The organism is Streptomyces sp. NPDC001914 (assembly GCF_042891215.1).
Taxonomy (GTDB): Bacteria; Actinomycetota; Actinomycetes; order Streptomycetales; family Streptomycetaceae; genus Streptomyces.
Map to the genome: position 1 here is coordinate 65,829 of NZ_JBIASW010000009.1, position 230,686 is coordinate 296,514.

At 71.9% G+C, this 230,686-nt stretch carries 189 protein-coding genes, 2 tRNA genes and 2 pseudogenes (1 of these 193 running past the window's edge); 93 read left to right on the forward strand and 100 right to left on the reverse strand.

The annotated features are described in order from the left end of the window. The 4 genes from ACFYYF_RS25015 to ACFYYF_RS25030 all read left to right on the forward strand — a co-directional run. Positions 1-2,547 (forward strand): tetratricopeptide repeat protein (locus ACFYYF_RS25015; RefSeq protein WP_388779342.1); only part of this gene is annotated, 2,547 nt, incomplete at its 5' end. Between the two features lie 3 nt (positions 2,548-2,550). Beyond that, complete coding sequence (locus ACFYYF_RS25020) at positions 2,551-3,963, forward strand: protein phosphatase 2C domain-containing protein (RefSeq protein ID WP_388779345.1); 1,413 nt, start codon at positions 2,551-2,553, stop codon at positions 3,961-3,963. A 101-nt stretch (positions 3,964-4,064) separates the two neighbouring features. Then, the gene (locus ACFYYF_RS25025) at positions 4,065-5,411 is read left to right on the forward strand and encodes a VWA domain-containing protein (RefSeq protein ID WP_388779348.1); all 1,347 of its coding nucleotides are present in this window, start codon (positions 4,065-4,067) and stop codon (positions 5,409-5,411) included. 83 nt (positions 5,412-5,494) lie between these two features. Then, positions 5,495-6,868 carry an FHA domain-containing protein gene (locus ACFYYF_RS25030; RefSeq protein ID WP_388779351.1) on the forward strand — a complete coding sequence of 458 codons (1,374 nt, stop codon included), beginning with the start codon at positions 5,495-5,497 and terminating at the stop codon, positions 6,866-6,868. 80 nt (positions 6,869-6,948) lie between these two features. Here ACFYYF_RS25030 and ACFYYF_RS25035 read toward each other — a convergent pair whose 3' ends face one another. Beyond that, positions 6,949-7,938 (reverse strand): methyltransferase domain-containing protein, encoded by a 990-nt coding sequence (locus ACFYYF_RS25035; RefSeq protein WP_388779354.1) that lies wholly within the window; start codon positions 7,936-7,938, stop codon positions 6,949-6,951. A gap of 133 nt (positions 7,939-8,071) precedes the next feature. Here ACFYYF_RS25035 and ACFYYF_RS25040 point away from each other — a divergent pair, with 133 nt between their 5' ends. Then, the gene (locus ACFYYF_RS25040) at positions 8,072-8,476 is read left to right on the forward strand and encodes a globin (protein WP_388779356.1); all 405 of its coding nucleotides are present in this window, start codon (positions 8,072-8,074) and stop codon (positions 8,474-8,476) included. Between the two features lie 209 nt (positions 8,477-8,685). On the opposite strand, the gene ACFYYF_RS25045 is transcribed toward ACFYYF_RS25040, so the two are convergent. From ACFYYF_RS25045 to ettA, 3 genes are read right to left on the reverse strand one after another with little or no spacing between them, the layout of a single operon-like run. Further along, positions 8,686-9,432: a hypothetical protein gene (locus ACFYYF_RS25045; protein WP_388779359.1), complete on the reverse strand. Its 747-nt coding sequence runs from the start codon at positions 9,430-9,432 to the stop codon at positions 8,686-8,688. Next, positions 9,429-9,839, reverse strand: a complete 411-nt coding sequence (locus tag ACFYYF_RS25050) for an acyl-CoA thioesterase (RefSeq protein ID WP_388779362.1) — start codon at positions 9,837-9,839, stop codon at positions 9,429-9,431. Before ACFYYF_RS25050 ends, ACFYYF_RS25045 begins: the two co-directional genes overlap by 4 nt. Positions 9,840-9,841: 2 nt before the next feature. Then, positions 9,842-11,506 (reverse strand): energy-dependent translational throttle protein EttA, encoded by a 1,665-nt coding sequence (gene ettA / locus ACFYYF_RS25055; protein WP_361683708.1) that lies wholly within the window; start codon positions 11,504-11,506, stop codon positions 9,842-9,844. 289 nt (positions 11,507-11,795) lie between these two features. Here ettA and ACFYYF_RS25060 point away from each other — a divergent pair, with 289 nt between their 5' ends. After that, positions 11,796-11,948, forward strand: a complete 153-nt coding sequence (locus ACFYYF_RS25060; RefSeq protein ID WP_388779365.1) for a hypothetical protein — start codon at positions 11,796-11,798, stop codon at positions 11,946-11,948. Between the two features lie 194 nt (positions 11,949-12,142). Next, on the forward strand, positions 12,143-12,688 hold the full coding sequence (locus ACFYYF_RS25065) for a hypothetical protein (protein WP_388779367.1): 546 nt from the start codon (positions 12,143-12,145) through the stop codon (positions 12,686-12,688). Positions 12,689-12,855: 167 nt separating this feature from the next. Here ACFYYF_RS25065 and ACFYYF_RS25070 read toward each other — a convergent pair whose 3' ends face one another. Beyond that, on the reverse strand, positions 12,856-13,188 hold the full coding sequence (locus ACFYYF_RS25070) for a hypothetical protein (RefSeq protein ID WP_388779370.1): 333 nt from the start codon (positions 13,186-13,188) through the stop codon (positions 12,856-12,858). 275 nt (positions 13,189-13,463) lie between these two features. Between ACFYYF_RS25070 and ACFYYF_RS25075 the strand changes: the two genes are divergently transcribed. After that, positions 13,464-13,883, forward strand: a complete 420-nt coding sequence (locus ACFYYF_RS25075; protein WP_388779373.1) for a hypothetical protein — start codon at positions 13,464-13,466, stop codon at positions 13,881-13,883. A 23-nt stretch (positions 13,884-13,906) separates the two neighbouring features. Here ACFYYF_RS25075 and ACFYYF_RS25080 read toward each other — a convergent pair whose 3' ends face one another. After that, positions 13,907-14,356 carry a hypothetical protein gene (locus ACFYYF_RS25080; protein WP_388779376.1) on the reverse strand — a complete coding sequence of 150 codons (450 nt, stop codon included), beginning with the start codon at positions 14,354-14,356 and terminating at the stop codon, positions 13,907-13,909. 353 nt (positions 14,357-14,709) lie between these two features. Between ACFYYF_RS25080 and ACFYYF_RS25085 the strand changes: the two genes are divergently transcribed. The 3 genes from ACFYYF_RS25085 to ACFYYF_RS25095 all read left to right on the forward strand — a co-directional run bounded on the left by ACFYYF_RS25085 (position 14,710) and on the right by ACFYYF_RS25095 (position 18,120). Then, positions 14,710-14,994: a DUF1876 domain-containing protein gene (locus ACFYYF_RS25085; protein ID WP_361683774.1), complete on the forward strand. Its 285-nt coding sequence runs from the start codon at positions 14,710-14,712 to the stop codon at positions 14,992-14,994. A gap of 328 nt (positions 14,995-15,322) precedes the next feature. Continuing rightward, positions 15,323-17,479 carry a TerD family protein gene (locus ACFYYF_RS25090; protein ID WP_388779379.1) on the forward strand — a complete coding sequence of 719 codons (2,157 nt, stop codon included), beginning with the start codon at positions 15,323-15,325 and terminating at the stop codon, positions 17,477-17,479. Positions 17,480-17,745: 266 nt separating this feature from the next. Beyond that, on the forward strand, positions 17,746-18,120 hold the full coding sequence (locus ACFYYF_RS25095) for a hypothetical protein (protein ID WP_388779381.1): 375 nt from the start codon (positions 17,746-17,748) through the stop codon (positions 18,118-18,120). A gap of 376 nt (positions 18,121-18,496) precedes the next feature. Here ACFYYF_RS25095 and ACFYYF_RS25100 read toward each other — a convergent pair. Continuing rightward, positions 18,497-18,572: transfer RNA gene (locus tag ACFYYF_RS25100), tRNA-Arg, on the reverse strand. A gap of 271 nt (positions 18,573-18,843) precedes the next feature. Between ACFYYF_RS25100 and ACFYYF_RS25105 the strand changes: the two genes are divergently transcribed. The 4 genes from ACFYYF_RS25105 (at position 18,844) to ACFYYF_RS25120 (ending at position 24,988) form a co-directional block, all read left to right on the forward strand. After that, entirely contained in the window at positions 18,844-20,490 is a 1,647-nt protein-coding gene (locus ACFYYF_RS25105; RefSeq protein WP_388779384.1) for a dynamin family protein, read from the forward strand. A gap of 5 nt (positions 20,491-20,495) precedes the next feature. Continuing rightward, on the forward strand, positions 20,496-22,685 hold the full coding sequence (locus ACFYYF_RS25110) for a GTPase (RefSeq protein ID WP_388779386.1): 2,190 nt from the start codon (positions 20,496-20,498) through the stop codon (positions 22,683-22,685). A gap of 158 nt (positions 22,686-22,843) precedes the next feature. After that, on the forward strand, positions 22,844-23,311 hold the full coding sequence (locus tag ACFYYF_RS25115) for a single-stranded DNA-binding protein (RefSeq protein ID WP_388779389.1): 468 nt from the start codon (positions 22,844-22,846) through the stop codon (positions 23,309-23,311). Between the two features lie 258 nt (positions 23,312-23,569). Next, positions 23,570-24,988 carry a Cys-Gln thioester bond-forming surface protein gene (locus ACFYYF_RS25120; RefSeq protein ID WP_388779392.1) on the forward strand — a complete coding sequence of 473 codons (1,419 nt, stop codon included), beginning with the start codon at positions 23,570-23,572 and terminating at the stop codon, positions 24,986-24,988. A gap of 262 nt (positions 24,989-25,250) precedes the next feature. Here the strand turns inward: ACFYYF_RS25120 and ACFYYF_RS25125 are convergent, their stop codons facing one another. Together ACFYYF_RS25125 and ACFYYF_RS25130 are read right to left on the reverse strand one after the other, a co-directional pair. After that, positions 25,251-26,027, reverse strand: a complete 777-nt coding sequence (locus ACFYYF_RS25125; RefSeq protein ID WP_388779394.1) for a YcnI family protein — start codon at positions 26,025-26,027, stop codon at positions 25,251-25,253. A gap of 30 nt (positions 26,028-26,057) precedes the next feature. Beyond that, entirely contained in the window at positions 26,058-26,645 is a 588-nt protein-coding gene (locus tag ACFYYF_RS25130) for a hypothetical protein (RefSeq protein WP_388779944.1), read from the reverse strand. Positions 26,646-26,771: 126 nt separating this feature from the next. On the opposite strand from ACFYYF_RS25130, the gene ACFYYF_RS25135 reads away from it, so the two are divergent. Both ACFYYF_RS25135 and ACFYYF_RS25140 read left to right on the forward strand, forming a co-directional pair. Continuing rightward, positions 26,772-27,731 carry a D-2-hydroxyacid dehydrogenase family protein gene (locus tag ACFYYF_RS25135; protein WP_388779397.1) on the forward strand — a complete coding sequence of 320 codons (960 nt, stop codon included), beginning with the start codon at positions 26,772-26,774 and terminating at the stop codon, positions 27,729-27,731. 216 nt (positions 27,732-27,947) lie between these two features. Continuing rightward, positions 27,948-28,256 (forward strand): chaplin, encoded by a 309-nt coding sequence (locus ACFYYF_RS25140; protein WP_361683678.1) that lies wholly within the window; start codon positions 27,948-27,950, stop codon positions 28,254-28,256. A 93-nt stretch (positions 28,257-28,349) separates the two neighbouring features. On the opposite strand, the gene ACFYYF_RS25145 is transcribed toward ACFYYF_RS25140, so the two are convergent. The 7 genes from ACFYYF_RS25145 to chpG all read right to left on the reverse strand — a co-directional run bounded on the left by ACFYYF_RS25145 (position 28,350) and on the right by chpG (position 32,332). Continuing rightward, on the reverse strand, positions 28,350-29,216 hold the full coding sequence (locus tag ACFYYF_RS25145) for a tyrosinase family protein (protein WP_361683676.1): 867 nt from the start codon (positions 29,214-29,216) through the stop codon (positions 28,350-28,352). Then, the gene (locus ACFYYF_RS25150) at positions 29,200-29,757 is read right to left on the reverse strand and encodes a tyrosinase family oxidase copper chaperone (RefSeq protein ID WP_388779946.1); all 558 of its coding nucleotides are present in this window, start codon (positions 29,755-29,757) and stop codon (positions 29,200-29,202) included. Before ACFYYF_RS25150 ends, ACFYYF_RS25145 begins: the two co-directional genes overlap by 17 nt. Before the next feature lie 195 nt (positions 29,758-29,952). Then, entirely contained in the window at positions 29,953-30,582 is a 630-nt protein-coding gene (locus tag ACFYYF_RS25155) for a vitamin K epoxide reductase family protein (RefSeq protein ID WP_388779400.1), read from the reverse strand. Next, positions 30,582-31,079 carry a DUF5949 family protein gene (locus tag ACFYYF_RS25160; protein WP_388779402.1) on the reverse strand — a complete coding sequence of 166 codons (498 nt, stop codon included), beginning with the start codon at positions 31,077-31,079 and terminating at the stop codon, positions 30,582-30,584. The genes ACFYYF_RS25155 and ACFYYF_RS25160 overlap by 1 nt, the downstream gene beginning before the upstream one ends. A gap of 188 nt (positions 31,080-31,267) precedes the next feature. Then, positions 31,268-31,507, reverse strand: a complete 240-nt coding sequence (locus ACFYYF_RS25165; protein ID WP_388779948.1) for a chaplin — start codon at positions 31,505-31,507, stop codon at positions 31,268-31,270. A 98-nt stretch (positions 31,508-31,605) separates the two neighbouring features. Continuing rightward, the gene (locus ACFYYF_RS25170) at positions 31,606-31,908 is read right to left on the reverse strand and encodes a hypothetical protein (protein WP_361683668.1); all 303 of its coding nucleotides are present in this window, start codon (positions 31,906-31,908) and stop codon (positions 31,606-31,608) included. 184 nt (positions 31,909-32,092) lie between these two features. Next, on the reverse strand, positions 32,093-32,332 hold the full coding sequence (chpG, locus tag ACFYYF_RS25175; RefSeq protein ID WP_339129423.1) for a chaplin ChpG: 240 nt from the start codon (positions 32,330-32,332) through the stop codon (positions 32,093-32,095). Between the two features lie 325 nt (positions 32,333-32,657). Between chpG and ACFYYF_RS25180 the strand changes: the two genes are divergently transcribed. The 9 genes from ACFYYF_RS25180 (at position 32,658) to ACFYYF_RS25220 (ending at position 42,908) form a co-directional block, all read left to right on the forward strand. Continuing rightward, the gene (locus ACFYYF_RS25180) at positions 32,658-32,909 is read left to right on the forward strand and encodes a hypothetical protein (RefSeq protein WP_388779972.1); all 252 of its coding nucleotides are present in this window, start codon (positions 32,658-32,660) and stop codon (positions 32,907-32,909) included. Between the two features lie 40 nt (positions 32,910-32,949). Next, positions 32,950-34,149: a glycosyltransferase family 4 protein gene (locus ACFYYF_RS25185; protein ID WP_388779406.1), complete on the forward strand. Its 1,200-nt coding sequence runs from the start codon at positions 32,950-32,952 to the stop codon at positions 34,147-34,149. Beyond that, positions 34,146-35,582: an exopolysaccharide biosynthesis polyprenyl glycosylphosphotransferase gene (locus ACFYYF_RS25190; RefSeq protein ID WP_388779409.1), complete on the forward strand. Its 1,437-nt coding sequence runs from the start codon at positions 34,146-34,148 to the stop codon at positions 35,580-35,582. The genes ACFYYF_RS25185 and ACFYYF_RS25190 overlap by 4 nt, the downstream gene beginning before the upstream one ends. Before the next feature lie 4 nt (positions 35,583-35,586). Then, positions 35,587-37,035 (forward strand): O-antigen ligase family protein, encoded by a 1,449-nt coding sequence (locus ACFYYF_RS25195; RefSeq protein WP_388779412.1) that lies wholly within the window; start codon positions 35,587-35,589, stop codon positions 37,033-37,035. A gap of 626 nt (positions 37,036-37,661) precedes the next feature. Next, the gene (murJ, locus tag ACFYYF_RS25200) at positions 37,662-39,251 is read left to right on the forward strand and encodes a murein biosynthesis integral membrane protein MurJ (RefSeq protein ID WP_388779414.1); all 1,590 of its coding nucleotides are present in this window, start codon (positions 37,662-37,664) and stop codon (positions 39,249-39,251) included. After that, the gene (locus ACFYYF_RS25205) at positions 39,235-39,999 is read left to right on the forward strand and encodes a polysaccharide deacetylase family protein (RefSeq protein ID WP_388779417.1); all 765 of its coding nucleotides are present in this window, start codon (positions 39,235-39,237) and stop codon (positions 39,997-39,999) included. The genes murJ and ACFYYF_RS25205 overlap by 17 nt, the downstream gene beginning before the upstream one ends. Continuing rightward, positions 39,996-41,108, forward strand: a complete 1,113-nt coding sequence (locus ACFYYF_RS25210) for a glycosyltransferase (RefSeq protein ID WP_388779420.1) — start codon at positions 39,996-39,998, stop codon at positions 41,106-41,108. The genes ACFYYF_RS25205 and ACFYYF_RS25210 overlap by 4 nt, the downstream gene beginning before the upstream one ends. A gap of 16 nt (positions 41,109-41,124) precedes the next feature. Further along, on the forward strand, positions 41,125-41,781 hold the full coding sequence (locus ACFYYF_RS25215) for a lipopolysaccharide biosynthesis protein (RefSeq protein ID WP_361683655.1): 657 nt from the start codon (positions 41,125-41,127) through the stop codon (positions 41,779-41,781). After that, a complete protein-coding gene (locus ACFYYF_RS25220) occupies positions 41,778-42,908 on the forward strand; it encodes a GNAT family N-acetyltransferase (RefSeq protein WP_388779424.1) in 1,131 nt (376 codons plus the stop codon). The genes ACFYYF_RS25215 and ACFYYF_RS25220 overlap by 4 nt, the downstream gene beginning before the upstream one ends. A 23-nt stretch (positions 42,909-42,931) precedes the next feature. On the opposite strand, the gene ACFYYF_RS25225 is transcribed toward ACFYYF_RS25220, so the two are convergent. The 4 genes from ACFYYF_RS25225 to ACFYYF_RS25240 all read right to left on the reverse strand — a co-directional run bounded on the left by ACFYYF_RS25225 (position 42,932) and on the right by ACFYYF_RS25240 (position 47,445). Next, complete coding sequence (locus tag ACFYYF_RS25225) at positions 42,932-44,815, reverse strand: glycosyl hydrolase (protein WP_388779427.1); 1,884 nt, start codon at positions 44,813-44,815, stop codon at positions 42,932-42,934. Between the two features lie 335 nt (positions 44,816-45,150). Further along, on the reverse strand, positions 45,151-46,353 hold the full coding sequence (locus tag ACFYYF_RS25230; protein ID WP_388779430.1) for a chaplin: 1,203 nt from the start codon (positions 46,351-46,353) through the stop codon (positions 45,151-45,153). 106 nt (positions 46,354-46,459) lie between these two features. Then, entirely contained in the window at positions 46,460-46,717 is a 258-nt protein-coding gene (locus ACFYYF_RS25235) for a chaplin (RefSeq protein ID WP_361683647.1), read from the reverse strand. A 314-nt stretch (positions 46,718-47,031) separates the two neighbouring features. Further along, the gene (locus ACFYYF_RS25240; RefSeq protein WP_365484229.1) at positions 47,032-47,445 is read right to left on the reverse strand and encodes a rodlin; all 414 of its coding nucleotides are present in this window, start codon (positions 47,443-47,445) and stop codon (positions 47,032-47,034) included. Between the two features lie 251 nt (positions 47,446-47,696). On the opposite strand from ACFYYF_RS25240, the gene ACFYYF_RS25245 reads away from it, so the two are divergent. Together ACFYYF_RS25245 and ACFYYF_RS25250 are read left to right on the forward strand one after the other, a co-directional pair. After that, the gene (locus tag ACFYYF_RS25245) at positions 47,697-48,107 is read left to right on the forward strand and encodes a rodlin (RefSeq protein ID WP_388779434.1); all 411 of its coding nucleotides are present in this window, start codon (positions 47,697-47,699) and stop codon (positions 48,105-48,107) included. Between the two features lie 203 nt (positions 48,108-48,310). Beyond that, entirely contained in the window at positions 48,311-48,718 is a 408-nt protein-coding gene (locus ACFYYF_RS25250; RefSeq protein WP_361683641.1) for a rodlin, read from the forward strand. 70 nt (positions 48,719-48,788) lie between these two features. Here the strand turns inward: ACFYYF_RS25250 and ACFYYF_RS25255 are convergent, their stop codons facing one another. From ACFYYF_RS25255 to ACFYYF_RS25265, 3 genes are all read right to left on the reverse strand, one after another. After that, a complete protein-coding gene (locus ACFYYF_RS25255; protein WP_388779437.1) occupies positions 48,789-50,411 on the reverse strand; it encodes a von Willebrand factor type A domain-containing protein in 1,623 nt (540 codons plus the stop codon). Between the two features lie 159 nt (positions 50,412-50,570). Beyond that, positions 50,571-51,434 (reverse strand): ABC transporter permease, encoded by an 864-nt coding sequence (locus ACFYYF_RS25260; protein ID WP_388779440.1) that lies wholly within the window; start codon positions 51,432-51,434, stop codon positions 50,571-50,573. Continuing rightward, complete coding sequence (locus ACFYYF_RS25265) at positions 51,431-54,118, reverse strand: alpha/beta fold hydrolase (RefSeq protein ID WP_388779443.1); 2,688 nt, start codon at positions 54,116-54,118, stop codon at positions 51,431-51,433. Before ACFYYF_RS25265 ends, ACFYYF_RS25260 begins: the two co-directional genes overlap by 4 nt. 116 nt (positions 54,119-54,234) lie before the next feature. Between ACFYYF_RS25265 and ACFYYF_RS25270 the strand changes: the two genes are divergently transcribed. Continuing rightward, complete coding sequence (locus ACFYYF_RS25270; RefSeq protein ID WP_388779446.1) at positions 54,235-54,645, forward strand: GNAT family N-acetyltransferase; 411 nt, start codon at positions 54,235-54,237, stop codon at positions 54,643-54,645. Positions 54,646-54,681: 36 nt separating this feature from the next. Here ACFYYF_RS25270 and ACFYYF_RS25275 read toward each other — a convergent pair whose 3' ends face one another. Further along, positions 54,682-56,091 (reverse strand): APC family permease, encoded by a 1,410-nt coding sequence (locus tag ACFYYF_RS25275; RefSeq protein WP_388779449.1) that lies wholly within the window; start codon positions 56,089-56,091, stop codon positions 54,682-54,684. A 427-nt stretch (positions 56,092-56,518) separates the two neighbouring features. Between ACFYYF_RS25275 and ACFYYF_RS25280 the strand changes: the two genes are divergently transcribed. Further along, complete coding sequence (locus ACFYYF_RS25280) at positions 56,519-57,364, forward strand: hypothetical protein (protein ID WP_388779452.1); 846 nt, start codon at positions 56,519-56,521, stop codon at positions 57,362-57,364. A gap of 61 nt (positions 57,365-57,425) precedes the next feature. On the opposite strand, the gene mmsA is transcribed toward ACFYYF_RS25280, so the two are convergent. From mmsA to iolC, 5 genes are read right to left on the reverse strand one after another with little or no spacing between them, the layout of a single operon-like run. After that, positions 57,426-58,928, reverse strand: a complete 1,503-nt coding sequence (gene mmsA, locus ACFYYF_RS25285; RefSeq protein ID WP_388779455.1) for a CoA-acylating methylmalonate-semialdehyde dehydrogenase — start codon at positions 58,926-58,928, stop codon at positions 57,426-57,428. A 14-nt stretch (positions 58,929-58,942) separates the two neighbouring features. Further along, positions 58,943-60,895, reverse strand: coding sequence for a 3D-(3,5/4)-trihydroxycyclohexane-1,2-dione acylhydrolase (decyclizing) (gene iolD / locus ACFYYF_RS25290; protein ID WP_388779457.1), 1,953 nt, complete (start codon positions 60,893-60,895; stop codon positions 58,943-58,945). After that, the gene (gene iolB, locus ACFYYF_RS25295) at positions 60,892-61,734 is read right to left on the reverse strand and encodes a 5-deoxy-glucuronate isomerase (RefSeq protein ID WP_388779459.1); all 843 of its coding nucleotides are present in this window, start codon (positions 61,732-61,734) and stop codon (positions 60,892-60,894) included. Before iolB ends, iolD begins: the two co-directional genes overlap by 4 nt. A gap of 7 nt (positions 61,735-61,741) precedes the next feature. Beyond that, complete coding sequence (locus tag ACFYYF_RS25300) at positions 61,742-62,623, reverse strand: deoxyribose-phosphate aldolase (protein WP_388779950.1); 882 nt, start codon at positions 62,621-62,623, stop codon at positions 61,742-61,744. 56 nt (positions 62,624-62,679) lie between these two features. Continuing rightward, the gene (iolC, locus tag ACFYYF_RS25305) at positions 62,680-63,630 is read right to left on the reverse strand and encodes a 5-dehydro-2-deoxygluconokinase (protein ID WP_388779462.1); all 951 of its coding nucleotides are present in this window, start codon (positions 63,628-63,630) and stop codon (positions 62,680-62,682) included. A 130-nt stretch (positions 63,631-63,760) separates the two neighbouring features. On the opposite strand from iolC, the gene ACFYYF_RS25310 reads away from it, so the two are divergent. Further along, positions 63,761-64,738 (forward strand): sugar phosphate isomerase/epimerase family protein, encoded by a 978-nt coding sequence (locus ACFYYF_RS25310; protein WP_388779465.1) that lies wholly within the window; start codon positions 63,761-63,763, stop codon positions 64,736-64,738. Between the two features lie 239 nt (positions 64,739-64,977). Beyond that, positions 64,978-65,196, forward strand: a complete 219-nt coding sequence (locus ACFYYF_RS25315) for a helix-turn-helix transcriptional regulator (protein WP_388779468.1) — start codon at positions 64,978-64,980, stop codon at positions 65,194-65,196. Here the strand turns inward: ACFYYF_RS25315 and ACFYYF_RS25320 are convergent. After that, on the reverse strand, positions 65,177-66,220 hold the full coding sequence (locus ACFYYF_RS25320) for a zinc-dependent alcohol dehydrogenase family protein (RefSeq protein WP_388779471.1): 1,044 nt from the start codon (positions 66,218-66,220) through the stop codon (positions 65,177-65,179). The genes ACFYYF_RS25315 and ACFYYF_RS25320 overlap by 20 nt on opposite strands. 61 nt (positions 66,221-66,281) lie before the next feature. Then, positions 66,282-68,699, reverse strand: a complete 2,418-nt coding sequence (locus tag ACFYYF_RS25325) for an MMPL family transporter (protein WP_388779474.1) — start codon at positions 68,697-68,699, stop codon at positions 66,282-66,284. Positions 68,700-68,863: 164 nt separating this feature from the next. Between ACFYYF_RS25325 and ACFYYF_RS25330 the strand changes: the two genes are divergently transcribed. From ACFYYF_RS25330 to ACFYYF_RS25340, 3 genes are all read left to right on the forward strand, one after another. Then, positions 68,864-69,538 carry a TetR/AcrR family transcriptional regulator gene (locus ACFYYF_RS25330; protein ID WP_361683611.1) on the forward strand — a complete coding sequence of 225 codons (675 nt, stop codon included), beginning with the start codon at positions 68,864-68,866 and terminating at the stop codon, positions 69,536-69,538. 335 nt (positions 69,539-69,873) lie between these two features. After that, positions 69,874-70,113: a heavy-metal-associated domain-containing protein gene (locus ACFYYF_RS25335; RefSeq protein WP_361683609.1), complete on the forward strand. Its 240-nt coding sequence runs from the start codon at positions 69,874-69,876 to the stop codon at positions 70,111-70,113. A 96-nt stretch (positions 70,114-70,209) separates the two neighbouring features. Beyond that, entirely contained in the window at positions 70,210-72,453 is a 2,244-nt protein-coding gene (locus ACFYYF_RS25340) for a heavy metal translocating P-type ATPase (protein ID WP_388779477.1), read from the forward strand. 578 nt (positions 72,454-73,031) lie between these two features. On the opposite strand, the gene ACFYYF_RS25345 is transcribed toward ACFYYF_RS25340, so the two are convergent. The 5 genes from ACFYYF_RS25345 to ACFYYF_RS25365 all read right to left on the reverse strand — a co-directional run bounded on the left by ACFYYF_RS25345 (position 73,032) and on the right by ACFYYF_RS25365 (position 80,365). Continuing rightward, positions 73,032-74,321, reverse strand: coding sequence for a citrate synthase (locus ACFYYF_RS25345; RefSeq protein ID WP_361683605.1), 1,290 nt, complete (start codon positions 74,319-74,321; stop codon positions 73,032-73,034). Positions 74,322-74,607: 286 nt separating this feature from the next. Continuing rightward, positions 74,608-76,863: an ATP-dependent RecD-like DNA helicase gene (locus tag ACFYYF_RS25350; RefSeq protein WP_361683603.1), complete on the reverse strand. Its 2,256-nt coding sequence runs from the start codon at positions 76,861-76,863 to the stop codon at positions 74,608-74,610. A 369-nt stretch (positions 76,864-77,232) separates the two neighbouring features. Next, positions 77,233-78,063 carry a sugar phosphate isomerase/epimerase family protein gene (locus tag ACFYYF_RS25355; RefSeq protein WP_388779481.1) on the reverse strand — a complete coding sequence of 277 codons (831 nt, stop codon included), beginning with the start codon at positions 78,061-78,063 and terminating at the stop codon, positions 77,233-77,235. Continuing rightward, entirely contained in the window at positions 78,060-79,217 is a 1,158-nt protein-coding gene (locus ACFYYF_RS25360; protein WP_388779484.1) for a dihydrodipicolinate synthase family protein, read from the reverse strand. Before ACFYYF_RS25360 ends, ACFYYF_RS25355 begins: the two co-directional genes overlap by 4 nt. Continuing rightward, positions 79,214-80,365 carry a Gfo/Idh/MocA family protein gene (locus tag ACFYYF_RS25365; protein ID WP_388779487.1) on the reverse strand — a complete coding sequence of 384 codons (1,152 nt, stop codon included), beginning with the start codon at positions 80,363-80,365 and terminating at the stop codon, positions 79,214-79,216. The genes ACFYYF_RS25360 and ACFYYF_RS25365 overlap by 4 nt, the downstream gene beginning before the upstream one ends. A 316-nt stretch (positions 80,366-80,681) precedes the next feature. On the opposite strand from ACFYYF_RS25365, the gene ACFYYF_RS25370 reads away from it, so the two are divergent. The 3 genes from ACFYYF_RS25370 (at position 80,682) to ACFYYF_RS25380 (ending at position 84,338) form a co-directional block, all read left to right on the forward strand. Beyond that, entirely contained in the window at positions 80,682-81,731 is a 1,050-nt protein-coding gene (locus ACFYYF_RS25370; RefSeq protein WP_361683595.1) for a LacI family DNA-binding transcriptional regulator, read from the forward strand. 579 nt (positions 81,732-82,310) lie between these two features. After that, complete coding sequence (locus ACFYYF_RS25375; protein ID WP_388779490.1) at positions 82,311-83,246, forward strand: GNAT family N-acetyltransferase; 936 nt, start codon at positions 82,311-82,313, stop codon at positions 83,244-83,246. A 168-nt stretch (positions 83,247-83,414) separates the two neighbouring features. Next, positions 83,415-84,338, forward strand: coding sequence for an MHYT domain-containing protein (locus ACFYYF_RS25380; protein ID WP_388779493.1), 924 nt, complete (start codon positions 83,415-83,417; stop codon positions 84,336-84,338). On the opposite strand, the gene ACFYYF_RS25385 is transcribed toward ACFYYF_RS25380, so the two are convergent. From ACFYYF_RS25385 to ACFYYF_RS25405, 5 genes are all read right to left on the reverse strand, one after another. Next, the gene (locus ACFYYF_RS25385) at positions 84,319-84,927 is read right to left on the reverse strand and encodes an alpha/beta hydrolase (protein ID WP_388779496.1); all 609 of its coding nucleotides are present in this window, start codon (positions 84,925-84,927) and stop codon (positions 84,319-84,321) included. The genes ACFYYF_RS25380 and ACFYYF_RS25385 overlap by 20 nt on opposite strands. Positions 84,928-85,139: 212 nt before the next feature. Further along, positions 85,140-85,787: a GNAT family N-acetyltransferase gene (locus ACFYYF_RS25390; protein ID WP_388779499.1), complete on the reverse strand. Its 648-nt coding sequence runs from the start codon at positions 85,785-85,787 to the stop codon at positions 85,140-85,142. 75 nt (positions 85,788-85,862) lie between these two features. Continuing rightward, positions 85,863-87,122 carry a Gfo/Idh/MocA family protein gene (locus ACFYYF_RS25395; protein ID WP_388779502.1) on the reverse strand — a complete coding sequence of 420 codons (1,260 nt, stop codon included), beginning with the start codon at positions 87,120-87,122 and terminating at the stop codon, positions 85,863-85,865. 108 nt (positions 87,123-87,230) lie between these two features. After that, complete coding sequence (gene aroA / locus ACFYYF_RS25400) at positions 87,231-88,469, reverse strand: 3-phosphoshikimate 1-carboxyvinyltransferase (RefSeq protein ID WP_388779505.1); 1,239 nt, start codon at positions 88,467-88,469, stop codon at positions 87,231-87,233. Between the two features lie 4 nt (positions 88,470-88,473). Further along, positions 88,474-89,379 (reverse strand): EamA family transporter, encoded by a 906-nt coding sequence (locus ACFYYF_RS25405; RefSeq protein WP_388779508.1) that lies wholly within the window; start codon positions 89,377-89,379, stop codon positions 88,474-88,476. 115 nt (positions 89,380-89,494) lie between these two features. On the opposite strand from ACFYYF_RS25405, the gene ACFYYF_RS25410 reads away from it, so the two are divergent. Together ACFYYF_RS25410 and ACFYYF_RS25415 are read left to right on the forward strand one after the other, a co-directional pair. Continuing rightward, positions 89,495-90,406, forward strand: a complete 912-nt coding sequence (locus ACFYYF_RS25410; protein WP_388779952.1) for a LysR family transcriptional regulator — start codon at positions 89,495-89,497, stop codon at positions 90,404-90,406. A gap of 276 nt (positions 90,407-90,682) precedes the next feature. Beyond that, positions 90,683-92,551, forward strand: coding sequence for a glycoside hydrolase family 3 protein (locus ACFYYF_RS25415; protein WP_388779511.1), 1,869 nt, complete (start codon positions 90,683-90,685; stop codon positions 92,549-92,551). Between the two features lie 56 nt (positions 92,552-92,607). On the opposite strand, the gene ACFYYF_RS25420 is transcribed toward ACFYYF_RS25415, so the two are convergent. Beyond that, positions 92,608-94,071 carry a S28 family serine protease gene (locus ACFYYF_RS25420; protein ID WP_388779515.1) on the reverse strand — a complete coding sequence of 488 codons (1,464 nt, stop codon included), beginning with the start codon at positions 94,069-94,071 and terminating at the stop codon, positions 92,608-92,610. A gap of 87 nt (positions 94,072-94,158) precedes the next feature. Continuing rightward, a complete protein-coding gene (locus ACFYYF_RS25425; protein WP_388779517.1) occupies positions 94,159-94,545 on the reverse strand; it encodes a hypothetical protein in 387 nt (128 codons plus the stop codon). Between the two features lie 209 nt (positions 94,546-94,754). Between ACFYYF_RS25425 and ACFYYF_RS25430 the strand changes: the two genes are divergently transcribed. After that, on the forward strand, positions 94,755-95,231 hold the full coding sequence (locus ACFYYF_RS25430) for a hypothetical protein (protein WP_388779520.1): 477 nt from the start codon (positions 94,755-94,757) through the stop codon (positions 95,229-95,231). On the opposite strand, the gene ACFYYF_RS25435 is transcribed toward ACFYYF_RS25430, so the two are convergent. Together ACFYYF_RS25435 and ACFYYF_RS25440 are read right to left on the reverse strand one after the other, a co-directional pair. After that, positions 95,215-98,943 carry an ABC transporter ATP-binding protein gene (locus tag ACFYYF_RS25435; RefSeq protein WP_388779522.1) on the reverse strand — a complete coding sequence of 1,243 codons (3,729 nt, stop codon included), beginning with the start codon at positions 98,941-98,943 and terminating at the stop codon, positions 95,215-95,217. The two genes, ACFYYF_RS25430 and ACFYYF_RS25435, sit on opposite strands and share 17 nt — an antisense overlap. Positions 98,944-99,119: 176 nt before the next feature. After that, positions 99,120-100,037 (reverse strand): serine hydrolase, encoded by a 918-nt coding sequence (locus ACFYYF_RS25440; RefSeq protein WP_388779525.1) that lies wholly within the window; start codon positions 100,035-100,037, stop codon positions 99,120-99,122. Positions 100,038-100,501: 464 nt separating this feature from the next. On the opposite strand from ACFYYF_RS25440, the gene ACFYYF_RS25445 reads away from it, so the two are divergent. Further along, on the forward strand, positions 100,502-101,305 hold the full coding sequence (locus ACFYYF_RS25445) for an endonuclease (RefSeq protein ID WP_361683569.1): 804 nt from the start codon (positions 100,502-100,504) through the stop codon (positions 101,303-101,305). Positions 101,306-101,393: 88 nt separating this feature from the next. Here the strand turns inward: ACFYYF_RS25445 and ACFYYF_RS25450 are convergent, their stop codons facing one another. The 3 genes from ACFYYF_RS25450 to ACFYYF_RS25460 all read right to left on the reverse strand — a co-directional run bounded on the left by ACFYYF_RS25450 (position 101,394) and on the right by ACFYYF_RS25460 (position 105,571). Next, positions 101,394-103,079, reverse strand: coding sequence for a thiamine pyrophosphate-binding protein (locus ACFYYF_RS25450; protein WP_388779528.1), 1,686 nt, complete (start codon positions 103,077-103,079; stop codon positions 101,394-101,396). Then, entirely contained in the window at positions 103,076-104,044 is a 969-nt protein-coding gene (gene speB / locus ACFYYF_RS25455) for an agmatinase (protein WP_388779531.1), read from the reverse strand. Before speB ends, ACFYYF_RS25450 begins: the two co-directional genes overlap by 4 nt. Positions 104,045-104,107: 63 nt before the next feature. After that, positions 104,108-105,571, reverse strand: coding sequence for a sodium:solute symporter (locus ACFYYF_RS25460; protein WP_388779534.1), 1,464 nt, complete (start codon positions 105,569-105,571; stop codon positions 104,108-104,110). Positions 105,572-105,756: 185 nt separating this feature from the next. Here ACFYYF_RS25460 and ACFYYF_RS25465 point away from each other — a divergent pair, with 185 nt between their 5' ends. Both ACFYYF_RS25465 and ACFYYF_RS25470 read left to right on the forward strand, forming a co-directional pair. Next, complete coding sequence (locus tag ACFYYF_RS25465) at positions 105,757-107,700, forward strand: PucR family transcriptional regulator (RefSeq protein WP_388779537.1); 1,944 nt, start codon at positions 105,757-105,759, stop codon at positions 107,698-107,700. 62 nt (positions 107,701-107,762) lie between these two features. Next, positions 107,763-108,551, forward strand: coding sequence for a phosphatase (locus ACFYYF_RS25470; protein ID WP_365484348.1), 789 nt, complete (start codon positions 107,763-107,765; stop codon positions 108,549-108,551). Positions 108,552-108,648: 97 nt separating this feature from the next. Here ACFYYF_RS25470 and ACFYYF_RS25475 read toward each other — a convergent pair whose 3' ends face one another. From ACFYYF_RS25475 to ACFYYF_RS25490, 4 genes are all read right to left on the reverse strand, one after another. Next, positions 108,649-109,620, reverse strand: coding sequence for a cation diffusion facilitator family transporter (locus ACFYYF_RS25475; protein WP_388779539.1), 972 nt, complete (start codon positions 109,618-109,620; stop codon positions 108,649-108,651). A 23-nt stretch (positions 109,621-109,643) separates the two neighbouring features. Then, positions 109,644-110,516 carry an acyl-CoA thioesterase II gene (gene tesB / locus ACFYYF_RS25480; RefSeq protein WP_361683555.1) on the reverse strand — a complete coding sequence of 291 codons (873 nt, stop codon included), beginning with the start codon at positions 110,514-110,516 and terminating at the stop codon, positions 109,644-109,646. A 34-nt stretch (positions 110,517-110,550) separates the two neighbouring features. Then, a complete protein-coding gene (locus tag ACFYYF_RS25485; protein ID WP_351861650.1) occupies positions 110,551-111,708 on the reverse strand; it encodes an acyl-CoA dehydrogenase family protein in 1,158 nt (385 codons plus the stop codon). A 109-nt stretch (positions 111,709-111,817) separates the two neighbouring features. Further along, the gene (locus ACFYYF_RS25490; RefSeq protein ID WP_361683553.1) at positions 111,818-112,423 is read right to left on the reverse strand and encodes a TetR/AcrR family transcriptional regulator; all 606 of its coding nucleotides are present in this window, start codon (positions 112,421-112,423) and stop codon (positions 111,818-111,820) included. Between the two features lie 98 nt (positions 112,424-112,521). Here ACFYYF_RS25490 and ACFYYF_RS25495 point away from each other — a divergent pair, with 98 nt between their 5' ends. The 10 genes from ACFYYF_RS25495 (at position 112,522) to ACFYYF_RS25540 (ending at position 125,590) form a co-directional block, all read left to right on the forward strand. Continuing rightward, positions 112,522-114,138, forward strand: coding sequence for a carboxyl transferase domain-containing protein (locus ACFYYF_RS25495; protein WP_388779543.1), 1,617 nt, complete (start codon positions 112,522-112,524; stop codon positions 114,136-114,138). 8 nt (positions 114,139-114,146) lie between these two features. Beyond that, complete coding sequence (locus ACFYYF_RS25500; protein ID WP_388779551.1) at positions 114,147-116,078, forward strand: acetyl-CoA carboxylase biotin carboxylase subunit; 1,932 nt, start codon at positions 114,147-114,149, stop codon at positions 116,076-116,078. Further along, positions 116,075-117,019: a hydroxymethylglutaryl-CoA lyase gene (locus ACFYYF_RS25505; protein WP_388779554.1), complete on the forward strand. Its 945-nt coding sequence runs from the start codon at positions 116,075-116,077 to the stop codon at positions 117,017-117,019. The genes ACFYYF_RS25500 and ACFYYF_RS25505 overlap by 4 nt, the downstream gene beginning before the upstream one ends. 11 nt (positions 117,020-117,030) lie before the next feature. Then, a complete protein-coding gene (locus ACFYYF_RS25510; RefSeq protein WP_361683762.1) occupies positions 117,031-118,191 on the forward strand; it encodes an acyl-CoA dehydrogenase family protein in 1,161 nt (386 codons plus the stop codon). A 260-nt stretch (positions 118,192-118,451) separates the two neighbouring features. Further along, complete coding sequence (locus ACFYYF_RS25515) at positions 118,452-119,501, forward strand: ABC transporter substrate-binding protein (RefSeq protein ID WP_388779556.1); 1,050 nt, start codon at positions 118,452-118,454, stop codon at positions 119,499-119,501. Between the two features lie 40 nt (positions 119,502-119,541). Next, positions 119,542-120,399, forward strand: coding sequence for a siderophore-interacting protein (locus ACFYYF_RS25520; protein ID WP_388779558.1), 858 nt, complete (start codon positions 119,542-119,544; stop codon positions 120,397-120,399). Positions 120,400-120,569: 170 nt separating this feature from the next. Then, positions 120,570-122,012: a lysine decarboxylase DesA gene (desA, locus tag ACFYYF_RS25525; protein WP_361683541.1), complete on the forward strand. Its 1,443-nt coding sequence runs from the start codon at positions 120,570-120,572 to the stop codon at positions 122,010-122,012. Beyond that, positions 121,996-123,279, forward strand: a complete 1,284-nt coding sequence (locus ACFYYF_RS25530; RefSeq protein ID WP_388779561.1) for a lysine N(6)-hydroxylase/L-ornithine N(5)-oxygenase family protein — start codon at positions 121,996-121,998, stop codon at positions 123,277-123,279. The genes desA and ACFYYF_RS25530 overlap by 17 nt, the downstream gene beginning before the upstream one ends. Next, entirely contained in the window at positions 123,276-123,821 is a 546-nt protein-coding gene (locus ACFYYF_RS25535; RefSeq protein WP_361683537.1) for a GNAT family N-acetyltransferase, read from the forward strand. The genes ACFYYF_RS25530 and ACFYYF_RS25535 overlap by 4 nt, the downstream gene beginning before the upstream one ends. Continuing rightward, positions 123,818-125,590 carry an IucA/IucC family protein gene (locus ACFYYF_RS25540; protein ID WP_388779563.1) on the forward strand — a complete coding sequence of 591 codons (1,773 nt, stop codon included), beginning with the start codon at positions 123,818-123,820 and terminating at the stop codon, positions 125,588-125,590. The genes ACFYYF_RS25535 and ACFYYF_RS25540 overlap by 4 nt, the downstream gene beginning before the upstream one ends. Positions 125,591-125,669: 79 nt before the next feature. On the opposite strand, the gene ACFYYF_RS25545 is transcribed toward ACFYYF_RS25540, so the two are convergent. Next, positions 125,670-127,253: a beta-N-acetylhexosaminidase gene (locus tag ACFYYF_RS25545; RefSeq protein ID WP_388779566.1), complete on the reverse strand. Its 1,584-nt coding sequence runs from the start codon at positions 127,251-127,253 to the stop codon at positions 125,670-125,672. A 137-nt stretch (positions 127,254-127,390) separates the two neighbouring features. On the opposite strand from ACFYYF_RS25545, the gene ACFYYF_RS25550 reads away from it, so the two are divergent. Next, on the forward strand, positions 127,391-128,272 hold the full coding sequence (locus tag ACFYYF_RS25550) for a DUF4429 domain-containing protein (RefSeq protein ID WP_361683531.1): 882 nt from the start codon (positions 127,391-127,393) through the stop codon (positions 128,270-128,272). A gap of 131 nt (positions 128,273-128,403) precedes the next feature. Here ACFYYF_RS25550 and ACFYYF_RS25555 read toward each other — a convergent pair whose 3' ends face one another. Further along, positions 128,404-129,972, reverse strand: a complete 1,569-nt coding sequence (locus ACFYYF_RS25555; protein ID WP_388779569.1) for a fibronectin type III domain-containing protein — start codon at positions 129,970-129,972, stop codon at positions 128,404-128,406. Between the two features lie 164 nt (positions 129,973-130,136). On the opposite strand from ACFYYF_RS25555, the gene ACFYYF_RS25560 reads away from it, so the two are divergent. Together ACFYYF_RS25560 and glmS are read left to right on the forward strand one after the other, a co-directional pair. Next, positions 130,137-130,394 carry a hypothetical protein gene (locus ACFYYF_RS25560; RefSeq protein WP_351861678.1) on the forward strand — a complete coding sequence of 86 codons (258 nt, stop codon included), beginning with the start codon at positions 130,137-130,139 and terminating at the stop codon, positions 130,392-130,394. A 13-nt stretch (positions 130,395-130,407) separates the two neighbouring features. Continuing rightward, a complete protein-coding gene (gene glmS / locus ACFYYF_RS25565) occupies positions 130,408-132,225 on the forward strand; it encodes a glutamine--fructose-6-phosphate transaminase (isomerizing) (RefSeq protein ID WP_361683526.1) in 1,818 nt (605 codons plus the stop codon). Positions 132,226-132,379: 154 nt separating this feature from the next. Here the strand turns inward: glmS and ACFYYF_RS25570 are convergent, their stop codons facing one another. Next, on the reverse strand, positions 132,380-132,943 hold the full coding sequence (locus ACFYYF_RS25570) for a GPR1/FUN34/YaaH family transporter (RefSeq protein ID WP_388779573.1): 564 nt from the start codon (positions 132,941-132,943) through the stop codon (positions 132,380-132,382). Between the two features lie 166 nt (positions 132,944-133,109). Then, entirely contained in the window at positions 133,110-133,637 is a 528-nt protein-coding gene (locus ACFYYF_RS25575; protein ID WP_037619095.1) for a universal stress protein, read from the reverse strand. Between the two features lie 591 nt (positions 133,638-134,228). Between ACFYYF_RS25575 and ACFYYF_RS25580 the strand changes: the two genes are divergently transcribed. The 5 genes and pseudogenes from ACFYYF_RS25580 (at position 134,229) to ACFYYF_RS25600 (ending at position 137,747) form a co-directional block, all read left to right on the forward strand. Beyond that, positions 134,229-134,624 carry a hypothetical protein gene (locus tag ACFYYF_RS25580; protein WP_361683522.1) on the forward strand — a complete coding sequence of 132 codons (396 nt, stop codon included), beginning with the start codon at positions 134,229-134,231 and terminating at the stop codon, positions 134,622-134,624. A gap of 374 nt (positions 134,625-134,998) precedes the next feature. Beyond that, positions 134,999-136,238 (forward strand): annotated as a pseudogene (locus ACFYYF_RS25585) (helix-turn-helix domain-containing protein). 137 nt (positions 136,239-136,375) lie between these two features. Further along, positions 136,376-136,978: an oligoribonuclease gene (gene orn, locus ACFYYF_RS25590; RefSeq protein ID WP_361683518.1), complete on the forward strand. Its 603-nt coding sequence runs from the start codon at positions 136,376-136,378 to the stop codon at positions 136,976-136,978. Between the two features lie 109 nt (positions 136,979-137,087). Further along, positions 137,088-137,160: transfer RNA gene (locus ACFYYF_RS25595), tRNA-His, on the forward strand. A gap of 80 nt (positions 137,161-137,240) precedes the next feature. Continuing rightward, positions 137,241-137,747, forward strand: a complete 507-nt coding sequence (locus ACFYYF_RS25600) for a GNAT family N-acetyltransferase (protein ID WP_388779577.1) — start codon at positions 137,241-137,243, stop codon at positions 137,745-137,747. 293 nt (positions 137,748-138,040) lie between these two features. On the opposite strand, the gene ACFYYF_RS25605 is transcribed toward ACFYYF_RS25600, so the two are convergent. Next, the gene (locus ACFYYF_RS25605) at positions 138,041-139,096 is read right to left on the reverse strand and encodes a LacI family DNA-binding transcriptional regulator (RefSeq protein WP_388779580.1); all 1,056 of its coding nucleotides are present in this window, start codon (positions 139,094-139,096) and stop codon (positions 138,041-138,043) included. Positions 139,097-139,484: 388 nt separating this feature from the next. Between ACFYYF_RS25605 and ACFYYF_RS25610 the strand changes: the two genes are divergently transcribed. From ACFYYF_RS25610 to ACFYYF_RS25625, 4 genes are all read left to right on the forward strand, one after another. Then, positions 139,485-140,804, forward strand: a complete 1,320-nt coding sequence (locus tag ACFYYF_RS25610) for an ABC transporter substrate-binding protein (protein ID WP_361683512.1) — start codon at positions 139,485-139,487, stop codon at positions 140,802-140,804. Beyond that, positions 140,801-141,829, forward strand: coding sequence for a carbohydrate ABC transporter permease (locus ACFYYF_RS25615; protein ID WP_388779585.1), 1,029 nt, complete (start codon positions 140,801-140,803; stop codon positions 141,827-141,829). The genes ACFYYF_RS25610 and ACFYYF_RS25615 overlap by 4 nt, the downstream gene beginning before the upstream one ends. After that, positions 141,826-142,737 carry a carbohydrate ABC transporter permease gene (locus tag ACFYYF_RS25620; protein ID WP_388779587.1) on the forward strand — a complete coding sequence of 304 codons (912 nt, stop codon included), beginning with the start codon at positions 141,826-141,828 and terminating at the stop codon, positions 142,735-142,737. Before ACFYYF_RS25615 ends, ACFYYF_RS25620 begins: the two co-directional genes overlap by 4 nt. Positions 142,738-142,844: 107 nt before the next feature. Then, on the forward strand, positions 142,845-144,275 hold the full coding sequence (locus ACFYYF_RS25625) for a GH1 family beta-glucosidase (protein ID WP_388779590.1): 1,431 nt from the start codon (positions 142,845-142,847) through the stop codon (positions 144,273-144,275). 413 nt (positions 144,276-144,688) lie between these two features. Here the strand turns inward: ACFYYF_RS25625 and ACFYYF_RS25630 are convergent, their stop codons facing one another. The 6 genes from ACFYYF_RS25630 to ACFYYF_RS25655 form a co-directional block, all read right to left on the reverse strand. Further along, positions 144,689-145,693, reverse strand: coding sequence for a sugar phosphate isomerase/epimerase family protein (locus ACFYYF_RS25630; RefSeq protein WP_388779592.1), 1,005 nt, complete (start codon positions 145,691-145,693; stop codon positions 144,689-144,691). A gap of 12 nt (positions 145,694-145,705) precedes the next feature. Further along, positions 145,706-146,917 (reverse strand): Gfo/Idh/MocA family protein, encoded by a 1,212-nt coding sequence (locus ACFYYF_RS25635; RefSeq protein ID WP_388779595.1) that lies wholly within the window; start codon positions 146,915-146,917, stop codon positions 145,706-145,708. An 82-nt stretch (positions 146,918-146,999) separates the two neighbouring features. Continuing rightward, positions 147,000-148,049: a substrate-binding domain-containing protein gene (locus tag ACFYYF_RS25640; protein ID WP_388779597.1), complete on the reverse strand. Its 1,050-nt coding sequence runs from the start codon at positions 148,047-148,049 to the stop codon at positions 147,000-147,002. A 20-nt stretch (positions 148,050-148,069) separates the two neighbouring features. Next, positions 148,070-149,089, reverse strand: coding sequence for an ABC transporter permease (locus ACFYYF_RS25645; protein ID WP_361691782.1), 1,020 nt, complete (start codon positions 149,087-149,089; stop codon positions 148,070-148,072). Beyond that, the gene (locus ACFYYF_RS25650; protein WP_388779600.1) at positions 149,086-150,624 is read right to left on the reverse strand and encodes a sugar ABC transporter ATP-binding protein; all 1,539 of its coding nucleotides are present in this window, start codon (positions 150,622-150,624) and stop codon (positions 149,086-149,088) included. The genes ACFYYF_RS25645 and ACFYYF_RS25650 overlap by 4 nt, the downstream gene beginning before the upstream one ends. 172 nt (positions 150,625-150,796) lie before the next feature. Beyond that, a complete protein-coding gene (locus ACFYYF_RS25655) occupies positions 150,797-151,978 on the reverse strand; it encodes an ROK family transcriptional regulator (protein WP_361691776.1) in 1,182 nt (393 codons plus the stop codon). Positions 151,979-152,441: 463 nt separating this feature from the next. Here ACFYYF_RS25655 and ACFYYF_RS25660 point away from each other — a divergent pair, with 463 nt between their 5' ends. Then, positions 152,442-153,653 carry a low temperature requirement protein A gene (locus tag ACFYYF_RS25660; RefSeq protein WP_388779602.1) on the forward strand — a complete coding sequence of 404 codons (1,212 nt, stop codon included), beginning with the start codon at positions 152,442-152,444 and terminating at the stop codon, positions 153,651-153,653. Positions 153,654-153,732: 79 nt separating this feature from the next. Here the strand turns inward: ACFYYF_RS25660 and ACFYYF_RS25665 are convergent, their stop codons facing one another. The 4 genes from ACFYYF_RS25665 to ACFYYF_RS25680 all read right to left on the reverse strand — a co-directional run bounded on the left by ACFYYF_RS25665 (position 153,733) and on the right by ACFYYF_RS25680 (position 157,111). After that, entirely contained in the window at positions 153,733-154,407 is a 675-nt protein-coding gene (locus ACFYYF_RS25665; protein ID WP_388779954.1) for a GntR family transcriptional regulator, read from the reverse strand. A 158-nt stretch (positions 154,408-154,565) separates the two neighbouring features. Then, positions 154,566-155,513, reverse strand: coding sequence for a beta-ketoacyl-ACP synthase III (locus ACFYYF_RS25670; protein WP_361691770.1), 948 nt, complete (start codon positions 155,511-155,513; stop codon positions 154,566-154,568). A gap of 136 nt (positions 155,514-155,649) precedes the next feature. Next, positions 155,650-155,811 (reverse strand): hypothetical protein, encoded by a 162-nt coding sequence (locus ACFYYF_RS25675; protein WP_361691767.1) that lies wholly within the window; start codon positions 155,809-155,811, stop codon positions 155,650-155,652. Beyond that, positions 155,780-157,111 (reverse strand): OFA family MFS transporter, encoded by a 1,332-nt coding sequence (locus ACFYYF_RS25680; RefSeq protein WP_388779606.1) that lies wholly within the window; start codon positions 157,109-157,111, stop codon positions 155,780-155,782. The genes ACFYYF_RS25675 and ACFYYF_RS25680 overlap by 32 nt, the downstream gene beginning before the upstream one ends. A 491-nt stretch (positions 157,112-157,602) precedes the next feature. Between ACFYYF_RS25680 and ACFYYF_RS25685 the strand changes: the two genes are divergently transcribed. Both ACFYYF_RS25685 and fdhD read left to right on the forward strand, forming a co-directional pair. Beyond that, entirely contained in the window at positions 157,603-158,574 is a 972-nt protein-coding gene (locus ACFYYF_RS25685) for a 2-dehydropantoate 2-reductase (RefSeq protein ID WP_361691761.1), read from the forward strand. A 173-nt stretch (positions 158,575-158,747) separates the two neighbouring features. Next, the gene (gene fdhD, locus ACFYYF_RS25690) at positions 158,748-159,611 is read left to right on the forward strand and encodes a formate dehydrogenase accessory sulfurtransferase FdhD (RefSeq protein WP_361691758.1); all 864 of its coding nucleotides are present in this window, start codon (positions 158,748-158,750) and stop codon (positions 159,609-159,611) included. Between the two features lie 176 nt (positions 159,612-159,787). Here the strand turns inward: fdhD and ACFYYF_RS25695 are convergent, their stop codons facing one another. Next, a complete protein-coding gene (locus ACFYYF_RS25695) occupies positions 159,788-160,330 on the reverse strand; it encodes an isochorismatase family protein (RefSeq protein WP_388779609.1) in 543 nt (180 codons plus the stop codon). Between the two features lie 233 nt (positions 160,331-160,563). Between ACFYYF_RS25695 and ACFYYF_RS25700 the strand changes: the two genes are divergently transcribed. After that, positions 160,564-162,459 carry an exo-alpha-sialidase gene (locus ACFYYF_RS25700; protein ID WP_388779612.1) on the forward strand — a complete coding sequence of 632 codons (1,896 nt, stop codon included), beginning with the start codon at positions 160,564-160,566 and terminating at the stop codon, positions 162,457-162,459. Here ACFYYF_RS25700 and ACFYYF_RS25705 read toward each other — a convergent pair. Next, positions 162,432-163,571: a bile acid:sodium symporter family protein gene (locus ACFYYF_RS25705; protein WP_388779614.1), complete on the reverse strand. Its 1,140-nt coding sequence runs from the start codon at positions 163,569-163,571 to the stop codon at positions 162,432-162,434. The genes ACFYYF_RS25700 and ACFYYF_RS25705 overlap by 28 nt on opposite strands. A 144-nt stretch (positions 163,572-163,715) precedes the next feature. Here ACFYYF_RS25705 and ACFYYF_RS25710 point away from each other — a divergent pair, with 144 nt between their 5' ends. The 4 genes from ACFYYF_RS25710 (at position 163,716) to ACFYYF_RS25725 (ending at position 168,590) form a co-directional block, all read left to right on the forward strand. Continuing rightward, a complete protein-coding gene (locus ACFYYF_RS25710; RefSeq protein ID WP_361691749.1) occupies positions 163,716-164,588 on the forward strand; it encodes a LysR substrate-binding domain-containing protein in 873 nt (290 codons plus the stop codon). Between the two features lie 286 nt (positions 164,589-164,874). Further along, positions 164,875-166,701 (forward strand): AMP-dependent synthetase/ligase, encoded by a 1,827-nt coding sequence (locus tag ACFYYF_RS25715; RefSeq protein ID WP_388779617.1) that lies wholly within the window; start codon positions 164,875-164,877, stop codon positions 166,699-166,701. A 230-nt stretch (positions 166,702-166,931) separates the two neighbouring features. Beyond that, the gene (locus ACFYYF_RS25720) at positions 166,932-167,723 is read left to right on the forward strand and encodes an aldo/keto reductase (protein WP_361691797.1); all 792 of its coding nucleotides are present in this window, start codon (positions 166,932-166,934) and stop codon (positions 167,721-167,723) included. A 171-nt stretch (positions 167,724-167,894) separates the two neighbouring features. After that, positions 167,895-168,590, forward strand: coding sequence for a glycoside hydrolase family 75 protein (locus tag ACFYYF_RS25725; RefSeq protein WP_361691743.1), 696 nt, complete (start codon positions 167,895-167,897; stop codon positions 168,588-168,590). 56 nt (positions 168,591-168,646) lie between these two features. On the opposite strand, the gene ACFYYF_RS25730 is transcribed toward ACFYYF_RS25725, so the two are convergent. From ACFYYF_RS25730 to ACFYYF_RS25740, 3 genes are all read right to left on the reverse strand, one after another. After that, entirely contained in the window at positions 168,647-169,348 is a 702-nt protein-coding gene (locus tag ACFYYF_RS25730; RefSeq protein WP_388779620.1) for an SDR family oxidoreductase, read from the reverse strand. A 128-nt stretch (positions 169,349-169,476) separates the two neighbouring features. Beyond that, positions 169,477-170,442, reverse strand: a complete 966-nt coding sequence (locus ACFYYF_RS25735) for a class I SAM-dependent methyltransferase (protein WP_388779623.1) — start codon at positions 170,440-170,442, stop codon at positions 169,477-169,479. A 256-nt stretch (positions 170,443-170,698) separates the two neighbouring features. Beyond that, complete coding sequence (locus tag ACFYYF_RS25740; protein WP_388779626.1) at positions 170,699-172,183, reverse strand: cellulase family glycosylhydrolase; 1,485 nt, start codon at positions 172,181-172,183, stop codon at positions 170,699-170,701. A 255-nt stretch (positions 172,184-172,438) separates the two neighbouring features. Here ACFYYF_RS25740 and ACFYYF_RS25745 point away from each other — a divergent pair, with 255 nt between their 5' ends. The 4 genes from ACFYYF_RS25745 (at position 172,439) to ACFYYF_RS25760 (ending at position 180,045) form a co-directional block, all read left to right on the forward strand. After that, entirely contained in the window at positions 172,439-175,363 is a 2,925-nt protein-coding gene (locus ACFYYF_RS25745; protein ID WP_388779629.1) for a glycoside hydrolase family 48 protein, read from the forward strand. 174 nt (positions 175,364-175,537) lie between these two features. Beyond that, on the forward strand, positions 175,538-178,198 hold the full coding sequence (locus tag ACFYYF_RS25750) for a cellulose binding domain-containing protein (RefSeq protein ID WP_388779631.1): 2,661 nt from the start codon (positions 175,538-175,540) through the stop codon (positions 178,196-178,198). 181 nt (positions 178,199-178,379) lie between these two features. Further along, a complete protein-coding gene (locus tag ACFYYF_RS25755; RefSeq protein ID WP_388779634.1) occupies positions 178,380-178,910 on the forward strand; it encodes a hypothetical protein in 531 nt (176 codons plus the stop codon). Between the two features lie 289 nt (positions 178,911-179,199). After that, entirely contained in the window at positions 179,200-180,045 is an 846-nt protein-coding gene (locus ACFYYF_RS25760; RefSeq protein ID WP_388779636.1) for a methyltransferase domain-containing protein, read from the forward strand. Between the two features lie 47 nt (positions 180,046-180,092). On the opposite strand, the gene ACFYYF_RS25765 is transcribed toward ACFYYF_RS25760, so the two are convergent. Continuing rightward, on the reverse strand, positions 180,093-181,037 hold the full coding sequence (locus ACFYYF_RS25765) for a helix-turn-helix transcriptional regulator (protein WP_388779637.1): 945 nt from the start codon (positions 181,035-181,037) through the stop codon (positions 180,093-180,095). 168 nt (positions 181,038-181,205) lie between these two features. Between ACFYYF_RS25765 and ACFYYF_RS25770 the strand changes: the two genes are divergently transcribed. Together ACFYYF_RS25770 and ACFYYF_RS25775 are read left to right on the forward strand one after the other, a co-directional pair. Further along, positions 181,206-181,688 carry a hypothetical protein gene (locus tag ACFYYF_RS25770; RefSeq protein WP_388779956.1) on the forward strand — a complete coding sequence of 161 codons (483 nt, stop codon included), beginning with the start codon at positions 181,206-181,208 and terminating at the stop codon, positions 181,686-181,688. Then, positions 181,685-182,176, forward strand: a complete 492-nt coding sequence (locus ACFYYF_RS25775) for a hypothetical protein (RefSeq protein ID WP_388779640.1) — start codon at positions 181,685-181,687, stop codon at positions 182,174-182,176. The genes ACFYYF_RS25770 and ACFYYF_RS25775 overlap by 4 nt, the downstream gene beginning before the upstream one ends. A 76-nt stretch (positions 182,177-182,252) precedes the next feature. On the opposite strand, the gene ACFYYF_RS25780 is transcribed toward ACFYYF_RS25775, so the two are convergent. Beyond that, complete coding sequence (locus ACFYYF_RS25780; protein ID WP_388779642.1) at positions 182,253-182,969, reverse strand: class I SAM-dependent methyltransferase; 717 nt, start codon at positions 182,967-182,969, stop codon at positions 182,253-182,255. Positions 182,970-182,974: 5 nt separating this feature from the next. Further along, complete coding sequence (locus ACFYYF_RS25785; RefSeq protein WP_388779644.1) at positions 182,975-183,280, reverse strand: 4a-hydroxytetrahydrobiopterin dehydratase; 306 nt, start codon at positions 183,278-183,280, stop codon at positions 182,975-182,977. 306 nt (positions 183,281-183,586) lie between these two features. Here ACFYYF_RS25785 and ACFYYF_RS25790 point away from each other — a divergent pair, with 306 nt between their 5' ends. Together ACFYYF_RS25790 and ACFYYF_RS25795 are read left to right on the forward strand one after the other, a co-directional pair. After that, positions 183,587-184,501: a helix-turn-helix domain-containing protein gene (locus ACFYYF_RS25790; protein WP_388779646.1), complete on the forward strand. Its 915-nt coding sequence runs from the start codon at positions 183,587-183,589 to the stop codon at positions 184,499-184,501. A gap of 171 nt (positions 184,502-184,672) precedes the next feature. Continuing rightward, positions 184,673-185,536 (forward strand): helix-turn-helix transcriptional regulator, encoded by an 864-nt coding sequence (locus ACFYYF_RS25795; protein WP_365486646.1) that lies wholly within the window; start codon positions 184,673-184,675, stop codon positions 185,534-185,536. Between the two features lie 52 nt (positions 185,537-185,588). On the opposite strand, the gene dnaK is transcribed toward ACFYYF_RS25795, so the two are convergent. The 6 genes from dnaK to ACFYYF_RS25825 all read right to left on the reverse strand — a co-directional run bounded on the left by dnaK (position 185,589) and on the right by ACFYYF_RS25825 (position 194,054). Beyond that, entirely contained in the window at positions 185,589-187,493 is a 1,905-nt protein-coding gene (gene dnaK / locus ACFYYF_RS25800) for a molecular chaperone DnaK (RefSeq protein ID WP_388779650.1), read from the reverse strand. 142 nt (positions 187,494-187,635) lie between these two features. Beyond that, a complete protein-coding gene (locus ACFYYF_RS25805) occupies positions 187,636-188,061 on the reverse strand; it encodes an OsmC family protein (RefSeq protein WP_355771011.1) in 426 nt (141 codons plus the stop codon). Between the two features lie 165 nt (positions 188,062-188,226). Then, positions 188,227-190,032 carry a hypothetical protein gene (locus tag ACFYYF_RS25810; RefSeq protein ID WP_388779653.1) on the reverse strand — a complete coding sequence of 602 codons (1,806 nt, stop codon included), beginning with the start codon at positions 190,030-190,032 and terminating at the stop codon, positions 188,227-188,229. After that, positions 190,029-191,090, reverse strand: a complete 1,062-nt coding sequence (locus tag ACFYYF_RS25815; RefSeq protein WP_388779656.1) for an ATP-binding protein — start codon at positions 191,088-191,090, stop codon at positions 190,029-190,031. The genes ACFYYF_RS25810 and ACFYYF_RS25815 overlap by 4 nt, the downstream gene beginning before the upstream one ends. Before the next feature lie 260 nt (positions 191,091-191,350). Then, positions 191,351-193,348 carry an alkaline phosphatase family protein gene (locus ACFYYF_RS25820; protein ID WP_388779958.1) on the reverse strand — a complete coding sequence of 666 codons (1,998 nt, stop codon included), beginning with the start codon at positions 193,346-193,348 and terminating at the stop codon, positions 191,351-191,353. 226 nt (positions 193,349-193,574) lie between these two features. Then, positions 193,575-194,054: a hypothetical protein gene (locus tag ACFYYF_RS25825; RefSeq protein WP_361691686.1), complete on the reverse strand. Its 480-nt coding sequence runs from the start codon at positions 194,052-194,054 to the stop codon at positions 193,575-193,577. A gap of 84 nt (positions 194,055-194,138) precedes the next feature. Here ACFYYF_RS25825 and ACFYYF_RS25830 point away from each other — a divergent pair, with 84 nt between their 5' ends. Further along, a complete protein-coding gene (locus ACFYYF_RS25830) occupies positions 194,139-194,912 on the forward strand; it encodes an MBL fold metallo-hydrolase (protein WP_388779658.1) in 774 nt (257 codons plus the stop codon). Further along, positions 194,909-195,535: a DedA family protein gene (locus ACFYYF_RS25835; protein ID WP_388779660.1), complete on the forward strand. Its 627-nt coding sequence runs from the start codon at positions 194,909-194,911 to the stop codon at positions 195,533-195,535. The genes ACFYYF_RS25830 and ACFYYF_RS25835 overlap by 4 nt, the downstream gene beginning before the upstream one ends. Positions 195,536-195,688: 153 nt before the next feature. Here ACFYYF_RS25835 and ACFYYF_RS25840 read toward each other — a convergent pair whose 3' ends face one another. The 7 genes from ACFYYF_RS25840 to ACFYYF_RS25870 all read right to left on the reverse strand — a co-directional run bounded on the left by ACFYYF_RS25840 (position 195,689) and on the right by ACFYYF_RS25870 (position 203,288). Continuing rightward, positions 195,689-196,768, reverse strand: a complete 1,080-nt coding sequence (locus ACFYYF_RS25840) for an MBL fold metallo-hydrolase (RefSeq protein ID WP_388779663.1) — start codon at positions 196,766-196,768, stop codon at positions 195,689-195,691. Then, complete coding sequence (locus tag ACFYYF_RS25845) at positions 196,765-198,012, reverse strand: aminotransferase class I/II-fold pyridoxal phosphate-dependent enzyme (protein WP_388779666.1); 1,248 nt, start codon at positions 198,010-198,012, stop codon at positions 196,765-196,767. The genes ACFYYF_RS25840 and ACFYYF_RS25845 overlap by 4 nt, the downstream gene beginning before the upstream one ends. A 227-nt stretch (positions 198,013-198,239) precedes the next feature. After that, the gene (locus tag ACFYYF_RS25850) at positions 198,240-199,346 is read right to left on the reverse strand and encodes a hypothetical protein (protein WP_388779669.1); all 1,107 of its coding nucleotides are present in this window, start codon (positions 199,344-199,346) and stop codon (positions 198,240-198,242) included. Positions 199,347-199,589: 243 nt separating this feature from the next. Continuing rightward, on the reverse strand, positions 199,590-200,384 hold the full coding sequence (locus ACFYYF_RS25855) for an RNA polymerase sigma factor SigF (protein WP_365486624.1): 795 nt from the start codon (positions 200,382-200,384) through the stop codon (positions 199,590-199,592). Positions 200,385-200,632: 248 nt separating this feature from the next. Next, positions 200,633-201,214, reverse strand: a complete 582-nt coding sequence (locus tag ACFYYF_RS25860; RefSeq protein ID WP_388779672.1) for a TIGR03086 family metal-binding protein — start codon at positions 201,212-201,214, stop codon at positions 200,633-200,635. Further along, the gene (locus tag ACFYYF_RS25865; protein WP_355771041.1) at positions 201,211-201,453 is read right to left on the reverse strand and encodes a DUF6158 family protein; all 243 of its coding nucleotides are present in this window, start codon (positions 201,451-201,453) and stop codon (positions 201,211-201,213) included. Before ACFYYF_RS25865 ends, ACFYYF_RS25860 begins: the two co-directional genes overlap by 4 nt. Positions 201,454-201,668: 215 nt before the next feature. Next, on the reverse strand, positions 201,669-203,288 hold the full coding sequence (locus tag ACFYYF_RS25870; protein ID WP_388779675.1) for an ABC-F family ATP-binding cassette domain-containing protein: 1,620 nt from the start codon (positions 203,286-203,288) through the stop codon (positions 201,669-201,671). Positions 203,289-203,414: 126 nt separating this feature from the next. On the opposite strand from ACFYYF_RS25870, the gene ACFYYF_RS25875 reads away from it, so the two are divergent. Both ACFYYF_RS25875 and ACFYYF_RS25880 read left to right on the forward strand, forming a co-directional pair. Next, a complete protein-coding gene (locus tag ACFYYF_RS25875; protein ID WP_388779678.1) occupies positions 203,415-204,920 on the forward strand; it encodes a bifunctional phosphatase PAP2/diacylglycerol kinase family protein in 1,506 nt (501 codons plus the stop codon). Between the two features lie 417 nt (positions 204,921-205,337). Further along, the gene (locus ACFYYF_RS25880; protein ID WP_388779680.1) at positions 205,338-206,165 is read left to right on the forward strand and encodes a class I SAM-dependent methyltransferase; all 828 of its coding nucleotides are present in this window, start codon (positions 205,338-205,340) and stop codon (positions 206,163-206,165) included. A gap of 105 nt (positions 206,166-206,270) precedes the next feature. Here ACFYYF_RS25880 and ACFYYF_RS25885 read toward each other — a convergent pair whose 3' ends face one another. Both ACFYYF_RS25885 and ACFYYF_RS25890 read right to left on the reverse strand, forming a co-directional pair. Next, on the reverse strand, positions 206,271-207,005 hold the full coding sequence (locus ACFYYF_RS25885) for a GvpL/GvpF family gas vesicle protein (protein WP_388779682.1): 735 nt from the start codon (positions 207,003-207,005) through the stop codon (positions 206,271-206,273). 245 nt (positions 207,006-207,250) lie between these two features. Continuing rightward, the gene (locus ACFYYF_RS25890; protein WP_388779685.1) at positions 207,251-209,098 is read right to left on the reverse strand and encodes a transketolase; all 1,848 of its coding nucleotides are present in this window, start codon (positions 209,096-209,098) and stop codon (positions 207,251-207,253) included. Between the two features lie 231 nt (positions 209,099-209,329). Here ACFYYF_RS25890 and ACFYYF_RS25895 point away from each other — a divergent pair. After that, a pseudogene (locus tag ACFYYF_RS25895) lies at positions 209,330-209,449 on the forward strand (VOC family protein); the annotation flags it as partial. A 96-nt stretch (positions 209,450-209,545) separates the two neighbouring features. Here the strand turns inward: ACFYYF_RS25895 and ACFYYF_RS25900 are convergent. The 9 genes from ACFYYF_RS25900 to ACFYYF_RS25940 form a co-directional block, all read right to left on the reverse strand. Continuing rightward, positions 209,546-211,522 (reverse strand): DUF5107 domain-containing protein, encoded by a 1,977-nt coding sequence (locus tag ACFYYF_RS25900; RefSeq protein WP_388779688.1) that lies wholly within the window; start codon positions 211,520-211,522, stop codon positions 209,546-209,548. Positions 211,523-211,599: 77 nt separating this feature from the next. Then, positions 211,600-212,148 (reverse strand): GNAT family protein, encoded by a 549-nt coding sequence (locus ACFYYF_RS25905; protein WP_365486606.1) that lies wholly within the window; start codon positions 212,146-212,148, stop codon positions 211,600-211,602. Between the two features lie 45 nt (positions 212,149-212,193). Next, positions 212,194-213,120 carry an LD-carboxypeptidase gene (locus tag ACFYYF_RS25910; RefSeq protein ID WP_388779960.1) on the reverse strand — a complete coding sequence of 309 codons (927 nt, stop codon included), beginning with the start codon at positions 213,118-213,120 and terminating at the stop codon, positions 212,194-212,196. A gap of 153 nt (positions 213,121-213,273) precedes the next feature. After that, positions 213,274-215,247 (reverse strand): prolyl oligopeptidase family serine peptidase, encoded by a 1,974-nt coding sequence (locus tag ACFYYF_RS25915; RefSeq protein ID WP_388779692.1) that lies wholly within the window; start codon positions 215,245-215,247, stop codon positions 213,274-213,276. A 9-nt stretch (positions 215,248-215,256) separates the two neighbouring features. Then, positions 215,257-216,561 carry a M20/M25/M40 family metallo-hydrolase gene (locus tag ACFYYF_RS25920; RefSeq protein ID WP_388779695.1) on the reverse strand — a complete coding sequence of 435 codons (1,305 nt, stop codon included), beginning with the start codon at positions 216,559-216,561 and terminating at the stop codon, positions 215,257-215,259. After that, positions 216,554-217,387, reverse strand: coding sequence for a M55 family metallopeptidase (locus tag ACFYYF_RS25925; protein ID WP_361693769.1), 834 nt, complete (start codon positions 217,385-217,387; stop codon positions 216,554-216,556). Before ACFYYF_RS25925 ends, ACFYYF_RS25920 begins: the two co-directional genes overlap by 8 nt. A 74-nt stretch (positions 217,388-217,461) precedes the next feature. Continuing rightward, a complete protein-coding gene (locus ACFYYF_RS25930; RefSeq protein ID WP_388779698.1) occupies positions 217,462-218,187 on the reverse strand; it encodes a class I SAM-dependent methyltransferase in 726 nt (241 codons plus the stop codon). A gap of 235 nt (positions 218,188-218,422) precedes the next feature. After that, positions 218,423-220,879, reverse strand: coding sequence for a SpoIIE family protein phosphatase (locus ACFYYF_RS25935; protein ID WP_388779701.1), 2,457 nt, complete (start codon positions 220,877-220,879; stop codon positions 218,423-218,425). 410 nt (positions 220,880-221,289) lie between these two features. Beyond that, positions 221,290-221,733, reverse strand: a complete 444-nt coding sequence (locus ACFYYF_RS25940) for an SRPBCC family protein (RefSeq protein WP_361693775.1) — start codon at positions 221,731-221,733, stop codon at positions 221,290-221,292. 192 nt (positions 221,734-221,925) lie between these two features. Here ACFYYF_RS25940 and ACFYYF_RS25945 point away from each other — a divergent pair, with 192 nt between their 5' ends. The 3 genes from ACFYYF_RS25945 to ACFYYF_RS25955 all read left to right on the forward strand — a co-directional run bounded on the left by ACFYYF_RS25945 (position 221,926) and on the right by ACFYYF_RS25955 (position 225,394). Beyond that, positions 221,926-222,975: an Rv2578c family radical SAM protein gene (locus tag ACFYYF_RS25945; protein WP_388779704.1), complete on the forward strand. Its 1,050-nt coding sequence runs from the start codon at positions 221,926-221,928 to the stop codon at positions 222,973-222,975. 217 nt (positions 222,976-223,192) lie between these two features. Continuing rightward, on the forward strand, positions 223,193-224,773 hold the full coding sequence (locus ACFYYF_RS25950; RefSeq protein ID WP_388779707.1) for an alpha/beta hydrolase: 1,581 nt from the start codon (positions 223,193-223,195) through the stop codon (positions 224,771-224,773). Between the two features lie 60 nt (positions 224,774-224,833). Then, positions 224,834-225,394, forward strand: a complete 561-nt coding sequence (locus tag ACFYYF_RS25955) for a GNAT family N-acetyltransferase (RefSeq protein WP_388779710.1) — start codon at positions 224,834-224,836, stop codon at positions 225,392-225,394. Here the strand turns inward: ACFYYF_RS25955 and ACFYYF_RS25960 are convergent. Then, positions 225,391-225,981, reverse strand: a complete 591-nt coding sequence (locus ACFYYF_RS25960) for an adenylosuccinate lyase (protein WP_361693783.1) — start codon at positions 225,979-225,981, stop codon at positions 225,391-225,393. The two genes, ACFYYF_RS25955 and ACFYYF_RS25960, sit on opposite strands and share 4 nt — an antisense overlap. Before the next feature lie 371 nt (positions 225,982-226,352). Between ACFYYF_RS25960 and ACFYYF_RS25965 the strand changes: the two genes are divergently transcribed. From ACFYYF_RS25965 to ccrA, 3 genes are all read left to right on the forward strand, one after another. Further along, the gene (locus ACFYYF_RS25965; RefSeq protein ID WP_388779713.1) at positions 226,353-228,158 is read left to right on the forward strand and encodes a 3-hydroxyacyl-CoA dehydrogenase family protein; all 1,806 of its coding nucleotides are present in this window, start codon (positions 226,353-226,355) and stop codon (positions 228,156-228,158) included. Positions 228,159-228,294: 136 nt separating this feature from the next. Beyond that, a complete protein-coding gene (locus ACFYYF_RS25970; protein WP_361693787.1) occupies positions 228,295-229,107 on the forward strand; it encodes a TetR family transcriptional regulator in 813 nt (270 codons plus the stop codon). 430 nt (positions 229,108-229,537) lie between these two features. Continuing rightward, on the forward strand, positions 229,538-230,686 hold the 5' portion of the coding sequence (gene ccrA / locus ACFYYF_RS25975; protein ID WP_388779716.1) for a crotonyl-CoA carboxylase/reductase. The gene runs 189 nt beyond the window's last position; only the first 1,149 of its 1,338 coding nucleotides appear in the window; it begins with the start codon at positions 229,538-229,540; the stop codon falls past the right edge of the window.

Sequence of the window (230,686 nt, forward strand, 5' to 3'; positions counted from 1 at the left end):
CGGCCCGGTTGCGAGGGGTCGTACGAGGACATGGGCGGAGGCGAGCTGTACTGCGACACCTGCGGACTCGCCCCCGCCGCACCGGCACCGGGATCCTCCCGCTCCGGGAGCGTCGCGGGCTCCGGCCGGGGCGGGGCGGGTCCTGCGTCGTCCGGGTCCTCCGCGCGCGGCGCGGCCGGCTCCGACAGCGCCAGTGTGCGCGGCGGTTCAGGCTCCAGCACGCGGACGTCGTCGCGCTCCTCGCAGTCGCGGCGCTCGGTCTCCGGACGTCTTTCGCGGTCCCTGTCGGGCCGGTCGACGGGCCGGTCGGTGTCGGTGCGCAGCTCCGGTTCGACGGCGTCCTCCTCCGGGCGGGGCCGGCTCGGCGCGGGGCTCGTCGAGGTTCCGGGGGTCCCGCGGCCCGACCCGCGCGAGATGGTCCTGGAGAACCCGGAGGTGCCCGAGCGCAAACGGTTCTGTTCGCGCTCCGACTGCGGTGCCCCGGTGGGGCGTTCGCGCGGAGAGCGGCCGGGCCGCACCGAGGGGTTCTGCACGAAGTGCGGCCACCCGTACTCGTTCGTGCCGAAGCTGCGCACCGGTGACGTGGTGCACGGCCAGTACGAGGTGATGGGCTGTCTGGCGCACGGCGGGCTCGGCTGGGTGTATCTGGCCGTCGACCGCGCGGTGTCCGACCGCTGGGTGGTCCTCAAGGGTCTGCTCGACACGGGCGACCAGGACGCGATGGCGGCCGCGATCTCCGAGCGGCGCTTCCTCGCGGAGATCGAGCACGCCAACATCGTGCGGATCTACAACTTCGTGGAGCACCTGGACCAGCGGACGGGTTCGCTGGACGGGTACATCGTCATGGAGTACGTGGGCGGCAAGTCGCTGAAGGAGCTCGCCAACGGACGCCGCACGGCGGACGGCAAGCGTGACCCGCTGCCGGTGGAGCAGGCCTGCGCGTACGGCATCGAGGCCCTGGAGGCCCTCGGCCATCTGCACAGCCGCAACCTGCTGTACTGCGACTTCAAGGTCGACAACGCGATCCAGACCGAGGACCAGCTCAAGCTGATCGACATGGGCGCGGTGCGCAGGATGGACGACGACGAGTCGGCCATCTACGGCACGGTGGGCTACCAGGCCCCCGAGGTGGCCGAGGTAGGCCCCTCGGTCGCCTCCGACCTCTACACCGTCGCCCGCACGCTCGCCGTCCTCGCCTTCGACTTCCAGGGCTACACGAACGTCTTCGTGGACTCCCTGCCCGACCCGGACAACATCGAGGTCTTCCGGCAGTACGAGTCGTTCTACCGGCTGCTCGTCCGGGCCACCGACCCCGACCCGGCCCGCCGGTTCGCCTCGGCCCAGGAGATGTCCGAGCAGCTGACGGGCGTGCTGCGCGAGGTCGTCTCGCTCCAGACGGGGCGTGCCCGGCCAGCGCTGTCGACGCTGTTCGGACCCGAGACCAGGGTCACCGACACCGAGCTGTTCGGGAAGGCCGCCGAGGACGTGTCGCGGCTCGGGGCACGCGTGGTCCCCGTACGGGGGAGGAAGGGCGCGCCCCGCCCCCTCGCGGGGGCGAACGGGGGCCGGCCGCTGCCGCCCGGTCCGCCGGCCGCCGCCGCCCTGGTCAGATCCGTCGAGGCGGCGGCGACCGCGCTCGCGCTGCCGGTGCCGCGGGTGGACCCGGGCGACCCGAACGCCGGTTTCCTCGCGGGGCTCATCGCGTCCGCGCCCGCGGAGCTGATCGCCGCGCTGCGGACCGCGCCCGCCGCTTCGCCGGAGCTGCGGCTGCGGGAACTGCGGGCCCGCCTGGAGATGGGCGAGGTGAGCGGCGCGGGCTCGGCCGTCGACGCGCTGGAGGCCGATCACCCCGACGACTGGCGGGTGGTCTGGTACCGCGGTGTCACCGCGCTGGCGACCGGCGAGAACGAGATCGCGGCGCTGTCCTTCGACGCGGTCTACGACGCCTTCCCGGGCGAGCCGGCCCCCAAGCTGGCCCTCGGCGTGTGCGCGGAGGTGCTGGGCCAGCTCGACAACGCCGCCGAGTACTACCGGCTGGTGTGGACGACCGACCCCAGCCATGTGAGCGCGGCGTTCGGGCTGGCCAGGGTGCAGCTCGCGGCGGGGGACCGCCGTGGTGCCGTACGTACCCTGGAGTCCGTGCCGGAGGCGTCGATCCACTACACGGCGGCGCGCGTCGCCGCCGTGCGGGCGCGGCTGCGGCAGCGGCCGGTCACGGACACGGCGGCGCCGTTCCTCGACGATCTGACGGCCGCGGCCGGGCAGGTGGAGGCGCTCGACGGATTCGGTCTGGACGCGGTGCGCCGCGAGCAGTTGTCGACGGAGGTCCTCGGCTGCGCGCTGGACTGGGTACTCTCCGGTAGCCAGGGTTCCGCTCCGGCCTCCGGAGGCGGAACCGCGCTGCTCGGCAGCGAGTTGGACGAGCGTGGCCTCCGTTTCGGCCTCGAACGTTCGTACCGGACGCTGGCCCGGCTCGCGCGGGGCGGCGAGGAGAGGATCGACCTGGTGGAACGTGCAAACCGTTACCGCCCCCGGACGTGGGTGTGATTGATGTCCCAGATGCCCCAGCCGACGGCCCTTTCGCGGTGCCCCAGTTGCGAGGAGCCGCTGGAGGCGGCCGACCGTTTCTGCGGCGCGTGCGGCTACGACCTGTCGACGGTGGCCGCACCGTCGCAGGACCACCCCACGATCGCCATGAACGGCACGTCGCCCGACCTGCCGCCGGCCGCCCCGTCCGTGGACTGGCCCCTGGCGCAGCAGACCGGCAGTTCGGGCACACCCGCGCCGGTGCATCGCGCCGCCGACATCCCGGGCACCGATTCGGGTGGTTCCGAACTGCCGCATCCCGAGCACCCGGAGCACCCGCAGGCGGATCCGGCGGCCGTCCGGCCGGCCGCCGCCAAGCGGCCCGCGGGGCAGCCCTCGGGCGTACGGTTCGACCGGCCCGCGGAGCCCGAGGAGTACCCGCTCGCCCCTCCGGCCGGCGGACCGGACCGTGAGGTCCCCGCCGATCCCCGCACCGGCGACCTCCCGGTTCCGCCCGCCGGCGCCAAGCTGTGCGTGGCCTGCCGTGCGGGCCAGGTGGACACCGACGGCTACTGCGAGAACTGCGGCCACGCGCAGCCGCGGGAACGCGACCACATGGAGCAGGAGTTGGGCGCGGTCGCCGCGGTCAGCGACCGGGGTCTGCGCCACCACCGCAACGAGGACGCCTTCGCGGTCTCCTCGACGGCGCTGCCCGACGGCTCCCCCGCGGTCGTCGCGATCGTCTGCGACGGGGTCTCCTCCGCGACCCGCCCCGACGAGGCGTCGCTCGCCGCCGCCCAGGCGGCGAACGAGTCGCTTCTCGCGGCGCTTCCGGTGGGCACGCATCCGCAGGCGGCCATGCACGAGGCGATCGTCGCGGCCTCGGAGGCCGTCAACGCGCTGGCCGGCCCGTCCACCGAGCAGGGCGAGCACGCACCGCACGTGAACGCGCCCGCCTGCACCATCGTCGGCGCCCTCGTGACGCCCTCCCTGCTGATCGTCGGCTGGGTCGGCGACAGCCGCGTCTACTGGGTTCCGGTGGACCGCTCCTCGATGCCCGCGCGGCTCACCGAGGACGACTCGTGGGCCGCGCAGATGGTCGCCGCGGGCCTGATGAACGAGGCGGAGGCGTACGCCGACGAGCGCGCCCACGCGATCACCGGCTGGCTCGGCGCCGACGCCTACGAACTGGAGCCGCACACCGTCTCGTTCAAGCCGGACCGGCCCGGTGTGGTCGTCGTGTGCACCGACGGACTGTGGAACTACGCGGAGACGGCGGAGGAGATGGCCGAGGCCGTCCCCCTCGACGCCGCCGAGAGGCCGCTGCACAGCGCCCGGGTCCTGGTCGGTCACGCCCTGGACGGCGGGGGCCACGACAACGTAACAGTGGCCGTCCTGCCGTTCCCCGCCCCCTCCCAGGGGGCAGGATCGGCCTGAGGCCGCGATACGAACGGGGGCGGCCGCGGACCGGAGGGGACCGGTCCGCACACAGTCAGCACCTCCGCAGGGGGCGGAGGCCCGAGGGGGACAGAGAAGGCATGGCCAATTTCTCGAAGTCGAACGTGCCGCAGTTCTCGGTCGACGTGTACCAGAACGAATTCCTGCCGGAGGGCGGCCGCGAGGTCAACGCGATCGTCACGGTGAGCGCCACCGGCGGCGGCACCATCGGAAGCGCGGTCACCGCACCGCACCTGTACACGGCGGGCCAGGGCCCGGACGCCGCCGTGGCGATCATGGTCGACTGTTCGGGCTCGATGGACTACCCGCCGGCCAAGATGCGCAACGCCCGCGACGCGACGGCCGCCGCGATCGACACGCTGCGCGACGGGGTCCACTTCGCCGTGATCGGCGGCACGCACGTCGCCAAGGAGGTCTACCCGGGCGACGGACGGCTCGCCGTGGCGGACGCGTCCACCCGCGACCAGGCCAAGCAGGCGCTGCGCAGGCTGAGCGCGGGCGGCGGCACGGCGATCGGCACCTGGCTGCGGCTGGCCGACCGGCTGCTGTCCTCGGCGGAGGTGGCGATCCGGCACGGCATCCTGCTCACCGACGGCCGCAACGAGCACGAGTCGCCCGAGGACCTGCGGGCCGCGCTGGACTCCTGTGCCGGACGCTTCACCTGCGACGCGCGGGGAGTCGGCACCGACTGGGAGGTCAAGGAGGTCACCGGCATCGCCTCGGCGCTGCTCGGCACCGCCGACATCGTCGCCGACCCCGCCGCCCTGGCCGCCGACTTCACGCACATGATGGAGACGGCCATGGGCAAGGAGGTCGCCGACGTGGCCCTGCGGGTGTGGACGCCGGTCGGCACCGAGATCAAGTTCGTGAAGCAGGTGGCGCCCACCGTCGAGGAACTGACGGACCGCCGCACCGACGCCGGGCCCCGCGCGGGCGACTACCCGACCGGTTCCTGGGGCGACGAGTCCCGCGACTACCACGTGTGCGTCCAGGTGCCGACGGCCGGGATCGGCCAGGAGATGCTCGCGGCCCGCGTCTCCCTGGTGATCCCGCACGGCGACGGCAGTGTGCAGAACCTCGGCGCGCAGGGGCTCATACGGGCCGTGTGGACCGACGACATGGCCGCCTCGACGTCCATCAATCCGCAGGTAGCGCACTACACGGGTCAGGCCGAACTGGCACAGGTCATCCAACAGGGGCTCGATCTGCGCAAAGCGGGAGATGTCGACGGAGCAACGGCCAAGCTGGGACGTGCCGTTCAACTCGCCGGAGCCTCCGGAAACGCCGATACCGCGAAACTCCTGGCGAAGGTGGTGGACGTGGTCGACGTCGCGGCAGGTACTGTGCGATTGAAAGCGCGTGTCGCCGAGGCCGACGAGATGACCCTCGAGACACGGTCCACAAAGACTGTTCGTGTAAAGAAGTAGCGGGAAGTAGCGAGCCCGGTTCCCGCTGGGATCCGGAGAAACCCGGTCATGACGACCGGAAAAGGGAAGGGGGAAGGACCGACATGCCGACATGCCCGAACGGACATCAGTCGAATTCCGACGATTGGTGCGAGGTCTGCGGCCACCGCATGGCCGGTGTTCCCCCGCTCCCTCCCCCGCCGCCGCCCGGCGGGGGTTACGGCTACCCGGCGCCCGGTTCGCCGCCGCCCGTGCCCGGTGGACGGTCCGGCGTGCCGGACCCGGGCGCCGAGCTCTGCCCGCAGTGCCGCACGCCCCGTGAGGGCGCTGCGCCGTTCTGCGAGGAGTGCCGGTGGAACTTCCTGACGAACACCGCGACCTCGTACACCCCGGCGGCACCGCGTCCGCCGGCCGGCGCCGCGGGTAATCCCGGCGGCCCCGGCGTTCCCGGCATTCCCAGCGTTCCCGGCATCCCCGGCGGGCAGTCGCCGTACGGCGGCCCCGGTGGTCCTGGTGGTCCCGGTGGCCAGAATCCCGCGCCGCGCTTCCCGCAGCCCGGGCAGGGACAGGCGGGCGGTCCGGGTCCCGGCGGCCCCGGTCACGACCCGTTCGAGTACCAGAGCTCGCGGCCCTCGCAGATGAACCGGCCCGCCGAGCCGATCCCGCCGGGCCCTTCGGCCCAGCCGTACGGCGGCCCCCAGGGCTTCGGCGACCAGGGCGGCTTCGGCGACCCGTCGCGGCAGGCGGCCCCGTCCGCGCCCGGCGGCCCCGGTGCCCCGCAGCAGGCCTACACCCAGCAGCCCTCCCCGCCGCCGTTCACCCAGCCCGGTCCGCCGCGGCAGGGCGGGCCGCAGCCCGGCGGAGCGGGCTTCGGCGGCGGTGACGACGACTGGGTGATCCCCCCGCCGTCGACCGGCACGCCCGGCGGCCCCGGCGGCCAGGGAGCCCCCGGCGGTCCGGGCGGTCAGGGCGGCCCGGCTCAGGGCGGCGCCTACGGCTACCCGCAGCCCGGCGCCACCCAGGCACCGCCCGGTCCCGGCTACCAGCAGCAGCCTCCGCCGCAGCAGCAGTCGCTGTCCTGGAGCGCGACCATCGCACCGGACCGTGAGTACTTCATGGCGATGATGCAGCGGTCCGGACCGGAGGCCGCGGGCCTGAACCTGCCCGCGTACTCGCCGGAGCTGCAGCGCCCGCTCCTCGGCAACCAGATCACCATCGGCCGCCGCCGGCACTCCACCGGCGACACCCCGGACATCGACCTGTCGGTGCCCCCGGAGGACCCGGGCGTCTCGCACCAGCACGCGGTCCTGGTCCAGCAGCCGGACAGCACCTGGGCGGTCGTCGACCAGAACTCGACGAACGGCACCACGGTCAACGGCGGCGAGGAGCCCATCCAGCCGTTCGTGCCGGTGCCTCTCCAGGACGGCGACCGGGTGCACGTGGGCGCCTGGACGACGATCACGATCCGGCGCGGCTGAGTTCCGGCGCGGGATCGGGGCGGCGGCCGGGTACTGGCCCGGCCGGCTCAGGGCAGCGGCCAGGTACGGGCCCGGCCAGCTCAGGGCAGCGGCCAGGTGTAGGGCCCCTCGGGGTCGTCCAGCCACGCCCAGGTTCCCTGGTCGCCGACCGTGACCCCGTACCGCTCGCGCTGCGGCTGTCCCTCGCGCTCCCACAGCGCGTAGGCGTCGTGCGGGTCCAGGCGGCCCGCCGTCAGCGCGAGCAGGAAGCGGAACAGGTCGTGGCCGCGCGCCCTGCGCGGCACCCCGACGACCCGGGCCGGCTCCGGCTCCGGTCCGGGCCGGGTGGCGCCGCGCAGCGGCACGAAGAAGGCGGACGTGTGCAGGAAGCGTCCCTCGGCGTGACCGGAGTCCCGGACCTCCAGCGCGATCAGGCCGGTGGCCAGGGGCGCGAGGACACGGGCTCCGGGGCGTGACTGGACCAGCCAGGAACGCGGGATCGTGGTCAGCGTGCAGGTGGCGATGATCCGGTCGAAGGGGGCGCGCTCGGGGACCCCGCGCGCCCCGTCCCCGGTGACGACGGTCGGGTGGTACCCGGCGACCGCCAGATGCTGTCGCGCCGCCTCCGTGATCTCCACGTCGAGGTCGACCGTGGTGACCGGACCGTCGCCGAGACGGTACGCGAGCAGGGCCGCGTTGTAGCCGGTCCCGGCGCCGATCTCCAGGACGGCGTCCCCGTCCCGTACCTCCAGCTCGGCCAGCATCTTCGCCATCAGCGACGGCTGGCTGCTGGAGGAGACCAGTTCCCCGTCCCGCACCCGGGTGGCCAGCGGGGCGTCCGCGTACGCGCCGCGCAGCCAGCGGTCCCGGACGCGCGGGTCCGGGTCCTCGCCCCACAGGCGCTCGTAACCGCCGATCACGCCGAGGTAGTAGTACGGCACGAACAGATGGCGCGGTACGGCCTCGAAGGCCTCACGCCAGACGGGATCGCTCTCCCACGCCCCGCTCCGCTCGATCACGCGCACCAGGGACGCCCGCGCCGAGGCGGCGAGGTCGTCGGGGCCGGGGTCTTCGAGAGCGTGCGCGCCCATACCTCCACTGTGCTGCCGAACGGCCCGCGAGGCGAGCGCCGCACGGGCCGCCCCGGACCCTCGCCGTGCCCCGCGGAACGGGAGTGGTCCTAAGCCCGGAGTCCTCGGTCGCCCCGTCTGAGAACATGGGTGCGTGAAAGAGATTCGGCGCGGCACGCTTCAGGAGCAGACCTTCTACGAGCAGGTCGGCGGCGAGGAGACCTTCCGGCGCCTCGTACACCGTTTCTACGAGGGTGTCGCCGGGGATCCGCTGCTGAAGCCCATGTATCCCGAGGAGGACCTGGGCCCGGCCGAGGAGCGTCTCATGCTGTTCCTGATCCAGTACTGGGGCGGCCCGACGACGTACAGCGACAACCGCGGCCACCCCCGGCTGCGCATGCGGCACGCCCCGTTCAAGGTCGACCAGGCGGCGCACGACGCGTGGCTGAAGCACATGCGGGTGGCCGTCGACGACCTCGGCCTCTCCGAGGAGCACACGTCCACGCTGTGGAACTACCTGACGTACGCGGCCGCCTCGATGGTCAACACGGCGGGCTGACCGCCGGGGGCGGGGCGCCGCACCGGACGCTCGCGGGGGTCGGTGAGCCACGGGTCCGGGACCCGCAGGAGGCGGTGAATCCCGGAGACCGGTGAACCTCGGGGACCGGTGAGCGGCAGAGCGTCAGCGCACCTCGAAAGCCGGTGAACCTCGGAGGTCGACGAACGTCCGACACCGGTGAACCTCCGAGACCGGTGAATCCCGGAGGGTCAGTGGACGCTGACGCCCAGGGCGCCGAGTCCCGCCCGGCGGACGGCGACCGACCCGAACGGCGTCCGCAGCCGCAGCCACGCGCCGGAGGAGTACAGCGCCAACGGGCTGTCGCCCGGCGCGAACCGTCCCTCGGCGGAGCCGGGCGCGAGGGTCATGGACCCGTCCTCGGAGACGGGCCCGGTCGGCACGGGCCGCAGGAATCCCAGAGCCTGCGCGGCGTGCGCGGCCCGCACGGGAAGCCCGGTGTCCCCGATCGGCCGGGACCATATCTCCCGCCCGACCCGGTCGAGTTCGGCACGGGTCCGCAGCTCGGGGGCCAACTCCTCGGTGCGCGACCGGAATTCGGCCACCGCCGCGGCGACCGTCGCCCGCACGACGTCCGGTCCCGGCAGCCCGGGTTCCACCTTCCAGCCGCCGCGTGGCGGCAGGACCCCGGCCCACGGGGGCCCGGTGACGGCGGCCGGGACACCGATCGTGGCCGCCGACTCCTCGACGGACTCCAGGAGTTCACCGGCGGAGACGGTCACGTCGAGGGTGACGTCGAGTCCGTGCTCGTAGGGCTTCGCGAGCCGTGCCGTACGGATCGCGAGGACCTCGAACGACGGCGGCCGGCCGAAGACCGCGAGCGTGGTGCCGTGCGCCTTCAGGCGCACGGCGGCCGCGCGGTCGTAGTGGACGAGCCGGGAGAGGAAGGCGGCGAGGTCCGCCGCCTCCCCCGCGTCGGCGAGATGCAGGACCGTCATGCCGCGACGGCCTCGTCCTCGTCGTCGCGGTACGACTCCAGGAAGTCGCGTTCCTCGGCGGTGATCCGGCGAGGGCGCTGCCGCTCGAAGTCGAACGGCACGATCACCGTCGAGGCGGTGACGTAGACCTGGTCGTGGTCCTTGACCTCGTAGGCGATGGTGAAGGACGCCGCCCGGATCTGCGTCACCCAGAGCTCGATGTCCACCGGCGCGTGCCGGTGGACGAGCTGCCGCTTGTAGTCGATCTCGTGGCGCGCCACCACGGACCCCTGCTTGAAGTCCTTCTCCGGGCGGAACAGGAAGTCGATACGGGCTTCCTCCAGGTAGCGGAGGAACACCACGTTGTTGACGTGGCCGTACGCGTCCATGTCCGCCCAGCGCAGCGGGCAGCGGTAGATGTGCCGCAAGATCAGCCCCGGGTCAGCTTCTTGTAGGTGGCGCGGTGCGGGCGCGCGGCCTCGGCACCGAGCCGCTCGATCTTGTTCTTCTCGTACGACTCGAAGTTGCCCTCGAACCAGAACCACTTGGACTCACCCTCGTACGCGAGGATGTGGGTCGCGACCCGGTCCAGGAACCAGCGGTCGTGGGAGACGACCACGGCCGCGCCCGGGAACTCCAGGAGCGCGTTCTCGAGCGAGGACAGCGTCTCGACGTCGAGGTCGTTGGTGGGCTCGTCGAGGAGCAGCAGGTTGCCGCCCTGCTTGAGGGTCAGCGCGAGGTTGAGGCGGTTGCGCTCACCACCGGAGAGGACACCGGCCGGCTTCTGCTGGTCGGGGCCCTTGAAACCGAACGCGGAGACGTAGGCGCGGGAGGGCATCTCGACCTGGCCGACGTTGATGTAGTCGAGCTCGTCCGAGACGACGGCCCACAGCGTCTTCTTCGGGTCGATGTTCTCGCGGCTCTGGTCGACATACGAGATCTTGACGGTCTCGCCGACCTTGATCGAGCCGGAGTCCGGGGTCTCCAGACCCTGGATCATCTTGAAGAGCGTGGTCTTGCCGGCGCCGTTCGGGCCGATGACACCGACGATGCCGTTGCGCGGCAGGGTGAAGCTGAGGTCGTCGATGAGGACCTTGTCGCCGAAGGCCTTCGAGAGGTTGTTGACCTCGACGACGATGGAGCCCAGGCGCGGGCCCGGCGGGATCTGGATCTCCTCGAAGTCCAGCTTCCGCATCTTGTCGGCCTCGGCCGCCATCTCCTCGTAGCGGGACAGACGCGCCTTGGACTTGGCCTGACGCCCCTTGGCGTTGGACCGCACCCACTCCAGCTCTTCCTTGAGCCGCTTGGCGCGCTTGGCGTCCTTCTGGCCCTCGACCTTCAGGCGGGAGGCCTTGTTGTCGAGGTACGTGGAGTAGTTGCCCTCGTACGGGATGGCGCGGCCGCGGTCCAGCTCGAGGATCCACTGGGCGACGTTGTCGAGGAAGTACCGGTCGTGGGTGACGGCGACGACGGTGCCGGGGTACTTCGCGAGGTGCTGCTCCAGCCACTGCACGGACTCGGCGTCCAGGTGGTTGGTGGGCTCGTCGAGGAGCAGCAGGTCGGGGGCTTCCAGCAGCAGCTTGCACAGCGCGACGCGGCGGCGCTCACCACCGGAGAGGTTGGTGACGGGCCAGTCGCCGGGCGGGCAGCCGAGGGCGTCCATGGCCTGCTCCAGCTGGGTGTCCAGGTCCCACGCGTTGGCGTGGTCCAGGTCGTCCTGGAGCTTGCCCATCTCCTCCATGAGCGCGTCCGAGTAGTCGGTCGCCATCAGCTCGGCGACCTCGTTGAACCGGTTCAGCTTGCCCATGATCTCGGCGGCGCCGTCCTGGACGTTCTGCAGAACGGTCTTGGACTCGTCGAGCGGGGGCTCCTGGAGCAGCATGCCGACGCTGTAGCCGGGCGACAGGAACGCGTCACCGTTCGACGGCTGCTCGAGGCCCGCCATGATCTTGAGAACGGTGGACTTACCGGCACCGTTGGGCCCGACCACACCGATCTTCGCACCCGGCAGGAAGCTCAAGGTGACGTCGTCGAGGATCACCTTGTCGCCGTGCGCCTTGCGCGTCTTGCGCATGGTGTAAATGAACTCAGCCAAGAGAAACCGTCCGGACGCTTGAAATCGGCAGTGGGCAGATACACCCCATCTTGCCTGACGGCTACCCCCTGGGGGAAACCCGTTCGGTCACGGGGGCGTGACCTGGCCTTTCCCTGCCCTCCCCCGTAGCTGATCTGTCACTGGTTGTCGCCGCAGGTCACCACCGAGCGACCTCGCCCGGCCCAGGGACGACGCGACTTTGGGGTGTCTGCCGACGGCGGTGAGTATTTGATCAACTCCATGCCTCCAGGGCGTGGCCTGCAGTGCTCCGGCTTGGAAGGCTGACCCGGTGACCGAGGATGAAGTCGTCGAGGCGTTGAAGACCGTGGGGAGCGCACTGGCCCCAGGGCATCAGCCTGGTGGAGTGCTGTCCGGCACGGTGACGGGAACCCTGAAGCTGGACGCATTGCTGGAGACCCAACCCGCCAGGCAGATCGACTGACCGTCCGCTCCAGATGGGTGGTTCCCTGTCGATACGGCAGCGTTGACCTCGTGACCTCTTCGTCCCGAAGCAACCGCGACTGACACGACCTGTCTGCCGAGGTGGACTTGCTGGGCCCGCTGGTTCGCCAGTACGTAGCCGATCAATGCTGACAGTAAGGTCGTCCCGGGAACGAACCGATCGACAGGGGGGCCATGTCGGGGCAACTGTTCACGTTGATAGGCGTGCTCATCGGTGCCACAGCGTCCTACGTGGGCGGAGCCCTCATGGAAAGGTCGCGCTGGCGTCGCCAACTCTCGACGCGATGGGATGAACGTCGCCTGGAGTCCTACCTCCGGTTCGCAGACGCGATCAAGAGGTTCACGTCCTTGGCGGGGCGCCTAGCTGCAGGCAAAGGACTGTTCGATCTTCCCGAGCCGCTCGCACAGGAAGCCGGCTTGGCGATGCTGGCCGACGCCGAACTGGAGCGGGGCTACGCGTTCGAGGCCGTCCTCCTCATGGGGGACGCCGAAACCATCGCGGCGGCCAGGGCGCTGCAACGCCACGCCTGGGTGCTGGAGAAGTTCGCTCGCGACCAGCGCTCGGGAACATCGGAGGACTGGACACGGGCTTTCAGGCAGTTCCAGGAGAAGCGTGACATGTTCTACCTCGCCGCTCGAAAGAGTTTGGGCGTAACTGCAAAGTTCCGCCTGCGGTCCGAGGACCCCGCCGCCCTGGGGGCAGACCCGCGGCAGTCGTAGCAGCCCACGAAGTCGCACAACCGATGCGGCGCCTCGACCCCGGGCGGGAGCCCGAGCAGCACGCGGGCTCGGAACTGGGCGCCGACGCGCCCTCCCCCCACCGATAAAGAGGGCCACGACCAACGCCTGCACTGCGACCGCTGCGACCCGGAGGTGCTGATGCAGCGTCAACGGCGCTTGCGGATCTCCTCGTACCGCCGCTGAACGTCCGGCCTGAACCATTCGGGCACTTGAGCGGTGGTCCGCAAGTGCCGGCGCTCATCCGGAGAAAGTGTCTGCGCGGAGGCGTCGACAGCGATCGAGTAGTAGGTCATCTTCTCCGACAGCCGCTCGCGTCTCTCGTCCGCGCCGATCTCGGCGCCCGCGGCCCCACGGCTGGTGAAGACGCTGATCCATCCGAACATACCCAGTTTGCTGCTCCTCTTGCGAAGTTCGTCGCGAAGGACGAGCCAGCACAGGCGTTCATCGGTCACATTCGGGATCGAGTCTGGCGTGATCATGTCATACCCCTCTCCGAGTGGTGGGCTCTCGCCCGCCGAAGGCAGGAGCATAGAGCGAGGGCTCGACAGACGGCTCGCAATTGTCACCGCAGCGCCGCTCCAACCACGACCAAAACCCCTGAACGCCCTGGTTGAGGCCAGGTTGGATGGGTCAACGGAGCGCAATCAGGCGGAATTGTTCCCCTGAGGTTCCCCGTACGATCTGGCAAGCGTCTGGTACGGGGCCTGTCATCGACCACAGGGCGATGTCGGTGCGGTCGGACACAATGCGCGCCATGAGTGATCACTACGAACTCGTCTTCTCCTCCTTCCTCCGCGACGACACACCGGCGTCGGTTCTGGCGGCCCTGCGGTGGCATATGGGCATGGATGACGAAGATCCGGAAGACCTGGACCGAGACGATCATCCGTACCCTTTGCTTCTCCCGGGCCAGAGCCGGCTTCCCGGCGGCGACAACGTGTCCCTCCGCCGTTCGGCGCCGGAGTTCACCGCATCAGAGACGGGGCGCGAGTGGGAGCTGTTCGTACGCATCTACTGGGTGGATGACCTCACGCTCCACCTCGACGCACTGCTCCGGCTGATCGCTCCGCACGTCGCGGGCCGGGGTTACGGCGGCTACATACGCGACGTGCACGACACCGAGGTGAAGACCTTCAAGTTCCATGACGGCACGTACGAGCCCGTCGTGGTCTAAGACAGAAGCCTGCGGCTCGTCCGTCACCGTTGGTCGCCGCGAAAAGCACGGTCCAGTGGGAAGGCGCTCCGCCACCAGCGGTGAGGCGGGTTTCCGTACGAGCCGGTGTCGGGGCGTTCGAGGATCTTCAGGTCGAGAGGCCGCAGGATGCCGCGGAACTCGCGTGAGCTCTTCTTCGGGAGCGCGCGGACCACCAGTTCCAGCAGATCTCGTTCGTCCGCCGGCTCCGGGCAGCAGTCGGTGACTCCGCACCGGTCGGCGAACGGCGACGGCAGCTGGTTGACCGGGGCCCGCGCGATGGCGGCCCACCTGGTGAGGGCCTGCTCGACCATGCCTGGTTCGAGTCGCGTCCGTTCCAGCCAGATGATGTCCGCCCGTACCGAGCCGGAGAGCCGGTCGATCTTCGAGAAGCGGCGGCGCGGGGCGAAGCGCCTGCTGTAGGCCCGGAGGCTTGAGGGGCGCCTACGCGGCATGGCCCTTTCGGTTGTGAGTCATCGACATCATTCTGGCAGGCGGACACGCCGATACGCAGGCCGATACGCAGGCCGATAAGCGCAGAGAAGCAGCGGGCTTGCGGTGTTCCTCCCCGGTAGCCGATCCCGGTTCACCGCCGGCGCCACCCACCGACGCGGGCCCAACACGACGCGTACCCCCGGTGGCCCCGCCGCGTACCCGGTCCGCCCCGCTTCGTAGCGCTTCGCAGTCCCCCGCGCCCTCGCCTCGTGCCCGGCCTGCCCGAGGAGGACACTTCTTACAGGGGGCTCCATCAGTCCCCTCAGGGCTTCACCGAGGGGCAGCGGCTTCGGAGGTGATCGCGATGACACAGATGACAGCGATGCAGGCACGGACCACGGTCGGCTGGCACGTCGAGATGGAATTCCAGGAGGACGACCACCGCACCCGCGCGGCCGCCCTGCTGCGACTCCCCGACGGCAGCGAGGTACGCGCCCACGGATACGCCAGCCGTCACCCCTCGGACTCGAACCAGCCCAGGGTCGGCGAGGAGGTCGCGGGCGCGCGGGCCCTGAACGAGCTCGCCATGCAGTTGCTGACCAAGGCCCACGACGAGATCGACGCGGCATCGGGCAGGACGTCTCACGCACTGAGGTGACGCCGGGCAGCCCGGCGAGGTGACCGCAGCCGCCTGCGAACAGTCTCGCTCCAGACCCCTGGACCCGTCCGGGGGTCTTCGCCTGCGCCGGCACCGATCGGCCCAGCACCGATCGGCCCGGCATCGATCATCCCGGGCCCGATCCGGCCCGGGACAGGCCGAACACCTTAAGGGCCCTGACACGCTTCCTCCACGAATTCTGCGCGATTCCTGCAGATGTGGTCGATGGGCACTACAGTCACCCGCGCACCGATCACCGCGCGACGCCGGGAAGCAGGCGGCCGGTGAAGGTGCGGGCACAGCGGGTTGCACGGTTCTGGGGGGCTGTATGCGTGACATGGTCAAGGGTTCGAACGTCTCTCTCGCCGCTCTGAGCGAGAACATCGATTCGGTGATCGTCAGTCTGGGCTGGGGGAGCCCGACCGGCGAAGGGGATGCCGATGTGTCCGTCCTCCTGCTGGACGCCGACGGCAAGGTCCGCAGCGACGCCGACTTCTACTTCTACAACAACCCGGTCGCCGCGGACGGGAGTGTGCAGCTTCTGGGCAAGACGCCGACGGCGGACGGCAGCGAGGACCGGATCAGTTTCGACCTGACCGCGGTGTCCTCCGAGGTCGATCGGATCGTCCTGGCCGCCAGCCGCTACGAGGGCGCCCGCTTCGGCGAACTGGACTGCGTGAGGCTGGCGTTGGCGGACGGCGGAGGCGAGGAACTCCTCAACTTCGCCATCGACGACGCCGACTCGGTGAGCGCGATCATCTTCGGCGAGTTGTACCGACGGGCCGAGGACTGGAAGTTCCGCGCCGTCGGCCAGGGTTACGACGCGGGTCTCGCCGGTCTGGCCACGGACTTCGGGGTCGACATCGACGACGACGCGGCGGCCCAGGAGGTTTTGGACGAGGCCGAGGGCGACGGCGACGATCAGGTGGACCTGGCCACGGACCTTGCAGCGGAAGGACCGGAGCCGGCGTCGGCCCCGGCCTCAGCCACGGAGTCGGCCCCGGCTTCACCCACGGAGCCGGCGTCGGCGTCAGCCACCGAGTCGGCCTCGGCGTCCGCGGGTGAACTCCAGCCCCAAGAGACCTTGGCGGCGCTCCCCTCCCCCCGTCGGCCCGAGGACGAGGCGCAGCCGGGCAAGGCGGCGGCGCGGCCCCGTACGGCCAAGAAGAAGGTCACCCTGCCCAAGGCCGCCAGGAAGACCCTCGCCGAGAACGAGTCGTGGAGGGACGCGCGGCTCTTCCCGGCGTCCGCGCTCAAGAGCGACCGCGAGCGCGAGACGCGTGCGACCTCGGTCCTGCTGTCCGTGATGGCCCAGGTCCCCGAGTTCGGCAGAAGGCTCACCGCCGCCTTCGGAGCGCCGGCCGGCCGTATGGAGACCTTCACCGAGGTCACGCTCCCGCACGGCGACACCCCGCGGCGCCCCGACGGGGTCATCAGGGTCGAGCGGGCCGGCAAGCTGTGGACCGCGCTCGTCGAGACGAAGACCAACGGCAGCCCGCTCAAGGCCGAGCAGGTGCAGGCGTACATGGACATCGCCGCGCGGCGCGGCTACGAGGCAGTGATCACGCTGTCGAACGACGTTGCGCTGGAGGGCAGTCCGCTCGTCGAGGTCAAGATCGACAAGCGGCGCAAGCACAAGGTGGCCCTGTGGCACCTGTCATGGGCGGAAGTCGCCCATCAGGCACAGCTGCTGATCCGGCACGAGGGCGTCGGCAACGCGGCGCACGCCTGGCTCCTCCAGGAACTGCTGCACTACTTGCGGCACGAGAACTCCGGCTGCCACGGCTTCCAGAACATGGGACCGGCCTGGGTCCCGGTACGCAACGGCATCGACGACGAGACCCTGTGCCAGGGCGACCCCCGCGCCCTGGAGGTCGTCGAGAGCTGGGAGCGCCTCATCCGTCAGGTCTGCCTGCGGCTGGGCGGCGAGCTGGGACAGAAGGTGCTGCCGGTCCACCGCACCAGACGCGGAGCCGACCCGAAGGCGCTCCGCGGCCGGCTCGCCGATCAGCTCTGTCTCGACGGGCGCCTTCAGTCGGAGCTGCGCATCGAGGGGACGCCCGGCGTGCTGGCGATCAGCGCCGACCTGCGTACGGGCAAGCTCCGCACCTCGATCGAGATCCCGGCACCCGAGCAGGGCTACCCCTTGTCGTGGGCGAAGCGACTGGTCCGGCGCCTGGCCGAGGCGCCGGCGGACCTCCACGTCGAAACCCTCGTCGAAGGGGAGGCGGCCGGCCCCCGGGGAACGCTCGAACGCCTCCGCCCCGAGCCCGCCGACCTGCTGCCCAGGGAGCCGGCGTCCCAGATCACCGGCTTCCGGCTGTCCCTGCTCAAGGGCATGGGAAGCACGCGCGGGAACGCCGAGTCGGGCTTCATCCGCAGCGTCGACGACGCCGTACACCGCTTCTACACCGCCGTGGTGGTCCATCTGGACGGTACGACGTCTCGCCGGACCCCCGCGAAGGACGCTGCGGCGACGGGCTGAGGCCCGGCGGCTTCGGACACCGCGCCCCCGGACCACTCGACTGAACGCCCGTTCGGACGATCAGGTCTCCGGGGGCGGGCGGACGGCTTCCAGGTGGCCCTTCCGTGGGGGCGCGAGGAACCTCAGCCACACGAGTGGACTTGCCAAACGCATATGCGTGTCCGAAGAAATGTCCGAAAGATCGTTCTGAGGCCGGGATAGACGTTGCGCAGCTCGCACAAAGTGCGATGCCGCGTTCCCCTCGGATCGAACAAAGGACGACCCTCGTGCTCAAGAAGTCTCTGGTAGCCGTCGCGGCGATGGCAGCGGTGGTCGGCACCGCCGGTGCGGCGCAGGCCGATGACGTGGTGCGCGTCGTGCAGGGCGCCGCGGTGCCCATTCCCGTGTCGAACAGCGGCTACGCCGGCACGGCCGCCGCCGTGGCCGGATGCGCCGACGGAGAAACCCGCGTCGGTGGCGGAGCCGTCGTGACGGCCGGCAACTCGCACGCGGAGCGGTACAACCTGTCCGCGAGCACGCCGATCAGCGGCGAGCGCTGGTGGGCTTTCGCGACGAACACCGACACGGCCAACCCCGGCACCCTCCAGGCGTACGCCATCTGCGCGAAGGTGGTGAAGACCTCGGTCCTCACGACTCCCTGACGTCGGCCCGGTCCAGCGGGCGGAGCCACGCGCCGCGGACATACGGAGCCCGGGAGCCGTGAGCGGGGCCGGTCGGGAGCGCGGACGAGATCGGGCAGCAGCCCGCGCCGATCCCGGAAGGGCCCCAAGGGCAGCTCCCTGACTTGAAAAGGTGCCTCGAAGGTCCGGGAGATCTTCCCGAGCCGCCTGACGCGGGCCGAGAGTTCTCGCCGAAGACTCCGACACGTTTTCGACGGGGCCACCCGCGAAAACCCGGTGCCCGCCGGACGGCCCCGGACGCTTCCCTTGACCATCGGGGAAGCGTCCGGGGCCTCGCCGTATCGAGTGAAACCTGCTCCGGCCAGCAAAAAGCCCTCCCAAAGGGGAGGGCGGAGACTGGCGCCCCCGGCAGGACTCGAACCTGCGGCCAAGCGCTTAGAAGGCGCCTGCTCTATCCACTGAGCTACGGGGGCCGGGTGTGTCGGCCTGTGTCCAGGTGCCCGGGTGTGGGCGGATCCGTGACCTTGCCGGGGACAAGGATAGGGCTCCCGCCTCCCTGCCCCTCGCGCTTCGCCTCCGTGGCTCGATGTGGAGGTTGCGTGAAGCGGTCCTGATAATCGCAGGCGGGTACGAATCGTGCACCGCTTTTGGCGTCCCGGGCATCGGGTGTTGTGCACTCGTTATGCCTGCGCCCCAGTCATCCCTTCCGCCCCGTGTGTCCTGTCGGCGCGCAGACATACCCATATGCTTCAGAAAGACTCCAAAATTGGGCATTCTTCGCATGTGGTGACCTTGGACGTACGGCCTCAGCTGCTCGACGCACTTTCCGCCCTGCGCGACCGTGTCGCCGCCGCACGCTTTCCGCTGCCCCTGGCAGGGGCTCCACGCGCGCGTGCCAACCGCGACGAACTGCTCGCACAGCTCGACGACTATTTGGTGCCCCGGTTGAGGGAACCCGAAGCACCCCTTCTCGCCGTCATCGGAGGGTCCACCGGTGCCGGCAAGTCCACCCTCGTCAACTCCCTCGTGGGGCGCCGGGTCAGCGAAGCGGGCGTACTGCGCCCGACGACGCGCACCCCGGTGCTGGTGTGCCATCCGGAGGACCAGCACTGGTTCAGCGGCATGCGTGTGCTGCCGCAGCTCACGCGCGTGTGGATGCCCCATCGGGAACCCGGCGACGACATCCCCGCCGTCACCGAACGCGGGGAGCGGGTCCTGCGCATCGAGACCGCCGACACGCTCCCCCGCGGCCTCGCCCTCCTCGACGCGCCCGACGTCGACTCCCTGGTGGCCGAGAACCGGGTGCTGGCCGCCGAACTGATCTGCGCGGCCGACATCTGGGTGATGGTCACGACGGCCGCACGGTACGCGGACGCCGTGCCCTGGCATCTGCTGCGCACCGCCAAGGAGCAGAAGGCGACCCTGGTGACGGTCCTGGACCGGGTGCCGCACCAGGTGGTCTCCGAGGTCTCGCGGCAGTACGGCGCCCTGCTCGCCAAGGCGGGACTCGGCGAGGCCCCCCGCTTCACGGTGCCGGAGCTGCCCGAGTCCGCCTGGGGCGGCGGTCTGCTGCCCGCCACGGCCGTCGCCCCGCTGCGTACGTGGCTCACGCACCAGGTCCAGGACCCCGGAGCCCGGCACGGGGCGATGGCCCGTACGGCGCACGGCGTCCTCGACTCCCTGAAGGCACGCATGCCGGAACTGGCCAGTGCCACCGCCGCGCAGTACGCGGCCGCGACACGGCTCACCGCGGCGGTCGACGGGGCGTACGACAGCGAGCACGCGCGCGCGAAGGGGCGTCTACAGGCCGGGGCCGTGCTCTCCGGGGACGCGCTCAAGCGCTGGCGCGCCTATCCCCTCGACTGCACCGCCGAGGAACTGCTGGACGCGCTCGTGGAAAGCCTGTCCGCCCTGCTGCTGTGTTCCGTCACGGCCGCCGACGAACGCGTCGACGACACCTGGCGCCGCGAACCGGCCTCGGGCGCACCGGGGCTGACGGACCGTGATCCGGCTCTGGACAGCGCGGAGCACCGGATCGGCCTGGCCGTACGGCGCTGGCGGCGCGTCCTGGAGGAGTACGCCGAGGACGAGGTCCGCGACCTCGACAAGAGCGTCGCGCCGGACTCCGCGGTGGTGGCCGCGCTGGTCGCCACCGCGCTCCTGGGCGGCCGCAGGGCGCGCAGCGCGGGCGAGGGACTGGCCGAGCGGATCGGGGCCCATGGCGCGCTGCGGCTGCGCGACAAGGGCGGCCGGCTGCTCACGGAGCTCGTCGACAAGGCCCTCCAGGCCGAACGCGAGCGCCGGCTCGCACCCCTCGAAGCGCTCGACGTCCATCCCGAACCCCAGGCCGAACTCATCGCCGCGCTGTCCGTACTGCAGAAGGAGAGGTGACCGCGGTGACTGCCGTCACTGACCACACGGATCAAGCCGACCGTCCCGGAGACGGACGCTCAGGCGAGGGGGGCCCGGAAGACGGGCGCTCCGGCGAGGGAGGCTCCGGAGGCGGACATCCAGCAGGCGGTCGTCCACAGGACGGCCGTCCCGCAGAGGGCCACTCCGAGGACGGCGCGCGAGAAGGCGTACGAGAGGGGGCCCCGTCCCGAGCGGGCGCCACGGACGACGAGCACGACCGCAGCGACCCCAGCGGCCGTGGTACCCGCACCGACCGCAGTGATCTCGGCAACCGCAGCGACCGCAGCGAGCGCGACGGGACGACCGGAACCGCCAGGAGCCCGCAGGACGGTCGCGCCGAAGACCGTGCCTCCGGAGAGGGCACCGCGCGGGACGCCTCCGCGGCGGAGTCCCGCGCGCGCGGGGAGGCCGACGACCCGGCACGCGCGGAGGACGGCCCCGTCTGGGACGACGGTCTCATCGCGCGGCGCGTGACCGAGGCGGCCGCGGCCCGCTACCAGGCTCCGTCGGCGGAGACCAAGACCGCCGTCCCGGCGGTGCCCGCCCCGCTCGCGTACGACGGGCCGCTGCGCTCGCGCCTGGACGCGCTGCGCGAACTGGTGGGTCTGTCCCGCGCCCGTCTCGACAGCGGGACGCTCGCCGAGGCGGGCCGGGTCCTGGACGAGGCGGCGGCCCGCCGCAGGCTCTCCGGGGAGCACACCGTCGTCGCCATCGCCGGCGCCACGGGCAGCGGCAAGTCGCAGCTCTTCAACGCGCTCGCGGGCGTGGCGATCTCGGAGACCGGCGTGCGCAGGCCGACCACCTCGGCACCCATCGCCTGCACCTGGAGCGACGGCGCGGCCACCCTCATCGACCGGCTCGGCATCCCCGGGCGGCTGCGCAGACGTCCGTTGCAGAGCGCGGAGGCGGAGGCCCAGCTCCGCGGCCTGGTCCTGGTCGACCTGCCCGACCACGACTCGGCGGCCGTCCAGCACCGCGAGCAGGTGGACCGCGTCCTCGGGCTGGTCGACGCGGTCATCTGGGTGGTGGATCCGGAGAAGTACGCGGACGCCGTCCTCCATGAGCGCTATCTGCGGCCGCTGGCCGGGCACGCGGAGGTCACCTTCGTGGTCCTCAATCAGGTGGACCGGCTCCCCGGCGAGGCCGCCGACCAGGTGCTCGACGATCTACGGCGGCTGCTGGACGAGGACGGCGTCGCGCTCGGCGAGTACGGCGAACCGGGCGCGACCGTCCTGGCGCTGTCCGCGCTCACGGGGACAGGGGTCCCCGAACTGCGCGAGTGCCTCGGCCAGTTCGTGGCGGAACGCGGCGCCGCCGCACGGCGGATCTCGGCCGACCTCGACGCGGCCGCGGCACGGCTGCGGCCCATCTACGCGACGGGACGGCGGGTCGGGCTCAGCGAGGAGGCGCGGGACGAGTTCGCGGACCGGCTCGCGGACGCGGTGGGCGCCGTGGCGACCGGCGAGGCCGCCGAGCGGTCCTGGCGCCGCAACGCCAACCGCGCCTGCGGTACGCCCTGGCTGCGGCTGTGGCGCTGGTACCTGGAGCGGCGCGAACCCCCGACCGGGCGACTGCCCGTGCGCGCTCCCGCGGACGAGGAGGCCACCGCCCGCCAGCGGGTCGAACAGGCGGTGCGGACGGTCGCCGAGCGGGCCGCGTACGGGCTTCCCGCGCCCTGGGCGCAGGCGGTGCGCGAGGCGGCCGTACGGGGCGCGCAGGGGCTGCCCGAGGCGCTGGACGACATGGCGGCGCGGGCGACGGCTCCGGCGGGACGCCCGCCGAGGCCGGGCTGGTGGCCCGTCGCGGTACTGGCGCAGGCCGCGATGACGATCGTCCAGATCATCGGCGGGCTCTGGCTGGTGGGCCAGATCGTCGGGGTCATGTCCCCGAACCTCGGGGTCCCGGTGCTGCTGATGGTGTCGGGCATCGTCGGCGGCCCGGCCGTGGAGTGGGCCAGCAGGATGGCGGCTCGCGGACCGGCCCGGCGCTACGGCCTGGAGGCGGAGAGACGATTGCGCGAGGCGTCCGCCGCCTGCGGGAGGGCCCGGGTGCTGGATCCGGTGGCGGCGGAGCTGCTGCGGTACCGCGAGGTGCGGGAGCAGTACGGGCGGGTCATCGGGACCGTGACCGCGGGGACGGCGGGGACGGCGACGGTGGGCGCCCCGGTCGGGTGAGGCCGTCGGGTCACCTGGTCGGGTGACGCGGTTTTCCACAACCGTTCGTCGGCCCACAGCGCTCAGCGGGCCCGGCCCGGCGGAGGCAGTCTGATCCCGCGGCGATCGCAGCGCATGCGATCGCCGCGGCAGACGCATCCGTACGGGAGGGATTCACGATGAACGAGACGATGGTGTGCGCGGTGGGCAACGTGGCGACACAGCCCGTGTACCGGGACCTGGCGAACGGCGCGTCGGCGCGGTTCCGGCTGGCGGTGACCTCGCGCTACTGGGACCGCGAGAAGAACGTATGGACGGACGGGCACACCAACTTCTTCACGGTGTGGGCCAAGCGCGCGCTCGCCACGAACGTGGGGGCCTCGGTGTCGGTGGGTGATCCGGTCATCGTGCAGGGCAGGCTGAAGGTGCGCACCGAGACGCGCGACGGGCAGAGCTGGACGTCGGCGGACATCGAGGCGGTGGCGATCGGCCACGACCTCTCCCGCGGCACGTCGGCGTTCCGGCGTCCGGCCAGGGAGGGCGAGCCGGTCGCGGCGCAGCGCCCCGAACCGAGTTGGGAATCGGCCCCGGAGACTCCTTCGGAGGGCATGCCCCAACCACGCCCCGAACCGGCCGGAGTGACGTGATGTCAGCGCGGGGCGCGATCTGACCGAACTGCGGCTTATCGACAAATACATGGCGAACAGCCCTTATGGATTTGTCGATAGGCGCAGCTCACCAAACTGATCGCGATAACGATTCCGAGTCAGATCGGCCGTCGGACGACATGACCGGGAGGAGCGTTGCGCCGCTTCTTTAGGATGCCGAACACAGCTCTCGGGGCTTCTGATTCTGCTGGCGGGACCGTCCCCCATGTCAAAGGGTCCTGCGCGAAGGGGAATTCTGTGTCTTCTGCGTTCTCTGTGTTGTCAGCGCGCGGGCGAGGGGCCGCCCGTCTCGCCGCTGCGGCCTTGGTGTGGGGGTTCGCCGCCGCGGGCACGATCGCCGCGGCCGGCACGGCGGCCGCCGACGAGATCCCGCAGAGCCAGGGTGGGGCGAGCGCCACCATCGGGGACCTGAAGACGTACGGTTCGGCGATCGTTCACGAGAACGGCGAGGACTCCTGGGTCTCGGCCGGACTGTTCGAGATGACCGTCGACGACGGCGGCATGCTGCAGACCTACTGCATCGACCTCCACAACCCCACCCAGCCGGACGCCCGTTATCAGGAGACCTCCTGGAACGGCACGTCGCTGAGCGGCAACAAGGACGCGGGCCGGATCCGCTGGATCCTCGAGAACTCCTACCCGCAGGTGAACGACCTGGCGGCGCTGGCCGAGAAGGCCGGTGTCGCGGGCCTGACCGAGCAGGACGCGGCGGCCGGCACCCAGGTGGCGATCTGGCGGTACTCGGACGGCGCCGACGTGGACGCCGCGGACCCGCAGGCGGAGAAGCTCGCGGACTACCTGGAGAAGAACGCGCAGGACCTGGCGGAGCCCGCGGCCTCGCTGACGCTCACCCCGGCCGCGGTGTCCGGCCACCCCGGTGAGCGGCTCGGCCCGGTCACGGTGCACACCAACGCGAGCAGCGTGACGGTGACCCCGCCGTCGGGCATCGCCGCCGCCGGTGTGAAGGTCGTCGACCGGGACGGCAGGGCGGTCACCTCCGCCACGAACGGCAGCCGGCTCTTCTTCGACGTCCCCGAGGACGGCGCGGACGGTTCCACCGCGCTGACCGTGCAGGCCTCGACGACGGTGCCGGTCGGCCGTGCCTTCACCTCGGAGACCCGCAGCCAGACACAGATCCTCGCCGGCTCCAGCGAGTCCACCGTCTCCGCGACGGCGAGCGCGAACTGGGCGGCCAAGGGTGCGATACCCGCCCTGTCCGCCCAGAAGAACTGCGCCAAGGGCGGTGTGGACATCACCGCCGCGAACAAGGGCGACGCGCCGTTCACCTTCGAGCTGATGGGTGACGAGCACACGGTCGCGCCGGGGATATCGGAGACCCTCACCATCCCGCTGCAGGAGGACCAGGCCTACGACTTCACGGTCGGCGGCACGGACGACGGCACGGACGCCGGCGGGAAGCGGTTCAAGGGCGTGCTGGACTGCAAGACCCAGGGCGTCACGAGCGACATCTCGGCCCAGACGTTCAGCGAGCCGAGCCCGGCGTCCGTGGGAGGCTCCGGCGGGGGCACCGACCTCGCCGAGACCGGCGGCTCCGGACTGACCCCGGTCATCGCGGGCGCGGCCATCGGCCTCGTCGTGATCGGCGGCGCCGTGATGGTTCTCCTCGGCAGGAAGCAGACGCCTCCGCGGGTCTGACAGGCCGGCACCCCGATCCGACCTCGGACGCCGACCTCACAGCCCGTTCTCGCAACCCGGCTTGAGCGTCCGACTGCGCAGTCCGACCACGCAGTCCGACCTCGCAGTCCGACCTCGCAGCCCGGCTTCGGCATCCGGCGGAGCGAGCCGGGGGACACCGAGCGAGGCCGATGGGCACCCAAGGGAAGAGGTGGCCGCAGAGATCGGCCGCCCCGCCGACGGGAGTCGACGGGACGGTGACAGAGAGGGCTGGGAACGGGGGCTAGGAACGGGCGTTCCGGACCCGTACGAGGGCGAAGGCGGCCGCGAGAAGGCCGAGAACACCGACGATCAGGCCCGCGGTGCCCAGGGTGCGTGCGGTGGAGTCACTGCTCTCGGCGCTCGCGGTCGACTCCTTGGCGGCCGACCCCTCTGCGGCCGAGGACGACGAGGAGGACGTCGACGAGTCGGAGCCGGAGGCCCCGGTCCCGGCCGAGGCGGGCTCCTCGCCCGAGCCCCCGGCGGTGAGGGCGAGCACCGGAGCCGGGCTCTCCGTCTCCTCCTCGCCCTTCTGCGGCTGCTCGATCCAGCGGACCACCTTGCCGTCCGAGTAGGTCTGGAGCGTCTTGAAGGTCAACTGGTCGACGTCGTCCGGGAGCTGGCCGAAGGCGACCTGGAAGTCCTGGAACTCGCCGTGGCGGATCCGGCCTCCGGTCCAGGTGATCTCGGAGACCGCGTCGGTGATCGTGCCGTCGTCCGTCTTGACCGGCTTCTTCAGCTTGACGGTCGTCGCCTTCGCGGTCCATCCCGCCTGCGGGGTGACCAGGACGCCCACGACCGGGTGGTCGGTGGGCAGGAAGATCTGGACCTTGGTGGTGCTGGCGGTGTCCTCCTCGTTGGGGACACGGAAGCTCAGGAGGCCGTCCGTGGCGCCCTTCGCATAGCTCTCCGGGTGGACCGTCACATGCGCGGAGGCCGCGCCCGCGGCGGTCAGGACGCCCGCGGCGGCGAGGGCGGCGACGGTGCCGGCGCGGCGCAGGGTGGTGCTGATCGAGGACATCTGGGAACTCCGTACTGAGGGGGAACGTGGTCAGGGCGTGGGGACGAGCCCTGCCGGCGGTCCCCGGCGCGAGACGGCGTGACGCAGCAGCACCCGGCCGAGCGGCCACGGTTCGGCGGGTGTCCGGCCCGCGACGCCCTCGTACGGCCGTAGCGTGGGCGGTCCCGTCCTCGTCCTCCACCAGGCGGCGAGCCCCGGCACGAGCGTGACGGCGCGGCGCAGCAGGGACCACAGGGCGGCCTCGCCGCGCCGCAGCCACCACGTCGCCAGCAGAGCGGCGGCCACATGCGCGGCCGTGGCGTGGGGCGTCAGGGCGTGTGCGGCGGGGTGCGCCATGTGCATCCCGTGCATGTTCATCGCCATGCGCGGCCGGGCGGCCTCGAAGCCGAGGTGGAGTCCGGTCTGTGCGACGAGCATGGCGCCGCCTATCCCGGACAGGGAGCGTTCGCGGCCGCCCAGCGCGCAGCCGGCGGCGAAGACGGCGAGGAGTCCCACGCCCTCGGCCCGGAGCGGCGGCGCCTGTCCGGTGGCGAGCGCGTGTCCCCCGGCGGCCAGCAGCACGCACAGGACGGCGAACACCGCGGCGCGCAGACTCCGTACCGCCGGCGACGCATTCATGGTGCCCAGATACTGCCATGGGGAGGTGGTGACCGTCGCGGCTTCCCCCGCGGTCCGCGTCACGGTCCGCCCGGCTCCCCCGGTCGTCGCTCGGGTAGGGTCCGGCTGAGCCTGAAGGGACCTGACATGCGTCTTCGCTGTGCCGTGCTGGACGACTATCAGAGCGTCGCGACCCGGATCACCGACTGGTCGCCCGTCGCGGACGCCGTGGAAGTCACCGGTTTCGACCGGCACTTCGGTGACGAGGACGCGCTGGCGGCCGCGCTGGCGGACTTCGACATCGTCGTCACGCTGCGCGAACGCGTGGCCTTCCAGGCGTCCCTGCTGGCCCGGCTGCCGCGGCTGAGGCTGCTGATCGCCTCCGGGATGCGCAACACGGTGATCGACTACGCCGCCGCGGAGGCGCACGGGGTGACCGTGTGCGGAACGCCGAGTTCCTCGACGCCTCCGGTCGAGCTGACCTGGGCGCTGCTGCTCGGGCTCGCGCGGGGAATCGTCGCCGAGAGCAACTCCCTGCGGGAGGGCGGACCTTGGCAGAGCACCGTGGGGGCCGATCTGCACGGAAGGCGGCTCGGCCTGCTCGGGCTGGGCAAGATCGGCGCCCGGGTGGCCCAGGTGGGGCTCGCCTTCGGCATGCGGGTCGGCGCGTGGAGCCAGAACCTCACCGCGGAGCGGGCCGAGGAGGTGGGGGTGGAGCTCGCGCCCTCCAAGGAGGAACTGCTGGCGGACAGCGACTTCGTCTCCGTGCACCTCGCGCTCGGTGAGCGCACCCGCGGGCTCCTCGGTGCCGCGGAACTGGCCCTCCTCAAACCGACCGCCTACCTCGTCAACACCTCGCGCTCGGCGATCGTCGACCAGGAGGCCCTGCTGGCCGCGCTGCACGAGGGGCGCATCGCCGGGGCGGGCATCGACGTGTTCGACACCGAGCCGCTGCCCGCCGGTCATCCGATGCGCTCGGCCCCCCGCCTGCTGGCCACGCCGCACCTCGGCTATGTGTCGCAGTCCAACTACGAGACGTACTACGGGGCGGCCGTCGAGAACATCCAGGCGTTCCTGGCGGGCACACCGCTGCGCCGCCTCGGCTGACCGCGCCCGCCCGGTCCCCGCTCGACCCCGGCGGATCCCCGGCTCCGTCGCCCGACCGCCCCGGCCGTCCCGTCCGGACGAACAGCCGTCCCTGCGTACCCCGTTCGAACAACGATCCCCTGGTGGAACGCCCGTGACCAGGTGTGGACGGACGCGTTGAAGGGGAAGTGCGATCGCGTCCGAGCCATCGCACTCGTCGAGTCTAAGGAGTACGTGATGTCTCGCATCGCGAAGGCCGCCGCAGTCGTCGTGGGCACGGGTGCCGTGGCCCTCAGCGGCGCCGGCATGGCCATGGCTGACGCCGGCGCCCAGGGCGGGGCCGTCGGCTCGCCCGGTGTCCTGTCGGGCAACGTCATCCAGGCCCCGATCAACGTGCCGGTCAACGTGTGCGGCAACACGATCGACATCGTCGGCCTGCTGAACCCGGCGTTCGGCAACACCTGCGTGAACGACGGTGGCCACCTCAAGAAGCACAAGCACCACGAGGTCAAGGAGCACCACGGGGCCCACGGCTACGGCAGCTGATCCCGGTAGCCCGCCACGCGCGAGGCCCCCGGCGGGACGTCACCGCCGGGGGCCTCGCGCGTTTCCCGGTACGTGTGGCACCGGGAACCGGCCCTACGCGTACCGGTAGATGTGGCTGTGGTCCTCCATCGAGGCCGGCGTCACGCCCCACGGGGCCATCTTCTCGTGGCGGGCGACGATGCGCCGGTACTGGGAGTCGCGGGGTCCCGGGGGGCGCTCGGGCAGATAGCGGGCTCCCCTGTGCTTCTTCTGCCAGCGGGACCACTGGAGGTCGACGAAGGCGTGGTGCAGCCAGAAGGCGGGGTCGTTGACGGAGGCACCGCCGAGCATGTGTCCGCCGACCCAGCGGTGCACGCGGTTGTGGTTCTCCCAGGTGGCGTTCCCCGTCCCGTGCCCCCACCCCTCCAGCCGGTTCCGGAAGCCGCGCCTGGTCGTCGAGTCGTAGGGGGCCGTGTCGTAGACGGGGTCGGCCAGGGCCGCGTCCAGCGCGGCCCGTGTGGGCAGTTGGATCGGTTTGCGCGGGCGGCCGAACTCACGCGTGAGGAAGGCGCCGTCGGTCACGCTCTCCTTGATCGTCCACTTGCCGTGCGCGTAGGCGAAGGGCCCCGTCATGACCTGCCGGTCCGAAGGCCGTCCGTTGCCGCCGAGCAGGTCCTTGGTCCACGGCGCGGCGGACGGTGCGCGGTCCCGCGTCCAGTCCCAGTACGGCACGCTGACTCCGGAGTCCACGCGCTGCAGCGCCTGCTCCAGGTCCAGCAGGAAGCACCGGTGCCAGGGCAGGAACGAGGGCGCCATGTGGGCCGCGCGCAGCCCGCCGTCGCCGTCGGAGACGTAGTAGTCGATGTGCCGGCGCACGAACTCGTCGTACTCTCCCCGGCGTTTGACCTCAAGCATCGCGGTCACGAAGCGGCGCCGTTCCGCGCTCGTGAGGGTGCTGACGTTCTTACGCGTGTACACCATGGTGGTGGCCGCTCCCCTCCGTACCGCCGTTGCGTGTGCCGATCCCCTGCCCGCCCGCGCCTGCCGCGCCGCCCGCCCCGCCCGGGGTGCTCGCCATGCCCCTGAGCTGCTCGGACGGGCCCAGTTGGTCCACGGCCGCGCGTGCCGCCGCCAGCGGTGTCGGATACGACTCGTAGTGGTCCACCATGCTCAGATAGCTGCCGTCCGCGCGGCGCATCAGATGCAGCGGCCGGCCGTCCACCGTGACCTGCCACTCGCCGCCGGCGAACGCGGCCCGGCCGTCCGAGCCGCCGCGTGTGCCGAGGATGTGCCTCCCTCGGTACACCTCGTCGAAGGAGCGGTCCCGGGAGTGGTGGCGCGGCGGTCGTGACGCCGCGACGACGGGGGCCAGCGCCACGCCGACGGCCGACACGAGCAGTCCCCGCATCGCGCCGCGCCGGGTCAGCGCGAGTCCGCCCGCCACCCGGCCCCTCCCGCGTCCGGGCGCCGCGGCGTCGGCCACTCGGCCCTCCCGCCCGCGCCTCGGTACTCTGCGCGGCATCCAGCTCGCGAACATGCTTCTCTCCTCGACGAATTCATGCTGTTGCGGTCGGTTCCAGGAAGCCCGGCGCAGCAGCCAGGAGGCCCCGGCCTGCTCCGGAATCTGCGGTTCGGCGTCCGTACCGCACAACGATTCCGGGAACGTCATCAGCCGGATATTTCCCGGACGGACCCATTAGTCGTCCGATAGGGAGATTCAGCCCGTCCAGAAATCCCACCAACGAGTGAGGATCAGCATTCCGATGACGCCGATGTGCAGCGCCGGGAGAACCCAGGTGAACTCCGCGAGGAATACCTTCAGCCATTCCGGGGCCGGCAGGAATTCGTTCCGCACGTTGAAGGACGTGACGTACCAGAACATGATGACCGTGGCGACCCAGGCCAGGCAGCACCACAGACACAGCGCGTTGATCCGGTAGAACGACTGGAACTGGAGCCAGCTCACGAATCCGACGCCGAACAAAGTGCCCGCGTTGAAGGTCAGCCAGTACCACCCGGGAAATCGCGCGCCGGCCAGCAGACTCATGCCGACACAGATCACCACGCTGTACGTCACCAGGCCCAGCATCGGGTTGGGGAACCCGAAGGCCGACGCCTGCTCGCTCTTCATGACGCTGCCGCAGGACACCACCGGGTTCAGGCTGCACCCCGGGACGAAGGCCGGGTTCTCCAGCAGCTTGAACTTGTCGATGGTGATGACCCACGCGGCGAGGAGACCGGCCGCCCCGGTGATCACCAGCAGCACGGCGAGGGCGCGGCTGCTGCCGGCGGTGTGCCCCCGCGCGCCGTCGCCGCCGCCCGTCCCCCGCCCCGCGGCGGCCGTCATCAGCCGCGCAGCCTGCGCGCGGGAAGCAGCACGTGGGACGCGCTGAGCAGGGTCTCCTCGTCGCCCGCGAAGGCCGTCAGGTCCTCGGGTGCGACGGGTTGGCCGGGCCGGGCCACGGGCCAGGCGCGGGTGGCGAACAGGAAGTAGGCGTAGCCGCGTTCACCGACCGCCGCGAGCCACTCCGGCGGTGCGACGCACTGGGCGTTGAGGTGCGGCATGCTCACGACGGCCTGGCCCGCCTCGACGAGCAGGGTGAGGGGCAGGCTCGGCTGCCGCGATCCGTCGATGAGCGTGTCGCCGACGGGCAGTCCGTTCTCGGCGAGAAGCTGCCGGACGGCCGCCGCGGATCCTTCGGGACCCCCGTCGCCGTCTCCCAGCGAGTAGGCGAGGAGATAGGGCATGTCGCCGTCGGGGGCTTCTCCGCTGAATGCCATGACGGCGAGCGTGCCGAGATCGGCGGCCCGAAGAGGGCTCATTTCGCTTGAGGTTGAGGTCACCGCGGAACCTTATCGATGCGCCCGTTCGGGTTCCGCCCGGAAATCACCCGACCGGGGGACGTCCGGGGGTGTGACCACACGAACGAGGTACGCGGCTCGAACAGCGCGAAGGGCCGGTTCAGCACAGCGCGAAGGGCCGATTCCGCGCCCGGGGAATCGGCCCTTCCCGCCATATCGGCCGTACGGTGTCAGCCGTTGACGCAGGTGTTCCCGAACGCGGGGTTCAGCAGACCGACGACATTGACGGTGTTGCCGCAGACGTTGACCGGGATGTGAACGGGAACCTGCAGGACGTTGCCCGACAGGACACCCGGGGAATTGACCGCGGCACCCTCGGCACCGGAGTCCGCGGCGGCGCTGCCCGCGGCGGCACCCGCGGCCATTCCGGCGGCGGCGAAAACGAGAGCGGCCTTCTTCGCGGTGTTCATTGCGAACCCTTTCATCGGAGATTTTCTCCAGAGCCTAGAGAAATGCCTGCGGCCCTTACGGAAGACACGCACGCAAGGGATAGGACCAACGGATACGACTAACCCTGAAGGGGAAGTCCGCCGAGAAGCTGCGCCGGGGAGGCGGTCGTGTTGAGCTTCTTCGTCGCGCCGTTCACGCCGCTCAGCACGGAGTCCTTGTTCTCGGTGTCGAGGGCGTTCGACTGGTGCTGCAGGGGAAGGACGTCCTGCGCGCTCAGCGAACGCTGGCTGGTCAGGGTCTCCAGGGCGCCGTTGAGGCTGGAGGGCGTGAGGTCGGAGGCTCCGGCGGCGAACGCGGGCGCGGCCGCACCGGCGACGACCAGGGACCCGGCGACTGCAGCGGCGGCCTTGAGGGACTTCATCGTGTTCCTTTCATCGGCGGCGGATCGCCGCCGGAGGGAATTTCTCTGTGCGCTGCCTAACGAGCCCCGAACGCGACGGAAACTCCGCGTGCGGAAAAATCCCGGACCGCCACCGCGGGCCGCAACGCGGACCGGCCGCCCTCCCTTTCGGGAGAGCGGCCGGCCAGAAGGGTCCGCAATGACGTCAGCCGTTGACGCAGGTGTTCCCGAACGCGGGGTTCAGCAGGCCGATGACGTTGACGGTGTTGCCGCAGACGTTGACCGGGATGTGAACGGGAACCTGCAGGACGTTGCCCGACAGGACGCCCGGGGAGTGGGCGGCCGCGCCGTGCGCGCCGCTGTCGGCGGCGGCGATACCGGCGGTGCCGGCCACGGCGGCAGCGGCAACGGAGGTCAGGGCCAGGCCCTTCGCGATACGCGACATGGAGAAGTGCTCCTTGGAAATCGACACAACATCCGGGCGGGATGCCCGGCTCTGGATTCAACGCGCGGCCTTCACGCGGGTTGTGCCTCCAAAGGAGTGATGTCCCGGACGAGCGGGCTTCACCAATCCGACACACATGGCCGCTTTCACTGATAAATCGGGACACCGGCTAGAGTCGGGCTCTCCGAGGGCGTCCGGAAGCGGGCGCCGAGGGGCGCCGGCGGCTCGCGGGGAGCCGAAGCGCACGCTCAGATTCATCTGATGCTCGGATTTTCCGTCCGTCCGCTGGGTCCAGAACCTTTTCCCCGAAAGGGCACCACCGGTCATGCGAACCTCCCCGGGCCTGCCGCTGCGCCGCGCGGCCGTGGGCCGCTCCGCCCCCGCCACCTTCCCGGCCGGCAACTCCCCTTTCGGCCGCCCCAGTTCCGCGAAGTACCCCCTGCTCCCGGACACGGCCGCCCTCGATCCCGGCAAGGAGATCCGTGGCGGGGGTGACCAGTTGGCCTTCCGGATCGTTTCGCAGCGGGACGCGGCCTGGGTCGGAGCACTGTTCGCCGCCGTCGACGCGAAGCAGTGACGCGCGCCCCGGCGCGCCGCCCGTGAGCAAGGAACCGCGCATGCATCTGCCAACAGACCCTCCGCCGCGGGTCCTTCATGTCACGCAGCCGGTCGACGGCGGCGTCGCCCGCGTGGTCACCGACCTCGTCGGCGCCCAGATCGCCGCCGGAACCCGGGTGACCGTCGCCTGCCCGGACGGCAACGGCTTCGCCCGCGAGGTGCGGGCGCTCGGCGCGGACGTCCGGCCCTGGCACGCGACGCGGGCACCGGGACCGCAGCTCGCCCAGGAGGTGCGCCGGCTCGGCCGGGTGCTGGCCCGTGTGCGGCCCGACGTGGTGCACGCGCACAGCGCGAAGGCGGGACTCGCGGCCCGGCTCGCGCTGCGCGGCCGGGTGCCGACGGTGTTCCAGCCGCACGCCTGGTCGTTCGAGGCCGTCGACGGTGCCACCGCGGCGCTCGCGCTGCGCTGGGAGCGGTGGGGTGCCCGCTGGGCGGCCCGGGTGGTGTGCGTCAGCGAGGCGGAGCGCACCACCGGCGTACGAGCCGGAGTGCGCGCCCCGTGGAAGGTGATCCCCAACGGCGTCGACCCCGAGCGTTTCCGCCCCGCAGCCGCCGGCACCGTACGGGCCGGGATGCCGCTGCTCGCCGGGGTCGACCGGACGGCTCCGCTGGTGGTGTGCGTGGGACGGCTGTGCCGGCAGAAGGGGCAGGACATCCTGCTCGACGCCTGGCCCTCGGTGCTGCGGCGGGTGCCCGCGGCGCGGCTCGTGCTCGTCGGGGACGGGCCGGACGCGGCACGGCTGCGCGCCGCGGCACCGCGTGACGTGCTGTTCGCCGGCGCCGCCGCCGACGCGGTGCCCTGGTACCAGGCCGCCGACCTGGTCGTGCTGCCGTCCCGCTGGGAAGGCATGGCGCTGGCTCCGCTGGAGGCCATGGCCTGCGGCCGTCCGGTCGTCATGACGGACGTGGACGGCGCCCGCGAGAGCCTGCCGCCGGGACACGACACCCACTCCCTGGTGGCCTCGCCGGAACCGGCGCCGCTGGCGGAGGCGATCACGGCACTGCTCGCCGATGCCCCGCTGCGCGCGTCGCTCGGCCGGCGGGGACGCCACCACGTACTGAGCACGCACGACGTACGGCTCACGGCCGACGCGGTCGCGGATGTGTACCGCGAACTACTGACCGGGCGACAGCCGCAGCACGCCGGGGGCGTCATGTGCGCGGACCACACCGAGTGCAGGGAGTCCATCCACTCGTGACTGCGGAAAGCACCGTTCCCTCCCCCGGCGGACAGCCCCGGGAGTACGGATTCTCGACCCTCTCGGTCATGTCGTCGCGCGAGCCCGGCGGCGGTTTCAGAGTCCCGCCCGGACAGCGGCGCGCGGCCCGGCGCGCCTCCTGGCTGCCACTGGCCGCCGTGGACGCCGTCGCCGCGCTGACGGCCGGACAGATCCTCACGGAGACCCAGCGGCACCCCTCGGCCGTCGTCGCCCTGCTGCTCGGGGTGGTGTTACTGAACGCGCGGGCCTCCCTGTACCGGGCCGCGCCGCAGCCCGCCCTGCTCGACGAACTGCCCGCCGTCTGCGCCCGGATCGCGGTCACCTGGTGCGCCCTGGCCGCCGCCCTCGCCGCGTTCGCCCCGGACCGGGCGCTCGCCGCCCGGACGTTGCTGCTGGGATGCGCCACGCAGGCGCTGATCAGCCTCACCGGCCGCGCCACGGTGCACTGGCGGCGCCGCCGGGCTCTCGCGCGGCACCCCGCCGCCGCTCTGGTGATCGGTCCCGCCGGGACGGCCCAGCGGGTGGCCGCGGCCTTCCTGCGCCACCCGGACTGCGGGGTGCGGCCGGTCGGTGTCGTCGCCGACCGGCCGACCGGCCTCGACGTCCTGCCGGTGCTCACCACCGGCGAGGAGGTGCAGCGGGCGCTCATCCAGAACGGCGTGCGCGCCGCGCTGGTGGTGGAACCGCCGAGCCGGCGCGGGCCGATGCTGCGGGCGCTGGCCCTCGCGGGCTGCGAGCTGTGGGAGGTCGACCCGGACTCGCCGTCGTACGACCGCGCGGGCAGGCACACGCTGGCCGGCTTCGCCTGCCGCCCCCTGTCCGTCGGCGGACGGCGCGCCGGCTTCGGGAAGCGGTTCCTCGACGTCGCCGTCTCCGGCGCGCTGCTGCTGCTCGTCAGTCCGCTGCTGCTGGTGTTCGCGGCCGTCCTGCGGCTGACCGACGGGCCCGGTGTGGTGTTCCGGCAGGAGCGCATCGGCAAGGACGGACGGCCGTTCACGCTGCTGAAGTTCCGCACCCACCGACCGGTCGACGCGCATGAGGCCGCGACCCGCTGGAGCGTGGCGGGCGAGCGGGAGATGACCCGCTTCTGCCACTTCCTGCGGCGCACCTCGCTCGACGAGCTGCTCCAGCTCCTGAACGTCCTGCGGGGCGACATGAGCCTGGTCGGCCCGCGTCCCGAACGTCCCTACTTCGTCGCCAAGTTCAGCCAGACCTACCCCGGTTACGCGGCCCGGCACCGGATGCAGACCGGCATCACCGGACTCGCCCAGGTGCACGGGCTGCGCGGCGACACCTCGATCGAGGACAGGTGCCGCTTCGACAACGCGTACATCGACAACTGGTCGATGTGGCAGGACATCTGCATCCTCCTGCGCACGGCCGCGGCGCTGGTGCGCCCGACGGGGAGCTGAGCCCGTGAGCCAGGCCCTGCCCGTCACCCCCCTGGACAGCGTGACCGCCGCCCTGCGGAGCGCGCTGCCCGTGCTGCCCGTCGTCGCGGTGATCGCGCTGCTCGGGCTGCCGATCGCGCCGAGCGGCGAGGGGGGCGCGAACATCGCGGACGCCATGTCGGGTCTCGTGGTGCTCTGCTGCGTGGTGCGTCTCGTACGGACCCGGCGGCGCCCCCTGTCCGCGACCGCCGCCCTGGTCCTCGGGCTTCCCGTGGTCGGCATCTCGGTCTCGGCGGCCGGGGCGGCGGACCCGGGGGCGGGGATCACCGGTCTCACCCGGTATCTGCAGATCTTCGTGCTGGTGCCGGCCGCGGTCCTGCTGCTCGTCCGTGACCGGCGCGACCTCAGGCTGCTGGCCTGGTCGTTCGTCGCGCTGGCGCTCTGGCAGGGGGCGGTCGGGGTTAGGCAGTACGTCACCGGGACCGGCGCCTCGTACCAGGGCGAGGACGTCCGGGCGGTGGGTACCTTCGGGCCGACCGACGTGATGGGCATGGCGACGGTGGTCGCGTTCGGGGTGGTGTGCGCGGTGGCGCTGGCCCTGGGAGCGGGTGAGGCGCGGCGGCGCGCGGTCGCCGTGGTGTGCGCGCTGGCCCTCCTGCCGCCGCTGGCACTCTCGTTCAGCCGGGGCGCCTGGATCGCCACGGCCGTGGCCTGCGGCGCGCAGCTGGTGCTGGCGGGACCGCGGCGCGCGGTGCGGACGGTCGCGGTGCTGGCCGCGGCCGGGGTGATCCTGGTGGGCGGGCTGGGGTTCGGCAGCGCGATGCTCCAGGAGCGCGTCACCAGCATCACGCAGGTCGCCGACGCGCCGGACCAGTCGGTGACCGACCGGTACACGATGTGGGCGGCCGCCACCGACATGTGGCGCGAGCACCCGCTGACGGGCGTCGGGCTGAAGGGCTTCCCCGAGTACCGGGACGGTCATGCCTCGCTGGCGCTGTCCTCGGGCAGCGACATCGCGGGCGCGGGCGCCGCCTTCCACAAGCAGGCGCTGCTCTCACCGCACAACATGTACCTCCTGGTGCTCAGCGAGCAGGGTCTTCTCGGGCTGCTCGCCCTGGCGGGCGGCTGGCTGGTGCTGCTGGTGGGCGCGCTGCGCGGGCTCGTCCGCGTGCGCCGCGCGGCACGGGAGGAAGCGGGATCCGGCCTCACGGCGGAATCCGGCCTCACCGGCGAGTCCGGCCGCACCGTCGGCCGGACCCCGCCCGGCACGGACTGCGCGCTCGTCGCGTGCGGGCTGCTCGTCTGGCAGCTGGTCGACTTCGTGTACGCGGACATCGGCGGCCCCTCCACGGTCCTGACGGCCGTCGTCCTCGGCGTCATCGGCTGGTGGGCACTGATGGACCCGTCGGCGAGGCCCGGCCCCGGGGCGGCGAAGCAGTCCCCCGCCGTACGGGAAGAGGCCGCGGCGCGATGACGGTGACACCACCCAGGGCGGGCGAGCCCCCGGACACCGACCCGGCCCCCGGGACGAACACGGAAGCGGGCACGGGGGCCGGCGCGGGGACGGGCGCGAGTGTGGGTGTGACTGCGGGGGCGCGGATGGACACGGGTGCGGACACAAGCAGGGCGACGGGCGCGGCAACGGGCCCCGGCCCCGGGTCGCCAAAGGGCTCCCGCTCGGCGGCCAGTTCCGGCCCGGGCCCGGCAACGGACTTGTCCTCCGGCATCGGCTCCGTCACGGGCTCCCGCTCGGCGACGAGTTCAGGCCCAGGCCCGGCGACGGACTCGGCAGCCGGCTCCGGCGCGGCATGGGGCTCGGGCTCGACAACCGGCTCCGGGTCCGGCCCGGCAGCCGGTTCCGGCCCAGGCCCGGCGACAGAGTCGGCAGCCGGCCCCGGCGCGGCATGGGGCTCGGGCTCTGGCTCTGGCTCTGGCTCTGGCTCTGGCTCTGGCTCTGGCTCTGGCTCTGGCTCTGGCTCTGGCTCTGGCTCGGCAACGAGGCGCGGCTCGGCAACGGGTGCCGGGGCGGGCCAGGGCTCGGCGACGGACTCGGCAGCCGGCCCCGGCCCACGGGTGGACGCCCCGACGCCGGGTGGGCGGGTGCCCGGTTCGCGGGGAGGCGGGGAGCAGCCCGAGGCGGCGTCCAACCGGTTCCTCGCCAAGGCGGCCCTCGTCACCGTCGCGCTCTCGATCGCCGGAGCCCTGCTCGGTCTCGGACGGGACCAGGCGCTGGCGCATCTGTTCGGGGCCGGGTCGGACACGGACGCGTTCCTCGTCGCCTGGACGGTGCCGGAGTTCGCGGCGACCCTGCTGATCGAGGACGGGCTGGCCTTCGTGCTGATCCCGGCGTTCAGCGTGGCCGTGACCCGCCGCGCCCGGGGAGCCGCCGGTGACCCCGTACGCGCGCTGGTCGCCGCCACCCTGCCCCGGCTGACGCTCGCCTTCGCGGCCGTCGGCGCGCTGCTGATCGCCGGGGCGCCGTACCTGGTCGAGGCGCTGGCGCCCGGCCTGCCCGATCCCCGGCTCGCGGTGGACTGCACCCGGCTGACCGCGACCTGCGTGTTCTCCTTCGGGCTCGCCGGGTACTGCAGCGCGGCCCTGCGGGCGCACCGCCGCTTCGTGGCACCGGCGGCGATCTACATGGCGTACAACGCCGGGATCATCACGGTGATGTTCGTGCTCGGCGCGCGCTACGGCGTCCGGTCGGCGGCGCTCGGTGTCGCGGTCGGCGGCGGGCTCATGGTCGTGGTGCAGGCACCGTCGCTGTGGCGCCGGCTCCGGCGCGGGCGGCCGACGGCCGGAACCCCGGACGACAAGCCGGCCCGCCCGATGGACCTGACCCTCGTCGGCACGGTCCTGCTGTTCGCGCTGTGCCGGCAGTCCCAGGTCCTCATCGAGCGTTTCCTGGCTTCCTCGCTGCCCGCCGGGGCCATCTCGCATCTGAACTACGCCCAGAAGGTGGCCCAGATGCCGATGGTGCTCTCGCTGATGCTCTGCACGGTCACCTTCCCGGTGGTCGCGCAGGCCATCGCCGAGGGCGACACCGAGCGGGCCCGCGACCGGGTGGAGCGCGATCTGACGCTCGTCGCCTGCACGGTGCTCCTCGGTACGGCGGTGGTCGTGGCCTGCGCCCCGCAGATCATCCACCTGCTCTTCCAGCGGGGCGCGTTCACGGCCCAGGACACCGCGGCGACCGCGACGGTCATGCGGGTGTACGCGCTCGGGCTGCTCGGACACACCCTGGTCGGCGCGCTCGTGCGCTCGTACTTCTGCTCGGGGCGGCCGACCTGGTACCCGCTGTTCGCGATGACCGTGGGGATCGTCGCGACCTGCTGGACCGGTGTCCTGGCCGTGGGCCCCTTCGGGGTCCGCGGGATCGCCGCGGCCAACGCGGCCGGCATCACGCTCACCGCCGTGCTCCTGCTGTACGGCATGGGCCCGCGCAGTGTGCCGATCCGCACCCGCGCGGTGATCTCCGAGATCGGCAAACCGCTGCGGGCCGCCCTGACCGCGGCGGTCACCGGTGGTCTGTGCGCGAGCGGCGTGGACTCGCCGCTGCTCGGACTCGTCGTCGGCGGCACGGTCGTGACCGTCGTCTTCGCCCTGCTGGCCTGGGCCTTCCGGGTCGAGGGGTTCGCCTCCGCACTCCGTTCCGTCACACGAAGGGTCTCCCATGCCCGTTTCCGCTGACAGCAGCAGACGTACCGGTACGAACGCCCTCGACGCGCCGCCCTGGGTGGCGATGTACCACTCCGTCGGGGACTGCTCCGACGATCCGTACCGCATCACGGTCTCCCCCGGCCGCCTGGACCAGCAGTTCCGCTGGATGAGCCGGCACGGTCTGCGCGGCGTGTGCGTCGCGGACCTGCTCGCGGCCCGCGCCCGCGGCCAGGGGCGCGATCTGGTGGGCCTGACCTTCGACGACGGGTACGCCGACTTCGTCGAGACCGCCCTGCCCCTCCTCCGGCGCCACGGATTCGGCGCCACTCTGTTCGTGCTGCCGGGCCGGCTCGACGGCGACAACGCCTGGGATCCGCTGGGCCCCCGCAAGCCGCTGCTGGGCAAGCAGGGCATCCGGCTCACCGCCGCCTCCGAGGGCATGGAGGTCGGCTCGCACGGACTCACCCACGTCGACCTGACGAAGGCCGACGACACCGTGCTGCGCGCCGAGATCGCCGAGAGCAGAGCGGTGCTCTCGGAGTTGATCGGCGCTCACGTCGACGGCTTCTGCTATCCGTACGGGACGCTCGACCGCCGGGTCGTCGACGCCGTCCGCGACGCCGGATACGGCTACGGCTGCGCGATCGACCCCGGCCCGCTGACCGGCCCGTACGCCCTCCCGCGTGTGCACATCGGCGAGAACGACACCTCCGTACGCCTGTTCCTGAAGCACCGGCTGCACCGGCTGCGCCGCCGCCCGGTCGAGGCGGGCCGGTGAAGGCGCTGCACATCATCACCGGCCTCGGGATCGGCGGAGCGGAGCAGCAACTGCGGCTGCTGCTGCGTCACCTGCCCGTCGCCTGCGACGTCGTGACGCTCACCAACCCGGGCCCCGTCGCCGACGGACTCACCGCCGACGGGGTGCGCGTCGTCCATCTCGGCATGTCCGGCAACCGCGACCTCGCCGCCCTCCCCCGCCTGGTGAAGGTGATCCGCGCGGGCCGCTACGACCTCGTGCACACCCACCTCTACCGCGCCTGCGTGTACGGCAGGCTCGCCGCCCGGCTGGCCGGGGTGCGCGCGGTCGTGGCCACCGAACACTCCCTCGGCGACTCGCAGATGGAGGGCCGCCGGCTCGGCTCGGGCGTGCGCGCCCTGTATCTGGCCAGCGAACGGCTCGGGCGCGCCACCGTCGCCGTCTCGCCCACGGTCGCCGAACGGCTGCGCCGCTGGGGTGTGCCCGCACCGCGCATCGAGGTCGTGCCGAACGGCGTCGACATCTCCCGCTTCCGCTTCGACCCGGACCTGCGCGAACGCACCCGCCGCCGGCTCGGGCTCCCGGAGGACGCGTACGTGATCGGCGGCGTCGGCCGGCTCGCGCCGGGCAAGCGGTTCGACGTCCTGGTCCGCGCGCTGGCCGAACTGCCCGGCGACTGCCGTCTGCTGCTGGTCGGCGGCGGCCCCGAGGAGAGCGCGCTGCGGCGCGCCGCACACCGCTCCGGGGTCGCGGACCGGGTGCTGTTCGCCGGAGAGCGCCCCGCGGGCGGCTCCCCCGGCGAGGATCTGCCGTCGCTGACCGGGGCCATGGACGTCCTCGCCTCGCCCAGCGCCGAGGAGGCCTTCGGGCTGGCCGTCGTGGAGGCGCTGGCGGCCGGACTTCCGGTGCTGTACGTCTCCTGCCCGGCCGTCGAGGACCTGCCGCCCTCGGCGGCCCGCGGCGCCACCCGGGTCGCGGGCGGCGCGGAGTCCTTCGCCCGCGCGCTGACCGGCCTCCGGGCCCGGGGACCCGCCCCCCGCTCGGCCCCGGAGGCGGCCCACCACTACTGCATCACCCGCAGCGCCGCACAGCTCATGGACGTGTACGCGGCCGCTGTCTCGCGCACCTGACTGGAGTGAGTTCCACATGTCCGAAAACCTCACCAGGGACCACCGTTCCTGGGGTTCGGCCCCTTCCCGGACGAGGCGCGTGCCGGCGTGGTCGCTGCTCGCGGCCACGGCCGTGCTCGGCGGCGTGATCGGCGGCGCGTACGGCGTGGTGAAGCCGCCGACCTACACGGCGACGAGCTATGTCATCGCCGTCCCGACGGACAAGGGCGATCCCTCGGCCGCGCTCGGCTTCGCCCAGGCCTACGGCCGGGTCGCCACGCAGCTCGCGGTGCTCGGGGACGCGCAGGTGTGGGCCGGTGTGCCGGTGAAGACGCTGGAGGCTAGCGTGCGGACGGCGACCTCCCCGGACGCCCCGATGGTCGCGGTCTCCGCCACCTCGCAGCACCCCGACCAGGCGGCCGACATGGCCAACGCCGTCACCCGTTCCCTGACCCAGCACGCCAACGCGAGCCAGAAGAGCACCCACGTCCAGCTCCTGTCGTTCTCCCGCGCGGTGAAGCCGGCTTCGGCGTCCTCGCCGTCCCCGACGGTGACGGGCCTGGTCGGGGCGAGCGCGGGCGGACTGCTCGGCGGGCTCGTGCTGCTGGTCCGGCCCCGGCGGTCCGCCGATCCGGCCCGCCCGGCCTCGGTGCCCAGTCCCGCCACCGCCGCCGACGTGCACGGCCAGCGGTGAGCGCGACGGCACTCCGGGCCGGGGTACGTGACACCGCGCGGGCCGAACTCGTCACCGAGGAGGCGGAGTTCGCCGCACTGGCGGCCGCGTGGGGACGCCTGTACCGCCGGTGCGGCGCCGCCACCGCATTCCAGAGCCATGCCTGGCTGCATTCCTGGTGGCAGTCGTACGGGACGCCTGGGCGACTGCGTCTGGTGGTCGTGCGCGAGGGCGGTGAACTGCTCGCGGTCGCACCTCTGATGCGGGCCCGCCGCCGGCTGCCGGCGCTCGTGCCGCTCGGCGGGCCGATCTCCGACTACGCGGACGTGCTCCTCGACGACGAGCACGCCGACCGCGCGGCGGCCCTGCTCGCCGAGGGACTGTCGGCCGCGGCCCGCACCGCGCTGATCGACTTCCGGGAGGTCCGCCCCGGTGGGGCGGTCGAGCGGGTCTACGAGCACTGGCGCGGGCCGCGCCGCCAGGTCGGGGACTCCCTGTGTCTGGAGCTTCCGGCCACCTCGATGGACGAGCTCGTCGGCCGGCTCCCCTCGTCCAAGGCCCAGCGCGTCCGGGCCAAGCTGCGCAAACTCGCCGCGCTCGGCGTCGAACGACGGGTGGTGGGTCACGACGAGGTGGACGCGGCCCTCGGCCGGCTGCTCGAACTGCACCGGTTGCAGTGGGAGGGCCGGAAGGTGACGTCCGAGCACCTTCACGAACGGTTCTCCGAGCATCTGGTCCGCTCGGTGGGCCCGATGGTGCGGTCCGGGGACGCGGTGGTCACCGAGTTCCGGCTCGACGGAGCCGTGATGGCCGTGGACCTCACCCTGCTGTCCCGGCGTCTCGCGGGCGGATATCTGTACGGCGCCCATCCGCGGTTGCGCGAACGCAAAGCCGACGTGGCGGTGATGCTGCTCGACGCCTGCTCCCGGCACACCGAGGGCGGTGACCGCGGGACGCTGAGCCTGCTGCGCGGCGACGAGCCGTACAAGCACCACTGGCGCCCGGACACGGTCGTCAACCAGCGGCTGCTGCTGGCCCGTCGGCGCACGGCGCCGCTGATGTCGGCGGTCGTCTGCGACGTCGCCGCGCGCCGGCGGGGCAAGGAGCTGCTGCGGAGCTGGAAGGAACGCGGTGGCGACGGGCCCTGACCGGCCCGCCGCCACCGGGGGGGTCACCAGCCGCTCGACCACCAGTCGCCCGACCACCACTGGTCCGACGGCCAGTCGAGGCGCACGCACGGCTTGTCGCCGAGCCAGTACTCCACCCAGTCACCGAGTTCCAGTGACGAGCAGGTGGACCGGTCCGGTGCCGTGTCCGGGACGGGCTCGCGTGCCGGGGGCGGGGTCGGGGCCGGGGTGGCCACCGGCTCGGGAACCGGTGTCTTGGCGGGCGTCGGGACCGGCTTGGACGTCGGCGTCCCGACGGGGAGCGGCTTCGGCTCGGAGGTGGGCGTCTTGACCGGGGTCGGCTTCGGCTTCGGCTTGGACGTCGGCGTCTTGACCGGGGTCGGGTTCGAAGCCGGTTCGGACGTCGGCGTCGGTGTGGAGACCGGCTCGGGTGTGGCGGCCGGCTCCGACGTCGGGGCCGGCTTCGGCGTGGAGGCGGGCTCGGGCGTCGGCATCGAAGCCGGTTCGGACGTCGGCGTCGCCGCCGGGGGCTGGGCCTGGTTCTGATCCGGGGTCTGCTCCGGGCTCTGGACCGGTTCGGAGGCCGCGGACGTCGGTGTCGCCGCCGGTTCGGCGGCCGGGGTCGGCGCCGGAGCGGTGGTCGGCGCATCCGCGAGGTGGGACAGCGCGGCCCGGTAGGCCTGGGCCGCCAGCGGGTTGTCCTGGCACTGCCACACGCCGTGCGGGCAGTAGTCGGTGAGCGTGTTGTACAGCGGCTTGTGCTCGTCCATCCAGGCGAGCATGTCCTTCATGTACGTCGCGTTGTCGCCGTTGCGGTAGAGGCCCCACTCCGGATAGGAGATCGCCTTGCCGTGGGCCTTGGCGAAGTCCACCTGCTCCTGAAGCCCGTACGGCTCCGTCACCTGCTGGTCGAACGACAGTCCCGACGGCTGGTCGTACGCGTCCATGCCGATGATGTCGACCGTGTCGTCACCGGGATAGCACTCGGTCCAGGGGATCGCGTCCCGCCCCCGGTTCGGGGCGAAGTCGAAGCGGAACCGCTGCCCCGGCACCGACCGCATGGCGGTGACGATCCTGTTCCAGTACGTCTTCCACGCCTCGGGATCGGGCCCGCAGCGGTGGGTGTACGTGATGCCGTTCATCTCCCAGCCGAGCACGATGACGGTGTCGGACGCCTTGAGCTCGACCAGCCGCTCGGCGAGCGCGCGGAAGTGATGGTCGAAGGCGCCCGTCGCGGCCTCGCGCAGCAGCAGGCGGACCTCGTCGTCGGACAGGCCCTCCTCGTTGCGCTCCATCATCGGGACGTTCAGGACGAGCATCCGGTCGTCCTGACGGCGCCGCCAGTCCGCCCAGGCGTCCAGGAATCCGGGCGCGCCCTCGATGTTGCTCCAGCGGTCGCCGGGCAGATACGTGTGTCCGACCCGCAGTTCGGTGCCGCCGAGCCACCGGCTGAGCTGCGCGATACGGGCGACGCCCTCGGGTCCGTAGTCGAGGTAGGCGCCGAAGGCCGACAGCGCGGCGGTGCCCTGCTGGGCGGGCCGCGCCGGGTTCGCGCCGCCCGGGACGGGCTTCGCGGAAGCGGTGGCCGCCGGGTCCGCCGGACCGGTGGGCGTCGACGCCGGGGCCGCGACCTGGTTCGCGGCCGGGTTCGCGGCCGGGTTCGCGGCCGGGTTCGCGGCCGGGTTCGCGGCCGGGTTCGCGGCCGGGTTCGCGGCCGGGTTGGCGCCGGCGGCCGGGGCGCCTTCGCCGGCCGAGGAGTTCACGGGCGGCTGCGCCGCCGCGGGTTTCGGAGCCGGCGGGTCGACCGTCCGCACCGCCCCGGCACCCACCGCGTACACCGGACCGGACGCGAGGGCGACCGACATGACGATGCCGGCCGCGATGAACGCCAGCTTTCCGCTCCGGGGCCGCTGCTGCTGTGGGGCCATGGCTGCTCCTCTCCCTGTTGATCCTCGGATTTTCCTTTCCGATGACTGACACTCAGTCACACGTATGTTCATTCAGCCAACCGGGCTTCCGGTCGGGCGTTCCGATGACCACTCTCAGGGGTGACTCGCCAGGTCGAGGCGCTCCTCGCCCTTTGCGAGGAAGTCCCCCGCGGACGTCGCCGCGGTGTTGCGCCAAGTGGCCGCCCGGGCATCCCGGCCCGCCGTACTGGTCCGTCCGGAGGCCGCCGTGCCGTCGCGGCCACGGGGTTCGGGTCCCCGCGCGGGCGGCTCCGGGTGCCGGGCGCGCGAGCGCGAACGGCACCCGGAGCGGGGTGTCACGGGCGGGACATCGCCCGGCTGCGCCGGTACAGCAGGGCGCCGCCGACCAGCAGCGCCGCGCTGATCGCGCCGTTGGCGAGCATTCCCTCGCTGCCGGTCTCCGCCAGCGTGGGCGGGGTGTGCGGCACCGCGGGCGGGGCGGGCGGCTGCTCGTGGACCTTCACGGGCGGGGTGTGCACGACGGGCGTGTGCGGGGTGCGGTGCTTCGGCGGCTGCGGAACGGTCCGCGGGGGAGTGTGCCGGGGCGGCGCCGGGGGGGTGCAGTGGTGCGGGGTCGTCGGGTGGCCGTGCGGCGCGTGGTGGTGGGCGCACGAGTTGCCGAACACGGGGTTCAGCAGGCCGACCACGTCCAGGGTGTTGCCGCAGAGCTCGACCGGGACGTCCACCGGAGCCGCGGCCTGGTCACCGGACAGGACGCCGGGCGAACCGTGCGCCGTGCCGTGCGCCGAGGCGCCGCTCCAACCGCCGTGGTGGGCGGCCGAGTCACGGTGGCCGGGGCTCGCGTGCCCGGAGTGACCCTGGCGGGAGTCGCCGTACCCCGAGTCTCCGTAACCGGAGTGACCGTGGCGGGAGTCGCCGTACCCCGAGTCGCCGTAGCCACCGCGCTCACGGCCGTAACCCCCCTGGTCACGGTGCTCACCGCCGTAACCCCCCTGGTCACGGTGCTCATCGCCGTAACCGCCCTGGCCACGGTGCTCGCCACCGTAGCCACCCTGACCACCGCGCTCACCGCCGTAGCCGCCGCCGTAGCCGTCGTGCTGAGCGCCGTGACCGCCCTTGCCGGGGTGCCCGGCGGGGTGACCCACGGGGTGACCCACCGGGTGCCCGACGGGGTGACCACCGGGCTGGACGCCCTGGCCGCGCGTGTGGTCGGTGGCACCGCGTCCCGGGTGGTGCGCGGAGCCGGCGCCGTGCTGGGCGGGGACGTGCGGCGCCGCGTGCCTGCCCGGCGAAACCGGGCCGTTGGCGCAGGAGTTGCCGAACGCCGGGTTGAGGGCGGCGACGACGTCGACCGTGTTGCCGCAGATGTTCAGCGGCACGTTCACCGGAACCTGGACGTTGTTTCCCGACCCCACGCCGGGTGAGTCCGAAGCGGTCGCGGTCGTGGTGGAGTCCGCGAAGGCCGGACTGGCGTACAGGGACATGATGCCTGTCGCAGCCGCGGCCAGGACCACTCCCCTACTCAGGTTCTGTCGCACTCTTGTTGTCTTCCTGCTGGGAGAAGTGAGGAAGCCGGCCTTGGGGTCCGCGAGGCGGTCCAAGGCCGGCCGTGGCACAGCCGGAGGCGGCTGAAGTGCCGAAACGTCAGCCGTTGGCGCAGACGTTGCCCGCCGTCGGGTTCAGCAGCGCGAGCACGTTGACCGAGTTGCCGCACACGTTGACGGGGATGTGGATCGGGACCTGGATCACGTTGCCCGAGAGGACACCGGGAGAGTTGGCGGCCAGACCCTCGGCGCCCGAGTCCGCGAAGGCCGGGGCAGCCATGCCCAGAGCCATGATCGCGCCGATGACGACGGAAGTGCTCTTCCTGAGCTTCACGTGCTTTCCCTTCTCTGCGGTCATGCCCCTTTGTCGGCCGAAACCGAGCGAGCGCACTGGGGCGGCTCGCATCATGACCTGCACGCTGTGAACGAGGGACGGGCCGCCGAAGAAACTGCGAAACGTACGCCCATGGGGAATTCACTCGAATCGCCCCGCCCGGAATGGACACACAGGCTTCACAACAGGAGAAACGCTCCTCCCGAAGGAGAAGCGTTTCGCCCGGAGCGGGAATGTCAACACGACAGAAACGGAATTCATATATACGACGAGAAGGTGCGCCGGAGGCCCGGGCCGCCCGCCTGAACGCGACGTGCGGCCCGGGCCCCGGACGGACGTCAGCTGCCGAGCGCGCCGTTGCCCGAGAGGACCGGGATGTTGTCCAGGATGTGCGACAGCGGCTCGTCGCCCTTGGCCTGGGTGGAGTTCTCGGTGCACTGCTGGTTCTGCGGGGCGGACAGGACCGGAACGTCCTGGAGACCGGCCTGCGCCAGCACGCCGAGCACGTTCTGGACGTTGACCTTGGCGGGCAGGCCGATGCAGGGCTTGTTCAGCGAGCCCTGGACCAGCGAGAGCTGGGGGCTCTGGTCACCCTTGGTCAGGGCGTTGCCGTACGCCTGCGCGGCACCGTTCCCGTTCACCGTGGTGACACCGTCGTCGTTGCCGATGGCCAGCGCCTGCGGGGCGGCCGCCGCCGAGACACCGACGACGGAAACCGCGACCGCGGCCATGGCCATTGCCTTCTTGAACATTTCTCCGGGTTCCTTTTCTGCTGGTGAAGCGCATTCCTGCTGCCACCTCAACCGAATCCGGCGCGATTGGTTGCACGTCGTCACCCGAACGGATCGCGGAACGCTCCGGAATTCACGCGACCCATGGCCTGAGGATTTACCCGCCACGCCGTTCACATGGGCCATTGGGGTGAACCGGAGCAACCATGCGGGCCGGGGTCAGTTGTCCAGGTCGCTCCGGTGGACGGGGTTTCTCCAGAAGGGATCAGCAAGTGATCAAGAAGGTTATGGCTGCTGCGGCGCTCGCCGCTTCCGTCGTCGGAGCCAGCGCTGCCGCCGCGCCCCAGGCGCTGGCCATCGGCAACGACGACGGTGTCACCACCGTCAACGGCAACGCCGCCTCGCAGATCTACGGCAACCAGGCCACGTACGGCAACATGAGCCCGCAGATGGCGCTCATCCAGGGCTCGCTGAACAAGCCCTGCATCGGCCTGCCGGCCAAGATCAACGCCCAGAACGTGCTCGGCGCTGCGCAGATCGGTCTCCAGGACGTGCCGATCCTGTCCGCCCCGCAGAACCAGCAGTGCACCGAGAACTCCACCCAGGCCAAGGGCGACGAGCCGCTGTCGCACATCCTGGACAACATCCCGGTCCTCTCGGGCAACGGCGCGCTCGGCAGCTGATCTCCACCGCCGCGCACAGCGGGCCGCCGGCTGTTCCGGCGGCCCGCTGCCGCTGCCACCTCCACGACGGCAGCGGCGGCGAGTACCGGCCCCGGGCGCACCGCGGGCCATTCGGGGGACACCCCGCAACCACACCATCCGCAGCACTGTTGATCATGGCGCGGCTCCGCTCGGAGTCCGCTCTCCGAAAGGGCAATACGAACATGAAGAAGCTCTGGGCGACCGCGGTCATCGCCGCCTCCCTCGCCGGCGTCTCCGCCGCCACCGCTCCGCAGGCGCTGGCCATCGGCAACGACGACGGTGTCACCACCGTCAACGGCAACGGAGCCGTCCAGAAGTACGGCAACCAGGCCACCTTCGGTGACATGAGCCCGCAGCTCTCCCTGGTCCAGGGCTCGCTGAACAAGCCCTGCGTCGGCCTGCCCGCCAAGCTCAACGTCCAGAACATCGCCGGTCTGGCGCAGATCGGCGTCCAGGACGTCCCGATCCTCTCGGCCCCGCAGAACCAGCAGTGCACCGAGAACTCCACCCAGGCCAAGGGCGACGAGCCGCTGTCGCACATCCTGGACAACATCCCGGTCCTCTCGGGCAACGGCGCGGTCGGCAGCTGACCGCCTCCGCACCACGAACAGCGGGTCGCTCCCCGGAGCGGCCCGCTGTTCCCGTGTCCGCCGGGGCGCGCTACCGGACGCAGTCGTCGGAGCAGATGTCGAGTCGGTCGGCCTGGCCGATCGCGGTGGCGAGCGCCGCGACGTCCTTGTCCTCGGTCACGTCCGCCAGGGAGCGGGCCCGCGAGGCGAGTTCTCCGAGGGAGGGGACACCGGGCAGGGTGCTCCATCGGGCGTCACCCGCGCGCAGGTCGTCGGCGAAGTAGGCGGCCACGGCGGTGACCTGGAAGGAGTACGGCGAGCTCCAGACGCCGTCGCGCAGGTCGCCGGTCTCCAGGCCGCCGGACTCCTCGTGCGGGGCGCGGGAGTCGGGGTCGAGCCAGCGGACGGTCGCGGTGGCCAGATGCCCGGAGGCGCCGGGACGGGTGCGGACGGCGTACAGGGCGGTGACCGTGTGGCCGGGGCCCACCTCGCCGCCGTCCACCCGGTCGTCGCGGAAGTCGTCGTCGGCGACCTTCCGGTCGTCGTAGCCGATGAGCCGGAACCGTTCGACCGTCTCGGGGTCGAAGGCGACCTGCGCCTTGGCGTCGCGTGCCGTCAGGTCGATGTTCCGCGGGAGCTGGTCGCAGAAGACGGTGAGGGCGTCGTCGCGGTCGGAGACGTACGTCGTGTGGCCGTCGCCCTTGTCGGCGAGGCGTTCCATGAGGGCGTCGCCGTAGTCGCTGCCGACGCCCACGCCGAAGAGGGTGATGCCGTGCTCGCGGCGGGCCGAGGAGATCCGTTCGAGGATGTCGTCCGCGTCCGTGTCGCCGGTGTTGGCGAGGGCGTCGGAGATCAGGACGACCCGGTTGGTGGCGCCCTCGCGCAGTCCGTCGACGGCCGTCGCGTATCCGGTCCGCACGCCCGCGCCGAGGTTGGTCGAGTCGGTCGGCTCCAGGCTGTCGATCGCCCGGTGGACGCGGGCGCGGTGGTCGCCGAGCCGGGTCATCGGCAGGACGGTCTCGGCCTCGTCGCTGAAGGTGACCAGGGCGACCGAGTCGTCGTCGCGCAACCGGTCCGTCATCACGTCGAGGGACTCCCTGGCGAGGTCGAGCCGGCCCGGCTCCGCCATGGAACCCGAGATGTCGATCACGAAGGTGAGGGCGGCGGGCGGGCGTTCACGCTCGCTCTCGCCCGGCCGGGTGGCGAGCCCGACCCGGACGAGGGACCAGCGTCCGTCGTTCGTCCGGGCGCCGTCGACGGACAGCGAGAAGCCGTTGCCGTCGGGGCGTTCGTAGTCCTGGCGGAAGCTGTTGACGAACTCCTCGGGGCGGATCGTCGAGGGGTCGGGCGCGCGGCCGTCCGCGAGGGTGCGGCGGGCGTAGCCGTACGACGCGGTGTCGACGTCGAGGGCGAAGGTGGAGAGGTAGTCGGGCGAGGGCTCGACGTCCGGGGCGTCCGACTGCTCGCCCTCGGCGTCCCGCCCGGCCGCGCCGCCCGTCGGCTGTGCGGGCGCCGGCAGCGGGAGGTTGTTGCGGCCGCCGGACTTGTCCGGGCCGTCCGTGGAGTTGCTGCCGTCGCCCGCGCCGCATCCGGTGAGCAGCAGCGCGCCCGCGATCGGCAGGGCGAGCAGCGCGCCGCCGAGCCTTCGCCGGCTCCCCCGTCGCGCGCCGCCGCGTGGGCGGCCCGACTCGGCCGCCGTCCGTGTGTGCTTCATCCCCATCTGTGCCCCCTCGGCGTACGGCCCTTGTGTGGGCCGACCTGTGTGACTGTGACGGCCGAGGGGGCCGTGACGTGCGCTCGGGCTGGTTGCGGAAGGGTTGCGAAGCGGCCACGACGCGGGGTCACCGAGACCGGTAGGTGATCTTCCGGTGCGCTACGACACGATGTCCTTGCGGCGGAAACCGCGGAAGGCCAGGGCGAACAGGACGAACGCGTACGTGACGGAGATCGCCGTCCCCTGGATCATGCCTCCCCACTCCGGCGTCGGCTGGACGGCGTCCGCCCAGGCGAACTGCCAGTGCGCGGGCAGGAAGTCGCGCCAGTGGCCGAGCGCGGTGACCGCGTCCAGGACGTTGCCCACGATGGTCAGGCCGACCGCGCCGCCGACCGCGCCGAGCGGGGCGTCGGTCTTCGTCGAGAGCCAGAACGCGAGCCCGGCGGTGACCAGTTGGGACACGAAGATGTACGCGATCACCGCGAGGAGCCGCTGGGCGGCGGTGCCCGCGGGCAGCGCGCCGCCGGTGGGGATCTCCAGCGGGCCCCAGCCGTAGGCGGCGGTCCCGACGGCCAGCGCGACGACCGGCAGCAGGACCATCGCGGCGAGGCTGAGGCCGAGCGCGACGGTGAGCTTGGACCACAGCAGCCGGGCCCGGGGCACGGGAGCCGCCAGCAGGTAGCGCAGGGAGGACCAGCTCGCCTCGGAGGCGACGGTGTCGCCGCAGAACAGCGCGACCGGGATCACGAGGAGGAAGCCCGCCGACACGAACAGGTTCACCGCGGCGAAGTTGGCGCCCGACGCGGTGGCCGTGTCCATCAGGGTGACCTGGTTGTTGCGGCCGCCCGGCTCCCCGCCGATCGCGAACGCGACGAGCAGGACGAAGGGCAGGGCGGCGAGGACGATCCCCATCACCAGGGTGCGGCGGCGCTTGAGCTGGCGGACGAGCTCGACGCGCAGCGGCAGGGTGCGGCGCGCCCGGTACCCGTCGGCCGTCCCGGTCCGCTCGATGAGCGTGCTCATGCGGAGCCTCCGATCAGGGTGAGGAACGCGTCTTCCAGACGGCGGTGGGGTCCCACCGACGCCACCGGTACTTCGAGGCGTACGAGGTCCACGACCAGGCGCTGCGCGCTGCCGCCGGAGTCGAGGCGGACCAGCAGTCCGTCCTCGGACGCGACGGCCGAGAGCACGCCCGGCAGTGCGCCCACCTTCTCCACGACCGGCGCGTCGACGGGCGCGCCGGTGCCGACGAGCAGGGTGTCGCCGGAGCCGATGATCTCGGACACCGGTCCTGCCTGGACGAGCCGGCCGCGGTCCATGACCACGAGGTGGGTGCAGGACTGCTCGACCTCGGCGAGGAGATGGCTGGAGACGATGACCGTGCGGCCCGCGGCGGCGTAGCGGATCATCACCTGGCGCATCTCGCGGATCTGCGGCGGGTCGAGGCCGTTGGTGGGTTCGTCCAGGATCAGCAGGTCGGGGAGGCCGAGCATGGCCTGGGCGATGGCGAGGCGCTGGCGCATGCCCTGGGAGTAGGTGCGCACCGCGCGGGCGAGCGCGTCGCCGAGTCCGGCGATCTCCAGGGCCTCCTCCAGGTGGGCGTCCTCGGGGGGACGGCCGGTGGCCCGCCAGTACAGCTCCAGGTTCTCGCGGCCGGTCAGGTGCGGGAGGAATCCGGCGCCTTCGACGAACGCTCCGACACGGGAGAGGACCGGAGCGCCGGGGCGGATCGCGTGCCCGAAGACGTGGATCTCGCCGTCGTCGGGCGTGATGAGGCCCATGAGCATGCGCAGGGTGGTGGTCTTGCCCGCGCCGTTCGGCCCGAGCAGGCCGAGGACCTGGCCCTTCTCCACGCGGAACGACAGGTCCCGTACCGCGTACCGGTCGGCGGACTTGGCGTAGCGCTTGCTCAGGCCGGTGATCTGGAGCGGGACTTCGGCCAGTTCGGCGTCGGGCGCGGGGGCGCTCGTCCGGCGGCGGCCGGTGACCAGCAGTGCCAGGGCGGTGAGCGCGCCGGCGAGCGGCAGCCACCACACCCAGGAGGGCAGGGCCGAGGCCGCGGTCTTGACTCCCGGAGCCGTCGGCACCTGGAGGCCGCCGCTCTTGAGCGAGACGGTGTACGTGGCCGGGGCCGCCGGGGAGGCGTAGCCGAGGTCCGTCGAGGCGAGGACCAGGCGCAGGCGGTGGCCCTTCTGGACCGCGTGGTCGACGGCGGGAAGCGTCAGGGACACGTCCTTGCCGTTCTTCGCGCCCTCGACACGGACGGGGGTGACGAGCTGCGAGGGCAGGACCTGCTGGGTGCCGCCGGGCCCGACGTCGTACACCTTCGCGAAGAGGACCGCGTCGTCGGCGGTCGACTCGACGTGCACGGTGACCGTCGGTGAGCCGGTGATCCGCAGGTCCTCGCCGAGGGGCGCGGACTCGAAGCGGGCGTACTGGCCGGGGAAGTCCAGGGAGACGCCGACGCCGAGGCTCGCGAGCTGGGAGAGGCCGCCGGAGCCGCCGAGTCCCGGCAGGGCCGAGATGGCGGGCGGAGTGGAGCCCGCCGGGTTCTCGAAGCGCTGCTCACGGCCGGTCAGGGCGACGGTGCGCGGGCCGCTGTGCAGTCCGGGATAGGTGTCCGAGCTCGCGCCGCGCAGCAGGGCGGCTCCGTCGGTGGAGTCGACGCCTCCGGTGCGGGTGACGCGGAAGGCGGGGCCGGTGGCGGCGCTCTTGTCGTCCTTCAGATAGCGGTCGAACCAGGAGACGACGCGGGAGGTGACGCGGTCCGTCTCCCGGTCGCCGCCGTCGTGGCCGCCCGCGATCCAGTCGACGTCGACGGGAGCGCCGTTGGCCTTGATGGCCTCGGCCATCGCGTCGGCCTGGCCGAGCGGGAAGAGGGAGTCGGACTGGCCCTGGGTGATGAGGGTGGGGACCTTGATGCGGTCGCCGACGGCGGAGGGGCTGCGCTCCTGGAGCAGCTTCACCGCCGCCGCGTCCGGCTTCCCGGACTCCGCGACCCGGTTGTACATCGCGCACAGTTCGGGCTCGAAGCGGGCGCAGCCGCCTCCGGAGTTGATGAAGATGCCCGCCCAGAGCTTCTTGAACACGCCGTTCGGGAACAGCGCGTCGGCGAGGTTCCAGTACGTGATCGAGGGGGCGACGGCGTCGACGCGCGGGTCGTTCGCGGCGGCCAGCAGGGAGATCGCCCCGCCGTAGGAGGCGCCGGCCACGCCCACGCGCGGGTCGCCGCCGCCGTCGAGGCGGACCTCGGGGCGGCGGGCGAGCCAGTCGACGAGCCGGGAGACGTCGGCCACCTCGGCCTTGGGGTCGTTCAGTCCGATCCGGCCGGTGGACCTGCCGAAGCCGCGCGCCGACCAGGTCAGGACCGCGTATCCGTCACGGGCGAGTTTCTCGGCCTCGTCGCGGACGTCCGCCTTGCTGCCGCCGAAGCCGTGCGCGAGCAGGACGGCGGGGCGGCGCTGCGAGGACGGGCCCGCGGTGAAGTACGAGGTGTCGAGCCGCACTCCGCCGTCCATGGTCATGACGCGGTCGGAGCGGTGGACGGCGGGCGCCTCGTCGGAGGCGACGGCCGTCCAGGTGCCCGCGCCGACGAGCAGCACGAGGGCAGCGGCGGCGGCCGCCCATCTCCCGCGGGCCCGCTGCGTCGTGCGGGCGGCGAGGTGCCCCCGGCGCGGCCCGCGCGGCCGGGGCAGTCGAAGATCCATGCCTCAACGGTACGGGCGCCCGCCCGCACCGGGGACAGCCACCGGGCTGAACCGGCCCCCCTCCCGGGGAGGTACGGCGGGGGCCGCGTGTACCGCGTCCGTGGTACGAACGGGCCATGGAGCTGCGCCGCGCCGTCACGGTCCGGGAACTGACCGCCGCCGAGTACCTCTTCGACGCCCCCGTGCGTCCCGAGTGGGCCAGGCGGTTCCTCCAGGCGCAGGGCCATCATCTGTTCCTGGCCTACGAGGGCGGGGTCCCGGTCGGTTTCGTCAGCGGTGTCGAGACGGTCCACCCGGACAAGGGCACCGAGATGTTCCTGTACGAGCTGGCCGTGGCGGAGCCGTTCCGGCGGCGTGGCACCGGGCGGGCGCTGGTCCGTGAACTCGCCGCCCTGGCCCGGGAACGCGGCTGCTACGGCATGTGGGTGGGGGTGGACGCCGGAAACGACGTCGCCCTCGCCACGTACCGCAGTGCGGGTGGGGAGGACGACGGGTCGTGCACGGTGATGACGTGGGACTTCGGCTGAGGCTCCGGCGCGGGGCGGATGCCCGCGTCGCGCGGGTCAGGCCTGCGCGTCCTCCGGGATGGACACCAGCCAGCGGGTGTCGCGGCGCGGGCGCAGGTAGAGGGCCCAGTACAGGGTGGCGACGGCGGTGATGCCACCGGTCCACAGCAGGTACTGCGTCTCCTGCTGGGTGAGGACGTAGGCGAGCACGACGATCAGCAGGACCGGCACCGCGGGCCACAGCGGCATCCGCCAGGCGGAGGTGTGGCGGTGGTGGCCGCGCCGGGCGAGCAGGGCGGCGACCGCGACGAGCAGGTACATGGCCGTCACCGACACGCCCGTGACGCCGTACAGGGTGTCGAGGTTGACGAAGCAGAGGGCGGCGCCGGGGACGCCCACCAGGAGGGTGGCTACCCAGGGGGAGCCGAACCGGCCGAGCTTGGACAGGCCCTTGTTGACCGGCTCGGGCCAGGCCTTGTCACGGGCCGAGGCGAACAGGACGCGCGAGTTCTGGATGACCATGACGATGCCCGCGTTGATGATCGCGAGGGCGACGCAGAGGCTGACGAACGTGCCGACGGCCGAGTTGGACCAGGCCGTGACCATGCTGCTGATGTCGCCGCCGGTCAGCTCCCCGATGTCGGAGGCACCCATGGTGATGGCGACGACCGGGACCAGGATGACGACGGTGGAGATGGCGAGGGTGGCCAGCACGGTGCGGGCGACGTTGCGCCGCGGGTTCTCCAGTTCCTCGGAGAGGTAGACCGCGGTCGAGAAGCCCTGGGTGGCGAAGAGGGCGATGGCGAGCCCGGATATGACGAGCATGCCCGTCACGGCGTCGGTGTGTCCGCCGGTTCCGGCGACCTGCAGGGAGGTGAGGCTGCCGAGGCCGCGCTGGCTGTGCGTGAAGCCGAGGAGGGCGACCACGCCGGCGGCGACGACTTCGAGGACGAGGAAGATGCCGGTGATCCAGGCGTTGGCGCGCAGGTCGAGCAGGCCCGCGAGGGTGGCCAGCAGCATGACGCCGGCCCCGGTCATCGCCGGGTCGAGATGCACCACGGGGGCGAGGTAGTCGGCGGTGCCCATGGCGATCACCGGCGGGACGATCATCACCACCAGCAGGGACATCACGAAGACCAGCCAGCCCGCGAGCCGTCCGGCCAGCGTCGAGACCATGGCGTACTCGCCGCCGGCGCTGGGGATGAGGGTGCCCAGCTCCGAGTAGCAGAACGCCACGGCGATACAGAGCAGCGAGCCGATCGCGATCGTGAGGGCGGTCGCGGTGCCGAGTGAGCCGAAGAGGTCGGGAATGACCACGAACAGCGTCGAGGCCGGGGTCACGCAGGACAGCGTCAGCAGAGTGCCGCCGACGACGCCGATGGAGCGCTTGAGCGTCTTCGGGTTCCCGGTCGCCGTTGGGGCGGCGTCCGGGACGGCGGTCTCGACGGGGCGGAGCGTGTCGGTCATGAAGCGGTTCCGATCGACTCGTGCATCAGATGTTCGGGCGGGAGCGTTATCGCCTCCGGCGGCTCGCGTCGTTGTTCGTTCTCGTCCGCTCCCGCGCTGATGGAACCTTGACGGAAACCGTTGCGTCAATGGCCGTTTACCTACGGAATCCGCAGTAGCGGAGCGACGCACGTCACATAACTTTCCCAGGCCGTAACACTCTCGTACGGCAATCATCAATACCCGGCGCAGTGTGACCTTGCTTTCAAAGGGCACATCGTCATTCCACCTGCACTACCCGTTTCGTCACCGCATGACGAGAACCGCAGCAGCGCTCCCGAAACTCGCTGGAATTGGTCCGCATTCCGGACGCAAATCTGTGGTGGTCATGTCAGTCCCTGCGGCTAGAGTCCTGCGCGCAGAGGACATACGGACAGGGGTGGGGAACATGCGGTACACGCGGGGTGCGGTCTGGGCGGGAGTGGTCGTCGCGGCGCTGGCCGGGACGGCCGGATGCGGTGCGGAGACGACGAAGAAGGCCGCCGAGGCGGTCAGCCACGCCGACACGATCATGGCGGCGCTGGGGCGGGCCACGGACCGGACGGAGTCCCAGGGCTCCGCCGAGGTCAAGATGACCACCCAGGCGAACGGCGCCGCGCCCATCGCCATGGAGGGCACCTACTCCTGGGGCGACGGCTACGCGTACGACGTCCGCATGGACACCAAGGCCGCGAAGATGGAGACGCTGACGCGCGACCCGTCGATCCGCGCGCTCTTCGTGGACGGCGCCTACTACTACGACATCGACCCGCAGCCGTCCGGCCCGCTCAAGGGCAAGGAGTGGATGAAGGTCGACGGGTCGGCCGTCTTCGGCGCGGCGGGCGCCGAGGCGATGCGCGGAAACTCGGGCGCCGGCAGCCCTGCGGCGAGCATGCGGGGGCTGAAGTACGCGAACAACGTCGACGACCTCGGCAAGGAGACCGTCGGCGGGAAGACCACGACCCACTACCGGGCCGTGATCGACAAGAGCCACATGGGCAAGTACAAGGACGCCCTGACGGCCGGGGACGACACGCTCTTCGGCTCGGCGACCGGCACCGTCGACGCGGTCACCATGGACGTCTGGGTCGGCCCCGGGGACCTGCCGGTCCGCTTCAAGGAGGTCCTCGGCACCATGACGGTGACCATGGACTTCGAGAAGTTCAGCACCACCGCCGACGTGAAGGCCCCGCCCGCCGCGCAGACCGGTGATGTCACCGAACTCCTGAAGAAGGCCGCCGCGCAGCAGCAGTAGACCCCGGCGCAACGGTGCCCCGCCCCTCGTGCGAGGAGCGGGGCACCGGTGACCGAAGGCCTCAGTGGTTGCGCGGGAAGCCCAGGTCGACGCCCGTCGGGGCCTCCGACGGGTCCGGCCAGCGGGTGGTGACGACCTTGCCGCGGGTGTAGAAGTGCGTGCCGTCGTTGCCGTAGATGTGGTGGTCCCCGAACAGGGAGTCCTTCCAGCCGCCGAAGGAGTGGTAGCCCACCGGCACCGGGATCGGCACGTTCACGCCGACCATGCCCGCCTCGATCTCCAGCTGGAAGCGGCGGGCGGCGCCGCCGTCCCGGGTGAAGATCGCGGTGCCGTTGCCGAAGGGGGAGGCGTTGATCAGCGCCACGCCCTCCTCGTAGGTGTCCACGCGCAGCACGCACAGCACCGGGCCGAAGATCTCGTCCTTGTACGCGTCCGCCGTCACCGGCACGCGGTCCAGGAGCGAGAGACCGATCCAGTGGCCGTCCTCGTGGCCCTCGACCGTGTAGCCCGTGCCGTCGAGGACGACTTCGCAGCCCTGGTCGGCGGCACCCTTCACGTACGAGGCCACCTTGTCCCGGTGGGCGGCCGTGATGAGCGGGCCCATCTCGGAGGCCGGGTCGTTGCCGGGACCGATCTTGATCTTCTCGGCACGCTCACGGATCTTGGCCACGAGTTCGTCGCCGACGGAACCGACCGCCACGACGGCGGAGATCGCCATGCAGCGCTCGCCGGCCGAGCCGTACGCGGCCGAGACGGCGGCGTCGGCGGCGGCGTCCAGGTCGGCGTCCGGCAGGACCAGCATGTGGTTCTTCGCGCCGCCCAGGGCCTGGACCCGCTTGTGGTTCGCGGCGGCGGTGGTGTGGATGTAGCGGGCGATCGGGGTCGAGCCCACGAAGGACACGGCGGCGACGTCCGGGTGCTCCAGGAGCCGGTCGACGGCCACCTTGTCGCCGTGCACGACGTTGAAGACACCGTCGGGCAGACCGGCCTCGGCCAGCAGCTCGGCCAGCTTCATGGCCGCCGAGGGGTCCTTCTCCGAGGGCTTGAGGACGAAGGTGTTGCCGCACGCGATGGCGATCGGGAACATCCACATCGGGACCATGGCCGGGAAGTTGAACGGCGTGATGCCCGCGACGACACCCAGCGGCTGGCGGATCGAGGACACGTCGACCCGGGAGGCCACCTCGGTCGACAGCTCACCCTTGAGCTGCGTCGTGATCCCGCAGGCCAGCTCGACGATCTCCAGGCCGCGCGCGACCTCGCCGAGCGCGTCCGAGTGCACCTTGCCGTGCTCGGCGGTGATCAGTTCGGCGATGGCGTCGCGGTTGGCGTCGAGCAGCGCGCGGAACTTGAACAGGATCGTGGTCCGCTTGGCCAGCGAGGACAGACCCCAGGTGGCGTACGCGTCCTTCGCGGCGGCGACGGCGGCGTCGACCTCCTCGACGCTCGCGAACGCGACCTTCGTGGTCACGGCGCCGGTCGCCGGGTCGGTGACCGGCCCGTACGTACCCGACGCACCCTCGACGGACTTGCCACCGATCCAGTGGTCGACGGTCTTCGTCATGGCCATGTACTCCTTCACAGATGGCGTCGTCGGGCGGCGACGTGCCGTACGTACTCCTCACGGGCCTTCACCGCCGACGCTCGGGTCGCGGTCTCGGCCACAGGTACATCCCACCAGGCCTGGGCCGGGGGCGCGCCCGACACTGTGTCTGCCGTTTCGGTCTCCACGTAGACACAAGTGGGAGTGTCCGCCTCGCGCGCCTCGGCCAGGGCCGCCCGCAGGTCACGCACGGTCCGCGCGCGCAGGACCCGCATACCCAGACTGGCCGCGTTGGCCGCGAGATCCACCGGCAGCGGCACTCCCGTGTACGTACGGTCGGCGGCCAGACGGCGGTACGCCGTGCCCAGACGCTCGCCGCCCACGGACTCCGAGAGCCCGCCGATCGACGCGTATCCGTGGTTCTGCAGGATGACCACCTTGATCGCGACGCCCTCCTGGACGGCGGTGACGATCTCGGTCGGCATCATCAGATACGTGCCGTCGCCGACCAGCGCCCACACGGGCCGGTCCGGGGCCGCCATCCGCACGCCGATCGCCGCCGGGATCTCGTAGCCCATGCACGAATAGCCGTACTCGACGTGGTACTGGTCCCGCGACCGGGCCCGCCACAGTTTGTGCAGGTCGCCGGGGAGCGAGCCGGCCGCGTTGATCAGGATGTCCTCGTCGGTGACCAGCTCGTCGAGGACGCCGAGGACCTGCGGCTGGGTGGGCCGGACGTCGACGTCCTCCGCCTCGTAGGCCGCGTCGACGCGGTACTCCCAGCGCTCCTTGTCGTCCGTGTACTCGGTCACGTACGCGGGCTCCGCGCGGTGGCGCAGCGGCAGCAGCGCCTCGGTGAGCGCCTCCAGACCGGTGCGGGCGTCCGCGATCAGCGGCGAGCCCGCGAGCTTGTGCCCGTCGTACGCGGCGATGTTCAGGTTGAGGAAACGGACGTCCGGGGCGGCGAACAGCGTGCCCGAGGCGGTGGTGAAGTCGGTGTAGCGGGTGCCGACCCCGATCACCAGGTCGGCGGTGCGGGCCAGCTCGTCGGCTGTCGCCGTGCCCGTGTGCCCGATGCCGCCGACGTCCTGCGGGTGGTCCCAGCGCAGCGAGCCCTTGCCCGCCTGGGTGGAGGCGACCGGGATGCGGGTGGCCGAGGCGAGGTGGGCGAGCGCCTCCTCGGCGCGGCTGTGGTGGACGCCGCCGCCCGCGACGATCAGCGGACGCCGGGCCCCGCGGACCGCCTCGACGGCGCGGGCCAGCTCGCCGGCGTCGGGTGCCGGGCGCCGTACGGCCCAGGTCCGCTCGGCGAAGAACTCCTCGGGCCAGTCGTACGCCTCCGCCTGCACGTCCTGGGGCAGCGCGAGCGTGACGGCGCCGGTGTCGACGGGGTCGGTGAGCACACGCATCGCCTGGAGCGCCGCCGGCATCAGGGCCTCGGGGCGGGTGATCCGGTCGAAGTACTTCGACACCGGGCGCAGACAGTCGTTGACCGACACGTCCCCGGCGAAGGGGACCTCCAGCTGCTGGAGCACCGGATCGGCGGGGCGGGCCGCGAAGACGTCACCGGGCAGGAGCAGCACCGGCAGATGGTTGACGGTGGCGAGCGCGGCGCCGGTGACGAGGTTGGTGGCGCCGGGCCCGATGGAGGTGGTCACGGCGTGCGCGGAGAGCCGGCCGCACTGGCGGGCGTAGCCGACGGCCGCGTGCACCATGGCCTGTTCGTTGCGGCCCTGGTGGAACGGCATCACGGGGGGCGCGGGGGATGCCGAGGACGCCGGGGATGTGGAGGGCGCGGGAGGTGTCCGCCCGCCGGGCACCGTCGCGTACTCGACGAGCGCCTGGCCGATCCCGGCGACGTTCCCGTGCCCGAAGATGCCCCACACGGCACCGATCAGCCGGCGGCGCTCGCCGTCCCGTTCGGTGTACTGCGCGGCCAGGAACCGCACCAGCGCCTGCGCGACCGTCAGCCTCGCCGTCGAGGTCATCGGTATCCCCCTGTGCTCTTCGCGTGTTCCGGGTGGAAGCGGATCCGCCACTCCCGGTCCGCGCCCGGCCCCGCCATGACGTTCAGGTAGTACATGGTGTGACCGGGCTGGGCGATGGACGGGCCGTGCCATCCGTCGGGGACGAGGACGGCGTCGCCGGTGCGAACCTCGGCGAGGACGTCCGAACCGCCCTCCCGGGAGGGGAACACGCGCTGATAGCCGAAACCGTTCGGTCCGTCGATCTCGAAGTAGTAGATCTCCTCCAGCAGGGACTCGACACCGGGCAGGTGTTCGTCGTGCTTGTGCGGCGGATACGAGGACCAGTTGCCGCCGGGGGTGATCACCTCCACGGCGATGAGCCGGTCGCAGTCGAAGACGTCCGCGGCGGCGAAGTTGCGCACCTGGCGCGCGCAGTCGCCGCTGCCGCGGTCTTCGACGGGAACCTCCGGCGCGGGGCCGTAGCGGGCGGGGAGTCGGCGCTCGCACTTCGCTCCTGCCAGGGCGAAGCGGCCTCCCGCGCCGGAGGCGATCTGGGCCCGGGCCTCACGGGGAACGTACGCGAAGTCGGAGACTCCGTCGAACACGCTCTCCCTGCCCAGGAGTTGGAACTCCTGCTCGTCCATGCCGTCCTTGGTGCGCACCGTGCAGCCGCCGGCCAGCGGGAGCACGATCCACTCGCTGTCCCCGGTGGTGAAGGTGTGGGTGCCGCCGGGGGACAGTTCCACGATCCGCAGGCTGCTGTGGGTCCAGCCGGCCCGTTCGGGGGCGATGTCGAGGGTGTAGTGGGCGTCGGCGGTGGTGCCCGCGGGCACGTACAGCTCGTTGCTCGGACGACTCATGCGGCCCTCACAGAAGTCCTACGGCGGTGTCCACGGCCGCGGCGACATCGCCGTCCGCGGGATACAGCAGCGAACGGCCCACCACCAGGCCCTGCACGGTGGGTAGTTGGAGCGCCCCGCGCCATTTCTCGTACGCACCCTCCTGGTCCTCGCCGACATCGCCGCCGAGCAGGACGGCGGGCAGCGTGGAGGTCCCCATGACCCGGGCCATGTCGTCGGGGTTCTCGGTGACGGGGACCTTCAGCCAGGTGTACGCCGAACTGCCGCCCAGGCCGCCGGCGATGGCGAGGGACTTGGTGACGGCCTCGGCGCTCAGATCATTGCGCAGGGTGCCGTCGTCCCGGCGACGGCAGAGGAACGGTTCGACGAAGACGGGAAGTTGCCGTTCGGCCATGTCGTCGATCACGCGGGCGGTGGACTCCAGCGTGCGCAGCGAGCCGGGGTCGTCGTAGTCGATGCGCAGCAGCAGTTTGCCGCCGTCGAGACCGAACCGTTCGATGTCCCTGGGGCGGTGGCCGGTGAACCGGTCGTCCAGTTCGAACGCGGAACCCGCGAGTCCGCCCCGGTTCATCGAGCCGATGGCCACCTTGCCGTCGAGCACGCCGAGGAGCATCAGGTCGTCCAGTATGTCGGCGGTGGCGAGCACCCCGTCGACGCCGGGGCGGGAGAGCGCGACGCACAGGCGCTGCAGCAGGTCGGCACGCCCCGCCATGGCCAGTTTCCGGTCGCCGACGGCCAGCATGCCGCGGGCCGGATGGTCGGCGGCGACGATCATCAGCCGCCCGGAACCCTCGACCAGGGGCCGTCGCACCCGCCGGGCGGCGGCCTCCGCGACCGCCTCGGGCCGGCGGGCCCGGGTCCGGGCGAGGGCGGAGACGTCGACGCGCACGGGCGCGGGCCCGCCGCCGCCCTGTTCGGGACGGGCTCCCCCGACGTGGCCCGCCCTCACCGCACCGCTCCGGCGGCGAGGGCCTGTTCGATCTCGTGCGCGGTGGGCATCGCGGAGGAGCACTCCAGCCGGGAGGCGACGATGGCGCCCGCCGCGTTCGCGTGGCGCACGGTCTTCTCCAGGTCCCAGCCGGCGAGCAGCCCGTGGCAGAGGGAGCCGCCGAACGCGTCGCCCGCGCCGAGGCCGTTGAGGACCTCGACCGGCAGGGGCGGGACCTCGGCCGTGGTGCCGTCGCGATGGACGGCGAGGACGCCCTTGGGCCCCTGCTTCACCACGGCGAGGTCGACACCGGCCGCGAGGAGGGCCGCCGCGGCGGCGTGCGGTTCGCGCTCCCCCGTGGCGACCTCGACCTCGTCGACGTTGCCGACGGCGACGGTGGCGTGGCGCAGGGCCTCCGCGTAGAAGGGCCGGGCGGAGGCGGGGTCGGTCCAGAACATGGGGCGCCAGTCGAGGTCGAAGACGGTCGTACCGGAGCGGGCCCGGTGGGCCAGGGCGGTGAGGGTGGCCGTGCGGCTGGGCTCGGCGCTCAGTCCCGTGCCCGTCATCCAGAAGACCTGGGCCTCGCGCACGGCGTCGAGGTCGAGTTCGTGCGCGCCGATCTCCAGGTCGGGGGCCTTGGGCTGCCGGTAGAAGTACAGGGGGAAGTCGTCCGGCGGGAAGATCTCGCAGAAGGTGACCGGAGTCGGCAGTCCGGGGACCGCGGTGACCCAGCGGTCGTCGACGCCGAAGTCGCGCAGCGCCTCGTGCAGATAGGTTCCGAAGGGGTCGGCACCCGTTCGGGTGACGACGGCGGTACGCCGTCCGAGCCGCGCGGCCGCCACCGCGACGTTGGTCGCCGAGCCGCCGAGGAACTTGCCGAAGGAGGTCACCCGGGACAGCGGGACCCCCGTCTGCAGCGGGTAGAGGTCCACACCGATCCGCCCCATGGAGATCAGCTCGTACGCCATCGCGTTCCCTTCCGCGCGGTCCCTGCGGCTGCCCCCAGGTCTAGCCTCGCGAGGGGACCCTGTCAACGTTTTGTCCAGACATTCGGACCATGGCTTGACACCTCCCGGGACCCGCCGGAAGCTGGCGCCCATGACGTCGTTGCCGCCGCAGTCATCGCCGCAGTCATCCCCCGGGCCCTCACCGAAGTCGTCACCGCGGTCGTCACCTCCGCCCTCACTCTCGCGCATCCGGGTCGGTTCGGCTCCCGACTCCTGGGGCGTCTGGTTCCCCGACGACCCCCGGCAGGTCCCCTGGCGGCGCTTCCTCGACGAGGTCTCCGCCTCGGGGTACGAGTGGATCGAGCTCGGCCCGCACGGCTATCTGCCCACCGATCCGGACGTCCTGCGCGAGGAGACCGCCCGGCGCGGGCTCAGCGTCTCGGCGGGCACGGTCTTCACCGGGCTGCACCGGGGTCCCGACGTGTGGGAGTCCACCTGGGCGCACGTCTCGGACATCGCGGCGCTCGCCCAGGCGATGGGCGCCGGGCATCTCGTGGTCATCCCGGCCTTCTGGCGCGACGACAAGACCGGCGCGGTGCTGGAGGACAGCGAGCTGACACCGGCCCAGTGGCGGGACCTGGCCACCCAGACCGAGCGGCTCGCCCACGAGGTGCGCGAGCGCTACGGGTTGAGGGTCGTCGTCCATCCGCACGCCGACACGCACATCGACAGCGAGGAGAACGTCACCCGTTTCCTCGACGCGACCGACTCCTCGCTGGTGTCGCTCTGCCTGGACACGGGCCACTACGCCTACTGCGGCGGCGACAGCGTCAAGCTGATCGAGACGTACGGCGAACGCATCGGCTACCTCCACCTCAAGCAGGTGGACCCGGAGGTGCTGGCCGGGGTGCGGGCCGAGGACCTGCCGTTCGGGCCCGCCGTCGCCCGCGGCGTGATGTGCGAACCGCCCTCCGGCGTACCGGCGCTGGAGCCCGTCCTCGCCGCCGCGCAGGACCTCGGCGTCGAGCTCTTCGCGATCGTCGAGCAGGACATGTACCCGTGCCCGCCGGACAAGCCGCTGCCGATCGCCCGGCGCACCCGGGCGTTCCTGCGGTCCTGCGGCGCCTGACCCCCGCCTCCCCGAGCGCCCACTGCCGGCCATGCGTCACCCGTGTCACAAAAGACTCCCTTGTGTCACACATGTCGCGTTTACGCGGGTCTTGCGTCACACCCGGTCGACAGTCGCGGCCCACCCCTCACGCTGCGTCGTTCATCGGGCACACGCTGTGTGATCACCAGCGCAGCGCCCGGCTCCCCCGACGGCCGTCCCAGGCCGCCGCCGCGGCGCGCGCGGGGAGGTGCCGTTTCATGACCGACCGCCGGCTCTGGTCGTACAAGGAGATCGCCGCGCACATCAAGGTTCAGCCGGACACCGTCCGGTCCTATCGCAAGCACGGGCTGCTGCCGCCGCCCGACCACGTCGAGGCCGGAAAGCCCTACTGGTACGCCGACACCGTCCGCGCCTGGGTCGCCTCCCGGCCGGATCACCCTCTGCGGCCCGACGCCCTCACGCCCACGGCTCGATGACCGTCACACCCCGGCCCGGAGCGGAGCCCATGGCGGCCAGGGCGGCCGGCGCGGCGTCCAGCGCGATGGTGGAGGTGACGAGGAGGTCCGGGCGGAGCACTCCGGCGCGGACCATTTCCAGGAGGGGCGGGTAGGCGTGGGCCGCCATCCCGTGGCTGCCGAGGAGTTCCAGTTCGAGGGCGATCACCCGGGCCATCGGGACCGGGGTGAGACCGGTCGGCGAGGGCAGCAGACCGACCTGCACGTGCCGGCCGCGGCGGCGCAGTCCCTCCACCGAGGCCGCGCAGGTGCCCGGCGATCCGAGGGCGTCCAGCGACACGTGCGCCCCGCCGCCGGTCAGTTCACGGACCGCCCGCGCCGGGTCGGCCACTTCGGAGGCGTCCACGCACTCCGCCGCCCCGAACGCCCGCGCAAGATCGAGCGCCGCGGAGGAGACGTCGACGGCCACGACCCGTGCGCCGGCCGCCGCAGCGATCATCACCGCCGACAGGCCCACGCCACCGCAGCCGTGCACCGCGACCCACTCCCCCGGTGCCGCCCTGCCCTGCGCGACCACCGCCCGGAACGCCGTGGCGAACCGGCAGCCCAGCGAGGCCGCCGTCGCGAACGACAGCTCCTCCGGCAGCGGGATCAGGTTCACCTCCGCGTGGTCGAGCGCCACGTACTGGGCGAAGGAGCCCCAGTGCGTGAACCCCGGCTGGGTCTGCCGCTCGCACACCTGCTGGTCGCCCGCCGCGCAGGCGGGACAGCTTCCGCAGGCGCAGACGAACGGGACGGTGACCCGGTCGCCGGGGCGGTGGCCGCTCACCCCGGCGCCCACCGCCTCGATCACCCCGGCCAGTTCGTGCCCCGGCACGTGCGGCAGCGTGATGTCCGGGTCATGGCCCATCCAGCCGTGCCAGTCGCTCCGGCACAGTCCCGTGGCCTCGACCCGCACGACCACCCCGTGTTCCGCGGGTGCCGGGTCCGCCACCTCCCGGACCCCGGCCGTCTCCCCGTACCGCTCGAACACCACTGCCCGCATCCGCTCCCGCCCTCCACTCGGAGATCAGCTCTCGCGGAGACGCTAGGCCCTGGAGCCTGCTCTAGCGGTGCGCATCGGCCTTGTCCCGGACCGGCTCCGCGTCCGCTTCCGGCGCCCCGTCCGCTGCCGGCTCGGCCTCGGGCGCCTTGCCCGGGGACGACTCGGCGTCCGAAGAGGGCTCGGCCGCCGGGGCCGGCTCGGTGTCCGGGGCCGGCTCGGTGTCCGGGGCCGGTGCGGGAGGCTCCGACTCGCTGAGGCCGAACCGGTCGTGGAAGCGGCGCAGGGGTCCCGGGGCCCACCAGGTGGCCCTGCCCGTCAGACGCATGACCGCCGGGACCAGCAGGCTGCGGACGACCATCGCGTCCATCAGGACGGCCAGCGCGACACCCAGTCCGAGCATCTTCGTGTTGGCCACCCGGGAGGTGCCGATGGCGACCATCACCACCGCGAGGATGACCGCGGCCGCGGTGATCAGCCCTCCGGTGCGCTGGAGTCCGAAGCGGACCGCCTCCCGGTGGTCGCCGGTGTGGTCGTACTCCTCCTTGATGCGGGAGAGGAGGAAGACGCCGTAGTCCATGGAGAGACCGAAGGCGACGCAGAACATCAGGACCGGCAGGGTCGTCTCGATGGAACCGGAGCTGGTGAAGTCCAGGACGCCGGAGAGATGGCCGTCCTGGAAGACCCAGACCACCGCGCCGAACATCGCGGTCAGACTGAGCGCGTTGAGCAGGACCGCCTGGACCGGGATCAGCACGCTGCCCGTCAGCAGGAACACCAGGAACAGCGTGACGATCGCGATGAAGCCTGCCGCCCACGGGAGCCGGTCGGCTATCGCGTGCTTGGAGTCCACCAGGACGGCCGCCGTGCCCGTGACGGAGGTCTTGAACGGAGCCTCGGCCGACCGGAGTTCGCCCACCAGGCGCTGGGCCCCCTCGTCCACGGCCTCACCCTTCGGCAGCACCGAGAAGTAGGCCGCGTCGCCCTTCACCAGCGGGCCGTCCACGCGCAGCACCTCGGGCAGGGCGGCGATCCGCTCGCGGTACCGGGCGTACTCCGTCTTCGTGGCGCTTCCCTCGGCCAGGACCTCCAGGGCGCTGCCCGGGCTGCCGGGGAAGCCGTCGCGGATGTGCTGCTGGACGACGTGCGACTCCGCGCCCGAGGGGAGCTGCCGGTCGTCGGCCGTACCGAACTTCACGCCCAGGAAGGGCAGTCCGAGGACGATGAGGCCGGCCGTGGTGGCCACCGCGAAGAGCGGCGCCCTGCGCATGACGAGCGAGGCCGTGCGCCCCCACAGGGCCCCGCCCTCGGCCGGGTCCGGCCTGCCGCGCCGGAACAGACGCCGCAGATCGAGGGAGTTCACCCGGTCGCCGAGGAGCATCAGCGCCGCGGGGAGCAGGATCAGGGCGGCGGCCGCGGCGAGCAGCACGACGGCGATGCCCGCGTAGGCGAAGGAGCGCAGGAAGTACTGCGGGAAGACGAGCATCGCGGCCAGGGACACGGCGACCGTGAGGGAGGAGAAGAGGACGGTCCGGCCCGCGGTGCGCAGGGTGACGCCGATCGCGGCGCGCGGCGGTGCGCCGCCGGCCAGTTCCTCGCGGAACCTGCGGACGATGAACAGGGCGTAGTCGATGGCGAGGCCGAGACCGAGGGCGGTCGTCAGGTTCATCGCGAAGACCGAGACGTCCGTGACCTCGGTGAGCCCGCGCAGCACGGCGTTGGTGCCGAGGATCGCGATGATCCCGACCCCGAGCGGGAGCAGGGCCGCGACGGCGCTCCCGAAGACCATGACCAGCAGCAGGAGGGTCACCGGGAGGGCGATCATCTCGGCCCGGGTGAGGTCCTCCTTGATGGTCGTCTGCATCTCGTGCCGCACGGCGACCGGTCCGCCGACCTCGACCTCGACGGGCCCGCTCGCTCCTCGGTAGGAGGGTGCGATGCGGTCCAGGGTGCGGGCCGCGGCCGTCTCGTCGCCGGTGAGCCGGGCGGCGATCAGCGCTTCGTGACCGTCGCGGGCCTTCAGCGCGGGTGAAGGGGACTGCCAGTACGAACCGACTCCGGTGACGCCGTCCTCGGCGGCCAGACGTGCCGCGATCCGCCGGCCCTCCGCGGCGACCGCGGGGTCGTCGACCGAGGCCTTGCCGGCGTCGAGGAGGAGCAGGAGGTTGGGCTGCGAGGCGGGGAACTCCCGCTCCAGGGCCTTGGTCGCGTACGTGGACTGCGCGGTGGGGTCCTCCCAGCCGCCGCTGCCCAGCCGGTCCGCGACCCCGCTGCCGGCGACCACGGCGAGCGCGGTCAGCAGGAGGGCGACGAGCAGGGAGAGCCGTGGACGCGCGGTCACGAACCGGGTCCAGCCGCCGAGGCGCGCACCCTCGTCCGTACCTCCGCCCGAGCCCGTACCCCCGCGCTCGGCCCCCTGCTCTCCCCGGCTTCCGCCCGGTCCCCTCGCGGGCCCGTCGTCCGCGCCGTCGACTTCGGACATGATGCGGTGTCCCCTCACCGTGACCCGATGACCCGCATCCGTGCAGGCATCATGGATCGCCTATTGCCTTAGACTGGCAAACACGAGACGTCGCTCGCGTTTTTCAAGAATGCGAGTGACCGCTCGCGTTTGTCAATCGTGTCCCGAGAAGCTGGGGATGAGCCGTGCCCGAGAAGCAGCAGACCGAGGAGTCCCCCGAGCGACAGCAGCGGGCCGAGGAGAAGCCGCGCCGCCGCCAGGCCCGCGGCGAGCGCCGCGTCGCCCAGCTCCTCGAGGCCGCCGCCTCGGTGTTCTGCCGGTCCGGCTACACCGCCGCGAGCACCAACGCCATCGCCCGCGAGGCCGGCGTCTCGCCCGGCACGCTCTACCAGTTCTTCCCGAACAAGGAAGCCATCGCCGTCGGCCTCAGCGACCAGCTCCTCGACCACTGGGCCCACTCGCACGGACAGGCGCTCGCCCAGGAGAACCTCGATCTCCCGCTGGACCGGATGCTCGACGCGGTCCTCGACCCGCTGATCGCGTTCAACGTCGAGAACCCGGCCTTCGCCGTCCTCATGCACGGCGCCGACACGCCGGGAGTGATCGTCGAGGAGATCGGCACCCTGCACGGCACCCTCCTCGCCCGCGTCGAGGAGATGATCGCGGCCCGCCTGCCGGACCTGCCCGCCGACGAGCGCACCCGCGCGGCGAACATGACGGTCCATCTGTTCAAGGCCGGCCTCACGCTCGTCATGTCCCACGAAGGCGCCGAACGGGACGGCTACGTCGCGGAACTGAAGACGGTCATGCACCGCTATCTGGAACCGCTGCTCGCGAGCGGGTCGCCCGTCGGAGGCTGAGCCGCGCCGGACCGGGCAAGGCAGGGCGGACGGAGCGGGCGGGGCGGCATCAGCGCTCCGGCCCGCGACAGCGGGGACATGTGCCCTAAGGTTCGGACAAATCGACCCGTGATCCGCACCATGCACCCGTCCCCGCACCCCGCACCCTCACGGCACTTCCATCCCACCCCGAGGCGGCCGGCGCCCCCTTCGACACCCCCTCACCTCCCCCACCACGCACCTTTGAGAAATACCCCCTAGGGGTATAGTGTGGTGAGCATCGAGGGGAACCCTGGGTTCCCAGGGGTCCCTCCCGTACACGTACGTCCCAGAACGCCTCGATGAGGAGTAACGCCATGACCGCCCAGACCGACACCCCGGGTTCCGTCACCACCGTGTACAAGGTGAGCGGCATGAGCTGTGGACACTGCGAAGGCTCCGTCGGGGGCGAGATCTCCGCGATCCCCGGCGTGAGCTCCGTGAAGGCCGTCGCCTCCACCGGCGAGGTCACCGTCGTCTCCGCGGCGGCGCTCGACGAGGAGGCCGTCCGCGCCGCCGTCGACGAGGCGGGCTTCGAGCTCGTCGGCCTGGCCTGAGCAAGCCCCCCCCCGCAGCTCTCCCTCTCCGTACCGGGCCGTGCCGACCGGCTGATACCGGCTCCGCGCGGCCCGGCCCCTTCCTGGAGCCGCACCATGACCACCGCAGCACCCGAGACGCCGATAGGCACGACCTCGGAGATCGAACTCTCCATCGGCGGGATGACCTGCGCCTCCTGCGCGGCCCGCGTCGAGAAGAAGCTCAACCGCATGGACGGCGTCAGCGCCACGGTCAACTTCGCGACGGAGAAGGCCAAGGTCTCCTACCCCGAGGGGGTACAGGTCGCCGACCTGATCGCCACCGTGGTGAAGACGGGCTACACCGCCGAGGAGCCCCCTCCGCCCGCGCCGCCCGAGCAGGAGGCGCCCGCGGCCGACGACGATCCCGAGACGGCCGCCCTGCGCGAACGGCTGACCGTCTCCGCGGTGCTCGCCCTGCCCGTCGTCCTCATGTCGATGATCCCGGCCCTCCAGTTCGACAACTGGCAGTGGCTCTCCCTGACGCTCGCCGCGCCCGTCGTGGTCTGGGGCGGTCTGCCCTTCCACCGGGCCGCCGCGACGAACGCGCGGCACGGCGCGGCCACCATGGACACCCTGGTATCGGTCGGCACCCTCGCCGCGTTCGGCTGGTCCCTGTGGGCGCTGTTCTTCGGCGACGCGGGGATGCCGGGCATGCGGCACGGCTTCGAGTTCACCGTCTCCCGTACGGACGGCACCTCCACGCTCTATCTGGAGGTCGCCGCGGGTGTCGTCACGTTCATCCTGCTCGGCCGCTTCCTGGAGGCCCGCTCCAAGCGGCGCGCGGGAGCGGCGCTGCGGGCACTGCTGGAGCTCGGCGCCAAGGACGTCAGCGTCCTGCGGGACGGCCGTGAGGTCCGCCTCCCCGTGGCGCAGCTGGCCGTCGGCGACCGATTCGTCGTACGGCCCGGCGAGAAGATCGCCACCGACGGGACCGTCGCCGAGGGCACGTCGGCCGTGGACGCGTCCATGCTGACCGGCGAGTCGGTACCGGTGGACGTGGGCGTCGGGGACGCCGTCACCGGCGCGACCGTCAACGCCGGGGGCCGGCTCGTCGTCGAGGCCACCCGGATCGGCGCGGACACGCAACTCGCGCGGATGGCCCGGCTCGTCGAGGACGCGCAGAACGGCAAGGCCGAGGTGCAGCGTCTGGCCGACCGGATCTCCGGGGTCTTCGTGCCCGTGGTCCTGCTCATCGCGCTCGGCACCTTCGGGGTCTGGATCGCGGCCACCGGGGACACGGTCGCGGCCTTCACCGCCGCCGTCGCGGTGCTGATCATCGCCTGCCCGTGCGCGCTGGGCCTGGCCACCCCGACCGCCCTGATGGTCGGCACCGGCCGCGGCGCCCAGCTCGGCATCCTGATCAAGGGGCCCGAGGTCCTGGAGTCGACCCGCCGCGTCGACACCGTCCTCCTGGACAAGACCGGCACGGTGACGACGGGCCGCATGAGCCTGCACGAGGTCCACGTCGCCCCGGGACGGGCCGAGGAAGACGTCCTGCGGCTCGCGGGAGCCCTGGAACACGCCTCCGAGCATCCGGTTGCCCGAGCGATCGCGGAAGGCGCTCAGGAGCGCGTCGGTGACCTTCCGGCGCCCGAGCACTTCGAGAACGTGCCGGGGCGGGGCGTGCGCGGGCGGGTCGACGGCGTCGAGGTGGCCGTCGGCCGCTTCCCCGGCGCGCTACCGGAAACGCTTGCGGACGCGAAGAGCGGGGCCGAGGCCGCGGGCCGTACGGCCGTGGTGGTCACCCTGGACGGCGCGGCGGCGGGCGTCCTGGCCGTCGCCGACACCGTCAAGGAGTCCAGCGCCGAGGCCGTACGCGAACTGCGCGGCCTCGGGCTCACGCCGATGCTGCTGACCGGGGACAACCGGGCGGTCGCCGAGGCCGTGGCGCGGGAGGTCGGCATCGGCCCGGCCGACGTGATCGCCGAGGTGCTGCCCGAGGACAAGGTCGCCGTGGTCGCGCGGCTCCAGGGCGAGGGACGGGCCGTCGCGATGGTCGGCGACGGGGTGAACGACGCGGCGGCACTCGCCACCGCCGATCTTGGCCTCGCGATGGGCACGGGGACGGACGCGGCGATCGAGGCGAGCGACCTGACGCTCGTGCGCGGGGATCTACGGGTGGCCGCCGACGCGATCCGGCTGGCGCGCGCCACGCTCTCGACGATCAAGGGAAACCTGGTCTGGGCGTTCGGATACAACGTGGCGGCGCTTCCGCTGGCCGCGGCCGGACTGCTGAATCCCATGATCGCGGGAGCCGCGATGGCCTTTTCGTCCGTTTTCGTGGTCACGAACAGCCTTCGACTGAGAGCATTCGCGTGACGACAGAGCCTGAGTCCCCCTAGAGTCCAACGAGAGCCTCACATAAGCTCTTCACAAGGCTCGCGCATCTTCCTTACGATTGGTCCGCGATTCCCGTATCGGGGCTCTTGCGTATCTTCAGGACATATGCAAGAGATCCAGATCACAGTGATGTGAACGTAACCACCGAAGGGGTTCGTCAGTCTAAGTTGGCGATGTCAGAAGCGTCTTGGGGGGCGCGACTGGCATCTGGGGATGTCTTGGGGGACGTTCCCGGAAATTGCGTCGCCGGGGCACGTACAGCGGGGAGCTTTGAGCGGCCCTCCCGATCCGTACGCGTCCCGGCAGATCGCACCGCACCACCGCAGTACGGCGAGTTCCGCTCGCCCGCCTCACCGTCGGCCCGTGCCGGCACACAGCGATTCAGGCGCTGTCCACAGACGCCCGGCCGGATCCCGTGGGGGGAATCCGCACCGGGACAAGGAAAGCGCCCTGACTGCCGGCCCGTGGGGGGACCGGTAGCAGGGCGCTTTCCGTTTTTCGTGTCGTCACGGATTCACCGGACTCCGCCTACGGAGCCCGGTGGTCGCGTACGAGCCTCAGCGGGCCTCGACCGGGACGAAGTCGCGCTCGACGATGCCCGTGTAGATCTGGCGCGGGCGGCCGATGCGGGAGCCGGGCTCCTTGATCATCTCGTGCCACTGGGCGATCCAGCCCGGCAGGCGGCCGAGGGCGAACAGGACCGTGAACATCTCGGTCGGGAAGCCCATGGCCCGGTAGATGAGGCCGGTGTAGAAGTCGACGTTCGGGTAGAGGTTGCGCGAGACGAAGTAGTCGTCGGAGAGCGCGTGCTCCTCCAGCTTGAGCGCGATGTCCAGCAGCTCGTCGGACTTGCCGAGAGCGGACAGGACGTCGTGCGCGGCAGCCTTGATGATCTTCGCGCGCGGGTCGAAGGACTTGTACACCCGGTGGCCGAAGCCCATCAGGCGGACGCCGTCCTCCTTGTTCTTCACCTTGCGGATGAAGGTGTCGACGTCGCCGCCGTTGGCCTGGATGCCCTCCAGCATCTCCAGGACGGACTGGTTGGCGCCACCGTGCAGCGGGCCCCACAGCGCGGAGATGCCGGCGGAGATCGAGGCGAACATGTTCGCCTGCGAGGAGCCGACCAGACGCACGGTCGAGGTCGAACAGTTCTGCTCGTGGTCGGCGTGCAGGATCAGCAGCTTGTCGAGCGCGGAGACGACCACCGGGTCGAGCTCGTAGTCCTGCGCGGGGACCGAGAAGGTCATGCGCAGGAAGTTCTCGACGTAGCCGAGGTTGTTGCGCGGGTACACGAAGGGGTGACCGACCGACTTCTTGTACGCGTACGCCGCGATCGTCGGCAGCTTGGCGAGCAGCCGGATCGTGGAGAGGTTGCGCTGCTTCTCGTCGAACGGGTTGTGGCTGTCCTGGTAGAAGGTCGACAGCGCCGAGACGACCGACGACAGCATCGCCATCGGGTGGGCGTCGCGCGGGAAGCCACGGTAGAAGTTCTTGACGTCCTCGTGCAGCAGGGTGTGCTGCGTGATTTCGTTCTTGAAGGTGGAGAGCTCGTCGATGTTCGGAAGCTCGCCGTTGATCAGCAGGTAGGCCACCTCAAGGAAGGTGGACCGCTCGGCGAGCTGCTCGATCGGGTAGCCGCGGTAGCGGAGGATCCCCTGCTCACCGTCGAGATAGGTGATCGCGGATTTATACGCGGCGGTGTTGCCGTACCCGCTGTCCAGCGTCACCAGACCGGTCTGGGCCCGGAGCTTGCCGATGTCGAAGCCCTTGTCGCCGACGGTGCTGTCGATCACCGGGTAGGTGTACTCGCCATCGCCGAACCGCAGTACTACAGAGTTGTCGCTCACGTCATCCCTCACCGACGTTGTGCCTCTTCTTCGAGGTGCCCTGACTGTCTCTACCATCCCCCATTTGGCCCTGGAGAGTGCACTCGGGGTCGACCATTGGGCCTATTGGCGGCACTGAGTGCCGCCAACCTGCTCATCCTGCCGCGTCCGCCCCGCAACCGGAAGTGCTCTGTGACCTTCATGACTCGTTTGATCGATCATTTTTTCCGATGACCCTCGTCCCGTGCCCGAAAGGCCCCGTTGGCCGCCCGCGCCGGGCCCGATCGGCCGTGCGCGGGGCGGTGGTTCACGAGCCGGACAGCCGGAAGTCCAGGGCCGTGCACCGGCGTCCCGCGGACACCGTACGCACCGCCTGGCCTATCGCTTTGCGCGAACCGACGAGAACGACCAGCTTCTTGGCCCGGGTGACCGCCGTGTAGAGCAGATTGCGCTGGAGCATCATCCAGGCGCCCGTGGTCACGGGGATCACCACCGCCGGGTACTCGCTGCCCTGGGAACGGTGGATGGTCACCGCGTAGGCGTGGGCCAGTTCGTCGAGCTCGTCGAATTCGTACGGCACCTCCTCGTCCTCGTCGGTGCGCACCGTCAGCCGCTGCTCGACGGGATCGAGGGAGGTGACGACCCCCACGGTGCCGTTGAAGACGCCGTTCTCCCCTTTGTCATAGTTGTTGCGGATCTGGGTGACCTTGTCGCCGACCCGGAAGACCCGCCCGCCGATCCGCTTCTCGGCGAGGTCGGGGCGGCCGGGGGTGATGGCCTGCTGGAGCAGTCCGTTCAGCAGCCCCGCGCCGGCCGGACCCCGGTGCATGGGCGCGAGGACCTGGATGTCCCGGCGGGGGTCGAGCCCGAATTTGGCCGGAATCCGACGGGCCGCCACGTCCACCGTGAGCCGCCCGGCCTCCTCGGTGTCGTCCTCGACGAAGAGGAAGAAGTCCTTCATGCCGTCGGTGACCGGATGGTGTCCGGAGTTGATCCGGTGCGCGTTGGTCACCACCCCGGACTGCTGGGCCTGCCGGAAGACCTTGGTGAGGCGCACCGCGGGGACCGGGCCCCGCTCGGCGAGCAGATCGCGCAGCACCTCGCCGGCGCCCACGCTCGGAAGCTGGTCGACGTCGCCGACGAAGAGCAGATGGGCGCCCGGGGGCACCGCCTTGACCAGCTTGTTGGCGAGCAGCAGGTCGAGCATGGAGGCCTCGTCCACGACGACCAGGTCGGCGTCCAGCGGGCGGTCCTTGTCGTAGGCCGCGTCACCGCCCGGCTTGAGCTCAAGAAGCCGGTGCACGGTGGAGGCCTCGGCCCCGGTCAGTTCGGCCAGACGCTTGGCCGCGCGGCCGGTGGGCGCCGCGAGGAGCACCTTCGCCTTCTTGGCGCGGGCCAGCTCCACGATCGAGCGGACCGTGAACGACTTGCCGCAGCCCGGGCCCCCGGTCAGCACGGCGACCTTCTCGGTGAGCGCGAGCCGGACCGCGGCCTCCTGCTCGGGGGCCAGCTCCGCGCCCGTGCGCCCCCTCAGCCAGGCCAGCGCCTTGTCCCAGGCCACGTCACGGAAGCCGGGCATCCGGTCACGTTCGCTGCGCAGCAGGCGCAGCACCTGCGCGGAGAGCGAGAGTTCGGCGCGGTGGAAGGGGACGAGGTAGACCGCCGTCACCGGGTCGCCGCCGTCCGGGCCCGGGACCTTCTCCCGTACGACTCCGGGGTCCTCGCCGTCCTCGGCGGGGGCCGCCAGCTCGGCCAGGCACTCGATGACCAGGCCGGTGTCGACCTGGAGCAGCTTCACCGCGTCCGCGATCAGCCGCTCCTCGGGGAGATAGCAGTGGCCCTGGTCGGTGGACTGCGACAGGGCGTACTGCAGGCCCGCCTTGACGCGCTCGGGGCTGTCGTGCGGGATGCCGACGGACTGGGCGATCTTGTCGGCGGTGAGGAAGCCGATGCCCCACACGTCGGACGCCAGGCGGTAGGGCTGGTTCTTCACGACCGAGATCGAGGCGTCGCCGTACTTCTTGTAGATGCGGACCGCGATGGAGGTGGACACCTCCACGGTCTGGAGGAAGAGCATGACCTCCTTGATCGCCTTCTGCTCCTCCCAGGCGTCGGCGATCCTCCCCGTGCGCTTGGGGCCGAGTCCGGGGACCTCGATGAGCCGCTTCGGCTCCTCCTCGATGATCCGCAGGGTGTCCAGGCCGAAGTGCTCGGTGATGCGGTCGGCGAAGACCGGTCCGATGCCTTTGACCAGGCCGGATCCGAGATAGCGGCGGATGCCCTGGACGGTGGCGGGGAGCACCGTCGTGTAGTTCTCCACGGTGAACTGCTTGCCGTACTGCGGGTGGGAGCCCCAGCGGCCCTCCATGCGCAGCGACTCGCCGACCTGGGCGCCGAGGAGGGAGCCGACGACGGTGAGCAGATCGCCGGCGCCCCGGCCGGTGTCGACCCGGGCGACCGTGTAGCCGTTCTCCTCGTTGGCGTACGTGATGCGTTCGAGCACGCCTTCCAGCGTGGCCAGTCGCCGCTCGCCCTGCTGGGCGGCCCCCGCCTGATCGGTCATGATCCGACGGTACCGCCCGCCACCGACAGCGCCCGGGCGCGGTGAAGGACTCACCCGGTCGGGACCACGGGAGACTTCGGGGCCGGAGTACCTCGGGTCCCGAAGATCCTCGGGCCCGGAGAAGTCGATTCCGGAGAAGTCGGGTCCCGGAAGACTTCGAGGGGCCCGGTCCGTCGACCGGGCCCCTCGGCTTTCCCCTCCGTATCAGAACCCCCGCGATCCCCCCGGATCCCCCTCCAAAGGTCCTGATGCCACGTACGACCCACGAGGTCGCGGAAGGGTTGCACGGAGTTCCGAAGATTTTTTCCGCCGTCCCTGCCGCACCCCTTTCCACCGTCCCTCCCGCACCCCGCCGACGCCCCGGACCCGCTACCCGGCGTGCTCCACGAACCGCGCCGCCGTCTCCGCCAACACCTCGCGCCCGTCCCTGGCCCACAGTTGTTCGTTGAAGAGCTCGACCTCGATGGGCCCGGTGTAGCCCGCCGCCTCGACCAGGCCGCGCCAGGCGCGGAAGTCGACCGAGCCGTCGCCGAGCTGCCCGCGGCCGACGAGGACCCCCTCGGGAAGCGGGGTGGTCCAGTCGGCGAGCTGGAAGCCGTGGATGCGGCCGCCCGCCCCCGCACGGGCGATCTGGGCGGGCGCCGTGTCGTCCCACCAGAGGTGGTACGTGTCGACGGTGACGCCCACCTGGTCGGCGGGGAAGCGTTCCGCGAGGTCCAGCGCCTGGGCGAGGGTGGAGACCACGCAGCGGTCGGCCGCGTACATGGGGTGGAGCGGTTCGACGGCGAGCCGCACCCCGCGGGAGGCGGCGTACGGGCCCAGTTCGCCGAGCGCGTCGGCGATGCGCTCCCGGGCGCCGTGCAGGTCCTTCGAGCCGAGCGGCAGGCCGCCGGAGACCAGGACGAGGGTGTCGGTGCCGAGGGCGGCCGCCTCGTCGACGGCGGCCCGGTTGTCGTCCAGCGCGCGCCGCCGCTCCCCCGGGTCGATCGCCGTGAGGAAGCCGCCCCGGCACAGGGTCGTGACGGCCAGACCCGCGTCGTGGACGAGTTTCGCGGTGGCGTCGAGGCCGTACGACCGCACGGGCTCGCGCCACAGGCCGACACCCGGGACGCCCGACTCCAGGCAGGCGGCGACCAGTTCGGGCATCGATAGCTGCCGGACCGTCATCTGGTTGACGGAGAAGCGGGCGAGGCTGCTCATGAGGACACTCCGTACAGGGCGAGCAGGGTCTTCATCCGAGCCTCGGCGCGCAACGGATCGGGGAACAGGCCCAGTCCGTCGGCCAGTTCGTAGGCGCGGGCGAGATGGGGCAGGGAGCGTGCCGACTGGAGGCCGCCCACCATCGCGAAGTGGTCCTGGTGGCCCGCGAGCCAGGCCAGCAGGACGACACCCGTCTTGTAGAAGCGGGTCGGCGGCTGGAAGAGATGCCGGGCCAACTCGACCGTGGGATCGAGAAGTTCACGGAAGCCCTTGGTGTCTCCGGAGTCCAGGACGCGCACCGCCCGGGCGGCGAGGGGGGCGAGCGGGTCGAAGACGCCGAGCAATGCGTGGCTGAAGCCGCTCTCGTCGCCCGCGATCAGCTCGGCGTAGTTGAAGTCGTCGCCGGTGTAGCAGCGCACCCCGTCGGGAAGGCGGCGGCGCAGTGCCACCTCCCGTCCGGCGTCCAGCAGGGAGACCTTGACTCCGTCCACCTTGTCCGGACGGTCGGCGATCACCTTCAGGAACACCTCGGTCGCCGCGTCCAGGTCGCCCGAGCCCCAGTAGCCGGCGAGGGCCGGGTCGAACATCGGGCCCAGCCAGTGCAGGATCACCGGGCCGGCCGCCTGGCGCAGGAGATGGCCGTAGACGTCGAGGTAGTCCTCGGGGCCGGTGGCGGCCCGGGCGAGCGCGCGGGAGGCCATCAGGACCGGCTGCGCGCCCGACTCCTCGACGAGGGCGAGCTGTTCCTCGTAGGCGGCCCGGACCTCGGGGAGCGTGGCCGGGCCGGTGAGCTGGTCGGTGCCGACGCCGCAGGCGATCCTGCCGCCGGCGGCCCTGGCCTCGGCCGCGGACCTCCGGATCAGTTCGGCCGCCCCGGCCCAGTCCAGGCCCATCCCGCGCTGGGCGGTGTCCATCGCCTCGGCGACACCGAGGCCGTGCGACCACAGATGGCGCCGGAAGGCGAGGGTGGCGTCCCAGTCGACGGCGGCGGGCCCGCCGGGCGAGACGTCCGCGTACGGGTCGGCGACGACGTGCGCGGCGGCGAAGACCGTACGGGAGAGGAGGAGCCCGTCCGTGGGGAGGGCGGCGAGCGGGTCCGTGCGCGGCTCGTGGATCCGCAACCGGCCGCCGGCGTCGGGGAGTCGGATGGTCACAGCGTGATCTCCGGTACGTCGAGGCGGCGGCCCTCGGCCGAGGACTTCAGCCCCAGTTCGGCGAGTTGGACGCCGCGGGCGCCGGCGAGGAGGTCCCAGCGGTAGGGGGCGTCGGTGTAGACGTGCCGCAGGAACAGCTCCCACTGGGCCTTGAAGCCGTTGTCGAACTCGGCGTTGTCGGGGACCTCCTGCCACTGGTCGCGGAAGGAGTAGGTGGCCGGGATGTCCGGGTTCCAGACCGGCTTGGGGGTGGAACCGCGGTGCTGGACACGACAGTTGCGCAGTCCGGCGACGGCCGAGCCCTCCGTGCCGTCGACCTGGAACTCCACGAGTTCGTCGCGGTTGACCCGCACGGTCCAGGAGGAGTTGATCTGGGCGACCGCGCCGCCCTCCAGTTCGAAGATGCCGTAGGCCGCGTCGTCGGCCGTGGCGTCGTAGGGCTTGCCCCGTTCGTCCCAGCGCTGCGGGACGTGGGTGGCGGTCAGCGCCTGCACCGAGGTGACCCGGCCGAAGAGTTCGTGCAGGACGTACTCCCAGTGCGGGAACATGTCGACGACGATGCCGCCGCCGTCCTCGGCCCGGTAGTTCCAGGAGGGCCGCTGGGCGTCCTGCCAGTCGCCCTCGAAGACCCAGTAGCCGAACTCCCCGCGCACGGACAGGATCCGGCCGAAGAACCCGCCGTCGATCAGCCTCTTCAGCTTGAGCAGGCCGGGCAGGAAGAGCTTGTCCTGGACGACACCGTGCCGGACGCCGGCGGCGTGCGCGAGGCGGGCCAGTTCGAGGGCTCCTTCGAACCCGGTGGCGGTCGGCTTCTCCGTGTAGACGTGCTTGCCCGCGGCGACGGCCTTCCTCAGGGCCTCCTCGCGGGCGGAGGTCACCTGGGCGTCGAAGTAGAGGTCGACGGACGGATCCGCGAGCACCGCGTCCAGGTCCGTCGACCAGTGGCCGAGGCCGTGCCGCTCGGCGAGTGCCCTCAGGGCGTCCTCGCGACGGCCGACGAGGACGGGTTCGGGCCACAGCACGGTGCCGTCGCCGAGGTCGAGGCCGCCCTGCTCGCGCAGGGCGAGTATCGAGCGGACGAGGTGCTGGCGGTAGCCCATGCGTCCCGTCACGCCGTTCATGGCGATCCGCACCGTCTTGCGTGTCACGTCTTTCCCTCCGTACGCCTCGGGCGCCGCGCACGCTGACTGGCGAGCGTGGCAGCAAGCGCTTTCTATCCTCTGAGAAGCTAGCCTCTGTTCCGTGGTGTGGACAAGACCACTGCGAAGGCGAGTTGTTCGAGGGGGCGAACAACGGGGGCGGATGGCCGTATGGTCTGCACGGACCCTGCCCACAGGAAGCGGCGCACCGGGCCTTCGGCTCCGTGTTCGACGCCGTACGACGAGACATGACCAGGCACGACGACGTACGGCATGTACGACCCGTACGAAGTGGCACGACAACGCGCGACCGGAGGACGACGAGATGACGGTGACCCTGGCGGACGTGGCGGCCCGCGCGCAGGTCTCTCCCGCGACGGTGTCGCGCGTGCTGAACGGGAACTACCCCGTGGCCTCCTCCACGCGCGAGCGGGTGCTGCGGGCGGTGGACGAGCTGGACTACGTGCTGAACGGGCCGGCGAGTTCGCTGGCCGCGGCGACCTCCGACCTCGTCGGCATCCTGGTCAACGACATCGCCGACCCCTTCTTCGGGATCATGGCCGCGGCCATCCAGTCGGAGATCGGCGGGCCCGGGGGGCGCGCGGGCGGGGAACGGCTCGGGGTCGTCTGCAACACCGGCGGCTCCCCGGAGCGCGAGCTGACCTATCTCACGCTCCTGCAGCGCCAGCGGGCGGCCGCGGTCGTGCTCACCGGCGGTGCGATAGAGGACACCGCGCACGCGGGCGCGGTCGCCGCCAAGCTGCGCAAGCTGACGGAGGCGGGTACGCGGGTCGTGCTGTGCGGGCGGCCGCCCGCGCCGGAGGCGCCCGACGCGATCGCGCTCACCTTCGACAACCGCGGGGGCGGGCGGCAGCTCACCGAGCACCTCATCGGCCTCGGGCACCGGCGGCTCGGTTACATCGCGGGTCCCGGGGAACGCACGACGACCCGCCACCGGCTGGAGGGGCACCGGGCCGCGCTCGACGCCCACGGCATCGAGGACGAGGCCCGGCGTACCGTGCACGGGCGTTACGACCGCCGGTCCGGGTACGAGGCGACGCTCGAACTCCTGCGCCGGGATGCGTCGTTGACGGCGGTCGTCGCCGCCAACGACACCGTGGCGCTGGGGGCCTGTGCGGCGTTGCGGGACTCCGGGCTGCGGATCCCGGACGACGTGTCCGTCGCGGGCTTCGACGATCTGCCGTTCAGCATCGATGCGGTGCCTGCCCTCACTACCGTGCGGTTGCCTCTGTCCGAGGCCGGGGCGCGGGCCGGGCGGGTCGCCATGGGGCGGGAGGAGCCGCCGCCGGGGGGGATTGCGACGGTACGAGGCGAACTGATGGTCCGCGGCTCCACCAGCAGCCCCCGAGCCTGACGCACCGTTTCCCCGGCTTCCCCGGGGTCTCCCAGAACCCCAGGCTTTCTTCGCCCCCTCCGCCCCTACCCGTCCCGTACCTGGGGCTCCGCCCCAGACCCCGCTCCTCAATCGCCGGAGGGGCTGGATTGTTGCCCCGCACCCGAGAGGTGGGCCCCCGGGGCTCCGCCCCAGACCCCGCTCCTCAAACGCCGGAGGGGCTGAATGTTGCCCGGTACCCGAGAAGTGGGCCCCCGGGGCTGAGGCTTTCGCCGGTCGGGGCTGGAATTGCCTGGGCCGGGAGTGGATTTGTCCTGGGCGCGGTCACCACGACGCATCCGCAGCCGGGATCCGGCGGAGCGGCACGGACGGGTCACCACGACGTATCCGCAGTCGGAATGCGGCGTGAGGGGACGTGGCGGTACATCGATGGCCGTCGCCACTAACGGTCACCTCTCTGCCCGACAGCGGCGGCCTGATGCACCGGCGCGGCCCCGACCCACCCGCCGGACCGGAACCGAGAGGGTGGGCCCGAGGGGGCGGCGGTTCTATGCTCGGGGTGGCGAATTTCTCTGACTGAGTCAGCCTTCGGGGGCGATCGTGACCGTCCAGGACATCCGCTCCTTCAACCGCTTCTACGCGAACGTCATCGGCGCGCTCGACCACGGCCGCCACCTGTACGCGCCGTACACCCTGACCGAGTCCCGCGTCCTGTACGAACTGGCGCACACGCCGCAGGCGGACGCCGCCGACCTGCGGACCCGACTCGCCCTGGACTCCGGCTATCTGAGCCGGATCCTGAAGAAGTTCGAGCAGGACGGCCTGGTCGAGCGGGCCGCGTCCGAGCAGGACCCGCGGCGCCGCCGGATCACGCTCACCGCACGTGGCCGGGAGGCCGCAGCGCTCCTCGACGAGCGGGCGCGCCAGACCGTGGGCACCCTGCTGGTGACCGTGCCGCCCGCCGACCGGCCGCGGCTCGCGGAGGCGATGCGCACGGTGCGGACCCTCCTCGGGGACGGCCGGGCCGCACCGGGCCCCGAGGACGTCCTCCTGCGCGAACCGGGCCCGGGCGACCTCGGCTGGATCGTGCAGCGCAACGCCGCGCTGTACGCGGCGGAGTACGGCTGGAACGCCGACTACGAGGGCCTGGTCGCGAGGATCGTCGCCGACTTCGCCGAGGACCACGACCCCCACCTGGAACGGGTGTGGATCGCCGAGCTCGACGGACGGCCCGTCGGGTGCGTGATGTGCGTACGGGACGACGCACCCGGCACCGCCCGCCTCCGGCTGCTGCTGGTCGAGCCGGAGACGCGCGGCCTCGGCATCGGCGACCGCCTCGTCGGCGCCGTCACCGAGTTCGCACGCGGCGTCGGCTATCACGACCTCGTGCTGTGGACCAACGACGTCCTGGCCGCCGCCCGGCGGATCTACCTGCGCCACGGCTTCGCCCTGGTCGCCGAGAAGCCGCACCGGTCCTTCGGCGCGGACCTGACCGGCCAGGACTGGCGGCTTGACCTGCGCGCCGGCCGGGAATGACCCCGGGCGGGACACCACCCCGTCCGGAGTTCGGACACGCTGTCCGCCCGTTGAACGAAGTCGCATCGCAGAATTAACTCAATCACCTACCGTACGGAACCGCTCACGCAACCTGGACGCGGGACCGTACTCCCCCAAGTAACCCGTTCCATGGGGGAGTTGGCATATATGCAAGGCACCGTGGAGGGCTTCGAGTTCGGGGTGGTGACCCCGGCGGCCTCCTATCTCGTCGCCTGTCTGGGCAGCGCCCTGGGGTTGCGCTGCGTCGTCCGTTCCCTGCACAACCGGCAGTCGTGGAAGCCCGGTTGGCTGGCCCTCGGGGCGGCGACGATCGGCTGTGGCATCTGGACGATGCACTTCGTCGCGATGGTCGGCTTCAGGATCCAGGGAATCCCGATCGACTACGACCCCCGTCTGACCTCGCTCAGTCTCGTCGTGGCGATCGTGACGGTCGGCCTCGGCGTCTTCGCCGTGGGATACCGCGGGGCCACCCCCGCCACCCTGACCGCGGCCGGGATCCTCACCGGTCTCGCCGTGGTGGCCACGCACTACACCGGCATGGCCGCGATCGAGCTGAACGGTTCGCTGGACTACGACTCGGTCATGGTGTCGGCCTCCGTGCTGCTCGCGGTCGGCGCCGCGACCGCCGCGCTGTGGACGGCCGCCTCCCACCGGGGTTTCGCGGCGGCCCTCGGCGCCGCCCTCCTCATGGGCGTCGCCCTGACCGGCGCGCACTACACCGGCATGGCGGCTCTCGGAGTGCACCTGCGCGGCGCGACGGACGCGTCCTACATGTCCGGCGACAGCTCACCGGCCTCGATCCTGCTCCCCATGCTCATCGGACCGGTCGTCTTCCTGATCCTGGCCGGAGTGGTGGTGATGTTCGACCCGCAGCTGGTCCTCGGCGACGGGGACTGGAGCCGGTCCTCCTCGCGCCGGCGCCGGGGCACGGTCGTCGTGCCCGGGCGCCCCGCGCAGCCCCCGCGGACCGGCTCCTTCTTCGATCCGCGCGATCAGCGGGCGGACCCGCACGACCAGCCGGCCGGCCGGCACACCCGCGCCGCGCAGGGCACTAGCCCGCGCGGGCGGTGAGCGGCGCCGTCCCGTCCAGACAACAGTCCAGCACCGCGGGCCAGGGTCCGTACCCGGCGTCCATGCCGAGATGGCCGGCCCCGGACAGCATCCGCGCCGGTACGCCCAGGGGCTCGCCGTAGGCCGCTGCGGCGCCCTCGGGGCAGTACGGGTCGTCGTCGCCCGCGACCAGCAGGGTGGGGCCGGGGAGGGTGAAGTCCTTCTCGGTCAGGGTGAATCCGGCGATCTCCGGCAGCCCCGCGAGGACGGAGGCGGACGGCGGGGCGACGAGCAGCACGCGGTCGACGCGGGCCGTGCCGGGCAGTCGGCGGGCGGCGGCCTGGAGCCACAGGACGGCCCCGAGGCTGTGGGCGACGACCACGCGCTCGGAGCCGCGCAGGGCGTCCAGGTGGCGGGCCAGCTCCGTCAGCCACACCTCCAGGTCCGGGTCGTCGGGGTCCGGGAGCTGCGGATAGACGACGTGCTGCCCCAGTTCCCCGAGCCGCCCGGCGAGCCAGTGCTGCCAGTGGCCCTCCGGGCGGTGGTTCTGCCAGCCGTGCAGGATAAGGAAGGACCGCGGGTCGGGCGCGGGACCGTCGTACGTACTCATGGCCTGATCGTTTCCGATGCCCGCCCACCGGGTCCAGAGGCTCCGGCGATCAACTGCCGCACAGCCCGGAAACCCACCTCAGAGGCACCACACACACCGCCCGAACCACCCACACGCCTCCGACCACCACCCGAGCCCCCTCGCTCCCCGCGCCCCCGAGCCTCCGAGCCCCATCGCCTCCGAGCCCCCGAGCCCCCGAGCGAGCGACCCCGCTAGCCGGCCGTCGCGTCGGCCGCCCGGGACGACGCCCTGGCCACCCTCGCGGTCAGCCGGTCCCGGCACTCGGGCCACTCCGCCGCCGTCACCGAGAAGACCGCGGAGTCGCGCAGCAGCCCGTCCTCGCCGGGCGCCCAGGAGCGGGACCAGTTGCGCAGGACGCCCTCCAGCCGGGCGCCGGTGCTCGCGATCGCCGCGCGGGAGCGGGCGTTGCGGGCGTCGGTCTTCAGGTCCACGCGTGCCACGCCCCACTCCTCGAAGGCGTGCCGGAAGAGCAGCAGCTTGGACTCGGCGTTCAGCCCGGTGCCCTGGGCCGAGGCGGCGAGCCAGGTGAAGCCGACCTCGACGGCGTCGAGCCGGTCGTCCGACCGCCAGCACCGCGGTTCCCAGTACGAGGTGGCACCGACCGCCCGTCCGGAGACGAGGGAGATCTGCGCGTAGGGCGCGAGCCTGCCCGTCGCGGCGCGGGCGAGCTGCGCGTCGACGTAGTCCCCGACCTCGTCGGCCCGGGGCACCCAGGTGAACGCGTACGAGTCCCGGTGTTCCTCCGCCGCCTCGGCGAGGTCGGCCGCGTGCCGGTGGCCGAGCGGCTCCAGCCGTACCAGCGTGCCTTCGAGAACCGGCCCCTCCAACTGGAAACCCAACGCCCCGCGTCCCTTCGCCGATCCGGTCGTGTCCGCAGCGATTCCTACGTGGCCGGGGCGGGCCGTGTCCAGCGGTTATACGGCCTCGACGGTGCCCGCGTGCCGGGCGCGTTCGGCGGCCAGCACGGTGAGATGGCTGGTGAGGGATTCCCGGGGGCCGGACTTCACGAGGCCGGGGTTCCCGGTGGCGACGGCGCCGACGAAGGCGTCCATCAGGCCGGCGTCGCCCCCGCCGTGGCCGCCCGCCGCGTCCATGGCGCCCGGGGCGGCGAGGTCGACGGCCTCCTCGGTCCGGGTCAGGAAGTCGTAGACGCTCAGGCTCCCGCCGTCGCCGCGCAGTTCGCCGCGGGTCCCGAAGATCCGGGTCCGGCGGTCGGCCTGTTCGGTGAAGGCGGTCATGGTGAAGGTGGCGGTGGCGCCGGAGGCGAACTCCATCGAGACCACCTGGTGGTCGACCACGTCGTTGTCGCAGGCGTACACGCACCGCCCGTACGGGCCCTCGCGCAGGGCGGTCTCCAGGGCCCCGGGCGTGAAGTCGTCGACGAGCACGCTCAGCGGCCAGTGGTGTTCGCCGCGGGCGAGCCGGTCGCCGTACTCGCGCCGGGCCGAGTACGGGCAGGTGTGCTCCACCGCGCAGTCGAGGCAGCGGTCGGCGGCGCCCTCGGGCCTGTTCTCGGGCCGGAAGTGGGAGAGGCGTCCGAAGCTGGAGACGCGGACCGGGGGTTGGCCGAGCACGTACTGCAACCAGTCGATGTCGTGGCAGGACTTGGCCATCAGCATGGACGTGGCCCGGTCCGTGCGGCCCCAGTTGCCGCGGACGAAGGAGTGGGCCTGGTGCCAGAAGCCGACGGGCTCCAGGTGCTGGACGTTGACGACGTCACCGATCCGGCCGGACTCCACGACCTCCTTCACCGCGCGGGTGTAGCGGGTGTAGCGCAGGACGTGTCCGACCGAGAGGATCACGCCGGCCTTCTCCACCGCCTCGACGATCCGCCGGCACTCGTCCTCGGTGAGGGCCATCGGCTTCTCCAGCATGATGTGGTAGCCGAGGGCGGCGAACTCCAGGACGGGTTCGAGGTGTTCGCGGTCGAGGGTGCAGACCAGGACGGCGTCCGCGATCCGGCCGCGGGCGGCCAGCGTCCGCCAGTCGTCCACGGCGGCGTCCGGTTCCAGTCCGTGGGCGGCCGCGAACCGTTCGCGCCGGGTCCGGCGGGGTTCGGCGACGGCCACCACCCGGGCCCGGTCGGGGTGCTCCAGGGCCCAGCGCGCGTGGCCGGTGCCCCGGTCCCCGGCGCCGACGACGGCGAGTGTGACGACGGAGGCTCCGGAGGACATCTGTTCACCGCTTCCCGGTCGGGTCGAGGCGCGGTCGGCGCCGTCGGTCGCGAAGCTAGTCGCCCTTGATCTTCCCGACAAGACGCCGGCGCCGGACGCCGGGCCCGCTCAGTGGCCGTTTCCGGCGGCGGCCCAGGCTCCGAACACCTCGTGGAAGGCGGGAAACGTCTTGCGGACGCATCCGGGGTCGTCGAAGGTCATGCCGGGGGCGCGCAGCGACGTCACCGCGAAGGCCATGACGATGCGGTGGTCGCCGTACGTCCTGATCTCGGCGGCGGCGGGGACGCCCGGGTGGATCTCGATCCAGTCGGGGCCGGTCTCCACCCGGACGCCGAGTGCCCGGAGGTTCTCCGCGCAGGCCTCCAGCCGGTCGCACTCCTTGACCCGGGTGTTGGCGACGTCCTCGATGCGGACCGGCCCCGAGGCGAAGGGCGCGATCGCGGCGAGGGTCGGCATGGTGTCGGAGATGTCCCGCATGTTGACGGTGAGGCCGCGCAGTTCGCCGGTGCCGCGCACGGTGGTGCGGCCGGGCCCGGTCTCCACGTGCGCGCCCATCCGGCGCAGGACGTCCACGAAGGCGAGGTCGCCCTGGAGCGCTCCCGCGCCGAGGCCGTGCACGGTGACCTCGCGGCCGGTCAGGGCCGCGGCCGCGAAGAAGTAGCTCGCGGTGGAGGCGTCGGGTTCGACGGGGTAGGTGGTGGCGCGGTAGCCGCCGGGCGCGACCTCGAAGACGTCGCCGTCCACCGTCACCTCCGCCCCGAACGCGCGCATCATCGCGAGGGTGATGCCGACGTACGGGGCGGAGACCAGGTCGGTGACCTCGATGCGCAGGCCGGTGCGGGTCAGCGGGCCGAGCAGGAGCAGGGCGGTGAGGTACTGGGAGGACTGGCCGGCGTCGAGGGTGACCGTGCCGCCCTCGACGCCGGCCGCCTCGATGCGCAGGGGGTGGTGGCCCTCCGCCTCCTCGTGCCTGAGGTCCACGCCCAGGTCGCGCAGGGCCCGGGAGAGGGGTCCGAGCGGGCGGCGGCGCATCTGGGCGGAGGCGTCGAAGCGGTAGGTGCCGTGTCCGGCGGCGGCGAGGGCCGGCAGGAAGCGGGCCGTGGTCGCGCCGTCCCGGCAGTACACGTCGGCCCGCGCCACGCCCGGGCCCTCGGGGCGGCCGTCGATGTGCCAGCTCTCCGGGGTCCGGCCGACCCGGTAGCCGAGCCGGGTCAGGCCCTCCGCGAAGCCCTCGGTGTCGTCCGAGCGCAGCGGGCGGACGAGGCGGGTGACCCCGTCGGCCGCCGCTGCCAGGAAGAGCGCGCGGGCGGTGATGGACTTGGAACCGGGGATGTCGACGACGGCCATGGGGTCATGCTGGCGCGCCGGCCCGCTCCGGCGCTGGAACGTCCGCCGACTGGACCGTCCGTGGCGTCCGTGAGGTGAGGGCCACCCCGCCCACCAGCAGGGCCGCCGCCGCCCAGCGCAGCGGGCCGATCGACTCGTGCAGGAACAGGGCGGCCGACGACATCCCGAAGACCGGGACGAGCAGCGAGAAGGGCGCGACGGTGGACGCGGGGTGGCGGTGCAGCAGCCAGCCCCAGGCGCCGAAGCCGAAGACGGTCGTGATCCAGGCGACGTAGACGACGACCCCGGCGCCCTGGAGGTCGAGGGCGCCGAGCGCGTCGAGGTCGCGGGAGGGGCCCTCGGTGAGCAGGGACAGGCCGAGCAGGGGCAGGACGGGGACGGTGCTCACCCACACCATGAAGTTCAGCGCGTCGGGCGGGGAGGCCTTGCGGGTGAGGACGTTGGACAGCCCCCAGCAGGCCGCCGCCGTGACGACCAGGGCGAAGGCGCCGAGAGGGCCGGCCGTGCCCTCGTCGACGGCGGCCAGGCCGACCCCGGCGAGGGCCACGGCCATGCCGGCGAGCCGGACGCGGGTGGGGCGTTCGCCGAGGAAGGCGATGGCGAAGACCGCGGTGAAGACCGCCTGGATCTGGAGCACGAGGGAGGACAGTCCGGCGGGCATCCCCGCGTCCATGCCGATGAACAGCAGCCCGAACTTCGCGACCCCGAGGACGAGTCCCACCGCCACGATCCACTTCCACGCCACCTTGGGGCGACCCACGAAGAACACGGCGGGAAGGGCCGCCACGAGGAAGCGCAGGGCCGAGAAGAGGAGGGGCGGGAAGTGGTCGAGTCCGACCTCGATGACGGTGAAGTTCACGCCCCAGACGGCGGCGACGAGGACGGCGAGGCTGATGTGTGCGGGTCGCATGCGTCGAGCATCCGGCGCCACCACCGTGTAGCACCAGCGCGAATGTCTGCATGGATGGATGAAGCAACGCTTACGTAAGCTGGTGGGGAGCGACATCGCGGACCGGGAGGCCTCCATGCTCGATCTCCAGCGCCTGCGGGCCCTGCACGCCGTCTCGGTGCACGGCACGGTCGGCGCCGCCGCGGCCGCGCTCGGCTACACCCCCTCCGCCGTGTCCCAGCAGATCGCGAAGCTGGAGCGGGAGACCAGGACCGTCCTGCTGGAGCGGCGCGGACGCGGTGTCCGGCTGACCGAGCAGGCCGAACAACTCGCTGCGACGGCGCAGGAGTTGCTGGCGATCGTGGAGCGCGCGGAGACCGAGCTGGAGGAGCGCCGGGGGATGCCGGCGGGGCGGCTGACGGTGGCCGCGTTCGCCTCCGCGGCCCGCGGTCTGCTGCCCGCGGTGCTGGCCGACCTGGCCGCCCGGCACCCCGCCCTGGACACCCGGCTGACGGAGGTCGACCCGCATCTGTCCGTCGACCTGGTCGCCCGGGGCGCGGTCGACCTGGCCGTCGCGCACGACTGGGACATCTCCCCGCTGCCCGCCCCGCAGGGGACGGAGCAGGCGGTGATCGGCGACGACCTGTGCGATCTGCTCGTGCCCGCCGGGCACCCGTTCGCCGGGCGGGCCTCGGTGCGGCGCGAGGACCTGGCCGGCCAGCGCTGGATCTGCCAGCCGCCCGGGCGGGTCTGCCACGACTGGCTGGTGCGCACGCTGCGCGCGGCGGGCAGCGAGCCGGACATCGTCCACCAGGCGGAGGAGAACCCGACCCTCATCGCCCTCGTCGCCGCCGGACTCGGTGTCGCCCTCATCCCGCGCCTCGGCCGCGGCCCCCTGCCCGACGGGGTGGTGGAGGTGCCGCTCGACCCGCTGCCGGTCCGGCGCCTGTACGCGCTGTGGCGCGCCGGAGCGGCACGCCGCCCGGCCATCGCCGAGACGGTCCGCACACTCCGGGCCCACTGGCCCGCCGTGGCGAACCGCGCCTGACCCACCCGCCCATCCGACCGCACCACCACCCACGCCCGACGGCCGGTCCGCACCACCTCTCCCCCCCGGCAGGCGGCCCGGCCGAACCCGCCATGCCCGCCCGGCAGTCCATCCGCACCACCTCCCCCACCCGACCGTGCGCCCTCACCGGCGCGTCCCGCTTCGAGTGCGGCGACGGCGGCCCTTTCGCGGATACTGTGCACACCCTTGACTGGAAGAAACTTCCCGGATAATCGTGACCCCTTGGAAGTTTCCTTCACGAGGGAAGGAGCGCTTGTGCGCGACTCCAGCACGGGAAGCACCGCAAGACCGTCCGGGCCGGCCGGGCATGACAGACCGTCACGGCCGTCCCGGCGTACGGTTCTCGCCGCCACGGCGGGCGTCACCGCCGCGCTGGCCGCCGGCACCCGCGCCCAGGCGGCACCAGCCCGCCCGGGCGACGACAAGGCCCTGCGCGCCCTGATCTCCCGTATGACACTGGAGGAGAAGGTCGGCCAGCTCTTCGTCATGCGGGTGTACGGCCATTCGGCCACCGCGCCCGACCAGGCCGACATCGACGCCAACCTCAAGGAGATCGGCGTCCGCACGGCCGCCGAGCTGATCGCCAAGTACCGCGTCGGCGGCATCATCTACTTCGCCTGGGCGCACAACACCCGTGACCCGCACCAGATCGCCGAACTGTCGAACGGGATCCAGCGCGCCTCGCTGGAACTGCCGCGCGGGCTGCCGCTGTTGATCTCCACGGACCAGGAACACGGGATAGTGGCCCGGGTGGGCAAACCCGCGACCCTGTTCCCGGGCGCCATGGCGCTGGGCGCGGGCGGCTCGCGGTCCGACGCCCGGACGGTGGGCCGCATCAGCGGTGCCGAGCTGCGCGCGATCGGCATCAACCAGGACTACTCCCCCGACGCCGACGTGAACGTCAACCCGGCCAATCCGGTGATCGGCGTACGCTCCTTCGGGGCCGACCCGGACGCGGTGGCGGGCCTGGTGGCGGCCGAGGTGAAGGGGTACCAGGGCTCGGGGGTCGCGGCCACGGCCAAGCACTTCCCCGGCCACGGCGACACCGCCGTGGACAGCCACTTCGGCTTCCCGGTCATCACCCACAGCCGCGAACTGTGGTCGGAGCTCGACGCGGTGCCCTTCCGGGCGGCGATCCGCGCGGGCATCGACTCGATCATGACCGCGCACATCATGGTCCCGGCCCTCGACCCGGCCGGTGACCCGGCCACCCTCTCCCACCCGATCCTCACCGGCATCCTGCGCGGCGAACTGGGCTACGACGGCGTCGTGGTGACGGACTCGCTGGGGATGGAGGGCGTGCGCACGAAGTACGGCGACGACCGTGTCCCCGTCCTCGCGCTCAAGGCCGGCGTCGACCAGCTCCTCAACCCGCCCGACCTGAACGTCGCGTGGAACGCGGTGCTGAACGCCGTACGCGGCGGTGAGCTGACCGAGGCCCGGCTCGACGAGTCGATCCTGCGCATCCTGCGGCTCAAGGCGAAGCACGGAGTCCTGAGGGACCCGTACGTCCGTGACGCGGCCGTGGACCGGGTGGTCGGCATCCCCGAGCACCTGAGAGCGGCCGACAGGATCGCCGAGCGCACCACCACCCTGCTGGTCAACGAGGAGGGGCTGCTCCCGCTGTCCCGGCGGCGCACCCCGAGGGTCCTGGTGGTGGGCGCCGATCCGGCCTCGCCGTCGCTGTCCGACGGGCCGCCCACCACCGTCATGGCGGCCGCGCTGACCGCACTGGGCTTCACGGCGACGGCCCTGTCCACGGGCACGGCGCCCTCGGCGGCCACGATCACCAAGGCCGTCACGGCGGCGGCCGACGCGGACGCGGTGGTCGCCCTGACGTACAACCTGACGGCGACCGGGTCCCAGAAGACCCTGGTCGACCGTCTGGTCGCCACGGGTGTGCCGGTGACCGCCGTCGCCATCCGCAACCCGTACGACATCGCCCAGATCCCCGGCGTCGGCGCCTTCCTGGCCTCGTACTCCTGGACCGACGTCGAGGTGCGCGCGGCCGCCCGGGTGATCGCCGGCCGGGTGGACCCGCGCGGCAGCCTGCCGGTGCCGGTGCAGCGGGCGGACGACCCGGCGCAGGTGCTGTACCCGATCGGGTACGGGCTGAGGTACTAGCGGTACACGCCCGCGCCCGCCCGTGCGAACACGGGCGGGCGCGGGCGCGCTCCGGTTCACGGGCGCAGGGTCATGTCCCGTTCGGTGTCGCGGGTGTCCAGCTTCGCGTCGAACCTCGCGAGCGGCCGGGCCGCCGAGGGGTCCGCCTCGACCGCCGCGGGGGCGACGCCCGCCCAGTCGAGGATGCGGGCGGTGGCCAGCGCCTTCTCGTCCGCGGTGAGCCCCGCGACGTTGGCGCCGTGGTTCAGGCCCGGAGCCGTGAAGACGTAGGAGTCGCGGGCCCCGGAACCGAGACGGAACCGCTCGGCTCCCCAGGGGTCGTTCTGGCCGTAGACGAACAGCATGTGCCGCGCGTTGTGGCGGACCCAGCCGTCCACGTCACGCATCGCCGACGGCTGGAACTTCATCGGGATGGACCGCGGCACGAAGGTGCGCGGGGCCTGGTAGCCGTAACGGACGTACTTCTTCTCGATGTACGGGAAGTGGATGGTGGGCGCGCCCAGTTGGGTGCCCGCCTGGTAGTAGTACGGGGTGTACGGCTCCAGCCCCCGGTCGGTGTAGAACGAGAACCCGGAGATGGTGTCGACGGAGTTCCAGATGTCGTCGTCGCTCGCGTGCGCGGCGTCCGCGGGGATCGTCTCGCAGTCCTTCAGCAGGCTGTACTGCCAAAAGCCCCACACGTAGTCGAGCACGACCGCCTCGTACGCCTTGTCCAGGCTGCCGACCGTGGTGAAGGTGTAGCCGTTGTCGGCGGCGTACTGGGCGTACTTCTTCTCCAGCGGCTCGCGGCGCACCAGGGCCTCGCGCTGCACGGCGTTCAGCCGGTCGCGGCACTCCTTGGTGCCGACCTGACGGAAGAAGCGGTCGTACGCCGAGTCCTCGTCGTTCACGACGTCGTTGGGCGCGACGTAGGCGACGACGCCGTCCATGTCGCGCGGGTAGAAGCGCTCGTAGTACGTGGCGGTCATGCCGCCCTTCGAACCGCCGGTGGATATCCACTTCTTGTCGTAGACGGGCTTGAGCGCCTGGAAGATGCGGTGCTGGTCGCTGGCCGCCTGCCAGATGTCGAGCTTGGACCAGTCGGCCGGTTCGGGACGGGACGGCGTGAAGTAGCGGTACTCCATGGAGACCTGGTTGCCGTCCACGATCTGGGTCGGCTCGCGCCGGCTCGGCGTGGTCGAGACGTTGTAGCCGCCGGTGTAGAAGACCGTCGGGCGCGAGGTGTCCTTGTGCAGCACGGTGATGCGCTGCTGGAACGTGCCCTTGGACGGGTGCCGGTGGTCGATGGGCTGGGTGTAGTTCAGGACGAAGTACCGGTAGCCGGCGTACGGCTTCTCCTGGACGAGGCTCATGCCCGGGATCGCGAGCAGCCGTTCCAGGATGTCCTTGTTCTCGTCGGCCGTGCTGGTTGCTCCTGTGGTGCCGTGGGCCTCGGCCGGAACGGCGGTGGCCGTCCCCGCCGTGCTCAGCGTGCCGATGAGCACCGTGAGCGCGAGCAGCCCTCTGAGCGCGTTGCGCATGCACCCTCCCCTGGGATTACGCGGTTGTCCGCCGGAACCTAACGGAGCAACTCCCGTGACACCAGGGGGTCTTGGGTCATACGTGATTCAGCACAGGATCCATCCGGAGCTCACCGACCCCGAGCCGACCGAACCCTTGATCCGGACGCAGCGATGACCCGCGTACAGGGTCACCGGGCCCGCGTGATGCGCGAAGTGCCCGGAGTCCACCACGGGCCTGCCGCCGCGCGCCTGGACGCTGACGGACATCCGCTTGCGCGCGCCCCGCGCCTCGGGGAAGGTCACGGCGCAGACATAGCCGCTGCGCTTGTACACCTGCACGGAACCGGTCGTGAAGGGCAGGGTGCGGACCTTGCGGCCCGAGCAGGAGGAGGCGGCCTGGGCGCTTCCCGCGCTCATGAAGGCGAGCAGTCCGCCCGCGGTCAGTACGGCCAGGCCGAGCGCCAGCCTTCGCCGTATCGCACCACTGTCCACTGTCGTCCCTCCCGCAGCAATCAGCGTACTGGTGTACGGACGCAGGACGTACGGCGGATGGTTGCGTACCGCTACGGCCCGCCGTCCGCTCGTCTCGCCCTTGCGAGCTTTTTGCCTTTTTTGAGGACAACCGTGCCTGTTTCTCCCGGGTCCAACTCACGGGTCCGCTTCACGGGCCCGAACTCACCAGGGAACGAAGGCGGTTCACCATGTCCGGCACCAACTCCCCCCTCACCACCGGCCGCGCGGTCCTCGCCGCGGCCCTCCTGATCGCCGCCGGCGCCTCGGTGCCGGCCGTCGCGAGTTCCACCGCGGCACCGCCCGCCCGCAGCGGGAGCAACGGCCCCGCCTACGAGCGCGTGGCCGACTTCTACGGCGCCTACATCGACGCCGTGACCGACGGGGACTCCGGCACCCTGAGCACCCGGCTGCGGTCCTTCTACCTGACCCCGGCACTGCGCACCCAGCTCGCAGGCTGGGAGCACCGCCAGCACGCGGACGGGGTGCTGCGCGCCCAGGACGTGCCGCGCGCCTGGAAGGTGACGGCGGGCGACAGCGGCGCCGGGCACACCTGGTCGACGGTCCGGCTCACCTGGGGCTCCTCCGCCCACCCGGCCTACACCTATCTGACGGTGCAGTCGGATCTGGCGACGAAGAAGATCTCCGGGATCAAGCCGAGGAGCTGACCGGCTCCTCGGGCTCGGGGGCGCCCACGAAGGTCCGCCACAGGGCCGCGTAGCGGCCGTCCAGGCGGAGCAGTTCCTCGTGGGTGCCGTCCTCGGCGACCCGGCCGTGGTCCATCACGACGACCCGGTCGGCACGGGCGGCCGTCGTCAGCCGGTGGGCGACCACCAGCGTCGTACGGCGGCCCGCCAGCCGGTCGGTGGCCTGGTTGACCTGGGCCTCGGTCGCCAGGTCGAGCGCCGCCGTCGCCTCGTCGAGCAGCAGCACGTCCGGGTCGACCAGTTCGGCGCGGGCCAGCGCGATGAGCTGACGCTGTCCGGCGGAGAGGTTGCGGCCGCGCTCGGCGACCTCGTGGAGGTAGCCGCCGTCCAGGGTGGCGATCATGTCGTGCGCCCCGACCGCGCGGGCGGCGGCCTCCACCTCGGCGTCGCCGGCGCCGGGACGGCCGTAGGCGATGGCGTCGCGGACGGTCCCCTGGAAGAGGTAGGCCTCCTGGGGGACGACTCCGAGCCGGTGCCGGTAGGAGGTGATGTCCAGGTCGCGCAGATCCATGCCGTCGACCGTCACGCGCCCGGACGTGGGGTCGTAGAACCGGGCGACCAGCTTCACGAGCGTCGACTTGCCCGCGCCGGTCTCGCCGACGAAGGCGACGGTCTGCCCGGCGGGGACGCGCAGGGACACCGCGCTGAGCGCCTCCTCGGCGCCGTCCGCGCCGCCGTAGGCGAAGCCGACGTCCTCGAACGCGATCTCGCCCCGCAGCGAGGGCACGTCCAGCGGCGCGTCGGCGGACTTCGTCGAGGCCGGCTCCCGGAGCAGTTCCTGGATGCGGCCGAGCGAGACGGTGGCCTGCTGGTACCCGTCGAAGACCTGCGAGAGCTGCTGCACGGGCGCGAAGAACAGGTCGATGTAGAGGAGGTAGGCGACCAGCGCGCCGGTGGTGAGCGTGCCGGACCCGATCCGGTGGGCGCCCACGATCAGCACGGCCGCCGCGGCCCCCGAGGCCAGGAGCTGGACGAAGGGGAAGTAGACGGAGATCAGCAACTGGCCGCGGATGCGCGCCCTGCGGTAGCTGTCGCTGCCCTCGGCGAACCGCCGTCCGCTCGCGTCCTCGCGCCGGAACGCCTGGAGGATCCGCAGCCCGGACACCGACTCCTGGAGATCGGCGTTGACGACGGAGACCCGCTCGCGGGCCAGTTCGTACGCCTTCACGCTCGCCCGGCGGAAGAAGAACGTGGCGACGGCCAGCGGCGGCAGGGTCACGAAGACGACCAGCGCCAGCTGCACGTCGATCACGAGCAGGGCGCCCATGATGCCGAAGAACGTGACGACGGAGACGAACGCGGTGACGAGACCGGTCTGCAGGAACGTGGACAGGGCGTCGACGTCGGTCGTCATCCGGGTCATGATCCGGCCGGTGAGCTCACGCTCGTAGTAGTCGAGTCCGAGGCGCTGGAGCTGCGCGAAGATCTTCAGGCGCAGCGCGTACAGGACCCGCTCGCCGGTGCGGCCGGTCATCCGGGTCTCGCCGATCTGCGCGGTCCACTGCACGAGCACGGTGACCAGCGCGAGGGCGGCGGCCGCCCACACGGCGCCGAGCGCGAGCCGGGTGACGCCCTGGTCGATGCCGTGCCGGATCAGGACGGGCAGCAGCAGCGTCATGACCGCGTCGACGGCGACCAGCGCGAGGCTGACGAGCAGCGGGGCGCCGAAGCCGCGCAGCAGCCGGCGCAGTCCGTAGGAGTCCTCGGGTGTGACGGCGCGCCTCTCGTCGACGTCGGGCACATCGGTGGCGGGCGGCAGCGCCTCGACCTGGGCGAGCAGTCCGGGGGTGGCGGGCATGCCGTCGAGCGCGTTGTCGCGGGGCTCGCGGTCGCCGGTCCACAGGTGCGGTGTCACTCCGCGCTCGGCGTCGAACTCCGCGTCCAGTTCCGCACGCACGGAGGTGTCCTCGCGCGGCGCGGCCGGCAGGGCGTGTCCCGGGGAGACGCCGCCCAGCTCGTCCGGGTCGGTGAGCAGCCGCCGGTAGAGCGCCGAGCGCGCCTGGAGCTCGTCGTGGGTGCCGATGTCGGCGAGCCGGCCGCCGTCCAGGACGGCGATGCGGTCGGCGAGGTTGAGGGTGGAGCGGCGGTGGGCGATGAGCAGGGTCGTACGGCCCCGCATGACCTGCCCCAGCGCCTCGTGGATCTCGTGCTCGACCCGGGCGTCCACGGCGGAGGTGGCGTCGTCGAGGACGAGCAGCCGCGGGTCGGTGAGGATGGCGCGGGCGAGCGCGACGCGCTGGCGCTGGCCCCCGGAGAGGGTGAGGCCGTGCTCGCCGACCTTGGTGTCGTAGCCACCGGGCAGCTCGGCGATGAAGCGGTGCGCCTGGGCGGCGCGGGCGGCGGTCTCTATCTCTTCCTGGGTGGCGTCGGGACGGCCGTAGGCGATGTTGGCGCGCACGGTGTCGGAGAAGAGAAAGGAGTCCTCGGGGACGAGCCCGATCGCGGCGCGCAGCGACTCGGTGGTCAGCTCGCGGACGTCGTGCCCGCCGATGAGGACGGCGCCGTGCGTCACGTCGTAGAAGCGGGGCATCAGCAGCGAGACGGTCGACTTGCCCGAGCCGGAGGAGCCGACGACGGCGAGGGTCTCGCCGGGCCGGATCTCGAAGCTCAGCCCGTCCAGGACGGGGCGGTCCTCGCTGTATCCGAAGGACACGTCGTCGAACTCGACGGTGGCGGGGGCGTCCGCCGGGAGGGTCTTGGTGCCGTCCTTGATCGACGGCCGGGTGTCGATGAGCTCCAGCACCCGCTCGGCGCCGGCCCGGGCCTGCTGGCCGACGGTCAGCACGACGGCCAGCATCCGCACCGGTCCGACGAGCTGCGCGAGGTACGTGGAGAACGCCACGAAGGTGCCGAGCGTGATCTGGCCCCGGACGGCCAGCCAGCCGCCGAGCGCGAGCATCGCGACCTGGCCGAGGGCGGGCACGGCCTGGAGGGCCGGGGTGTACTTGGCGTTGAGGCGGATGGTCCGCAGCCGGCCCGCGAAGAGCCGCCGCCCGACCTCGCGCAGCTTGCCGGTCTCCTGCTCCTCCTGGCCGAAGCCCTTCACCACGCGGACGCCGCTGACCGCGCCGTCGACGACGCCCGCCACGGCGGCGGCCTGCGCCTGCGCGTACCAGGTGGCGGGATGCAGCCGGGAGCGGCTGCGCTTGGCGACGAACCAGAGGGCCGGGGCGACGGCCAGCGCGACCAGGGTGAGCGGCAGGGAGAGCGCGGCCATGATCCCGAGGGAGATCAGGAAGAGCAGGACGTTCCCGATGGTCATCGGGAGCATGAACAGCAGGCCCTGGATGAGCTGGAGGTCGCTGGTCGCGCGGCCCACGACCTGCCCGGTGGACAGCTCGTCCTGGCGCCGCCCGTCCAGCCGGGTGATCGTCTCGTACATGTCGGTACGGAGATCGTGCTGGACGTCGAGAGCGAGGCGGCCGCCGTAGTAGCGCCGGACGAAGGTGAGGGCGTAGACGAGGACGGCGGCGCCGACCAGCGCACCCGCCCAGGGGGCCATGCCCCGGCTGTGGTCGCCGATGACGTCGTCGATGATCACCTTGGTGATCAGCGGGACCACCGCCATCAGGGCCATGCCCGCCAGTGAGGAGCCGAGCGCGAGCACCACGTCCTTCGGGTACCGCCAGGCATACCCGGCGAGCCGCCGCGCCCATCCCCGTTCCGTCGCCACTCCGGCACCTTCCGTAGATCTCACTCCGCCGGAAGGCACCAACACCGGACGAAGCGGATTTCATCCCTCCGCAACAATCGTCCGCCCGCCGGGCGGGAAGCCGGGCGGGCGGACGAGGGGAACGCGGGTGGCACGACGGACGCGGCGACGACCGCCCCCGAGGGGTTACGGCCAGGTCAGCCGGCCGGGACGGCCGGGAAGGCCTCCGTCGGCTGCGAGGTCGGCGTGAACCGCTGGGGTGCGACGGTGGTCGGGACGAGGTCCTTGTGGATGACCTTGGCGACGGCCTGGATGGTGGCGACGCCGTAGTCCATGGTGCTGTTGCCGACGGTGAGCACCGACATCATGTAGTCGCGGCCGCCGCCGTTGAAGGTGCCCAGGCTGTGCACCCGCCAGGCGCCCGTGGAACGCGAGAGCCAGCCGTTCTTGACGTGCACGGTGACCGTCGAAGGCGCCCCGGCCGGTGTCCCCCAGCGCTGCGAGGAGACGACCTTGTTCATGAGCTTCAGGATGTAGGCGCGCGAGTTGTCGCTCAGCACCGTGTTCTTCGCCGTGACGAGCTTGAGCAGCTTCTGCTCGTCGGTGACGTTGATCTGGGTCAGACCCCAGTAGCCGCCGGTGCCCGGCGTGGTCTTCGTCATCCCGGCCGCGGTCAGGAAGCCCTTGATCTTCGTCAGTCCGAGCTGGTTCCACAGCTTGGTGGTCGAGGCGTTGTCCGACTGGGTGATCATCTTGGTGGCGAGCGAGGTCTCGGTGCTCGTCAGATAGCGGTTGTGCTTCTTCGCGTCCCACAGCAGCGCGGCGAGGACGGTGACCTTCACCGTGCTGGCCGAGTCGAACGAGGTCGTGGCGCGGAGCGTGCAGGTGGTGTTCGTCGAGCGGTCGTACAGACCGACCGCGACCGTGCCCCGGCGGTTCGCGAGCGCCGCGGTGATGTCCGTCTGCAGCTTGGCGGCCAGACCGGCCTTGCCCGACGTACAGATGACCGTCGTCGCGGCGGCGGCCGGGGTCGCGCCGACCGCGATCGGCACGATCACCGCGGCACCGAGGCTCGCTGCGAGCACACGGGCGCCCCGGGATATCCGGTGAGTCATGGAGGTTTCCCATCCCCTTGAGCGATACGAACGCGCCAAGGGCGCGCTCGCATCGAAGACTCACGGGACCACCCGATAGTTGTACAGATGTTCCGGGCACGGCAGTTCGGAACCGAAGGGCCGGACGCCCGAGGGGCTGTACGCCCGAAGGGGCGAAGGGTCGGGGGGCGAAGGCCGGACGCCCGGACATCTCGGACGGATCAGAAAGACAGGCACCGCGCGGGGGGGGGCGGGAGCCGTCTCTCCGGACCGGGCGGGCCGGCGGGGCGTCCTGGCGCGTCGGCCCGGCAACCCCCGACCGATTCGGCCGGAGGCCGCCCGGTCCGTCATGTCCCGTGAAGAAAGGCCGAGTTGTTGAATCCCGACACAGAACCAACACCTCCCCTTAACCCGCCACACCGCATGCTCATGTCACCCTCCGGGTTATCCGCTCCATTCAACCCGCGTAGATCGGACACCCCACGATGCCCGCCACGCAGATAAGCCGCTGGAGAACCCTGGCGGTGGCCACCTCCGCGGTCCTGGTCGGAATCACCCTTCCGACGATGACCGCGACCCCCGCGAGCGCCACCACCACCGCGTACGACAGCACGTACTACAAGAACGCGGTCGGCAAGACCGGCACGAGCCTGAAGTCCTCGCTGCACACCATCATCAGCAGCCAGACCAAGATCTCGTACTCCGCGGTCTGGAACGCGCTGATGGCCACCGACCAGGATCCGAACAACAGCAACAACGTGATCCTGCTGTACAGCGGCGTGTCGCGCGCCAAGTCCCTCAACGGCGGCGACGTCGGCGACTGGAACCGCGAACACACCTGGGCCAAGTCGCACGGCAACTTCGGCGAGGTGACCGGCCCCGGCACGGACCTGCACCACCTGCGTCCCGCGGACGTCCAGGTCAACAGCATCCGGGGCAACCTGGACTTCGACAACGGCGGCAGCACGGTCACCAACGGCGGCGGCAGCCTCGTCGACTCCGACTCCTTCCAGCCGCGCGCCGCGGACCGGGGCGACGTGGCCCGCATGATCCTCTACATGGCGGTGCGTTACGAGGGCGACGACGGCTTCGCGAACCTGGAGCCCAACGAGCAGGTGAACAACGGGAGCAACCCCTACATGGGCAAGCTCTCCGTCCTCAAGGCGTGGAACGAGGCGGACCCGCCCAGCGCCTTCGAGGAGCGGCGCAACCAGGTCATCTACGACACCTACCAGCACAACCGCAACCCGTTCATCGACCACCCGGAGTGGGTCGAGGCGATCTGGTAGACGGGCGGACCCGTGAGCCCCGGCACCCCTTCCGCTTCCGCGCGGGAGAGGTACCGGGGTGGCGCTCGCCCCCGGCCGGGGCGGTCCCTCAGTCCAGGTGGGTCGGTGCGAACATCCGCAGCAGCGCCGGCAGGACGACCACCGAAGGGCCGGGCGCGGCCAGGGCCTTGGCCAGGTCCTCCTCCAGCGTTTCGGGGGCCGTCAGGACACCCGGGACGCCGAAGGACTCGGCGAGCGCCACGTAGTCCGGGCGGGACAGCTCCGTCGCCGTGGCCTGGCCGAAGGCGTCGGTCATGTACTCGCGCAGGATGCCGTAGCCGCCGTCGTCGACGATCAGCCAGGTGACGTTCAGGCCGTACTGCCTGGCCGCGGCGAGCTCGGCGATCGAATAGAGCGCGCCGCCGTCGCCGGACACCGCGAGGACCGGGCGGGAGGGATCGGCCGCCGCCGCGCCGAGGGCCGCCGGGAAGCCGTAGCCGAGACCGCCCGCGCCCTGCGCGGAGTGCATGGTGTTGCTCCCGCGCGGGTCGAAGGCCGACCACGCCCAGTACGCCAGGATCGTCATGTCCCAGAAGGACGGCGCGCCGGCCGGCAGGGCCCGGCGGACGGCCGCCAGCACGTCCTGTTCCAGGGTGAGTTCCTGGGCGGCGATGCGCTGTGCCACCCGGGCGAGGACCGTGCTCACGCGCTCCGCCGCCGACGGGTCGGGACGCTCCTCCACGGTCTCCAGCAGCGCGGACAGCGCGAGGCGCGCGTCCGCGTGGATGCCGATCGCCGGGTGGTTGGACTCCAGCTTGCCGAGGTCGGCCTCGATCTGGATCACCCGGCCGCGGGGCTTGAACGTGTGGTAGTTCGAGGACAGTTCACCGAGGCCGGAGCCGACGACGAGCAGGACGTCCGCGTCCTCCAGGAAGTCCGTGGTGTGCCGGTCCTCCAGCCAGGACTGGAGCGAGAGCGGATGGGTCCAGGGGAAGGCGCCCTTGCCGCCGAAGGTGGTGACGACCGGCGCGTTCAGCTTCTCCGCGAGCGCCTTCAGCTTGCCGGACGCGTCGGACCGTACGACGCCGCCACCCGCGATGATCGCGGGGCGGGCCGCCGAGGACAGCAAGTGGGCCGCCAGCGCGGTCAGTTCGGGGCGCGGGACGACGTCCTCCGGGGTCGCGTCCATCGCCGTGACCTGCGGCAGGCGGGTCTCGGCGAGCAGCACGTCCTGCGGGATCTCCACCCAGACCGGCCCGTGCGGGGCGGTCAGCGCGGATTCCCAGGCCGCCGCGATGGCGGAGGGGATCTGCGACTGGGTGCGGACCGTGTGGACGGACTTGACGACCCCCCTGAACGACGCCTGCTGGTCGGGGAGTTCGTGCAGGTAGCCGTGGCGGCCGCCACCGAGGCCGGCGGTCGGGATCTGGCTGCTGATCGCGAGGACGGGCGCCGAGGCGGCGCGCGCCTCCTGGAGCGCGGCGAGCGAGGTCAGCGCCCCGGGGCCGGTGGAGAGCAGCAGCGGCGCGGCCTCGCCGGTGATGCGGCCGTAGGCGTCCGCCGCGAATCCGGCGTTGTTCTCGACGCGCAGGCCGATGTAGCGGAGCGAGGAGCGGCGCAGCGCGTCGAACATGCCGAGCGCGTGCTGGCCCGGCAGTCCGAAGACGGTCGTCGCGCCGAGACCGGAGAGGGTCTCCACGACCAGGTCTCCGCCGTTGCGGCCGGGGGGCGGGTTGAGCGCGGCCTCCGTCTGAGCCGCCGTCGGGCGGAGAACCAGGTCGTGGTCGTGGGTCACTTGCTTCGGGCCTCCGCGATCTGGCGGGACATGATGGTGGTCAGTTCGTACGCGGTGTGGGACGCCGCCACCGCGGTGATCTCGGCGTGGTCGTACGCCGGGGCGACCTCGACGACGTCGGCCGAGACCAGGTTGCAGGACGCGAGGCCGCGCAGGATCTCCAGGAGCTCGCGGGAGGTCATGCCGCCCGCCTCCGGGGTGCCGGTGCCGGGCGCGTGGGCCGGGTCGAGGCAGTCGATGTCGATGGAGATGTACAGCGGGCGGTTCCCGATGCGCTGGCGGAGCTGGTCGGCGACCTCGTCGGCACCGCGGCGGTAGATGTCCGCCGAGGTGACGATGCCGAAGCCCATCTTCTCGTCGTCGGTGAGGTCCTGCTTGCCGTACAGCGGGCCGCGGGTGCCGACGTGGGAGAGGGCGGAGGTGTCGAGGATGCCCTCCTCGACGGCACGGCGGAACGGGGTGCCGTGGGTGTACTCGGCGCCGAAGTAGGTGTCCCAGGTGTCGAGGTGCGCGTCGAAGTGGAGCAGCGCGACCGGGCCGTGCTTCTTGGCGACGGAGCGCAGCAGGGGCAGCGCGATGGTGTGGTCGCCGCCGAGGGTCATCAGGCGGGCGCCGGTGCCGAGCAGCTCGTCGGCGGCGGCCTCCACCGTCTCCACGGCCTCGTTGATGTTGAACGGGTTGGCCGCGATGTCACCGGCGTCCGCGACCTGGGCGAGGGCGAACGGGGAGGCGTCCTGCGCCGGGTTGTAGGGGCGCAGCAGCCGGGACGCCTCGCGGATCGCGTTGCCGCCGAAGCGGGCGCCCGGCCGGTACGAGACGCCGGAGTCGAACGGCACACCGACGACGGCGACGTCGGTGGTGCCGACCTCGTCGAGGCGCGGCAGCCGGGCGAAGGTCGCGGGACCGGCGTACCGCGGGACGCGGGAGGAGTCGACGGGGCCGCGGGGCGTCTCGTTGCTGCTCATGGGGGTTTTCCTTCTTTCCTACGCTTTGTCGCGTATGTACAACTAAGTACAAGTAACACGACTCTACTGGTGAACCGGGACCGGTTCGGACTGGGGTTCGGCGTCACGGCCCGCGAGCCGCTCCCGCCAGGTGGCCAGCACCACGGCGTCGGTCGCCGGTGTGGCGAGCGAGACGATCACGTAGGCGGCCAGGGAGAGGAGCAGCCCGTAGTAGACGGGCTCGTTGGCGAGGATGCCGTACGTGGCCATCAGGCCGATGACCGCGACACCGCCGACGACGACGGAGGCGAGCGCCCCGTGGACCGTGCCGCGCTTCCAGAGCAGACCGCCGAGGATCGGGACCAGCAGACCGCCGACGAGCAGGTTGTACGCGACGGTCAGCGCCTCGACGACGTTGTTGAGCGCGATCGCCGTGCAGATCACGGCGATGCCCATGACCAGGATGAAGGCGCGGTTGCCCTTGACCTCGTCGTGCTCGTCGCCCGCGTCGCGCTGGACGGCGCCGCGCAGCCGCGACCAGATGTCGTTGTTGGCGACGGTGGCGCAGGCGATCAGGGCGCCGGAGGAGGTGGACATCACGGCGGCGAGGGCCGCGGCGAGCACCAGTCCGCGCACGCCGACGGGGAGTTCGTCCTTGACGATGGTCGCGAAGGCGGCGTCGGCGCTGGGCAGCTTCGGGTACATGACCTTGGCGGCGGTGCCGATGACGGCGCCGGCGAGGGCGTACACCAGGCAGTAGGTGCCGGCGACCGTGCCGCCCCACTTGGCGGTGCGGTCGTTGCGCGCGGTGAACACGCGCTGCCAGATGTCCTGCCCGATCAGCATGCCGAAGGTGTAGATCAGCACGTAGGTGAAGATCGTCTCGCCGCCGATGCCCAGCGGGTCGAAGTACTCGGTGGGCAGCTTGGCCTTCATCTCGGAGAAGCCGCCCGCCTTGACCACCGCGATGGGCAGGAGCAGGAGCAGGACGCCGATCGTCTTGACGACGAACTGCACCATGTCGGTGAGCGTGATCGACCACATGCCGCCGAGCGTGGAGTAGGCGACGACGATCGAGCCGCCGAGGATGATCGCGAGCGTCCGGTTCATGTCGAAGAGGACGTCGAAGATCGTGGCGTACGCGATGGTCGAGGTGACCGCGAGCATGAGGGTGTACGCCCACATGACGACACCGGAGATGACTCCGGCCCGGCCGCCGTAGCGCAGGTCGAGCATCTCGGAGACGGTGTAGACCTTGAGGCGCGCGATGCGGGCGGAGAAGAAGACGGACAGGGCCAGCAGGCCGAGGCCGATGGTGAAGACCATCCAGGCGCCGGAGAGGCCGTACTGGTAGCCGAGGCCGACACCGCCGATGGTGGACGCGCCGCCCAGGACGATCGCGGCCATGGTGCCGGAGTACATGACGGGCCCGAGCCGGCGCCCGGCGACGAGGAAGTCGCTCTTGGACTTGGCGCGGCGCATGCCCCACCAGCCCATGGCCAGCATGCCGGCCAGATAGACGACGATCACTGTGTAGTCGACGGCCATGGGTCTCCTCCAGGTGCTCGGTGGCGTGTCGTGCGGGGGTGTGGGGGACGAGCCGGCAACCGATCACGGGGACATACGCCCGTACCCGTGACTGCCGGTCGGGACCGACCTTAGGTGGCCGGAATGCGGCTGCGAAGTGTACGTTTCATCCACTGGACGCGAACGGAATGGAGGAAACATCCACCATGCCGGATGCGCAGTCCCCCTCCGCCCCCGCCGTGCCGCCCACTCCTCCGGTCCCCCTGTCGGCGCTCCTGGCCCGCGAGGACCTGGGTCTGCGCCTGATCGCCGGGCCCGCGGAGCCCGACACGGTGATCCACTGGGCGCACACCTCGGAGATGGCCGACCTCTACCCGTATCTGCTGGGCGGCGAGCTGCTGCTGACGGCGGGGGTCCACGTGCCCTCCGCGGCCGCCTCCGGCGAGGGCGCCCCCGGCCCCGAGGACTACTTCGACGGCTACGTCTCCCGGATCGTCGCCGCGGGCGGCGCGGCCCTCGGCTTCGGTCTCGCGCCGGTCCACGACACGGTCCCGCCCGCCCTCGTCGCGGCCTGCGACGCCCACGGGCTTCCGCTGCTGGAGGTCCCGCCCCGCACGACGTTCTCCGGGATCGCCCGCGCGGTGTGGCAGCTCATGGCCCAGGCCCGGCTGGCCGAGCTGCGCCGGGTGACGGAGGCCCAGCAGAGCCTGGCGGCCGCCGCCGCCCGCCCCGATCCGGTACCGGCGGTCCTGCGGCAGCTCGCCCGCCGGGTGAACGGCTGGGCGGTGCTGTACGGCCCGGAGGGCACGGAACTGGCCCACGCCGGAACCGTCCCGCCGGCCGGCCCGCCGGAGCGACCCGCGTCCCACCCGACCCGCGCAAACCCGGGGACTCCGGGAACCCCGGCCTCTCCCGGCAGCACCACGACTCCGGCCGGCCCGGGTCCGGCGGGACCGGCGGGACCAGCAGGACCGGCGGCTCCGGCAGGACCGGCAGGACCGGCGGGACCGGCAGGACCGGCGGCTCCGGCAGGACCGGCGGGACCGGCGGGACCGGCGGGACCGGCGGGACCGGCGGGACCGGCGGGACCAGCAGGACCGGCGGCTCCGGCGCGACCAGCAGGACCGGCGGCTCCGGCAGGACCGGCAGGACCGGGAAACCCGGCCGCTTTCGCCGGCCCGGCGGGTCCGGCAGGAGAGGCCGGCCGCCGGCCGCCGGGCGGAACGGGACCCGAGGCGGTGCTCCGGGAGCTCGCCGGGGTCGTGCGGCCCCGTGAGGCCCAGGGGCCCGCCCCGTCCTCGGCCACCGACACCGTGGGCGGTGCGCACCTCACGGCCTACGCCCTCGGCAGCGGCCAGGGCTTCGTCCTCGGCGTCGCCGCACCGCGCCGCGACCCCGGCGACCACACGATCGCCTCCGTCGCCTCCGTGCTGCTGTCCCTGCTCACCGGGGAGCACCAGAGCGCGAGCGAGGCGGGGCGCTCGGCGGCCCTGGTGCGGCTGCTGCTCGGGGCGGCGCCCGAGGCGGTGGCGCCGCTGCTCGGCGGCGAACAGTGGGCGGTCGTGCACGCCCGCCCCGCCGGGGACGGCCCCGCGCCGGACACCGTCTCCGCGTCCGCGCTCGCCGCCGCGCTGGGCTCGGCGCTGGTGGACGTGGGCGGCGACGTCGTCCGCGTCCTCGTCCCCGGCGACCGCGTGCCCGCCGCGCAGCCGGGCTGGATCTGCGGGATCAGCGCACCCGCGGGCCCGCACGGGTGGGCGGCCGCGGACACCCAGGCGGCCCGCGCGCTGGCCCGCGCCCGCGCCACCCGGGCGGCCCTGGTCCGGCACGGCGACCGTCCCGCGCTCGCCGACCTGGTCGCCCCGGTGGACGCCGAGTCCCACGCCCAGGCCCTCCTCGCCCCCGTCTCCGGGACGCCCGCCCTGACCGAGACCCTGCGCACCTGGCTCTCCCTGCACGGCAGTTGGGACCGCACGGCGGTCGCCCTGTCCGTCCACCGCAACACCGTCCGCCAACGCATCGCCCGCTGCGCCGCGTTGCTGGACACGGACCTCGACGACCCCGACGTACGCATGGAGTTGTGGTTCGCGCTCCGGGAGGAGGGGACGCGGGGCGCCGGGAACGGCACGGGCCCGCGTACACCCGAGTGACGCACGTCCCAGCGGACGGGACGGCCGCGCCCGGGACACGGGTGCACCGGCACAATGGTGCTATGCCGATACCCGGGACTCCCAGCCGCGCCGAACTCGTCGACCATCTCGTGAAGACCCGTATCGCGGGCGATGTCGCGACCCCCCGCGAGAACAACCTCTCCCACTACCGCAGGCTGGCGAACGGCGAGCGCAACTGGTGGCTCGGTCTGGAACTCGGCGACCGCTGGAGCGACGAGCAGGACGTGCTCGCGGTGATGGCGGAGCGCGTCGGCGTCAACGACGACCCGGAGCACCGCTACGGACAGGACACCATCGACCCCGAGCTGACCGTGGACGCGCTGGAGCGTCTCGCGGGCCGGCTGCGCAAGGCGGCCGAGGACCGGCAGCGGGTGCTGTTCGCGACCGGTCACCCGGGCGGGCTGCTGGACGTGCACCGGGCCACGGCCGCCGCCCTGCGCACCGCCGGCTGCGAGATCGTGGTGATCCCGGACGGTCTGCAGACGGACGAGGGGTACGTCATGCAGTTCGCGGACGTGGCGGTGCTGGAGCACGGCGCCACGCTGTGGCACACCCACTCGGGCGAGCCGATGCGCGCGATCCTCACCGCGCTGGAGCGGGAGGGCCGCCCGCTGCCCGACCTGGTGGTGGCCGACCACGGCTGGGCCGGCTACGCGGGCCAGCACGGTGTGGACTCCGTGGGATACGCCGACTGCAACGACCCGGCGCTCTTCCTCGCCGAGTCGGAGGGCACGCTCCAGGTGGTGGTCCCGCTCGACGACCACGTCCTCAGCCCGCGCCACTACGACCCGATGACGGCCTATCTGCTGAACGAGGCGGGCCTGGCCTGAGCCCCGGCCTCCTTGGACCCCGGACGACGTACACCGTGCCGCGCCACCGGACCGCGCGGCGCGGCCCGGTTCACGGCACCGCGCGGTCCGGCTCCGCTCACGGCCAGGGGTTCAGCCCCTCGGACCGCCGTTGGGCGTAGCCCGGGGTCGGGTCCAGGTACACCCTGCTCACCGCGGGGAACACCGACCGGATCCGGTCCTCCGCGCGTTCGCAGGCCCACTCGATCTGGGCGGCCGTCGACGCGTCCCGGAAGTCGACCTTGGCGGCGACGAGCGCCTCGCGCGGCCCCTGCACGAGCGTGATGAGTTCCAGTACGGCCTCCACGTGCTCCAGTCCCAGCAGCTCGGCCCGGATCCGCTCCCGCACGGGCTTGGGCAGCGGCCTGCCGATCAGCAGCTCCGCGTTGGACCGGCCCAGCACCCAGGCGACGTAGAGCAGCAGGAGCCCGATGAGCAGCGAGGCGATGCCGTCGAAGACGCCCGATCCGGTGAGCTGGCCGCCGAGCAGGCCGCCGGCGGCGAGCACCAGTCCGACGAGCGCGGCCGCGTCCTCCATGACGACGGCCTTGACCGCGGTGTCGGGGGTGCGCCGGAGGTAGGTCCTGAAGGGGGCGTCGACCCGGGCGGCCTCGCCGCGCGCCTGCCGCAGTCCGGTCCGCAGGGAGAAGCCCTCCAGGCAGAACGCGAGGGCCAGCACGATGTACGACACCAGCGGGTCGCCGGGCTCCTCCCCCGCGACCAGGCTGTGGACGCCGTCGTAGATCGAGAAGACCGCGCCGCCGACGAAGGTGGCGACGGCGGCGAGCAGCGCCCAGATGTAGCGCTCGGGGCCGTAGCCGAGGGGGTGGTCCTCGTCGGCCGGTTTCTCGCTGCGTTTGAGCGCGGTGAGCAGGAGCAGTTCGGTGACGGTGTCGGCGACGGAGTGCGCGGCCTCCGACAGCATCGCGCTGGAGCCGCTGATGACGCCGGCGACCGCCTTGGCGAGGGCGATCCCCAGGTTGGCGGCGGCCGCGACGATCACCGTGGAGACGCTCTCGCCGCTGCCGGTGTCCTGCGCTGCGTCAGTCATGCCCCAGTCTTACCGGGGGACGCCTACCGGGGGACGCGGACCACGCCCTCCTGGATCACCGAGATGGCCAGCCGGCCGTCCTGGGTGTAGATCCGTGCCTGGCCGAGGCCCCGGCCGCCCGACGCGGACGGCGACTCCTGGTCGTAGAGCAGCCATTCGTCGGCGCGGAAGGGGCGGTGGAACCACATCGCGTGGTCCAGCGAGGCTCCGACGACGTCACCGGTGACCCAGCCGCCGCGCCCGTGCGCGAGCAGGATGGAGTCGAGGAGTGTCATGTCCGAGACGTACGTGGCGAGGACGACGTGCAGCAGCGGGTCGTCCGCGAGCTTGCCGTTGGTGCGGAACCACACCTGGGAGCGGGGTTCGCGCGGCTCGCCGACGGTGGCGAACGGCGGCGCGTCGACATAGCGCAGGTCGACGGACTCCCGGGCCTCCAGGATGCGCTCGACGACGTCGGCGTCGGTGAAGACGTCGGCGTACAGCGGGAGCAGTTCGGCGGCCGTGGGCAGCGTCTCCGGGTCCGGGGCGGGCGGCATCGGGGCCTGGTGCTCCATGCCCTCCTCGTACGCCTGGAAGGACGCGGAGAGGTGGAAGATCGGCTGTCCGTGCTGGACCGCGACCACCCTGCGGGTGGTGAAGGAGCGGCCGTCGCGGATGCGGTCCACGGAGTACACGATGGGTGCGCCGGGGTCGCCGATCCGCAGGAAGTACGCGTGCAGGGAATGGGCGTGCCGGTCCTCGGGGACGGTGCGCCCGGCGGCCACGAGGGCCTGCGCCGCCACCTGTCCGCCGAAGACCCGTGGGACGACGGCGGACCGGGAACGGCCGCGGAAGATGTTCTCCTCGATCCGCTCGAGATCGAGCAGATCGAGGAGAGACTGAAGTGCCTCGCTCATAAGGCAGTTGTACCGCGCAGTCTTTTCTCGGACCTTACAGGCCCATGTCCTTGGCGATGATCGTCTTCATGATCTCGCTGGTGCCGCCGTAGATGCGGTTGACCCGGTTGTCCGCGTACAGACGGGCGATCGGGTACTCGTTCATGAAGCCGTAGCCGCCGTGGAGCTGGAGGCAGCGGTCGATGACGCGGTGCGCGACCTCGGTGCAGAACAGCTTGGCGCTGGCGGCCTCGGCCGGGGTCAGCTCCCCGGCGTCGAGGGCCTCCAGGGCGCGGTCGACGACGGCCTCGGCCGCGTCCACCTCGGACTGGCAGGCGGCCAGCTCGAACTTGGTGTTCTGGAAGTGGGCGACCGGCTTGCCGAAGACGGTGCGCTCCTGGACGTACTCCTTGGCGAACCGGACCGCGGCCTTGGCCTGCGCGTAGGCGCCGAAGGCGATGCCCCAGCGCTCGGAGGCGAGGTTGTGGCCGAGGTAGTAGAAGCCCTTGTTCTCCTCGCCGAGCAGGTCCTCGACGGGCACCTTCACGTCGACGAACGCCAGCTCGGCGGTGTCGGAGGTCTTCAGGCCGAGCTTGTCGAGCTTGCGGCCGATGGAGTAGCCCTCGGACTTGGTGTCCACGGCGAACAGCGAGATGCCGTGGCGGCGGTCCTCGGCGGTGGGCGCGGAGGTGCGGGCGCAGACGATCACGCGGTCGGCGTGAACGCCGCCGGTGATGAAGGTCTTGGCACCGTTGAGGACGTAGTGCGTGCCGTCCTCGGAGAGCTTGGCGGTGGTCTTCATGCCCGCGAGGTCGGAGCCGGTGCCCGGCTCGGTCATCGCGAGGGCCCACATCTCCTCGCCGGAGACGAACTTCGGCAGGAACCGCTTCTTCTGCTCGTCGCTGGCGAGCATCTTGATGTAGGGCAGGCCGAGCAGCACGTGCACGCCGGAGCCGCCGAAGGTGATGCCCGCGCGGGCGGTCTCCTCGTACACGATGGCTTCGAACTTGTACGAGTCGATGCCGGCGCCGTCGTACTCCTCGTCGACGCGGATGCCGAAGACACCGAGCTCGGCGAGCTTGTAGTAGAAGTCGCGCGGCGCCTGACCGGCGGCGAGCCACTCGTCGTAGACCGGGACGACCTCGGCCTCGATGAAGGCGCGCAGGGTCTCCCGGAACGCCTCGTGGTCCTCGTTGAACACAGTACGGCGCACCGCCGCCACCTCCGCCTGGATACCTGGTGTTATGTCTAAGCGCTTGCTCAGATATGAGGTTACCCGCCGGTCACGAGCGCCGTCCAGGGGTCACCCCCCGAGACGCTCGTCACGCACCGGGAGCCACGGCGGCCGCTCCGAACGCTCCCCGTGCCATCCGGTGCAGCAGCTCCGCCGTGCCCGCACGCCCGGGGAGCGCGCCCGGCCGCCCCAGGTGCGGGGTCGAGTTCAGCAGGCCGAAGACCGAGTGCACCGCGGAGCGCGCGGCGGGCTCGCCCAGATCCGGGTACACCTCGCGCACCACCTCCACCCACAGTTCGACGTACTGGCGCTGGAGCTGGCGCACGAGCTTGCGGTCGCTGTCCCGCAGGCGGTCCAGCTCGCGGTCGTGCAGGGTGATCAAAGGACGGTCGTCGAGCGCGAAGTCGATGTGTCCCTCGATGAGCGAGTCGAGGAGCACCTCGGCGGCGCCGCCCTCGGCCTCCGCGACCCTGCGCCGGCCACCCGTGAGCAGTTGCCCGCTGATCCCCACCAGCAGCTCGGCGAGCATCGCGTCCTTGCCGGCGAAGTGCCGGTAGAGACCGGGGCCGCTGATACCGACCGCCGCCCCTATCTCGTCCACTCCCACGCCGTGGAAACCGCGCTCGGCGAAGAGCCGCGCGGCCTCCCTGAGGATCTGCTCGCGCCGGGTGGGGGCGTCGGTTCTGGTGGCCATGAAATCAATTCTAGACAGGCGGGTTAGCGCTCGTTAACCTGAAGGAAATGCGTTAACGCTCATTAACTTGGTCGATCACCTGGTGAGGGGACCGCAGGATGCAAGAGGCACCGGAGCTGACGAGCGCGGCGGATCCCGCGTCGGAGGCCTGGAGGGCCAACGAGGCGGCACACCGCGCGCTGGGCGAGGAGCTGCGCCGGAAGCTGGCCGCTGTGCGGCTCGGCGGCGGCGAGAAGGCACGCGAGCGGCACACCGCGCGCGGCAAGCTGCTGCCCCGCGACCGCGTGGACGCCCTCCTCGACCCCGGCTCCCCCTTCCTGGAGCTGGCGCCGCTGGCCGCCGACGGGATGTACGACGGAGCGGCCCCGGCCGCCGGTGTCATCGCCGGCATCGGCCGGGTGAGCGGGCGCGAGTGCGTGATCGTCGCCAACGACGCCACCGTCAAGGGCGGCACGTACTACCCGATGACGGTGAAGAAGCACCTGCGCGCCCAGGAGGTCGCGCTGGAGAACCGTCTGCCCTGCGTGTATCTCGTCGATTCCGGAGGCGCCTTCCTGCCCATGCAGGACGAGGTGTTCCCCGACCGCGAGCACTTCGGGCGGATCTTCTACAACCAGGCGCGGATGTCCGGCGCCGGCATCCCGCAGATCGCGGCCGTCCTCGGCTCCTGCACGGCGGGCGGCGCGTACGTGCCGGCGATGAGCGACGAGGCCGTGATCGTCCGGAACCAGGGGACGATCTTCCTGGGCGGACCCCCTCTGGTGAAGGCCGCCACCGGCGAGGTGGTGACCGCCGAGGAGCTGGGCGGCGGCGAGGTCCACTCCCGGACCTCCGGCGTCACCGACCACCTCGCCGAGGACGACGCCCACGCGCTGCGGATCGTGCGCACCATCGTCTCCACGCTCCCCGCGCGCGGGGAGCTTCCCTGGGAGGTCGCCGCGGCGGCCGAGCCCAAAGTCGACCCGTACGGTCTGTACGGCGCGGTGCCGGTCGACTCCCGCACCCCCTACGACGTGCGCGAGGTCATCGCGCGCGTGGTCGACGGCTCCCGCTTCGCCGAGTTCAAGGCCGAGTTCGGGCAGACCCTGGTCACCGGCTTCGCGCGGATCCACGGCCACCCGGTCGGGATCGTCGCCAACAACGGCATCCTGTTCTCGGAGTCGGCCCAGAAGGGCGCCCACTTCATCGAGCTGTGCGACCAGCGCGGCATCCCGCTGGTGTTCCTGCAGAACATCTCCGGCTTCATGGTGGGCCGCCAGTACGAGGCCGGCGGCATCGCCAAGCACGGCGCGAAGATGGTGACGGCCGTGGCCTGCACCCGCGTGCCGAAGCTGACCGTCGTGATCGGCGGGTCGTACGGCGCGGGCAACTACTCGATGTGCGGCCGGGCGTATTCACCGCGCTTCCTGTGGATGTGGCCGGGCGCCAAGATCTCCGTGATGGGCGGCGAGCAGGCCGCGTCCGTGCTCGCGACCGTCAAGCGCGACCAGATCGAGGCGCGCGGCGAGTCGTGGCCGGCCGCGGACGAGGAGGACTTCAAGGACCCGATCCGCCGGCAGTACGAGCAGCAGGGCAGCGCCTACTACGCGAGCGCCCGGCTCTGGGACGACGGTGTGATCGACCCGATGGAGACCCGGCAGGTCCTCGGACTCGCCTTGACAGCCTGCGCCAACGCGCCCCTGGGTGACCCCCAGTTCGGCGTCTTCCGGATGTGAGGGGACCCATGTTTGACACGGTGCTTGTGGCCAACCGGGGTGAGATCGCCGTACGCGTCATCCGCACCCTGCGCGCGCTCGGCGTGCGCTCGGTGGCCGTCTTCTCGGACGCGGACGCCGACGCCCGCCACGTCCGGGAGGCCGACACGGCGGTACGGATCGGACCGGCGCCCGCGTCGGAGAGCTATCTGTCGGTGGAGCGGCTGCTGGAGGCGGCGGCCCGCACCGGCGCCCAGGCGGTCCACCCGGGGTACGGCTTCCTCGCCGAGAACGCCGCCTTCGCGCGGGCCTGCGCGGAGGCCGGACTGGTCTTCATCGGCCCGTCCGCCGAGGCGATCTCCCTGATGGGCGACAAGATCCGCGCCAAGGAGACGGTGAAGGCGGCCGGTGTCCCGGTCGTCCCCGGCTCCTCGGGCAGCGGTCTGACGGACGCGGAGCTGATCGCGGCCGCCCGCGAGATCGGCGTCCCGGTGCTCCTGAAGCCGAGCGCGGGCGGCGGCGGCAAGGGCATGCGCCTGGTGCGCGACACCGAGGTGCTGGCCGACGAGATCGCCGCCGCACGGCGTGAGGCGCGGGCCTCCTTCGGCGACGACACACTGCTCGTCGAGCGCTGGGTCGACCGGCCCCGGCACATCGAGATCCAGGTCCTGGCGGACGGGCACGGCAACGTCGTGCACCTGGGCGAGCGCGAGTGCTCCCTCCAGCGCCGCCACCAGAAGATCATCGAGGAGGCGCCCAGCGTGCTCCTGGACGAGGCCACGCGCGCCGCGATGGGAGAGGCGGCCGTCCAGGCCGCCCGCTCCTGCGGCTACCGGGGCGCGGGCACGGTGGAGTTCATCGTCCCCGGCGGCGACCCGTCCTCGTACTACTTCATGGAGATGAACACCCGCCTCCAGGTGGAGCACCCGATCACCGAGCTGGTGACCGGCCTCGACCTCGTCGAGTGGCAGCTCCGCGTCGCCGCCGGCGAGCACCTGCCGTACGAGCAGGCGGACATCACCCTCACCGGACACGCGGTGGAGGCCCGGATCTGCGCCGAGGACCCGGCGCGCGGCTTCCTCCCCTCCGGGGGCACGGTGCTCGCGCTGCACGAGCCGCAGGGCGACGGGGTGCGCACCGACTCGGGCCTGACGGAGGGCACCGAGGTCGGCAGCCTCTACGACCCGATGCTCTCCAAGGTCATCGCCTACGGGCCCGACCGCCCGACGGCGCTGCGCAGGCTCCGGGCCGCCCTCGCCGACACGGTCACGCTCGGGGTCCAGACGAACGCGGGCTTCCTGCGCCGGCTGCTGGCCCACCCGGACGTGGTGGCCGGCGACCTGGACACCGGTCTGGTCGAGCGGGAGGCCGACGGTCTGGTGTCGTCCGAGGTGCCCGATGAGGTGTACGAGGCGGCCGCGGCCGTCCGGCTCGCCGCTCTGGCCCCGTCGGGCGAGGGCTGGACCGACCCGTTCTCGGTGCCGAGCGGCTGGCGGCTCGGCGGCACGCCGAAGCCGGTGGGCTTCTCCCTACGGGTCGCGGACCCCGTGGAGTACACCCCGCGCGGCACCCACACGGTCACCGCCGACCGGGTCGCCGTGACGCTCGACGGGGTGCGGCACACCTTCCACCGCGCCGCGGACTGGATCGGCCGCGACGGCGACGCCTGGCACGTGCGCGACCACGACCCGGTGGCCGCGTCGCTCACCGGCTCCGCGCACGCCGGCGCCGACTCGCTGACCGCCCCCATGCCCGGCACGGTGACGGTCGTGAAGGTGGCCGTCGGCGACGAGGTGGCCGCCGGACAGAGCCTGCTCGTGGTCGAGGCGATGAAGATGGAGCACGTCATCTCCGCGCCGCACGCCGGGACGGTCAGCGAACTGGACGTCACACCGGGCACGACGGTCGCCATGGACCAGGTCCTCGCGGTCATCACCCCCGCCGAGGAGGAGACGGCGTGAACACCTCCGAACTCGGCCTGCCGATGGCCGTACCCGCCCAGGACCTGCCCGCCCGGGTACGGATCTACGAGGTCGGCGCGCGCGACGGGCTCCAGAACGAGAAGGCGACCGTACCGACCGAGGTGAAGGCCGAGTTCGTCCGGCGCCTCGCGGACGCGGGTCTGACCACGATCGAGGCGACCAGCTTCGTCCACCCGAAGTGGGTGCCCCAACTGGCCGACGCGGAGCAGCTGTTCCCGCAGGTGGCCGATCTGCCGGTGGCGCTCCCGGTGCTCGTGCCGAACGAGCGCGGGCTGGACCGGGCGCTGGCGCTCGGCGCCCGGCACGTGGCCGTCTTCGCCAGCGCGACGGAGTCCTTCGCGAAGGCCAACCTCAACCGGACGGTCGACGAGTCGCTGGCCATGTTCGAGCCGGTGGTGCACCGCGCCAAGGAGGCGCGGCTCTCCGTCCGCGGCTATGTCTCGATGTGCTTCGGCGACCCGTGGGAGGGGCCCGTCCCGGTCCATCAGGTCGTCCGCGTCTGCAAGGCGCTGCTGGACATGGGCTGTGACGAGCTGAGCCTCGGCGACACGATCGGTGTGGCGACGCCGGGCCATGTGCAGGCGCTGCTCGCCGAGCTGAACGAGGAGGGCGTGCCCACCAGCGCGCTCGGCGTGCACTTCCACGACACCTACGGCCAGGCGCTCTCCAACACCCTGGCCGCCCTCCAGCACGGCGTCGCCACGGTCGACGCCTCCGCGGGCGGCCTCGGCGGCTGCCCGTACGCGAAGTCGGCGACGGGCAACCTCGCCACGGAAGACCTCGTATGGATGCTCCAGGGCCTCGGTATCGACACCGGGGTCGACCTCGGCCGCCTCACCGCCACGAGCGTGTGGATGGCCGGACAACTGGGCCGACCCAGCCCGTCCCGCACCGTCAAAGCCCTCTCCCACCAGGAGTGAACAGCATGTCCCTGGACCACCGTCTCTCCCCCGAGCTCGAGGAACTCCGCCGCACGGTGGAGGAGTTCGCGCACGACGTCGTGGCGCCGAAGATCGGCGACTTCTACGAGCGGCACGAGTTCCCGTACGAGATCGTGCGGGAGATGGGCCGCATGGGCCTGTTCGGGCTGCCGTTCCCCGAGGAGTACGGCGGCATGGGCGGCGACTACCTCGCCCTCGGCATCGCCCTGGAGGAACTGGCCCGCGTCGACTCGTCCGTGGCCATCACCCTGGAGGCGGGCGTCTCGCTGGGCGCCATGCCCGTCCACCTCTTCGGCACCGAGGAGCAGAAGCGGGAGTGGCTGCCGCGGCTGTGCTCCGGCGAGATCCTGGGCGCCTTCGGCCTGACCGAGCCGGACGGCGGCTCGGACGCGGGCGCGACCCGCACGACGGCCCGGCTCGACCCCGAGACGAACGAGTGGGTCATCAACGGCAGCAAGTGCTTCATCACCAACTCGGGCACGGACATCACGGGCCTGGTGACGGTCACCGCGGTCACCGGCCGCAAGCCCGACGGCAAGCCGCTGATCTCCGCGATCATCGTCCCCTCCGGTACCCCCGGCTTCACGGTCGCCGCCCCGTACTCGAAGGTCGGCTGGAACGCCTCCGACACCCGTGAGCTGTCCTTCTCGGACGTGCGCGTCCCGGCCGCCAACCTGCTCGGCGAGGAGGGCCGCGGCTACGCCCAGTTCCTGCGCATCCTGGACGAGGGCCGCATCGCCATCGCGGCGCTGGCCACGGGTCTCGCCCAGGGCTGTGTCGACGAGTCCGTCAAGTACGCCAAGGAGCGGCACGCGTTCGGGCGCCCGATCGGGGCGAACCAGGCGATCCAGTTCAAGATCGCCGACATGGAGATGAAGGCGCACATGGCCCGGGTGGGCTGGCGCGACGCCGCGTCCCGTCTCGTCGCGGGCGAGCCCTTCAAGAAGGAGGCGGCGGTCGCCAAGCTGTACTCCTCCACGGTCGCCGTCGACAACGCCCGTGACGCCACCCAGGTCCACGGCGGCTACGGCTTCATGAACGAGTACCCGGTCGCCCGGATGTGGCGCGACTCCAAGATCCTGGAGATCGGCGAGGGCACGAGCGAGGTCCAGCGGATGCTGATCGCCCGGGAACTGGGGCTCACGGGCTGAGTCCCCGCACGACCGGCACACCGCGGCCACCGACGGGCACCCGCCCGCCGGTGGCCGCGGCGCGTCGGACAGGACGAAGGGTCAACCGCCCTGTGGTGCAAGGGAGTTGAGAAACCCGATGTCGGCGGCCGGGCCGTTCGGGTGGATCGCGGACTCGATCATGACGCCCCGCCCCCTGGACAAGAGCTGAGGTTAGGCTAACCTACCTTCGAACTGACCCGGTGGATCTTCTCCGCCCCATGTCGAAAGCAGCCACATTCATGTCCAACGCCCGTGCCACTCAGCTCTCCCGCCGCGGCATCCTCGCCGCGGGCGGCGTCCTCGGCCTCGGCGCCGTCCTCGCCGCCTGCGGTGACGACGACGCCTCGAAAAAGAGCGGCTCGGACACGGGCAAGGCCGCGGCGAAGGCCAGCCCCTGGACGTTCAAGGACGACCGCGGCACGACCGTGAAGCTGGACAAGACCCCGGCGAACATCGTCGCCTTCACCGGTGTCGCCGCCGCCCTGTTCGACTACGGCGTCGAGGTCAAGGGCGTGTTCGGCCCGACGACGACCAAGGACGGCAAGGCCGACGTCCAGGCCGGCGACATGGACGTCAGCAAGCTGACGGTCCTCGGCAACGAGTGGGGCCAGTTCAACATCGAGAAGTACGCGGGCCTGGCTCCCGACGTGCTGATCTCCACGATGTTCGACAGCGCGGGCACCCTCTGGTACGTCCCCGAGGAGTCCAAGGACAAGATCCTCAAGCTCGCGCCGAGCGTCGGCATCTCCGTCTACGACCGCCAGATGCCGCAGTCCCTGGAGCGCATGTACGCGCTGGCCCAGTCCCTGGGCGCCGACGTGAAGTCCGCGAAGATCGTCGAGGCGAAGAAGAAGTTCGAGGCGGCCGCCGAGCGGCTGCGCAAGGCCGCCAAGGCCCGCCCGGAGATCAAGGTGCTGGCCGGTTCCGCGAGCCAGGACATCTTCTACGTCTCCGGCTCCAACCTCTCCATCGACCTGGAGTACTTCAAGGCGCTCGGCGTGAACATCGTCGAACCCTCCGCCAAGGCCCTCAAGGCCAGCGGCGGCTGGTTCGAGAACCTGAGCTGGGAGAACGTCGACAAGTACCCGGCCGACATCATCATCATGGACGACCGCAGCGCGACCATCCAGCCCGCCGACATCACCGAGGCCACCTGGAAGAAGCTGCCCGCCGTCAAGGCCGGCCAGGTCATCGCCCGGACGCCCGAGGCGATCCTGTCGTACGACAAGTGCACTCCGATCCTCGACAACCTCGCCGAGGCCATCGAGAACGCGAAGAAGGTCGCCTGACCCGCCTCCGCGCCCGCCTGACATCACCTCAGGAGCACTCATGACGACGGCCGTGGCCGCCCCGTTCCGTTTCTTCGCCCTCAGGGTCGTACGGACGAGGCGGCTCGGCCCGTCTCTGGTCCGGGTGACCTTCGCGGGGCCCGAGCTGCGCGCGTTCCACTCGCACGGACGCGACCAGTCCCTGTCCCTGTTCCTGCCGCACCCCGGCCAGACGGAGCCCGCCGTCCCCGTCGAGCTCGGCGACGATTGGTGGCAGGCCTGGCGCGAACTGCCCGACGACGTACGGGCGGTGATGCGTTCGTACACCCTGCGGGCGCTGCGCCGGGACCCCGACGAGATCGACATCGATTTCGCACTGCACGGCCTGGAGCCGGGCGCCCGCGTCCCCGCCGGGCCCGCCTCGCGCTGGGCGTCCGGGGCCCGGGCGGGCGACCGGGTGATCCTGCTCGGCCCCGCCGTGGCGGACAACCGGGCGATCCGCTTCCGGCCGCCCGCGGACGCCGACCTCGTGGTCCTGTGGGGCGACGAGACGGCCCTTCCCGCGGTCTCCGCCATCCTCGAATCGCTCCCGGCGGGCCTGCGGGTGCGGGCCTGGCTGGAGGTCGCGCACGCCGGTGACATCCAGGACCTGGCCACCCCGGCAGACGCCGAGATCACCTGGCTGGTCCGGGACGACCACACGGCCGGGAAGCCGCCCCTGGCGCTCGACGCCCTGCGCGGCGCGCGGCTCCCGCCCGCCGAGGCCCCCTACGCCTGGATCGCGGGCGAGTCCGGGTGCGTACGGCAACTGCGCCGCCATCTCGTGGGCGAGCGCGGCATCGACCGCCGCCGGGTCACCTTCGTCGGGTACTGGCGGCAGGGCCTGACCGAGGAACAACTGCGGGAGCTGGGCGAGTAGTTCCGATCCCCCTCACGGTCTGGCGCTCCGGAAAGAGGCGTACGTCACGAAGGACGGGAAAGGGTGAGGAGCGTGATCGACTTAGGTTAGGCTAACCTAAGTCGAACGTCGCGACCTCGCCCTTTCCCGTGTCCCGCTCGGACTCTCTCCCCCGCACGGAGGACCCCCACATGCGCTCGCACCTGCTCAACGACACCACCGCGGACCGGTACCGCCGTTCCGTGACCGAAGGGGTCGAGCGGGTGGCCGCCAAACTCGCCGCCACCGACCGCCCGTTCACGGGTGTCACGGTCGACGAACTCGCCCCCCGCATCGAGGGGATCGACCTCGACAAGCCCCTGCACGACACGACGGCCGTCCTCGACGAGCTGGAAGAGGTCTACCTCCGGGACGCGGTCTACTTCCACCACCCGCGCTACCTCGCCCACCTCAACTGCCCGGTCGTCATCCCGGCCGTGCTCGGCGAGGCCGTCCTGTCCGCCGTCAACTCCTCGCTGGACACCTGGGACCAGTCGGCCGGCGGCACCCTCATCGAGCGCAGGCTCGTCGACTGGACGAACGAGCGCATCGGTCTCGGCCCGGCCGCCGACGGCGTGTTCACCAGCGGCGGCAGCCAGTCCAACCTCCAGGCCCTGCTCCTGGCCCGCGAGGAGGCCAAGGCGGAGAGCCTCGCCGATCTGCGGATCTTCGCCTCCGAGGTCAGCCACTTCAGCGTCAAGAAGTCGGCCAAACTCCTCGGCCTCGCCCCCGAGTCCGTCGTCTCGATCCCCGTCGACCACGACAAGCGCCTGCAGACCGTCGCCCTCGCCCACGAGCTGGAGCGCTGCCGGCAGGACGGCCTCGTGCCCATGGCCGTCGTCGCCACCGCGGGCACCACCGACTTCGGTTCCATCGACCCGCTGCCCGAGATCGCCGAACTGTGCTCCCAGTTCGGCACCTGGATGCACGTGGACGCGGCCTACGGCTGCGGACTGCTCACCTCGCTGAAGAACCGGGACCGCATCGACGGCATCGAGCGGGCCGACTCCGTCACCGTCGACTACCACAAGTCCTTCTTCCAGCCGGTGAGTTCCTCCGCCCTGCTGGTCCGCGACGCCGCGACCCTGCGCCACGCCACCTACCACGCGGAGTACCTCAACCCGCGCCGCATGGTCGCCGAGCGCATCCCCAACCAGGTCGACAAGTCCCTCCAGACCACCCGCCGCTTCGACGCGCTCAAGCTGTGGATGACACTGCGCGTCATGGGCGCCGACGGCATCGGCGAGCTCTTCGACGAGGTCTGCGACCTGGCCGCCGAGGGCTGGAAGCTGCTCGCCGCCGACCCGCGCTTCGACGTCGTCGTACGGCCCTCGCTGTCCACCCTCGTCTTCCGGTACATCCCGGCCGCCGTCACCGACCCGGCCGAGATCGACCGCGCCAACCTGTACGCCCGCAAGGCCCTGTTCGCCTCCGGTGACGCCGTCGTCGCGGGCACCAAGGTCGGCGGACGCCACTACCTGAAGTTCACCTTGCTCAACCCCGAGACCACCGAGGCCGACATCACCGCCGTCCTCGACCTGATCGCCGGCCACGCCGAGCAGTACCTGGGAGAGTCCCTTGACCGCGCTTGCTGAACCCACGGACACCACCTACGACTTCGTGGGAATCGGGCTCGGGCCCTTCAACCTCGGCCTCGCGTGCCTGACCGAGCCGATCGCCGAACTCAGCGGTGTCTTCCTGGAGTCGAAGCCCCACTTCGAGTGGCACTCGGGCATGTTCCTGGAGGGCGCGCACCTTCAGACCCCGTTCATGTCGGACCTGGTCACCCTCGCCGACCCGACCTCCCCGTACTCCTTCCTCAACTACCTGAAGGAATCGGGCCGGCTCTACTCGTTCTACATCCGCGAGAACTTCTACCCGCTGCGGGTCGAGTACGACGACTACTGCCGCTGGGCCGCGTCCAGGCTGAGCAGCGTCCGCTTCGGGACGACGGTCGCGGAGGTGACGTACGAGGACGAGGTGTACACCGTGCGCACCGAGGCCGGCGAGCTGTTCCGCGCCCGGCACCTGGTCCTCGGCACCGGCACCTCGCCGCACGTCCCGGAGTCCTGCGCGGACCTCGGCGGCGACTTCATCCACAACTCCCGCTACATGCAGAACAAGCGGGAGCTCCAGGCCAAGGACTCGATCACGCTGGTCGGCAGCGGCCAGTCCGCCGCCGAGATCTTCTACGACCTGCTGAGCGAGATCGACGTCCACGGCTACCGGCTGAACTGGGTGACCCGCTCGCCGCGCTTCTTCCCCCTCGAATACACCAAGCTGACGCTGGAGATGACCTCCCCGGAGTACATCGACTACTTCCACGCGCTGCCCGAGGCGACCCGCTACCGCCTCCAGTCGGAGCAGAAGGGCCTGTTCAAGGGCATCGACGGCGAGCTGATCGACGCGATCTTCGACCTGCTCTACCAGAAGAACCTCGGCGGCCCCGTCCCCGCCCGGCTGCTGACCAACTCCTCGCTGGAGAGCGCGCGCCACGAGCAGGGCACGGGCACGTACACCCTGGGCCTGCGCCAGCAGGAGCAGGGCAAGGACTACGAGCTGAGCTCGACGGGCCTGGTGCTGGCCACCGGATACCGCTACGCCGAGCCCGCGTTCCTCGCGCCGGTCCGCGACCGGCTCCGCTACGACGGCCAGGGCAACTTCGACGTGGCCCGCAACTACGCCATCGACGTCACGGGCGGCGGGATCTTCCTGCAGAACGCCGGCGTCCACACCCACTCGATCACCTCGCCGGACCTCGGCATGGGCCCGTACCGCAACGCGTCCATCATCCGCGAGCTGCTCGGCACCGAGTACTACCCGGTCGAAAAGGCCATCGCGTTCCAGGAGTTCTCCGTATGACCACCGCCACCGCCATCGGCACCTTCACCGTCCGGCCCCTCGACCCCGTCGAGGACGCGCCGGTGCTGCACCGGTGGGTGACCCATCCCAAGGCAGCCTTCTGGATGATGCAGGAGGCGAAGCTGCACGACGTGGAGCGCGAGTACATGGCCATCGCGGCCAGTGACCACCACGACGCGTTCCTCGGTCTCCTGGACGGCGAGCCCGTCTTCCTGATGGAGCGCTACGACCCCCGGTACGTCGAACTCGTCGGCCTGTACGAGCCGCGGCCGGGCGATGTCGGCATGCACTTCCTGGTCGCCCCGAGCGACACCCCCGTGCACGGCTTCACCCGGGCCGTGATCACCTCGGTGATGGAGCACCTGTTCGCCGACCCCGCGACCGAACGCGTCGTCGTCGAGCCCGACGTTGCCAACACGGCCGTGCACGCGCTCAACGAGGCCGTCGGCTTCGTGCCGGCCCGGGAGATCCAGAAGCCGGAGAAGAAGGCGCTGCTGAGCTTCTGCACCCGGGAGCAGTTCGCGAAGGCGGTGGCCGCGTGAGCGCCGTCACGAGTGCCGCCCACCTCTCCCCCGAGCGCTGGGCCGAAGCCAACCGCCTCCTCCTGCGCAAGGCGCTCGCCGAGTTCGCCCACGAGCGGCTGATCACCCCGCGGAGCCTGCCGGACGGCCGCTACGAGGTCCTCGGCGACGACGGGCTCACGCGCTACCGGTTCACCGCGGCCCGGCGCATGCTCGACCACTGGCAGGTGGCCGCCGAGTCCATCACGCGGCACCGCGACGGCGAGGAACTCCCGCTGTCGGCGCTGGAGTTCTTCATCGAGCTGAAGACGTCGCTCGGCCTGAGCGACGAGATCCTGCCGGTCTACCTGGAGGAGATCTCCTCCACCCTCGCGGGCACCTGCTACAAGCTCACCAAGCCGCCGGTCACGGTCCGCGAGCTGGCCGGCGCCGGGTTCCAGGCCATCGAGACCGGCATGACCGAGGGACACCCCTGCTTCGTCGCCAACAACGGGCGGCTGGGCTTCGGCGTGCACGACTACCTCGCCTACGCTCCCGAGACCGCTCACCCGGTGCGGCTGCTGTGGCTGGCGGCGCACCGCTCGCGGGCCGCCTTCACGGCGGGCGTCGGCATCGAGTACGAGTCCTTCGTGCAGGGCGAGCTGGGCGCGGAGACGGTCGAGCGGTTCGACGGGATCCTGCGCGGGCAGGGGCTCGACCCCGAGGACTACCTCCTCATACCCGTCCACCCCTGGCAGTGGTGGAACAAGCTGTCCGTGACGTTCGCGGCCGAGGTCGCCCAGCGGCGTCTGGTCCCGCTCGGCGAGGGCGACGACGAGTACCTGGCCCAGCAGTCCATCCGGACGTTCTTCAACACCAGCAGCCCGCACAAGCACTACGTGAAGACGGCGCTCAGCGTCCTGAACATGGGCTTCATGCGGGGTCTGTCCGCCGCCTACATGGAGGCGACCCCGGCCATCAACGACTGGCTGGTCCAGCTCGTCGAGAGCGACCCGGTGCTGAAGTCCACCGGCCTGTCGGTCATCCGTGAGCGGGCGGCCGTCGGCTACCGGCACCTGGAGTACGAGGCGGCGACCGACCGGTACTCCCCGTACCGCAAGATGCTGGCCGCGCTGTGGCGCGAGAGCCCGGTCCCCTCGCTGGGTGAGGGCGAGTCCCTGGCGACGATGGCGTCCCTCGTCCATGTCGACCACGAGGGCGCCTCGTTCGCGGCCGCGCTGATCGAGCGGTCGGGGCTGACGCCGGTGGAGTGGCTGCGCGGCTATCTGCGCGCCTACCTCACCCCGCTGCTGCACAGCTTCTACGCCTACGACCTGGTCTACATGCCGCACGGCGAGAACGTCATCCTCGTCCTTCAGGACGGGGCGGTGCGGCGGGCGGTCTACAAGGACATCGCCGAGGAGATCGTGGTCATGGACCCGCAGGCGGTGCTGCCGCCCGCGGTCGAACGGATCCGCGTCGACGTCCCCGAGGACACGAAGCTGCTGTCGATCTTCACCGACGTCTTCGACTGCTTCTTCCGCTTCCTGGCCGCCCAGCTCGCGGAGGAGGGAGTCCTCTCCGAGGAGGACTTCTGGCGGACGGTCGCCGAGTCGGTGCGCGCGTACCAGGAGGCAACGCCCGAACTGGAGGACAAGTTCCGGCAGTACGACCTGTTCGCGCCCGAGTTCGCGCTGTCCTGCCTCAACCGGCTCCAGCTCCGCGACAACCGGCAGATGGTCGATCTGGCGGACCCGTCGAGCGCGCTGCAGCTGATCGGCACCTTGAAGAACCCGATCGCCGGGTTCTGAGCGGCGGGCCCCGTGCGGGGCTCCGAAGACGGGCGGGCGCCCCGGAGACGGTCCTCCGGGGCGCCCGTCGTTATGTCCCCTACCTCGCCGGCCAGGGGACCTGGGGCGAGTGGTAGTACCCGATGCCGAGGGCGTCCCAGCGGGGCGCCTGGGCGGCTAGGCGCACCTTGTAGGTGTCCCAGTCGTGCGTGGCGGCGGGGGACCAGCCGAGTTCGGCGGCCCCGGGCAGCCTCGGGAAGGCCATGACGTCGATGTCGGCGGAGTTCACGATCGTCTCCGTCCACAGCGGTGCCTCGACGCCCTTGACGGCCGAGGCGGGCACGCCGGGCAGATAGCTCCCGGGGTCCCAGTCGTAGGCGCGCCGCACCTCGACCAGACCGGCCCAGTCCTGCCCGAGCGGGGTGTCGGCGGTGTACTTCATGTCGAGGTAGAGCCGGTCCGCGGGCGACAGCACGAGCCCGGTCCCGTTCCGCGCTGCCGCGGCGACCTGCGCCTTCTCCTCGGCAGCGGTGTCGTCGAGCCCCCAGTACTGCGCGAGGGCGCCCTTGGCCGGGGCGGCCCCGGTGAGCTGGTGCCAGCCCATCACCTTCTTGCCGTACTTCGCGACGATCGGCTGGACCTTGTCCATGAAGGTCACGTAGTCGGCGTGGCTGGTGGAGTGCGCCTCGTCGCCGCCGATGTGGAGGTACCCGCCGGGGGTGAGCGCGGCCAGCTCCCGGATCACGTCGTCCACGAATCCGTACGTCACCGGCTTGCCCACGCACAGCGAGCTGAAGCCGACCTCGGTGCCGGTGTAGAGGTCCGGCGCGATCCCGTCGCAGTTCAGCTGCGCGTACGAGGCGAGGGCGGCGTTGGTGTGTCCCGGCATGTCGATCTCCGGGACGACCTCCAGATAGCGCGAGGAGGCGTACCGGACGATCTCGCGGTAGTCCGCCTTGGTGTAGAAGCCGCCCTGTCCGCCGCCGACCTGGGTGGAGCCGCCGTGGGCCGCGAGCCGGGGCCAGGAGTCGACGGCGATGCGCCAGCCCTGGTCGTCGCTCAGGTGCAGATGCAGCTTGTTGACCTTGTACAGGGCCAGTTCGTCGATGTAGCGCTTGACCTGGGCGACGGTGAAGAAGTGCCGGGAGACGTCGAGCATGGCCCCGCGGTAGGCGTAGCGCGGGGTGTCCCTGATGGTGCCGCCGGCGATCAGCCAGGGGCCGCGCTGGACGGAGTCCTTCTCGACGGCGGCGGGCAGAAGCTGACGCAGGGTCTGCACGCCGTGGAAGAGGCCCGCGGGCCTGCCCGCCGTGACGGTGACGCCCGAGGCCCCGCTGTCCAGGCGGTAGCCCTCGTCGCCGAGCCCCTTGCCGCCGAGCCGCAGCCGGATCCCTCCGGCTCCGTGCGAGGCGACCGGCAGCCGGTATCCGGTGGAGGGCCGCAGGATGTCCGCGAGGTACTCGCCGACCGCGCGGGCCGCGGGCGAGTCGTCGACGCGGATGCGGGTCTCACCGGTGACGCGGTACGGGGCTCCGCCCGGCTCGACGGAGGCGGGGGCCGGGACGACGCGGACCGGCGGGGCGGCTGCCCCGTCGTGCGGCGCCGCGCCCGTGAGCGAGAAGCCGGCCGCCGCCACGAGCAGCAGCGTACCGAGAAGGCGGGGCGTTCTGTGGTGCTGTCTCACATGCGCTCCCTTCGGTGCCCGGCGAAGGCTCTCCCGGCCCGTCCTCGGCCGTTCTCCCCGCCGTGCCCTTCGTTGTGGCCGATACCTCTGATTGGTCGAGACCACTCTGCCTCAGTCGCGGTGGAACAATCCTCCCCATGGCGGAAATCATCCAGCGGGACGGCACGTGGATCTTCGACGGCGACACACTGCGGCTGACCCCGGGACGGGACAAGAACGTCAGCCTGCTGCGCCGGACGCTGGGTGAACTCACCGTGCCGCTGGGCGCGTTGGCGGGTGTCTCGCTGGAGCAGGGCAGGAAGGCCGGGCGGCTCAGGCTCCGGCTGCGCGACGGCGCCGACCCGCTGCTCCAGGCGACGGGCGGCAAGCTCGCGGAGCCGAACGACCCGTATCAGCTCGCGGTGGAGGGCGACCGTCTCGGCGTCGCCGAGTACTTCGTGGACGAGGTGCGGGGCGCGCTGCTCCTCGACCAGGTGCCCACCGCCGCGGTCGACGGCTATCTGCTGCCCGGCCCGGCGGTGCCGCTGTCCGCGTCCGCCGGGGACGGCACGGCGAGCTTCGACGGCGAGCGCGTACGTCTGGAGTGGAACTGGAAGACGGAGGAGGCGAAGTCCGCGGCGGGCGCCCGGACGCTCGCGCTCGCCGACATAACGGCCGTCGAGTGGCGGCCGGCGGCCGGACTGGAGAACGGCTGTCTGCGCTTCACCGTGCGCGGCGGCGACACGAAGGCGCCGCCGAAGTACGACCCCAACTCCGTTGAGCTGTGGGGCTTCAAGCGGGACCCGCTGATGGCGCTGGTGGCGGCGGCCGTGCAGGTGCGGCTGCCGCATCCGGCGGCGGCCGTGGAGGACCGCCCGGCCGGGGAGCCCGACGGGGAGGCGGCCGCGGGAGGGGAGCCCGGGGCCGACCACGACGCCCTCCTGCGCAGGCTGCGCGAACTGGGCGAGCTGCACAGGGAGGGCGTCCTGACGGACGAGGAGTTCGCGCTGGCCAAGCAGGCGGTCCTCAAGCGCCTGTAGGAACGGGCGCCCGAGGACCGCCGCGCGGGGGCCGGCCGCCGGTCAGGGAGGCGGTACGCCCCGCCTTCCGGGCGTACCTGGTGCCGGTGGTCCGACGGGGTCCCGTGCGCGCCGGCACGCGGCCCCGGAGGCTACTTGGCCCGGCGGGCGATCGTGAAGTGGTCGACCTCGGCGCCGGTCTCGGCGATGCCACGGACCTTCAGGGTGGCCAGGCGTCCCTTCGGGGCCGGCTGGACGTCGACGCGCAGGAACGAGTAGTTGAGGTAGCGCACGCGCGACCAGGTGACCGTCTCGTTCTGCCTGCCGTCCTTGAGGTTGACGAAGGAGGCGACCGACTCGACCTCGTTCTCCTTGCCCTCGTAGGACTCGGGGGCGGTGAACGCGTACAGGCTGCGGCCGGCCGCGCCCGCCGTCACGTACACGACACCTTCGGTCTCGGTGTACGCCGTGCCGCCGATCGGCAGCTTCTTGGTGACCGCGTTCCCCTTGATCACGTCCGTGCGCTCGTACTGGTGGTTGTGGCCGTTGATCACCAGGTCGACGGTGTACTTCTCGAACAGCGGCACCCACTCCTGTCGCACGCCCCCCTCCGAGGCGTGCGCCGTGGAGGTGCAGTACGCGCAGTGGTGGAAGAAGACCACGACGAAGTCGATGTCCTTCGAGGCGCGGTACTTCTTGAGCTGCGCCTCCAGCCACGTGGTCTGGGTGCCGCCGGAGATGCCGAGGTTGGCCGGGATCTCGAAGGAGATGTCGTTGGCGTCGAGCGAGATGATCGCCGTGTTGCCGTGGACGAAGGAGTAGACGCCCGGCAGGTTGGCCTTGTCGGGTCCGTTGTCCGGAAGCGTCCAGCGGGCCTCCTCGCCGCCGTAGCCGTTGGGCGAGTACCAGGCCTCCATGTCGTGGTTGCCGTACGCCGGCATCCACGGCACCTGCTTGGCGACCGTCTCGGTCTGGGCGAGGAACTGGTCCCAGATGCGCGAGTCGAAGCCGGTGTCGGCGGTCTTGCCCTGGCCCGCCGGGTCGGCGTAGGCGATGTCGCCGGCGTGCAGGTGGAAGGCCGGGTTCTGGGCGAGCAGCAGGGCGTCGTTGGCGAGGCCGTGGTAGCCGACGCCCTCGTCGCCGAAGGCGGTGAAGGTGAAGGGCTCGGCGCGGTCGGGCGCGGTGGTGAAGGTGCCGAGCGTGCCGAGGAGGTGGGGCTGGGCCGGGTCGAAGCCCGCGTGGCCGACGCCGTAGTAGTAGGTCCTGCCGGGGCGCAGGTGGGTGAGCTTGGCATGCAGGTAGTACTGGGTGTGGTCGCCGCTCGCGCCCACGCCGGCCGGGGTGTGGAGGGTGCGCACCTCGGCCTCGATCTTGCGCGAGAGGTCCCAGGGGTGGGCGCCGATGCGGATGTAGGGCTTGCCGACGGCCGTCGGCACCTGCCAGGAGACGGTCATCTCGGTGCGCGGGTCGTTGCCGAAGGCGAGGTGGCGGCCGAAGGGGGCGACGAGCGCGCCGTCGACCTTGTCCGTGGCGGCCGGAGCGGCCGTCCGCTGCGCCGGGACGGCGGCCTGTGCGGCGCCGGGCACGAAGGCCCCGCCCGCGACGGCGCCGATGGTCACGGCACCGCCTCTGATCATGTTGCGCCGGGAGAACCTGGCGCGAAGGTACTCGTGCTGCTCGGCCATGGTCATCTTCTCGGCGAGCTGCTCGGGTACGCCCATGCGTGGAGTGTCCATGGCTCCAGAAGTTGCTCCGGGCAATCGACGGGACGCAGGACGCCGGATGGACAGCCTGCAAACAGCACACCATGAGAGATTCAACAAGCACTTGCCCGATATCGGGCAGGATTCTTGCGCATCATCTTCCCGTACCCCAGGATCAACGGGTGCACGACGAACTCGTTGATCATTTGACACGGTCGACCCCCCTGAACCGGGGCGAGGCGCTGCGGGTGATCCAGGACGTTCTCGCCTACTTCGACGAGACGGCCCAGGAGTTCGTCCGCCGCCGCCACCGCGAACTCCAGGCCCAGGGCCTGGTGAACGAGTCGATCTTCGAACGGATCGAGGCGGACCTGAAGTACCGCGCGGTCGCGCCGCCCGAGCTCACCCTCAGGCAGCTGCGCCGCATTGTCTACGGCTGAGGAATACGTATATATGTGCGGAATCGTCGGATACATCGGCAGGCGTGACGTGGCGCCGCTGCTCCTGGAGGGCCTTCAGCGCCTGGAGTACCGCGGCTACGACTCGGCGGGCATAGTCGTCACCTCCCCGAAGTCGGCCGGCCTGAAGATGGTCAAGGCGAAGGGCCGGGTCCGCGACCTGGAGGCGAAGGTCCCCAAGCGCTTCGCCGGCACCACCGGCATCGCCCACACCCGCTGGGCCACGCACGGCGCCCCCTCCGACGTGAACGCGCACCCCCACATGTCCGCCGACAACAAGGTCGCGGTCGTCCACAACGGCATCATCGACAACGCCTCCGACCTGCGGAAGAAGCTCGAAGCCGATGGCATCGAGTTCCTCTCCGAGACCGACACCGAGGTCCTCACCCACCTCGTCGCCCGCTCCCAGCAGGAGAAGCTGGAGGACAAGGTCCGCGAGGCGCTGCGGGTCATCGAGGGCACCTACGGCATCGCGGTGATGCACGCCGACTTCCCCGACCGCATCGTGGTGGCGCGCAACGGCTCCCCCGTCGTGCTCGGCATCGGCGAGAAGGAGATGTTCGTCGCCTCGGACATCGCCGCCCTGGTCACCCACACCCGCCAGATCGTCACGCTGGACGACGGCGAGATGGCCACCCTCAAGGCCGACGACTTCCGGACGTACACCACCGAGGGCACCCGGACGACCTCCGAGCCGACCACCGTCGAGTGGGAGGCCGCCTCGTACGACATGGGCGGCCACGACACGTACATGCACAAGGAGATCCACGAGCAGGTCGAGGCCGTGGACCGCGTGCTGCGCGGCCGCATCGACGACCGGTTCTCGACCGTGCACCTCGGCGGCCTGAACCTGGACGCCCGCGACGCGCGCGCCGTGCGCCGCGTGAAGATCCTCGGCTGCGGCACCTCGTACCACGCGGGCATGATCGGCGCCCAGATGATCGAGGAGCTGGCCCGTATCCCCGCGGACGCCGAGCCGGCCTCCGAGTTCCGCTACCGCAACGCGGTCGTCGACCCCGACACCCTCTACATCGCGGTCTCCCAGTCCGGTGAGACGTACGACGTCCTCGCCGCCGTGCAGGAGCTCAAGCGCAAGGGCGCCCGGGTCCTCGGCGTCGTCAACGTCGTCGGCTCGGCGATCGCCCGCGAGGCGGACGGCGGCATGTACGTGCACGCCGGCCCCGAGGTCTGCGTCGTCTCCACGAAGTGCTTCACCAACACCACCGTCGCCTTCGCGCTGCTCGCCCTGCACCTCGGCCGCACCCGCGACCTCTCGGTCCGCGACGGCAAGCGGATCATCGAGGGCCTGCGCAGGCTCCCCGCCCAGATCGCCGAGATCCTGGAGCAGGAGGACGAGATCAAGAAGCTGGCCGAGCAGTACGCCGAGGCCCGCTCGATGCTCTTCATCGGCCGCGTCCGGGGCTACCCGGTGGCCCGTGAGGCCTCCCTGAAGCTCAAGGAGGTCTCGTACATCCACGCCGAGGCGTACCCGGCCTCCGAGCTCAAGCACGGTCCGCTGGCGCTCATCGAGCCGGCGCTCCCCACGGTCGCGATCGTCCCCGACGACGACCTGCTGGAGAAGAACCGCGCCGCCCTGGAGGAGATCAAGGCCCGCAGCGGCCAGATCCTCGCCGTCGCACACCGCCACCAGGAGAAGGCCGACCAGACGATCGTCGTCCCGAAGAACGAGGACGAGCTCGACCCGATCCTGATGGGCATCCCGCTCCAGCTCCTCGCCTACCACACGGCGCTGGCGCTCGGCCGGGACATCGACAAGCCGCGCAACCTGGCCAAGTCGGTCACCGTCGAGTAGTCGGCGGACCGCCCCTGCGGTCCGCCACCCCCGTCCCCCGCCGGGCAAGTCCCCTTCCGGCGACCGGACATGGACGATCCCCGTGCGCACCACCCGCGCACGGGGATCGTTCTTCAAGGGCCGGAGCCGCCCAATACCCCGGCCCGCGCCGAGGTCAGCCGGTGGCCGTCACCCCCCGGCCGGCGGCGCGTCGCGGAAGAGCGGTGGGCCAGTGGGCGAGAGCCGCGGTCGCCGCGTACCAGGCGACGGCGCCGGCCGCGACGGCGAACCAGCCGCCGGCCTTGCCCAGGGCGGAGCTGTCGGCGAAACGGCCGACGGCGAGCAGCAGCAGGGAGACGAAGAACAGTCCGTAGACGCCCTGACCGAGGGTGTCGCCGCCCGCGAGGGCGAGTGAGAGCACGACGAGCGCGAAGAGCAGCAGGAAGAGCCCCGCCGCGTTGTCGGAGACCTGGCCGCCGGCCGAGACGGCCCAGGTGAACCAGAGGGCGCCGATTCCCGTGAAGGCCGTTCCGTTCGCCGTGTCACGGTCGCGGAGAGCGAGCAGACCGGCGACGAAGAGCGCGACGCCGCCTACGTAGTGGGCCAGTGACACGGCGTCGGCCGCCGTCACTCCGTCGATCAGGTCGGTGTACCCGAGGCCGAAGGCCAGCAGGGTCACGCCGAGCGCGAGTCTTCCTACGATCGTGGTGGTGTTTCCCGCAGAGACGTCGTTGTCCACGGCGGGCTCCCTTCATGCCTGTGCAGTTGTGCTGCGCCGTACCGGTCGCCGCGTAGGACCGGCGTCCCGTATATGCCCTTCACAAAGGCACAAACACCTCTACGCGTCAGTAGGTTCACTGACCGCACGGAGAGCGCCCAGACGGGCTCGTGGGGCGGACGGGGCGTCAGGGAATGACGATGACGGGGCGCTTGGCGCGCTTGGCGAGGCGTCCGGCGACCGAGCCGAAGATGCGTCCGACGATGCCGTGCGTGGATCCGACGACTATCGCGTCCGCCTCGTACTCCCGGCCCACTTCCTCGAGTTCGTGGCAGATGTCGCCGCCGCGCTCGACCAGGATCCAGGGCACCTCGGAGAGGTACTCGGCGCAGGCGAGCTCGAGCCCCAGCACCTCGGTGCGGTGGTCGGGGACGTCGACGAAGACCGGCGGCTCGCAGCCCGCCCACACCGTGGTGGGCAGCCGGTTGGCCACATGGACGATGATCAGGCCCGAACCAGAGCGGTGGGCCATCCCGATCGCGTAGGCGAGGGCGCGCTCGCTGGACGTCGAACCGTCGAAACCGACGACGACGCCGTGCTTGAAAGCGGGATCGCAGGAATGGCGGGGTTCTTCCGCCGCCAGGGGCTCGGCCGCCGTGGGATCGGCGAGCGGGCGCTTGCGGTCCGCGGGATCGAAGAATTCGTGACCGGCCATGGGTGTCTCGGCGTTTGGATCCTCAGTTGTGGGGACGACAACGAACGGCAGAGCTGTGTCTGGGAAACATCTTCCCAACCCCATACCCCCAAGGGTACGGCGGCAAGCCTCCTCCGCCCAGATCCCGCGCGCCTTACGCGGCATTCCAGGGAGCATGCACGAGAGGGTGCCCGTAACGCAATGGTTGCTGCCCCGTACAGGCGGTTTGCGCAGGGCACCCCGTGAATTTGCACCGGCGCCCGCGAACGGGGAGATCCGCCTCCGTACGGCGCCCGGCGGCCCCCGTACGGACACACGCCCCACCCGCCGGGCAGTGACCGGCGGGTCGAACACGCGTTGAACCGGTCGCAGCCGCCGCGGAGGGGGCACGCGGCGGAGATCAAACGCCGCGTGAAGCACGGAGAACACCGGAGCACCAGGGAGCAGCACGTGTCCGGACCCGACTGGAGCCCCCGCCCCTCCGCACCCCAGGCGCCCCCCGTCCCAGCGGCTCGCCCCGCCCCCTCCCCGGCCCCCGCGCCACCTTCCGGATCACGCCCGGGATCGCGATCGGGAACACGCTCCCCTTCGCGCGCCCCGGCACCCGGCGCCGTGGACACGGTGAGCGACGTGGTCCGCTGGGCGGCCTTCGCCTGCGTCCTCGTCCCGGCGGTCCTGCTCTGGTACGGCAGCTCGCTGGCCGGAGCGGCCGGTACCGCTCTCGGGCTCGCGGCCGTGACGGGCGTCTGTGTGATCCTGCTGCGTCAGTCCGAGCGGGGGGCGGCGATCCTGGCCGAGGAGCGGCGGAGCACGGCGCGCCCGCACGGGCGCCGGCGTGCCCCGCACCGGCACGGACGACACGGGAGGACCGGTCCGGGCGGCACGGGGAGCGCGGGGGCCACGGGGCGCGGGAGCGGAACGGGGGCGCGGGTCGGCCCACGGGGCGGGAACGGCACGGGAGTTCACCGAGGCGCTCGTCACAGTGGGGGAGGCAAGCCGGTCGACTGACCGGTTTGCGCGTACACCTACGCTTCTTTTCAGCCAACTTCCGGTAGTGGCGCATCCCTTGCTCGAACGACCCCCCAACCCCCGTTCGACCTGCACCTAAAGGGGTACGGAGGGCGCGCGCACCCTACGTGGATTGGCCACTGCCACGAGGCGCACTTCCCTGCGGCGCCCACGAGTGCAACGCTTCGTGATCGAATGCTTCACGCCAAGTTGCCATGTCGACATTCTGCGGAGTAGTGAACTGGTCACCTTGGCGTCACGGGACACAGTAGATTCGATCTTGTCTTACGGCGGGGGACTCGTGCAGGACCGAGGGGAAACGTGCAGGAGCGACACAACCGAGGAGCCGCGACCACCGAGGGGGGCTTAGCAGGATGAGCCACGACTCCACTGCCGCGCCGGAAACCGCGGCCCGGAAACTGTCCGGGCGACGCCGCAAGGAGATCGTCGCGGTGCTGCTGTTCAGCGGCGGCCCCATTTTCGAGAGTTCCATTCCGCTGTCGGTGTTCGGGATTGACCGCCAGGACGCCGGCGTGCCGCGCTACCGCCTTTTGGTGTGTGCCGGCGAGGAAGGCCCGCTGCGGACCACAGGGGGCCTGGAACTCACCGCACCACATGGCCTGGAAGCGATCTCCAGGGCCGGCACGGTCGTCGTGCCCGCCTGGCGGTCGATCACCTCGCCACCACCTGAGGAGGCACTCGACGCACTGCGCCGTGCCCATGAGGAAGGCGCCCGCATAGTCGGGCTGTGCACCGGTGCCTTCGTGCTCGCCGCGGCCGGTTTACTGGACGGCCGTCCGGCGACCACCCACTGGATGTACGCACCGACGCTGGCCAAGCGCTATCCGTCGGTGCACGTCGACCCACGAGAGCTCTTCGTGGACGACGGCGACGTGCTGACCTCCGCGGGTACGGCGGCCGGAATCGATCTCTGCCTGCACATCGTGCGGACGGACCACGGCAACGAGGCGGCCGGCGCGCTCGCCCGGCGCCTGGTGGTCCCGCCGCGGCGCAGCGGAGGCCAGGAGCGCTATCTCGACCGGTCACTGCCGGAGGAGATCGGCGCCGACCCCCTCGCGGAGGTCGTCGCCTGGGCGCTGGAGCATCTCCACGAGCAGTTCGACGTCGAGACGCTGGCGGCTCGCGCCTACATGAGCCGCCGCACCTTCGACCGCCGGTTCCGCTCGCTCACCGGAAGCGCTCCCCCTGCAGTGGCTGATCACTCAGCGCGTGCTGCAGGCGCAGCGTCTCCTGGAGACGTCCGACTACTCGGTGGACGAGGTCGCGGGCCGCTGCGGCTTCCGGTCGCCGGTCGCGCTGCGCGGTCACTTCCGGCGCCAGCTCGGCTCGTCGCCGGCCGCGTACCGTGCGGCGTACCGCGCCCGCAGGCCGCAGGCCGACCGGTCCACGGATCCGGACGGCCCGACGGGCCCGGTCGGACCGCCGCAGTCCCTGCACCAGGAGCACTCGGGCCCGGTCCCGATGCAGACCCGCCGCACGGCGGCGAACGGCCTGGGAGCCGCGGCGGCGCTGTCCGCGGAGGCGATGCGGGAGCGGGCGGAGCTGTACGCCGCCGGCAGGCCGAGCCTGCCGGGACAGCGCAGCGCGCCGTAGTCCGGCGACGGCAGGACACGGGGCCCTCACCTTCGGGTGCGGGCCCCTTCGGCATGAGGCCCGACCGGCGCGATCCGCCGCCCCGTCGGGCCGCACGGGCGGGTTAACCGGAGGGAGCGGGCCGTAGGGTGAGACACATGAACGATCGCATGGTGTGGATCGACTGCGAGATGACAGGACTCTCGCTGTCGGATGACGCGCTCATCGAGGTGGCCGCGCTGGTCACCGACTCTGAGCTGAACGTGCTCGGTGAAGGGGTGGACATCGTGATCCGCCCGCCGGACGCGGCCCTGGAGACGATGCCGGACGTGGTGCGCCAGATGCACACGGCCTCCGGACTGCTGGAGGAGCTCGCCGGGGGTACGACCCTGGCGGACGCCGAGGCACAGGTCCTCTCCTACGTACGTGAGCACGTCAAGGAGCCGGGCAAGGCCCCGCTCTGCGGGAACTCCGTCGGGACGGACCGCGGTTTCCTCCTGCGCGACATGGGCGCGCTGGAGAGCTATCTCCACTACCGCATCGTGGACGTCTCCTCCGTCAAGGAGCTGGCCCGCCGCTGGTACCCCCGGGCGTACTTCAACAGCCCGGAGAAGAACGGCAACCACCGCGCGCTGGCCGACATCCGCGAGTCCATCGCCGAGCTCCGCTACTACCGCGAGGCGATCTTCGTCCCGCAGCCCGGCCCCGACTCGGACACCGCCCGCACGATCGCGGCCAGGCACGTCCTGCCCGTCGAATAGGCCTTTGACGGGGCCCCGCCGGGCCCCGGAAAAAGGTGTGCGCGAGCACCCCTCAGAACCCTGTACACTTTTTCTCGGCCGGTCAGGGAAGTCCCGAAGACCGGACATGGTGGGTGTAGCTCAGTTGGTAGAGCACCTGGTTGTGGTCCAGGTGGCCGCGGGTTCAAGTCCCGTCACTCACCCTGAACGATCAGCCGGTGACCTTGTGAAAAGGTCACCGGCTGATTGCGTTCCCGGGCCCCGCGGCCCGTACGCTCCCTTCGTGCCCCACCCCACGCAGTCCTTCGCCACCGCCCGGCTCGATCTCCTGCCGTTGCGGGCCGAGCACGCCGAGGAGATGGCCGGGGTGCTGTCCGATCCGGCGCTGCACACGTTCATCGGAGGGGAACCGGACTCCCCGCGGGCGCTGCGGGCCCGGTACGAACGCCTCGTCGCGGGCTCACCGGATCCCGGCGCCCTGTGGTGCAACTGGGTGCTGCGGGAGCGGGAGGCGGGATGCCTGGTGGGGACGGTCCAGGCGACCGTCTCGGACGGGACCGCGGAGGTCGCCTGGGTCGTGGGCACGCCCTGGCAGGGGCGGGGGTACGCGGTGGAGGCTGCGAGGGCACTGGTCCAGCACGTGATCCGGACGTTCCCCGTCCACGCGGTCGTGGCCCATGTCCACCCCGGACACCACGCGTCCGCCGCCGTCGCCGCCGCGGCGGGACTCACCCCGACGGACGAACTCCACGACGGCGAGATCCGCTGGGAACTGACGGCCCACCGCTGACCCACCAGACCCCGGGCAGGGTCCGGCGACAACCCACCGAACCCCGGGCAGAGCCCGCCCATGACCCACCGGGCCCGGGCAGAGCCCGCCCATGACCCACCGGGCCCGGGCAGAGCCCGCCCATGACCCACCGGGTGCCGGGCAGAGTCCACCCCATGACCCACCGGGTCCCGATCCGGAACCGACGACGACCCGCCGGACCTCGAACCGGACCCGACGACGACCGCCAGGTCCCGAGCCGGACTTGACGATGGCACCACCCGGGCCGGACCGGGGGCCGGAACGCGCCGGCCTCAGGACGAGGCGCGCACCACGAGTTCCGCGGGCAGCACGAGCTGGCGCTTCTCCAGTCCGCGGGAGGCCGCGGGACGGCGGTCCGCGATCTCGCCGAGGAGGAGGTCGATCATGGCCCGGCCCATCTCCTCGATGGGCTGACGAACGCTGGTCAGCGGCGGATCCATGTGCCGGGCGATGGCGGAGTCGTCGTAGCCGATGAGCGCCACGTCCTCCGGGATGCGCCGGCCGCTCTCGCGCAGCACCTGGCGGGCACCCGCCGCCATGACGTCGGAACCGGCGAACACCGCGTCGATGTCCGGGAAGCGCTCGAGCAGCAGGGCCATGGCACGCCGGCCCCCCTCCTCGGTGAAGTCACCGGGAACGATCAGCCGCTCGTCCACCTCCCGGCCCGCGTCCCGCAGACCCTGGCGGTAGCCGTCGACGCGTCGCTGGGCGCCGTAGACGTCCATGCGGCCCGCGAGGTGGCCGATTCTGGCGCGCCCCCGGGAGACGAGATGCTCCACGGCCGCGCGCCCGCCGCCGTAGTTGTCGGAGTCCACCGACGGAAGCGTCTCCTCGGCCGAGCGCCGGCCGCTGATGACAGCCGGGATCTCCAGCTGGGAGAGCAGGTCGGGCAGCGGATCGTCGGCGTGCACCGAGACCAGCAGGACGCCGTCCACGCGGTGCGCCGCCAGATACTGCGCCAGACGCTCCCGCTCCCGGTCGCTGCCCGCGAATATCAGCAGCAACTGCATCTCGGTCTCGGAGAGTTCGGCACCGACACCGCGCAGCATGTCCGAGAAGTACGGTTCCGCGAAGAAACGCGTCTCCGGCTCGGGGACGACCAGGGCGATCGCGTCCGTGCGGTTGGCCGCGAGGGCACGCGCCGCCGTGTTCGGGACATAGCCGAGCTCGGCGACCGCCGCCTCGACCGCGGCCCGGGTCGCGTCGCTGACCCGCGGGGAGCCGTTGATCACCCGGGAGACCGTGCCACGGCCCACTCCCGCGCGCGCGGCCACCTCTTCGAGGGTCGGCCGCCCGCCACTGCGGCCCCGCGCTCCGTGGACTGCCATGGCCTCCGCCTCCCGTCGACACCAACCTGGCCTGGAATGTAACAGCCCCGTCCGGCGGAACCGCTGTCGCTGGGCACCGGTCCAGGAGGCGTCACCTTGTGGACGGCCCCCCTGGGAGTACCCCGCGGGCCATGAGACGCTTCCGGCCATGTGGCGGAATGACATCTTCAGCTAACAGGCCGATAACTGAAGGCATCTCTCCGCTCCCTCACCCTTGACACCCCCGCCGGAACCGACGACTCTTCAACACATCACCTGTGGGAGCGCTCCCACAGTACCTGACACATACACATCCCGCACGTTCCCCGCCCGAGCCGCAGCGAGAAACAACGGGCGCCACCAATGCAGTTGGCCGGGGGGTCGGCACGTCAGGCAACAGGAGGACGCAATGCGCACGAGTACCCGCCGGTCCCGCAGGCTGGGGGCCATAGCGGTCGTCGCCGCGCTGGCTACGGGACTGCTGGCCGGCTGTTCGAGCGACCCGGACGACGGTTCGGACAACAGCGGTGGTAGCGGCAAGGGCAAGACGACCCTGACCATAGGCACCTTCGGCGTCTTCGGATACAAGCAGGCCGGCCTCTACGACGAGTACACGAAGCTCCACCCCGACATCTCCATCAAGGAGAACGTCACCACCCGTACCGACGTCTACTGGCCCAAGACGCTGACGCGTCTGCAGGCCGGCTCCGGCACCGACGACATCCAGGCGATCGAGGTCGGCAACATCACCGAGGCCGTCCAGACCCAGGCCGACAAGTTCGTCGACCTCGGCAAGGAGGTCGACAAGTCGCAGTGGCTGGACTGGAAGCTCTCCCAGGCCACCACCAAGGACGGCAAGACCATCGCGCTCGGCACCGACATCGGCCCGATGGCGATCTGCTACCGCAAGGACCTCTTCGAGAAGGCCGGTCTGGAGACCGACCGCACGAAGCTCGCGGAGCAGTGGAAGGGCGACTGGGCGAAGTACGTCGCGCTCGGCAAGGACTACATGAAGAAGGCGCCGAGCGGCACCAAGTTCGTGGACTCCGCCTCCTCGGTCTACAACGCGGCCCTCGGCGGCGAGAGCGAGCGGTACTACGACAAGGACGGCAACGTCATCTGGGACAAGTCCTCCGGTGTGAAGAAGTCCTGGAACGCCGCCATGACCGTGGCGACCAGCAACATGTCGGCGAAGCTCAAGCAGTTCGACCCGACGTGGGACCAGGGCTTCGCCAAGGGCTCGTTCGCGACCGTGGCCTGCCCCGCCTGGATGATGGGCTACATCCAGGAGAAGTCCGGTGACTCGGGCAAGGGCAAGTGGGACGTGGCGGCCGCGCCGACCGCGGCCAACTGGGGCGGTTCGTTCATCGGCGTGCCGACGGCGGGCAAGCACCAGAAGGAGGCCATCGCGCTGGCGAAGTGGCTGACCGCCCCCGAGCAGCAGGCGAAGGTCTTCGCCAAGCAGGCGAGCTTCCCGTCGACCCCGTCGGCCTACTCGAACCTGACGCCGGCCGCCGCCACCACGGAGTACTTCTCCAACGCGCCGATCACGCAGATCTTCGGCGACTCGGCGAAGACCATCCCGGTCCAGTACTTCGGCACCAAGGACCAGCCGATCGGCACCGCGATCACCGACGTCGGCATCCTCCAGGTCGAGCAGAAGGGCAAGTCCCCCGACCAGGGCTGGAGCGCGGCCAAGGCTGAGATCAAGGACGTGCTCGGCCAGTGACCAGCTCCAAGCAGGCTCTCGCGCACCCCGCGACGAGCGCCGACGCCGCGCCCGGCTCTCAGCCGGGCGCGGCCCGGGGCGCTCAGGGTCGCGGTACGCCGCCGAAGGACCCCGGTTCCTGGCGCAGCCGGCTGTACCGCTGGGACATGAAGGCGTCGCCGTACGCATTCATCGCCCCCTTCTTCATCGTCTTCGGGGCCTTCGGGCTCGTACCGCTGCTCTACACGGCCTGGTACTCGCTCCACAATGTGCAGCTCTCCGGGCTGGACCACCAGACCTGGGCCGGTCTGGACAACTACAAGAACCTGCTGTCCTCGGAGTTCTTCTGGAACGCCCTGGGAAACACGTTCACCATCGGCGTGATCTCCACGGTGCCGCAGCTGCTCATGGCGCTCGGGATCGCCCACCTGCTCAACTACCGGCTCCGCGGCTCGACCGTGTGGCGGGTCATCATGCTCACCCCGTACGCCACCTCGGTGGCGGCGGCGACGCTCGTCTTCACGCTGCTGTACTCGTGGGACGGCGGCATGATCAACTGGCTGCTGCACTTCGTCGGGGTCGACCCGATCAACTGGCGCGAGTCCGACTGGGGCGGCCAGTTCGCCGTCTCCTCCATCGTGATCTGGCGCTGGACCGGCTACAACGCGCTGATCTACCTCGCGGCCATGCAGGCGATCCCGGCCGACCTGTACGAGTCGGCCGCCCTCGACGGCGCCGGCCGCTGGCAGCAGTTCCGCCACGTGACGATCCCCATGCTGCGGCCGACGATCCTGTTCACGGTGGTCGTCTCCACCATCGGCGCGACCCAGCTCTTCGGTGAACCGCTCCTGTTCGGCGGGGTCAGCGGCTCCAAGGGCGGCTCGGCGCACCAGTACCAGACGCTCGGCCTGTACATGTACGACCAGGGCTGGGGCATCGGCAACCTCGGCAAGGCGTCGGCGATCGCATGGACGATGTTCCTGATCCTGCTGATCATTGCCGCGATCAACCTGCTGATCACCCGACGGCTGAGGAAATCCCAATGACCACGACTGAACTGACTGCCTCCCCGGCAGACGCGAGGCCGGCCCCGGACAAGCGCGAGCCCGGACGCCGCCGGGTGCTCGGCGCGGGCAAGCAGCTCCACGCGGGTCCGGTCACCTATGTCGTCCTGGCCGTGTTCGCGCTGGTCTCCCTCGCGCCCCTGGTCTGGACGGCCATCGCGGCCTCGCGCAACAACACGCGGCTGGCGCAGAATCCGCCGCCGCTCTGGTTCGGCGGAAACCTGTTCAAGAACCTGGAGGCCGCCTGGGAGCAGGCCGGGCTCGGCACCGCGATGATCAACTCCACCATCGTCGCCGGCACCGTCACCATCGGCACGGTCGTGTTCTCCACCCTCGCCGGGTTCGCCTTCGCCAAGCTGAAGTTCAAGTTCTCCGGACTTCTCCTGCTGCTGACCATCGGCACGATGATGATCCCGCCGCAGCTCGCCGTCGTGCCGCTGTACCTGTGGATGAGCGACCTGGGCTGGTCCAACCAGCTCCAGACGGTCATCCTGCCCACCCTGGTGAGCGCCTTCGGCACGTTCTTCATGCGCCAGTACCTGGTGCAGGCCCTGCCCTCCGAACTCATCGAGGCGGCGCGGGTGGACGGCGCGAACAGTCTGCGCGTGGTGTGGCACGTCGTCTTCCCGGCGGCACGCCCGGCGATGGCGGTACTCGGCCTGCTGACGTTCGTCATGTCCTGGAACGACTTCCTGTGGCCGATCATCGCCCTGAACCAGCAGGAGCCGACGGTCCAGGTCGCCCTCAACGCGCTGGGCACCGGCTACATCCCCGACCAGGCCGTGATCATGGCGGGCGCGCTGCTCGGCACCCTGCCGCTGCTCATCGCCTTCCTCCTGTTCGGCAAGCAGATCGTGGGCGGAATCATGCAGGGCGCGATCAAGGGCTGACCGCCCCTCCAGGGGCCGGGTCACCGCCGCCTCGGCCCCTCAGTCCCGCCTTTTACCCTCCCCACCTCCAACCCGTCGGTCTTCACGACCCCCTTGGGAGCGCTTCCATGCCTGAGTCCTCAACACCCGTGACTTTTCCTCCGGCCTTCCTCTGGGGTGCGGCGACCTCCGCCTACCAGATCGAGGGCGCGGTGCGGGAAGACGGCCGAACGCCGTCGATCTGGGACACCTTCAGCCATACACCTGGCAAGACGGCCGGCGGCGAGCACGGTGACATCGCTGTCGACCACTATCACCGCTACCGCGACGACGTGGCCCTGATGGCGGACCTCGGGCTGGGCGCGTACCGCTTCTCCGTCTCCTGGTCGCGGGTGCAGCCCACCGGCCGGGGACCCGCCGTCCAGCGCGGCCTGGACTTCTACCGGCGTCTGGTCGACGAGCTGCTGTCGAAGGGCATCAAGCCGGCGGTCACCCTCTACCACTGGGACCTGCCGCAGGAGCTGGAGGACGCGGGCGGCTGGCCCGAGCGCGAGACGGCGCTGCGCTTCGCGGAGTACGCGCAGATCGTGGGCGAGGCGCTGGGCGACCGTGTCGAGCAGTGGATCACGCTGAACGAGCCCTGGTGCAGCGCCTTCCTGGGGTACGGCTCCGGTGTGCACGCCCCCGGCCGGACGGACCCGGTGGCGGCGCTGCGCGCGGCCCATCACCTGAACCTCGCGCACGGGCTCGGCACTTCGGCGCTGCGCTCGGTGATGCCGTCCCGCAACTCGGTGGCGGTGAGCCTCAACTCCTGCCCGATCCGGCCGCTGTCGCAGGACCCGGCGGACCTGGCCGCGGTCCAGCGCATCGACGACCTGGCCAACGGCGTCTTCCACGGCCCGATGCTGCACGGTGCCTACCCGGGCACCCTGTTCACGGCGACCCGCTCCATCACCGACTGGTCGTTCGTCCAGGACGGCGACCTCGCCCTGATCCACCAGCCGCTGGACGCCCTCGGCCTCAACTACTACACGCCGACGCTCGTCTCGGCCGCCACCGCCGTCACGGACGGTCCGCGCGCGGACGGCCACGGCTCCAGCTCGCACTCCCCCTGGCCGGGCGCGGACGACGTCGCGTTCCACCAGACGCCGGGCGAGCGCACGGAGATGGGCTGGACGATCGAGCCGCAGGGGCTGCACGAGCTGATCATGCGGTACACCCGCGAGGCGCCGGGCCTGCCCCTGTACATCACGGAGAACGGCGCGGCCTACGACGACAAGCCGGACCCCGACGGCCGCGTCCACGACCCCGAGCGCGTCAGCTACCTGCACGGCCACCTGTCCGCCGTGCACCGCGCGATCGAGGACGGGGCGGACGTCCGCGGCTACTTCCTGTGGTCCCTGCTGGACAACTTCGAGTGGGCCTACGGCTACGAGAAGCGCTTCGGCGCGGTCTACGTCGACTACGCGACCCAGAAGCGCACCCCGAAGTCGAGCGCCCACTGGTACAGCCAGGCGGCCCGCACGGGAACCCTGGCACCGGTGGCGCCCGCCGAATAGGGCGGCACCCGCAGACACGGGGCGCGACACCCGAGGGGGGTGCCGCGCTCCGGCCCGTCCCGCGACGGGAAGCCCGGCGGGAGGGTGAGAAGGCAGGGGCCGTGGGGGGGGGGGCCCCCCCCCCCGCCCCCGGGGGGGGCCCCCCCCCCCCGGGGGGGCCGGCGGGGGGGGGGGGGGGGGGGGCGCCCCCCCCCCCCCGCGCCGGGCGGGGGGGGGGGGGGGGGGGGGGGGGGGGGGGGGGGGGGCGCCCCCCCCCGCCCGCCCCCCCCCCCCCCCCCCCCCGCCTCCGTGCACGGGGCCGGGCCCCGTCGCCCCGGCCCCTCCCCCGCTCCCCGTTCCCCCGACCCCCGTCCCCTCGTCCCCGACCCCCGTTCCCCGTCTTGGGCCGTTCCCCGTCCTGGGCCCCGTCCCGGCTATCCGTTGCCGCCGAACGCCGCGTCGAAGGACGCCGACGGCGGTTCGAAGTCGTACGTCCTGAGCCGGGCCAGCGCTTCGGGCGCGCCGTGGAGGCGGTCCATGCCGGCGTCCTCCCACTCGACCGAGACGGGCCCGGCGTAGCCGATGGAACGCAGCATGCGGAAGATGTCCTCCCAGGGGACGTCGCCGTGGCCCGCCGAGACGAAGTCCCAGCCGCGGCGCGGGTCGCCCCAGGGCAGGTGGGAGCCGAGCCGGCCGTTGCGGCCGTCCAGACGGGTGCGGGCCTCCTTGCAGTCGACGTGGTAGATGCGGTCGCGGAAGTCGTAGAGGAATCCGACGGGGTCGATGTCCTGCCAGACGAAATGGGACGGGTCGAAGTTGAGGCCGAAGGCGGGACGGTGGCCGACCGCCTCCAGGGCCTTGTGTGTCGTCCAGTAGTCGTAGGCGATCTCGCTCGGGTGGACCTCGTGCGCGAAGCGGACGCCCTCGGCGTCGAAGACGTCCAGGACGGGGTTCCAGCGGGTGGCGAAGTCCTCGTAGCCGCGCTCGATCATCGCCTCGGGTACGGGCGGGAACATGGCGACGAGGTGCCAGATGGCCGAGCCGGTGAACCCGATGACGGTGTCGACGCCGAGGGCGGCCGCCGCGCGGGCGGTGTCGGCGATCTCGGCGGCGGCCCGTCTGCGTACGCCCTCCGGTTCGCCGTCTCCCCAGACGCGGGCGGGCAGGATCGCCAGATGGCGTTCGTCGATGATGGCGTCGCAGACGGCCTGGCCGACCAGATGGTTGGAGATCGCCAGGCACTTGAGGCCGTACTTGTCGAGGAGCGCCCGCCGGGACTCCACGTAGGAGGGGTCCCCGAGCGCCTTGTCCACCTCGAAGTGGTCGCCCCAGCAGGCGAGTTCGAGCCCGTCGTAGCCGAAGTCACGGGCCAGTCGGCAGACCTCCTCCAGGGGCAGGTCCGCCCACTGACCGGTGAAGAGCGTGAAGTCACGCGGCATGTCGGGGCCTCCTCAGACCGCTACGGGGGTGTACGTGGAGTTCTTCCGGGCGCTCTCCTCGACGGCGGCGAGGACGCGCTGGACCTGGAGTCCGTCGGCGAAGGACGGTGTCGGGGGCCGGCCGTCCGCGACGGCCTGGACGAAGTCGCGGGCCTGGTGGGTGAAGGTGTGCTCGTAGCCGAGGCCGTGCCCCGGCGGCCACCAGGCGTCGAGGTAGGGATGGTCCGGCTCGGTGACGAGGATGCGCCGGAAGCCCGCGCGGGCGGCCGGTTCGGTGTGGTCGTGATACGCGAGTTCGTTGAGCCGTTCCAGGTCGAAGGCCAGCGAGCCGCGCTCGCCGTTGAGTTCGATGCGCAGGGAGTTCTTGCGTCCGGAGGCGAAGCGGGAGGCCTCGAAGGAGGCGAGGGCTCCGGAGGCGAGGCGGGCGGTGAACAGGGCGGCGTCGTCGACGGTGACGTCGTCCGTACGGGAGTCCCGCGCGGGCCCGGAGGCGGACAGCCCGGCGGACGCCCCCGCGGGCAGGGGCCGTCGCCGTACGAAGGTCTCGGTGAGCGCGGAGACCCCGCCGAGCGTCTCGCCCGCCAGGTACTGCGCGAGGTCGACGATGTGGGCTCCGAGATCACCGAGCGCGCCTGATCCGGCCTTGTCCCTGCGGAGCCTCCAGGTGAGCGGGAACTCCGGGTCGGTGAGCCAGTCCTGAAGATACGTCACCCGCACGTGCCGCAGGGTTCCGAGGCGGCCCTCGGCGACCATCGAGCGGGCGAGCGCGGTGGCGGGGAGGCGGCGGTAGTTGAAGCCCACCATGGACATCTGGCCGCGTCCGGCGGCCTCGGCCGCGGCCGCCGCCATGGCCTCGGCCTCCTCGACGGTGTTGGCGAGCGGCTTCTCGCACAGCACGTGCTTGCCGGCGGCCAGCGCGGCGACGGCGATCTCGGCGTGGCTGTCGCCGGGTGTGCAGATGTCCACGACGTCGACGTCGTCCCGGGCGATCAGCGAGCGCCAGTCGGTCTCGGCGGCCGCCCAGCCGTGCCGGTCCGCCATCGCGCGTACGGCCCGCTCGTCGCGGCCGCACACGGCGGCGAGGACCGGGCGGCGGGGCAGGTCGAAGACGCGGCCCGCGGTGCGCCAGCCCTGCGAGTGGGCGGAGCCCATGAAGGCGTAACCGACCATGCCCACGCCCAGGGGCGGTTTCGCTGCCTCGTCGCCCTGGTCCGGCTGTCCCATGCGGGGGTCCTCCTCGTCGTCGTGGCGCGGTGGGGGTGGGGCCCGGTCCCGCCGGACCGGGCCCCGCGGGTGGTGGTCCGCATCACCGGAAGCCGGTGGCCATGTACTGCTCGACGTTGTCCTTGTCGACGACGGCCGAGTAGAGCGTGAGCGAGGCGGGGATCTCGAACTCGGCGAGGCCGCTGATGCCCTTGCCCTGGCCGAGGGTGCGGGCGAGGTCGATCGCGGAGGCGGCCATGGTCGGCGGGTACAGGACGGTGGCCTTCAGGACGCTGTTGTCGGCGTCGATGGCCTGGAAGGCGGAGAGCGCTCCGGCCCCGCCGACCATGAGGAAGTCGTCGCGGCCGGCCTGCTTGATGGCCCGCAGCGCCCCCACGCCCTGGTCGTCGTCGTGGTTCCACAGCGCGTCGAACTGCGGCTGGGCCTGCAGGAGCTGGGACATCTTGGCCTGGCCCGACTCGACGGTGAACTCGGCCGCCTGGCGGGCGACCTTGGTGATGTTCGGGTAGTTCTTCAGAGCGGCGTCGAAGCCCTGGGTTCGCTGTCTGGTGAGTTCCAGGTTGTCGAGCCCGGCGAGCTCGATGACCTTGGCGTTCTTCTTGCCCTTCAGCTTCTCGCCGATGTAGTGGCCGGCGCTGAGGCCCATGCCGTAGTTGTCGCCGCCGATCCAGCACCGGTACGCCTGGGGCGAGTTGAAGATGCGGTCGAGGTTGACGACCGGGATGCCCGCGCGCATCGCCTTGAGACCGACCTGGGTCAGCGCCTTGCCGTCGGCGGGCAGCACGACCAGGACGTCGACCTTCTTGTTGATCAGGGTCTCGATCTGGCCGATCTGCGCCGCCGTGTCGTTGGAGCCCTCGGTGATCTCCAGAGTGACGTCCTTGTACTTCCCGGCACGGCTCTTGGCGTTGTCGTTGATGGCGTTGAGCCAGCCGTGGTCGGCCTGGGGGCCGGCGAAGCCGATCGTGACGTGCTTGCCGGGCTTGTCGTCGGCGGCCGCACCGGAGTTGGCGGCGGGGTTCGCGTCCTTGGTGTCGTTGCTGGTACAGCCGGTGAGGAAGGCGCCGGCCGAGACGGCGGCGGTCCCGAGGAGCAGTCCTCTGCGGCTGGTCGGGCTCATTGGTACTGGCATGGCGGTGGACCCTTCCCGTGTCAGGTCGTGCTTGCTGTGCGCCGCTGGACCAGGACCGCGGCGACGATGATCGCGCCCTTGGCGATCTGCTGGACGTCGCTCTGGAGGTTGTTCAGCGCGAAGATGTCGGTGATCGTCGTGAAGATCAGCACGCCGAGCACCGAGCCGGTGATGGTGCCGCGGCCCCCGCTGAGCAGGGTGCCGCCGATGATCGCCGCCGCGATGGCGTCGAGCTCGTAGAGGTTGCCGTTGGTGTTCTGGCCGGAGCCGGACAGGATGACGAGCAGGAACGCGGCGATGCCGCAGCACAGTCCGGAGAGCAGATACAGGTACAGCCGCTGACGCCGTACGTCGATACCGGCGAGCCGGGCCGCCTCCGCGTTGCCTCCGACGGCGACCGTGCGCCGGCCGAAGGTGGTGCGGTTCAGCACCAGCCAGCCGATGACGGTGACGACGGCGAAGACCAGGACGAGCGGCGGGACGCCGAGGACGTAGGAGTCGCGTTCGCCGAGCTTCAGGATGCCGTCGACGGTGACGATCTGGGTCCGGCCGTCGGTGATCTGGAGGGCCAGTCCACGGGCCGAGGCGAGCATGGCCAGCGTCGCGATGAAGGGGACCATCCCGCCGTAGGCGACGAGCAGTCCGTTGACCAGGCCGCAGCCGAGCCCGACGAGCACCGCGGTGACGAGGATGCCGGTGAAGCCGTACTCCTGGGTGGCGACCGTCGTCGCCCAGACCGAGGCCAGGGCGACGATCGCGCCCACCGACAGATCGATCCCGCCGGAGGTGATGACGAAGGTCATGCCGACGGTGACGACGCCGATCACCGAGGCCTGGGTGAGGACGAGTTGGAGGTTGCGGGTGTCGAGGAACTCGTCGGGCCGGGTGACGCCGCCGATGACGACGAGCACCGCGAGGACGCCGAGGAGCGAGAGGGTGCGCACGTCGGCGCGGGCCACCGCACCGCGCCACGCGGGGACTTGACCCGTGGCCGGCGCCTTGCCGGCGCCGTCCCGGGGCGGGGACGCGAACTGCGTCATGACGCCGGACTCCCTTCACTGGCCACGGGGCCTCCTTCCAGCACGAGATCGAGCACGCGGTGTTCGTCGAGGTCCCCGGCGGGCGCCGTGTGCACGACCCGCCCCTCGCGCAGCACCAGGACACGGTCGGCGAGTCCGAGCACCTCGGGGACCTCGCTGGAGACGAGCAGGACGGCGAGCCCCTCGTCGGCGAGCCGGCGGATCACCGCGTACAACTCCGCGCGCGCTCCGACGTCGACACCGCGCGTGGGCTCGTCGAGGAGCAGGACGCGGCAACCGCGCAGCAGCCAGCGGGCCAGCACGGCCTTCTGCTGGTTGCCGCCGGACAGGGTCCTGACCGGGAGGGCCGGATCGTCGGGGCGCAGCGAGAGCTCGCGGGTGGCCGCCCGGGCCGCCCCGCGTTCGGCGCGCCGGTCGATCCAGCCCCCGTGCGCGTAGCGGGAGATGGAGGAGACGGAGACGTTGCGGGTGACCGACTCCAGCATCAGCAGGGCCTGTGCCTTGCGCTCCTCGGGGGCCAGTCCGAGTCCGGCGCGCACCGCGGCCCGCACGCTTCCGGTACGCAGCGGCTTGCCGCCGACGCTGACCCGGCCCGTGGTCGGCCTGCGCGCTCCGTAGATCGTCTCCAGGATCTCGGAGCGGCCGGATCCGACCAGTCCGGCCAGTCCGACGATCTCGCCCGGTCGTACGTCGAGGTCGAAGGGGGCGAACTCCCCCTGGCGGGAGAGTCCTTGTACCGAGAGCACGGGTTCGCCCGGTGGCCTCGCTCCGGGCCGGTCGGGAAAGACGTACTCGACGCTGCGTCCCGTCATGAGCGAGACCACCTCGCGCGTCGGAGTCGATCGGGCGGGCAGTCCGCCCGCGACCGCGCGTCCGTCCTTCAGGACGGTGACCCGGTCGCCGATGCGGCGGATCTCCTCCAGGCGGTGCGAGATGTAGACGACGGCGACGCCCTCCTCGGTCAGCTGGGCGACGATCCGGAAGAGGTTGCCGACCTCGTCGGGGTCGAGCGCGGCGGACGGCTCGTCCATGACGATGAGCCGCACGTCGTGGGACAGCGCCCGCGCCATGGAGACGATCTGCCGCTGGGCGGCGGAGAGTTCGCCGACGAGCCGGGCCGGATCGATCTCCGGGTGCCCGAGCCGTTTCAGCAGTAGGGCGGTCGCGGTCCTGCCGGCCCTGCCCCTGACGACGAACCCCGCGGTGGTGGGTTCGTGTCCCAGGTGGACGTTCTCGGCGACGGACAGGCCCTCCACCAGGTCGAGTTCCTGGTAGATGGTGGCGATGCCGAGGCGCATGGCGGCGATCGGCGACTTGAGGGTGACGGGCTCGCCGCGCCAGGCAATGGTGCCGCCGTCGGGCTGGTGGGCGCCGGACAGGACCTTGATGAGCGTGGACTTCCCGGCGCCGTTCTGGCCGAGCAGACAGTGCACCTCACCGGGCCGGACGTCGAGGTCGACGCCGTCGAGGGCCCGGACTCCGGGGAACGACTTGGTGATGCCGGACATGGTGAGCAGCGGTGGTTCTGGTGCCATGACGGTTCCCTCGGGCAGGCGTGCGGGCCGGTTGCCGGGCGGTGCGCGTACGGGCGGGGGTTTCGGCAGGGGTTTCGGGCACGGGGCGGCCGGCCGGGGCGCCGGTGGTCCGGATCCCTCATGACGGCTGGTGCGGGCGCGAAGCGGTGGGGCGCGGGCGCGACGAGGTGGCTTACGCGGGCGAGAACAGGTGGTCGCTGATGAGCCGGGCCCCGCCGATGACTCCGGCGGCCGGGCCAAGTTCCCCGAGGACGATGGGCAGATTGCCGGTCGCGAGCGGCAGCGACTGGCGGTAGACCTGGGTGCGGATCGCGGCGAGCAGGGTGTGGCCGAGACCGGTCACCCCGCCGCCGATCACCACCAGGGCGGGATTGAAGAAACTGACGAGTGCCGCGATGACCTGACCGGTGCGGTTGCCGCCCTCCCGGATCAGATCGAGCGCGGTGGCGTCGCCCGCCGCGGCGGCCGCGGCCACGTCGACGGCGCTCAGCGCGCCGTTCGCGGCCAGCCGCGTGGCGAGTTCGGCCGAGCGGCCCTGCTGGGCCGCCTCCACGGCGTCGCGGGCGAGCGCGGCACCGCTGAAGTGGGCCTCCAGGCAGCCCCGGTTGCCGCAGGCGCACGGGCGCCCGTCCGGAACGGCCTGGATGTGCCCGATGTCGCCGGCGCTGCCCGTCGCACCGCGGTGGACCTCTCCGCCGACGACGATGCCGCACCCGATGCCCGTGCCGATCTTGACGCAGAGGAAGTCGCCCACGGAACGGGCGACGCCCGCGTGCTGCTCCCCCATGGCCATCAGGTTCACGTCGTTGTCGACCATGACCGGACAGCCGAGTTCCTGGCTGAGCGCCTCGCGGACCGGGAAGCCGTCCCAGCCCGGCATGATCGGCGGGGCGACCGGGACCCCCTCGGGGAAGCGGACGGGACCCGGAACGCCGATCCCCGCCCCGTCGAACCCCTCCGCGATGCCGGAAGCCCTCAACTTGGCGGCCATCGACAGTACTTGCTCGGACACCGCGACCGGGCCCTCGCGTACGTCCATGGGCTGGTTGAGGTGTCCGAGGATCTCCAGCTCGGCGTTGGTGACGGCCACGTCCACGGACGTCGCTCCGATGTCGACGCCCAGGAACCGCAGCGCCGGCGAGAGCCGGACGTTGTGGGAGCGGCGGCCGCCCCGCGAGGCGGCGAGTCCGTCGGCCACCACGAGGCCGGTCTCCAGGAGCCGGTCCACCTCGACGGCCAGCTTCGACCGTGAGAGGTCGACGCGATCACCGAGCTGGGCGCGGGAGTTGGGGCCACCGTCACGCAACAGCCTCAGCAGCCGGGCCTGATGGGCGTTCGCGGGTCGTGCCGTCATACGTCTCACGAACCCCTCCCGCCTTGCCGACACCTGCGTCGGCCGGATTCCGGCCACCGTCACCGGTCGCGCTTTCGAGGGGAACGTAGCAGCGGATGCCGGGAGTTGGAAGAAGTGGTGCAGGGATTGCAGCAGACTTTTCCCACTCCCAGGACAAAGAGGGGCCGACGGGCGAATGTCCGGGCCCTTCGGCGAGGCGGCCGCATACGATCTCCGCAGACCAGCTGTCGCGGGGGGACACATGAACAGGGCAGGGGACGGTCCGGGGCAGACGCCGGTGGCCGAGGCGCAGTGTTCACCGGCACCGGGAACGGCGCGGGCGGGGAGTGACGAGGCGGGGCGTGCGCCGGCACCGGGAACGGCGCGGGCGGAGAGCGACGGAGCGGGGCGTTCGCCGGTACCCGGGACGGCGCCGGCGGGGAGTGACGGAGCGGGGCGTTCGCCGGTACCCGGGACGGCGCGGGTGGGGAGTGACGAGGCGCCGGCACCGGGAACCGCGCAGGCGGAGGGCGACGGGTCGGGGCGGCGGGTCAGCACGCTGGAGCTCTTCTTCGACCTCGTCTTCGTGTTCACCCTCACGCAGCTCACCGTGCTGCTCGCCGCCGATCTGTCGTTCGCGACCGCGGCCCGCGTCGCGCTGATCTTCGTCGTGCTGTTCTGGATGTACGGCGCGTACGCGTACCTCACCAACCAGGTCCCGCCCGACCGGCCTTCGCGGCGGATCCTGCTGATGCTGGGCATGGGCGCCTTCCTGGTGTGCGCCCTGGCCATCCCGCGCGCCTTCGACGACGGCGGCGTGGTCTTCGGCCTGGGCTTCCTTGGCGTGGTCCTCGTGCACAGCGCGCTCTACACCCGCAGCCACGGCCGTGACGTCATCTGGTACGCGGTGCCGAACTCGCTGGCCGCGCTGGCCGTCACGGCGGCCGGGCTGTTCGACGGCCCGCGCGCCGACGGCCTGTGGCTGCTGGCGCTGGTCCTGCAGTTCGTCACGCCGTTCTTCGCCGAGCACGGGGCCGGGCGCCGGGGCGGGCGGGACGCGGCGGCGCTGCGCACGCAGTTGGGCGCGCTCGACCCGGCCCACTTCGTCGAGCGGCACGGGCTGCTGCTCATCGTCGCGTTCGGCGAGTCCGTCATCGCGATCGGCATCGGGATCGGGAGCCGGCCACTCACCGTGGATCTGTTCGCCGGGGCCTTCCTGGCGCTCGCGCTGGCCGGGGCCCTGTGGTGGACGTACTTCGTGCGCGACGAGCACGCGGCGGAGGCGGTGTTCACGGCGACACCGCCGGACCGTCGCTGGCGCCTGGCGATGAACGCCTACTACTACGCCTTCCTGCCCATGCTGCTCGGCATCGCCTACTGCGCGGCCGGGGTGAAGAAGACACTCGGCCATCTCACCGAGCAGTCCTCCACCGGTCCAGCTCTGACGCTCGCGGGCGGGGTCGCGCTGTTCCTCGCCGGGGACGTGGCGTTCCGTTCGGTGCTGAGGCTGTGGCCGGTGACGTTCCGCGCGGTCGCCGTACCCGTCGCGGCGGCCACGGCCCTGCTCGGCGTCCGGTTCTCGGCGGTCGCCGAACTGCTGGCACTGGTCGGGGTGTTGGTGGTGATGCTCGGTGCCGAGGCCCGCTGGTCACCCGCCCACCCCGGCTCCCGGACGCTGACGGCGTCCGACGGCTGACGGCGAGGCGTCCGACGGCTTCCGACAGCTGACGGCCTCCATCGACTGACGGCCTCCGACGGCTGACGGCTTCCGTCGGCTACTTCTCGCGGTCGTGGTACATCTGCCGCGTGTGCTCGGTGTGCGCGCGCATGACCGCGGTGGCCCGCTGTCCGTCGCGCTCCGCTATCGCGGCGATCAGTTCGCGGTGTTCGATCCAGGACTGCCGTCCGCGCTGCCGGGCCACCGGTGTGTAGTACCAGCGGACCCGCCGGTCGACCTGGCCGGCGAGCTCGGCGAGGACCGCGTTGCCGGCGAGCTCCATGACCTTGGCGTGCAGCCGCGCGTTCAGGGCGACCGCGGCGTCGATGTCGTCGTCGGCGACCGCCCGTTCGCCCTCGGTGCACAGGTCCTCGAGCGCGCCGATCGCGGCGGGACCCGCGTTGGCGGCGGCGAGCCGGGCCGCCTCGGCCTCCAGGAGCGTACGGACCGTGAGGAGCTGGTCGGCCTCCTCCTCGGTCGGCTCGTGCACGAACGCGCCCTGGGCGGGCCGCAGATCGACCCAGCCCTCCGTGCTCAGCCGCTGCAGGGCCTCCCGCACGGGCTGCCGGGACACACCGAGATGTCCGGCGAGTTCGCTCTCGACCAGGTGCTGGCCCGGCTGGAGGGCACGGGTGGTGATGAGTTCGAGCAGCGCCTCGTAGACACGGTCACGGAGCGGGCCGGGCCGCTCGAGCTTGGGTACCGCTCCCTGGGGCAGGCCAGTCGACAACATCACGGTCCCTCCCTGGGCGGCGTCGTCGCCGCGATGAGGAAAGTCGATTATCAATTGTCTTTCGCCTACAGTCTACGGCGCACAAACGCTTCACAGACACGGGAGTTGGGCTTGTCACACCAGGGGACACGGCCGCCGGACGGGCCGCCCGGACCGCCTCAGGGGCAGCGGACGACCTGCCCCGCGTAGGAGAGGTTGCCACCGAAGCCGAAGAGCAGGACGGGGTCACCGGTGGAGATCTCCCCGCGCTCGACGAGCTTGGAGAACGCCAGCGGGATGCTCGCGGCCGAGGTGTTCCCGGAGTCGACCACATCGCGCGCGACGACCGCGTTGACCGCGCCGATCTTCAGGGCGAGCGGTTCGATGATGCGCAAGTTGGCCTGGTGCAGGACGACCCCGGCGAGGTCCTCGGGCGCGAGGCCGGCGCGCTCGCAGGCCTTCCGGGCGATCGGCGGGAGCTGGGTGGTGGCCCAGCGGTAGACGCTCTGCCCCTCCTGGGCGAACCGCGCGGGGGTGCCCTCGATGCGCACCGCGTGCCCCATCTCCGGGACGGAACCCCACAGCACCGGCCCGATGCCGGGCTCCTCGTCCGCGGGGCAGGCCTCGACCACGGCGGCCCCCGCTCCGTCCCCGACGAGGACGCACGTGGTGCGGTCGGTCCAGTCCGTCACGTCGGTCATCTTGTCGGCGCCGATGACGAGCGCCCGGGTCGCGGCACCGGCGCGCACGGTGTGGTCGGCGGTGGCGAGGGCGTGGGTGAACCCGGCGCAGACGACGTTGACGTCCATCGCGGCCGGCGAGGGGATGCCGAGGCGGGCGGCGACGCGGGCCGCCATGTTCGGGGAGCGGTCGACGGCCGTGGAGGTGGCCACGAGGACGAGGTCGATGTCGCCGGGCGTCAGACCGGCCGAGGCGAGCGCCTTGGCGGCGGCGTGCGCCGCCAGCTCGTCGACGGGTTCGTCGGGCCCGGCGACATGGCGGGTCCGGATGCCCACGCGGCTCCGGATCCACTCGTCACTGGTGTCGACCATGCCCGCCAGGTCCTCGTTGGTGAGTACCTTGGCGGGCTGATAATGGCCGACGGCGGCGATCCGTGTGCCGTTCATGTGTGGTCCCCCTCGTGCCTCGGGTAGCGGGATCCACCAGTCTGATCAATGACTCACGAGTACGGCGGCAGGTGAAGCCACAGGATTGCGGCGCCAGGCTTGTCGGCTTCTGTCAGACCTTGGGACGTCCGAACAACTACCCCGAGAACAGTTGAGTGGCCTTCTGTACGAGCTCGTAGACGCCGTAGCACAGGGGCGCTCCCACCCACAGCCAGGCGAAGGCGGTCAGCGCCCGCCGGTCGGGCGGGCCCGGGACGGCGGTGTCGTCAGGCGGACTCGGACTGCTGTCGTGCGACATCGGCGGCCTCCCTGGGCGCGGGGATGTGATGGCGGGCGTGCACGGGGCGTATGAACTCGTTGGCGACGAAGCCGACGGCGAGCAGCCCGATCATGATCAGGAACGACAGTCCGTACAGGGACGATCCGTGTCTGCCCGCGGCCTCCTGGTGATCGGCGATCCGGTTCACGATCAGCGGTCCGAGGACGCCGGCGGTGGACCAGGCGGTGAGCAGCCGTCCGTGGATGGCTCCGACCTGGTAGGTGCCGAAGAGGTCCTTCAGATAGGCCGGGACCGTGGCGAAGCCTCCGCCGTAGAAGGAGAGGATCACCAGCGCGCTCAGGATGAACAGCGGTTTGGAGGAGTCTCCGAACCACGCGATGAGCGCGTACATCACGGCGCCGGCCCCGAGATAGACGCGGTAGATGTTCTTGCGTCCGATCAGGTCGGAGGTCGAGGACCAGCCGATCCGGCCGGCCATGTTGGCGGCGGAGAGCAGGGCGACGAATCCGGCGGCGGCCGAGGCGGTGACCGGGGTGGAGCCGTCCGCGAAGAAGTCCGTGATCATCGGGGCGGCCTTCTCCAGGATGCCGATGCCCGCGGTCACGTTCATGCACAGGACGATCCACAGGCACCAGAACTGGGGGGTGCGCACGGCGTTGCGGGCCGAGACCTGGACCCCGTCGAGCGCGCTCGGGCCGGATTCGGTGGGCTTCTCCCCGCGCGGCACGCGCACCAGCAGCACGCCGAGCGCCATGAACACGGCGTACGACAGTCCGTGCACGAGGAAGGCGGCCGCGATCCCGGAGGAGTCGGAGCCGAACGACTTCAGCATCTGGGCGGACCAGGGCGAGGCGATCAGCGCGCCGCCGCCGAAGCCCATGATCGCGATGCCGGTGGCCATTCCCGGCCGGTCCGGGAACCACTTGATCAGCGTGGACACGGGTGAGATGTAGCCGATGCCGAGGCCCGTGCCGCCCACGAAGCCGTAGCCGAGGACGATCAGCCAGTACTGCTCGGTGGCCGCGCCGAGCGCGGAGATGAGGAAGCCGGAGCAGAAGCAGACCAGGGCGACGGTCATGGCCCAGCGCGGACCGTTGCGCTCGACGAGGGTCCCGCCGAACGCGGCCGACAGGCCGAGCATCACGATGGCGAGCTGGAAGGGCAGCGCGCTCTGGGTGCCGCTGAGGCCGAGCGCGGATTCGAGCGGCGGCTTGAAGACGCTCCAGGCGTAGGCCTGGCCGATGGAGAGATGGACCGACAGGGCGGCCGGCGGGACGAGCCAGCGGCTCCAACCGGGCGGTGCGACGGGAGGGCTCATGATCCGGGACGATAGGAAGCGGTTGCCGGGCTGTGAAGCGTGCGGACGTGAACTCGTCGACCGTATGCGGTGAGCGGTATCCCTGGCGCGACGAACGGTCACCGGGCCGGGCGTGCGCGGCTTCGGCACGAACGGGGAGACGGGTGGCCGCACTTCGTCGCGGGGAGTCCGTGCCCCCCCGACAGCCGGCACTGTTCGCCGCGGGGCACGGACTCCCCGCGACAGCCGGCCCGGTCAGCGGCGGGGCACGGACTTCCCGCGACGGCCGGCCCGCCACACAGTGAGAGTCGCCGTTCTCGGCGCCGGTGCGATCGGCGCCTACGTCGGCGCCGCTCTGCACCGCGCGGGCGAGCCCGGCCGCAGGGCGCGGGCTCCCGCGACAGCCGGTCCCGCCCGGACCCTTGTCGACCCTCATTCCATCCTGTAGACAATATTTCGTCGACAGAGTTCGGCAGTTCCTCGGTACCCTCGACCGAACGGAGCGCCACACAGTGAGAGTCGCAATTCTCGGCGCCGGTGCGATCGGCGCCTACGTCGGCGCCGCTCTGCACCGCGCGGGCGCCGACGTGCATCTCGTCGCCCGTGGACCGCACCTCGCGGCCATGAGGCAGCACGGCGTCCAGGTCCTCAGCCCCCGCGGGGACTTCACCGCGCGCGCCCACGCCACCGACGACCCCGCCGAGATCGGCCCGGTCGACTACGTCTTCCTCGGCCTGAAGGCCAACTCGTACGCGACGTGCGGGCCGCTGATCGAGCCCCTGCTGCACGGCACGACGGCGGTCGTCGCCGCCCAGAACGGCATCCCCTGGTGGTACTTCCACCGGCACGGCGGCCCGTACGACGGCCACCGCGTCGAGAGCGTGGACCCGGGCGGCGCGGTCAGCGCGGTCCTGGCCCCGGAGCGGGCCGTCGGATGCGTCGTGTACGCCGCGACCGAGCTGGCGGGACCGGGTGTCGTCCGCCATCTCGAAGGCACCCGCTTCTCCGTCGGGGAACCCGACCGGTCCGTCTCGCCGCGCTGCCGCGCGTTCAGCGACGCCATGCGGGAGGGCGGGCTGAAATGCCCGGTCGAACCGGACCTGCGCAACGACATCTGGCTCAAGCTGCTCGGCAACATCTCCTTCAACCCCATCAGCGCGCTGGCCCGCGCCACGATGCGGCAGATGTGTCTGCACGGCGGGACGCGCAGGGTCATCGAGATCATGATGACCGAGACGCTGACCGTCGCCGAGGCGCTCGGCTGCGAGGTGGGCGTGTCCATCGAGCGGCGCCTCGCGGGCGCGGAGCGGGTCGGCGACCACCGCACGTCCACCCTCCAGGACCTGGAGCGCGGCAAGCCGCTGGAACTCGACGTGCTGCTCGCGGCCGTCGTGGAGCTCGCGGAGATCACCGGGGTACCGGTCCCGACGCTGCGCACCGTGCACGCCATCTCGGACCTGCTCGCGCTGCGCACGGCGGCGTGAGCGCGGAACCTCCGCGCGTCCGGCGAGGCGCCCCGCGGCCCGCTCCGCGGGTGCAGGACAATGAGAACGTGAAGGTCACCCTCACGGCACGCCCCGGGTGACCCGAACGCCAACCGGCGATCGCGAGGGCCGATCCGGCCGGCCGGACGCATGGAAGCGGGACTGATCAGGACATGGGACGAGTCACGGAACGACGCAAGGTGATCCGCATCCGCGACGGAGCGGTGAGCTCCCGCCCGGACACGCTCGTCGCCGAGGAGCCGCTGGAGATCCGGCTCAACGGCAAGCCGCTGGCGATCACCATGCGCACCCCGGGCGACGACTTCGCGCTGGCCGCGGGCTTCCTGGTCAGCGAAGGGGTGCTGGGGCGCGCCGACGAGCTCCAGAACATCGTGTACTGCGCGGGAGCCACGGTGGACGGCTCCAACACGTACAACGTCGTCGACGTACGGACGGCGCCCGGTGTCGTCATTCCCGACATCACGCTCGAACGCAATGTGTACACGACGTCCTCGTGCGGCCTGTGCGGCAAGGCGAGTCTGGACGCGGTCCGTACGACGGCCCGCTGGACCATCGACGACACGGAGGGCGGCACCACTCCCCCGGTGCGGCTGGAACCCGGCCTTCTCGCGAGCCTCCCCGACCGGCTGCGCGCGGCCCAGCGGGTCTTCGACCGCACCGGGGGCCTGCACGCGGCGGCCCTGTTCACCGAGCAGGGCGAGCTGGTCGACATACGCGAGGACGTGGGCCGGCACAACGCGGTCGACAAGCTGGTCGGCCGCGCTCTGCAGAACGGCACGCTCCCGCTCTCCCGGACGGTCCTGCTGGTCTCCGGCAGGGCGTCCTTCGAGCTGGCGCAGAAGGCGGTGATGGCGGGCATCCCGGTGCTGGCGGCCGTCTCCGCCCCCTCGTCCCTGGCCGTCGACCTGGCGGCGGAGACCGGCCTGACCCTGGTCGGCTTCCTGCGCGGCGCCAACATGAACGTGTACGCGGGCGAGCACCGCATCACCCTGCGGGCCACGGCCGGCCAGGGCTGACACCGGCTCCCCGCGGCACGGCGGCGGGGGCCCCGGACGGCGGGGAGCGCCCCCTGCGCCGGAGGGGGCCCCGCCTCGGTCCCGGACCACCGCCGGCGCCGCAAACAGCGCCGCCACCACCGCCACCGCGAAGGCCACCGCCACCGCCGTACGGGACGGGCTTCGCCGGCGCGGGTTCATCGAACCAAGAAGCGCACCTCACCCGCGGTCACGACCGTGCCGAGGCGCGGGAAGTCCAGCCGGACGGAGGCGTCGTGCTCGGCGGCGGTGAACGCGGCCATCGCGTCCTCGACGAAGACCAGGTCGTAACCGAGGTCGACGGCGGCGCGCGCGGTCGACTCGACCCCGAGATTGGTGGCGATCCCGCCGAACACCAGGGTGGAGACGCCGTGTTCGCGCAGCCGCTCGTCGAGGCCGGTGCCCTGGAACCCGCCGATGGTCCGCTTCACGATCTCCAGGTCACCCTCCGCGACGAGTCCGGGGACCAGTCCGCTCCCGGGCGGCTGCTCCGCGACTCCGGACCGCTCGACCCTGATGAGCACGACGAGCGCGCCCGCCTTGCGGAAGGTTTCCGCCAACTCCTCGGAGGTGGCGAGAACTTCGGTCCCCTTGTTCGGCTCCAGGGGCAACGCCACGATGCGCTCCATCAGATCGACGAGCACGAGTGCGGTGCGCGCCGGGTCGAGGGCGAGGCGGGGTTCGGTTTCGGGTGCGGTCATGACGGAACGTTAGCCCGCATCAGCCGTCCGTACCGGAAATCCGGATCGACAAGCCCGTGAACTGCTCCCCGCCAGGTGACGGCACGGGCTCGAAATTCTGGCGTGAACACGACCACCACTCGCTCCTTGTGGGGTGCCTGAGGGCCCAAGTAGCCTCTGCGGCGCGAACGTTGGACGTGGGATGTCCGGGGAATCCGGATTGCCCAGCCGCCGTACGAAGGGCAGGTCGCACCATGCCGTCACGCCTCGCCACCCGTCCGAGATCCGTGGTCGCCGCTCTGCTCGGCATCGCCGCGCTGGTCGTGCTCCCGGGGACGGCACGGGCCGAACCCGCCCCGGCCGCACCCGCGTTCGAGCAGCAGGTGCTGTTCAAGGCCTCCCAGGATCCGGGCTACGCCTGTTTCCGCATCCCCTCCGTCGTCCGCACGACCAGGGGAACGCTGCTGGCGTTCGCCGAGGGCCGCGTCCTGAACTGCGGCGACGCGGCCGACATCGACATCGTGGTGAAGCGCTCCGGCGACGGCGGCCGCACCTGGGGCCCGCTCCAGGTCGTCAACGAGGGGAACGGGGACACCCACGGCAACCCCACTCCGGTCGTGGACCGCGGGACCGGCCGGATCGTGCTGGCGGAGACCTACAACACCGGCCGAACGGACAGCGCGGGCTGCACGGTCCCCTGCGACCGGACCCCGCACCTCCAGTACAGCGACGACGACGGTCTGAGCTGGTCCCGGCCGCGTGATCTCAGCTCCGAGATCCTGCCCGCGAACTGGAACTCCTGGTACGCCACCGGTCCCGTGCACGGCATCCAGCTCACCCACGGCCGGCACGCGGGACGGCTCGTGTTCGCCGTCAACACCGAGACCTGGGACGGCAGCCGGGTCACCGCCAACAACGCCGCGCTGATCACCAGCGACGACGGCGGCGACCACTGGGACATCGGCGCCGGCGACTCCTGGCCGATCGCGGCCGACGGCACCTTCCGGCAGAAGCCGTCCGAGATGGCCCTCACCGAGCGCGCCGACGGATCGCTCCTGGTCAGCGGCCGTGAGCAGGACGGGACCGACCTCGGCCACCGCACCCAGGCCGTCAGCAGGGACGGCGGCGACAGCTTCGTCTCCCCCTTCCGTGACGTCCCGGACCTCTACGCGCCCCAGGTGCAGGGCTCGACGCTGCGTCTCGGGGACCGGATCCTGCTGTCCTGCCCCGCCGACCCGGACCGCCGCCGGACCATGACGGTCCGCTCCTCCTACGACGGCGGACGCACCTGGGACAGCGTGGACCGCGGGACGGTCGTCACCACCGACTGGTCGGGCTACTCGGACCTGGTGGACATCGGCGACGGCACCATGGGCCTGATGTACGAGGGCGGCGCGGTCGACGCACGCGACGAGATCCGCTTCGCCCGCTTCACCGAGGACTGGCTCCGGCCGCGCCGGGGCCCGGACCCGACGACGGCCGACCTCGCCCCGCACACCCGGCGGGCCGCGGTGCTCGGCGGCCCGGGTGAGACGGCGGGCGTGCTCGGCGGCGGGCTGGAGTTCGACGGCGCCGACGACGCCGTACGACTGCCGTACCAGGACCGGCTTCCGCTGGGGACGAAGGACTTCACCGCGTCCCTGTGGTTCCGCTACACGGCCACCAGCGGTGAGCAGCCCCTGCTGTGGATGGGCGGGATCGGTACGAGCCAGCCGCAGGTGTGGCTGCGCGGGGAGCCCGCGTCCGACCGGATCACCGGGCTCATCACCACCAGGAACGGCGCGTCGGCCCCGGCCACGGCGTTCGTGCGCACCACGGGCTCCTTCAACGACGGCCGGTGGCACCGGCTGGCGCTGCGCCGCGGCGGGGGACGGCTCACCCTGTTCCTCGACGGGACGACCGTCAGCACGGCGGACGTGCCCGGATCGGTGAGCCGGAACTCGCCGTTCGGCGTGCACGTCGGCCAACGGATGGACAGCCGGGCCTTCTTCACCGGGGCGATCGACGATGTGCGGGTCTACGACCGCGCGTTGAGCGACGACGAGTTGTCGGCGCCGCCCTCGCGGAAGGTGACGCGGGACACCGTTCTGTGGCTTCCCCTGGACCGGGTGAGCGAGGCCGGTCAGGACCTGGGAGACGCCAGGCCCTGACGTCCCGCCGTCGCGACCGGGGAGACCCGGGGTTCCGCGGCGCGGGCCGGGCCGCCGGCCCGGCCCGCGCCTTCGGCCGTACCGCCCGTGCCCGCCCCGCCCCCGGTTCCTGACGGCCGGCCCGGGCCGGGGCGGTCGCTCACCTCCGGATCACGGGCCCGGCGCCTGGCGATCACCGCGCACACCATGAGCTGCATCTGGTGGAAGAGCATCAGCGGAAGCACGGCGAGGGAGGCGTGCGCGCCGAACAGGACACCCGCCATGGGCAGGCCCGAGGCGAGCGACTTCTTCGACCCGGCGAACTGGATCGCGATCCGGTCCTCGCGGTCGAAGCGCAGGGCCTTCGCTCCGTACCAGGTCAGCAGGAGCATGACGCCGAGCAGCAGCGCCTCCACGACGAGGAGCCCCGCCAGCCGCACGGCGCTGACCTGGCTCCAGATGCCCTGCACCATGCCCTCGCTGAACGCGGTGTAGACGACGAGCAGGATGGATCCGCGGTCGACGAGGCCGAGGACGCGCTTGTGGCGCGTGATGAAGCCGCCGATCCACGGGCGCAGCAACTGTCCGGCCAGGAACGGCACGAGCAGTTGCAGCACGATCTTGACGAGCGAGTCCGTGGAGAAGCCGCCGCCGCTGCCGCCGAGGAGGAGCGCGGCGAGCAGCGGGGTGACGACGATGCCGGCGAGCGAGGAGAAGGAGCCCGCGCAGATGGCGGCGGGCACGTTGCCGCGGGCGATCGAGGTGAAGGCGATCGACGACTGGATGGTCGAGGGGACGAGCGTGAGGAAGAGGAGACCGGTGTAGAGGTCGTGGGTCAGGAACGCCGGTTCCAGGCCGCGGGCGGCGAGGCCGAGCAGCGGGAACGCCACGAACGTGCAGATCAGGACCGTACCGTGCAGCCGCCAGTGTTTGACGCCGTCCATCGCCTCACGGGTCGACAGGCGTGCGCCGTACAGGAAGAAGAGGAAGGCGATGGCCGCCGTGGTCGCGCCCGAGGCGACGTCCGCCGCCGTTCCGCTCGCCGGGAACAGGGCGGCGAGGCCGACGGTCCCGAGCAGCAGCAGGACGTAGGGGTCGACCGGCATCCAGCTCGGCCACTGCAGGCGTTTCACGGTGCTCCACTGCTCGGTTGCTCGGTTCGGTGCGGGTGATCGTCGTCGGCGGATCGTGCCCTCTCCATCGTCCCCTCCCGGGCCGCGATCGGGAATCCGGCATACCGCTCTGACTGTCATCACGTATCGCGATAGCCTGGCTCCGTGTACGACCCTTCCCAGCTGCGTACGTTCCTGGCGGTGGCCCAGACGCTGAGCTTCACGCGGGCCGCCCGGCGGCTGGGGGTGCGCCAGTCCACGGTCAGCCAGCATGTGCGCCGGCTGGAGGACGCCGCGGGACGGCAGCTCTTCTCCCGCGACACCCACTCCGTCGAGCTCACCGAGGACGGTGAGGCGATGCTCGGGTTCGCGCGGCGGATCCTGGCGGTGCAGGAACAGGCGACGGCGTTCTTCACGGGGACCCGGCTGCGGGGCCGGCTGCGCTTCGGCGCGTCCGAGGACTTCGTGCTGACCCGGCTGCCGGAGATCCTGGAGGGGTTCCGCACCGACCATCCCGAGGTGGACCTGGAGCTGACGGTCGAGCTGTCCGGCACGCTCCACGAACAGCTCGCCGCCGGGCATCTCGATCTGGTGCTGGCGAAGCGGCGGCCCGAGGACCCGCGCGGGGAGCTCGTCTGGCACGACCGTCTCGTGTGGATCGGCGCCCCGCGGCTGCGGCTCGACCCGGACCGCCCGGTCCCGCTGATCGTCTACCCGCCCCCCGGCATCACCCGCGCGCTCGCCCTCGAAGCGCTGGAGCGGCAGGGCAGGTCCTGGCGCATCGCCTGCACCAGCGGCAGCCTCAACGGTCTGATCGCGGCGGCCCGCGCGGGCCTCGGCGTGATGGCCCACTCGCGCGGGCTGGTGCCGCCCGGCCTCGTCAGGGTGCCGGAGCGGGCGGGGCTGCCGGAGCTCGGCGAGGTCGACTTCGTCCTGGTGCACGGCCGGAGGCGGCCGTCCGCACAGGACGCCGCGGACGCGCTGGCGACGGCGATCCTCGCGGGCGGGGACCGGCTGCACCGGGGACCGCGGAGCTAGACCCGGCCCAGCGGCCTCACCGGTGGTCGAATCGCCCGGAACGAGGCATTCCGAATCGGCTTCCCGTGGACCGTGATCCCCCTGTGGGGTCGTGCCGATTCCGTGGAGATTAGGGACTCGAAACCTACGGAACCGTAAGGGATTCTGTCCGACCCTTCCCCTTGTGCGGCATTTCCGTGGTTGACCTGTGCGGACGCCGCACGCCCCGGCGGTTCGAGCCCCCTCCCGTCCGCTCGCGTGGTGGGGTAGCTTTCACGGCGCTGTGCGGAGGCCACGAGGAGCGGTATTGCGCGAGTTCACCAACCCCCCGTTGGCGTCGGCGCCGCCGGTGGGCGGCCTGGCCGACGCCGTGTTCGAGTATGCCCGGGTGGACCCGCTCCACGTCGCGCTCGGCCGCAAGGACGAGCAGGGACAGTGGCGCGACGTCACCTCGGCCGAGTTCCGGGACGAGGTCCTGGCCCTCGCGAAGGGCATGCTGTCGCAGGGCATCCGCTTCGGCGACCGGGTCGCCATCATGTGCCGCACCCGCTACGAGTGGACCCTCTTCGACTTCGCCCTGTGGACGGTCGGCGCCCAGGTCGTACCCATCTACCCCACCTCTTCGGCGGAGCAGGTCTTCTGGATGCTGCACGACGCCCAGGTGTCGGCGGTCATGGTGGAGCACGAGGACCACGCGATGACCATCGCCACGGTCGTCGACCGGCTGCCCCAGCTCCACAAGCTGTGGCAGCTCGACGTGGGCGCGGTGCACGAGCTGTACGAGGCGGGCGCGCACCTCGACGACGAGGTGGTCCACCGGCACCGCCGCGCGGTCACCCCCGAATCCATCGCGACGATCATCTACACCTCGGGCACGACGGGACGCCCCAAGGGCTGTGTGATCTCGCACGCGAACTTCATGTTCGAGGCGGACACCGTCATCGAGCGCTGGGAACCGGTCTTCCACTCCAAGCGGGGCGACGAGGCGAGCACCCTGCTGTTCCTGCCGCTCGCGCACGTCTTCGGTCGGATGGTGCAGATCGCCGCGTTCCGCGGAAGGGTCAAGTTCGGGCACCAGCCCCAGCTCAACGCGTCCGCCCTGCTGCCGGACCTCGCCGCCTTCCGGCCCACGTTCTTCCTGGCCGTGCCGTACATCTTCGAGAAGGTCTTCAACTCCGCGCGCCGCAAGGCCGAGAGGGAGGGCAAGGCCGGCCCCTTCGAGAAGGCCGTCGACGTCGCCGTGCGCTACGCGGACGCCGTCGAGGCGAAGGCCTGGGGCATCGGTCCCGGCCCCTCGGCGGGCCTGCGCATGCAGCACCAGGTCCTCGACAAGCTCGTCTACTCCAAGGTGCGGGCGGCGATGGGCGGCCGGGTCCGGCACGCCATGTCCGGCGGCTCGGCGATGGACCGGCAGCTCGGGCTGTTCTTCGCGGGCGCGGGCATCACCATCTACGAGGGGTACGGGCTCACCGAGTCCACGGCGGCCGCCACGGCCAACCCGCCCGAGCTCACCCGTTTCGGCACCGTCGGCCAGGCGATCCCCGGGACCACCGTGCACATCGCGGACGACGGCGAGATCTGGCTGAAGGGCGGCAACGTCTTCCAGGGCTACCTGAACAACGACAAGGCCACCGACGCCACCCTGCACGACGGCTGGCTGGCCACCGGCGACATCGGGTCCCTGGACGAGGACGGCTACCTCACGATCACCGGGCGCAAGAAGGAGATCCTGGTGACGTCCGGCGGCAAGAGCGTCTCGCCGGGCGCGCTGGAGGAGCGGGTGCGCGACCATCCGCTGGTCGCGCAGTGCATAGTGGTCGGCAACGACCGCCCGTACATCGCCGCGCTCGTCACCCTCGACTCCGAGGCCGTCGAGCACTGGCTCCAGATGCGCGGCAAGCCGCCGCTGTCCGCCGGCGACCTCGTGCGCGACCCCGATCTGGAGACCGAGGTGCGGCGCGCCGTGGTCGCCGCGAACACGCTGGTCTCGCAGGCCGAGTCGATCCGCACGTTCCGCATCCTGGCCAATCAGTTCACCGAGGAACACGGCCTGCTGACGCCGTCGCTGAAGCTGAAGCGCAAGGCGATCGAGAAGGCGTACGAGACCGAGGTCGAGGCGCTCTACCGGACGTAGTCCCTGGTGGTCCGCGGGACCGGCGGGCCGGAGCCCGGGCCGGCCGCCGGCGCGGACACCGGCCTGATTGATCGCACTATTTCGGCCAATCTTCGATTCCGCGCGCCCGGCGCCCGGTCAGGAATGCATCACGGCCCGTGATCGTTGACCATACGAAGACCACCCGACGACTGAAGGATCGAGAGCTCGTGAGCAAGGTCCCCCCGATCATCCTGAACAACGGCGTCGAGATGCCGCAGCTCGGCTTCGGCGTCTGGCAGGTGCCGGACGACGAGGCGGAGCGGGCGGTCGCCACCGCACTGGAGTCCGGGTACCGCAGCATCGACACAGCGGCGATCTACGGCAACGAAGAGGGCACCGGCAAGGCCGTCGGCGCCTCCGGCATCGCCCGCGAGGAGCTCTTCGTCACCACGAAGCTGTGGAACAGCGACCAGGGGTACGACTCCGCGCTGCGCGCCTTCGACGCCTCGCTGGAGAAGCTCGGCCTGGACTACGTCGACCTGTACCTGATCCACTGGCCGACGCCGGCCAAGGGCCGTTACGTGGACACCTTCAAGGCCCTGGAGAAGATCTACGCCGACGGCCGCGCCAAGGCCATCGGCACCTCGAACTTCCTCCCGGAGCACCTGGCGAAGCTGATCGACGAGACGTCCGTCATCCCGGCCGTCAACCAGATCGAGCTGCACCCGCACCTCCAGCAGCGCGCGGCCCGCGAGTTCCACGCCGAGCAGGGCATCGCCACCGAGGCCTGGTCGCCGCTGGGCCAGGGCAAGGGCCTCCTGGAGGTCCCGGCGATCGTCGCCATCGCCCAGAAGCACGGCCGCACCCCGGCCCAGATCGTCCTGCGCTGGCACCTCCAGCTCGGCAACGTCGTGATCCCGAAGTCCGTGACGCCGTCCCGGATCAAGGAGAACATCGACGTCTTCGACTTCTCCCTGGACACCGAGGACATCGCGGCGATCTCGGCACTGAACGAGGACCGCCGGCTGGGTCCCGACCCGGCCACGTTCGACGTCGGCTGACGCGTCCGGTCACCACCGTCGGCCCCGATGCCCGCCGCATCGGGGCCGACGGTCTTTTTAACGCGCTTGGACCGGACCATCGGTACCCCAAGCCTTGACGCGGTCATGCAAACAGGGCCACCGTGGACGCACCCGGTAAGGAAAGTTTCCTAACAGAAGGGTTCCCCCACAGTGCGCACTCGAACACTGACCCTGTCCGCGGCCGGCGCGGCGGCCCTGCTCGCCCTCGCCGCGCTCCCGGCGGGCGCCTCCGGCGCCTCCGCGCCCCGCTCGGCACAGGAGGGTTCGGTCAGCGCGGCCGCCCTCCTCGCCAAGGTGACGTCCTGCTCGCAGATCTCGAACGGCAAGTACAGGACGGACGAGGAGACCTCGGCCACCATCCCCGTCTGCGGCAAGAACGGCGCCGTGTTCTGGAAGGCCGACATGGACATCGACTGCGACGGCCAGGTCACCGCCAAGTGCAACTCCGGCACCGACCCCTGGTTCCAGGACGACACCGCCTTCCACCAGTCCGACGGCCGGGCGCTGCGCGCCGACTCGCTGCCCTACGTCGTCGTGCCGAGCTCCAGCAGCATCTGGAAGTACACGAGTTCGGGCATCAAGGGCGGCGGCGTCGTCGCCGTCGTCTACAACGGCAAGGTCGAGTACGCGGTGGTCGGCGACACCGGACCGACGCAGATCATCGGTGAGGCCTCCTACGCCACGGCGAACGCGCTCGGCATCGACCCCGACCCGGAGACGGGCGGAGCCGACAGCGGCGTGACGTACATCCTCTTCAAGAACTCGCAGGTGTCCCCCATCGAGAGCCACAGCGCGGCCGTGTCGCTCGGGGACTCCCTGGCCCGCCAGTTCCTCGCGAACAACTGAGGACCGGGGGACGGAGACGTCCCGGGGGACGGGAACACCCGTCCCCCGGGCGCCGGTCAGTTGGGCTGGCCGATCGGGCGGACGACCACCGTGTTCACGTCGACGCCCGCCGGCTGCCCGACCGCCCAGACGATCGAGTCGGCGAGCTGGTCCGCCGTCAGGAGGTGCCCGGGCGGCAGGCTGCCGTAGGCGTCCCAGAACGGGGTCTCCACGCGGCCGGGCGAGACCAGCGTCACGCCCACGCCGTACTCGGTGACCTGGCGCCTGGTGTTCTCCGCGAGCCCGGTCACCGCCCACTTGGTCGCGCCGTAGAGGTTGCCGGGCGTGTTCACGTGCCCGGCGACACTGCCGATCAGGACGATCCGCCCGCGGGTCTCCTTCAGCGCGTCGATGGACGCCCTGATGAGCAGCGCGGGCCCCAGCACATTGGTCAGCACCATCTCGGACCAGCCGGCGGGGTCCCCTTCCGCGACCGTGTCGTGGGTGCCGAAACCGGCGTTGGCGACGACGGTGTCGATGCGCCCGAACTCCTTGAGCGTCGCCTCGACCGCGGCGCTCACCTGGTCGTACTCGGCCGCGTGCCCGACGATCGTCAACAGCTCTTCGGGGCGGCCCAGTTCCTCGGCGAAGGCGTTCAACCGCTCCTCACGGCGCCCCGTGACGGCCACCCGGTGCCCGGCGTCGAGCAGCCGGCGGGCGACCGCGGCTCCGATGCCGCTTCCGCCCCCGGTGATGAGTGCGACGGCGGATCCGGTCATGGTGTACCCCCAGGTGTCTCCGGCCCGGACGGGCCAACTGTGCTGCGAACTCGGGGAGTTCATCACTTGGAGCACACTCGATGTCAAGGCACGCCGACCGCCCCCGCGGCCACGCAGCGATCCCGTGACTACTCCGGCTTCACCCCCACGTACACCGTCATGGCCGTCAGGACGAACACGTCCGAGCGGTGGTGCACGCTCGCCTTGTCCTCCGGGTCGAGGAGCCGGTCGAGGGTGGCGAGGTCATCGGCGTCGAGCCCTTCGGCGAGCCCCTCCCGCCTGCGGGTGAGCGCGGTGACGACGAAGGCGCGGGCCTCGTCCGAGACCGGGGCGGGCAGGTCGACCAGGAAGGTGCGGGTCGCCGTGTGGCGCAGTCCGACGGCGGCGAGCAGGGCGGGCCAGTCCTCCGTCTCCTCCACCGATCCGGGCAGCTCGGCCCGCATGCGGGTGAACCACTCGTCGTGCACCGCGTCGATGCGGGCCTCCAGACCGGGCCGGCCGATGCCGGTGTCGCGCGGCAGGAAACGCGTGGGCAGTCCGCCCTCCAGCAGGGCGAGGGTGCCGCCGGGGGCCAGGCTCCGGACGAAGCCGGTGAGCGCGGCCCGCTGGTCACCGACGTGGTGCAGCGACCTGCTGGCCCACAGCAGGTCCGCCGGGTACTCCAGGTCGCCGACCCCCTCGGAGAGTTCGGCCTCGATCGTGCCGAACCGGTCGGCGAAGCCGAGCCGCTCGGCGCGGGCGCGGGCCTCCGACAGCAGGGGCTCCGCGCCGTCCACGGCGACGATCCGCGCACCGGGGAACGTCTCGGCGAACAGGCCGGAGATGACACCGGGGCCGCTGCCCGCGTCCACGATCAGCCCGGGGTCGGGCCGCTGCTCGCGCAGCCACCCGGCCGCCTGGAGGTAGGCCGGGGTGAACAGCTCGGCCTCCGAGACGAGCATGGGCAGCATCTGGCCGAAGTCGATGTGGGTGTGGTCGTGGCCGCCGCCGTGCCCCTGGCTCCGCGCGGGGCCGTGGTGGTGGCCGTGGCCGTGAGCCCCGCCCTGGTGGTGCGCCGGGCCGCTGCCGTGCTCGTGGTCGTGGTCCTGTGCCATGGGGCAAGCCTCTCTCTCGCGATGAGGACAGCCTGCTCCGCCACTCCCGGAAACGGCCAGCCGTGTTGCTCGAACGGCAAAAGCGGGCACCCCCGGAGAGCCGGGGGCGCCCGTGTTCCCGGCGCGCGCGGTCAGCCGGTCAGCCGGTCAGCCGGTCAGCCGGTCAGCCGGTCAGCCGGTCAGCCGGTCAGCCGGTCAGCCGGTCATGGTGCGTACGGCCATCCGGTCACCGCACGCGGCCGGCCGGTCACTCCCCCTATTTGTTGAGGGCCCGCAGGTGGTCGCGCAGCCCGATGCCGTAGGAGGTCGGGGTTCCGTCGTAGTTCGAGATCAGCGACGGACCCGAGGAGCAGTCCCAGGTGTTCCAGGTCCAGCCGAGATACGAGAGTCCCCGGTCGTCGAACCACTTCATGACGGTGTCGGTGAAGGAGTGGGAGCAGGTGTTCTCCCCGATCTCGCCCGCCACCAGGGGTACTTGGGCGGCGACGGGAGCGAGGGTCGAGTTCCAGCAGCTCTCGCTCGCGCAGGTGTTGAAGTTGTAGACGTGGTAGGCGGCGACGAGATTGCCCGTGGGATCACTGGGCTTGTATGTCAGCCACTGGCTCAGGTCGTTCGAGTACGCGAGGCCGCCGGCCAGGATCGGGTTCTTGGCGCCGGTGCCGCGAACCGCGTCGACCAGGGACTGCATTCCGGCCACCTGGTAGGAGATGCCGGGGCAGGTGCCGCCGTCGCGCCAGCAGGTCCACGCCTGCGTGGCCGTGGAGGTCGCGCGGTCCGGGTAGGGCTCGTTGAACAGGTCGAAGGCGACGGCCGGGTCGTCCTTGAAGGTGCTCGCGACCGAGGACCAGAAGGACGGGGTGTACTGCGCGTCGGGCATCGGCTTCTGGCAGGTGGCGTGCACGTCGGAGCAGCCCGCCGAGTTGCCGGTGTACTGCCCGTAGGTCCAGTGCAGTTCGACGAGCGGTGTCATGCCGTGGGCCTCGACCTTGGCCACCAGGGCCTTGACCGCGGCGATGTAGTTGGCGCCCGCGTACTCCGGCTTGACGTTGGAAAGCCCCAGCCAGCACTCCTCGTTGAGCGGGATGCGGACCGTGTTGACCTTCCAGTCGGCGATCGCCTTGACGGAGGCGTCGTCGACGGGGCCGTCGAAGAAGCCGTAGCCCTGGACGCACATGAACTCGCCGCCGGAGCGGTTGACGCCGAGCATGCGGCGGGTGGCTCCCGCCGAGTCGACCAGCCTGTTGCCCGAGACGTGCAGTTTCGGCGCCGCGCCGCCCGTCGGCGGCGGATCGGTGGGGGTGGGGGTGGGCGTGGGCGTGGGCTGGGTGTCCACGTTGCAGGTGGTGCCGTTGAGCCGGAAGGCCGTCGGCACCGCGTTGCTTCCCGACCAGGACGCGAGGAACCCGGCGCTGACGCTCGCGCCGCTCGCCAGCGAGCCGTTCCAGCTCTCGTTGGCCGCGGTCACCGTCGTACCGGACTGGGACCACTTGGCGTTCCAGCCCTGGGTGACCTTCTGACCGGCCGGGAAGTCGAAGCCGAGGCTCCAACTGCTGAGCGCTGCAATGTTGTTGGTGATTTTCACGGCGCCCTGGAAGCCGGTGTCCCACTGACCGGTGACCGAGTACTCCACCGTGCACGCGGGAGTTGCTCCCGAGGCCGTGACGACCGGCGCGACGGCCGTGCCCACGAGGGCCACGGCGGCGCCGATGACTAGGAGAGACAAACGCGGGGGGTGACGCATGAAGCGACTCCTTGCAGCTCTGACGCTCCGTGACGGACGCGTCGACTGATGGAACCGCTCCCACTGGTGCGGAAGAAGCTAGCGCCAAGTGCCCGAGTTGCCCAGAGGGGTCGCGCAGTTGATCTGTCGAATCATTTCGACTCTTCAAGCACCTTGACCGCTCACACCCTCCTCTCCACTATGGGAGCGCTCCCACTGGTTCAAGGCTTGTTGCTCCTCCCCCCATTCTCCGAGCCGCAAGGAGGAACCAGCACCATGGATCCGAGCCCTCGATGGAGACGCCGTCGCAGGTCACGGCGGTTGTGGACCGCCGTGCTGGCGGCACTAGCCCTCCCGCTCACCACTCTGGCGACCGGTACGACTCCCGCACACGCGGCCACCGTTCAGTGCAGCGTCGACTACAAGACGAACGACTGGGGATCCGGCTTCACGGCTGATCTGACGATCACCAACCGGGGCACCGACGCCATCAACGGCTGGACCCTGACCTACGCCTACACGGGCAACCAGACACTCACCAACGGCTGGAACGGCACCTGGTCCCAGTCCGGCAAGACGGTCACCGTGAAGAACGCGGCGTGGAACGGGACGATCGGCGCCGGGACCGCCGTGACCACGGGCGCGCAGTTCACCTACAGCGGCACCAACACCGCCCCCGCGTCCTACGCCGTCAACGGCACCACGTGCACCGGTGCGCACCAGCCGCCGATCACCGTGCTGACCAGCCCCGCGGCGGGCGCCGTCTACACCCAGGGCGACGCCGTCCCGATGGCGGCGACCGCGGCGGCGGCCGACGGCGCGACCGTCTCCAAGGTCGAGTTCTACGACGACACGACCCTGCTCGGCACCGACACCAGCTCGCCGTACACGCTGTCGGCGTCCGGACTGGCCGTGGGAAGCCATTCCATCGTCGCGAAGGCGTACGACAGTCTGGGGGCGTCGGCGGCCTCCACGCCGGCCGGCATCACGGTCGCCGCGGGTCCGGCGATCGTCGCCTCGCCGACCCAGCTCGGGGTCCAGCAGGGCAAGACGGGGACGTTCACGGTCAAGCTCTCGACCCAGCCGAGCGCCAATGTGACGGTGGCGGTGGCCCGCACGGACGGGAACACCGGGCTGTCGGTGACCGGCGGTTCGAGTCTGACGTTCACGCCGTCCAACTGGAACACCGCCCAGACGGTGACGATCACCGCGGACGCCTCGGGCACCGGGTCCGCGACCTTCACGGCCTCGGCGACCGGTCAGGCCAAGGCCACGGTCACCGTGACCGAACTGGCCGCGACGAAGACGTACGACGCGCGCTTCCTGGACCTCTACGGCAAGATCACCAACCCGGCGAACGGCTACTTCTCCCCCGAGGGCATTCCCTATCACTCGGTGGAGACGCTGATCGTCGAGGCGCCGGACCAGGGGCACGAGACGACGTCCGAGGCGTACAGCTATCTGATCTGGCTCCAGGCGATGTACGGGAAGGTCACCGGCGACTGGTCGAAGTTCAACGCCGCGTGGACGACCATGGAGACGTACATGATCCCCACGCACGCCGACCAGCCGACGAACTCCTTCTACAACGCGTCCAAACCGGCCACCTACGCGCCGGAGCTGGACACCCCGAACGAGTACCCGGCCAAGCTCGACACCGGTGTCTCCGTCGGCACGGACCCGATCGCCTCCGAGCTGAAGAGCGCGTACGGCACGGACGACGTGTACGGCATGCACTGGCTCCAGGACGTGGACAACACCTACGGCTACGGCAACGAGCCGGGCAAGTGCGAGGCCGGTCCGACCGCCACGGGTCCGTCGTACATCAACACCTTCCAGCGCGGCGCGCAGGAGTCGGTGTGGGAGACCGTGCCGCAGCCGACCTGCGACTCCTTCAAGTACGGCGGCAAGAACGGTTATCTGGACCTCTTCACCGGGGACTCCTCGTACGCCAAGCAGTGGAAGTACACGGACGCCCCGGACGCCGACGCGCGTGCGGTGCAGGCCGCGTACTGGGCCGACCTGTGGGCCAAGGCCCAGGGCAAGAGCGCCGATGTCTCGGCGACCGTCGGCAAGGCGGCGAAGATGGGCGACTATCTGCGCTACGCCATGTACGACAAGTACTTCAAGAAAATAGGCAACTGCGTCGGACCGTCGACCTGTGCGGCCGGCACCGGCAAGGACGCCTCTTCCTACCTGCTCTCCTGGTACTACGCCTGGGGCGGCGCCAACGACACCTCGGCGGGCTGGGCCTGGCGGATCGGCTCCAGCCACGTCCACGGCGGCTACCAGAACCCCCTGGCGGCGTACGCGCTCAGCACGAACGCCGACCTGAAGCCCAAGTCCGCGACAGGCGCGGCGGATTGGGGCACGTCCCTCACCCGCCAACTGGAGTTCTACCGCTGGCTCCAGTCGAGCGAGGGCGCCATCGCGGGCGGCGCGACCAACAGCTGGGCGGGCCGCTACGCGACACCTCCCACGGGGACGCCGACCTTCTACGGCATGTACTACGACCAGCAGCCGGTGTACCACGACCCGCCGTCCAACCAGTGGTTCGGCTTCCAGGCGTGGTCCATGGAGCGGGTCGCCGAGTACTACCAGCAGACGGGGAACGCGAGCGCCAAGGCGGTCCTCGACAAGTGGGTCACCTGGGCGCTGTCCAAGACCACGATCAACCCGGACGGCACCTATCAGATCCCCTCCACCCTCCAGTGGTCGGGCGCGCCGGACACCTGGAACGCGTCGAGTCCCGGTTCCAACAGCGGACTTCACGTCACCGTCGCCGACTACACGAACGACGTCGGGGTGGCCGCCGCGTACGCCAAGACCCTGTCCTACTACGCGGCCAAGTCCGGCAACACCCAGGCGAGGACGACGGCCAAGGCGCTGCTGGACGGCATGTGGAACAACTACCAGGACGGCCTCGGCATCGCCGTCCCGGAGACCCGCACCGACTACAACCGCTTCGACGACAGCGTGTACGTGCCGAGCACCTTCACCGGCACGATGCCGAACGGCGACGCGATCAACTCCTCCTCCACCTTCGCCTCGCTGCGGTCCTTCTACAAGAACGACCCGGCCTGGTCGAAGATCCAGAGCTATCTGGCGGGCGGCGCCGCGCCCGTCTTCACGTACCACCGGTTCTGGGCGCAGGCGGACATCGCCCTCGCCATGGGCTCGTACGCGGAGCTTCTCGAATAGTCCCCGCTGTGGCTCCGGGTACGCGGTCCTGTCCCTGACGGCAGGACCACCGGCCGGGCGGTTCCTCATCGCACTGAGGGCCGCCCGGCCGTCACTTGCTCCCCACCGCTTCCTTCCCCTCCCCTCCCTCCATCCCTCCCCACCTACTCCTGTGCACCGGAGAGGACTCCCCCCATGCGAAGAACCCGCATCCTCACGGCCGTACTCGCCCTCGCCGCCGGGCTGTTGGCCGGCACTCCGCCCGCGCTGGCCGCGAACACCCCCCGGCCGGCGCTCGCGGCGGACACGTACACCTGGAAGAACGCCCGCGTGGACGGCGGCGGCTTCGTGCCCGGCATCGTCTTCAACCGTTCCGAGAAGAACCTCGCGTACGCCCGCACGGACATCGGCGGTGCCTACCGGTGGGTGCAGGCGACGAAGAGCTGGACCCCGCTGCTCGACTCGGTCGGCTGGAACGAGTGGGGGCACACCGGCGTCGTCAGCCTCGCCTCCGACTCCGTCGCCCCGGACAAGGTGTACGCCGCCGTCGGCACGTACACCAACGGCTGGGACCCGACGAACGGGGCCGTTCTGCGCTCCTCCGACCGCGGGGCGAGCTGGCAGAAGGCCGACCTGCCCTTCAAGCTCGGCGGCAACATGCCCGGACGGGGCATGGGTGAGCGGCTGGCCGTCGACCCCAACAAGAACAGCGTGCTCTACCTCGGTGCGCCCAGCGGCAAGGGGCTGTGGCGCTCCACCGACTCCGGAGCGAGCTGGTCGCAGGTCACGGCGTTCCCGAACGCGGGCAACTACGTCCAGGACGCCACCGACACCAGCGGCTACGCCTCGGACAACCAGGGCATCGTCTGGGTCACCTTCGACGAGTCCACGGGCACCCCGGGAAGCGCCACCGGCACCGTCTATGTGGGGGTCGCCGACAAGGACAACGCCGTCTACCGCTCGACGGACGGCGGCGCGACCTGGTCGCGTCTCGCCGGACAGCCGACCGGCTACCTCGCGCACAAGGGTGTCCTCGACGCCGCGAACGGCTACCTCTATCTCGCGTACAGCGACAAGGGCGGCCCGTACGACGGCGGCAAGGGCCGGTTGTGGCGGTACGCGACGAAGACCGGGACGTGGACGGACATCAGCCCGGTGGCGGAGGCCGACACCTACTACGGCTTCAGCGGGCTGACCGTCGACCGGCAGCATCCGGGAACCGTGATGGCGACGGCGTACAGCTCGTGGTGGCCGGACACCCAGATCTTCCGGTCCACCGACAGCGGCGGGACCTGGACCAAGGCGTGGGACTACACGTCGTACCCGACCCGCTCCGACCGCTACACGATGGACGTCTCGTCCGCGCCCTGGCTGACCTTCGGCGCGAACCCCTCGCCGCCCGAACAGACCCCCAAACTCGGCTGGATGACCGAGGCGCTGGAGATCGACCCGTTCGACTCGGCGCGGATGATGTACGGGACGGGCGCCACGATCTACGGCACCGAGAACCTCACCGACTGGGACAGCGGGGCCCGGTTCACCGTCAAGCCCATGGTCCAGGGCCTGGAGGAGACGGCCGTCAACGACCTCGCCTCTCCCCCGTCGGGTGCTCCGCTGCTGAGCGCGCTCGGTGACATCGGCGGATTCCGGCACACGGATCTCACCAAGGTCCCGTCGATGATGTACACCTCGCCGAACCTCACCTCCACGACCAGCCTCGACTACGCCGAGACCAGCCCGAACACGGTGGTCCGGGTCGGCGACCTCGACTCCGGTCCGCACATCGGCTTCTCGACGGACAACGGCGCCAACTGGTTCGCGGGCAGCGACCCTTCGGGCGTAACCGGCGGCGGCACGGTTGCCGCGGCCGCGGACGGCGGCCGCTTCGTGTGGAGCCCGGCGGGCACCGGGGTGCAGTACACCACCGGGTTCGGTACGTCGTGGTCCGCGTCGAGCGGTATCCCCGCCGGTGCGGTCGTGGAGTCGGACCGGGTCGACCCGAAGACGTTCTACGGCTTCAAGTCCGGCAAGTTCTACGTCAGTTCGGACGGCGGCGCGACGTTCGCGGCGTCCGCGGCGGCCAACCTGCCGACCGGGGACAGCGTCCGCTTCAAGGCGCTGCCCGGCACGAAGGGCGATGTGTGGCTGGCGGGCGGCGCGAGTGACGGCGCGTACGGGCTGTGGCACTCGACGGACGGCGGCGCGACCTTCACCAAGGTCCCGGGCGTCGACCAGGCCGACACGATCGGCTTCGGCAAGGCGGCGGCCGGCTCCTCGTACCAGACGCTCTACGCGAGCGCGAAGATCGGCGGCGTACGCGGGATCTTCCGCTCGACCGACCGTGGCGCGAGCTGGACGCGCATCAACGACGACGCCCACCAGTGGGGTTGGACCGGCGCGGCCATCACCGGGGACCCGCGGGTCTACGGGCGCGTGTACGTCGCGACGAACGGGCGCGGGATCATCTACGGCGACTCGTCGGACACCGGGGGCGGTGACGGGGGCGGCGGTACGGACCCGACGCCGCCGCCGACCGGGGCCTGCGCGGTGACGTACAAGATCACGAACCAGTGGCAGGGCGGCTTCCAGGCCGACGTGTCGCTCACCAACACCGGCCCCTCCGCCTGGACCGGCTGGACCTTGGCCTGGTCCTTCACCGACGGCCAGAAGATCACCCAACTCTGGAACGCCGACCACACCCAGTCGGGCGCGGCGGTGACGGCGAGGAACGTCGGCTGGAACGCGAACGTGGCCCCGGGTTCGACGGTCGCCTTCGGCTTCACGGGAAGCTGGACGACGACGAACACAAAACCGTCGGTCTTCAAGCTGGGAGACCGGACCTGCGCGGTGAGTTGAGCCCTCACCCCGTCCTCTCGGGGGGTGTCCGTCGGCCGGCTCCACAGGGTCGGACCGACGCCCCCGAGAGGCCGGACAGCCCCGCGATGATCACGACTGCGTCACCTACTTCACATACAGCTCACATTTTCTTCACATCCCCCGATATCGTCGCCCCACCACGAACATCCCTGGGGGGACCATGTCGCACAACAAGCCGCCGCGTGAGTACGAGCGGCCGCCCATAGCACCCGGAGCCGCGCCGGAGCCGGTGAGGGCCCGCGGGGCACGCAAGCGCCTCTTGCTGCCGATGATCGCCGTCGCGGTCCTGTTCGGCGTCGGCGCCTGCGGCAGTGACAGCGGCGACGACAAGGGCGCCACCACGAAGGCCGCGGCCGTCACGGCGCGGCCCACCGTCACCGTCACCACGACGGCCACCGCGACGGTGACCGCGGAGCCGGAACCCGCTCCGACGGTGACCGCGACGAAGACCGTCAAGGTGAAGGTCACCGTCACCGCGCACGCCGCCTCGGGCAGCGGCTCCGGCAGCGGCGGAAGCAGCGGTGGCGGGACCGCCGTCGGCACCTGCTCGATCAAGTCGAACGCCGGCAACTGCTACTCGGCGGGCCAGTACTGCCGCAACGGCGACCACGGCGCCACGACGACCACCGCGGGCGGCACCAGGATCACGTGCGCGTACCGCTCGGGAGGCTGGCGCTGGACGTACAGCTGACATCCCGCCGGCCCGGACGGCCCGGCCGGCACGGAGCCCGGCCCGGCTGATCGCGGGCAGCCGCGGAGCCTCCCGTGGGGAGCCGGGAGGGGCGGCCGTCCCCGTGGAGAGCGCAGCTCAGGCGGGGTCCGAGGGGTGGCGGTCCTGGTCCGGGAGGGCCAGGAAGGTCACACGCACACCATGCATCAGGAACCGGCCACAGCAATAGAGTGCGGCCGAAATTCGATGGCGCGATTCACCGGGACGAACCGGTGGCGGCTCCCCGCCGGGCCTCCTAGTTTGGGGGTTCGTGACCGATGAACCCGAGGTGCGGCAAGACCGGCTCGGCCTGGGCCGGGTGTTCGACGAGGTCCCGGAGCTCTACGACCGGGTCCGGCCGGGATACCCCGACGCGTTGTTCGCGGACCTCACCGCCATCACCGGGCTGGACGACACGTCGTCGGTGCTGGAGGTGGGCTGCGGAACCGGACAGGCCACGCGCTCGCTTGCGGCACTCGGATGCCAGGTGACCGCCGTGGAGCCGGGTAGAGGTATGGCCGCGCTCGCCCGCCGGCGGCTCGCAACCCTCGGCCACGACGACATCGGGATCGAGACCTCCACGTTCGAGGAGTGGGACGACCACGGGCGGCGCTACGACGTCCTCGTGGCCGCGTCATCCTGGCACTGGGTCGACCCGGCGATCGGCTGGCCGCGCGCACACGCCGTGCTGCGTCCCGGCGGCTGGGCGGCGCTGCTCGGCCACGTCGTCGTCCGCAGGCCCGGCGAACCGGAGGTCTACGCCGAGACCTCCGCCATCCACGAGCGCTTCGCCCCCGGGAACCCCGACTGGGGCCACCCGCCGCTGGAGGACGAGGTCCGCGCCACCGACGAGGGCTGGGGCCTCGTCGAGGACCCCGGAGGACTGTTCGGACCCGCGGTCGTGCGCTGGTACCCGACGGTCCAGTGGTTCGACGGGAACGGCTTCGCCGACCTCCTCCGCTCGACGTCGCCCTACCGACGCCTCGCCCCCGACATCCGCGAGCCACTGCTCAACACGGTGGCGGACCACATCCGAACCCGAATGGACGACCGCGCGGCACGCCGCTATCTGAGCGTCCTGCGCGTCGGCCGGCGCGCCGGGCGAGGGCCCGTCTGAACCAGCGGGCGCCGCTTCAGCGGCTCACTCCGTGTACACCACACTCCCTATCCGTACCTGCGGGCCAGTTCCTTGACCGTCCCCGCGATTCGGGCGCGTAGTTCCGGTGGTTCGAGTACCTCGATGGCTGTTCCGAGGCGTAGGAAGTCGTCGTGGGCCTGGTGCAGGGATTCGACGGGGATCGTGGCGATGGTCCAACCCTGGGCGTCCGGGGTCCCGTTGGCCGCGGCCGCCTGGCTGGCGGGGCCGGGCAGGGTGGTTCCTGGTGCGATCCGGACGACCGCCTCCGCCCGGTGCAGTCGCTCGTGGAAGCCCCGTTGGTACTCGGTCCAGTACGCCGCCAGATCGAAGCCATCGGGCCGGGTGAACTCCGTTGGGGAGGGCTTGAGTTCGAGGATCTGGTCCACGCGGTAGGTGCGGGGGCCAGGGCCTGCCACGACGTACCAGCGGCCCGCCTTCAGGACGAGCCCGTACGGTTCCAGGCGGCGCTCCACGTCGGTGGGTTCGCGCCAGCGGCGGTAGCGGATGTCCAGGGCCCGGCCGTTCCAGACGGCGTCGGCGACCGCGGTGAGATACGGGGTCTCGTCGGCGTCCGCGTACCAGCCCGGCGCGTCCAGGTGGAAGCGGCCGCTCACCCGGTCCGCGTGCTCGCGCAGTTCACGCGGGAGGGCGGCTCGCACCTTGAGCTGGGCGGCCGCCAGCACCGCGCCGAGTCCGAGTTCGGCGGCGGGTCCGGGCACCCCGGCGAGGAACAGGGCCTCGGCCTCCTCGGTGGTGAGGCCGGTGAGGCGGGTGCGGTAGCCGTCGAGCAGCCGGTAGCCGCCCGCGTGCCCCGCGTCGCCGTACAGCGGGACGCCCGCCGCGCTCAGCGCCTCGACGTCCCGGTACACGGTCCGGACCGACACCTCCAGTTCCTCGGCGAGCTGGGCGGCGGTGAGCCGCCCGCGGGTCTGGAGCAGCAGCAGGATCGAGACGAGACGGCTGGACTTCACTGACATATGGTGTCAGGAAAGCGGGCCTAGCGTCCTGCCATGACTTCAGCCACCTCCGGGCCTTCCACGGCCCCCGCGGCCCCCGATGCCCCCGGCACCCCCGCGACACTGTCGGGCCGGGCCCCTTCCAGGGACTCCGCGAGCTCCGGCGCCGCCCCCGCCCCGGCCCTGGCCGGATTTCGGGAGAAGTTCCTGACCGTGCCCCCGCCCATCGAGGTGGCGGGACGCCGGATCAAGCGGTACCACGTCACCGCGGACCCCTCCGGCATCGAGCCGGAGGTCGAAGAGGCGGCCTACGCGATGCTGCCGCAGCTGCTTCCCGAGCCGGACGGCACCCCGCCGGCCACGTTCGTCGTCCTCCACCGGGGCGGCGACGACGGCGCCTACCTCAACGCGTACAGCTGGGTCTGGGACAACGTCCTGCACTTCCGTGGCGCCGCCGCGGGCCAGCCGGTGCTGGGCTGCCCCGACCGGGACCCGGCGAACTTCGTCCTCCCGGACCTCCCGTGGATCGGCTGCGTCTGGGAGCTGCCGCCGATCCTGCACGAGCGGGACGCCTGGGTACGGCATCTGCTCGCACCGGAAGTACCAGACCTTGAGGCCTACTTGGCCGACTCGCTTCCCGAAGGAACCACAGGAGACCGCGCATGAACGACGTCCGCGACAACGCCCCGGCCGCCCACGACTTCGCCTTCCTCCACGGTGACTGGGACGTCGCCAACCGCCGCCGCACCGACTTCCTCGACCCGGACAGCGCCTGGGAGGAGTTCCCCGCGGTCAGCCGCTGCTGGCCCCTGTTCGGCGGCGCGGCGAACATCGACGAGATCGACGTGCCTACCCAGGGCTGGACGGGCCTGACGCTGCGGCTCTTCGACCTGGAGACCGAGCTGTGGTCGCTGAACTGGTCGTCCAGCCGGAGCGGCCGGCTGTTCCCGCCGGTGTTCGGGCGGTTCGGGCCGGACGGGCGCGGCGAGTTCCACGGCGACGACACCCATGACGGGAAGGACGTGCGGGTGCGGTTCGTGTGGTCGGGGATCTCGGAGACGACGGCCCGCTGGGAGCAGGCGTTCTCCCTGGACGGGGAGAACACCTGGCTGACCAACTGGACCATGGACTTCACCCGGAGGAAGGCCGCCTGAAGCCCGGCTGAGGCCCGGTCCCGGCCCGCTCTCCACGAGTGCACCGCTCACGGAGGACCGAAGGATCAGACCCCGTTCACTGCTTGCGGAAAGCCCGCAGGGTGAAGTCCGGTTCGCGGCGCGGGACATCGGGTCCGGGCAGGGTCTCGATCCGCTCGGCGAGCCGAGGTCCGCCGGCCGCGTAGAGCCGGCCGTCGCGGACGTACTGGGCCACGCGGCGCGGAGTTCGGCCCTGGCCGTGGCCGCGGAAGAGAGCCGTGCCGCTCGGGACCAGGCCGTGCTCGGCGGCGCACGCCGTGACACGTTCGGCGCCGTCCTCGGCATGGCCGGTGCGACAGGGCGCGGTCAACGCGTCGATGTCGCTGCCGACATGGTGGGCCGCGGCCTTGTCGACGGTGGTGATGAACACACCGCCCGGGCGCAGGACACGCGCGGCCTCGGCGACGACGGGGCCGGCGTCGTCCAGCAGATGGAGCAGCCAGACGGCGCACACGGCGTCGAACGACGCCTCCGGGAAGGGGAGTCGGCGGCCGTCGGCAAGGACGACCGCTCCGGGGAGGCGTTCCGCCGCCCGGCACGCCATGCCGTGGGCCGCGTCGGCCCCCGTCACCCGCAGCCCCGGCCGCCGGGCGGCGATCGCGCTCGTCACGATGCCGGTGCCGCAGGCCACGTCGAGCAGGCTGCGGGCGCCGTCGGGGACCAACGCGAGGACCGCGTCCGCGGCCGCGGCCGCCCGTGGTTCGCCGCCGCGCGTCGCGTCGTAGGCGTGCGCTTCCTTGTCGTAGTCCAGCACGGAGGTCAGCTCGCCCCATGTCCGGGCGCGAGCGCCTCCACCCGGCGGGCGAGGTCGAAGTCGAGCGCCGTGACAGCGCCGCCGACGCTGTGCGTGTTCACGGTGAGGGCGATCGTGTTGTAGCCGAGGGTGAGGTCGGAGTGGTGGTCGAGCTCCTCCTGCACCTGGGCGATGTGCACCACCATCGCGGTCGCCGCGAAGTGCGTGCGGAGGCGATAGGTACGGGCGAGCCGGTCGCCGTCCAGCGACCAGCCCGGCAGCTCCGCCAGCCGCTCCTCGATCTCCTTGGACTCCAGCGGTTCGACGGCCATGGACGTGATCCCTTCGTACGGCGGGTGAGGCGTGCGGGGCGGTGGGTCCGGGTGTGGGGTGGGGGTCCGACCGGCGGCGAGGGCCTGCCGGAGCCGCCCCCTCGCCCAGCGTGCCACAGGCGTCACCCCGCGGCAGGGCACGGCGGGCGGGCCGGCTCGGCGGCGACGGCCGAACGGGCTACCCCGCCGGCGACAGCCCCCGGTTCACCGTCCGACAACGGCGTACCCGAGCGCGATCCTCGGCGTCGGCCTCCCGGGAGGGGTTCACGGGTCGTTCACGTGCCTCCCCTCGGCTACGGTCCTCCCATGAGCACCGACCCGCCCGGCCCGGCCCTCACCTCACGCGTCCCCGCCTCAAGCGCCCGCACCTCGACCGCCATCACCGCAAGCGTCCCCACCTCAACCGCCGCCGCTTCAAGTGGCGCCGCGAACAGGGGCGTCGGGCCGCTCCTGCGCGGCTGGCGGGAGCAGCGGCGGGTGAGCCAGCTCGAACTGGCGCTGCGGGCGGGCTCCTCGGCCCGGCACATCAGCTTCGTCGAGACGGGCCGCTCGCGCCCCAGCGAGGAGATGGTGCTGCGGCTCGCCGAACACCTCGACGTGCCGGTCCGCGAGCGCAACGCGCTGCTGCTCGCGGCGGGTTATGCCCCGCACTACCCGGAGACACCGCTGGACGACCCCTCGATGGACGCGCTGCGCGAGGGCATGGAGCGGCTGCTCCAGGGCTACGAGCCGTATCCGGCGCTGGTGGTCGACGCGACGTACGACGTGCTGGCCGCGAACCGCGGGATCGCCCTGCTGCTGGACGGTGTCCCGGACCGCCTCCTCGCGCCGCCGCTGAACGCGATGCGCCTCACGCTGCACCCGGAGGGTCTGGCCCCGCGCATCCGCAATCTGCGCACGTGGCGGGGTCACCTGCTCGCCCAGATGGAACGGCAGATCGCCCTGAGCCGTTCGGCGCCGCTGCGCGCGCTGTACGAGGAGGTGGCGGCGTATCCGGTCCCGGACCGGGACGCGGAGCCGGACGACGACGGGCTCTCGGGCCCGGCGCCCCACTTCGCGCTCCCGTTGCGGATCGAGCACGAGGGCCGGGTGCTGTCGTTCATCTCGTCGATCTCGACGTTCAACACCCCGATGGACGTGACGGTCGCCGAGCTGGCCATCGAGACGTTCCTCCCGGCGGACCCCGGGACGGCAAAGTGCCTCCATTCACTTCATTCGTGAGGGCTCGTCACCGCTTCCGACGGAGTGCCGTGACGACGGTGGGCGGTGGGCGCAAAGACACTTACGAGGCGTCATATCGCGCTGAATGAAGTCGGGTTGAGGCCAAACGATGATGGTTCGGCACCGGCATGGCACACTGCACGCATACTTCGGCCCGTGGGGAGGCGTGGCGTGAGCGAGCGGCGGCCGGCACCCACGGTGGGGCAGGTGGTCCTGGGGCGACGGCTGCAGGAGTTGCGCGAGGCCGCGGGCCTGAAACGGGAAGAGGCCGCGCACGTCCTGCGGGTCGCGCCGGCGACCGTGCGGCGGATGGAGACGGCCGAGGTCTCCCTCAAGATCCCTTACGTGCAGGTCCTGTTGACGACGTACGGCGTCTCCGACGACGAGGCCGAGACGTTCGTGGCGCTGGCCGAGGAGGCCAACGAGCCGGGCTGGTGGCAGCGGTACCACGACGTCCTGCCGGACTGGTTCAGCATGCACGTCAGCCTGGAGGGCGCGGCCCGGCTGATCCGCAGCTACGAACCGCACTTCGTGCCGGGGCTGTTGCAGACCGAGGAGTACGCGCGGGCCGTTCTGGAGGCCGGGACGGTCGGACAGACGGGGGCCGAGGCCATCGACCGGCATGTGGCGCTGCGCATGAAGCGGCAGGCGCTGCTGACCCGCGAGAACCCGCCCCACCTCTGGGTGATCATGGACGAGACGGCCTTGCTGCGTCCGGTGAGCATCCGGGGTGAGGTCATGCGCGACCAGATGGACCGGCTCCTCGAATGGGTCGAGCTCGATCACGTGACGCTGCAGGTAGCCGAGTTCGCGGCGGGGCCGCACCCGGGGACGTACACGTCGTTCGCGCTGTTCCGCTTCGCCGAGCGGGAGCTGCCGGACATCGTCTACAGCGAGTACGTGACCGGCGCTCTCTATCTCGACGCGCGTGAGGAAGTGGCCCTGCACCTGGAGGTGCTGGACCACATGTCGGCCCACTCCGCCTCCGCCGAGCGGACCAAGGAGATCCTCCGGGAGTTCCGCGACCGCTACTGAGCGGTCACCGGTCCCGGAGGCCCATCCCCGCAGGCCCACCCCCGGGGGACCGCTACTGGGCGGACCCCGGTCCCGGGGACGCGTCCCGGGGGCTCCCTCCGTCCCGTTCGCGGTCCTCGTCGACGATCTCCGCGTCCACGACGACGTCGTCGTCGACCGGGGCCTGCTCGGTGGACGGCCGGTCCTGCGGGGCCGACTGCTGCTGCGCCTGGGCGTACATGGCCTGGCCCATCTGCTGGCTGACGGTGGCCAGCCTCTCGATGGCGCCCCGCAGGGCGGCGGTGTCGGTGGAGGAGTCCTCCAGAAGCTGTTTCAGTTCACCGGCCGCCGAGGCGACCTGGTCCTTCGTGTCGGTGGGGATGCGTTCGTCGTTCTCGCGGACGAACTTCTCCGTCTGGTAGACGAGTTGTTCGCCCTGGTTGCGGGTCTCGGCCGCCTCCCGGTTGCGGCGGTCCTCCTCGGCGTACTGTTCGGCCTCACGCACCAGGCGGTCGATGTCGTTCTTGGGCAGCGCGGAGCCGCCGGTCACGGTCATCTTCTGCTCGCGTCCGGTGGCCAGGTCCTTCGCGGAGACGTGCGTGATGCCGTTGGCGTCGATGTCGAAGGCGACCTCGATCTGCGGGACTCCACGCGGCGCGGGCGGCAGACCGGTGAGATCGAAGACGCCGAGCTTCTTGTTGTACGCGGCGATCTCGCGCTCGCCCTGGTAGACCTGGATGCCGACCGAGGGCTGGTTGTCGGCGGCCGTGGTGAAGATCTCCGAACGCCGTGTGGGAATCGTGGTGTTGCGCTCGATGAGGGTGGTCATGATGCCGCCCTTGGTCTCGATGCCCAGGGACAGCGGGGTGACGTCGAGGAGCAGGACGTCCTTCACGTCGCCGCGGATCACGCCGGCCTGGAGTCCCGCGCCGAGTGCCACGACCTCGTCGGGGTTGACGCCCTTGTGCGGGTCCTTGCCGGTGAGTTCCTTCACCAGGTCGGTGACGGCGGGCATCCGGGTCGATCCGCCGACCAGGATGACGTGGTCGACGGCGGACAGCTTCACACCGGCGTCCTTGACGGCCTGGTGGAAGGGCGTCCTGCAGCGGTCGAGCAGATCGGCCGTCAGTTCCTGGAACTGGGCGCGCGTCAGCTTCTCGTCGAGGTGCAGCGGGCCCTGGGCGGTGGCGGTGATGTAGGGCAGGTTGACGTTGGTCTCGGTGGACGAGGACAGCTCGATCTTGGCCTTCTCGGCACCCTCGCGCAGCCGTTGCAGAGCCATCTTGTCGTGCCCGAGATCGATGCCGTGCGCGGCCTTGAAGCGCTGGGCGAGGTGCTCGACGATCCGCTGGTCCCAGTCGTCGCCGCCCAGCCGGGTGTCACCGTTGGTCGCCTTGACCTCGATGACCCCGTCGTCGATCTCCAGGAGTGAGACGTCGAAGGTGCCGCCGCCCAGGTCGAAGACGAGGACGGTCTGCTCCTCCCCGCGGTCGAGCCCGTACGCGAGGGCCGCGGCGGTCGGTTCGTTGACGATCCGTAAGACCTTCAGGCCCGCGATCTCGCCCGCCTCCTTGGTGGCCTGGCGCTGCGCGTCGTCGAAGTATGCGGGCACGGTGATCACGGCGTCCGTCACGTCCTGGCCGAGATAGGCCTCGGCGTCCCGCTTCAGCTTCTGCAGCACCCGCGCGGACAGTTCCTGGGCCCGGTAGCGGGTGCCGTCGACGCTGCCCTTCTCGGGAAACCGCCAGTTCACGTCGCCCATGAACCGCTTCACGGACCGCGCGGTGCGCTCGACGTTCGTCACGGCCTGCCGTTTGGCGACCTCGCCGACCAGCACCTCGCCGTTCTTGGCGAAGGCCACCACCGAGGGCGTGGTGCGTGCTCCCTCGGCGTTGGTGACGACCGTCGCCTCGCCGCCCTCCAGGACGGCCACCACCGAGTTCGTCGTACCGAGATCGATCCCGACCGCACGTGCCATGTCCGTCCCCTTCCGCACCGGCTCTGCCCGCCCTCAAGCACAAAACGTGTGTTCTCGCTTGTCAATGGCGCGGACGGCCGTACGGGGGCGGACACGCCGATGCCGCGCCCCCACGGGAGGGCGCGGCATCGGTGTCGGTGCGTCAGGCGAGCTTCGCCGACAGGGTGATCGTCGTGCCGGTCAGGGCCTGGCTGACCGGGCAGTTCTTCTTGGCGTCCTCGGCCGCCGCGACGAAGCCGTCGTTGTCGAGGCCCGGCACCGTGCCCTCGACCGTGAGGTGGATGCCGGTGATGCCCTCGCCGGGCTGGAAGGTGACGTCGGCGTTGGTCAGGAGCTTGGTGGGCGGCGTCCCGGCACCCGCGAGGGCGTGCGACAGCGCCATGGAGAAGCAGCTGGAGTGGGCGGCCGCGATCAGTTCCTCGGGGCTGGTCCTGCCGTTGGCGTCCTGGGCCCGCGACGCCCACGTCACCGGCTGCTGGCCGATGCCGGAGGAGTCGAAGGTGACGACGCCGTTGCCCTCGAGCAGGTTGCCTTCCCACACGGTGTGTGCGGTGCGCGTGGTTGCCACGATGATTCCTTTCGGGTGTGGTCCCGTTGCCGGGGTCCGTGCCTCCATCCGATCACACCTGGGCGCCGCGCACCCCGCGGTTCGGGTGGCGACCTGCCGGTGCGTGTCCGGGATTTCGTCGCCGGGCGCCTCGGGAGCATCTCCTGGGGGCGGCCCGGCGGAATCTCAGGTCACCCGGAAGACCGGTCCGCGCGCGGTGAACGGGAGGCGTGCGCCGTGCGGCACCAGATAGGCGTGCTCGCGCCGCACCCGCAGCACGTCGCAGTACCCGTCCGTGATCACCAGCACGGGCGCGCCCGGCGGGAAGTCCTCGGCGCGGTGCAGGAGATCGACGCCCGGCTGCAGCACGGTGCCGCCGCGCCCGTGCACCCGTACGCGTCCGGCGATCTCCGTGACGGGCAGATAGCCGGCGTCGTGCGGAGCCGCGTCGCAGAACACGACGCGGGCGGCCGGTACGTCACGCGCCTCGGCGTACGAGGCGATGGCGCCCAGTGCCTTGCCGAGCAGGGTGCGGTCCATGGAGGCCGAGGTGTCGAGGACGACGCCGAAGGTGCAGCGGGCGGTCTCCTCGGGCGGGAACCAGCGGCCCGCGCGCGGGATGGCCGGGGTGGCCGCCTGCCGGCGGGAGGGACGGGCGTACGACCGCAGCGGCTCGGGCCGGGGCACGAACTCGTCGAACCAGCGGGCGAGTCGGGCGTCCCAGGGCAGCGGGGGATGGCTGAGCGCGCGGATCTCCTCGACCAGACCGCCGGGAAGGAAGCCGCGCTCCTGCCGCTGGTGCAGATCGAGGCCCCGGGCCAGGCCGCGGCGGTAGAACTCGTCGAGGTCGACGTAGTCGCGCGCCGAGCCGAGCGGTCCGCCCAGGATGTCGCCCGTTCCCCTGCCGCGCAGCGTGGAGAGGCGGCGCACGCGGCGCAGATCGCCGGCGATCCTGTCGTACACCTCCTCGGCGGACAGGTCCTTCAGCTCCGGGTCGTACAGCAGGCCGTCGGGCATCGTGCCGACCCGCATCTCGCACAGCCAGCCGTTGATCACGTAGTCGGCGGCGACGTTGAAGAGGTACGGGTCCCGGGTGCCGCGCCGGTCGCCGTGGCGCAGGGCGGCGTGCAGCATCTCGTGGGCGAGGACGAACCGCCATTCCTCGTCGTCGAACCGGCGCAGCGGGTTGATGTAGATCTCGGCCGCCTCGGTGTCCACGGCGGCGACGGAGATGTCGTGGGCGCGGGCGATCTCGGCGTCGGCGACGAGGGTGATGCCGGCGGCGAGGCCGCCGAGCAGCGGGTAGGAGGACACGAACCAGTTCAGCGCCCGCTCCCAGGGCCGGAGCGGGGTGGGTCCGTCGCTCATGGAGGTGCGTCGTCCGCCGGCCACGTCCATCGCGGCGGCCATGGTGCGGGTCAGCGCGTGCGCGAACGACACCTGCCAGTCGGTCGGGTTGCCGCCGATCCAGGCGTTCCAGGACACGAGGACCTGGTCCGGACCGCCGCCCGCCGTGCCGCAGTGTTCGTACCGGGGCGGGATGCCGTCGCGGCGCCAGGCCGCGGCGAGCCGTTCCTCGTCACCGTCGGGGTAGGAGTCCGGAAGGTCCTCGGGCACCAGCCGCGCCGAGAAGCCGCGCAGGAAGCGGTTCACGACGACGCAGCGGGCGGCGAGGTCGAAGCGGTCCGGCTGCTCGCGCTCACCGGCCGCGGCCGGGAGGTGGCCGAAGCCCAGATGGATGACGGCGTGCGCCACCGCCCAGGCCCAGGTGACGGGGTCGGCGCGCCGGGTCGGGTTGACGTGCACGACCCCGTTGGAGGTGACGACCACCAGACCGTCGCGGGGCGCCCTGTCGCACGACGGCTCCCGGCAGACGCGGAAGTTCACGGCGTCCAGCGCCGGGTTGCCGTGTACCAGCCGCATCCCCTCGGCGAACGCCTCGGCGGCGGGATCGGGCTTGGCCGCGGCACCGGCCTTGCGGGTCCGGCTCACCGGCGCGCCTCCACCAGACGCGGCATGTCACGGGCCGCCTCCACCAGGAACCACGCGGGCAGGACCGGATTGCCGTCGGCGTCCGAGGCGATGACGCTCTGCGCGACCTCGACGGATATCTCCGCGAGCTGGATCAGCAGGGACTTGGCGCGGTACGCGGTCTGGCGGGCGTTCGCCGAGATGTGGTCCCGTCCGGCCGGGAGTTCCTTGATGAGACGGCCGCGGAAGGACTCCGCGAGGTAGTAGAGGAGGTCGCGGTCCTCCATGCGGGAGGGCCAGCGTGCGTCGCCCTTGAGGATGGCCTCGATGCCGAAGCGGCTGCGCACGATCTTGACGTAGCCGCAGAACGCGACGGCGTGCGACGGCGTCAGCGTGCCGTGGGCGATCACCTTCAGGGTCTCCTCGTCCAGCGCGTCGCCGAAGGAGCGCAGGGCGTCGGAGAGCATGTGCCAGGAGCGCGGCGTGGAGAAGGGCTCCTCGGTCTTCGGCGGCTTGGACCACAGGTGGTCGGGGCGGTCGGTGACGTGGTCGAGGACCCAGGGGTGGATGTCGTTCACGGCGGCCCAGGCGAGCCAGTCCTTCGGAGAGGCCTCCAGATGGACGTGGGTGAGACGGTTGACCAGCGCCGAGGCGATCGGACGGGCCAGCGCGTTGTCCGTCGCGCGGTTGCCCGCGCCGATGACGATGGAGCCCTTCGGCAGCTCGTAGTCACCGATGCGGCGGTCCAGGATCAGCGAGTAGAAGGCCTTCTGCACATCGGGGGACGCCGCGTTCAGTTCGTCGAGGAACAGGCAGTACGGCTCGTCGCGGGCGATGGTCTGGGGCGGACAGAAGACGGAACGCCCGTCGCGGATCTGCGGTACGCCGATCAGGTCCTCGGGCGCGAGCTGCGTACCCAGCAGGCTCACGCACTCCAGCCCGAGCGATTCGGCGAACTCCCTGACCAGGGAGGACTTTCCGATGCCGGGGGCGCCCCAGAGGAAGACCGGCCGCACGGTGGCGAGACCGAGAAGCAGCTCCGGGACGCGGGAGGGAGTGACGGTGACGGCTGCCTGCACAGGCGAGCTCCTTGAAAGCGCGGGAGTAGGGCGTGGGAGGGATGGCGGAGGGGTGCGCGGCGCGCGGAGACGCGGCGTGCGCTGCCCACAGTGTGGACATGGCGGTACGCCCGCCGCCTCCCCTTTTTCCGTCGGCACGACCCTCCCCCTTTTTACGTCGGCACGCCCCTTCGGGTTTCCGTCGGCGCGACCCTTCGGGCCGGTGAACGGGACGCCGTACGTCCCCCGGCCGTACGTCCCCCGCGCTCCGGAGTCCCGGCTCAGGCGGCCTGCTCGTCCGGGCGGGACGGCAGCGGGACCTGCGCGCCGTCGCACTCGCGCAGCCAGCGCCGCAGCACCTCGTGCACCCGCTCGGCGCCGACGAGTCCGGTGTCCGGGCCGGCCGGTGCGGACAGGGTCAGCGGGGAGAGCAGGAACGGGTGCCCCTGGGCACCGCCGAGCCCGCCGTGCGAGCCGATCTGCTCCTCGAAGGCGAGGACTTCGCCCCCGACGGGGTCGTACCAGGAGTTGACCATGATGTCGGCGGTGTGCGGGAACGTGTGCGTACGCCGCACGGCGGCGGCCGCGCCGGGGCCGAAGTCGGCCAGCGGGCCCGGGTGTTCGTCGTCGAGCCGGTCGACCGGCACCTCGACGCCGTGCGCGCCGAGCACGAGACCGCCGTGCTCCTCGCTGCGCACCAGGAGGAAGCCGACGCCGGGGTGGTTGGCGAGCGTGGACAGCAGCGCGGGGTGACGCCGGTCGATCTCCTCCCGGCTCATCCGGTGCGGAACGTCCGGGAAGGAGACGAGACCGAGGTTGCCGGAGGCCAGGACCAGGGGCTCGGAGCGCCGCCCCGCCGGTCCGCGCCGCTCCTCGCGCTCCTCCACCGGCCGGCGCAGCGCGGCCCGGACGGCGGTCCGGGCCTCGGCCCCGCTGTGGGTGCGCCGGGCCTTGCGGGGCACGGGCAGCCCGCAGCCGGCCCGGACCAGGTTGCCGAGGCTGAGGCCGTACCGGGTCAGGAAGGTCTCCCCGGGGCTCTGGCCGTGGTCGGAGAGCACGACGACGCGGTACGGCCGGGGGGCGTGCTCGGCGACCTTCTCGATCAGCGCGAGCGACCGGTCGAGCCGCTCCAGGATCCGCTCGGTGTCCCGGCTCCGCGGCCCCGAGTGGTGCGCCACCTCGTCGTAGGCGACCAGGTCCGCGTAGACCGCGCTGCGTCCGGCCAGCATGTCGCCGATCACCGCGGCGACCACGACGTCCCGTTCGACGACGGTCGCGAAGGCGCGGACGAACGGGTACAGCCCGCCGCGCTTGACGCGGGGCCGCCGCTGCTGGAGGCGGGCCCGGGTGGACTGGCCCGTCTCCCGGAGGACCTCGGCCACGAACGACATGGCCGTGCGGACGGCGTTGGCCGGGTCGGAGAAGTAGGCGAAGTACCCGGCGCGCGAGCGGTTGTCCCGGCCCCGGCGCGCGGCCACGGACAGCACGAGGGCGAGCTCGTCGGCACCGCCGCCGAAGAGGTTGCCCCGGCTCGCGCCGTCGGCGCTGAGCAGGCCGCCGTCACCGGTGTGCGCGACGGCCCGCCGCTGGAGTTCGGCGGCACTGGTCGGCCGGTTGCAGACCATGACCTCCTGGGTGTCCTTCTCGTACCAGCGGAAGGCGGGGACGTCGTGGTTGCTGCCGTGCAGGATGCCGAGCTGGCTGGCGCCGGTCTGGCTGGACCAGTCGGTTCTCCACGGGGTGAGCCGGTGGGTGGGACGGTCACCGCCGAGCCATCGGGCGGCGGTCGGCATCAGCCGCTTGCCGACCGCCTCGCGCAGCACGTCGTGCCCGACGCCGTCGAGCTGGAGGAAGACCACGCCGGGAGTCGAGGGGCCGGGCCGTCCGGTGGCACGTCTGCGGCGCCGGTCGGCGAGCCGGTAGAGGCGGCGGCGGTACGCGTCGTCGTCCCGTACGGCGAGGGCGGCGCCGGTGGCCGAGGCGACGGCCGACATGACGGCGGCCACCACCACCGCGGTCTCGGGGGCCGCCTCGCCGCGCCCCGAGGGGTTGAGCCGCAGGGCGATCAGCAGCAGCGAGCCGTTCAGGAAGAAGACGAGCAGGCCCAGCACGAACGCGGGGACGAGCAGCAGGGTCCGCACGAGCAGGGGCCACACCAGCGCCGACAGGAGGCCGAAGACGCCCGCGCCGGCCGCCGCGGTGACGGCGATCCGTGTCGCGCTGTCCCCGCTCTGGGACTGCAGCCGGAAGTCGGGCAGCGCACCGGCGAGGACGAGCATCGTGAGCGTGGACACGGCCCACACCGTGATGCTGCGTCCGGCCGCGCTGGCGAGGCGCCGCCAACGTCCTTTGTCCACGCCCAGCCCACCTCACGTCCCGGCCCGCCCGGTCCGCGCGGCCTGCTCCCACCCTGTCACAACGGCCGGAGGTCCCCAGAAGTCCCCAAAAGCCGCGGGAAGTGCCGTGCGCGGCGGCCCGGCGGGTCTCCCCGAGGACGGTGAGGTGTCAGCGGCCGTCGTAGCCGGCGGTCGGCATCGACAGCCTGCGGTGGACCCTGGCCTTCATCTGGGCGTCGTAGGACGGTTCGGCGGTGCCGACGGTCTCGACGCGCACGCCGCGGCGGGCGCACTCGGCGGTGAACTCCTCCACCGAGGCGAGGGCCCGCTCCAGCACCCGGCGGCTGGGCGCGACGAACAGGTCCACGAGACCGGCCTCGACATCGGCCCACAGGCTGCGGTGGTCGGGGCGCAGCCCGCGTACGAGCAGTTCCCGGGTGACGACGTAGCCGTGCTCGGCGGCCCAGCGGGCGCACATCGCGTGCTGGCTGCGGGAGTCGACGAGAAAGGGGTCCTCGTCCAGCTCCTCCAGAGGGGTCAGGCTCGCGATCGCCGTGACGCGCAGCGACGGGGAGGGCGGCCTGGGGCCGCGGCTCTCGTGCGGGCGTGTGCGGGCGTGCGCGCCGGAGGCACCGCGTGCGTCGCTCATGGTGTCCCCCTCACCTCCTGGTTTCGCCGCAGACCCTACTCCTGCCCGTAGGCTCGGGGGGAGTCGTGCGAAGGAGGCAAAGAGGTGCCGGTGGAGATCACCTGGTGGGGGCACGCCACCTGCACGCTGGAGGACTCCGGGACACGCGTGCTCACCGATCCCCTCTTCGCGCGCCGGCTCGCACATCTGCGGCGCAGGCGCGGGGCGCCGCCTCCTCCCCCGGCGGCGGTCGCCGACGTCGCGCTGGTCTCGCATCTGCACGCAGACCATCTGCATCTGCCCTCGCTCGCGCGGCTGGCCCCGGGCACCCGGCTGCTCGTGCCGCGCGGTGCCCCGCGTTCGGTGCCCGGGCTGCGCAAGCTGCGCCATCTGCGGCTCACGGAGGTCGCTCCCGGCGACCGCACCCGGGTCGGTGACCTGGCCGTACGCACGGTTCCGGCCCGGCACGACGGGCGCCGGCTGCCGATCGGACCGCACCGCTCCCCCGCCGTGGGATACGTGATCGAGGGAGAGGCGCGGACGTACTTCGCCGGGGACACGGGGCTGTTCGCGTCGATGGCCGAGGAGGTCGGTCCGGTGGACGTGGCCCTGCTGCCGGTGGGCGGCTGGGGCCCCTACCTCGGGGAGGGGCATCTCGACGCGGGGCGCGCTGCGGAGGCGCTCGCCGCGTTGCGTCCGCGCAGCGCTGTGCCGGTGCACTACGGCACGTTCTGGCCCATCGGGATGGATGCCGTGCGCCCCCATGAATTCCATGCGCCGGGTGAGGAGTTCGTGCGCCTTGCCGCCGAGCGTGCGCCCCAGGTGGCGGTGCATCTGCTGAAGCAGGGGGAGAGCGTGCGTCCGGAGGCCGCTCGGTGATCTTCCTGGCCGCGACCGCGCCGACCGTGCCTCCGGAGTCCACTCAGCAGGCGATCGGCTATCCGTCGTTGTTCCTGCTGGTGCTGATCGGCGCTCTGGTGCCGGTGGTGCCCACGGGGGCGCTCGTGAGTTCGGCGGCGGTGGTGGCCTTCCATCAGGAGTCGCCCTTCGCCCTGCTGATGGTGTTCCTGGTCTCCTCGGTCGCCGCGTTCCTCGGCGACATGTCGCTCTACTGGCTGGGGCGGCGCGGGATGGGCTCCAGGAACGGGTCGCGCTGGCTGGAGGCGATCCGGGAGCGTGCCCCCGAGGACCGGCTCGCCCAGGCGCAGCGGAAGCTCGACGATCACGGCATCGCCGTCCTCGTCCTGTCCCGCCTCGTGCCGGCGGGCCGCATTCCGGTGATGCTGGCCTGCCTGCTCGCGAAGATGCCGCTGCGCGTCTTCGCCCGCGGGGACGTCCCGGCCTGCCTCGCGTGGGCGGCCACGTACCAGGTCATCGGCATCCTGGGCGGCTCGCTGTTCCCCGAGCCGTGGCAGGGCGTGGTGGCCGCGGTGGCGCTGACCGTCGCCATCAGCGTGGCCCCGGCTGTCTGGCGCAGGTTCCGCCGCACGGGGGCCTCGTAGGGTCACGACCGCCCGCTCCTGTAAGAGGCTCCGGTGATCGCCTCTCGCGCGGGACGCGGGACGCGGGACGCGGGACGCGGGGGTCGGTGGGCGGAGGTCGGTGGGGGCGCGGAGGTAGGCGGGGCGCAGCGGGGGTCGGTGGGCGTGGTGCCTTCAGTCCAGTACCCGGGAACCTCCTACCGCCAGATCCCACAGGTTCTCCCGGGCCAGGCCCGCCCGGTCCCACGCCGCCCGCACCCGCCGCAGGGGTTCGAGGACCGGTTCGGCCGAGAGTACGAACGTGCCCCAGTGCATCGGGGCCATCCGCCGCGCACGCAGGTCGACGGCCGCCTGCACGGCCTCCTCCGGGTCGCAGTGCACGTCCCTCAGCCACCAGCGGGGGTCGTAGGCGCCGATGGGCAGGAGGGCGAGGTCGATCCCCGGGTGACGCTGCCCGATGCGGGTGAACCAGTGGCCGTATCCGGTGTCGCCCGCGAAGTAGACGCGCCGCCCCTCGGGTTCCGTGATCACCCAGCCGCCCCACAGGGAGCGGCAGGTGTCGGTGAGGGTGCGCTTGGACCAGTGGTGGGCGGGGACGAAGTCGAAGCGGACACCGCCGAGTTGGGCCGCCTCCCACCAGTCCAGCTCGGTGACCCGGGTGAACCGCCGTCGCCTGAACCATCGTCCGAGCCCGGCGGGCACGAACACCGGTGTGTCGCGCGGAAGTCGGCGCAGGGTGGGGGCGTCCAAGTGGTCGTAGTGGTTGTGGCTGATGACGACGGCGTCGATGCGCGGCAGCGCGCTCCAGGCAACGCCTACCGGGGTGATCCGGGCCGGCGTTCCCACGATGCGGCGGGACCAGACCGGGTCGGTGAGGACGGTGAGCCCGCCGATCCGGATCACCCAACTCGCGTGCCCCGCCCAGGAGACGGCGATCGTCCGGGCGTCCACGCCGGGCAGCGGTCCCGGCTCGAAGGGCAGCAGCGGGATGTCGGCGAGCCCTTCCGCGGACGGGCGCGGCGCACCCTCGCGGGCGAGCCGGGCGAAGGCCCGCACCCCGGGCAGCGGCGCGGTCAGCCGGTCCATGAAGGACCGGGGCCAGACACGCCGCTCGCCGAGCGGACGGGGTTCGGCGAGCGGCGGCGACGGAGGGGAGGGCGGAAGGACCGCGGGGCGCCCCGGGGCTGTTGGCGCCGTGAGGTCGCCGGCGCCCTGGGGCTTCGTGCTCGTGGCCGACTCGGACTGCTGCGTCATCGAGGAGGCTCCCGTCGATCGGCGTCGTCGCGGAGATCGTCGAAGGCCGACTCCAGGAGGGTCAACGCGCGGTTCACATGCGGCAGTTCCAGCGGGGCGGGCGCACTGAGGGATTCCTCCCGCTCCTCGTCGGTGGAGCCGAGCAGGGGGCCGGTGCCGAGCCGGAAGCGGAGGGAGGCGAGGTCGTCGCCGAAGCGGTGCCCGCCCGGTGTGGGCATGCCGAGCCGGGCGGAGAGCCAGTCCTCCAGGTCCTGCGCGTCACCGACACCGTGCGCGCCGAGGGCCGAGCGGAGCGGGTTGAGGTCGACGTACAGATGCCGGCCGGCCTGCGGGGGACGTACGACGGCTCCCGCGGCGCCCATCACCCGGTGGACGGCGTCGGCCACGCCCGCGTGCAGGCGTACGGCGGCGGTGAGCCGCTCGGTGATCGCGGCCGGCTCGCCGAGCGCGTACGCGGCGGCCGCCGCGACCGGTTCGGCGACGCGCGCGCCCAGCACGGTCAGCACGTCGAGGACGCGTGACCGCAGGGAGGCGCCCGCCTCGTTGTCGGGGAAGCGGGCGACGGCGGCGGGCCAGCCCTGCGGCAGGAAGGCACCGGCGAGGTCGGTGATCACGCAGACGTCGTCGGGGAGCATCTCGGCGGGGCTCAGCAGCACGGTGTCCCGCGGCTCGTGCAGGGTGTCGCGCCAGGTCTCGTCGCTGACGATGTGCAGCCCCTCGCCCGCGGCGGCCTCCACGGCCTCGTGGACCACTTCGGGCGGTGCGACGGTGGCGGTCGGGTCGTCGGCGACGGACAGCAGGAGCATCCGCGGGTCGCCGCCCTCCGCGCGGACCCTGCGGACGGTCTCCAGGAGGGCGTACGGATCGGGGACGCCGCCGCACTCGGCGGGCGTCGCCACGTGGAACACGGATCTGCCCAGCAGGCGTGCCTGCGGAGCCCACCACGCGGCACACGGGCGGGTCACGAGGATGTCGCCGCCGAGCGCGCCCGTCAGCGCCAGCAGCAGCGCGGCGGCTCCGGGGGCGGCCGCGACCCGGTCGGGCGCGGCGCGCAGTCCCCGCCGGGTCCAGTAGCCGCTGGCGGCGTCGAGGAGGACGGGACCGCCGCCGCAGGGCTCGGCGGCGGAGCGGTCCGCCGCGGCGGCCAGCACGGAGCGGAGTTCCGGCAGCACGGGCAGGCCCTCGTCGGGCAGGGGCGGACCGTACCGGACCGGTCCGTGGCCTTCGGGGTCCGTCCGCCGCATACCTGCCTCCGCACCGTGGTGCCGCCGTTCCCTGTTCCGGAGCCTGCCCCCCCCGTGCGGTTCCGGGTGTCCTCGTCCCCTCGTACGGCCCGTCGGGCACTGTTCGCCGGTCCGCGCGGTGTGCCGCTCAGTGGCCGGAGGTCTGCCGTCCCCCGCGCGCACGCGCGGGGGTGTCCGTCACATCGTCGGCCGTCGTACGGTCCGCCGCCACCGTGCCGCCCGCTCTCCTAGCGGAACCGCCGTCGGCGCGGTCTGCGCAGCCGGCTGCCCGCCGCGACCAGGGCCCCGGCGATCAGCAGTCCGCCGGCGACCAGGGCCGGCACGGAGTCGGTGAACACGCCGCCCTCACCGGCGTGCACACCCCGCTGGACGGTGGGCGGACGCCCGGCCGGGCCGGTGTCGGAGCCGCTGTCGGGCACATGGGTCGCCGTGGCGCCGCGGGCCACGGCGTACGACGCGGTCCACTGCTTTCCGTGACCGCCCGGGGGCGCGGGACAGACCCCGCCGACGTTCCACCGTCCGTCGGCGCCGCCGGTGCCGGGGGACGCCTCGTCCGGAGCCACCGTGCCGGGGGCCGTGGTGGCGGGACCCACGGCGTCCGGGCTCACCGGCTCGGGAACCGTGTCGGGCCCCACGCCGTCGGCGCCCAGGTCGTCCGGGGCGACCGCGTCGGGGCCCACCGCGTCGGGGCCGAAGGAATCCGGGCTGAGCGCGTCCGGAGCGACCGCGCCCGGGGTGTCGGTGCCGGTGTCGGTGTCGGGGATCAGCGAGTCGTGTGCGGCGGGGTCGTCGGCGCCGGAAGCGGGCGTCTGGGCGTCCCAGCCGGTGTCCGTGCCCCCCGCGTCACGGCTCACGGTCCCGGCACGCACACCCGTACCCGCAGGCACGCCCGTCCCCGCACGCACGCCGGCCGGCACGCCGCCGGGATTCTTCGCGTCGGACGTGGCCGACGCGCCGGAGCCGAGCACGCCGGGGACGACCTCGTCGGGGCCGCGCGCCGTGTCGGACCCCCGCGTGGCGGGGTCGGCGGCCTGGCCGGACTCGTCGGAGGAGATGTGGGCGGTGCCGGTGTAGGAGGCGGCGGCCGGGTCGGCGCCCTCGACGCGGTGCAGCTGGACCTTGCCGCCCTGGAAACCCTGGGAACTGGCGTCGATGGAGTCGGGCAGGGTCCCGCCGATCGCGTCGCAGCTGACCGTGACGGTGACGGTGCCGCCCGGTTCGACGGAGCCCGGACTGACCTCCGCGGCCGGATCCGCGGCCGCGCCCGACGCGGCGGCGCCGAGAGCGGCGCCGGCCAGGGCGGTGGCGTACAGGACACGGGCGGTACGGCGCATGAGCGGGGCTCCTTCGGCGGGCTGCGGTCCGAGGGCCACGGCCGTCGTGCCCCTCGGGGCCATCAGAGCCCGCCGTACCGCCCGGCGCGAACGGCCGGGCACCATTCGCGGGAAAGGAGGGGCCCGAGCGGGTGACATCGCGGGCGGGGTGCGGCCGGTCCCCCGTGCCCGCCGTGCGCCGGCACCCATGGAGTCCGCCTCCGCCGGGAGCCCGTACGCCCCCGGAGCCGGAACGAGCGGGCCTCAGGCCGCGTCGCGCATGATCTGGTCGCGCAGCCGGGTGCAGCAGCGGCTGATGAGGCGGGACACGTGCATCTGGGAGATGCCCAGCTCGTCGGCGATGCGGCTCTGGGTCATGTCGCTGAAGAACCGCATGTAGAGGATGGCGCGTTCCCGCTCGGACAGGGCCTGGAGCCGGGGTTTGACGGCCTCGCGGTCGATGACCGTGTCGAGGGCGGGATCGGGCGACCCGAGGGCGTCGCTGAGGGAGTAGCCGTCCTCGCTGCCCGGAAGTTCGGCGTCCAGGGAGAGCGCGGTGAAGCTCTCCAGGGCCTCCAGACCCGTGAGGACGTCCTCCTCGCTCATGCGGGCGTGCTCGGCTATCTCGGCGACGGTGGGCCTGCGGCCCGGAATGACCTGGGACAGGTCCTGGGCGGCGAACCGGACCCGGTTGCGCAGGTCCTGGACCCGGCGCGGCACGTGCAGGGTCCACATGTGGTCACGGAAGTGGCGCTTGATCTCGCCGGTGATCGTCGGCACCGCATAGCTCTCGAAGGCGTTCCCGAGCTCGGGGTCATAGCGGTCGACGGCCTTGACCAGGCCCAGCGCCGCGACCTGGCGCAGGTCGTCGAAGCTCTCGCCGCGGCTGCGGAAGCGGCCCGCGAGCCGTTCGGCCATCGGCAGCCAGGACTCGACGATCTCGGCACGGAGAGCGTCGCGCCGCTGTCCCGGCGGGAGCGTGGCGAGCCTGCGGAACGCCTCCCCGGTGTCGGGGGCGTCGTCGTGCGGATGGTGCGTCGCGCTCGCTTGGGTTCGCATGGTGCGTCGCAACTCCCTCGATGGTGCCATGTGATGGACAGTCATCGTGGGAACGCACCCGTACGCCGGACGAGTACACCCATGGCGCGGATAGCCGCTCCCACGGACGTGCCTCCTGTCCGAAGCACTGCAAGTGCGTCTGCCCCGCGCCCTGCGGGGCAAACACTCTTCGATTCTCCCCGACTACACGCCGCGCGTCCTCCCCGGGCCCCCGTTCCGGCTCGCCACCGGCTCCCACCAGCGGAAAGTCAGGGCCGGCGCCCGACCAGGCAGAGCAGTCTCGTCTGGACGTCGGCGCCGGGCGGGGGCTCCTCCGGGGCGGCGAACAGTCCGGTTTTCTCCAGCTCCGCCGCGTGCGGGGTGACCTCACGGACCGCGAACGTGAGGAGGTCGTCGGGGAGTTGTTCGTCGGCGCCGATGGCGCGGGACAGGTCCCAGGTGTGGACCGTCAGATCGGTGACGAGCTGCGCGCAGTAGTCGTCCGCGGACATGTCGCCGAAGGAGAGGTGGACCGTACGGTCGAGGGCCCCCGGCTCGGCGAACACCGCGCGGGAGGCGTCGGCCACGGCCTCCCAGGCGGCGACCGGGTCGGACCCGAGCAGGTCGCCGTCCAGACGGTCGCCGACCGCGTCGACGGTCGCGCCGTCGCGGACCAGCGCGGGCACCCATGCCTGCTCGGCGACGAGATGGCCCACGAGATCGCGCACGCTCCAGGCGGTGCACGGCGTCGGGGCCTGCCACTGGTCGTCGCGGACCGCGTGGACCCGGCGGCCGAAGAGCTCCAGGGCCTCCGTCTGCCGGGCCAGGACCGGATGCGGTTCGGCGGTCATGCCGGCGGCACCCCCGCGGGTCCGCGTTCCCGGGCGCCGTCCCGGGTGCGGGCCGCCGCGACGGGCCGCCGCGGGTGGCGGCGCAGATACTCGCCCTCCAGCTGGGCCATGCGCACGTTGTGGGTGTGCAGCGCGTCGTTCGAGCCGTGCAACAACGTGTCGTGGCGGGTGCGGTGGATGGCTTCCAGCTCTTTCATGAGCTGCTGGTCGTCCAGCCGGCCCGGGTCGACTCCGGTCATGGTGCTACCCCGCTCGTCGTGGCCGTCGGTGCGGTCCGGGCGTCCGCCGCGGGCAGGCACTGCCCCGGGCGGCGACCGGGAGGGAGCCGTGGATCGAGACCCACTCCCTCCACTCTACGAACATCCGGGGTGCCGGGCCTCCCCGGCGCGTACGGGGCACCCGGTGCCCGGCGGCCCTGGCGGGGCCGCCGGCGCGAGACCTGTACGCCCCCGCTCTACCGCTCGCGTTCCACCCGGCGCTCGTCCCACACGGGCTCCTGCGTCTCCCGCACGCGGCCGTCCGAGCCGAAGACCAGGTAGCGGTCGAAGGAGCGGGCGAACCAGCGGTCGTGGGTGACCGACAGCACCGTCCCCTCGTACGCCTCCAGGCCCTCCTGAAGCGCCTCCGCCGACTCCAGGTCGAGGTTGTCGGTCGGCTCGTCCAGCAGCAGGGCCGTCGAGCCCTCCAGCTCCAGGAGCAGGATCTGGAAACGCGCCTGCTGGCCGCCCGACAGCTTCTCGAAGCGCTGCTCGGCCTGGGCGGTCAGCTCGTAGCGGCGCAGCCGGGAACTCGCCGCTCCGCGGTCCTGCGCGTGCTCGGTCCACAGGATGTCCAGGAGCGTGCGGCCCTCCAGTTCCGGGTGGGCGTGGGTCTGCGCGAAGTGGCCGGCGACCACGCGGGCGCCGAGCTTCCACTCTCCGGTGTGCGCGACGTCGCCGCCCGCGAGCAGCCGCAGGAAGTGCGACTTCCCCGAGCCGTTGGAACCGAGGACGGCGACCCGCTCGCCGTAGAAGATCTCCAGGTCGAAGGGCTTCATCAGGCCGGTGAGCTCAAGTCCCTTGCAGGTCACCGCCCGCACGCCGGTCCGCCCGCCGTGCAGCCGCATCTTGATGTCCTGCTCGCGCGGCGGCTCCGGGGGCGGTCCGGCCTCCTCGAACTTGCGCAGCCGCGTCTGCGCCGCCGCGTAGCGGGACGCCATCTCATGGCTGACGGCAGCCGCCTGACGGAGGTTCAGCACCAGCTTCTTGAGCTGGGCGTGCTTCTCGTCCCAGCGCCTGCGCAGTTCCTCGAAGCGCGCGAAACGCTCCCGCCTCGCCTCGTGATAGGTCGCGAAACCTGCGCCGTGCACCCAGGCGTCCGCGCCGGCCGGGCCGGGCTCGACGCTGATGATCTTCTGGGCGGAGCGGGCGAGGAGTTCACGGTCGTGGGAGACGAACAGGACGGTCTTGCGGGTCTCCTTGAGCCGCTCCTCCAGCCAGCGCTTGCCGGGCACGTCCAGGTAGTTGTCCGGCTCGTCCAGGAGCAGCACCTCGTCGGTGCCGCGCAGCAGCGCCTCCAGCACCAGGCGCTTCTGCTCGCCTCCGGACAGGGTCCTGACCTGGCGCCACTGGGCCTTCTCGTAGGGGACCCCGAGAGCGGCCATCGTGCACATGTCCCAGAGGGTCTCGGCCTCGTATCCGCGGACCTCGGCCCAGTCGGAGAGTGCCTGTGCGTAGCGGAGCTGTGCCGCCTCGTCGTCCACGGTCATCATCGCGTGCTCGGCGGCGTCCACGGCCTCGGCGGCCTGACGGATGCGGGGCGGGGCCACGGAGACGAGCAGTTCGCGCACGGTCGTCCCGTCGCGTACGGAGCCCACGAACTGCCGCATGACCCCGAGGCCGCCGCCCACGTTCACGGTCCCGCCGTGGGGTTTGATCTCGCCCGAGATCAGCCGCAGCAGCGTCGTCTTGCCGGCGCCGTTCGGACCCACCAGGGCCACGACGGCGCCCTCCCCCACCCGAAACGACACATCGCCGAGCAGCGCCCTCCCGTCGGGAAGGTAGTACTCAAGATGTGCGGCTTCGAGATGTCCCATGGGCAGGCATTCTCCGGGGAGCGGGGGTGCGGGGCAAACGGGTATGCGAGGACGGGCCCGGAGCGGGGGGCGGGAACCGCCTGATCCGGGGGCGGGAACCGCCTGATCCGGGGTAGACGGAGCCGCATGACCACGACCCCGGATGTCGACCTGACCGCCCTCGTACCGGGCCGCCACGCCCTTCGGGACCGCCTGCTCGCCCTGGACTCCAGGATCTTCGAGGCGGTCGCGGCGCGGCACTGGCCGGGCGGGGACCCCGTACTGCCGCGGCTGAGCCGGGGCGCGAACCACGGTGTGCTGTGGTTCGCCACGGCCGCCGCCGTGGCGGCGAGCCGCACCCCCCGGGCCCGCCGGGCCGCCGCGCGGGGCGTCGCCTCGCTCGCCGTGGCCTCCACCGTCATCAACACCGTCGGCAAGCGCTCGGTGCGCCGCACCCGCCCCGGTCTCGGTCCGGTCCCGGCCGTGCGGCAGCTCAAGCGGCAGCCGTTCACCACGTCGTTCCCGTCGGGGCACGCCGCGTCCGCCGCCGCCTTCGCGGCCGGGGTGGCGCTGGAGTCGCGCGGGTGGGGCGCGGCCGTCGCACCGCTGGCCGCCGCGGTGGCCCTGTCCCGGGTCTACACCGGGGTCCACTTCCCGAGCGACGTCGTGGCCGGTGCGGCCCTCGGCGTCGGGGCCGCGTACGCCGTACGCGCGCTGGTGCCCACCCGGGACCGGCTCACGCCGCCCGGCCGTCCGCGCACCGACGCGCCCGCGCTGGCGGACGGCGAGGGCGAGGGGCTGGTCATGGTGGCCAACTCGGCCTCCGGGACCGTGGAGCGGGTCGGGGCGCTGGCCGGCGCGCTGCCGCGGGCGGAGATCGTGGAGTGCGAACCCCATGACGTGCGGGAGGAACTGGAGAAGGCGGCGGCCCGGGCCCGGGTGCTGGGCGTGTGCGGTGGCGACGGCACCGTGAACACCGCGGCCGAGGTGGCCCTGCGCCACGGGATCCCGCTCGCCGTCCTTCCGGGCGGCACGCTCAACCACTTCGCCCACGACCTCGGCGTGGAGGGCGAACGCGATCTGGTCCGCGCGCTCCAGGAGGGCGAGGCGGTCCAGGTGGACGTGGGCCGGTTCACGTCCGGCGCGAAGAACGGCATCTTCCTCAACACCTGCAGTCTGGGCATCTATCCGGAGCTGGTGCGCGAGCGGGAGAACTGGTCCAAGGTGATCGGCAGTTGGCCCGCGGGGGTGCTGGGCGCCCTGCGGGTGCTGCGCGCCGAGCACCACCCGTTGCGGGCCGAACTCGGCGGCCGCAGCCACCCGTTGTGGCTCCTGTTCGCGGGCAACGGCACCTATCACCGGATGGGCCTGGCGCCCGCCCGCCGCTTCGACCTCGCGGACGGCCGCCTCGACGTGCGGGTCGTGCACGGCGGCCGTCATCCCGCGGTGCGTCTGCTGGCCGCGGCCTTCGCGGGACCGCTGACCCGCTCGCCCGCCCACGCGGCCGTACGGGTCGGCCGCCTGCGTGTCGAGGGCGTCGCGCCCGGCACGCTGCTGGCCTACGACGGCGAAGTCACCGAGGTGAGCGGTGAGGTGACCCTGCGAAAGAGCCGCGAGGCCCTGACCGTGTACCGCCCGCGCCCCGCACACTGACCCCGCCCCCATGGGCGCCCTACCTCTCCCGCCCACGCCCACCAACCACGTTCGCGCCCCACCACCTCCGGCCACGCCCACGTTCGCGCCCCGCCACTCCCGCCCAAGCCCGCCAACCACGTTCGCGCACCACCACCCACATTGGCGCCCCACGACCCCCGCCCGCGCCCCGCACACTGACGCCGCCCACGCACGCCCCGCTCGCGCCCACCGCCCCCGCTCGCGCCCCACGACCCCGCTCGCTCGCCGCCACCCCGGTCAGGCACCCCGTCCGCCCATGCGATCCCGCACGCCGCGATGTTGTCCACATCACGAGATGCCGGTCTCATCATTCGGCATGACCGCGTACGGTGATGGCATCGCCTCGGGGAGTGCGTACTCGCCCGGGCGGCCCGTACGACGAGAAGGGGATCGGTCATGTCGCAGTCGAAGCCGCAGGAGACCGCCGTCTACACCCACGGCCACCACGAGTCGGTGCTGCGCTCGCACACCTGGCGCACGGCCGCCAACTCGGCGGCCTACCTGCTCGGTTCACTGAAGCCCCACATGAGGATCCTGGACATCGGCTGCGGACCGGGCACCATCACCGCCGATCTGGCCGAACGGGTGCCGGACGGCCGGGTCACCGGAGTCGACCACGCCCCCGGCATCCTGGACCAGGCACGCCGGACGGCGGCCGAACGCGGCCTGGCCAACGTCGAGTTCGCCGTCGCCGACGTCCACGCGCTGGACTACCCCGACGACACGTTCTGCGTGGTCCACGCCCACCAGGTGCTCCAGCACGTGGGTGATCCGGTGCAGGCGCTGCGCGAGATGCACCGGGTCACCAGGCCCGGCGGGATCATCGCCGTCCGCGACTCGGACTACTCGGCCATGACCTGGTACCCGGAGGTGCCGGGCATGGACGACTGGCAGGATCTGTACCTGAGGGTGGCCCGCGCCAACGGGGGCGAGCCCGACGCGGGCCGCCGTCTCAAGTCATGGGCACTGGCGGCCGGCATCCGGGACATCACGGCCACGTCGGGCACCTGGACCTTCGCCACCGAGGACGAGCGGGAATGGTGGAGCGGACTGTGGGCCGACCGCACGCTGGCCTCGGCGTACGCGGAGCGGGCGACCGAAGGCGGCCACGCGACCGAGGCGGAACTGCGGGCCGTGTCGGACGCCTGGCGGCGGTGGGGACGACAGGAGGACGGCTGGTTCTCCGTACTGCACGGAGAGATCCTCTGCCGGAAAGCGGCGTGACGTCGCCCCGGGAAGTCGGGGTAGTCCGGGTAGTCCGGGGAGAAGCGGCGGGGCGCGGCCCGGTGTCCGGGGCGGTCCCGGCCCCCGGACCGCGCCCCGCGCCGCTCAGCCCGTACAGCCACAGCTGGTGAGGCCGGTGAAACCGGTGACGCCCGCGAACCCGGTCAGGCCGGTGGAGCCGGTGAAGGAGTACGCCGCCCACGGTCCCGTCAGCTCCACGCGCGTCCCCGGCTCCTCGCCCACGCCGTTCACCCGCTCCACGAACGCCCCCGAGTCCGCGCGCGGCACCAGATAGGCCGCGTCGAGGATTCTGCGACCCCCTGCTCCGGGACACGCCTCGTGGGACGTGGCCGGGTCGCCCGGGGTCAGCACCCGGCTCTCCTCGGCGCCCCCGGAAAGGGTCTCGTGCAACCGGCGGGTGAACGCGTCCGCCTGCTCCCGGGCGCTCTCGGCGTACACCCGCACGTCCCACTCCACGCGTCCGTCGAGCCGGTCCAGCGTCCGCAGGAAGTCCTCCCTGCGTTCGTCGATCATCACGCGTACGCCGCTGTCGTCCCGCAGGACGGTGGCGAGCCGGAGCGGCAGCGGGCTGGTGACGACGGTGAGGGCGTCGATGACGCCCTGGTGGGCGCGGGCCGTCGCCTCCAGCCAGTGGACGTCCTCCAGCCGGCGGCGCAGCGGCTCGGCGTCGAAGTCCCGCTCCGGGACCGAGCCGACCACGGCGACCAGGTCGTCGTGGCGCAGCAATCTGGGCGGCACCCCGGCGACCCCGGTCAGCTCGGCCGACAGCGCCGCCGGGAAGGGGCGGCAGATCGCGTAGACGTAGCGCAGAGCGCTCATGAATCTCCTCCCGCGCTTCCACTCGCACCCCCCGCGGCGTACTGACCATGGTGCCCTCCGGACTCCCGCCGGCGCACCACGACGCCCCACCCGCGTCCGGCCGCCATACCCCGGCGACCCGCCCGCGTCCGGCCGCCATCCGACGACGACCCGTCCGCACCACGCGGACCTCCGCACCACGAAAACCCGGCCCCACCCCGACCAGGCCCACCATGACGAACCACCCGCGCCCGTCCCGGGGCCGGTCAGCGGACCACGGCCGTCTCCACCAGGAGACGGCCCGCTGCCGCGATCGACTCGGCGTCGATGCCCGCGGCGTGAAGCTGCTCGCGCGGGCTCGCGGAGCCCGGCATCGTCCGGACGGCGAGGCGCACCAGCCGGGGCACGGGACGGCCGTCGGTGAAGGCGTCGAGCACCGCGTCCCCGAGGCCGCCCTCCTCCCGGTGGTCCTCGACCGTGACCAGGCAGCCGGTCTCCTCGGCGGCCTCGCGCAGGGTCGCGCGGTCCACCGGCTTCACCGAGTAGAGGTCGATCACCCGGGCCTGGATGCCCTCGCGGTCGAGCGCTTCCGCGGCGGCCAGCGCCTCGTGGACGGTGACACCCGCGGCCACGAGCGTGAGCCGGTCGTCGGCGGACGCGCGGAGCACCTTGCTGCCGCCGACCGGGAACTCCTCGGTGGCGCTGTAGATGACGGGGCTGTCCCCGCGTGAGGTGCGCAGATAGCGGATGCCCTCCAGGCCCGCCATCGTGGCGACGAGCCTGCCCGTCTGGTTGGCGTCGCACGGGTACAGCACGGTCGAGCCGTACACGGCCCGGAACATGGCCAGGTCCTCCAGGCCCATCTGCGAGGGCCCGTCCTGGCCGATGGCGACGCCCGCGTGGGAACCGACGAGGTTGATCCCGGCACCGCTGACGGCGGCCATGCGGACGAAGTCGTGGGCACGGGTGAGGAAGGCCGCGAACGTCGAGGCGTACGGCACCCAGCCGCGCGTGGCCATGCCGACGGCGGTGGCGACGAGCTGCTGCTCGGCGATGTAGCACTCGAAGTAGCGCTCGGGATGTTCCTTGGCGAAGAACTCGGCACGGGTCGAGTCGCCGACCTCGCCGTCGAGCGCGACGACGTCGTCGCGGGCGTCGCCGAGCGCGGCGAGCGCCTTTCCGAAGGCGTCACGGGTGGCGACCTCGCCACCGGTCTCGTAGCGCGGCAGGTCGAGGTGCCCCGACCGTACGGCGTGCAGCATCCTGGCGGCGGGCGGCTGCCGGACCGCGACCCGCTGGTCGTGCACCCCGCCCAGTTCGGCGATCGCCGCGGCGGCGTCCGGCAGCGGTTTGCCGTGCATTCCCTCGCGGTCCTGGACCGACGCCACGCCCTTGCCCTTGAGGGTGCGGGCGAGGATCACGGTGGGCCGTCCGCTGACGGAGTCGGCCTCCGTGAAGGCCCGGTCGATCGCGTCCACGTCGTGTCCGTCGATCTCGACGGTGTGCCAGCCGAAGGCCGCGAACCGGCGCGCGTACGCGTCGAGGTCGTGGCCGTGCCGGGTCGGCCCGCGCTGGCCGAGGCGGTTGACGTCGACGATCGCGGTGAGGTTGTCGAGGTGCTCGTACCCCGCGTGCTCGGCGGCCTCCCACACGGAGCCCTCGGCGAGTTCGCTGTCGCCGCACAGGACCCGGACGCGGTATCCGGTGCGGTCGAGCCGCTTTCCGGCGAGCGCGATGCCGACCGCGACGGGCAGCCCCTGGCCGAGTGATCCGGTGGCGGTCTCCACCCACGGCAGCCGCCTGGGCGTGGGATGCCCTTCGAGCCGGCTGCCCGCCTTGCGGAAGGTGAGCAGCTCGGCCTCGTTCAGCGCGCCGGCCGCCTTGTACGCGGAGTACAGGAGCGGTGAGGCGTGCCCCTTCGAGAGGACGAAGCGGTCGTTGCCGGGATGCCGGGGGCGTTCGAAGTCGTAGCGCGTGTGGTTGGCCAGCAGGACCGCCATGAGGTCGGCGGCGGACATGGACGACGTCGGGTGTCCCGAGCCCGCCGCGTCGGCGGCCCGGACGCTGTCGACGCGCAGTTGCCGGGCCAGGTCGATGAGCCCGCGTGTGTTCATGATGCTCCTTCCCTGGGTCCGGCGGTCTCCGGACAGCCCGGTGCCCCGGCCTCACCCTCGCCGGCGCGGGTGAGGCCGGTCTCCGTCCGCCGTACGGACTTCCCGCGTCCCCCCGACCCGGGAGCCCAAACACGGGCACGCCCGGCGTTTCACGGCCCCGGTGCCCGAAGCACTTCCTCACCGCGCCCGCTGCGGCCACACCTCGGGGTCGCCGCGCGGACCGAGGTGGGGGTCCTCACCGGCCTCGGCGCCCATGTCGTCGCGGGCCCGGTGGAGACACCCGCGGGCCGCAACCTCATCGCCGTCCATCCCGACGGGTCCGTGTACGAGTACGCGGACCGCCGCGGCTGAGTCGTACCCGCCGCCGGACGCGAAGCGCCTCGGGCGCTCCACCCGTCGGTGGAGCGCCCGAGGCCGTGATTACGGAGAACCCAGGGGGCGGACGCCTCAGGGCGTGGACGGCGGCCGCATGCGGAAGTCGTAGCGGGCCGGCAGCGGCTCGTCGGTGATCCGGGACCACAGCCGGTCGATGGTCTCCGCTCCCTCCCGCAGGTCGGCGACCTCGAAGCCCGCGTCGAAGACCGCCCGGGCGTCCTCGCGGCGGCCCTCGGCGAGCAGCAGTCCGGCCTCGACGAGGCGGAACCTGCCGCGGTCCCGCGTTCCGGGGTGCAGCCGCTCCCACACGCCGCGCGCCTGCGCCGGACGGCGCGCCTTCAGCAGCGCCTCGATGGCCTCACGGCCGAGCGCGGCGGTCGCCGCGGTCCACCGTTCCCCGTCGTCGCGCCGCTCCCGGCACAGGTCGTCGAAGGCGTCGGCGTACCGGTCGGCGGCCCGCTCGTCGTTGCCCGCCTCCTGGTCGGCGACGGCGAGGCAACGCAGCAACGGCCACAGCGACGGCGCGAGTTCGAGGGCCCGCTCCCAGCTCCGCACGGCCTGGGCCACGTCTCCCGCATGCCACTGGGCGACGCCGAGGTGGTATTCGGCGGCCGGGGTGGCGGGGGCCGTCTCCAGCATGTCGCGCCAGTGCGGGGCCACCAGGGTCTCGCCGGGCGGCCCGACCCGCCGCAGCTCGGGGAACGCGCCGGAGCTCAGCAGTTCCCGCCACGGCTCCTGGTCCTCGCCGAGCGTGCTCTCCTCGAACGGGGTCCCGGGCAGCTTGTGGGCGGCGCGCAGCACCTCCAGCGCGCCCCAGCCGGAGCCGACGGCGAGCACCTCGCCGGGCGCGGTGTCGGCGTGCGGCAGCCACGCGGCGTACGCGGCGTCGACCGCCTCCCGGGAGAGGGCGCTCTCCAGACGGTCCTCGACCTCGGCCCGCGCGGCCTCCCAGTCCGCCCCGAGCGCCGCCTGCGTGCCGACGGACAGCGGCCCGTACGCCTCCAGCCAGGAGACGTCGCTCTCGGCCTCGAGCCGTACGTGTTCGAGCTGGGTTCGGGCGAGTCCGGCCTGGATCTCGCAGTACCCGCCGGTCCCCGGCTCGGTGAGCCATTCCTGCCAGCGTCTGCCGCCGGGCCCCGAACCCCAGACGAAGAGCTTGCGCCCGCGCAGGACGTCGGTGGACGTCTGGACCAGGCCCTCGCCCGAGTCGTCGACCGCGGTGATCCAGCGGCGCCGCCCGTCGGGCACCTCGTAGAAGTAGTCGGCGGGGAAGGTGCTGTTGAGCGGGTACGTCCTGTCCGTCCCGTCGTACGCCGGCACGGGCACCCGGCGCAGCCGCCGCTCGTAGCCGAAGTGCCAGGCCTCCTCGGCCGGGGCCAGCACCCTGCGCTCCTCGGGGACCGCGATGTTGGACCACCAGTACAGCGGGGCGGGCCTCTCGTGCGGGTTGCGGACGCGGACGCCGACGTACAGGAAGTCGGAGCCGTCCGGCAGCCACAGATCGACCTGGAAGGGGAGGTCGCGCAGGCGTTCCCACTCCCACAGGCGCAGCATCTCGCCGCCGTCCGGGGCGGGGACACGGGCCGCGTGGACGGGTGAGCACGACAGGGTGGTGTGCCCGGTGGCTCCGATGTTCCACTCGATGCCGCCGGAGAACCAGGCACCGTTGAGCGCGAAGCAGGCCGGCTGGAGCACCGGGTTGGTGTAGAGCAGTTCCGTCTCGGTGGGCTTGTGGAAGAGCGAGACGACACGGCCCCCGTAGCCGGGCAGCACGGTGGCGCGCAGCCGGTCGTTCTCGATCACTATGGTGTCGAGTTCGCGCGGTGTCCGTTCTCGCTCGTACCCGTCGCGTATGCGCTCGGGCAGCACGCTGCGCAGCGGCTCGTACCCGATCTGCCGGGCCATGTCGCCCGGCAGGCCGACGCGGTCGCGGTCGTCGATCTGGTGCATCTCGTCGAGGGTCCGCAGGGGCGGCAGCGGGTTGCTCGGGCCCAGTTGTGCCGCGGGAAGGGCCAGTACGTCACGTCGGATCGTCGTCACGACGACCATGGAACATGGTCATCGGCCTGCTGACCAGGGTGTCCGCTCATCGGAATCCGGTCAGGAGCGCGCAAAGGCGCGGCCGGTCAGCCGGGTTCGACCATCTCCGCGGTGATCGCCCACCGCTCGTGGTCCCGCCAGGCGCCGTCGATGTGGATGAACGCGGGCGAGAAACCTTCGAGCCGGAAGCCGCAGGTGCGGGCCAGCGCGATCGACGCCGTGTTGCCCGGCTGCGCGTTGATCTCCAGCCGGTGCAGGCCCATCTTCCCGAAGGCGTACCGCACGACGAGGTCCAGTGCCTCGGTCATCAGCCCCCGCCCGGCCGCGTGCGCGAAGGCGCCGTAGCCGAGGGCACCGCACAGGAAGCCGCCCCGGACGATGTTGTTGATGTTGATGAAGCCGGCGATGCCCCCGCCGTCCCGCTCGCAGACGAGGAACCCGGCCTTGGTCGGATCCTCGATGAGGCGCCCCGCGTAGGCGGCGTAGGCGTCGGTGTCACCGGGCGGGAAGAGCCAGGGGTGGTGCAGACTCCTGCTCTCCCTGGCCCGTGCGGTGAACTCCGCGCCGTCCGCGACGGTGAAGGGACGGATGCCCACACGGGGGCCCTCGGCGAGAAAACCGGCGGTCTCAGGCATCCGGTCACCCTACGCGATCACCGGCGTGGGGCCGGCTCCGCGGGGTCAGCGCAGCGCGGGCTCGTCCAGCGTCAGCGTCCCCGCGTCCGCGTCGAGTTCGGCGCGCAGTCCGAACGGCATCGTCAGCGCCCCCTCCGCGTGGCCGAACCCGAAGTGTTCGACGACCGGGACACCGAGCGGGGCGAGCCGGTCGGCGAACACCGCGCGGAGCCCGTCGTACGGGCCGCAGTCCTGCCAGGAGCCGAGCGCCACCCCGGCCACTCCGTCGAGCCAGCCGCCGCGCAGCAGTTGCGTCAGGATCCGGTCCAGCCGGTACGCCTCCTCCCCGACGTCCTCGATCAGGAGCAGACCGCCGTGGGCCCCGGCCCGGGCGTACGGGGTGCCGAGCTCGGCGGCCAGCAGGCTGGCGCAGCCGCCGAGCGTGACACCGCGGGCCTTCCCGGGCACGAGGGGCACGGCTTCGGCGGAGGCGATGGTCCGCACCGACTCGGGTTCGAAGAGGGTGGCCCGCAGATGCTCCTGCGACCGCTCGTTCTTCAGGAAGCCGAGGGCCGACACCATCGGGCCGTGCAGGGTCGCGAGCCCCACCCGCGTGGCGAACGCCTCGTGCAGTGCGGTGATGTCGCTGAAGCCGACGAAGACCTTGGGGCCCGCGGCCCGGATGGCGTCCCAGTCGAGAAGGCCGACCATGCGCTGGACGCCGTAGCCGCCGCGGGCGCACAGCACCGCGTCCACGTCCGGGTCGCACCAGGCCGCCTGGAAGTCGGCGGCCCGGTCCGCGTCCGTCCCCGCCAGGTAGGCGAACTCGCCGTGCCGGTCCAGGACGTGGGGTGCCACGACCGGGTCGAGGTCCCAGCCGCGCAGGATGTCGAGTCCGGCTTCGAGCCGTTCCTCGCGGACGGGCCCGCTGGGTGCGACGACTGCCACCCTGGCCCCGGCGGCGAGCCGTGCGGGCCTGGTCAGTGCGGCGATCGGTGCGGTCGTTCGGGTCACTCGTGGTGCTCCAGGTGCTGGTGATTCAGGTGCGGGCGGTTCAGGTGCGGGCGGTTCAGGTCCCGGTGATTCCGGTGCCGATGGTTCAGGTCCCGGTGATTCCGGTGCCGATCGTTCCCGTGCCGGTGGTTCTCATTTGGACAGCTCCAGGGTGGGGATGCCGGGCGGGTTCAGTCCGAGGACCTGGGCGTACAGGGAGAGTTCGGACTCCAGGGCGCGCACCATCGTCTCGGCGCGACGGAACCCGTGCCCTTCCCCCTCGAAGGCGATGTAGGCGTGCGGGACCCGGCGGCCCTGCTCCGCGACCCTGGCCAGGAACCGCTCGCACTGGACGGGCGGGCAGACGGCGTCCTCCAGTCCCTGGAGCAGCAGGAACGGCGCGGTGATCCGGTCGGCGTGCGTGGACGGCGACCGCTCGGTGTACCGGGCCGGCACCTCGGCGATCGGACCGACGAGCGATTCCAGGTACTGCGACTCGAAGTCGTGGGTCTCGCCCGTGGCCCATTCCGTCAGGTCGATCACGGGGTAGATGATCGTGCCGCAGGCGTAGACGTCGGTGGTGGCCAGCGAGGCGGCCGTGGTCCAGCCTCCCGCGCTGCCGCCGCGGACGGCGAGCCGGTCGCGGTCCGCGGTGCCCTCCTCGGCGAGCGCGAGCGCGACGGCCGCGCAGTCCTCGACGTCGACGACTCCCCACTGCTCCCGCAGCAGGTTGCGGTACTCCCGTCCGTGTCCGGTCGATCCGCCGTAGTTGACCTCGGCCACCCCGATGCCCCGGGAGGTGAAGTAGGCGATCTCCAGGTCGAGCACGAGGGACGACCTGCTGGTGGGGCCGCCGTGGACCCATATGACGTACGGCGGGAGTTCGTCGGCGGGGCCGACGTGGCCGGGGTGGTGCGGCGGGTAGATGTGCGCGTGGACCTCGCGTCCGGCGGGGCCGGCGAAGTTGCGGATCTGGGGTTCCGGGTAGTACGCGGGGTCGACCGGATCGTCGTGCGCGGCGCCGATCACCCGGGCCCGCCCGGTGCGGGCGTCCAGTTCGACGACCTCGTGGGCGCTGCGGGGGCTGGCGCCGACGGCGACGACCCGGCTGCCGTGCACGGCGAGCGTCGACGCGAACTCGGTCCAGGGCCCGGCGGTGTCGACGACCTCTCCCGTCTCGGGGTCCAGGATCCCGAGCGAGGTTGCGCCCCGTCCGTGCACGACGGCGACCAGGCCGCTGTCCAGCGGCGCGAACCACCTGAGACCGACCTTCCAGAGGGGGCCGCCGAACTCCTCCTCGCGGGGGCAGAGGGCGATCGCCTCGCCGTCCGGGCCGAGGCGGTGGAGATTCCACCAGCCGCTGCGGTCGCTCACGTACAGGAGCGTGCCGTCGGCCGCCCAGTCCGCCTGGACGACGGACTCCTCCGGGCCCCCCGCGACGGACCGCGCGGCGGCCGGTGTGCCGTCCTCGGTGAGGTCCGCGAGGATCACCTCGGTGCCGTCCCACGGCATCCGCGGGTGGTCCCAGGCGAGCCAGACCGCCTGCCGGTGGTCGGGCGAGAGCCGGGGTCCGGTGACGAACCGGTGCCGCCCGTCGGACAGTTCGCGCACGGCGTCCCGGTCCCGCGCCGCCGAACCGTCCAGCGGGACCGCGACGACGGCACGGCGCACATCGGTGGGTCCCTCGCCGGTGAACTCCTCCATGACACACCAGACCTCGCCGCGCTCCGGCCGCACCTGCGGGTCCACCCAGCGCAGTCCGCCCCCCACGGATGAGAGCGGGGTCAGCGGGCGCGGTTCGCCGCCGGGTTCGAAGCGGTAGAGACGCTGGTCGGCGAAGTCGACGAAGACGATCAGCGGCCCCTCGGGACGCATGACGCCCGCCCAGGGGCTGCCGCCGTACTCGATGACACGGCTGCGTACGTTCCAGGGGGCCGGGAGAACCGGCTCCTCGGTGCCGTCCTCCCTGCGCCGCACCAGTGTGCGCCGTCCGCCCTCGGTGGGCCGGGGCTCGGTCCACCAGGCCTCGTCGCCGACGAAACCGACGAACTCGGGATGGCCGTCGTGCGCGGCGGCGAGCCTCGCGTCGATCGGCGAGGGCCATGCGCCGTATGCCGTGGTCCGCATCTCGTCCCCCTAGGCCGTGCGCAGAAAGCGGTCGAGAACGCGGACACCGAAATGGAGCGCCTCGACCGGGACGCGCTCGTCGACTCCGTGGAACATGGCCTGGTAGTCGAAGCCCTCCGGGAGCTTGAGCGGCGCGAAGCCGTAGCCGGTGATGCCGAGGCGCGAGAACTGCTTGGCGTCGGTGCCACCCGACATGCAGTACGGGACGACATGGCCCTCGGGCGCGAACTCCTCGACGGCCGCGCGCATCCGCGCGTACGTCGGCGAGTCCAGCGGCGCCTCGAGCGCCACCTCGTGGTGGTAAAACTCCCATTCCACGTCCGGCCCGGTGAGCCGGTCCATGGTGGTGCGGAACTCGTCCTCGCCGCCGGGCAGATAGCGGCCGTCCACGTGGGCGACGGCCTCCCCCGGGATCACGTTGATCTTGTAACCGGCGCTCAGCATCGTCGGGTTGGCGCTGTTGCGGACGGTCGCCTCGACGAGCGCGGCGGCCGGGCCGAGCTTGCCCAGGAGGGTGTCCACGTCGTCCAGGCCGTCGTCCACGCCGTACAGGGCCGCGAGTTCGGTCAGGGCGGCCCGCACGGTCGGGGTGATGCGCAGCGGCCACTCGTGGGCGCCGATGCGGGTGACCGCCGCGGCGAGGCGGGTCACCGCGTTGCTCCGGTTCACCTTGGAGCCGTGCCCCGCCCGTCCCCGCGCGGTGAGTTTGATCCAGCCGGTGCCGCGCTCCCCCGCGGCGATCGGATAGAGCTGCCGTCCGCCGCCGTCGTGGAAGGTGAAGGCCCCCGATTCGCTGATGCCCTCGGTGCAGCCCTCGAAGAGCGCGGCGTGCTTGTCGGCCAGAAAGCCCGAGCCGTCCTCGGCGCTCGCCTCCTCGTCCGCGGTGAAGGCGACGACCAGGTCACGGCGGGGCCGTACCCCTTCGCGCGCCCAGGACCGGACGACGGAGAGGATCATCGCGTCCATGTTCTTCATGTCGACCGCGCCGCGTCCCCACACGACGCCGTCACGGACCTCCCCGGAGAACGGGTGGACGCTCCAGTCCTCGGCCTGGGCGGGCACCACGTCCAGATGACCGTGCACGAGCAGCGCGTCGGCGGACGGGGCGGTGCCCTCCAGCCGGGCCACGACGTTCGTACGCCCCTCGGTGCGCTCCAGGAGTGCGGGCTCCAGGCCCGCTTCGGCCAGCCGCTCGGCGGCGTACTCGGCGGCCGGGCGTTCCCGGCAGTCCCCGCCGCCGCGGTTGGTGGTGTCGATCCGGATGAGGTCGGAGGTGAACCGGACGACCTCGTCGAGTGCCCGTTCGTCAGCCATACTGCTCCTCCACCGCGGCCGAGACGATCGTGGTGACCGCCTTGAAGGTCCGAATCCCCTCGTACATCGTGTCGCTCGTGTACACGACCTTCCGCTCACCGGCGCGGCCGACGCCCGGGACCACGGTGGCGGCCATGGCCAGGTGCTCCGCGTCGAACTCCAGGGCGATGGTGAACGGCCCGCCGGCGACCGGCTCGTGGCGCACCGCCAGCGCGGCCGCCTCCTTGGCCGCGGCCCGGATGTCCGCGGCGGTCCTGGCCGGTGTGCGGCACACGGCCGCGTACCGCGAGACGTGGTCCTTCACGGCGACCTTCAGCGCCTCGGGCGCATACCCCAGGGCGTCCTCGCAGGCCACGTCGTCACCGGTGACCAGGACGACCGGCACGCCGTACTCCGCGACGACGCGCGCGTTGAGCAGCCCCTCGCTGGCCCGTACGTCGTCGATCCACACCCCCGTGATGGAGTTCGCCAGGTAGGTGTGGGCGAGGACGCCCTCCATGCCCGCGCCCGCGTGGTAGCCGACGAACGCGATGCCGTCCACGTCCCCGTGCTGCACGCCCTCGACCATGGACAGCGCCTTGTGCCGCCCGGTGAGCATCTCCGCTCTCTCGTCGAGCCGCTCCAGCAGCAGGTTCCGCATGGTCCAGTGGGCTTCGTTGATCAGCACCTCGTCGGCGCCGCCGTCGAAGAAGCCGAGCACCGCGGCGTTCACGTCCGAGGTGAACAGCGCTCGGCAGCGCTCCCACTGCGGAGTCCCCGGCAACACGTCGGCCGGCCAGGTCACACCCGTGGCGCCTTCCATGTCGGCGCTGATGAGGATCTTCATGCCGAAACCGTACGCGCTTCGGCCCGGACCCGGCAGAGCCTGTGGACAACTCCTGCCGGTCCAGGCCACCGGTCTCACCCGGGACGTCCGGCCACCAGCCACCTCGACGGAAGTTCGATGGGGGTGCCCTCGGCCGTGCGCTCGGTCGTGAACAGCGGGAGTTCACCGCTCGCGAGGACCGTGAGGCCGGCCCGCCGCAGATGCTCGGGGACCGCGGCGTCCTCGACCTCGCCCGGGGCGATGCCGTGCCGGAACACCGGGGCCAGCTTGGCCGGAGGGCCGTCCGGGCCCTGGGCGAGGCCGCGCAGGACCGGACCTGCGGCCTCGGCGAGCTCGACCAGGAAGACCCGGCCCCGTTCGCCCGCGAGGGTGGCCAGACCGTCCGCCAGCGGCTGCCGGTCGTCCGGTTCGGACTGGTGGAGCACGCCCCGCATGTAGATGTTGGCGTCGCCGAGTTCCGCGTGCAGCGCCTCGGTCTCGGTCTTGTCCGCCGCGTCGAGCAGCCGGTACCCCGCCCGGCCCGACGGGTCCGCGGTGCGGGCGTGGTCGAGCGCCGCGGGCGCGAGGTCGGCGCCGAGGACCCTCGGGAACCGGTCGGCCAGGAAGCGGGTCTGGGTGCCGTTGCCGCAGCCGAGGTCCACCAGAGGCAGCTCGGGCGTCGTCAGGTGCGGTTCGAAGTGGGCGAGGTGGACCGCGGCCGTGAGCGCCGGTTCGGCGTCCCACAGGACCCCGCCCTGTCCGCCGGGGGCCTCGCGCCAGAAGCCCTCCCAGGCTCCCCTGTACCGACTGCTCACGCTCATGCCCGCTCCCGGGGTCGCGACCGCGCCCGCCGGGACCCGGCGGGCCTGATCGGTCTACCGCGCCCGGCGCGCGCCGACAAGCCGCCGGCGTGTTCCTTCACCGCTCATTCGAACCCCGTACCCCCTTCGCGCGCGGGAGCCGCGCGGGCGTGCGGGAGCGGGGCATGCGGGAGCCGGCGTGCGGGAGCGGGCGTGCGGGAGCAGGAGCGGCCGCGCGGGACGCCGCGCGAACGGATCAGCCGCGCGGCAGCGTCAGTTCGAACCACACCGTCTTGCCCGCGCCGGTACGGCTGGAGCCCCACTCGCGGGACAGCGCGCTGACGAGCCGCAGCCCGCGTCCGAACTCGTCGCCCGGACCCGCGCTGAGCAGGATCGGGAGCGTGTGGTCGTCGTCGTCCACCTCGCACAGCAGGGTGTCGCCGCGAACGAGCCGCAGCTCGATCCTGCGGCTGTGCGCGTGCCGTACCGCGTTGGTGACGAGCTCGCCGACCATCAGCGCGGCGTTGTCGGCCAGAGGGGCCAGACCCCACGCGTGGAGCTGTTCACGGACCACGGCGCGCGCTCTGCCGACCTCCACCGGATCGAGCCCCAGGCGCCATTCGGCGACGGCCTCGGGCCCTATGCCGTTGAGGCGGGCCATCAGGAGGGCGACGTCGTCCTTGCGCCCGCCGCGCGTGTTCAGGGCGCGGATGATGGTGTCGCAGGCCTGGTCCATGGACGCGGCCGGGTGGGCGGCGGACTCGCAGAGGGTCGCCAGGCCGACACCGATGTCCTCGCCGCGCACCTCGACCAGTCCGTCGGTGCACATCACCAGCCGGTCCCCGGGCGCCACCCGCACGCGGACCGCCTCGAAGGGGACTCCGCCGACGCCGATGGGCGCTCCGGTCGGCAGGTCCAGCAGCTCGCTGCGGCCGTCCGCGGCGCGGACCAGGACCGGCGGGATGTGGCCCGCGTTGGCGAGGTGCAGCATTCCGGCGATCGGGTCGTAGACGGCGTACAGGCAGGTCGCGAGATAGGTGTCGCCCAGGCGCTGGGCGAGGTCGTCGAGGTTGCGCAGGAGCTGTGCGGGCGGCAGGTCGAGCGCGGCCATGGTCTGCACGGCGGTGCGCAACTGGCCCATCATCGCCGCGGAGTTGAGGCCGTGGCCCATGACGTCCCCGACGACCAGGGCGGTGCGCGATCCGGGCAGCTTCACCGAGTCGAACCAGTCGCCGCCGACGCGTCCGAGCAGTGTGCCCGGCAGATAGCGGGTGGCGATGTCGCAGCCGGCCATGCGGGGTTCGATGGTCGGCAGCATGCTGTCCTGGAGGGTCTCTGCGACGCTCTCCTGATAGGTGTACATGCGCGCGTTGTCCAGCACGAGGCCCGCGCGGGCGGCGAGTTCGGCGCCGGTGGCCCGGTCCATGTCGTTGAACTCGACGCGCTCGGGATGGCGCAGCAGGATCATGAACCCGAGCACCACCTGACGGGCCTTGAGGGGCACGACCAGCATGGAGCGGCCGGTGATGAGCGGCCTGATGTCGCGCTTCTCGAACTGGGCGGCGATCATGTGCCCCATCTGCTCGCTGATGCGCGGCACGAGGACGGGCTCGCCGGTGGTCATGCACTGGAAGAAGGGGGTGTGCGCCGGGAAGGGCATGGCCTCGCCGACCGGTACGACGTCGTCCCAGCGGCCGGGCTCGTCCGTGTGCTCCAGGGCGACCCGGTGCCACATGGTCGTCGTGTCCGGGACTCCCTCGGGGAAGCCCTCACCGGCGACGACCTGCTCGCGCAGATAGGTGCCCGCCACGTCCGTGAAGCGCGGCACGACGGCCCGGCTGACCTCCACGATGGTCCGCGACAGATCGAGGGAGGTGCCGATGCGCCCGCTGACCTCGTTCAGGAACTCCAGACGCTCGCGCACGGCCACGTACTCGAGGTCCTCGCGCTGGTCGTCCGGGAGGTCCCGCGGCAGGGGCGCTCCGGAGGCCGCCGCGCGCACCGCCCGCTCGCGGCGCGCCTTGCGCTCCACACGCCGGGGCACGCCCCAGTCGGGAGTGACCGGCACCCGGTCGTTCTGGCTGAACTCAAGGACGGGATAACCCAGTTCCAGCACCTGGGAGACGATACGGGCGCTCTCGCCGACGCTCATGCTGGGCAGGATGTCGGGGAGCCTGCGGGCCAGTTCCTCGGCGCCGGGGAAGTCGGTGTGCAGGGCGAAGCCGGGGGCGATGCGCTCGAAGGAGACGTCGTCGTCCTCGTGCCGCATCGCGGCCGCGTCGGCGGCGAGCACGAGCAGCCGCTCCGGGCCGGGACCCACCAGCGGGTACGCCCACCACAGGACGTCGATCCGCTCGGGACCGGCCGCGGTGAGCCGGGCCCGTCCGGCGGCGGGATAGGAGAGATGTCCGTCCAGCGAGGACTCCAGGCCGGGCCCGAGTCCGTCGTACGTGGCACGGCTCCCCAAGGGGGTCGCGCCGGCGTCCTCGGGAAGCGCGCCGGAGACCGGGAGCAGGTCCACCGCGTGACGGCCCAGCGCCTCGTCCTTCGAGGCCCCGAAGAGACGCCGCGCTCCGCTGCTCCAGTGCGAGACGAGCCCGTCGCGGTCCACGACCACGACGGCCAGCGGGATACGGCCGGCGCCGGCGTGATCCGCCGCGCCGTTCCCGGCTCCCGGGCTCGGAGCTGCGCCCGCTTCGGTGCCACGGTCCATGGCCCAGGCCCTCTCTCCCCACGGCTCCGCAAGATCTGTGCCGCCCCCACCACCGTACGGCGACGGCCCGTCACGATGTGCGGCAACGCGGGAATTGACGCCACCGGGGGCGGCTCCGGCGCGCGGCACGCCCGCCCGGGCACCCGTCGGGTCCGGCCGGCCCGTCGGTTCCGGCGGCGGCCGGAGCCGCGTCGGGCGCGGGTACGACGGCCGGCCGGTCCCGCACCGGCGCGGCCCCGCCCCCGCATCCGCTTCTGGCGCCCCACCCGCAGCGTCGCCCTACCCGCAGCGTCGTCACACCCGCGGCATCATCACGCTCGCAGCCTCGTCACACCCGCCGCATCAGCACGCCCGCCACGCGCCCGCCGCGTCGGAGCCTCCGGGAACCGTGCGGTCCCGGAGGCCGGGGCTCACTTCTCGGTGTGCGCGGCCAGGTTGGCCAGCAGGGTGTCGTAGATGCGGCCGAGGCCCTTGGGTGCGAAGGTCCGCTCGAAGAAGCCGCCGATGCCGCCGGCGCCGTTCCAGACGCTGGTGACCACGACACGCGACTTGCCCTCGCCGGCCGGCGTGACACGCCAGGTGGTGACCATGGAGGAGTTGCGGTCCTTCTCGACGAGCTCGCCGTCGGTGGGCTCGCTCACCTCGAGCAGGCAGTCGCGCACCCGCTTGCTGGTGGCCTGGAGCTTCCAGTGGACGAGGGTGCCCTCACCGTCGCCGCCCTCGCGCACCTCGTACTCGCTGAAGTGCTCGGGCAGCAGCTTCGGCCGCGTGCCGCTGTAGTCGGCCAGGGCGTCGAACACCGCCTCCGCGTCCGCCGCGATGACCCGCTCCGTCGTGGCCTCGACCTGCGCCATGGCACTTCCTCCAGCACTTGGTTCCCGGGATGTACGGCCAGCCAACCACCCGGCGGCCCGGCCGCCCAAATCGGGGTGCCCGCGGGTGTGCGCGGAGCTTCCCGGGAATCGCGCGGAGCGACTCGGGAATCAGGTCGCACGATCAAGGGAACATGTGTTCTATTCTCTGTCCAGTACTAGCTAGGAGGCGCCATGCGCTGGGAGAACCTGACAGCGGACCCCGCCGGGGCCCCCGCCCGGGACGCCGCCCTGTTCGGTGCGGACGCGGTCACGACGAGGACGTTCGACACTCCGGAGTTCCGGGGGATCACGTTCCACGAGATCCGGGCGCGGTCGATCGTGAACCGGGTGCCGGGGGCCTCCCGGATGCCGTTCGAGTGGACCGTCAACCCCTATCGGGGCTGCTCACACGCCTGTGTCTACTGCTTCGCCCGCAAGACGCACAGCTATCTGGACCTCGACACCGGACTCGGCTTCGACTCGCAGATCGTGGTGAAGGTCAACGCGCCGGAGCTGCTGCGCCGCCAGCTCGCCTCGCGCCGCTGGCACGGCGAGCACATCGCCATGGGCACGAACGTCGACTGCTACCAGCGCGCCGAGGGCCGCTACCGGCTCATGCCCGGCATCATCGCGGCCCTGCGCGACCACGCGAACCCCTTCTCGATCCTGACGAAGGGCACGCTGATCCTGCGCGACCTCGACCTGCTGAAGCAGGCGTCCGAGGTCGCCGACATCGGGATCTCCGTCTCGGTGGGCTTCACCGACGGCGAGCTGTGGCGGACCGTGGAGCCGGGCACCCCGGCCCCCGAGCGCCGTCTGGACGTCGTGCGCACCCTGACGGACCACGGCATCGGCTGCGGCGTCCTCATGGCCCCCGTGATCCCCTTCCTGGGGGATCACCCCGCCCAGCTCCGCGCCACCGTACGGGCCGTCGCCGCTTCCGGGGCCACCTCGGTGACCCCTCTGGTGCTGCATCTGCGGCCCGGCGCCCGCGAGTGGTTCATGGCCTGGCTGGAACACCACCACCCCCACCTCGTACGGCGCTACGAGCGGCTCTACGCGGAGGGCGCGTACGCCCCGAAGTGGTACCAGCGCCGGATCACCCGTCAGGTCCACGAACTGGCACAGGAGTACGGCATCGGCCCCGCGCGCGCGGGAATGCCGCGCCGGATCACCGCCCCCGGGACCTCGGCCGCCCCGGCACCCGCCGCGGCGGAACCGACCCAGCTGACGCTGCTCTGACGGCCGATGACGATCCGTCACGACGGCCCGTGGCGCGCTTCCGCGTCACCGCCTGGCCCCAGGGACGCGGGTACGGCTCCTGACGGCATCCGGGCGCATCGGGCGCTCCAATCGGGTCGAGTCTCGCCGAACCAGGTTCTTCCAGGACCCCCGCCCGGCACGATACGGCGAAGGCCGTGGCGTGCACGGCTCAGATTCCTCCGTCCTGGGAGGCCTTGTGAAGAAACACGCAGCCGCTCTGTGCGGGGCGGCCGTCGTGCTGGCCGGGATGATCACGTCGGTCCCCGCCGACGCGAGCACCGGCCCCGCCGCACCGCCCACCGCCCGGACCGCGAAACCCGTCTGGAAGAAGTGCGGCACCAGCGCCTATCCGACGCTCCAGTGCGCGTCCGTGAAGGTGCCGCTGGACCATACGAACCCCTACAGCGAGCGGATCACCCTCGCCCTGTCCCGTGTCCCGCACACCGCCAAGAAGTACCAGGGGCCGTTGCTGGTGAACCCGGGCGGTCCCGGCGGCAGCGGACTCACGCTGGCCGGCTTCGTCGCCTCGGCACTGCCCACGTCCGTGGCGGCGCAGTACGACGTCATCGGCTTCGACCCGCGCGGCGTCGGCAAGAGCAAGCCGGCCCTGGACTGCGAGCCCGGGCACTTCAAGCCCGTCCGCCCCGACACCGTTCCGGGCACCAGGGCCATCGAGAGGGCCAACCTCCTCCGCGCCAGGAACTTCGCCGAGGCGTGCGCCAAGAAGTACGAGAACCTGCTGCCCTACCTCGACACGGTGAGCGCGGTCCGCGACATGGACGCGATCCGGGCGGCCCTCGGCGCCAAGAAGATCAACTACTTCGGCTACTCCTACGGCACCTATCTGGGAGCCGTGTACGCCAAGCTCTACCCGCAGCGGGTGCGCCGGCTGGTCCTCGACTCCATCGTCGACCCCACCGGGGTGTGGTACGACGACAACATCAGCCAGGACTACGCCTTCAACGACCGCCACCTGGCGTTCCTCGCGTGGGTCGCGAAGAACGACGCGGCCTACAAGCTCGGCACCGACCCGGCCGAGGTCGAGACCAAGTGGTACGCGATGCGCGCGGCGCTCGCCAAGGACCCCGCCCAGAAGAAGGTGGGCGCCTCCGAACTGGAGGACACCTTCATCCCGGGCGGCTACTACAACGGCTACTGGCCCTACCTCGCCGAGGCGTTCGCGTCCTACGTGAACGACAAGAACTCGGACGCGCTCGTGGAGGCGTACGACAACTTCGGCGCCGTCGACGCCTCGGGCGACAACGGCTACAGCGTCTACACGGCGGTCCAGTGCCGTGACGCGTCCTGGCCGCGAGACTGGAGCCAGTGGCGCGAGGACAACTGGGCGGTGTACGACAAGGCGCCGTTCATGGCCTGGAACAACGCCTGGTACAACGCGCCGTGCGCGTTCTGGTCCACGGACTCGCTGCGGCCGGTCGACATCTCCAACCGCCGGCTCCCTCCGGCACTGCTCTTCCAGGCGACCGACGACGCGGCCACTCCCTACGAGGGAGGGGTGACCGTCCATCACCAGCTGCGCGGCTCCAGCCTGGTGGTCGAGCAGGGTGGCGGCAACCACGGCATCACGCTGAGCGGCAACGCCTGTCTCGACAAGTACCTGGCCGCCTATCTGACCGACGGCAAGGTGCCGCGGGGCAGCGGCGAGGCCGACGCGGTGTGCAAGGCGCTGCCCGACCCGAAGCCGCTGGCCAAGAAGGCCATGTCCTCCTCGACGCAGGGCGCGACCCTGCACGGACTCCTGGGCTACCGGGGCTGAACCCGCCCCGTCCACAGGCCCGTCGGGGGCGCTGTCGGAGCCATGGTCCACGATGGACCCATGAACGAGCCGACGACCGCCTCCGCTCCCGACGGGCCGCGGATCCGTGCGATGACCCTCGACGACTGCGAGCGCGTGGCCGAGATCCGGGTGGGCGGCTGGCGCAGCGCGTACAAGGGGCTGATACCGCAGTCGTACCTGGACCGGCTCAGTGTGGCCGAGGACGCGGCACGTCGGCGTGAGCGTCTCGGGCGGGGCGACGCCTCCGTCGTGAACCTGGTCGCGGAGCGCGCCGGACACGTGGTCGGCTGGGCCTGCCACGGACCGGGCAGGGACGACGAAATCCGCTCCGGGGACGCCGAGTTGTACGCCATCTACGTACACCCCGACCTGCTGGGGCAAGGGGTCGGGCAGGCCCTGCTGCGGGAGTCGGTGGACCGCTGCGCGGCGGCCGGGTACGGGCGCGTGCTGCTGTGGGTGCTCAAGGAGAACACCGCGGCCCGCCGCTTCTACGAAAGGGCCGGCTTCGGCCCGGACGGCGCCGAGGAGCCCTTCGAGGCGGACGGGGTCGCGGTACCCGAGGTGCGCTACGCGCGCGTGCTGACCGCGGTGAGGCCCTAGACCGGCTCCGGGTCCGCGGTGAGCCGGGCCAGGGCGTGCACGGCCGTCTCCGCGAGCGCCGGGTGGGCCAGCGCCTCGTTCAGGACCCTTCTGGCGCGAGCGTCGCCCAGCACGCCCAGACCCTCCGCGCACGCGAGGGCCACCTTGCGGTAGGGGTCGTGCGGGCGCAGCCTGCGCTCCAGGGTGGTGATCAGCGCGGGTACGGCCTCGGGTGCCCGCAGTTCGACCAGGAGCCGCACCGGCTGGAGCGCGTACGCGACCCGCAGCTCGTTGGTGGCGAGCGCCGCCGCGGCGCGGGCGGTGCGCGGGTCGCCGAGCCGGGCCAGGGCGTGGGCCGCGGACGCGCAGCGCTCGGGATCGCGGTGGTTGAGCAGCAGGACGAGTGCTTCGAAGGACCGCCGGTCTCCCGCCGTGCCGAGCCGGAAGGCGACCAACTCCCGCGCCCAGAGCGGCTGTCCCGGCTCGGTGAGGACCGCGGCCAGTACCTCGCGGTCCCCGGTCGCCGCCAGACGTTCGTAGGCCCCCGAGGCGCCGGGCCCCGCCTCGGCCCGTAGACGCTCCGTGAGTGATCGCAACGCTTCGTCCATGGGGCGAGCTTAGGCAAGCGGGTGAGGTGCGGGGACGTACATCACAAAGTCGGGGGCTGGCGCGCTCGTTACCGGCGGGTTAAGCTCAGACGAGCGAGTTACCCACTCGTGTCTCACCTCTCGGTGGCCTGGTGACGCAGCCACCGTGAGCGCAGTCGGTTCGGTACTTCAGGTACCTCTCAGTACGGCATGGCTCCGGGACAGGGCCGGTCGGCTTTCACCGCCCATGGGCGCCCGTTCGACGGCGCCCGGGGACGGCACCGGGCGTGTGCGCTCGTCAGCCCGGAAACACCCGCAACCTCCGCACGGTGTGCGCCTGTCGGCGTACCCGCGTGCGCTCCTCAGTCGTCACCTCTTCCAGGAGTCCCGCGATGGCCACTCCCCTGTCCGACACCCCTCTGTCCCCGCTGAAGACCGTCGCCGTCATCGGCCTCGGCACCATGGGCACCGGCATCGCCGAAGTCCTGGTCCGGGCCGGCCGTGACGTGATCGGCATCGACATCAGCGAAGCCGCGGCCGCCCAGGCCGTGGCCACCCTCGAAGCCTCCACCGCCCGCGCCGTGCGGCGCGAGCACCTGAGCGAGCCGGAGCGCACGGACGCCCTCGCCCGCTTCCGCACCTTCACCGACCTCGCGGCCGCCGCCGACGCCGACCTCGTCATCGAGGTGACCCCGGAGTCGTACGACATCAAGCAGCAGGTCTTCCGGGCGCTGGACGGCATCGTGCGCCCCGAGGCGATCCTCGCGACGGGCACCAACGCCCTGTCCGTGACGCGTCTGGCCGCCGACTCGGCCCACCCCGAGCGCGTGCTCGGTCTGCACTTCTTCAACCCGGCGCCCGCGATGAAGCTCGTCGAGGTCGTCTCCTCGGTGCTGACCGCGCCGACGGCCGTCTCTGCGGTGACCGACCTGGCGCTGGAGCTCGGGAAGGAGCCCGTCGCGGTGGGCGACCGCCCCGGTTTCGTCGCCGACGGACTGCTCTTCGGCTACCTCAACCAGGCCGCCGCGATGTACGAGGCGAAGTACGCCTCCCGCGAGGACATCGACGCGGCCATGAAGCTCGGCTGCGGACTGCCCATGGGCCCGCTCGCCCTGCTCGACCTGATCGGCGTGGACACCGCGCGGACGGTCCTGGAGGCCATGTACGCCGAGTCGCACGACCGGCTGCACGCCCCCGCGCCGATCCTCAAGCAGCTCAGCGAGGCGGGCCTGACCGGGCGCAAGTCCGGCCGCGGCTTCTACTCGTACGAGGCCCCGGGCAGCGACGCCGTCGTGCGGGACGCGCTGACGCCGCTGGACGGCGCCGTCCTCGCCGAGGGCCGCACGGTCCGCTCGGTGGGTGTCGCCGGCTCCGGCACGATGGCCTCCGGGATCGCCGAGGTCTTCGCCAAGGCCGGGTACGCGGTGGTCCTCGCCGCCCGTACGGAGGAGAAGGCGCAGACCGCCAAGGCCCGCATCGGCAAGTCGCTGTCCCGGTCCGTCGACAGGGGCCGTATGACGGCCGAGGCGGCGGCGCGGACGCTGGAGCTGATCACGCCGACCGGCAGCTACGACGACTTCGCCGACGTGGACCTGGCGCTGGAGGCGGTCGCCGAGGACCTGGAGATCAAGCAGCAGCTCTTCGGCACGTTCGACAAGGTCTGCAAGCCCGGCGCGATCCTCGCCACCACCACCTCCTCGCTGCCCGTCGTCGCCTGCGCCCGCGCCACCTCGCGCCCGCAGGACGTCATCGGCATGCACTTCTTCAACCCGGCCCCGGCGATGAAGCTCGTCGAGGTCGTGCGGACCGTGCTGACCGCGGACGACGTGCACGCCACCGTGCGCGAGGTCTGCGCGAAGATCCGCAAGCACCCGGTGGACTGCGGTGACCGGGCCGGCTTCATCGTGAACGCGCTGCTCTTCCCGTACCTGAACAACGCGATCAAGATGGTGCAGGAGCACTACGCCTCGCTGGACGACATCGACGCCGCGATGAAGCTGGGCGGCGGCTACCCGATGGGACCCTTCGAGCTGCTCGACGTCGTCGGGCTCGATGTCTCGCTGGCCATCGAGAAGGTCCTGCACCGCGAGTTCCGGGACCCGGGACTGGCTCCCGCCCCGCTCCTGGAGCACCTGGTGGCCGCGGGCTGCCTCGGCCGCAAGACGGGCCGCGGCTTCCGCGAATATGCCCGCCGCTGAGGGTCCGGGCGACTGGTTCGCGGACGACGCCGACTGGGGCGGACTGCTGGGCCCCGCCGGACACCCCCCGCCCTTCCGGGGCGGGGGGATCCCCGGTCATGCGCGCTCTCCTGCGCACATGCAGTACGTTCGGGGCATGTCCCAGCCCGCCAAGTCCTCACGTACGCCAGCCACGCCCGACGCTCCGGAGAGCGCCGCGGGCGGTCGCGCGGCGGCCCAACGCCTCAAGATGCGCCGGGAACTGGCGGCCGCGGCCATGGAGCTGTTCGCCGCCAAGGGGTACGAGGCGACCACGGTCGACGAGATCGCGGCCCAGGCCGGAGTGGCCCGCCGGACGTTCTTCCGCCACTTCCGCTCCAAGGAAGAGGCGATCTTCCCCGATCACGACGACACCCTGATCCGGGCCGAGGCGGTGCTCAACGCGGCACCCCCGCACGAGCATCCGCTCGACACCGTGTGCCGCGGCATCAAGGAAGTCATGAAGATGTACGCGGCCCAGCCGGAGATCTCCGTCTCGCGCTACAAGCTGACGCGTGAGGTGCCGACGCTGCGTGAGGCCGAGATCGCCTCGGTGGCCCGCTACGAGCGGCTCTTCACCCGCTATCTGCTGGGCCACTTCGACGAGCACGCGCACGACGACGACGCCAACGACGATCCGCTGCTCGCCGAGGTCGCGGCGTCGGCCGTGGTCACGGCCCACAACCACGTCCTGCGGCGGTGGCTGCGGGCCGGCGGCCAGGGGGACGTGGAGTCCCAGCTCGACCACGCCTTCGCCATCGTCCGCAAGACCTTCGGCACCGGGATCGGCGCGGGACGGGAGACCGCGCCGCGACCGGCACCCGCCTCGTCCTTCACCGAGGGGGACGTCCTGGTGACCGTCGCCCGTGTCGACGCCCCGCTGGACCAGGTGATGCGCACCATCGAGCAGGCCCTCAAGGAACGGTCGTAGGGGCCGGCCGCCCGAGGGCGGCCCCCTAGTTCCGACCACGCGCCGGACACGCTCTCTTCGAGCGGGTCCGGCGTTTTTTGTGCCCTGGTTTGAGTGTTTTGCGAACCAGTCTGATCGATCATCGCTCACGTGTTACGTAAAGATTTCACCTGAGCGCAACTTCTGGCACTCCGTGCCTTGTCAGGTGACACGGCGTGCCATACGTTGAAGGAGTCCGGGCGGCCGGCGTGCAGAGACCATGCGTACGCCGGCTGTCCCCGCAAGCCCCATGGCCTGCGCGCCCGGACGCCTGCGTCACAGGCAACCTCCCGCGCCAACCACAGCGCTGCCAGGCACCACCCCCGCCGGACCGACGGCACACCCCTCAGCAGCAGCACCGACGTACCCCTCAGCGTTCTCCCTCGGAACGCGCATCGCCGGAGGCAACACCGTGAAGGAAATCCTGGACGCGATTCAGTCGCAGACGGCCACGTCCGCCGACTTCGCCGCTCTTCCGCTCCCCGAGTCCTACCGCGCGATCACCGTGCACAAGGACGAGACCGAGATGTTCGCCGGGCTCGCCAGCCGCGACAAGGACCCGCGCAAGTCGATCCACCTGGACGACGTGCCGGTGCCGGAACTCGGCCCGGGCGAGGCCCTGGTCGCCGTGATGGCGTCCTCCGTGAACTACAACTCGGTCTGGACGTCGATCTTCGAGCCGGTGTCGACCTTCAGCTTCCTGGAGCGCTACGGGCGGCTCAGCGACCTCAGCAAGCGCCACGACCTGCCGTACCACATCATCGGTTCGGACCTCGCGGGCGTCGTCCTGCGCACCGGCCCGGGTGTGAACTCCTGGAAGCCCGGAGACGAGGTCGTCGCGCACTGTCTGTCCGTCGAGCTGGAGTCCTCCGACGGCCACAACGACACGATGCTCGACCCCGAGCAGCGCATCTGGGGCTTCGAGACGAACTTCGGCGGGCTCGCCGAGATCGCGCTCGTCAAGTCCAACCAGCTCATGCCGAAGCCGGACCACCTGAGCTGGGAGGAGGCCGCGGCCCCCGGGCTGGTGAACTCCACCGCCTACCGGCAGCTGGTCTCCCGCAACGGCGCCGGCATGAAGCAGGGCGACAACGTGCTCATCTGGGGCGCGAGCGGTGGACTCGGCTCGTACGCCACGCAGTTCGCGCTCGCCGGCGGCGCCAACCCGATCTGTGTCGTCTCCAGCGAGCAGAAGGCGGACATCTGCCGCTCGATGGGCGCCGAGGCGATCATCGACCGCAGCGCCGAGGGCTACAAGTTCTGGAAGGACGAGAGCACCCAGGACCCGAAGGAGTGGAAGCGCTTCGGCAAGCGCATCCGCGAGTTCACCGGCGGCGAGGACATCGACATCGTCTTCGAGCACCCGGGCCGCGAGACGTTCGGCGCCTCGGTGTACGTCACCCGCAAGGGCGGCACCATCACCACCTGCGCCTCGACCTCGGGCTACATGCACGAGTACGACAACCGCTACCTGTGGATGTCGCTGAAGCGGATCATCGGCTCGCACTTCGCGAACTACCGCGAGGCCTGGGAGGCCAACCGGCTCGTCGCCAAGGGCAAG

Excerpts from the sequence above, each read along its gene's own strand:
- ACFYYF_RS25020 (WP_388779345.1), top strand. The coding sequence starts at position 2,551 with ATGTCCCAGATGCCCCAGCCGACGGCCCTTTCGCGGTGCCCCAGTTGC.
- ACFYYF_RS25025 (WP_388779348.1), top strand. The coding sequence starts at position 4,065 with ATGGCCAATTTCTCGAAGTCGAACGTGCCGCAGTTCTCGGTCGACGTG.
- ACFYYF_RS25030 (WP_388779351.1), top strand. The coding sequence starts at position 5,495 with ATGCCGACATGCCCGAACGGACATCAGTCGAATTCCGACGATTGGTGC.
- ACFYYF_RS25035 (WP_388779354.1), bottom strand. The coding sequence starts at position 7,938 with ATGGGCGCGCACGCTCTCGAAGACCCCGGCCCCGACGACCTCGCCGCC.
- ACFYYF_RS25045 (WP_388779359.1), bottom strand. The coding sequence starts at position 9,432 with ATGACGGTCCTGCATCTCGCCGACGCGGGGGAGGCGGCGGACCTCGCC.
- ACFYYF_RS25065 (WP_388779367.1), top strand. The coding sequence starts at position 12,143 with ATGTCGGGGCAACTGTTCACGTTGATAGGCGTGCTCATCGGTGCCACA.
- ACFYYF_RS25070 (WP_388779370.1), bottom strand. The coding sequence starts at position 13,188 with ATGATCACGCCAGACTCGATCCCGAATGTGACCGATGAACGCCTGTGC.
- ACFYYF_RS25075 (WP_388779373.1), top strand. The coding sequence starts at position 13,464 with ATGAGTGATCACTACGAACTCGTCTTCTCCTCCTTCCTCCGCGACGAC.
- ACFYYF_RS25080 (WP_388779376.1), bottom strand. The coding sequence starts at position 14,356 with ATGCCGCGTAGGCGCCCCTCAAGCCTCCGGGCCTACAGCAGGCGCTTC.
- ACFYYF_RS25085 (WP_361683774.1), top strand. The coding sequence starts at position 14,710 with ATGACAGCGATGCAGGCACGGACCACGGTCGGCTGGCACGTCGAGATG.
- ACFYYF_RS25090 (WP_388779379.1), top strand. The coding sequence starts at position 15,323 with ATGCGTGACATGGTCAAGGGTTCGAACGTCTCTCTCGCCGCTCTGAGC.
- ACFYYF_RS25105 (WP_388779384.1), top strand. The coding sequence starts at position 18,844 with ATGCTTCAGAAAGACTCCAAAATTGGGCATTCTTCGCATGTGGTGACC.
- ACFYYF_RS25115 (WP_388779389.1), top strand. The coding sequence starts at position 22,844 with ATGAACGAGACGATGGTGTGCGCGGTGGGCAACGTGGCGACACAGCCC.
- ACFYYF_RS25125 (WP_388779394.1), bottom strand. The coding sequence starts at position 26,027 with ATGTCCTCGATCAGCACCACCCTGCGCCGCGCCGGCACCGTCGCCGCC.
- ACFYYF_RS25130 (WP_388779944.1), bottom strand. The coding sequence starts at position 26,645 with ATGAATGCGTCGCCGGCGGTACGGAGTCTGCGCGCCGCGGTGTTCGCC.
- ACFYYF_RS25135 (WP_388779397.1), top strand. The coding sequence starts at position 26,772 with ATGCGTCTTCGCTGTGCCGTGCTGGACGACTATCAGAGCGTCGCGACC.
- ACFYYF_RS25140 (WP_361683678.1), top strand. The coding sequence starts at position 27,948 with ATGTCTCGCATCGCGAAGGCCGCCGCAGTCGTCGTGGGCACGGGTGCC.
- ACFYYF_RS25145 (WP_361683676.1), bottom strand. The coding sequence starts at position 29,216 with ATGGTGTACACGCGTAAGAACGTCAGCACCCTCACGAGCGCGGAACGG.
- ACFYYF_RS25150 (WP_388779946.1), bottom strand. The coding sequence starts at position 29,757 with ATGCCGCGCAGAGTACCGAGGCGCGGGCGGGAGGGCCGAGTGGCCGAC.
- ACFYYF_RS25155 (WP_388779400.1), bottom strand. The coding sequence starts at position 30,582 with ATGACGGCCGCCGCGGGGCGGGGGACGGGCGGCGGCGACGGCGCGCGG.
- ACFYYF_RS25165 (WP_388779948.1), bottom strand. The coding sequence starts at position 31,507 with ATGAACACCGCGAAGAAGGCCGCTCTCGTTTTCGCCGCCGCCGGAATG.
- ACFYYF_RS25170 (WP_361683668.1), bottom strand. The coding sequence starts at position 31,908 with ATGAAGTCCCTCAAGGCCGCCGCTGCAGTCGCCGGGTCCCTGGTCGTC.
- chpG (WP_339129423.1), bottom strand. The coding sequence starts at position 32,332 with ATGTCGCGTATCGCGAAGGGCCTGGCCCTGACCTCCGTTGCCGCTGCC.
- ACFYYF_RS25180 (WP_388779972.1), top strand. The coding sequence starts at position 32,658 with ATGCGAACCTCCCCGGGCCTGCCGCTGCGCCGCGCGGCCGTGGGCCGC.
- ACFYYF_RS25185 (WP_388779406.1), top strand. The coding sequence starts at position 32,950 with ATGCATCTGCCAACAGACCCTCCGCCGCGGGTCCTTCATGTCACGCAG.
- ACFYYF_RS25205 (WP_388779417.1), top strand. The coding sequence starts at position 39,235 with ATGCCCGTTTCCGCTGACAGCAGCAGACGTACCGGTACGAACGCCCTC.
- ACFYYF_RS25215 (WP_361683655.1), top strand. The coding sequence starts at position 41,125 with ATGTCCGAAAACCTCACCAGGGACCACCGTTCCTGGGGTTCGGCCCCT.
- ACFYYF_RS25225 (WP_388779427.1), bottom strand. The coding sequence starts at position 44,815 with ATGGCCCCACAGCAGCAGCGGCCCCGGAGCGGAAAGCTGGCGTTCATC.
- ACFYYF_RS25235 (WP_361683647.1), bottom strand. The coding sequence starts at position 46,717 with ATGACCGCAGAGAAGGGAAAGCACGTGAAGCTCAGGAAGAGCACTTCC.
- ACFYYF_RS25240 (WP_365484229.1), bottom strand. The coding sequence starts at position 47,445 with ATGTTCAAGAAGGCAATGGCCATGGCCGCGGTCGCGGTTTCCGTCGTC.
- ACFYYF_RS25250 (WP_361683641.1), top strand. The coding sequence starts at position 48,311 with ATGAAGAAGCTCTGGGCGACCGCGGTCATCGCCGCCTCCCTCGCCGGC.
- ACFYYF_RS25255 (WP_388779437.1), bottom strand. The coding sequence starts at position 50,411 with ATGAAGCACACACGGACGGCGGCCGAGTCGGGCCGCCCACGCGGCGGC.
- ACFYYF_RS25260 (WP_388779440.1), bottom strand. The coding sequence starts at position 51,434 with ATGAGCACGCTCATCGAGCGGACCGGGACGGCCGACGGGTACCGGGCG.
- ACFYYF_RS25265 (WP_388779443.1), bottom strand. The coding sequence starts at position 54,118 with ATGGATCTTCGACTGCCCCGGCCGCGCGGGCCGCGCCGGGGGCACCTC.
- ACFYYF_RS25270 (WP_388779446.1), top strand. The coding sequence starts at position 54,235 with ATGGAGCTGCGCCGCGCCGTCACGGTCCGGGAACTGACCGCCGCCGAG.
- ACFYYF_RS25275 (WP_388779449.1), bottom strand. The coding sequence starts at position 56,091 with ATGACCGACACGCTCCGCCCCGTCGAGACCGCCGTCCCGGACGCCGCC.
- ACFYYF_RS25280 (WP_388779452.1), top strand. The coding sequence starts at position 56,519 with ATGCGGTACACGCGGGGTGCGGTCTGGGCGGGAGTGGTCGTCGCGGCG.
- mmsA (WP_388779455.1), bottom strand. The coding sequence starts at position 58,928 with ATGACGAAGACCGTCGACCACTGGATCGGTGGCAAGTCCGTCGAGGGT.
- iolD (WP_388779457.1), bottom strand. The coding sequence starts at position 60,895 with ATGACCTCGACGGCGAGGCTGACGGTCGCGCAGGCGCTGGTGCGGTTC.
- iolB (WP_388779459.1), bottom strand. The coding sequence starts at position 61,734 with ATGAGTCGTCCGAGCAACGAGCTGTACGTGCCCGCGGGCACCACCGCC.
- iolC (WP_388779462.1), bottom strand. The coding sequence starts at position 63,630 with ATGGCGTACGAGCTGATCTCCATGGGGCGGATCGGTGTGGACCTCTAC.
- ACFYYF_RS25310 (WP_388779465.1), top strand. The coding sequence starts at position 63,761 with ATGACGTCGTTGCCGCCGCAGTCATCGCCGCAGTCATCCCCCGGGCCC.
- ACFYYF_RS25315 (WP_388779468.1), top strand. The coding sequence starts at position 64,978 with ATGACCGACCGCCGGCTCTGGTCGTACAAGGAGATCGCCGCGCACATC.
- ACFYYF_RS25320 (WP_388779471.1), bottom strand. The coding sequence starts at position 66,220 with ATGCGGGCAGTGGTGTTCGAGCGGTACGGGGAGACGGCCGGGGTCCGG.
- ACFYYF_RS25325 (WP_388779474.1), bottom strand. The coding sequence starts at position 68,699 with ATGTCCGAAGTCGACGGCGCGGACGACGGGCCCGCGAGGGGACCGGGC.
- ACFYYF_RS25335 (WP_361683609.1), top strand. The coding sequence starts at position 69,874 with ATGACCGCCCAGACCGACACCCCGGGTTCCGTCACCACCGTGTACAAG.
- ACFYYF_RS25340 (WP_388779477.1), top strand. The coding sequence starts at position 70,210 with ATGACCACCGCAGCACCCGAGACGCCGATAGGCACGACCTCGGAGATC.
- ACFYYF_RS25350 (WP_361683603.1), bottom strand. The coding sequence starts at position 76,863 with ATGACCGATCAGGCGGGGGCCGCCCAGCAGGGCGAGCGGCGACTGGCC.
- ACFYYF_RS25355 (WP_388779481.1), bottom strand. The coding sequence starts at position 78,063 with ATGAGCAGCCTCGCCCGCTTCTCCGTCAACCAGATGACGGTCCGGCAG.
- ACFYYF_RS25370 (WP_361683595.1), top strand. The coding sequence starts at position 80,682 with ATGACGGTGACCCTGGCGGACGTGGCGGCCCGCGCGCAGGTCTCTCCC.
- ACFYYF_RS25380 (WP_388779493.1), top strand. The coding sequence starts at position 83,415 with ATGCAAGGCACCGTGGAGGGCTTCGAGTTCGGGGTGGTGACCCCGGCG.
- ACFYYF_RS25385 (WP_388779496.1), bottom strand. The coding sequence starts at position 84,927 with ATGAGTACGTACGACGGTCCCGCGCCCGACCCGCGGTCCTTCCTTATC.
- ACFYYF_RS25395 (WP_388779502.1), bottom strand. The coding sequence starts at position 87,122 with ATGTCCTCCGGAGCCTCCGTCGTCACACTCGCCGTCGTCGGCGCCGGG.
- aroA (WP_388779505.1), bottom strand. The coding sequence starts at position 88,469 with ATGGCCGTCGTCGACATCCCCGGTTCCAAGTCCATCACCGCCCGCGCG.
- ACFYYF_RS25405 (WP_388779508.1), bottom strand. The coding sequence starts at position 89,379 with ATGCGACCCGCACACATCAGCCTCGCCGTCCTCGTCGCCGCCGTCTGG.
- ACFYYF_RS25410 (WP_388779952.1), top strand. The coding sequence starts at position 89,495 with ATGCTCGATCTCCAGCGCCTGCGGGCCCTGCACGCCGTCTCGGTGCAC.
- ACFYYF_RS25420 (WP_388779515.1), bottom strand. The coding sequence starts at position 94,071 with ATGCGCAACGCGCTCAGAGGGCTGCTCGCGCTCACGGTGCTCATCGGC.
- ACFYYF_RS25430 (WP_388779520.1), top strand. The coding sequence starts at position 94,755 with ATGTCCGGCACCAACTCCCCCCTCACCACCGGCCGCGCGGTCCTCGCC.
- ACFYYF_RS25440 (WP_388779525.1), bottom strand. The coding sequence starts at position 100,037 with ATGACTCACCGGATATCCCGGGGCGCCCGTGTGCTCGCAGCGAGCCTC.
- ACFYYF_RS25445 (WP_361683569.1), top strand. The coding sequence starts at position 100,502 with ATGCCCGCCACGCAGATAAGCCGCTGGAGAACCCTGGCGGTGGCCACC.
- speB (WP_388779531.1), bottom strand. The coding sequence starts at position 104,044 with ATGAGCAGCAACGAGACGCCCCGCGGCCCCGTCGACTCCTCCCGCGTC.
- ACFYYF_RS25460 (WP_388779534.1), bottom strand. The coding sequence starts at position 105,571 with ATGGCCGTCGACTACACAGTGATCGTCGTCTATCTGGCCGGCATGCTG.
- ACFYYF_RS25465 (WP_388779537.1), top strand. The coding sequence starts at position 105,757 with ATGCCGGATGCGCAGTCCCCCTCCGCCCCCGCCGTGCCGCCCACTCCT.
- ACFYYF_RS25470 (WP_365484348.1), top strand. The coding sequence starts at position 107,763 with ATGCCGATACCCGGGACTCCCAGCCGCGCCGAACTCGTCGACCATCTC.
- ACFYYF_RS25475 (WP_388779539.1), bottom strand. The coding sequence starts at position 109,620 with ATGACTGACGCAGCGCAGGACACCGGCAGCGGCGAGAGCGTCTCCACG.
- tesB (WP_361683555.1), bottom strand. The coding sequence starts at position 110,516 with ATGAGCGAGGCACTTCAGTCTCTCCTCGATCTGCTCGATCTCGAGCGG.
- ACFYYF_RS25490 (WP_361683553.1), bottom strand. The coding sequence starts at position 112,423 with ATGGCCACCAGAACCGACGCCCCCACCCGGCGCGAGCAGATCCTCAGG.
- ACFYYF_RS25495 (WP_388779543.1), top strand. The coding sequence starts at position 112,522 with ATGCAAGAGGCACCGGAGCTGACGAGCGCGGCGGATCCCGCGTCGGAG.
- ACFYYF_RS25500 (WP_388779551.1), top strand. The coding sequence starts at position 114,147 with ATGTTTGACACGGTGCTTGTGGCCAACCGGGGTGAGATCGCCGTACGC.
- ACFYYF_RS25515 (WP_388779556.1), top strand. The coding sequence starts at position 118,452 with ATGTCCAACGCCCGTGCCACTCAGCTCTCCCGCCGCGGCATCCTCGCC.
- ACFYYF_RS25520 (WP_388779558.1), top strand. The coding sequence starts at position 119,542 with ATGACGACGGCCGTGGCCGCCCCGTTCCGTTTCTTCGCCCTCAGGGTC.
- desA (WP_361683541.1), top strand. The coding sequence starts at position 120,570 with ATGCGCTCGCACCTGCTCAACGACACCACCGCGGACCGGTACCGCCGT.
- ACFYYF_RS25535 (WP_361683537.1), top strand. The coding sequence starts at position 123,276 with ATGACCACCGCCACCGCCATCGGCACCTTCACCGTCCGGCCCCTCGAC.
- ACFYYF_RS25550 (WP_361683531.1), top strand. The coding sequence starts at position 127,391 with ATGGCGGAAATCATCCAGCGGGACGGCACGTGGATCTTCGACGGCGAC.
- ACFYYF_RS25555 (WP_388779569.1), bottom strand. The coding sequence starts at position 129,972 with ATGGGCGTACCCGAGCAGCTCGCCGAGAAGATGACCATGGCCGAGCAG.
- glmS (WP_361683526.1), top strand. The coding sequence starts at position 130,408 with ATGTGCGGAATCGTCGGATACATCGGCAGGCGTGACGTGGCGCCGCTG.
- ACFYYF_RS25575 (WP_037619095.1), bottom strand. The coding sequence starts at position 133,637 with ATGGCCGGTCACGAATTCTTCGATCCCGCGGACCGCAAGCGCCCGCTC.
- orn (WP_361683518.1), top strand. The coding sequence starts at position 136,376 with ATGAACGATCGCATGGTGTGGATCGACTGCGAGATGACAGGACTCTCG.
- ACFYYF_RS25605 (WP_388779580.1), bottom strand. The coding sequence starts at position 139,096 with ATGGCAGTCCACGGAGCGCGGGGCCGCAGTGGCGGGCGGCCGACCCTC.
- ACFYYF_RS25610 (WP_361683512.1), top strand. The coding sequence starts at position 139,485 with ATGCGCACGAGTACCCGCCGGTCCCGCAGGCTGGGGGCCATAGCGGTC.
- ACFYYF_RS25620 (WP_388779587.1), top strand. The coding sequence starts at position 141,826 with ATGACCACGACTGAACTGACTGCCTCCCCGGCAGACGCGAGGCCGGCC.
- ACFYYF_RS25625 (WP_388779590.1), top strand. The coding sequence starts at position 142,845 with ATGCCTGAGTCCTCAACACCCGTGACTTTTCCTCCGGCCTTCCTCTGG.
- ACFYYF_RS25630 (WP_388779592.1), bottom strand. The coding sequence starts at position 145,693 with ATGCCGCGTGACTTCACGCTCTTCACCGGTCAGTGGGCGGACCTGCCC.
- ACFYYF_RS25635 (WP_388779595.1), bottom strand. The coding sequence starts at position 146,917 with ATGGGACAGCCGGACCAGGGCGACGAGGCAGCGAAACCGCCCCTGGGC.
- ACFYYF_RS25640 (WP_388779597.1), bottom strand. The coding sequence starts at position 148,049 with ATGCCAGTACCAATGAGCCCGACCAGCCGCAGAGGACTGCTCCTCGGG.
- ACFYYF_RS25645 (WP_361691782.1), bottom strand. The coding sequence starts at position 149,089 with ATGACGCAGTTCGCGTCCCCGCCCCGGGACGGCGCCGGCAAGGCGCCG.
- ACFYYF_RS25650 (WP_388779600.1), bottom strand. The coding sequence starts at position 150,624 with ATGGCACCAGAACCACCGCTGCTCACCATGTCCGGCATCACCAAGTCG.
- ACFYYF_RS25655 (WP_361691776.1), bottom strand. The coding sequence starts at position 151,978 with ATGACGGCACGACCCGCGAACGCCCATCAGGCCCGGCTGCTGAGGCTG.
- ACFYYF_RS25665 (WP_388779954.1), bottom strand. The coding sequence starts at position 154,407 with ATGTTGTCGACTGGCCTGCCCCAGGGAGCGGTACCCAAGCTCGAGCGG.
- ACFYYF_RS25670 (WP_361691770.1), bottom strand. The coding sequence starts at position 155,513 with ATGAACGGCACACGGATCGCCGCCGTCGGCCATTATCAGCCCGCCAAG.
- ACFYYF_RS25675 (WP_361691767.1), bottom strand. The coding sequence starts at position 155,811 with ATGTCGCACGACAGCAGTCCGAGTCCGCCTGACGACACCGCCGTCCCG.
- ACFYYF_RS25680 (WP_388779606.1), bottom strand. The coding sequence starts at position 157,111 with ATGAGCCCTCCCGTCGCACCGCCCGGTTGGAGCCGCTGGCTCGTCCCG.
- fdhD (WP_361691758.1), top strand. The coding sequence starts at position 158,748 with ATGGGACGAGTCACGGAACGACGCAAGGTGATCCGCATCCGCGACGGA.
- ACFYYF_RS25695 (WP_388779609.1), bottom strand. The coding sequence starts at position 160,330 with ATGACCGCACCCGAAACCGAACCCCGCCTCGCCCTCGACCCGGCGCGC.
- ACFYYF_RS25700 (WP_388779612.1), top strand. The coding sequence starts at position 160,564 with ATGCCGTCACGCCTCGCCACCCGTCCGAGATCCGTGGTCGCCGCTCTG.
- ACFYYF_RS25720 (WP_361691797.1), top strand. The coding sequence starts at position 166,932 with ATGCCGCAGCTCGGCTTCGGCGTCTGGCAGGTGCCGGACGACGAGGCG.
- ACFYYF_RS25730 (WP_388779620.1), bottom strand. The coding sequence starts at position 169,348 with ATGACCGGATCCGCCGTCGCACTCATCACCGGGGGCGGAAGCGGCATC.
- ACFYYF_RS25735 (WP_388779623.1), bottom strand. The coding sequence starts at position 170,442 with ATGGCACAGGACCACGACCACGAGCACGGCAGCGGCCCGGCGCACCAC.
- ACFYYF_RS25740 (WP_388779626.1), bottom strand. The coding sequence starts at position 172,183 with ATGCGTCACCCCCCGCGTTTGTCTCTCCTAGTCATCGGCGCCGCCGTG.
- ACFYYF_RS25745 (WP_388779629.1), top strand. The coding sequence starts at position 172,439 with ATGGATCCGAGCCCTCGATGGAGACGCCGTCGCAGGTCACGGCGGTTG.
- ACFYYF_RS25750 (WP_388779631.1), top strand. The coding sequence starts at position 175,538 with ATGCGAAGAACCCGCATCCTCACGGCCGTACTCGCCCTCGCCGCCGGG.
- ACFYYF_RS25755 (WP_388779634.1), top strand. The coding sequence starts at position 178,380 with ATGTCGCACAACAAGCCGCCGCGTGAGTACGAGCGGCCGCCCATAGCA.
- ACFYYF_RS25775 (WP_388779640.1), top strand. The coding sequence starts at position 181,685 with ATGAACGACGTCCGCGACAACGCCCCGGCCGCCCACGACTTCGCCTTC.
- ACFYYF_RS25785 (WP_388779644.1), bottom strand. The coding sequence starts at position 183,280 with ATGGCCGTCGAACCGCTGGAGTCCAAGGAGATCGAGGAGCGGCTGGCG.
- ACFYYF_RS25790 (WP_388779646.1), top strand. The coding sequence starts at position 183,587 with ATGAGCACCGACCCGCCCGGCCCGGCCCTCACCTCACGCGTCCCCGCC.
- dnaK (WP_388779650.1), bottom strand. The coding sequence starts at position 187,493 with ATGGCACGTGCGGTCGGGATCGATCTCGGTACGACGAACTCGGTGGTG.
- ACFYYF_RS25820 (WP_388779958.1), bottom strand. The coding sequence starts at position 193,348 with ATGCTCGTCCTCGCCGGTGCGCTGCCCGACTTCCGGCTGCAGTCCCAG.
- ACFYYF_RS25825 (WP_361691686.1), bottom strand. The coding sequence starts at position 194,054 with ATGAGCGACGCACGCGGTGCCTCCGGCGCGCACGCCCGCACACGCCCG.
- ACFYYF_RS25840 (WP_388779663.1), bottom strand. The coding sequence starts at position 196,768 with ATGACGCAGCAGTCCGAGTCGGCCACGAGCACGAAGCCCCAGGGCGCC.
- ACFYYF_RS25845 (WP_388779666.1), bottom strand. The coding sequence starts at position 198,012 with ATGCGGCGGACGGACCCCGAAGGCCACGGACCGGTCCGGTACGGTCCG.
- ACFYYF_RS25850 (WP_388779669.1), bottom strand. The coding sequence starts at position 199,346 with ATGCGCCGTACCGCCCGTGTCCTGTACGCCACCGCCCTGGCCGGCGCC.
- ACFYYF_RS25855 (WP_365486624.1), bottom strand. The coding sequence starts at position 200,384 with ATGCGAACCCAAGCGAGCGCGACGCACCATCCGCACGACGACGCCCCC.
- ACFYYF_RS25860 (WP_388779672.1), bottom strand. The coding sequence starts at position 201,214 with ATGACCGCCGAACCGCATCCGGTCCTGGCCCGGCAGACGGAGGCCCTG.
- ACFYYF_RS25865 (WP_355771041.1), bottom strand. The coding sequence starts at position 201,453 with ATGACCGGAGTCGACCCGGGCCGGCTGGACGACCAGCAGCTCATGAAA.
- ACFYYF_RS25870 (WP_388779675.1), bottom strand. The coding sequence starts at position 203,288 with ATGGGACATCTCGAAGCCGCACATCTTGAGTACTACCTTCCCGACGGG.
- ACFYYF_RS25875 (WP_388779678.1), top strand. The coding sequence starts at position 203,415 with ATGACCACGACCCCGGATGTCGACCTGACCGCCCTCGTACCGGGCCGC.
- ACFYYF_RS25880 (WP_388779680.1), top strand. The coding sequence starts at position 205,338 with ATGTCGCAGTCGAAGCCGCAGGAGACCGCCGTCTACACCCACGGCCAC.
- ACFYYF_RS25885 (WP_388779682.1), bottom strand. The coding sequence starts at position 207,005 with ATGAGCGCTCTGCGCTACGTCTACGCGATCTGCCGCCCCTTCCCGGCG.
- ACFYYF_RS25890 (WP_388779685.1), bottom strand. The coding sequence starts at position 209,098 with ATGAACACACGCGGGCTCATCGACCTGGCCCGGCAACTGCGCGTCGAC.
- ACFYYF_RS25900 (WP_388779688.1), bottom strand. The coding sequence starts at position 211,522 with ATGGTCGTCGTGACGACGATCCGACGTGACGTACTGGCCCTTCCCGCG.
- ACFYYF_RS25905 (WP_365486606.1), bottom strand. The coding sequence starts at position 212,148 with ATGCCTGAGACCGCCGGTTTTCTCGCCGAGGGCCCCCGTGTGGGCATC.
- ACFYYF_RS25915 (WP_388779692.1), bottom strand. The coding sequence starts at position 215,247 with ATGCGGACCACGGCATACGGCGCATGGCCCTCGCCGATCGACGCGAGG.
- ACFYYF_RS25920 (WP_388779695.1), bottom strand. The coding sequence starts at position 216,561 with ATGGCTGACGAACGGGCACTCGACGAGGTCGTCCGGTTCACCTCCGAC.
- ACFYYF_RS25925 (WP_361693769.1), bottom strand. The coding sequence starts at position 217,387 with ATGAAGATCCTCATCAGCGCCGACATGGAAGGCGCCACGGGTGTGACC.
- ACFYYF_RS25930 (WP_388779698.1), bottom strand. The coding sequence starts at position 218,187 with ATGAGCGTGAGCAGTCGGTACAGGGGAGCCTGGGAGGGCTTCTGGCGC.
- ACFYYF_RS25935 (WP_388779701.1), bottom strand. The coding sequence starts at position 220,879 with ATGGACCGTGGCACCGAAGCGGGCGCAGCTCCGAGCCCGGGAGCCGGG.
- ACFYYF_RS25940 (WP_361693775.1), bottom strand. The coding sequence starts at position 221,733 with ATGGCGCAGGTCGAGGCCACGACGGAGCGGGTCATCGCGGCGGACGCG.
- ACFYYF_RS25945 (WP_388779704.1), top strand. The coding sequence starts at position 221,926 with ATGCGCTGGGAGAACCTGACAGCGGACCCCGCCGGGGCCCCCGCCCGG.
- ACFYYF_RS25955 (WP_388779710.1), top strand. The coding sequence starts at position 224,834 with ATGAACGAGCCGACGACCGCCTCCGCTCCCGACGGGCCGCGGATCCGT.
- ACFYYF_RS25960 (WP_361693783.1), bottom strand. The coding sequence starts at position 225,981 with ATGGACGAAGCGTTGCGATCACTCACGGAGCGTCTACGGGCCGAGGCG.
- ACFYYF_RS25965 (WP_388779713.1), top strand. The coding sequence starts at position 226,353 with ATGGCCACTCCCCTGTCCGACACCCCTCTGTCCCCGCTGAAGACCGTC.
- ACFYYF_RS25970 (WP_361693787.1), top strand. The coding sequence starts at position 228,295 with ATGTCCCAGCCCGCCAAGTCCTCACGTACGCCAGCCACGCCCGACGCT.